A 223,717-nucleotide genomic window follows, 5' to 3' on the forward strand; every position below is an offset into this window, starting at 1 on the left:
TGCAGAGGACAACTGCTTGCCGTCGTACACCATCACGCGCACATCCGCCCGGGTGTCATGCGCCGCCAGCAGGCTGCCGGGCTCGTCCGCAAACAGCAGCACGGCGGCTCGGCGTGGCCGCACCACTCCATCCACCTCTTCCGCCAGACCGATACGCAGCAACTGACTGGCAAAACTCCCCGTCAGCGGCCCACGGGCTTCGGCAAAACGCGCCCAGGCGCTTGTCTGCAAGCGCTCCAGTGATATGGGCACCGGCTCACTGCTGGCGCTGCGTTCGCCTCGGCGGTACGACAGCTCGGTGATCTCGCCGGCACTCATGCTGCGGTTGCTGGCATCGAGCCGCACGTAGGTGCCACTGTTGACGATGGAATGAACTCGGGCGCTTCGCTCCACATTGATCAATAGCAGGTGGCCTGCCTTCCCCTTGGCCGCGCCGTTATGCAGGCTGCAACTCAGGCGCATCAGGCGAACATTGCCAAGGTCCGGCACGAACTCGGTCAGAAGCTTGCGTTGCAGCTCATCAACGGCTTCAGGGTTCTCTTCAACGCCAAAAATCCGTGCCGTGCCCTGGAACTCTTTCAGATCGGCCATGCCCAGTACAAGGGTGCCACCATCGGTGTTGGCAAAGGCGCAGAGCGTCTCGAGCGCCTTGCCCACCATCTTGCCGCTCACTCGCTTGAATTCGAGGTGTCGGGTCTCGGCGTGCGAGGTCAGGGTCCGAATCAGGGCCAGGCTGGCGGACGCCGAAAATTCGGTGGGCGTCATGAGGTGCCTAACCCCCCGCCTGCTTGGCCTTCCAGCCCGCCTGCGCCAGCAGGGCCAGCAGCTTGGGCACGTGGTCGCCCTGGATCTCGATCACGCCGTCCTTGACTGTGCCGCCGGTGCCGCAGCCGCTTTTGAGCTTCTTGCCCAGGGTCTGCAGCGCGGCATCGTCCAGCGGCAGGCCCTTGACCACGGTCACGACCTTGCCGCCGCGACCCTTGCTGTCGCGTGAGACGCGCACCACGCCGTCGCCAGCGGGCCGGGGCGGCGACTTGCTGCAGGCGCATTGCGCGACCGGTTGACCGCAGCCGGGGCACAGCCGGCCGGTGTCGGTGGAATAGACGGGGCGGGAATTGGCGGTACTCATGCTTCTTGCTTACTCGCTCTCGGCCTGGCCGCGCAGCTGGCGGTGCATCAGCGCAAAGAAGCGGTCATAGAACTCGCCGGCCGGTATCGTCTCGGAGGCCACCTTGACCAGCGAGTCCTGCGACGATGACAGCGGCAGCGAGATCGAGCCGATGGCGCTCAGGCCGACGCTGGTCGAGTTCGGGCTTTTCTTCAGCGCATAGCGGTCCTGCTGGGCGCTGACATAGGCGGTGGCGACCTCGCCGTTGCGGCCCTCGGGCACGCAGACCACATTGAAGGCGATCTCCACATGCACCTCGCCCTCGGGCTGGAAGCGCTTGGCCCCCTTGACCAGGCCCTCGGTAGCGCTGGCGATCACATAGCCCTGGCTCAAGAGCGCACGACGGGCCGCCTCGCAGGTCTGGGCCACGGTGCCGTCGAACAGCCGCGAGAAGGTCTCGTCGGCATGGAAGCGTTCGCTTTGATAGACCGAGGTCTTGCGGGTGACCGCACTGGGGCTGCTGCTGCACGCCGCGAGCCAAGCCACGAGGCCCAGGCACATGGTGGCAGTGGCCAGACGCAGGGGCCAGCGAGGCGGCTTCGGTTTGGGCATGGCTCCAGGCGATGAGAACGGGGAACGAGGGCGCATTATCCCGTGTGACAGCCGTCCTAGGTCTCGGTTCCCTGGCCGGCCGCCTTGGCCACGCCGACGCGCACCGTCATCCGGCTCTCGTTCTGCCAGTCATTCAGATCGCGCGGCGCCTCGCTGGGCGTCAGGCCATTGGCCTTGACGGCGCCCACATAGCCGTCGCGCCCCCGGGCCTTGGCGGCGTAGAGGGCCGAGTCGGCCAGGCCCAGGCTGGCCTGCCATTCCCAGGCCCGGGGTTGCTGCGGATCGAGCGGATAGGCAACAAAGCCTATCGAGGTGGTGACGCTCAGCGACTGGCCGCCACCGATATCGAAGGGCTGACCGCGCACGGCGGCGCACACGCGGGCGGCCAGCTCGGCGGCGTCATCGCGGCTGGTTTCGCGCACCAGCACCAGCAGCTCCTCGCCACCCCAGCGCACCAGCGAGTCGGTCTCGCGGAACACCCGGCGCAGGCGCTCGGCCAGCTGCACCAGCACGGCATCGCCGGCCGCATGGCCGTGGGCATCGTTGACGCGCTTGAAGTGGTCCAGGTCCAGCAGCATCAGCACAAGATCGCTGTCGGGGCCGGGCAGCTCGCCTGATTCGAAGCGGCGCAGGCACAGATGCAGGTCATCCGGCAGACGCAGCTCCAGATAGCGGCGGTTGCGCAGGCCGGTCAGCGAATCGGTCAGGCTGGCCTCGCGCAACTCAGCCGTGCGCTCGTCCACCAGCGCCTGCAGCTCGACCTCGCGGCGGCGCAGCTGGCGGGTACGCCAGCGCACCCAGGCCCAGATCGCCAGCAGGCCCAGGCCCACGCCCGCCACCTGCGCCCACAAGGTCTGCCACCAGGCGGGCAACTGCTGGATGGGCAGTTCGAGCTGGGCCGCACTCCACAGCTCCTGATGCGGCGTGGCGCGCACCTGCAACGTATAGCGGCCCGGCTTGAGCGGGCCGAAGCGCGGGCTGCGCGAGCTGGCGTCGGCGTTGGTCCAGTCGGTGTCCAGGCCCTGCAACCGGTACTGGTAGCGCAACCGGCCAGGGTCCGCATAGTCGAGGCCGGCAAACTCCACCGCCAGACTGCGCGTGCCGGCCGGCAGTTGCAGGCCTTGCTGCAGCGCCGGGGCCTGGTAGGGCTGGCCGTTGACGCGCAGCGTGCTGATCACCAGCGGCATCGTGATAGCCGCCGGGGCAAAGGCCTGCGGCTCAATCCGCAGCAGACCGCGGCTGCCGCCGAACAGCAGGCCGCCACCGGGCAGCTCGGTGCTGGCAAAGAACCAGAAGCTGCCGAACGATGCCCCCTCGGCGGCACCGAAGCTGTCCACCCGGTCGGTCTTGGGGTCATAGACAGCTAGCTGGCTCCAGACGCGGCCCTGGGCGTCTTCATGCAGATTGCCGCCGAACACGCCCTCCATGCCATGACGCTCGCCGATGCGGTCGAAACGGGCACGGCCCTGGGCATCCCAGCCGCGCAAGCGATGCAGGCCGGCGGCTGGGGTGTCGGCCCAGAGCGTGCCGTCGCGCGCCAGCAGCAGGGCCAGCACGGCCGGACTGCCCAAGGTCTCGGTCGGCGCCTGCGGCACGGCCTGCAGACTTCCCTCGCGCTCGCGGAACAGACCTTGCTGGCCTCCCACCCAGAGCGCATGGCTGCCGGGCTCTTCGATCAGGGCATAGACACCGCCGTGCAAGGGCGTGCCGCCCGTCGGATGCACCCGCTCCAGCGCCGGGGCCTCGGGGCCGGCCAGGCGGTAAAGCCCTTCCTGCATGCCCAGCCAGACCTCGCCGCTGGCGCGCAGCAAGAGGCGCTGTGCCCGGCCGCCATCCATCGGCCAGTCACGCAGCAATCGGCCCGTGCTGGCGCGGTGCTCCAGCCGTCCGCCACCGGCCATCCACAGGCTGCCGTCGGGCGCCTCGGCCAGCGACTCGACCACGCTGCTGCGCTCGCGCGGCCAGACCCCCAGCGTGGCCAAGCCCTGGCCCGGGCGGCCGTCCAGGCGCACCACGCGACCGGTCTGCGTGGGTGCAAGCACCTCGCCATTCTTCAAGGCCAGCAGCGCGCGCACATCGATCTCGGCCAAGGGACTGGCCTGGTTCGTATCGGCGCCGCGCACGGCCAGCGCCGGGTGGTACTGATGGCGCTGCAGGCCCAGGCCGTAGCCGGTCACCCACATCGCACCACCTTGGTCGCGCAGCAGGCCGCTGATGTCGTTGCCGGCCAGGCCCGCCAGGCGGCGCGGGTCATGGCGCAGCCGGGCCTCGATCTCGCCGCTGGCCGTGTTCACCCACAGCAGGCCGCTCTTGGTGCCCACCCAGAGCCGCCCGTCACCCGCTTCGGCGAGGGCCTGCACCGGTGTCTTCAGATCGGGCTGAACCCAGCGCACGCTGTCCTGCTCGACGACGCCCAGCCGCCCATCCTGCGTGCCCAGCCACAAGCGGCCGTCCCGCCCCTCAGCCAGCGCCAACACCGGTGCGCCTTGATCCAGGCCCGGCAGCGGCAGGGACTCCCAGACACCGGCACGCAGCCTTGAAAGCCCGCGCCAGTGGCCGGCCCAGACCGTGCCCTTGGCGCCCACGCACAAGGCCAGCACACGGCTCTCGGGCTCACCCTGCCAGCGCAGATCCTGTGGCTCGAAACGGCGCGTGCCCGGCGTGTAGCGATGCAGGCCCTGCCCGAGCGTGCCCACCCAGACAGTGCCGCTTTCGTCTTCGGCCAGCGCACGAATCGGCGCATGCGGCCCGGCCTCACCCTTGGCGCTGCCATGCGACTCGAGGCGATCCTGCCCGGGGTCGTAAGCCTTCAGGCCCAGAAACTCGGTGCCAATCCACATCCGCCCGTCGCGGGCGGAGCTCAGCGCCCGCACCCAGCCCAGATTGCGCTGGGTGTTGGTCTCACCCGCCTGCTCGATAGGCCGCAGGCGGTAGCCGTCATAGCGCGTGAGCCCACGGCTCGTGGCTACCCAGATGAAGCCGGCGCGGTCCTGGGCCAGCGTCGGGACGGTGTTTTGAGGGACGGCGACGCTACGGAACTGCACCTCCAGCGCCTCGGCCACCGGGGCCGCCAGCGCTGCAGCGGCGCCAAACAACAGGAAGAACAGGCAGGCCAGGCTGCGGAAAGAGGAACGCATGGGACAAATCGTAAGGAACGACCCGAAGCGTACCGGGCTTGGCAGGCCGGCATCAACGATAAAACGTGCAGTTGTTCCGGGTGAGGCGCTGCTTCTCCGTTTTCGCGGCCCCATTGGCGCAGGCCGGCCCCGCTGCGGTGTTCTTCAGTTGAAGGTCGGGCCCTTTTCCGGCGGCCGGCTACGATCCATCTCGCGTGCGCCCGCCGCATCGGTGCGACGCAGCAGCCGCTCGGTGGTCTTGCGCGGCAGACGACTGCCGGTGAGCGTCTCCTCCTCAACCTTGCCGTCAGCCACGGCCACCGAGGTTCCGGCATCGACGGCTGACGAGGTCGGCTCGGGCGCAGCGCAGGCCCCGAGCAGGGCAGGCAAGGCCGCAGCGAGGGCACAGGCCAGGATGTTGAAAGGGCGCTTCATGGGCAGTTCTCCCTGCGGATATGGTGAGTGTCAAGCATATACGGGTTCGAGCTGCGGCCGGGGCTTGACCATCCTACGGATATTTGCTGGTCGGCGTGGGCACGCTCCTGCGAATATCGATGTCACCGTGGCTTTCCTTGCGCCTTGTCGTTGCTTCCAAGAGCTTGGTCGTCGTCTCCTGGTGGCCGCCGAACTGCCGCAACTTCTAGCGGATACAGCAGGTTCAGGAGCAAAAACTGCTGGAGCAATTCATGACCTGACGTGTCCAATTCCTTGTGAGCCCGGGGATTGCGAAAGGCGCCATAGGCTCCTGTGAACAGTTGCGCCCGGCCGGCGTGCTCTCCGGCACTCAGTCCCTCCCAGTGCAGTTGAGAACGATCCCCGCTAAAGCTAAAGGCTGTAGCAATGGCCCTTCCCTCGGGGGCATCCCTGTCCAGCTTGGCGCGAACCAGATCCTCCAGTCGTCGAAAGCCGGTCAGCACCGCGTGATCGGCATTGCCCTCGAAGTTCTTCGCCAAATCCAGCAGCCGCGGATCGAGCAGCCCCCATGGCATGCACGCAGGCAGCCTGAGCTGTGGGGGAGTCTTGTCTTCGGCCAGGGGCTGTTCAACTGCGGACGAACGCCAACAGCAGCTGATAGTCGCCCTGGTCCGCGGAGCGCAGGGCCGCCAAGTACCTCGCACGCACATCATTTGCCGCGACCAGGTTGCCGCCACTGCCCCAGGAAAACGCCGGTTGGCCCAGGCTGCGAACCAGTGCGTCGGTCATCATGCGGGCATGCCTCCCGTTGCCGTTGGGAAACGGATGAATCCAGACCAGGTCGCGATGAAAGCGCGCGCCGATTTCATCAAGCGGGAATGTGGAGTTGTCGATCCACCATCGGGTGTTATCGAACAGGTTCTTGAGCCGTACCGCCACCTGCGTCCAGTCGCAGCCGATGTTCTTGTCCGACTTGCGAAACGTGCCCGCCCATGCCCAGGTCTTGCCGAACATCTGCTTATGCAACTCTCGACAGAACCCCTCGCTGAGCACGTCCGGCGAGCGCACCCTTTTCAGCCAGCGCACGGCACGCAGGATGTTCTCCTGCTCCCAGTCGTTCAATTCTCCTTGCGTGGTCAAGTGTTCGGGGATGAGCCCCGCCTTCTCGTCGGGGTCCAGTGGCGTCTGGCCCTCATGCTCCTCGAGGGCTATCGCCATAGGTCTGACCAGCGGCCGCGAAGTAGTTCTTCGGTCCTGCGCTCCACCTGCTTGCGTAGCCGTTCGGCGCCCGGGCGCTGCTCTTCCAGGCTCATGGTGTGGGCCACGCCCCCGACTTCTTCCATGGCGATCGCGCGGGCGCGTTCCTGGATCACGTCCGTGAGCGGGCGCCGGGGAACCAGGGCGTAGACCAGTTCGCAGTCCAGCCCGTCGGCGAGCTTGCGCAACTGCCCGAGTGTGATGCGGTCATCCGCTTCGGACTGTTCGGACTTGTGCAGCGTCGAACCCGTGATGCCCAGTCGCTGAGCCTGCTGGCGCTCTGTGCGCCCCAAGGCTTCCCGGATGAGCTTCAACCACCCACGAGGCGGGGCCTGCCGCTTCACCAAGTCCGCATAGCTGGACAGAGTGGCTTGCAACTGCTCAAGTCGGAGTTGGTTTAGTTCAGGCGACATTGCTAGCTTATAGGCTGATTTTCATAGTAATGATGATAGCCTATAGTGAATCATAAATCGCCATTCAGCTTTTTTATAATGAAGCAAATTAGGCATTTATGCTTCATAAAAATGAAGCGGATTGCAGAGTTTTGCTGCCTCATGGTGAAGCGGTATGTCATTGGCGTGACTCGCGAAACGGCGCCCATTTGAAGGCCGTTCTGCGTTCTGTTGAACCGGCCTGACTCCTCGGTCACCAACCAGCTCCGCCCCAGTGTTGAGGCCGGAGGGACGGAGCCTCTCATCCTTGAAGCCAAGAGCCAGGGCCTTGGCCTCTTCATCCGCTCGCTGGTCGGACTGGACCGTGAGGCCGCGACGCAGGCTTTCGGCGATTTCATCAACAGCACTGCCGCCACCGCAAATCAGATTGAGTTCGTCAACCTCATCGTCCAGGAACTCACCCAGACTGGGGTGATGGAGTCAGACCGACTGTTCCAGTCTCCGTTTACTGACCTGAATGCGCAGGGGCCGCTAGCCTTGTTTCCGCCCGCCAGGGTCACTCGATTGGTAGAGAGGTTCTTGCAGAAATTAGAGAGCGGGCGGTGGCATAGCGAGGTGCCCCCTCAAAAGCAGCTCGCGCTTCGTTGGTCCAGGCGTGAGGCGTTCGATGCCGAGCACGCGATTGAACTGGCGCAGTGCGAGGAGTCGGCGCTGCCCTTCGACGAGCGCGCTCAAGCCGCTCGCGAGGTCGGGACAGCGCATGCAAGGGGCCCAAACCTCACCACTCTGGGCAGACCTGGAGTCGATAGTCAGGGTTGATTCTTGGAGAACGCCCAATAAGTTTCTCAACTTATGGGGCTCACTTTCTCAGCTTATGAGGTCGCCAAGAAGATCAAACGTCAATATTCGCCGCCCTCAGCGCATTCTGCTCAATGAAGTTCCGGCGCGGCTCGACTTCGTCGCCCATCAGCATGGTGAACACGCGGTCGGCTTCGATGGCGTCGTCGATCTGCACGCGCAGCAGGCGGCGCACGGTCGGGTCCATCGTGGTTTCCCAGAGCTGGCTGGGGTTCATTTCGCCCAGTCCCTTGTAGCGCTGGCGGCCGACCGAGTTTTCGGCCACGGCCATCAGCCAGTCCATGGCGGCGCGGAAGTCATTGACCTTGGCTTCCTTGGCCTTCTCGCCGTCGCCCTTGCGGATGGTGGCGTCGGCGCCCAACAGGCCCTTGAAGGTCTTGCCGGCGCTGGACAGCACCTCGTAGTCGGCGCCGTGCACGAAGTCGGCGGTGATGACGCTGCTCTTGGTGTTGCCGTGCTGCTTGCGGCTGATGCGCAGGTAATGCTTGTCGGTGCGGGCGTCGAACTCGGCGGTGACCTCGGCCTGGTGCAACGCACCAACCATGGCCAGGGCCGAGACTTCGGCCTGTTCCTTGGTGTCGAGGTTCAGCTCCAGGCCGGTGGCCAGCACGCGCAGCGCCTCGAAGTCCATCCAGTTGCTCAGGCGCTTGATGACGTTCTCGGCCATCACGTACTGGCGTGCCAAGGTTTCCAGCGCATCGCCCTGCAGCACATCGCTGCCGATGCCGGTGATCAGCTGCGCGTCCTTCAGCGCCACGCGCAGCAGATAGGCGTCGAGCTCATGGCCGTCCTTCAGGTACTGCTCTTCCTTGCCGAGCTTGACCTTGTACAGCGGCGGCTGGGCGATGTAGATATGGCCGCGCTCCACCAGCTCGGGCATCTGGCGATAGAAGAAGGTCAAGAGCAGCGTGCGGATGTGGGCGCCGTCAACGTCCGCGTCGGTCATGATGATGATGCGGTGGTAGCGCAGCTTGTCCGGGTTGAAGTCATCACCCCCGGCGCCGCGGCCGATGCCGGTACCTAACGCCGTGATGAGCGTGAGGATTTCATTGCTGGTCAAGAGCTTCTCGTAGCGCGCGCGTTCGACGTTCAGGATCTTGCCGCGCAGCGGCAGGATGGCCTGGAACTTGCGATCGCGGCCCTGCTTGGCGGAGCCGCCGGCGGAGTCTCCCTCGACGATGTAGATCTCGCACAGCGCCGGGTCTTTCTCCTGGCAGTCGGCCAGCTTGCCGGGCAGGCCCAGGCCGTCGAGCACGCCCTTGCGGCGCGTCATCTCTCTAGCCTTGCGGGCGGCTTCGCGGGCACGGGCGGCGTCGAGGATCTTGCCGCAGATGATCTTGGCGTCGATCGGGTTCTCGAGCAGGAAGTCGGTCAGCAAGCGGCTGACGATGTCTTCCACCGGGGCACGCACCTCGCTCGACACCAGCTTGTCCTTGGTCTGGCTGCTGAACTTGGGCTCGGGCACCTTGACGCTGACCACGCAGGCCAGGCCTTCGCGCATATCGTCGCCGGCGACCTCGACCTTGGCCTTCTTGGCCAGCTCGTTGTCGGTGATGTACTTGTTCAGCACCCGGGTCATGGCGGCGCGCAGGCCGGTCAGGTGGGTGCCGCCGTCACGCTGCGGGATATTGTTGGTGAAGCAGAGCACCGACTCGTTGTAGCCGTCGTTCCACTGCATCGCCACTTCGACGCTGATGTTGGTGTTCTGCTCACTGACCTTCTCGCCCGCGGCGTGGAAGATGTTCGGGTTCAGTATCGACTTGCCCTTGTTGATGAACTCGACAAAGCCCTTCACGCCACCGGCATAGGCGAAGTTGTCTTCCTTGCCGTTGCGCTCGTCGACCAGGCGGATCTTCACGCCGTTGTTCAGGAAGCTCAGCTCGCGCAGGCGCTTGGCCAGCACGTCGTAGTGGAAGTCGATATTGGTGAAGATGGTTTCGTCGGGCAGGAAGTGCACCTCGGTGCCGCGCTTCTCGGTGTCGCCGGTGATACGCAACGGGCTGGTCTCGAAGCCGTCGCGCACCTCGATCAGGCGGTCCTGCGGGAAGCCCTGGCGGAACTCCATCTGGTGGACCTTGCCCTCGCGGCGTATGGTCAGGCGCAGAAACTTCGACAGCGCGTTGACGCAGCTCACACCCACGCCGTGCAGGCCACCCGAGACCTTGTAGCTGTTCTGGTTGAACTTGCCGCCGGCATGCAACTCGGTCAGTGCAATCTCGGCCGCCGAGCGCTTGGGCTCATGCTTGTCGTCCATCTTCACGCCGGTGGGAATGCCGCGGCCGTTGTCGATCACGGAGATCGAGTTGTCACTGTGGATGGTGACAATGATGTCGTCACAGTGGCCGGCCAGGGCCTCGTCGATCGAGTTGTCCACCACCTCGAACACCAGGTGGTGCAGGCCGGTACCGTCCGACGTGTCGCCGATGTACATGCCCGGGCGCTTGCGCACCGCCTCCAGCCCTTCCAGGATCTGGATGCTGCCTTCGCCATAGGCCTCGGATGCTTCCGAGCCGGTGGAGATGGGCTGCATCGCCTGGTTGCCCTGGGTCACGCTGACGCCGTTTTCCACGCCGGCATTGTTTTCGGGGTTGGGGATGGGGCTGGTCGGTTCACTCATCGGGCATTACTCACTGGTATCTCGCGAATTTCGCGCCGGGGTGCCAGGTTTTGACACCCCCTTTAAAAACGCTGAAGCGGGCACGCGGCCCGCTGAAGTCAATCACTGCAAATCAGAGCGCACTAAATGCGCATCGGCATCACGACGTATTTGAAGCCCGGCATTTCGGGCACGGTGAACAGTGCGCTGGAGTTCGAGTCATGCAACTCGATGCGCACCATGTCATGGCTGTTGTTCGACAAGGCGTCCATCAGATAGGTGACGTTGAAGCCGATCTCGATCAGCTCGGCGTCGTAATCGATCTCGATCTCTTCCTTGGCCTCTTCCTGCTCGGCATTGCTCGAAGCGATGCGCAACACGCCCGGTTCGAAGCTCAGGCGCACGGCCTTGAACTTTTCGCTGGTCAGGATGGCGGCACGCTGCAGGCTGGACAGCAGCGTCGTGCGGCCCAGGATCACATGGTGCTTGTGGTTCTTGGGGATGACGCGGTTGTAGTCGGGGAACTTGCCCTCGACCAGCTTGGTGACGAACTCCATGCCGCTGAACGAGAACTTGGCCTGGTTGCCGGCAAAGCGCATCTCGATCGGGGCGTCGGCACCGTCTTTCTCGTCCTTCAGCAGGCGCATCAGCTCCAGCACCGTCTTGCGCGGCAGGATGACTTCCTGCTTGGGCATGTCTTCCTCGAGCGTGGCCTGGGCCAGGGCGAGGCGGTGGCCGTCGGTGGCGACGAGCGTCAGGCTCTTGCCTTCGGCGACGAACAGAATGCCGTTCAGGTAGTAGCGGATGTCATGCACCGCCATCGCGAAGTGCACCTGGTTGATCAGGGCCTTCAAGGTCTTCTGCGGCACGCTGAACGAGGGGCCGAAGTCGGCCGTCTCTTGCACCAGCGGGAAGTCGTCGGCCGGCAGGCTCTGCAAGGTGAAGCGGCTCTTGCCGCCCTGCAGCGTCAGCTTGCTGGCCGCGGCGGACAGCGATACCACCTGGTCGGCGGGCATGGACCGTAGGATGTCGATCAGCTTGCGCGCACCGACGGTGGTCGAGAAGTTGCCGGCATCGCCATCGAACTCGGCGCTGGTGCGCACCTGGATTTCCAGGTCGCTGGTGGTGAATTCGAGCTGCGAACCGGTCTTGCGTATCAGCACATTGGCGAGGATGGGCAAGGTGTGGCGGCGCTCAACAATGCCAGCCACCGCTTGCAAGGCACCCAGCACTTTGTCCTGCGCTGCTTTCAACACGATCATGTCGTCAACCTCATCGTCAATGAATTGTTCTCTTTCGAGCGTCCTTGCCATCGCTTTGTCATCGGCCGCTCCGGCGCAACAGCGCATTTTCGCTCACTCGGGGCCAGCCCCGTTCCCCTGAAAACCAAGGGGTCGGTTCTTGATCCGGTCAGCCGATCCGTCGCCAGCGGCACCCCGTATTGTCGCCTGTTGTGAGGCATTGCTGCCACAAGCGTTTGCTCAGGCCCGTGGGCGGGTGCAACAGCCGATTTTTGACTTGTCCTCTATGACTTCTTGAATTGGGTTTTAGAAGGTAGTCGTATTGGTAGAGCAGGACTCTGTCTGTGGACAAGTACCTTATTGCCTACGGCCGCAAGCACTTAGCCGGCTTCAAACCATGTGGGCGGTGCACCTGATTGAAGTCTGCCCCACAGACAACAACTTGAGATTCCGGTCTTGGCCTGTGGATAAGCCTCCAGTTGTTCAATATTTGTCCACAGCCTTGTGCCTTGACGGGTTTGGAACTGTTCTGTTGTTTGGCCCTGCTTCAATTTCAGGCAAATTCAAAAGGCGTGAATTTTTTTGCCCGACTTACCATCAATACAGAGTTGAAGATTAAAAGGTAGTCGTAATAGTAGAGGGCGCTGCTTTATGTGGACAAGGTCAGAAACCTAAATGATGACAAGCACTTGCAGCGCTTCAAACCATGTGGGCGATGCCCTGTTCAAGCTAGCTCCCGACATACAACAACTCTGGGATTGGCCGGTCGCCTGTGGATAAGTGATCAGTTATTCAAAACCTGTCCACAGGTTTGTGCTTTGACAGCGGCCCAGGAATGCCCCAGGCGGGAAACTCAACCCTTGAGGGTTTGCTCCAGCACGTGGAGCTGCTGATTGAGCTCGGTGTTCTTGCTGCGCTCGCCGCCGATCTTGCGCACGGCGTGCAAGACGGTTGTGTGGTCGCGGCCTCCGAACAGCTCGCCGATCTCGGGCAGGCTCTTCTGCGTCAGCTCCTTGGCCAGGTACATGGCAATCTGGCGCGGGCGGGCAATGCTGGCCGGGCGCTTCTTGCTGTACATGTCGGCGACCTTGATCTTGTAGAAGTCGGCCACGGTCTTCTGGATGTTCTCCACCGAGATCTGCCGGTTCTGTATCGACAGCAGGTCCTTCAGCGCCTCGCGGGCCAGCGCGATATTGATTTCCTTGTGGCTGAAGCGGCTGTAGGCCAGCACCTTGCGCAGCGCGCCCTCGAGCTCGCGCACATTGGCGCGCACGTTCTTGGCGATGAAGAAGGCCACGTCCTCGGGCATGGCCGTGCCCTCGGCGTCCGACTTGCGTATCAGGATGGCCACGCGCATTTCCAGCTCGGGCGGCTCGATGGCCACTGTCAGGCCGGCGTCGAAGCGGCTGGTCAGGCGCTCGTCGATGTCCACCAATCCCTTCGGATAGGTGTCGCTGGTCATGATGATGTGGGCCTTCTTGGCCAGCAGCGCTTCGAAGGCGTTGAAGAACTCCTCCTGCGTGCGGTCCTTACCGGCGAAGAACTGCACGTCATCGATCAGCAGCAGGTCCAGCGAGTGGTACTTGGCCTTCAGCTCATCGAAGGTCTTGCGCTGGTAGTTCTTCACCACATCGCTGATGAACTGCTCGGCGTGCAGGTAGAGCACGCGGGCGTCGGGCTTGTCGCGCAGCAGCGCGTTGCCCACGGCGTGTATCAGATGGGTCTTGCCGAGGCCGACGCCGCCATAGATGAACAGCGGGTTGTACATCACGCCCGGCGCACCGGCCACGTGCAGCGCGGCGGTGCGCGCCATCTGGTTGGCGCGGCCCGGCACCAGGGTGTCGAAGGTCAAGGCGGTGTTCAGGCGGTGGCGTGACACCGGGGGCGGCGCCACGTTGGGTGCCGGGCTGCTGATCTGCGGCGAAGTCGAGGCTCTCATGCCGTTTTGCAGCACCTGGCCGGCCTGTACCGGCTGGCCCGGCAGGATGATGGCGCTGCCCGAACTGCCTGCGCTGGGCGTGTGGGCCAGGGTATCGCGCGGGGCGAGTGCCAGCTCCAGCCGCACCGGCTTGCCGGCCAGTTCGGTCAGGATGGCCTCGATGCGGCCGGCGTACTGGCTGCGTATCCAGTCCAGCTTGAAACGGTTGGGCACGCGCAGCGACACGACAGCGCCGTCGCCGCCGGCATCCGACACCTCTGCGGGGGGCAAAGGACGGATCCAGGTGTTGAATTGTTGTTCGGGCAATTCGGTGGCGAGCCGTTCGCAGCCACGTTGCCAGAGATCTACGCTCATTGTGGAAAACTTGTTCTCAGAGCGGCTGGATTGTACGTTGCCGCGGGACTTGTACGTAAGTTATCCACAGATTTATGCCAGGGGTCAATCCCCCGCAAAGCCTTGGTCTGTGGTGTAAGTCATTGACGGATAAGGAGGTTTTTGGTGTAATGCTCGGTTTCCCGGACGCTTGCATAGCGCCTGGGCAAAGAGTCGATACCCAAGCAAGACCCCAGCGGCGCTGAAGACAGGTGTTCTGTCCGGCCACCCGCACCCCGACAAGCTAATCACTGTTTCTCGGGTTTTAGACAGGCTCCATAGAGGAACCATCATGAAACGCACCTACCAAGCTTCCAAAGTCCGCCGCGCCCGCACCCATGGCTTCCTGGTCCGCATGAAGACCCGCGGTGGCCGCGCGGTCATCAATGCCCGCCGCGCCAAGGGCCGCAAGCGTCTGGCCGTCTGAGTCGGAACCCGCGTCAAATGATCGGCCGCATCGTGCGATCGGCCGACTTTGAGCGTGTGCTGGGTGCTCCCAGCCGAGCGCGCAGCAGTCATTTCGTGGTCCATCATCTGGCCGCGAATCCCACAACACCGAAAAAGCCCGCGAAGTGCTCGCCCACTGTTGAGTTATCAACAGGTGCCGGTGACCCGCAGGCGGTGGCTGTGGATGACTCCTCTCCTGCCATGGCAAAAACCATCGTCCCGGCCGCTCCGAGTGGAGCCTGGCTGGGCACGGTCGTGCCCAAACGGCATGCCAAACGCTCGGTCACCCGCTCGCTGCTGAAGCGGCACATCCATGCTGCCTTTGCCGGGCAGGAAGCGCTGCTGCCCGCAGGCCTGTGGGTGGTGCGTCTGCGCGCGCCGTTCGACCGCAAGCAGTTCAAGAGCGCCGCGTCCGAGGCCCTGCATCTGGCCGCCCGCGAAGAGCTGGCGCTGCTGATGACGCGTGTGCTCGGCGCTGCCCCGCGCCGCTGACCTGCTTCTGCTGGCCATGAATGCCTCGCCCTCGATCGCCCAGCGCCTGTTGATGGGCGTGGTGCGTGGCTACCGCCTGCTGCTGAGCCCCTGGCTGGGCTCGAGCTGCCGGTTCTACCCGACCTGCTCGGCCTATGCGCTGGACGCATTGCAGCAGCATGGTGCGGCCGCTGGTAGCTATCTGACCGCCAGAAGAATTTTGCGTTGCCACCCATTTTGCGCCGGTGGGCATGATCCCGTGCCCGACAATCCGCCTGCCCTGTTCAGCCGCTTGGGCTGCGGGCCGACGCCTTCCCGAACCCCTTCTTCGAAATCTTCCCCATGACCGATATGCGCCGCACCCTGATGTGGGTGGTGTTCACGATGTCGCTCGTCCTGCTGTGGGACGCGTGGAACAAGCACAACGGGCAACCGTCGATGTTTGGCCCGACCCCGGCCAAGGTGGCAGCGGCCGGCTCGGCGCCGGGTGCTGCCGCGGCACTGCCTGGCGCTCTGCCAGCCTCAGGTGCTGCGGCCCTGGCCGCCGTGCCCGGCATGCCGGCCAGTGCACCGGTGGCGGCCGAGAAGGTCACCATCAGCACCGATGTGGTCAAGGCCACGCTGGACTCGCTGGGCGGCAGCCTGGTCCGCGTCGAGCTGCTCAAGCACATCGACGAGACCCACCCCAGCGGCCATGTCGTCGTGCTCGATGCCTCGGCCCAGCACATCTACAAGGCCGAAACCGGCCTGACCGGCGTGGCCGGCGCGCCCAACCACCTCAGCGCCATGACCCTGGTGCCCGGTGAGCGTGAACTGAAGGCCGGCGCCGATGCGGTGTCGGTGCGCTTCGAGTCCGCCGAGATGGCTGGCCTGAAGCTGGTCAAGACCTATACCTTCAAGCGCGGCGACTATGTTGTCGGCGTCAAGCACGAGGTCATCAACACCTCGGCCGTGCCGCTGGCCCCGCAGCTGTATGTGCAGCTGGTGCGTGATGGGTTTGTGGCCGCCAATGGCATCTTCATGGCGCCCAACAACTTCTCCGGCCCGGCGCTGTACACCGACAAGACCAAGTTCCACAAGATCGACTTCGCCGACATCGACAAGGGCAAGCTCGAGTACGAGCAGCGCGCCAACGACGGCTGGGTGGCGATGGTTCAGCATCACTTCGCCAGCGCCTGGCTGCGCACCGGGGCCGGTGACCGCGGCTTCCATGTCAACAGGGTGCCCAACACCACGCTGGCGCAATACGCCGTCGGCATGGTGTTCCCGCTGGGCCAGATCGAGCCGGAAAAGAGCGCCGTCGCCGAAGACCAGCTCTTCATCGGCCCGACCGAAGAAAACATGCTGGCCGCCATCGCCCCCGGCCTGGAGCTGGTGCGCGACTATGGCTACCTGACCATCCTGGCCAAGCCGCTGTTCTGGCTGCTGGACCAGCTGCACAAGCTGATCGGCAACTGGGGCTGGGCCATCGTCGCCCTGGTCGTGCTGCTGAAGATCGCCTTCTACTGGCTCAACGCCAGCGCCTATCGCTCGATGGCCAAGATGAAGTCCGTCAACCCCAAGGTGATGGAGATGCGCGAGCGGCTGAAAGACAAGCCGCAGCAGATGCAGCAGGAGATGATGCGCATCTACCGCGAGGAGAAGGTCAACCCGCTGGGCGGCTGCCTGCCGATCTTCGTGCAGATGCCCTTCTTCATCGCGCTGTACTCGGTGCTGCTGTCCAGCGTCGAGATGCGCCACGCACCCTGGCTGGGCTGGATTGTCGACCTCTCGGCCAAAGACCCGTATTTCATCCTGCCGGTGCTGATGACCTTGAGCAGCCTGTTCCAGGTCTGGCTGAACCCGAAGCCGCCGGATCCCATGCAGGCCAAGATGATGTGGATGATGCCGCTGATGTTCTCGGTGATGTTCTTCGTCTTCCCGGCCGGCCTGGTGCTGTACTGGCTGACCAACAACATCCTGTCGATCGCCCAGCAGTGGATGATCAACAAGCAGTTGGGCGTGCAGTAGCACTGCCCCTGCCCCGCACCAAACCCCGCGTATCGAAAGAACGCGGGGTTTTTTCATGTCCGCTTCGGTGAGAATCAAATCATGCTGTCACGCCACCTTGACCCCATCGTCGCCATTGCCACCGCGCCAGGCCGCGGCGCCGTCGGCATCGTCCGCGCCTCGGGCAAGGACCTGACCGCACTGGTGGACACCCTCTGCGGCCGCTCGCTGAAGGCCCGGGAAGCCACCTACCTGCCCTTTCTGGCCGCCGATGGCCAGGCCATAGACCAGGGCCTGGCCCTGCTGTTCCCGGCCCCGCATTCCTACACCGGCGAGACGGTGCTGGAGCTGCAGGCCCACGGTGGCCCGGTAGTGCTGCAGCTCTTGCTGGCCCGCTGCCTAGAGGTCGGCAATGGCCTGGGCCTGCGCCTGGCTGAGCCCGGCGAGTTCACGCAACGCGCCTTCATGAACGGCAAGCTGGACCTGGCCCAGGCCGAGGCCGTCAGCGACCTGATCGACGCCAGCACCGAGGCGGCGGCCCGCAGCGCCAGCCGCGCGCTGGGCGGCGCCATGTCGGCCGAGGTCGGTGAGCTGCGCGACGCGCTGATCAAGCTGCGCATGCTGGTCGAGGCGACCTTGGACTTCCCCGAGGAAGAGATCGACTTCCTGCAGCAGGCCGATGCGCTGGGGCAGCTCGCGCGCCTGATGTCCCGGCTCGACGCCGTGCTCGACCGCACCCGCCAGGGCGCCCTGCTGCGCGAGGGCATCAAGGTCGTGCTGGCCGGGCAACCGAACGTGGGCAAGAGCTCGCTGCTCAACGCGCTGGCCGGTGCCGAGCTGGCCATCGTCACCGCCATTCCCGGCACCACCCGCGACAAGGTCAGCCAGACGATACAGATCGAAGGCGTGCCCCTGCATGTGATCGACACCGCCGGCCTGCGCGACGCGCACGACGAGGTCGAGCGCATCGGCGTGGCGCGCAGCTGGGACGCCATCGCCGACGCCGACGTGATCCTGTTCCTGCGCGACCTGACGCGCATTGGCGAGGCGGCCTACGACGCTGATGACCAGGCGATCGCCCTGCGCATAGGCCAGGGCTCACGCGTGCTGCAGGTCTTCAACAAGGCCGATGCGGTGCCAGGTCTTGCCTTGCCCGATGGCGCCCTGAGCCTGTCGGCCAAGACCAGCGCCGGCATCGCCGATCTGCGCCAGCGTCTGCTGCAACAGGTCGGCTGGCACGCCACGCCCGAAGGCGTCTACATCGCCCGCCAGCGCCATGTCTCGGCGCTGCAGCGCACGCGGGAGCACCTGGATCTGGCTCAGGACATGGCCACCTTGCCGGTGCCCGCGCTGGATCTGCTGGCCGAGGAGCTGCGCCTGGCCCATGACGCCCTGGGCGAAATCACCGGCGCGTTCACGCCGGATGATTTGCTCGGAGAAATCTTCAGCCGCTTCTGTATAGGCAAATGACAGTACTTCCTAGACGATCTATCGGTAGCAGTTAGGCCGGAACGACCACCTGCTCATCCAACCACCCTCGCCGCAGCTCCGGCACCGAGCGGGCCAGCAGCTCGTAGTAGGGGTGGTGCGGGCCGCGTTCGTAGTCGGCGCGGGCCACCTGGGCGAGTTTGCGGCCGTGCTGCATGACGACGATTTCGTCGCAGACGGAGCGGACGGTGTGCAGGTCGTGGCTGATGAACAGATAGGACAGGCCCAGCTCGCGGCGCAGCTCGGCGATCAGGTCCAGCACGGCGGCGCCGACCACGGTGTCCAGTGCCGAGGTGACCTCGTCGCAGAGGATCAAGTCGGGCTCGGCAGCCAGCGCGCGGGCCAGGTTGACGCGCTGCTTCTGCCCACCGGACAGGCCGCCGGGCAGGCGCTGCGCGGCGCTTGACGGCAGCTTGACCAGGTCCAGCAGCTCGGCGATGCGCTTCTGCAGTGCCGCGCCGCTGAGGCCCTTGTAGAACTGCAGCGGTCGGGCCAGGATGCGCTCGATGCTGTGTGACGGGTTCAGCGCCGTGTCGGCCATCTGGAACACGATCTGCACCTTGCGCAGCTCGTCCTTGCTGCGCTGGGCCAGCGTGGGCGGCAGGGCCTTGCCGTTGAACAACATCTGGCCCTTGCTCGGCGCGATCAGGCCGGCGATGGCGCGTGCCAGGGTGGTCTTGCCCGAGCCCGACTCGCCGATCACGCCTATGGCCTGGCCGCGGTAGAGCTTCAGGTTGATGTCTTCCAATATCAGGATGGCCGGCTTGCCCTGCTTGTCGACAGCGCCATAGCCGGCCGACAGGTTCTTCACCTCCAGCAGCGGCTGGCTGCTGCCGGCCTCGGCCGAGCATTGGCCGCCCTCGCGCTCGCGCGGCCGCGCCGCGGCCAGCAGGCATTGGGTGTAGTCGTTGACCGGAGCGGTGATGATCTGCTCGGTGGCGCCCATCTCTCGCATCGTGCCGTCACGCAGCACCAGGATGTGGTCGGCCATCTGGGCCACGACGGCCAGGTCATGGCTGACGTAGACGGCGGTGGCACGCCGCTCGCGCACCACGCGGCGGAAGGCACGCAGCACCTCGATCTGGGTCGTCACGTCCAGCGCCGTGGTCGGCTCGTCCAAGATCACCAGATCGGGATCGCTGATCAGCGCCATCGCCGCCATCAGCCGCTGCAGCTGGCCTCCGGAGACCTGGTGGGGGTAGCGCGAGCCGATGTGGTCCGGGTCCGGCAGCGCCAGTTCGCGGAACAGCTCGACGGCCTTGACCTCGGCCTGCTCGCGCGGCAACAGCTTGTGTATCAGCGCGGGCTCGATGACCTGGTCCATGATGGTCCGCGAGGGGTTGAACGAGGCGGCGGCGCTCTGCGCGATATAGGCCACCGTGCGGCCGCGCAGCGCGCGCTGCTGCGGCTCGCTCAGCGCCAGCACATCGGTGTCGCCGATGGTGACGCTGCCGCCGGCGATGCGGCAGCCGTGCCGCGCATAGCCCATCAAGGCCAGGGCGGTGGTGGTCTTGCCCGAGCCGGACTCGCCGATCAGGGCCAGCACCTCGCCGGGGGCAATTGTGAAGTTCAGGTTGTCGACGATGGCCTGCTCGCCGCCGCCGTTGGCTTTGTCGACGACGATGCGCAGGCCGCGCACGGTGACCGGCGCGCCCATCAGTGCACCCCGCCTTCGCGGGCCGCGCGGCCCGGCAGATTGTCGATCAGCAGGTTCACCGCGATCGTCAGGCTGGCGATGGCCAGGGCCGGGGCGATGATGGCGGCGCCGCCGGTGGGCAGGGCGCCGATGTTCTCGCGCACCAGCGAACCCCAGTCGGCCGCCGGCGGCTGCACGCCCAGGCCCAGAAAGCTCAGCGAGGCCAGGAGCAGCACGACGTAGACGAAGCGCAGGCCCAGGTCGGCCAGCATCGGGTTGATGATGTTGGGCAGAATCTCCTGCAGCATGATGTACAGCCGGCCCTCGCCGCGCGTGCGGGCCACGACCACATAGTCCATCGCGTTGATGTTGACGGCCAGCGACCGCGCGATGCGGTAGGCGCCGGGCACGTAGATGATGGCTGCCGTCAAGACCAGCATGGGCAGCGAGGAGCCGAAGGCCGCCACCATGATCAGGGCCAGCATCTTCGACGGGATCGAGGTCAGCGTGTCGATGGCGCGGCTGAGGGTGCCGTCCAGCCAGGGTGCGCTGGAGGCTGCCAGCAGGGCCAGCACGGTGCCGGTGCTGCTGGCGGCCAGGGTGGCGATCAGGGCCACGCCCACCGTGTAGCGGGCGCCCTCGATCACGCGGGCCAGCATGTCGCGGCCCAGGTAGTCGGTGCCCAGCCAGTGCTGTGCGCTGATGCTGGCGAACACATCGCCGGCACCCATGTCGCTGCCGCCCTGGCCCATCAGGCTGGGGCCGATCAGGGCCGCCAGCATCCAGGCCAGCAGCACGGCCAGGCCGAGCAGGCCGGGCCAGCTCATCGAAGGCAGGCGTCGCCGCGCACGGGGTGCGGGCTCGGCTGCGGTGGGTGTCAGGGTGGACATGGATGGATGCCTTGATTCAGCGATGGCGAAGGCGGGGATTGGCGACGATGCTGCAGATGTCGGCCAGGGTGACCAGCAGCAGATAGACGGCGCAGAACAGCATCGCGCAGGTCTGCACCAGGGGCATGTCGCGCTGGCTGACCCCGTCCACCATCAGGCTGGCGATGCCGGGGTAGTTGAAGATGGTCTCGACGATGATCACGCCGCCCAGCAGATAGGACATCGACAGCGCCACCGCATTGGCGATGGGCCCGATCGCATTGGGCAACGCATGGGCCAGCACCATGCGCGTCGGCGAGGCGCCCTTGAGCCTGACCATCTCGATATAGGGCGCGCGCAGCTGGTCCACCACCGCTGCGCGGGTCATGCGCATCATCTGCGCCATCGTCACGCAACACAGGCTCAAGACCGGCATGGCGAAGGCGCGCAGCATCTGGCCGATCGAGTCGACACTGCTGCTGTACGACAGCGCCGGCAGCCAGCGCAGCTCCACCGCGAAGATCAGCACCGCCAGGGTGGCGACCAGAAACTCCGGCACCGAGACCACGGCCACCGCGCCCGAGCTGGCGATGCGGTCGAACCAGGAGCCGCGCCACATCGCCGAGGCAATGCCCAGCGCCAGCGCCAGCGGCACGGCAATGGCCGCGGTGATGGCCGCCAGCTTGACCGAGTTGGGCAGCCGGCTGGAGATCATGTCGGCCACCGGCATGTGCGTGACGACCGACAGCCCCGGGTTGCCCTTGACCATGCCCGACAGCCACTCCCAGTAGCGCTGATAGGCCGGCACGTTCAGGCCCATCTGCTCGCGCAGCGCCTTCAGCGATTCGGCCGTGGCCTCCTGGCCCAGCTGGGCCTGCGCCGCATCGCCGGGCAGCAGCGCCGTGATCGTGAACACGACTGCCGACACCACCAGCAGCGAGACCAGGGCCATCGCCAGCCGGTTGACGATGAGTCGCAGTATCAGCAGGTTCATGATGGCCTATGCCTATGTGCGTTCAGGCGTCGAGCCAGACGTGCTCGCCGAAGGAATAGCCCATCAGCCCGCCCAGCGGAATCGGCGCCAGGCCCTTGAGCTTGGTCGAGTGGCCGTCCAGGCTGGCCAGGAACAGCGGGATGCCGATGCCTGCCTCATGGTGGATCATGGTCTGCATATCGGCATACATCTGCTTGCGCTTGGCCAGATCGGTCTCGGCGCGGGCACCGATCAGCAACTGGTCGAACTTGTCGTTCTTCCAGCGCGACTCGTTCCAGGCCGCATCGGACTTGAACAGCAGCGTCAGCAGCGTGTCGGCGCTGGGGCGCGGGTTGATGTTGCCGAAGCCCACCGGGCTGTTGAGCCAGTGGTTGGCCCAGTAGCCATCAGCCGGCATGCGCTTGACGTCGAGGTTCAGGCCGACGCGCTGGGCCGCCTGCTGCAGCACCAGCGCCGTCTCGACCGAATACATCGCGGCCGGCGAGACCACCACCGGGATCGCCGCGCTGCTCAGATTCGCCTTCTTCAGATGGAACTTGGCCTTCTCGGGGTCATAGGGGCGCTGCGGCAGGCCGGCGAAGTGGAAGCGGTTGGTCGGGTCGATGGGCTGGTCGTTGGCGACCACGGCATGGCCCAGTGCAATCGACTTCTTCATCTGCTCACGGTCGAACAGATGCTTCATCGCCAGCACGAAGTCGGGGTTGGCGCCAGGGCCCATATCGCGGCGCATGATCAGGTCGGAGTACTGGCCCGACTGGGTGCTGAACACGGCATAGCCGGCCGCACCCTTGATGCGGTCCACCGAACGGGGGTTGACCGAAGCCACCAGGTCCAGGTCTCCCGACAGCAGCGCATTGACGCGGGCGCCCTCGTCGCCGATGCCGACGAACTCGATCTCGTCCAAATAGGGGCGACCGGGCCTCCAGTAGGCCTCGTTGCGCACCGCGATCGAGCGCACGCCGGGCTTGAATTCCTTCAGCTTGTAGGGCCCGGTGCCGATGCCGGTCGAGAAGTCCGTCGTGCCGTCCTTGACGATCAGGAAGTGGAAGGTGCCCAGAATCACCGGCAGGTCGGCGTTAGGGGCGCTCAGCGTGATCGTCACCTCGTTGGCGCCGCTGGCCTTGACGGTGTCGATCTGGTCGGCCAGCGCCTTGGCCTTCGATGCAGTGGCGGCGTCCTTGTGGCGCGAGATCGAGAACACCACGTCGGCCGGCGTCAGCGGCTTGCCGTCGTGGAACATCACGCCCTTGCGCAGCTTGAAGATCCAGGTCTTGGCGTCCTTGGTCGTGAACTCCTCGGCCAGCGAGGGCTGCGGCGTCAGGCTGCCGTCCAGCGAGGTCAGGCCGTTGTAGAGCATGGTGCCGCGCGAGTAGTCGGTCTGGTTCGACATCTTGGCCGGGTCCAGCGTGTCGGTGATCGCCGCGGTGGCGCCGGCCACGCGTATCTTGCCGCCGCGCTTCGGCGTCTGCGCATGGGCCGACAGCGCCGTGCCCGCCAGGCCGCCGGCCAGGCCGATCTGCATGCCCCCGGCCATCAGCATGGTGAGGATGTCGCGTCGCGTGGCGCCACGTTTCAGCGCATCCATCATGCGGGTGCTTTCCTGGGGACCGACTAGGTCTAGCAGTTGCTTGCTCTCGTTCATGCTTTTCTCCTGGACAGAGTGATGTACTACAAACAGTGGCGGTTGGCGACTCAGGACACCATGTCCTTGAGGCGGTAATAAAGCCCTACCGCGGGCAAAAACCAGGGCGGGCCGAGGTGGCCGGGTATGGCGGGCCAGGGCCGGTCGCGCCAGGGGTTGGCGGCGGCGTTGCCCAGCATCGTCTCGGCCATGCGCTCGCCCATATGCACCGACATCTGCGTGCCGTGCCCGCTGTAGCCCAGCGAGTAATAGAGCCCGTCGCGCTCGCCGGCATGGGGCAGGCGGTCCTGGCTCATATCGACCAGGCCGCCCCAGCAGTAATCGATCCGCACGTCGGCCAGTTGCGGAAAGATTTCAGCCAGGCCTCGCTTGAGGATCTCGCCGCTCTTCTGGTCCGATGTCGGGCTGGAGATCGCAAAGCGCGCACGGCCGCCGAACACCAGCCGGTGATCGGGTGTCATGCGGAAATAGTGGTGGATATTGGCCACCGTCACATAGGTGCGGCGCCCGGCCAGCAGCGCCTGGGCCCGCTCAGGCCCCAGCGGCTCGGTGACGACGATGAAGCTGCCGATGCCGACGATGCGCCGGCGCAGCCAGCCAAAGGTGCCGTAGCCGCCATGCAGGCTGGCGCCGGTGGCCAGCAGCACCTGCCTGGCGCGCACCGTGCCGCGCGGCGTGTGCACCAGGTGCTCGTGGCCCTGCCCTTGCCGCTGCAGCTTCAGCACCGGTGTGTTCAGGTGGATCTGCGCGCCGCTGCGCTGGGCCGCCTGGCCCAGGCCGGCGGCAAAGCGGCCCATATGCATCTGCGCGCTCTTCTTCTGCAGCAGGCCGCCAACGAAACGATCACTGGCCACCTCGTCGCGCACGCGGCTCGCATCCAGCAGCTCGACGTCCGGATCGACCTCGCGTGCCAGCCGCTCGCAGCTGCGGGCCAGGGCCTCGTAGTGCGCCGGCTTGGTGGCCAGCTTCAGCTTGCCGTTGCGCTGGAAGTCGCAGTCGATCTGCTCGTCCTGCACCAGCCGGGCGACGGTGTCCACCGCCGCATCGAACTCGCGGTACCAGGCCCGGGCCTTGTCGACGCCGTACTGGTCGGCCGCCGCGGCATAGTCCACCGCCAGGCCGTTGTTCACATGGCCGCCATTGCGCCCCGAGGCCTCCTTGGCGACGCGGTCGCAGGCCTCCAGCACTACTACCTGCGCACCGCGCTTGGCGAGGCTGCGCGCCGCCGACAGGCCGGTGAAGCCGCCGCCGACGATCACCACGTCGGCGCTGGCCGGCAGGTCTGCCGCGGCCGGCTGGAAGGCCGGCGCCGAATCGGTCCAGTAGGAGTCGAGCTTCATGGCGTGACGAGTGTCAGAGACCGACCACGCCGGCCAAGCCGCCGATGTCGGCGATCTCGACATAGTTGTAGGCCGGGTTGCCCGGGCCATGGCCGCGGTTCACGAAGACCTTGTTCTTGATGCCCAGATCGTCGGCCGACATCAGGTCGTAGCGCAGGCTGGACGACACATGCAGCAGGTCTTCGGGATTGGCGTTCAGCGAGTCCAGCATGTACTCGAAGGCCTTCAGCCGCGGCTTGTAGGCCTGGGCCTGCTGGGCGGTGTAGACGCGGTGGAAGGGCGCGCCGAGCAGGGCCACGTTCTTCTGGATCTGGTCGTCGGCGGCGTTGGACAGGATCACCAACGGAATCTCGTGAGCGATCTTCGACAGGCCCGCGGCCACGTCGGCGTGCGGCGTCCAGGTCGGCACGGCGTCGTAGTACTGCTGGGCCTCATGGTCGAAGTACTGGATGCCCCATTTCTTGCACAGACGGCGCACGGCGTTCTTCAGCACGTCCTGGTAGGGCTGCCAGTCACCGAGCACCTCGTCGAAGCGGTAGGCGCTGAAGTCGGCGATGAACTGGTTCATCTGCTCGGGCTTGATGCGGTCGGCATAAATGTCGCGCGTCATCTCGGTCATGCGAAAGCGCGTCAAGGTGCCGTAGCAGTCGAAGGTGATGTATTTGGGGCGGAAGGTCATGGGGTGTTTCCTCTGATCACTGGTGCAAAAACAGCCGGCTCACATTGCTTGTCATCAGGATTTCATTGAAGCATGTGAACAAAATAGAAATGCGGGGTATTGGCCGGGGGCGGCACACAAAACTGTGGTTTGGGCGGCCCGCCTCGGCATAGCCTGCGGCGCGCTCGTCGGGGGTGCGGCGGCGCACTTCATTGCGGCGCCGCGAAGTCGATCAGCACGCTTTTGAGGCGCAAATTGGCCTCAACCGCCTGGCGGCCCAGGTCCTTGCCGATGCCGGACTGGTGGTAGCCACCGGTCGGAATCACGAAGTCGGCCGAGCGCCCGTAGCGGTTGATCCACACTGTGCCGGCCGAGATCTGGCGCATCGCCCGCAGGGCACGGCCGATGTCCGCCGTGTGCACGCCGGCCGCCAGCCCGTAGTGCTCGTGGGCGGCCAGGGCCAGGCCTTCTTCCTCGGTGTCGAAGGTCTGCACCGTCAGCACCGGGCCGAAGATCTCTTCGACGACGGCGGGGTTGTCGGCGGCCACGTTGGCTATCAGGGTGGGCAGGTAATAGGCCCCGTCGCCGCAGATTGTGCTGCGCAGGCCGCCGCCCAGAATCTGCGCCCCGGCTTGATCGGCGCGCCGCACGATTGAATCGATGCGGCTTGCCTGCAACGCCGAGATGATGGGCGGCAGGGTCGCTGCCTCGTCCCAGGTGGCGCCTGGCCGCTGGGCGGCAAAGCGGGTCAGCAGGCCGTCGATCAGCGCCGGGGCGATGCCCTTCTGCACGATCAGCCGCGAGCCGGCCACGCAGACCTGGCCGGCATTGCCGGTGATGGCGCCGGCAATCAATCCGGTCAGCCGCTGCAGGTTGGGCGCATCGTCAAACACCAGCTGCGGGCTCTTGCCGCCCAGCTCAAGCGTCACCGGCTTGGGGCCGTGCAGCGCGCAGGCGGCCATGATGGCGGCTCCGGTGCGGGTGCTGCCGGTGAAGGTCATCTTGGCGATGCGCGGGTGGCGGCTCAGCGCGTCACCGGTGATGCGGCCGTCGCCCTGCACGATATTGAAGATGCCCGGTGGCACGCCGGCCTGAATGGCCAGCTCGGCCAGGCGCAGCGCCGAGAACGGCGTCAGCTCCGAGGGCTTCAACACCACCGCATTGCCGGCGGCCATGGCCGCGCCGACCTTCCACGACACCATCACCAGCGGAAAATTCCAGGGCGTGATCGCCCCCACCACGCCATAGGGCTCGCTGACCGTAAGCCCCAGGTTGTCGCTGCGCGTGGCCGCCACCTCGCCGCCCAGCTTGTCGGCATATTCGGCGAAGAAGCGCAGGCCCTCGGCGGTGAACGGCACGTCCCAGGCCAGCACATCCTTCAGCGGCCGGGTCGAACCCACCGCCTCCAGCGGGCCCAGCACCGCGCTGTCGGCCTCCACCAGATCGGCCCAGCGGCGCAGCACCCTGGCCCGCTCACGCGGCGGGCGGCCGGCCCAGTCGCTGCTGCGCCAGGCCGCCCAGGCGTTTTGCACCGCATGGTCCACCAGCTCGGCGTCGCCCAGCGGCAGCGCGGCATAGGCCCGGCCATCGGACGGGCGCAGCACGTCAAGCGCTTCGCCTGCGCCGCCGGCCAGCAGCTTGCCGCCAATGAAATGCCCGCTGGGCACGGAGATCAGATCGGGATCAAAAGTTTGCACGGGCCTGGCCTTTGCTTTTTTCCATGTCATTCGACACCGCAAATGCTAGGCAGGGTGGGGCGCAATAGGCTGGCGTTGGCGCCCGCCACAGCGCAGTAAATTGCGAGCTGCGGTGTGCGCACAGCCGAAGCTGCGGTATGGTCAAAACCAGCAAGATCGTCCTAGCGCGCGGCGGGTCAACTTGCAAACATCAAGCAAACACGGTCATCTGGAGAGTGTCTTGAGCTTCGTCGAACCCACTACTGCGCCCGCCTCGGCCGATGGTGTTGCCCTGCGTGCGATGCAAGAAAGCGACCTGGAGGCCGCGCACGCGCTGTCGCTGCAGGTGCACTGGCCGCACCGGCTGGCCGATTGGCAGTTCGCCTTCTCGCTGGGCAGCGGCCTGGTGGCCGAGCGCGATGGCGAGGTCGTCGGCACCACCCTGATCTGGCCCTGGGGCCCCACACAGGCCACCGTGGGCCTGGTGATCGTCGACCCGCGCTGCCAGGGCCGGCGCATCGGCTACCGGCTGATGCAGGCCGCGCTCGAAAGCCTGGGCGAGCGCAGCGTGCTGCTGCACGCCACCGCCGATGGCCGCGGCCTCTACGAGCGCCTGGGCTTTGTGCGCAGCGGCGAGGTGCGCCAGCACCAGGGCACGGCGCTGTCGGCGCCGCTGGTCGCGCTGGACGAAGGCTGGCGCCTGCGCCCCTCCGACCACAACGATGTGTTCGCCCTCTGCCAGCTCGACGCCAAGGCCCGCGGCATGCCCCGCGAAGGTCTGATCACCGGCCTGCTGGCCCAGTCCGATACCGTGGTGCTCGACCATGACGGCGATGCCCGCGGCTTCGCGATGCTGCGCCGCTTCGGTCGCGGCCTGCAGATCGGCCCCGTCGTCGCCCCCGACGCCGAAGGCGCCAAGGCCCTGATCGCCCACCTGGTGGGCCTGAGCGCCGGCAAGTTCGTGCGCATCGATGTCGACTTCGACGGCGGCCTGACCGAATGGCTGGAGACGCTGGGCCTCTTGCGCGTCGACGCGCCCACCGAGATGGTGCGCGGCACGCCGCTGGCCACCGTGCCCGGCACGCGAGGGTTCGCCATCGCCACCCAGGCGCTGGGCTGAGCCTGCATGGCCAGCTTCGTCTACAAGTCCGACCCGGTGCGCGGCCGCGTCTGGGCCGAGATCTTCGCCCGCCAGGCGCCGCAACTCGACTTCCGCATCTGGCCCGATATCGGCGACCCGGCCGCAGTGCGCTTCCTCGCCGCCTGGGAGCCGCCGCCCGATATCCGCGGCCTGTTCCAGAATCTGGAGGTGCTGTTCTCCTCCGGCGCTGGCGTCGACCAGTTCAAGTTCGACGAGTTGCCCTCCGACCTGCCCGTGGTCCGCATGGTCGAGCCCGGCATCATCGGCGGCATGGTCGAGTACGTCAGCTGGGCCGTGTTGAGCCTGCACCGCGACATGCCCCAGTACCAGAGCCAACAGCGCGAAGGCCTGTGGAAAACGATTCAGGTGCAGCCCGCCGCCAAGCGCCGCATCGGCGTGCTGGGCCTGGGCTCGCTGGGCCAGGCGGTGCTGGGGCAACTGCGCGGCTTTGGTTTTGATTGCGCGGGGTGGAGCCGGTCACGGCATCAGCTCGAGGGCGTGCAGTGCTTTGCTGGCGCGGACGAGCTGCCGGCGTTTCTGGCCCGCACGCAAATCCTCATCTGCCTGCTGCCGCTGACCGATGCGACGCGGGGGTTTCTGAATGCGGGGCTGTTTGCTGCGCTGCCTGCGGGCGCAAGCCTCGTGCATGTCGGGCGTGGCCCGCATCTGGTCGAGGCCGATCTGCTGGCTGCGCTTGAAACCGGGCAGCTGGCCCAGGCGATCCTCGATGTCACCGACCCCGAGCCCCTGCCCACCGATCACCCCTTCTGGCGCCACCCGAAGATCTGGCTCACGCCTCACATCGCCAGCATGACGCAGCCGGAGACGGCGGCGGAGGTGGTGTTGGAGAACATTCGGCGGTTTGAGGTGGGGGAGGGGATGACGGGGCGGGTGGATCGGGGGTTGGGGTACTGAGGGTGGTTTGGCTGTACGTGTCTCGGCCATGAACTGTCTAAGTTCTGCAGGAACTGGTTCACCCACCGGTCGAGGAGCCAAAGACCGCCAGTAGCAGCAAGCACGTAGCGAGACCTCGCACGCTGGACTTTACGCTTAGGAGAGATGGGTACGTGACCTATGCGTCTACGGCGTTACGATGTCGCCGGGGAGGGACTCCGGATTGATAACAGTCGCCAACGCGCATAAGGTCCTCGGACGAAAGAAGCAACTGGTTGCGCCGATGGGCTGGGCGAAGAAGCTCAACCACACGGAACCGGTTTGGTACGAGTACCGCTCAGCACTTGAGTTTGAGGACGACCCGACCGAGACGCCAGAGGGGCTGCTCATCGTGTGCCAATGGAAGCGCAAGGATGGCCCCAAGCCGGAGAACTGGACCTTCGGCCTACTGTATGGTGGTGAGCGCATCTACGCCATCGATGTTCAGCCGCTCATGCATCACACGAACAAAGTAGGCAAAGGTCGCCCCTTCTATCTTCAGCGCATCCGCGGTAATCACGAGCACACTTGGTCAGAAGAAGGGTATGGTTACGCTGAGCCGTTCATGCTGATTCCGGTCGACGGACCCGCAGCATGGAAGGACTTCCTAGACCGAGCCGGGATCGCCGACGCCCCATTTGTACACCCTGACAAGGCCATCAACGACGGACAGCAAGAGTTGGCTTTATGAACTGCCAGTCCCTACTCTCCAACATCGGTTTCGAGTGCATGAGCCTCGACGCCGAAACCTTACGCATTTGGTCGCCGTTCTCCTATGGTGCCGACGGCGAGCATGTCGGTGTCTATGTCGAGAAGCGCGGCAGTCGCGTATATGTGACGGACAACGCCGAGGCGCTGATGCATGCTTCAGCGATGGGCATCAAGATCACGGATCGACGCGTGGACGCCGTGCGTCGTGCGGCAAGCGCTGTAAACATTTCACGCAGCGGTGTTATCTCTACGACCGTGGACGGCTCTCAGATGCATGAAGGTGTCGTGGCGGTACTCAATGCTGCTCTGGCAGTCGGCCACTTCGAGACTGCGTGGGCGCCTCGTGTGCGTGCCGAATCGTTCACGAAAGTTGTCGGAGACATACTTGAGACGGAGCTGCGCGAACGGTTGCTGCGCGATGTGCAGGTGACTGGTGCCAGCGGTCATCAACTCGAACTTCCATTTGCCATACAGGGCAAGGTAGAACTGATCTACTTGCAGCCTGTCGCCGCAGAGGACGACCGAGTGAACTGGACTAACGTATATTCAGGTTTCGGCAAGATGACCGATCTGAAGAATGCCGGTGCTGAGAGCGGTACCCGCGTGGTTGTATTGGAAGACGCACCGGGCGACCCTGAGATGTCAAAGGCGGTGTCTCTTCTGGCTATGTCGGCCACCGTCGTGCAGTTTCCCAAGCTGCGCCAGTGGGTGCAGCGGCATGCAGCTTAGCGCAACCAAATTCGGGCGGCAAAGTTTGCATTTGGCGCAGAGCCTGGGCTGAACTGCACCGCGTCTTTCTCAACTTGCATGCCCCCGGCGCTTCTAGCAGGCCCAGCCCCGCCAGCCGACGGGCGCCTGTGCGGGGCTGAGGAGCGCAGCGGCTTGGGCCAGCACGCGCCAGCGTGCGGATCGATGGACTGATTGGGCGCGATTGTCCGAGGTGAGTGAGCGCAGCGAACGGTCCGAGTTTTGCGCCCGGCCCAAGTTGCGAGCACCGCAAGGCAGTCGCCCTGCAAGGGCGACCCCCGCACTGAAGCCCGGCGGCTGGCGGGGCTGGGCCTGCCGCCACCTTGCCGCGGCTCAGCCCTCCAGTCGCTCCGCCACAACGATCACCTACTCCACCGGCACCCGGTAGCCCAGTCCATCACACCGCGGCGCAGCGGCGAGCAAAGGCCTCGCCTTGACCGAGGCCGAAGAACAGGGGGGCGGCCAGCCGGTCAAACCCGTCAATGAGAAGTTGCTGAGCGTGACACGCTTCCAGCGGTGTACCAGCGGCCAACGACCCGCCATCCGCAACTCAAACCGCCCGCTTGCTGCCCCCGCCGTCGGCGCTTTCCTACGCCGAATGGCGCGCCCATCCCACCTGCGGCACCGGCTGGGGGGCCTACGCTCGATCAAGGTGTCGGAACGGCCGGTCATGGCGACATTGCATTGACTTCCCGATGGCGATCGACGTGAGCCCGATGGACAACCCCTCCCATAGCGACATGATCAACAAGGCGGAGCCCCTGCTACGCCGGGTCAACTCGCGTGCCGTGGTTCGCCTCACGCTGTGGGGCGTCGCCGCGGTGGCCCTGATGCTTATGCTGGCTGCGGGCGTCTACTTCGCGATGCTGCTGAAGTCTGCGCCCAGCGCCAATGAGTTGAAGCGGGCCGAAGCGGCGCGGGCGAGTGTGTTGCTGACGGTCGATGGCCAGCCGCTGGCCAGCTTCAGCCGTGTGCAGCAAGAGCATGTGACGCTGGACCAGATGTCGCCGCACCTGCTGAGCGCGCTGGTGGCGACCGAGGACGCCCGCTTCTACGAGCACCATGGCATCGACCTTTGGCGCACCGCGGCGGCGCTGTTGCGAACCGCGCAGGGCAGGGTCGAAGGCGGCTCGACGATCACGCAGCAGCTGGCGCGCAAGCTGTTTCCGGACGAAATCGGGCGTGAGCGCAATATCGAACGCAAGCTCAAGGAGATGATCGTCGCGGTGCGGCTGGAGCGCAACTTCAGCAAGCCGCAGATCCTCGAGGCGTATCTGAACAATGCCGACTTTCTCTACAACGTCGTCGGCATCGAGATGGCGGCGCGCACCTACTGCGACAAGTCGGCGGCCGAGCTTGACCTGCTGGAGAGTGCCACGCTTGTGGGCATGCTCAAGGGCACGGCCTACTACAACCCGGTGCTGCACCCGACCCGCTCGAAACAGCGTCGCAACCTGGTGCTGGCGCAGATGGTCAGGCGCGGCATGCTGCCGGTGGCCGACTACCGGCGCCTTGCCGAGGAGCCGCTGCGCATCTCGCTGAACCGGCAGACCGACAAGACCGATGCGGCGCCGCATTTCGTCGCCCAGGTGCGCAAGTGGCTGGTCGACTGGGCGGCCCTCCACAACTACAACCTCTACACGGACGGGCTGGTAGTGCACACCACGCTCGACGCACGGCTGCAGGAAGCCGCCACCCGCGCCGTCGAGCGCCAGGCGGACGCGCTGCAGGCGGTGGCCGATGTGGAATGGGCGCAGGCCGGTGCCCGGGTCGTCGCGACCACGCCCGATGCCTATGTCGCGGCCCAGCGCAAGGTGGCGCCGTTCGCCCACCTGTGGAAGTCCAGGCCCGAGCTGCTGAGCACCTTCGCCCGCGAGACGCCCGAGTACCGCGATGCCGCCGCAGCGGCGCCGGGCGACGACGGCCCGGTGCTGAACCGGCTGCTGGCCGACAGCGCCTTTCTGGACCGCTTGAAGCGCGGCAAGACCCGCCTGGAGGCCGGCTTCCTGGCGGTTGACCCGAGCACCGGCGAGGTCAAGGCCTGGGTGGGCAGTCGCGACTTCGATGTCGACCAGTACGACCATGTGTCGCAGGCCTCGCGTCAGCCGGGCTCCACCTTCAAGGCCTTCGTCTACGGCGCGGCGCTGGAAAGCGGCATCAGCCCCGACCGCATCTACCAGGACGCAGCGGTCGAATACGCGCTGAGCGATGGCAAGGTGTGGCGCCCGACCGATATGCAAGGCGCCACCAACGAACCGATGACGCTGCGTGACGGGTTGGTGTATTCGAAGAACACCATCACCGTGCAGGTATCGCAGAAGGTGGGCGTTGCCCGCGTGGCGGCGCTGGCCAGGGCGATGGGGGTCGAGCTGAGCCCCCTGGACGCTGTGCCGTCGCTGGCCCTGGGCACCAGCCCGGTGACGCTGGCCGAGATGGTCAACGCCTATGCCACCATCGCCCACCAGGGCGAGCGCGTGCAGCCAGTCCTCGTCAAGCGCATCACCGACCGCCACGGCGTGGTGGTGGCCGAACCGGTGGCCCTCAGGCGCAGGGCGATGGCGGAGGGCAACGCGATCGAGCTGCTGGACATGATGCGCGGCGTGATCGCGCGCGGCACCGGTACCGCGGTGCGCACCCGCTTCGGCATCGTCGGCGACGTGGCCGGCAAGACGGGTACGACACAGCGCAACAACGACGGCTGGTTCATCCTGATGCACCCCCACCTGGTGGCAGGCGCCTGGGTCGGCTTCAATGATGCGCGGGTGGCCATGCGCAGCAGCTACTGGGGCCAGGGCGGCCACAACGCCGTGCTGCTGGTGGGCGACTTCTTTCGCGAGGGCATCAAGGGCGGGTGGCTTGATGGCAAGGCGGTCTTTCCGCCGTCACGCCGGCCGCCGCCCGTGCGTGTCGACCTGGCGGCACTCTCCGCTGCCGAGGAAAGCGCTGACGACGCAATGGACGAGGCAGGCGCCGCGCGCGCCGAGACCCCGCCAGAGCCCGCCTCGGCGCCGGCCGATGCCCCGCGCTGAGCGGTGGTCGGCCACTGCTTGAGGCAGATCATCACCCCGACATGCTCGCCGAGACCTGCGCAAGACGCGCAGCACCCATACTGGACACTTGTCGAGCCATTGCCACCATCAAGCCGCCACCGTATGCGCCCGTCCGTGATTGCCCTGTTGTGCGGCCTTGCCGTCGCTGCGGCATTGCTCGTCTGGCGAGGCGGGGGCGATCCTCCCCAGGAGGCGGCACCTGCTGCAGTGGCGCCGGCGGTCACCGACACGCCGCTGGTGAGCCCGCAGCCGCTTCAAGGGCCGGCGCCAACCGTGCAGACGCCCAACGCCGCGTCCGCCGCGGCCACTGCGGCTGTGCCCGCGGCGATGATCAAGCCCCCCCCGCGGCCGACGAACCAGGCAGGCCCTGCGCGCTCGGCGTTCGCCCTGTCCAGCGATCACCAGACCTTGATCCACGAAACCGTGCTTGCCGCCGCCGACCATGAACGGCTGGAGCAGGAGCCGCGCGACGATGCCTGGGCGACCGAGGCCGAGCGGCAGATACGCCAGGCGCTGGCCCGCCATGCCAGAACCGGTGACTTCGATGTGGTCGCCGTTGACTGCCGCCAGACCCTGTGTGCGATCCAGGCCTTCAGCTATGGCGAGAACGGCCATCGCGAATGGGTCAAGGCCGTGGACGAGCTGTACAAGGAGACGCTCGCCGATCTGTTCGACTCGGTCAACACCGCCTTCCCGACTCGGGGCAGCCGCTCGCCGGTGCTGACCTTTCTGCACCGCAAGCCGGTGGCGGCCAGGCCCTGAGCGTGGATACGGAGGTCGACGCATGAACAGGGTCTCAAGCATCCGCCTTCAAGCCGGCAGGCTCCGCCGGGCGCTGCCCATCGCGGCGGTCGTGGCCTGCGCCGCCCTGTGCGCGCAGCCGTTGCTCGCGCAGCCCAAAGAGGCGCTGCCGCAGGTCACCGTCACCGGCACGTCCAGCGAGCCGGTGGAAAAGTCCTATCGAAAGATGGTCCGGGGCATGGACTATTTCGAGCGGGCCCGGGCGGCCCTCGCGCCCGATGCCTCGCTGCGTTTCAAGCTGCTGCCGCGAAAGCCGGGCACCGATGTGGATCACATCATCCTGGAGCTCATAGCGACCACGTTCGACTACCGGGTGCCCGTCGCCGCCGATCACACCTTCGTGCTGACGCGCGACCCCAAGGCCCTGCAGGAAGACGCCGTCGTCTCGCCCAATCGCAAGCGGCTGACCATGACCTGGCGCACCGAGATCCGCACCCCGGGGCTGCCACCCGACACCCGGCGGCTGGGCGACCTGCGCCTGGAATGCCTGGTCGGTCTGGAGTCCGGCCTGATATCCAACCTCAGCCTCGTCGCCCGGCTCGCCGACCTGTTCACCGACAGCAAGAGCTATTGCGGGCGCAAGGCCGCGAGGTATCTGTACTTCGCCGAACGGCCCCTGTTCAGCGTCACGCTGGTGGCAGGTGCACGCCGGGAGGTGCTGCCCACTGACCGGCTGTATGCCGCGGCCAGCGACGATCCGGACTTCAAGTCCGACCTGCCCTTTTGCGATTGCGAGGTGCTGGTCGACCGCACCTATTTTCTGCCGCTGGGCGACCCGAGCTGGCCGGACGACACGCGGGTCGAGTTCGAGTACATGGACGACAGCCCCGGCGGGCCCGAGCCATCGCCGGACGGCCCCGGACCGGTGCGAACGCCAGCCGGCCAGGCCCTCACGCCGCAGGCGGCGATGGAGTTGATTGCCATCGGCAAGAGCGGCAAGGCCGAGGTCGCCGCCGCGCTCGGCAGCAAGGCCATCGTCATACCGTTCGACAGCGGCTACGAGGTCTGGGTCTATCGATGGCCGGGCCCGGACAAGACCACCCGCGCCGCCACCGAGCTGGTGCTGCTGTTCGAGCCCTCCGGCCTGGTGAAGAAGCTGCGGCTGCGGCCGGGCTATGCCACGGTCAGGTAGCCCATGCCGGATGGTTATGCTGTGCTGCCCGCCCCAACGTTGGAGAGACTTGATGAGCGAACTGGACAAGGACATTGCGCGGATTCTTGGCGTCTATGAATCTGCGGTGTTCAAGAAGGATGTCGAGGCGCTGATGCGGCTCTATGACCCGGAGGTCCGAGTCTTCGATGCCTGGGGCGTCTGGTCCTACGAGGGCGCCGAGGCATGGCAGCGCACGGTGGAGGGCTGGTTCACCTCGCTGGGAACCGAGCGGGTCAAGGTCAGCTTTGCCGATGTGCAGGCCTTTACCGGCAAGGACATGGCCTCGGTGAGCGCCATCGTCACCTACGCCGGCGTCTCGGCCGAGGGCCAGCCGCTGCGCGCGATGCAGAACCGCATCAGCTGGGTGCTGCGCACGACAGGGCATGTGCCCCGGATAGTGCATGAGCACACCTCGGCGCCGATAGGCTTCGAGGACTCGAAGGCGATACTCGTGCGTGACAAGGCCTGACCGGGGCGCAGCAGAATCTTCTGCCGAGAAGCCCACGAGAACAGCCACAGCGCGCCGGCAGGCGCCCCCATTGCAGCACCACCCGCTGCGCCCTCCGCCCTAAGCTGGAGCCGTCTTCACGATGATGAATGAGTCGGCCCATGCAGTCCCCAGCGCACCCCCATCTCGACGCCCTTGTCTCGCTCGATCGCGAGCATCTGATACACCCGGTCGCACCCTGGCGCAAGCATGAGCAGCGCGGCGTCACGGTGCTGGAGTCGGGCCGGGGCGCCTGGCTGACGGACGCCAGCGGCCACCAGCTGCTCGATGTCTTTGCCGGCCTGTGGTGCGTCAATGTCGGTTACGGGCAGGAGAGCGTGGTGCAGGCGGCGGCCGAGCAGATGCGCAAGCTGCCCTACGCCACCGGCTATTTCCACTTCGGCAGCGAGCCGGCGATTCGGCTGGCGGCCAAGCTGGTGGAAATCACGCCGGCCTCGCTGACCCGGGTCTATCTGACCCTGGGCGGCTCGGAGGCGATCGACGCCGCGATACGCCTGATCACGCAGTTCTACAACAACACCGGCCGGCCGGCGAAGAAGCACTTCATCTCGCTGGAGCGGGGCTATCACGGCTCCTCGTCCACCGGCTCGGGGCTGACGGCGCTGCCGGCCTTCCATCGCGGCTTCGACATGCCGCTGCCGACGCAACACTACATCGCCTCGCCCTACAGCTACCGCACCGGCCTCGATGACGCGGCCCAGATCGCCGCCTCGGTGGCGGCGCTGCGTGCCAAGGTCGCCCAGCTCGGCGCCGAGAACGTCGCCGCCTTCTTCTGCGAGCCGATTCAGGGCTCGGGCGGCGTGATCGTGCCGCCCAAGGGCTGGCTGAAGGCGATGAGCGTGGCCGCCCGCGAGCTGGACATCCTGTTCGTCGTGGACGAGGTCATCACCGGCTTCGGCCGCACGGGCCCGATGTTCGCCTGCGACGCCGAGGGCGTGCAGCCCGATCTGATGACCCTGGCCAAGGGCCTGACCTCGGGCTATGCGCCGATGGGCGCGATGCTGATGTCCGAGGCGGTGTACGCCGGCATTGCCGATGGCGCACCGACCGGCGCGGCGATAGGCCATGGCGCGACCTACTCGGCGCACCCGGTCAGTGCGGCCGTGGCTCTTGAGGTGTTGCGTCTGTACGAACAAGGCGGCCTGCTCGCCAACGGGCATAGAGTGGCCCCGCATTTCGCGGCCGTGCTCGACGGCCTGCGCGACCATCCGCTGGTCGGCGACTCGCGCCACCGCGGCCTGCTGGGCGCGCTGGAGCTGGTCAGCGACAAGGCCAGCAAGCGGGGTTTCGACGCGGCCCTGGGCCTGTCGGACCGCATCTTCGACGCCGGCTACCGCAACGGCCTGGTGTTCCGCTCGTTCGGCGACCACATCCTGGGCTTTGCCCCGGCGCTGTGCTTCACCGAGGACGAGTTCGCGATCATGGGCACGCGGCTGAAGAAGACGCTGGACGAGATCCTGGCCGCGCCGGACGTGCGCGCCGCGATGAAGTGATGGCGGCAGGTTCGCGGCGCAAAATCGAGCTCCCCCATACAACCAGCGAGTGACGCACCGTGGTAGGCCCCCTCAAGCTTGATCGTCTCGACCTGCGCATCCTCAGCCAGCTGCAGAAGAATGGCCGCATCACCAATGTCGATCTGGCCGACGCGGTCGGCCTGTCGCCCAGCCCCTGCCTGATACGGGTGAAGCGGCTGGAGCAGGCCGGCTATATCGCCGGCTACGGCGCCCAGCTGCGGCTGGAGAAGCTGGGCGACACCTTGACCGTGTTCACCGAGGTCACGCTGTCCGACCACCACCGCGAGGACTTCGTGCGCTTCGAGGCGGCGATACGCGAGATCGACGAAATCATCGAATGCCATCTGGTCAGCGGCGGCTACGACTATCTCTTGAAGTTCACGACGCGTGGCGTCAACCACTACCAGTCCATCGTCGAAGACCTGCTGGAACGCAATATCGGCATCGAGAAGTACTTCAGCTTCATCGTCATCAAGTCGCCCTTCATCAAGAACCACTATCCGATCGAGCGGCTGTTCCCGCCGACGCTCTGACCCTGTTCCAAACACATGAGTGCTGCTTCATTCCAAGCGCCCGGTGCGCGTTTTGTGCGCCTGGCCGAAACCGGCCGCCCGGCCCTGCGGCTGAGCATTGACGGCCAGCCCGTCACCGCCATGCAGGGCGACACCCTGCTGGTGGCCGTGCTGAGCCACCAGCGCAGCTTGCGCCGGTCGGAGTTCGGCGACGGCGCACGGGCGGGCTTCTGCCTGATGGGCGCCTGCCAGGACTGCTGGGTCTGGACCGAAGCGGGCCAGCGCCTGCGCGCCTGCTCGACGCCGGTGTTGGAGGGCATGGCCGTGCGCACCTCGCCGCCGGCCAGCCACTGGCCGGTGACACCTGATTTGCAGATCGTGCAGGGGCGCGAGCTGTGAGCGGCCCCCGCGTGATCGTCGTCGGCACCGGCCCGGCCGGTGTGCGGGCGGCGCAGGCGCTGGTCGAGGCGGGCCTGCGGCCCATCGTCATCGATGAGGGCAATCGCGCCGGTGGGCAGGTCTACCGCCGCCAGCCCGAGGGCTTCAAGCGCGACTACGCGACCCTGTATGGCAGCGAGGCGGCCAAGGCGCAGGCGCTGCACAGCGACTTCGATGCGCTGCTTGAACGCATCGACTACCGCGGCGACACGCTGGCCTGGAACGTCAGCGCGAAACAGCTGCACACGGTGTACCCGGCCAGCGGCGAGACGCATGACATCGCTTTCGACGCGCTGATCGTCTGCAGCGGCGCCACCGACCGGCTGATGCCGGTGACAGGTTGGAATCAGGCCGGCTGCTACAGCCTGGGCGCCTCGCAGATCGCGCTGAAGGCGCAGGCCTGCGCGATCGGCTCGCGGGTCGTCTTCATGGGCAGCGGACCGCTGCTGTATCTGGTGGCCTCGCAGTATGTGAAGGCCGGCGCAAAGGTCGAGGCGGTGCTGGACACCTCGCCGGCCATCCCGCCTCTTGCCGCCCTGCGCGGCCTGCTGAGTCGCCCGCAGCTGCTGTGGCGCGGGCTGCAGCTGCAGGTGATGCTCAAGCGCGCCGGCGTTGCGCTGCTGAAGGGCATCACACCCGTGCGCATAGACAGCACCCCCGAACAGGGCGTGACCGGCGTCACCGTCCGCGATGCCCGAGGCCGCACGCGGCTGTTCGCGGCCGATGCCGTGGGCCTGGGCTGGCATCTGCGCGCCGAGTCGCAGCTGGCCGATCTGGCGCGTTGCGAGTTCGTATTCGAGCCCTTGAGCCGCCAATGGCTGCCGCGCATCGATGAAGACGGCCGCAGCAGCACGGCGGGCGTCTATCTGGCCGGCGATGGCGTGCGCATTCTCGGGGCCGATGGCGCCGAAGCCGCCGGCCGTCTGGCCGCACTGGCCGCGCTGCATGATCTGCAGCAGGGCAGCGAACGCTACCAGGCCGAGCAGGGACCGCTGCGCGCCACGCTGGCGACGATGGACCGCTTCCGCCAGGGTCTGTTGCTGGCCTTTCCCTGGCCGCACCAACAGGCCGCCGCGCTGCCCGACGAGGCCGTGGTCTGCCGCTGCGAGGCCGTCAGCGCCGGCGAGTTGCGCCGCTGCGTACGCGAACTTGGCAGCCAGGAGGTGAACCGCGCCAAGGCCTTCAGCCGCGTCGGCATGGGCCGCTGCCAGGGGCGCTTTTGCGGCCATGGGGCGGCCGAGGTGATTGCCGCTGCGGCCCATATCCCGATCGAGTCGGTGGGCCGCATCCGCGGCCAGGCGCCGGTCAAGCCCATCATGATGAGTACGCAAGAGGTGGCGCAATGATCGGCGTCCAACGGAGCGATGTGCTGATCATCGGCGGCGGCCTGATGGGCACCACCACCGCCTTCTTCCTGCGCCAGCAGCATGGCCTCAGCGTCACCCTGCTGGAGCGCGAGCTGATAGGCCGCCAGGCCAGCGGCACCAACTTCGGCAATGTGCGCCGCCAGGGCCGCGACCTGGCGCAGATGCCGCTGGCCAACCGCGCCCGCGCCGTCTGGGGCCGGGTCAAGGAGCTGCTCGGCGAGGACCTGGAGTTCAAGCCCTACGGCCACTTGCGCGTCTGCTACACCGAGAAGCAGGCGGCCATCCTGGAGCAGCATGCCCGCGACGCACTGCCGCTGGGCCTGGAGCTGGAGCTGTTCACGGCCGAGGCCCTGCGCAAGCGTTGGGGCATCTTCAGCAACGAGGTGGTTGCCGGTTCGCTGTCGCCCATCGACGGCCACGCCAACCCGCGCCTCTCCGGGCCGGCCTTCGGCCGCGCCGCGCGCCGTGCCGGGGCCGCCATCCACGAGCACAGCGAGGTCGCGCACATCGAACGCGACGGCGCCGACTTCGTTGCCCATACCACCGATGGCCGCCGGTTCCGCGCCGCGCAGCTATTGGTCACCAGCGGCGCCTGGTCGGGCCGGTTCGCGGCCAGCTTCGGCGAGCCGGTGCCGCTGGAGGCCCGTGGCCCGCAGATGGGCGTGACCGAACCGCTGCCCTATGCCATCGGCCCGTCCATCGGTGTATCGACACCGATCGAGCACGAGGGCCTGTACTGGCGTCAGATCGAGCGGGGCAACATCGTCTTCGGCGGCGGGCTGAAGGGCCCGGCGCTGGCCGATCAGATCCGCGCCTACGTCAAGCCCGATAACATCTTGCGCCAGCTGCGCGAGATGCGCCGCTTCGTGCCCGCCTTCGAGCAGGTGCAGCTGCTGCGCGTCTGGAGCGGCATCGAGGGCTACACCGCCGACTGGGCCCCGGTGCTGGGCCCCAGCGCCCGCGTCCCCGGCCTGCACTATGCGTTCGGCTTCAATGGCGAGGGCTTCGCCATCAGCCCCGGCGTCGGCGAGGTGATGGCCGAGCTGCTGGCCACAGGCCAGACATCGACGCCGATTGCGCCGTTTGCCATTGCGCGCTTCGCCTAAGCGGCGCAAGCGCGCTCAGGCGCTCAGTCCTGAGCCATCACCACATAGACCTTCCTCAAGGTCTCTTTGATGTCCCACACGCCCGTCGTGTGCGCCGGGAAGAACAGCGTGTCGCCCGCCGTGATCTGCAGCGTTTCCCCGCCGGTGGGGGTGAAGCTGCAGGCGCCGGTCAGGATATGCATCACCTCGGCATTGGCCAGCTGGCGCTCGAAGCGGCCGGGTGTGCACTCCCAGATGCCGCTGCGGTTGTTGCCCGAGCCCTCCAGTTCGACCGGGCGGCCGCGGGTGGTGGCGGTGGGGGCGCTCAAGGGGCGGGCAACAGCGCCCTCGTCTTGCAGGCCGGCGAGGGCGTGGGATTGCTTCAGGATGGTGATGGGCATGGGGCGTCCAAGGTGAATGAAGCGGCCAGACTAGCCACGCGGCGGGCGTGCAGATAGGACGCTCTTGTCACCCGGCATGATCTGCGCGGCCGGCCCCCGGATACGCAATTCGCTACTGCGTGGCGGCGGGTTTACGGGCACATCGTTGGCGGCATCGAACTTAAGCTTTGGCTCATGGCCACACCGTCCGCGCTCACCGAAACCCGGCCCCGCCGCTCGCTGGAGCCGGTGCTGGCCCATATCCGTGCCCACCTCAGCGAGCCGCTGCGCCTGGAGAGCCTGGCCGAGCTGTGTGGCCTGAGCGTCTGGCGCTTTGCCACCGTGTTCCGCGAGCGGGTGGGCATGTCGCCCTACCGCTATGTCAATGTGCTGCGCGTCCAGCATGCCCAGACGCTGCTCAGCCAGGGCATGCCGGCGGCGCGGGCGGCCAGCGAGTCCGGCTTCTACGACCAGAGCCATCTGTCGCGCCGCTTCAAGCGCCTGTGCGGCATGACGCCGGGCCAGTATCAATCCGCTACCCAATCCACCACCTCTTCGTGAAGGCATCCACCATGGCCCTGCAAGACTTCAAAGTTCTGACCTTCGACGTCGTCGGTACGCTGATCGACTTCGAGCGCGGCATGCTCAACTACCTGCACGAGGCGCTGCCGGACAGCCCCGTCGGCGACGAGGACTTCCTGGCCGCCTACCGCCGCGCCCGGGCCAGCAAGGAGGCGATCGCCTACCCGGATGACCTGGTGCGCTGCTGGCATGCCATCGCCGCCGAGCTGGGCATGCCCGACACGCCGACGCTGGCTGAAGGGCTGCGCGACTCGGTGCCGCGCTGGCCGGCCTTTGCCGACTCGGTGGCGGCGCTGAAGCGCCTGCGCACCCGCTTCAAGCTGGTGGCCATGACCAATGCGCAGCGCTGGGCGCTCGCCCACTTCGAGAAGACGCTGGACATGCCCTTCGACGACAGCGTCACCAGCGACGACGCGCTGTGCGAGAAGCCGGACGTGAAATTCTTCGCCTTCACCCGCGGCCGGCTGAGCACCCGCGGCTACAGCCAGGCCGACAATCTGCATGTGGCGCAAAGCCAGTACCACGACATCGGCGTGGCCAAGGGCCTGGGCCTGAAAACCTGCTGGATCGAGCGGCGCCACGGCCAGCCCGGCTTTGGCGGCACCCTGGAGGTCAAGCAGATCACCACGCCGGACTATCACTTCCACACGCTGGCCCAGCTGGCGGATGCGGTTGATGCCGGCAAGTGAGGCAGACTGCTGGGATGAACGACGACATCAGCGACTTGCTGCCCGCCCTGGTGGCCCTGCGCCACGACCTGCATGCCCACCCGGAGCTGGCCTTTGCCGAGCACCGCACGGCCGGCATCGTGGCGGCGGCCTTGCGCGAATTGGGGTTGGAGGTGCACGAGGGTGTGGGCGGCACCGGCGTCGTCGGCCTCCTGCGCAACGGCGCGGGCCGCAGCGTCGGCCTGCGCGCCGACATGGATGCCCTGCCCATGGTCGAGCAGAGCGGCCTGCCGCACGCCAGCCTGTTCAGCGGCGTGCATCATGGATGCGGCCATGACGGCCACACCAGCATGCTGCTGGGCGCGGCCCGCCAGTTGACGCGCACGCGGCGCTTCGCCGGCACGGTGGTGTTCATCTTCCAGCCGGCCGAGGAGGGCCGGGGTGGCGCCAAGGCGATGGTGGAGGACGGGCTGTTCGAGCGCTTCCCGTGCGACAGCGTCTATGCGCTGCACAACTGGCCCGATCTGCCGCTGGGCCACGCCCAGACGCGGCCCGGCCCCATCATGGCGGCGGCAGACCGCTTCGACATCAGCGTTCGCGGGCGTGGCGGCCATGCCGCCCAGCCCCATCACACACCCGACGCCATCCTGGCGGCCAGCCAGCTGGTGACCCAGCTCAACACCATCGTCGCCCGACGCATTGACCCCGGCGAGTCGGCCGTGCTGTCGGTGACGCGCATCGAGGGCGGCCATTCGCACAATGTGCTGCCGGCCGAGGTGCAGATCACCGGCACCGTGCGCAGCTTCGACCCCGACTCACAAGACCGCATCGAGGCCGCCCTGCACGACACCGCCCAGGGCGTGGCCCTGGCCAGCGGCACCGAGGTCGAGGTGAAATACACCCGCTATTACCCGGCCACCATCAACAGCGCTGCCGAGGCCGAGCTGGCGTTGGCCGCTGCCGCCGACACGGGCCTGCAAGCCACGGTGGCGCCTCTTCCGGCCTTCACCTCCGAAGACTTCGCCTTCATGCTGGAGCAGCGCCCGGGCGCCTATCTGTGGCTGGGCCAGCGCCGCCTGGGCGCCGATGCCGGCCTGCACCGGCCGCTCCATCATCCCTGCTACGACTTCAATGACGCCGCCCTGCCGCTGGGCATTGCCTGGTTCGTGGCGGTGGCGCAGCGGGCGCTTCGGTAGGCGCAGGCCATTGGAGGCGCCGTGCGCCCCTACACTGCAGCCGGGTTCCACTGCGGGCGACGACAACGTATATGACCTCCCTCGTGATCTTCGACTGTGACGGCGTGCTGGTGGACAGCGAGCGCCTGAGCCACATCGTGCTGCAGCAGATGCTTGAGGAGCTTGGCGCGCCGCTGAGCTTCGACGAAGCCGTCCAGCGTTTCATGGGCACCTCGATGCCTGTCTGCATGGAACGCATCGGCGAGCTGCTCGGCGCGCCGCCGCCCGCGGACTTCCTGCCCCAGTTCTCCCAAAGGACCCGGGCGGCCTTCGAGACTGGCTTGACAGCCGTGCCGGGCGTCGAGCAGGTGCTGGACGGCTTGCAGACGCCGTTCTGCGTCGCCTCCAACGGCAATCGCGCCAAGGTGGACTTCACGCTGGGGCACACCGGGCTGCTGCCGCGCTTCGAGGGCAGGATCTTCACCGCCGACGATGTGCGCCATCCAAAGCCGGCCCCGGACCTGTTCCTGCTCGCCGCCCGCACGCTGGATGCCGACCCGTTGCGCACCACCGTGGTCGAGGACACGCCCACCGGCATACGCGCGGCCAAGGCGGCGGGCATGCGGGCCATAGGCTTCTCGGCCATGACCTCGGCCGAGCGCCTGCTCGCGGCGGGCGCGGATGCCGTGGCCCGCACCATGGCCGAGGTGCAGGTTCTGCTGCCCGCATTGCCGCAGCGGGCGCTGCGATAAGCTGCTACCGGTCAACGCCTGGGAGCAGTCATGACGGCGATCTCGCTCAGCATTCACGACAGCCATCCGCCGGATGAAACGGCGGTAATCGACCAGGGCCTGGGCGATGCCAATGACCTGGCCGCCCCGCTGCATGAGGTGCAGCCCATTGCCTGCTTCGCGCGGTCCGACGCCGGGCAGGTCGTAGCCGGGGCGGTCGGGCGCTGGTGGGGTCCCTGCTGCGAGCTGCAGCAGCTGTGGGTCGAGCCAGCGCACCGCCGCCAGGGCATCGGACGGCAGCTGATACAGGCCTTCGAGGCCCATGGGCGAGCGCGAGGCTGCTCGGTGTTCTATCTGGAGACCTTCAGCTTCCAGGCGCCCGCGCTTTATCAATCGCTGGGCTATGAGATTGCCTACCGGCACGATGTCTATCCACATGGCATCGTCAAGTTCGTCATGGTCAAGCGGGTTGTGCAGGCCCCGGCAAGCGCCAAGGCTTGAGTGCTGCACGCCCGCATTCCATCAAGCGGGTTGCACCCGATGTCCGTCGGCGCCGCAGCGCGCCACACTTTGCGGCGAGTACGGTCCTCCACTTCTATGGAGACTCAGCATGGCCAAGTTCTTCCGGGTGTTCATGTCGGTGCTGCTGGGCCTGGTGATTGGCAGCGCGGTCAATATGGCGCTGATCACGGTCAGCGGCAAGGTCATACCGCCCCCGGCAGGGGCCGACGTGACGACGATGGAAGGGCTGAAGGCCTCGCTGCCTCTCTTTGAAGCCCGGCACTTCGTGTTTCCCTTCCTGGCCCACGCGCTGGGCACCCTGGCCGGCGCCTTCGTTGCCAGCCTGCTGGTGCCCGGCAAGCCGCTGGTTGCGGCCTGGGCCGTGGGTGGCTTCTTCCTGCTGGGCGGCATTGCCAACGTGATACTGCTGCCGGCACCGGTGTGGTTCAGCGCCACGGATCTGATACTCGCCTATCTGCCGATGGCCTGGCTGGGCGAGGTGTTGGCCAATCGAGTGCGCCGAACATGAGTGGCAATTGCGCGACGCTGTACTTCATGTGCGGCAAGATGGCCGCCGGCAAATCAACCCATGCGAAGGTCCTGGCCCAGGCAAAGCATGCCGTGCTGCTGGTTCAGGACGACTTGCTTGCGGCGCTGTACCCGGGCGAGATCCTGATCATCCCGGACTTCGTCAAATACTCCGCTCGCTTGAGGGAGGCTTTGACGCCTCACATCACAGCGCTGCTGAAGCAGGGTGTTTCGGTGGTGCTCGACTTTCCGGGCAACACGCGAATTCAGCGGCAGTGGTTTCGAGCGCTTTTTGAAGGCGCGAACGTCGAGCATGAACTGCACTTCATCGACACGCCCGACGAGCTTTGCAAGCGCCAGCTGAAGCAGCGAAGTGCCGCGCTGCCTGCGGGCTCGGCCTGGACCACGGACGCCGAGTTCGAGGCCATCACCGTGTACTTCCAGGCGCCCGCCGAAGACGAGAACTTCAGGGTCGTCCTGCACGAGCGGCGCTAGCCACCGTGATCATCCTGGAGACACCACGCCTGCTCCTGCGCCATTTGGTGCCGGGTGACCTTGAGGCGCTGTACGCCCTCTACCGCGACCCCGACATCCGCCGCTACTTCCCTGATGGCACGCGCACGCTGGACGAGACGCGTGAAGAACTGAACTGGTTTCTCAACGGACACCGGCGCCAACCCGAGCTGGGCCTGTGGGCCACGATAGAGAGGAGTTCGGACGCCTTCCTGGGACGTTGCGGCCTGCTGCCCTGGGAGATTGACGGCAGGCTCGAAGTGGAGCTGGCCTTCCTGATAACCAAAGCACGCTGGCGGGAAGGCTTTGCCAGCGAGGCAGCACGAGCGATCGTCGAGCACGCACGAACGGTGCTGCGCCTCCAGCGGCTGATCTGCCTGATCACGCCGGGCAACGCCGCGTCGGTCGGCGTCGCCGAGAAGGTCGGCATGTCATTCGAGCGGGAGCAGGAGGACGAGTTCGGTCTGTGCCATATCTACGCGCTTGCGCTGGTCACGCCCGAGTCCTGAACGCCCGGCTCGAGATCGACACCGGATTCTGGTCCGGGTCCTTGGCATTGGCGAAGGCATAGCCATCGGCCTGGTGGGTGCTGCCGAAGCTCAGGCCCAGCGCTGCGCTGCGCAGCTTGAAGGCCTCGATGTCCTGCACATCGAACACCAGCTTGACGCCGACCTGGCCCAGCTTGACGCTTTTGGCCGCCTGGTGGATCAGCAGATGGGCGCCGCCTTCGGCCGAGGCCAGTTCGATGATGCCGTCGCCGTCATCGGCATGGACGGCAAAGCCGAAATAGCGCTGGTAGAAGGCGGAGGTCTGCTGCGGGTCGCGGGCGTAGAGCAGGACCTTGTTGAGCATGGGCGCCCGCTGTCCTCAATCGGCCGCGAAGCAGTAGTACAGCCCGGCGCCACCGGTGGTCTTCAGCGCATCGGCGCTGCAGCCGCGCGAGGGGTGCGACGAGTTCCAGGACTTGGCCGGGGCGCTTTCGTCCAGGCCGGTCCGGTCGTGGTGGCCGACCATGGCCGAGCCGGCACCGCTGAGCGTCCAGTTGCCGCAGGTGGCGTCGGCGCTGCCGGCCACGACCATGCCGTTGGGCTGCGAGCCGGTCAGCACGTCATGCATATTGGGCGTGTCGCCACGGCCCTTGACGCTCTCGCCGCGCTCGGTCAGCGCGGTGAGCTTGTTCAGATTGTTGGCGGGGCCGTGCAGATGCTCGACATCGGTGGCCACCACCACGCCCTTGGCGTTGATCCACGGGCCCTTGCCGATGCGGTCGCGAGCGTTCACTGCCGAGTCGTAGCCCACCGCCTGCTGGCTCAGGTAGGCGCGCCAGCTGCGATTGCCGGCGCCTGCGGCTGCGGCCAGGGTCTGGCAATGCTTGTCGGCACCGGCCAGGCCGCCCAGATCGGCGCCCTTGCCGGGCCCGACGCTGGTGACGAAGAAGCTCATGCCGGTTTTGCCTCCGCCCATGCCGGCGCAGCCGGCGAGCAGCAGCGCCGCGACAGCAGCTGCAGCGAGAGACCGATGAACAGAACGCTTGTGCTTGGGGGACATGAGCATCTCCGTTGTGGTTTGCGAGCCTTGCAGACTAGGGCAAAGCCGGGGCCGCATCAAGTCACTTGCCGCGCGGCTTGCGCTTCATCGGGGCATTGGGCTTGCCTCCGCCGGTGCGGGCCCGCCACAGCTTGAAGGCATTGGGCGTCAGCTCGCGCTTGAGCAGCTGCACCAGCTCGCCCTGTGATATGCCGTGCTGCATCAGCACGGCGTTGAAGGGCGGGGTGTCGTCCCAGGCAGTGGCGATGATGCGCTGGATCTGGTCGGGGCTGAGGCGGGGTATCGGTTTGGCCATGCCGCTATTGTCGGTCAGCCTGAAGCCTCCGGCTTGGCGAACAGGCTGCGCCACCAGTTGCACAGCTGTGCCCACCGGCTGATCGAAACCGGGGCTGGAGCCTCGGCGGCGGGCGCCGTCGTCAGCTGCGCCTCGAAGCGGGTGAAGAACTCCTGGATGATCTTCTGCGCCGCCGCGTCGACGATGCGCGAGCCGATCTGCGCCAGCTTGCCGCCGATCTGCATCGTGGCCTCGTAATGCAGCTGCGTGCTGCGCGCCGACACCGGGCTGAGCCTGACCTCGGCCGTGCCCTTGCTGAAACCGGCCGCGCCGCCCTGGCCCTCGAAACTGAGCTTGTAGCCGGTCGGGGCGTTGATTTCGCTGAGGGCCAGCTTGCCGGTGAAGCGGGCGCGCACCGGGCCGACGGCGGCAATGACCACCGCCTCCAGCCGGTCGGGTGCGGTGCGGGTCAGCGATTCGCAGCCGGGGATGCAGGCCTGCAGCACGGCGTCGTCGTTCAGTGCCGCCCAGGCTTGCGCCTGCGAGCAGGGCAGCTCGCGTTGGTTTTCAATTTTCATGTTCAGTTTTCCAGAGGAGCGATGGGGACGGCGGCGTGGGCGTGCTTGTGTGCCAGCACGCCATGCCAGTCGCGCCAGGCGCGGCCGGGGTGGATCTCGCCGCAGCCGGGGCAGCGGCGTTCGGCCTCCGGGCTGGCGTAGTAGCTGTCGTAGACGGTGGGCAGGTCGCGGACGATGCTGTTCAGCTGCACCTCACGCCGCGTCACCAGGCTGCCGCAATGGGCGCAGGTCCATTCGAAGGCGTCGAGCAGGCCCGCAGGCCGGGTGCGCTCCACCACCAGGCACAGGCTGCCCGCCTGGGGGCGCTGCGGCGAGTGGCGCACGTGCGCGGGCAGCAGAAAGATGTCGCCCTCGTTCAGATCGACGCGCTCGTAGCGGCCGCGATCCCACAGCAGCAGATGGGCCTGGCCGCGCAGCTGGTAGAAAAACTCCTCCAGCGGGTCGTCATGGAAGTCGGTGCGCTGATTGGGCCCGCCGACGACGGTGCAGATGAAGTCGGCGTCTTGCCAGATCTGCTGGTTGCCGACCGGCGGCTTGAGCTCGGCGGCGTGTTCGCTGATCCAGCGCTGCAGATTGAGGGGGGGGCCAAATTTAAGCATCGCTATCTCCTGGGTGGGGATGCTGCTGAACAGCATCCCCGTGGTTATGATCCTGCCGCCCATGTCCGACGACCGCCAATCTCCAGCCGCACGCCTGCGGCCCGTCAATGTTTCGCTGAAGCAGCTGCGCGGCTTTGCGGCCGTGGCCCGCCAGGGCAGCTTCACGCGGGCGGCGCAGGAGCTGTTCCTGAGCCAGTCGGCGCTGTCGGCGTTGATACGCGGGCTGGAGGCCGAGCTGGGCCTGCGCCTGCTGGACCGCACGACGCGGCGCCTGGAGCTGACCGAGGCTGGCCACGAGCTGGTGCCCACCGTCGAGCGCCTGCTCGCCGATCTGGACCATGCCGCGCACGAGCTGCGCGAGGTGGCCGAACGCCGCCGCGGCCGCGTGCGCCTGGGCACCACGCCGCTGCTGGCGGCCAGCATGATGCCCGAGCTGATGGTCAGCTTTGCCGCGGCCTGGCCCGGCGTCGAGCTGAGCCTGACCGATGCCAGCGCCGATGTGCTGCTTACCAAGCTGCGCCAGGGCGAGCTGGACCTGGCCCTGGCCACCTTCGACCATGCGGCCGAGCCCGATATCGAGGCCGAAACGCTGCTGGCCGACCCGATGGTGCTGGTCTGCGCGCGCGGCCATGCGCTGGCCGGCGAGGCGAGCCTGACATGGGCGCAGCTGCTCGATCAGCCGCTGCTCTTGTTGAAGCCCGGCAGCGGCCTGCGCGCGCTGGTCGAGCAGACCTTTGCGCCGCTGGGCGGCTGCCCGAAGCCGGCACAGGAAGTCAGCCACATCACCACGGCGATGGCGATGGCGGCGGCAGGCCTCGGCGTGGCCATACTGCCGGCCTATGCCCTGCGCGTCGGTGCGCCGGAGGGCCGGGCCCAGGGCTTGGTCGGCGTGCCGCTCACCGCGCCCGAGGTGCGGCGCGAGCTGAGCCTCGCGCAGCTGAAGCAGCGTTCGCTGTCGCCTGCGGCGCGGGCCATGGTGGAACATCTGAAAGCGCATCTGGTCGCTCCTGCCGCGTCTTCTACACGCTCACGGCGGCGCGCCGCGACATGATGGTGCGCAAGGCGCTGTAGGGTGTGACCAGCGAGGTCTTGGGGTTGTCCGGCGAGGGCAGGTTCTGCACCTGCACGCTCAGGCGGCCCACGACGCTCTGCGCCTCGATCTCGTGCACATTGCCGCTGGCCTGCGGGTCGGCGATCAGCTCGACTTGCGTGTCGTCGAGACCCAGCGTGCACAGCGCCAACGTGGCCGCGACATTCGCGTTCTTCGGATAGTCGCGGGCCGCCTGGCGTGCGGTGCCGCGGAAGAACACCGTGGCCTCGCGCACCGAGCCCAGATCGAGCAACTTCTCGGCCGGCGTGTCGCGCCAGGCCTGCGGCGGCTTGCGCGAGCGGTAGCAGACCGACTGCAGGCCGGCCAGGCGCGCGGCCTGCAGATAGTCCAGCCCGGCGAGCGCACCGGAGGGCAGCAGCACTTGGCGGCCGGCGGCGCGGGCGGCGCGCTCCAGGGCGTCGAGCACGTCCGGGTCGGACAGCACACCGACGGAGACCAGCAGCAGGTCGGCGCCGGCGGCAAGGCAGTCCGCCCCGTAGGCCCGCACCGCCTCGTGGCCGGCGGCCTCGACGATCAGATCGGGCTGCAGGGCGAGCAGCGGCGGCAGCTCGGTGTAGACCGGCACCGGCAGGCCCCCGCCCTCCTCGGCGCGGTGGCACAGCACGGCGATCAGTTCGACCTCGCTGCCGCCCTGCGCCAGCAGCTCGCGGGCGATCACGCGGCCGATGGCGCCATGGCCTATCAACGCAACACGTAGCTTCCTATTCATTCGCTTGCTTCCAGTGCTTGCTGCACCACCCGGCTGGCCAGCACGACCGCCAGATGGGCGCGGTAGTCGGCGCCGGCGTGCAGGTCGGCGGACATGATGTTTTCATCGACGCGCAGGCCTTGCAGTACTGCAGGGTCGAAGCGTCGGCTCAGTGCTTGCTCGAAAGCAGGCAGGCGTATGGCACCTTGCGAGGTGCCGGTCAAGGCAACACGAACGCCGTCGTCGAACTGCGCCACCGCCACGCCGACCAATGCAAAGCGCGAGGCCGGCTGTTCGAACTTCAGGTAAGCCATGCGGCGGGGCTGGCGCAGGCGTATGCCGCACAGCAGCTCGTCGGGCTCCAGCGCGGTGCCGAACAGGCCGGTGAAGAAGTCGTCGGCGGCGATCTCGCGTCGGTCGGTGATCAGCGTTGCGCCCAGGGCCAGCACGCCGGCCGGCCAGCAGGCGGCTGGGTCGGCGTTGGCGAGCGATCCGCCCACCGTGCCCATCGCCCGCACCTGCGCATCGGCGATGTGGCCGGCCATCTGGGCAAGGCCTGGCACCCAGGCTTGCAGCGCCGGGCTGGCGGCCAGCTCGCCATGGGTCTGCATCGCGCCCAGGCACAGCCGGCCCTGCTCCTCGCTGCTGCTGCGCAGCGCCGGGATGCGGTCCAGGGCGATCAGCCGTGCCGGTGCCATCAGGCCCAGCTTCATCGAGGCGAGCAGGCTTTGTCCGCCGGCCAGCAGCTTGCTGTCGACGCCGTCGCGCAGCAGGGCCAGCACTTCGGCCACGTTGGTTGGGCGGCAGTAGTCAAAGTCCTGCATCTGCAGCCTCGATGGATTCACCGCGCATCCGGCGCATGCCTTCGCAGACGGCGCCGACGATGCCCTCGTAGCCGGTGCAGCGGCACAGATTGCCGGCCAGCGCCTGGCGTACCGCACCGTCTTCGGCCGGCACGCCCTCGTCGGCCATCGCACAGGCACGCATCAGCATGCCCGGCGTGCAGAAGCCGCATTGCAGGCCGTGGTGCTTGGAGAAGGCCCGCTGCATCGGGTGCCAGAGCTTGCCATCGCTCAATGACTCGACAGTGTCAACGTGCGCGCCATCGGCCTGCAGGGCCAGCACATTGCAGGCCTTCACGGCGCGGCCATTCAGCCGCACGGTGCAGGCGCCGCACTGGGCGGTGTCGCAGCCGCGGTGGCTGCCGGTCAGGAGCAGGCGGTCTCGCAGCAGGTCCAGCAGCAGGGTGTTGGCGGCGGCGTCCAGCGTCTGCGGCTGGCCGTTGATCGTCAGGGCTAGGCGCGGCATGGCTCAACCCAGCTTCAGGCCGCTCAAGGCGAACTGCTCGCGTATCAAGGCCTTCTCGTCCTCGGTCAGCTGCAGCAGCGGCCGGCGCACCGGGCCGCCGGCCAGGCCCAGCAGCTCCAGCCAGTACTTGCTGTGCGCCTGCGGCTTGCCCAGCGGCTTGCAGGCCTTGAAGGCCTGGCGTGCGGGCTCCAGGCTGTCGCGCACGGCACGGGCCTCGGTGAAGCGGCCCGCGAAGGCCAGGCGCGTGTAGTCGTTGATGCGCTGGTCGGCGGCGGTCTGCAGCAGCAGCGGCGGGGTTGAGCACAGATACAGTCGCCAGCCCAGCTCCTCGATATTGTCCAGCCACTCCTCCTCGGACGCGGTGCTGACCTGGATCTGGTCACCGACCAGGCGGCTGAGCTCGCTGTACCTGGGCCGGGGCACGCTGTACTTGATGGCGACGATATTGGGCAGGGCGGCGATGCGGGCGCACAGCTGCGGGCTCATCAGATAGCCGCAATCGGGGTGGTTCCACATCGCGATTCCGATGTCCAGCTGCTCGCTCAGGTAGCGGTAGTACTCGTAAATCGTCTCGTCGGTGTCGGCGCCGAAATGCAGCACCGGGCTGTGCACGACGATCCAGTCGGCGCCCACGGCCTGCGCCTGGCGTCCCAGCTCCAGCACCGTGTCCAGATTCGCATCCGAGCAGGACATCACCGTGCGCGAGCGGCCCAGATCGGCCGCCACCTGGGCGGCGACCTCGAAGCTGCGCTTGCGCTCGGCCAGCGACATCGAGAAAAACTCGCCCTGCTTGCCGCAGACGAACAGGCCGCCGAGGTTCAGCGTGCCCATCCAGTGCTGCAGATTGGCGCGCATCGCTGCCTCATCGACCCTGCCGTCGCGGTTGAACGGCGTGAGCGTGGCGGCCCAGACGCCGGTGAAATGGGCCTTGGCATAGGCCTTGGCGTCTTGTTTGCTGTACTTCATTGTCGGGTTCTCAGTTGGTGGGGTTCTGCATCGCGCGCCAGAGGCGCTCGGCGCTGAGGGGAAAGTCGAGTTGCTGCACGCCGATCGGCCGCAGCGCGTCATGGGCGGCGTTGAGCAGGGCCGCGGGCAGGCCTATGCAGCCGGCCTCGCCCACGCCCTTGGCGCCCAGCGCATTGGCGGCGCTGCGCGTGGGCAGGCTGGCCAGGCGCACGGCGGGCAGGTCTTCGGCACGGGGCAGGGCGTAGTCCATCAGCGAGCCGGTCAGCAGCTGGCCGTTGTCGTCATAGACCAGGCGCTCCATCAAGGCCTGGCCGAGGCCCTGAGCCAGGCCGCCGAGCAGCTGGCCGTGGGCCAGTTCGGGCGAAACCACGTGCCCGGCGTCGTCCACCCAGACCAGGTCTTCTATCGTCGGCGCTCCGGTGTCGCCGTCGACCCGCAGCGCCAGCATCACGCAGCCCGCCGCCCAGGCCTCGTGGGCGACCTCGTGGAACAGCTCGACGCTGTGCGGCAGCGCCGCGCTTCCTTCGTTCAATTCCTGTTGCAGGCGCTGAGCCGCCTTCAGCACCGCCGAGCCACCGATGGCCGTGCTGCGGCTGGCCAGCGCGCCTATGCCGGCCGGGCAGGTGGCGGTGTTGCCGTGCAGCACGGTGATCTGGTCGGGCGCGCAGCCCAGCACCTGGGCGGCGATCAGCGCATAGCTGGTCTCGCGGCCCTGGCCCTGGGCGGTGGCACCGGTGGCGAGCAGATAGCGGCCATCGGCCTGTGCCGCCAGCCGCACCGATTCGAATCCCTGGCCGCAAGGCTCGACGTAGAGGGCCATGCCGATGCCGACGAGCTCGCCGGTGGCGCGGCGCTTGGCCTGTTCGGCGCGGCGGCGCGGATAGTCGAACAGCTCCGCCGCACGCAGCAGCAGCGCGGGCAGATCGCAGCTGTCGAGCCTTTGACCGTTGGGCCAGTCGGCCGGCAGATCCTGCGGGGCCCAGAGATTGAGCAGGCGCAGTTGCAGCGGATCGATGCCGCTGTGCGCAGCAGCCTCGTCGACCAGCCGCTCCATCAGGATGGCCGCCTCGGGCCGGCCGGCACCGCGGTAGATGCCCACCGCCGCCGCGTTCGACAAGCGCCCCTCGCCCAGCACCCGCTGCGCCGGCACTCGGTAGGGCCCCGGCAGGATGCGGCAGGCATTGCGCAGCGGTGCTGCGGCGCTGTAGGGCAGCCAGTGACCCAGCGCAAAGCGCAGCTCGGCCTGCAGGCCCTGCATGCGGCCCTGCGCGTCCACCCACAGCTTGCCTTCCAACCTGGCGGCGCGGCCGTGCGTGGCCGACAGCAGATCCTCCGAGCGGGTGGACTGCCATAGCAGCGGCCGCTGCAGCCGGCGCGAGGCCCAGGCCAAGAGCAGATCCTCCGGATAGACAGAGGCCTTGCCGCCGAACGCGCCGCCGACATCGGGCGCGATCACCTGCACGCGCTCCAGCGGCAGGCTCAGGCACAGGGCCAGGTCTTCGCGGGCGCGGCTGGGGGTCTGCGTGGACATCCAGGCCTGCAGGCTGCCGCTGGTGGTCTGCCAGGACATCAGGCTGGCCCGTGGCTCCATCGGCGCCGGGGCGACGCGGGGCAGTTCGACCTGAACCTCGGCGCTGGCCGCGGCGCCGGGCAACTGGCCGGTCCGGAACTCGCTGCGCAGCGCCAGATTGCCGGGCACGTTCTCGTACAGTGCCGGCGCGGCCTCGTCGTGATCGAGCACGGGCGGCAGGTCTTCATAGTCGGCAAACACCAGATCGGCCGCCGCCTGGGCCTGCTCCAGGGTGTCTGCCAGCACCAGGGCCACCGGCGCGCCGACGGCCAGCGCGCGGTCGCCGGGCATCAGCTCGGCCTCGGGCAGGCACATCTCGGCGAGCAGTCGGTTGACGCGCGGCTGGCACAGGCCGGAGAAATCACGCGGCCCCAGCACGGCCAGCACGCCGGGCAGTTCCTGCGCCGCCGCCAGGTCCAGGCTCAGCAGCCGGGCATGGGCGTGGGGGCTGCGCACGAACACCGCATGGGCCAGGCCGGGCTGGGCGATGTCGCCGACGAAACGCCCCTGGCCGCTGAGCAAGGCGGGGTCTTCGACACGCAGGAAGTCGGCGTTGGAGTCGACTTGAACGGGAGGCTGTGGCTGGAACATGAGGCGATTTGACACAGGCTTGACCAGCAATACAAACGCAAAATATTTGTTGATTCAGCAAGTTGTTGACTGAATAGCCTTGCGAGTGGCACGGCGTGATGTGTCCGGGAAACATCAGATTATTTGGATACTCAATCATTGTCATGTATACATACGACTTGTTGTGTGTCCATTAATTGATCGATAGAGGAACCCCATGCAGAAACAGCGAATCGGGCTTGGCGCCCTGTCACTCTCGGCCTCCACCTTGGCGGTCACACTGGCCTTCAGCACCGGCGCGCAGGCCCAGGTCAGCATCTACGGCTTTCTGAAGGTGGACATGGAGCATGTGAGCGCCAGCGGCGCCGGTGGCGGCATCGCCGGTGCCAAGCGCCTGGCCAACAATCTGTCGGTGCTGGGCTTTCGCGCGCATGAGGATCTGGGCGGTGGCCTGAGCGCCTGGGCGCAGATCGAGACCAATGTGCGCGCCGACACCGGCGAGGGCCCCTGGGGCGGTCGCAACACCGCCGTCGGGTTGAAGGGGCCGTACGGCGAGCTGATACTGGGCCAGTGGGAAACGCCGCTGCGCTTTGTGTCGGTCTATGCGATCGACCCGTTCACGGCTGGCATCTTTGCCTCCAACGGCATCCTGGGCAATGGCTTTGCGACGGCGGCCAACGGCCTTTCACCGCAGTCCTTCGACCGCCGCCAGCCCAACCTGATCCAGTATCACAGCCCGGTCGTCGAGGGCTTCGCCGCCCGCCTGGCCTATGCGCCCAGCGAGGAAAAGACCGACAAGTTGACGCCCGACATCTTCTCGGGCCTGGTGACCTACAACAAAGGTCCGCTCTACGCCGCCTATGGCTACGAGCTGCACCGCGACTACTTCGCCGCCGGTAGCAGCGACACGGCGCACCGCATCGGACTGGCCTATTCGATCGGTGCCACCCGGCTGCGCTTTGCCTGGGAGCGGCTGCGCTATGAGCCGGCTACGGCCAAGCAGCTGAGCCGCGATGCCTGGCAGATCGCCGCCACGCACACCATCGGCAGCGGCCAGCTGCGTGCCTCGTACGTGAAGGCGCAGGCGTCGAAGGGCAATGCCACGGCTGCTATTGGCAGCATCGCCGCGCCGGGCACCGACTCGGGCGCGACGCAGGTCTCGCTGGGCTATGGCTATAACCTTTCCAAGCGCACCGAGATCTGGGCCGCGTACACCAAGATTGACAACGGTGCCGCGGCGCTCTACAACCTGTCGGCCAACGGCATCGCCGGCTTGAAGGCGGGGCAGGATCCCTCAGGCCTGGGGCTGGGGATCACGCACAAGTTCTAGGCACGGTGGGTTGGAGCTGCTGGCTGCTGTCAGGCGGCGGACTTTGTCCGCCGTGTGGTCTTGGCCGCTGCCGGGCTCGCTGCTTTCACGGGCCGGGCCGTCTTTGCCGGCTCGCCTTCCTGCTGCTGCCTCAGCAGCTCCAGCACATTGATGCTCAGCCGCGCCGTGTGGTTGCGCATCGCCTCGTAGGAGCGCTCCGGGTTGGCGCTGAGGATGGCCTCGATGATGGCCTGGTGCTCGTCATGCGACACGGTGAGCCGGCGCTCGACCTTCTTCTGCGCGGCGCGGAACGGCGCCAGACGGTCGCGCAGGCTGTCCAGGATGCCGGTCAGCGTGCGGTTCTGCGCGCCTATGCTGAGCAGCTGGTGGAACTGGTGGTTCAGCTCCAGATAGCCGGCCTCGTCGCCGCGCGCCACGCAGTCTTCACTTTGCTGCTGCAGCATCTGCAGCTGCTTTTTCTGCACCGCGCTCATGCGCTCGGCGCTGATGCGGCAGGCCAGCGCCTCCAGCTCGACCATGGCCTCCAGCATGTCCGACAGGTCCTGCAGGCCGATGCTGCGCACGATGCCGCCCTTGCGCGGCTGCAGATCGATCAGCCCCCGCGCATGCAGCTCGCGCAGTGCCTCGCGTATCGGCGTGCGCGAGACCTGGAAGCGTTCGGCCAGCACCAGCTCCTCCAGTTTCTGGCCCGGCGGCAGTTTGCCGCTGACGATGTCCTCGGTCAGGCTGCGGCAGATGCCGGCTGATGCGTTTCCCATGCGTGAGTCCCTGTGGGCTGCTGCCCGCTGTGATGTCTTGTCCTGGCGTCCTGCAAAGCCCGCCGCCCCACTGCCGCGATTTTAGCGGTGCGGGACGCACGAATGCTTTGTCCGAGACGTATTGAATACATAAACATTATCATGTATACATACGACTGTTGTGATTTCACGTCCTCCACCCCCCAACCGAACCGAAAACCTGAGGCCATCAAAATGTCTGGAAAACTGCGCCATGTCGCCATCTCGGTGCCCGATCCCTGGGCCGCCGCACCGTTCTACGAACAGGCCTTCGGCCTGAAGAAGGTCGGCGAGACCGACTCGTCCCTGGCCCGCGGCGTCTATCTCAGCGACGGCACCGTGACCATCGCCCTGCTCAACTACAAGACCGACGAGGCCGCCGGCGAGCGCGGCCGCGACTATGTGGGCCTGCATCACATCGGCTTCTGGGTCGACGAGATCAAGGAGGCACGCGCCCAGTGCGAGGCCGCCGGCGGCACCTACTACATGGGCGAGGTGCCGGTGAAGGGCAATATCTTCTACGAGGTCAAATATCGCGACCCCAACGGCGTGATCTGCGACCTCACCGACCACGGCTGGGGCGGCGCATCGAAGGACGGCGGCACGCCCAACGGCCCGGCCCTGCGCAACCCCGATCTGGAGGCCGATCGCAGCGGCCTGTAATCCTGCGCAACAAGCATGTTTGAGAGTGTTGGGGGCGTCACTCCAGGGGCGCCCCCCTTTTTCTATGCCGCGGCCGCTGTGACACGCAGGCGTTCGAACGTCGCCTCCAGCCTATGCCGCTTCGGCGGCAGCCCCGGGCGCTTTTTCACCGTGAAGCCCAGCGACTGCAGCGTCTCGCGCACCGCCAGCGCCACCGAGTAGCTGGCCACCGTAGCGCCGGGCTGGCACAGGCGGGCCATCGCGGTAAGCGTGTCGGTGCTCCACATATCCGGGTTCAGGGCCGGAGTGAAGCCGTCCAGATAGACCGCATCGGCCTGGCAGGACGACAGCCGCGCCAGCATGGGCAAGACCTGACCCACGGCCAGGATGAGCTGCACACGGCCATCGGCAAAGCGAATCTCGTGCAGGCCGGGCGACCATTCGCTCCAGGCCGCGGCCAACTCGGCCGCCAATACCTGCACGCGGGCCAACAGCGGTGCCTGATCGCCGTCCATCGCCGCCAGGCTTTGCACGCTGCGCAACAGATCGGCGGCGGCCACCGGGTAGGCCTCCACCGAGACGAAGTTCAGCTGTTCGCAGCGCTGCGCATCGCCCTCCCAGGCGGCCCAGGTGCAAAGGAAGTTCAGCCCCAGGCCGAAGCCGGTTTCCAGCACGGTGAAGTCTCGCCGGCCCTGCCAGCGCCCGGGCAGGCCGCAACCGGCGAGGTAGACGGCGCGGGCCTGGGCCAGCCCGCCATAGCGGCTGCGGTAGAGGTCATCGAAACGCGGGCTGCGGGGGCTGCCGCCATCGGTCCATTCGACGGGTTCGTTCATGCTGGGTCTGGCAAGGCTCTCGGCGATCATGCGATGCAGCGCATTTTCCACGGCGCGGGCACGCGACTTGCGTCAGTGGCTGCACAATCAATCATCACACCCAACCGGCAGCCCCCATGGAAGTTCCGAAGCTAGACCAGAACGCAAGTTCCAAGATTCACCTGATCGGCGGCGAGAAGGGCGGCGTCGGCAAGTCGCTGGTGGCACGGGTGCTGGCGCAGTATTTCATCGATCACCAACTGCCTTTCACCGGTTTCGACACCGACCGCTCGCATGGCGCGCTGCTGCGCTTCTATGCCGACTACGCCTCGCCGGTGCTGGTGGACCGCTACGAGATGCTGGATCACATCGTCGAGCGGGCCGTCGAGCAGCCCGGCTCGCGCGTGCTGGTCGATCTGGCGGCGCAGACCCACGAGCCGCTGGTGGCCTGGATGGACGACTCCGGCGTGCTCGACATGGCCGACCTGTCCGGCTTCTCGCTGCACTACTGGCATGTGATGGACTCGGGCCGCGACTCGGTTGATCTGCTGACCCGGCTGCTGGACCGCTTCGGCCAGCGCCTGCGCTATGTGCTGGTGCGTAACCAGCTGCGCGGCAATGACTTCAGCCAGCTGGAGAAATCAGGCCAGCTGGAGCGGGCGCTGAGCTACGGCGCCAGCGTCGTCGACCTGAAGCATCTGCATGATCCGGTGATGCAGAAGATAGACGCGCGCAACAGCAGCTTCTGGGCCGCCAAGAACAACGGCTCGGCGCCCGACAACGCCGGCCTGGGCCTGATGGAGCGCCAGCGGCTGAAGCTCTGGCTGCACCACGCTTACGCCGAGGTCGCCAAGGCTCAGCCTTGACCCTGAGCTGAGGCTTGGAACGGCCCGTCACCTGAAGACAGGGCCTCCCGCGTGTGGTGCGGCAGGCGTATGCCGTGGGCACCGTCCTCGACGGCCCAGGCCCGTATCAGCGGTGCGCCCGACTGCACCGCGCCGAAGATGGTCGCGAAGGCCACGTCGGCCGCGTCGCGCCCGGTACCGAAGCGCACCAGGCCCATCGGAATGGCCGTGCCCGAGGGGTCGAAGGTGTACCAGCGGCCACCCAGATAGACCTCGACATAGGCATGAAAGTCCGGCGGACCCAGAACGGGGTCGGCGCCGTAGTCGGTGCCGGTGGTGAAGCGGGCCGGGATGTTGATGGCGCGGCACAGGGCGATCATCAGGTGGGCGAAGTCGCGGCAGATGCCGGCACGGCCTATCAGGGTGTCGACTGCCGAGGTGTTGGAGTTCGAGGTGTTGGGGGTGAACGCGACATGGCGCTGTACCCAGTCGCGAATCGTCTGCACCCGGCTGTAGCCCTGGCGCAGGCTGCCGAACTCGTCATTGGCCAGCTTCAGCAGCCGGTCCGACTGGCAGTAGCGGCTGGGGTAGACGTAGCTCATCACCTCGGGCGGCAGCAGGCGCACCGGGACCTCGGCAATCTGCTCGGTCTGGCCGCGGTGGTGGGTGATGTCCACCGTCGCCTGATAGGCCACGCGCAGATCGCCCGGAAAGGCGCTGAGCCTCATATAGCGGTTGCCGGTGATCGGGTCGGTGTGGATCTGCGAGGCGACGTTCTGGCTCAGCACCAGGTTCTCGGCCGAAATGCTCTGGTGCGCGGTGTGCGCGGCGTGGATGTTGAACACGAAGTCGGCGCCTTGCGGGCCCACGGTGTAGTTCAACTCGATTTGAAGTTCGATGCGGATCATGGCGGGCCCTGGGGCAGAGATGTTGCTGACGAGCCAGCCAGGACGGGGCCTGGGCTGGAACGAGAAATGCTTGCTGCGATTGCACCGCAGCCTGGCCGGGCCTGTCCAGGTGTGAAGAGGAGCTTCTCATGTCGGAAACCGCTGACACCCTGTTCTCCCATGTCAAACCCGAGCAGACCGGTTATGTGAGTGGAGGCCTTCGCGACTTCTTTCTCTACCGCGATCTGGGCGTCGCCGCCGCCACCCAGGGCAAGGTCATCGCGCACCTGGTGAAGGCCAATATGGCGCCCGAAAAAGGCACCGGCTGGCACCGCCATGAGGCGGAGTTCCAGATCGTCATCATGCTCAAGGGCTGGGCCCGCTTCATGTACGACGACCAGGAGACGCTGGTCGAGGCCGGCGACTGCGTGCACCAGCGGCCCGGCATCAAGCATTTCCTGTTCGACTACTCGCCCGATATGGAATACCTCGAGATCGTCTCGCCGGCCGATTTCAAGACCATAGACGTCGAGCCGGTGTGCCCCATTCCGGATCCGACGCCCTGGAACTGAGCGGCGGCGCACGCTATTGCAGAGGCGGGCACCAAGCCGGTGCCCGCCTTCCTAAAATTCAGCATCCAACTCGTCGATCTCATCCGGCTCATTGCGTGCCGCGTCCACCCACTCCTGCATCGCCGGCAGGGCCATGATCTGGCGGCAATAGGTGGTGCATGTGGCGTCCAGCGGCACGTCATAGGTCAGGAAGCGTGTCACCACCGGCGCGAACATCGCATCGGCCATGCCGGGCTTGCTGCCGAACAGGTACGGCCCGCCATAGGTGGCCAGGCATTCGGACCAGATCGTCAGCACGCGGTCTATATCGCTCTGCGCCCGCGACCAGACCAGGAACCTCGGGAAGTGGGCCTTGATGTTCATCGGCAGCGAGGAGCGCATCGCGCTGAAGCCCGAGTGCATCTCGCCGCAGATGGCGCGGCAGTGCGCGCGGGCCGCCAGATCGGCCGGCAGCAGGCCGGCGCGTGGCTTGACCTCGTGCAGGTACTCGCCGATGGCCAGCGTGTCCCAGACGTGTATGCCCTCGTGCTCAAGAGCCGGCACACGCATCGAGGCGGAGAGCAGCAGCATCTCGGCCTTCATCGCCGGGTCGTCCGGTGAAATCACGTTCTCGCTGAACTCGAGCTTGGCGAACCTGGCCATCAGCCAGCCTCGCAAGGCCCAGGCGCCGTAGTTCTTGCTGCTGATCGTCAGTACCGCTTTGGTCATGTCGGAGCTCCTGCTGCCAGCGACGGTTGCAAGCCCTGTGCCACATATGGCCGCGAGCCTTGGCTCGCAACTTGCATTCACCGCGGCCAGACTCCAACGAAGGCCATGACCATGCTTTATCAAGCCTATCAAATGCAGTCTGACCTGATGTCGCCGCTGCGCCTGATGGCTCAGCACATGGCGGCTTCGCTATGGTTCCAGAAGACGGAGAAGACGACGGTGCGTACCTTGGCCGCCGCCTGCGACGTGATGTCGCGCCTGCGTCTGACCCACGCCCGCCCGGCCTACGACATCACCGAGGCGATGGTCAACGGCCAGCCCGTGCCGGTGACCGAGGTGCCGGTGCAGCAACTGCCCTTCGGCACCCTGCTGCACTTTCGCAAGGAGGGTCTGAGCGCCGCCGACGCCGACCAGCCGCGCGTGCTGCTGGTGGCGCCGCTGTCGGGCCACTTTGCCACGCTGCTGCGCGAGACCGCGCGCACGCTGCTGCAGGACCACGATGTCTTCATCACCGACTGGCACAACGCCCGCGATGTCTCGCTGAGCCATGGCGGCTTCAGCCTCGACGACTACATCGATTACATGATGCAGTTCATCGCCACGATGGGCCTGGGCACCCATGTGGTGGCCGTCTGCCAGCCCTGCGTGGCAGCGCTGGCTGCCGCCGCGCTGATGGCCGAGGACGATCACCCCGCTCAGCCGCGCAGCCTGACCTTGATGGCCGGCCCGGTGGACTGCCGCGTCAACCCGACCGAGGTCAACCGGCTGGCTACAGCGAAGCCCATCGAGTGGTTCGAAAAGAACCTGGTCAGCCATGTGCCGCTGCCGCACGTCGGCTTCGGCCGTCGCGTGTATCCCGGCTTTCTGCAGCTGACGGCCTTCCTGAACATGAACCTGGATCGGCACAAGCAGTCGTTCAAGCAGATGTACGAGCAACTGCTGGAAGGCCGCACCGACGAGGCGCGCACGATCCAGGTCTTCTACGACGAGTACCTGGCTGTCAACGACCTGCCGGCCGAGTTCTATCTGGAGACGGTGGAGAAGGTGTTCCAGACCTATGACCTGGCGATGGGCAAGCTGATGTACCGCGGCCGCCTGGTCAATCCGGCCGCGATACGCCGCACCGCGCTGATGACGGTCGAAGGCGAGCGCGACGACATCTGCGCCGTCGGCCAGACGGTGGCCGCGCAAGACCTCTGCCCCAGCATCCGGCCCTATCTGAAGACCCACCACATCCAGACCGGCGTAGGGCACTACGGCGTTTTCAGCGGTCGCAGGTGGAACCAGCAGATCTACCCACGCGTGCGCGACGCGATACACGCCAGCATTGCCTAGGCGGCCGGCTCAGGGCACCGGCGTCAGCAACTCCCGCGCGGCAAAGAAGGCCGCCAGATTGCCCATCGCGCAGGCCAGCTGGGCGCGTTGTGCCTCGGGCGAGCGGCCCGACACATGGGGCGTGAGCAGCACCTTGCCTGATGCAGCCAGGGCGGGTGGCACGACGGGCTCGCCATCGATCACATCGAGCGCGGCGCCGGCGATCTCGTCCGCCTGCAGGGCCGCGATCAGGGCCTCGGTATCGACCACGCTGCCGCGCGCGATATTGACCAGAAAGCCCTCGGGCCCCAGCGCCTGCAGCGCCTCGCGGTTGACCAGATGGCGGGTCGCGGCGCCGCCGGGGCAGGCCAGCACCAGATAGTCGGACTCGGCCGCCAGCGCCAGCACCGACTCGACATGACGCCAGGGCAGCTCGGGCTTGGCCGTGCGCGTGCAGTAGGCGATCTGCATATCGAAGCCGGCCGCGCGGCGGGCGATCTGCTGGCCGATATTGCCCATGCCCAGCAAGCCCAGGCGGCGGCCGTTGATCGTGGGCCGCTCACCCCGGCTGGTCTGCCAGTCGCCGCGCTTGACGGCCGCGTCCAATGCCACCAGGCCGCGCGACAACCCCAGCATCAGCGCCAGTGCGTGGTCGGCTACGGTGGCGTTGTTGACGCCCGGTGCGTGGCTGACCGCAATGCCGCGGGCGCGGGCCGCCGCCACGTCAATGTTCTCGTAGCCGGCGCCCCAGCTGCAGATCTGGCCCAGCTGAGGCAGCAGCGCCATCTGCGCCTCGCTGAAGCCCGTTGTGCCGTTGGTGAGCACCGCCCGCAGTGGCTGGCCGTGCAGCCGCTGCCACAGCGCCTCGCTATGGCCGGCCGGCTCATAGATCAGCTCATACAGCTCGCTGAGCGCAGCCACAAACGGCGCTTGCAGCGGAATCAGGACCAACAGGGTTTCGCGTTTGAGCATCGGGCTCTCCGGAACGGTTTGCGCACATCGCCTCAGGGTGTTCCCCAAAACACTTGTCATGTATACATGATGCTGTTATTGTATTCACAACGCAGCGGCAGATGCGCGCTGACCCTGAATGCACTGAAAGGATTTCCCTTGAACTGGTATGCGATAGCTTCCTACGAGCAGGGCAGCGGCCCGCGCGCCGCGCTGGTGCTGGACCAGCAACTGTATGACGTGGCCGCGCTGGGCTCGGACGCCAACCCTCTGCTGCAAGGCACGCAGCGCGTGATGGAGCAGTGGGAGACACACCGCGGCGCCGTCGAGGCTCTGGCAGCCAAGCTCGCCGCCGAGCGCGCTGCCGGCCGCATCCAGCCGCTGGCCGAAGGCAGCTACAAGCTGCTGCCGCCGTACCGCCCGGCGCGCATCTTCGGCGCCGCATCGAACTACTACGAGCATGCCCGCGAGATGGGCACGAAGCTGGCGCCGCGCAGCGAAAGCGCGCCCTACTGCTTCATGAAGGCCGACACCAGCGTGATCGGCAGCGGCGACGATGTCGTCAAGCCGGCCGAGACGCAGAAGCTGGACTGGGAGGTCGAGCTGGGCGTGGTCATCGGCCGCCAGTGCCGGCATGTGACGGTCGAGCAGGCCTATGACGTGATCGCCGGCTACACGGTGTTCAACGACATCAGCGCCCGCGACCTGAACCGCCGCAGCGACTACCCGTTCACCCACGACTGGTTCCGCGGCAAGAGCTTCGACACCTTCGGCCCGATGGGCCCCTGGGTGGTGCCGCGACAATGCATTGCCGAGCCGCAGAAGCTGCGCATGCGCCTGGACGTCAACGACCAGACCATGCAGGACGACACGGCCGAGGGCATGATCTTCAATATCGCCGAGCAGATCGCCTACCTGTCATCGCTGCTGACGCTGAAGCCCGGCGACCTGATCGCCACCGGCACGCCCACTGGGGTGGGCATGGGCCGCGGCGTCTATCTGCAGGCCGGTGATGTGATGATGGCCAGCATCGAGCAGATTGGCAGCCTGCGCAATCGTGTCGTGGCCGCGTAAGCCCTTGAGCCCCTGAGAAAGAACCGCATGTTCACATCCCTTCTTCGCACTACCTTTGCGCCGTTGCTGCTCGCCAGCGCCGCCCTGCTCAGCCCCGCCGCCCAGGCCCTGGACAAGGTCAAGTTCAACCTCGCCTGGCTGCCCCAGGGCAGCACCGGCGGCGTGCTGGTAGCCGCCGCCAAGGGCTTCTACGCCGAGGCGGGGCTGGAGGTGACGGCGCAGCGCGGCTACGGCGGCCAGCGCACCGTCAACGAAGTGGACCAGGGTCTGTTCGAATTTGGCTACGGCGACCCGATCAGCGTGATGCTGAACCGCGCCAATGGCGGCAAGACGGTGATGGTGGGAGCCATCAACACCGTCTGGCCGGCCGCCCTGTGCTATGTGGAAACGCCCAAGCGCAAGCTGCGCACGCTGGCCGATCTGAAGGGCCTGAGCCTCGGCGGCGGCGGTGCCTCGCCGCTGCAGAACATCGTGCCGGCCTGGTTGGCCGCCAACGGCCTGCCGGCCAACCATGTGAAGCTGCTGCGCCTGGACCCGTCGGTGATCAACCCGTCCTTCATGGAGGGCCGCATCGACCTGGCCGAATGCTGGGAGGGCGCCAACAAGCCGCTGCTCGAATGGCTGGCCGCGCGCGACGGCAAGACCCTGGGCATGCTGCGCTACCGCGACTTCAATCTGAACATCTACGGCAATGGCATCGTCACCAGCGAGAAGCTTATCGAGACCAACCCCGATCTGGTCAAGCGCTTCGTCAAGGCCACCTACAAGGGCTACGAGTTCATGCGCCAGGACCCGGAGGGCGCGGCCGACCTGATCGTCGCCAACAACCGCCTGCTGGCCCGCGACATCCTGCTCAAGCAGATCAAGGAAACCGTGTCCATCATTGGCGACCCGAGCGCCGACAGCAAGAAGCTCGGCTACATCCGCGCCGACCGCATGCACGGCACGATCGAGTTCGCCAAGAAGGCCTTCAACGTCACCGCCTCGGTGCGCGGTGGCGAGGTCTACACGAATCGATTCATCGACTGATCCAGGACCGGGAGACAGCCATGGAAACTCTACGCCCCCGCCGCCTCGGCCATATCGTGCTGATGGTGCGCGACATCCACGCCTCGGTGAAGTTCTACACCGAGGTGATGGGCCTCGCCGTCTCCGACTGGATCAGCGACCAGATGGTGTTTCTGCGCGCCAGCAGCGACCACCATGATCTGGCGCTGTCGCAGATCCCGAAGGACTCGCCCGACATCAACGACCTGCCGCGCTACAGCCGGCCCGGCGTCGAGCACTTCTCGTATCTGGTCGATGACATGGCAGAGATGGAGCGCGCGGTGCGTGTGCTGCAGGCCCATGGCATCGAGATCGTGCGCGGCATCGGCAAGCATGGCCCGGGGGAGAACCTGTTCCTGGTGTTCAAGGACCCGGACGGCAACAACGTCGAGCTCTACTGCGAGATGACGCAGATCGGCCCTGATCGCCCCTACGAAGCCAAGGTCTGGGAGCGCAATATCGACTCGTTCGACCAGTGGCGCTTCGAGCGCTTCGTCGTGCCACCGCCGGCTGCCGTGGTGGCGGCGAAGCAAGGAAAGAAGTAAGCCATGGCCAAGCGCTGGTTGGAAGCGATTCTGTTCTGGGGCCTGCTGGCCCTGCTGTGGGAGTTCGGCGTCGGCTGGCTGGGCATCCGCCGCTACCTGCTGCCGCCGTTCAGCGATGTGCTGATCGCCGGCTGGAATGCCCGCGAGCCGCTGATGAGCAACACCTGGGTGACCACGGTCGAGGTGCTGGTCGGCTTTGTGGCGGCCGTGCTCGGTGGCGTGCTGCTGGGCGTGTTGATACACATCAGTGCCTTTGCGCGGCGCACGCTGTACCCGCTGATCACCGCGCTGCAAAGCATGCCCAAGATCGCGCTGGCGCCGCTGATGATCGTCTGGTTCGGCTACGGTTTTGCGTCCAAGGTGGCGGCTACGTTTCTGTTCGCCTTCTTCCCCATCGTCATCGCGACCCTGGGCGGGATGCAGAACGTGGCCATCAATCTGGACGAGCACTTCCGGGCGCTGGGCGCCTCGCGTTGGGACTTCTTCTGGCGCCTGCAGGTCCCTGCGGCGCTGCCGGCTTTCGTCGATGGCGTCAAGGTCGCTATGCCGCTGGCCGTGATCGGCGCCATCGTCGGCGAGTTCATCGGAGCCGAGGAGGGTCTGGGCCACTTGATGACCATGGCCACGGCCAACGGACAGACCGATCTGATGTTCGCCGCCATTCTGGTCATCACCGCCCTGGCCGTGGCCCTGTATGCGGTGGTCGAACGCCTGGCGCGCGCCGTCTGGTGGCGTGGCATTTCCTTCTGAGAGCGGCGATGAACACAGATAACAAGCCCGCGATTGCGGTCAGCAATGTGCTGAAGACCTTTGCCGGCAAGCACGAGGTCAAGGCGCTGGAGTCGGTGGACCTGGCCATCGCGCCGCACGAGTTCGTGTCGATACTCGGCCCCAGCGGCTGCGGTAAGAGCACCTTGCTGCGCATCGTTGCCGGGCTCACGCCCTACGAGGGCGGCGAGGTGCTGGTGAACCAGAAGCGCGTCACCGGCCCCAGCCCCGAGATCGGCGTCGTGTTCCAGAGCAGCAATATGCTGCCCTGGTTGACCGTCGGCCAGAACCTCGCGCTGGGCGCAAAGCTGCGCAAGATTCCCGAGGCTCAGGCCGCGCCCAAGATCGCGCAGCTGACCGAGATGCTGGGGCTCAAGGGCTTCGAGAACAACCATCCGCACCAGCTGTCGGGCGGCATGCGCCAGCGTGCGGCCATCGGCCAGATCCTGGCCCTGGACCCGCAGATCCTGTTGATGGACGAGCCGTTCGGCGCGCTCGATGCGCTGACCCGCGACAAGCTCAATGTCGAGCTCTTGCGCATCTGGCAGGAGCAGCGCCAGACGGTGCTCTTGGTCACGCACAGCATCGCCGAGGCGGTGTTCCTGTCGGACCGCGTGCTGGTGATGTCGGGCCGGCCGGGCCGCGTAGTACGCGAGGTGGCCATCGATCTGCCGCGCCCGCGCATGCCGGAGACGATCAAGCAGGACCCGCGCTATGGCGAGTACATCTCGGAATTGTCCAAGCTGATGGGTGTGTATTGAGATGAAGTGGACCGAGCGTTTTGCTGTTGTGTGGCGGCAGAGGGGGCGGGGGGGCGGCCACTGCGGGCTACTGCGCGTGTCTTCTGGACCCGAGAGCCTGCACCCTGGCTGCAGCAGGGATGAGGGCGTGCCGGTCGCAGCGGGCATAAAGAAGCCGGAGTCCGGACCGTCCAGGGCGGGACTAGGCTTCAGCCCGCAGCGGCCGGCGCGCCCTCGTCTCTGCCGCTCCAGCGTCTATGTGGCGTATCACTGACATGAGCACCGACCTTCAAGCACTGCTGCGCGCGATCGGCCCGCGCTGGGCAACCGACATCAACAGCCACCGCGACCAAGTGGTGCGTGCCTACAGCGCTGTGCTGGCCGATCGGCCACTGCCGGGCTTGGCGATCCAGCGCGACCAGGCCTATGGCGAGCACCCGCGCCAGCGGCTGGATGTCTACCAGAGCCATGAGGCACAGCAGCCAGGCGCCTGCCTGCCCATCATGATGTTCGTCCACGGCGGCGCGTTTCTGCGCGGGCAGATGAATCCGACCGAGCAGGTCTACGGCAATGTGCCGCGCTTCTTTGCGCGCCATGGCTTCATCGGCATCAATGTCGAGTACCGGCTGGCGCCCGAGGCGCCGTTCCCGGCCGGTGCGCAAGACCTGGCCCTGGCGGTGGACTGGGTGCGTGCCCATGCGACCAGCTTCGGCGGCGATGCGCGGCGCCTCGTGCTCGTCGGTCACTCGGCCGGCGGCGCCCATGTGGCCAGCTATGTCTGCGATCCGCGAGTGCAGCCTGTGCAGCCGAAAGTGGCGGGCGTGGTGTTGATCAGCGCGCGGCTGCGTGCCGATGTGCGGCCCGACAACCCGAACGCAGCCGGCGTGCGGGCCTACTTCGGTGAGGACGAGGCTCGCTACGAACCCGACTCGGCTGTCACGCACGCCGCACGGCTGAACGTGCCGGCCCTGGTGGCGGTCGCCGAGTACGAGAACCCCTGGCTGGACGTTTACGCGGCGGAGTTCTGCCACCGCGTCGGCCTGGCTCAGGGAAGGGCGCCGCGCTCGATCTGGTTGCCTGTGCACAACCACACATCCATCGTCGCCCACATCGACAGCGGCGATGACGCCTTTGGCGAGCAGCTGCTGGACTTCAGCCGCGGCCTCGCGCCCTGCCCTTCCTAGCGGCGAACGCCGCACAGCGCCCCCAGGCGCTCCCCCATTTCATTCCTGGAGATACCCATGGTCACCGATGTCTTGACCGGGGCGTTTGCGCCCGTCGTCACCCCTTTCCAATCCGATGGCAGCCCCGACACGGCCCGCTTCATCGCCCATTGCCGCTGGTTGCTGGAGCAGGGCGCCGGCCTGGCCCCGTTCGGCACCAATAGCGAGGCCAATTCGATGGCCGGCACCGAGCGGATGGAGCTGCTCGACGCTCTGGTCGAGGCGGGTCTGCCGCCAGCCCGCATGCTGCCCGGCACCGGTGCCTGCTCGGCGCAGGAGACCGCCTTGCTGAGCCGCCATGCAGTGGCCCACGGCTGCGCCGGCGTGCTGATGCTGCCGCCGTTCTTCTACAAGGGCATCACCGACGAGGGTTTGTATGCCTACTACGCCGATGTCATCGAGCGCATCGCCGATCCGCGGCTGCGGTTGTACCTGTATCACATCCCCGCGCTGTCTGACGTGCCCATCACCCACGCGGTGATCGAGCGCCTGCTGAAGGACTTTCCCGGCATCGTGGTCGGCATCAAGGACAGCTCGGGCGACTGGGACAACCTGCAGACGATGCTCGCGCGCTTCCCCGGCCTGGCCATCTTCCCGGCCTCCGAGAGCTTCATCTCGCGCACCCGGCCGCTGGGCGCGCGTGGCTGCATCTCGGCCACCGTCAACATCAACCCGGGCCGCATCAGCCGCCTGGTCGATCAGTGGAGCAGTGCCGAGGGCCAGGCCTTGCAGAGCGAGGTGGACAGGGTGCGCCAGATCGTCCAGGGCTATCCGATGATTGCCGCGCTGAAGGAGGTGCTGGCCCAGGGCCTGCACGACCCGGCCTGGCAGCGCGTGCGCGCGCCGCTGACCCGCCTGTCGGTGGCGCAGGCGGTGGCGCTGCACACGGCGCTGGAAGGCGTGGGGTTTGCGCTGCGATGAAACTCATGGTCTTGCGTGAGTGCCGCCTCGCTGCGATGGGGTGGCAGAGGCGGCGGGGCGCCGGCCCCTGCGGGCTGAAGCTTGGGCCGGTCCCTTCGGACCGACCTCCAGCTTCTTTATGCCCGCCGTGGCCGGCCCCCCACCCCCTCTTTGGATGGGCTGGTGGCCGCCTGCGCTCCCGCTGCAGCAGGGATGAGGGTGTGCCGGTCGCAGCGGGCATAAAGAAGCCGAAGTTCGGTCCGTTCAGGACCGGACAATGCTTCAGCCCGCAGCGGCCGGCGCGCCCTCGTCCCTGCCGCCTCAATCGTCATGTGTCGGATCTCGAGCCAAGCGAGGTGAAGCCATGAGCGCCAGCCCGATCGCCCCGCTGGGCGCCTACCCGCAGCTGCAGCGCCGAGGCCCCTGGCTGTTCGTCTCGGGCATGAGCGCACGCCAAGCCGATGGCAGCTGTGTGGCAGACGTGGCCCAGCAAACCCGGGTCGTGATCGAGAAAGTACGCGCCGCGCTGAAGACCGAGGGCGCTGACCTGCGGCACTGCGTGACCCTCACCTGCTACCTGATCGATATGCGCGACTTCGCTGCCTACAACGGCGCCTACGCCGAGTTCTTCGATGCACAAAGCGGCCCCGCGCGCACCACGGTGGCGGTGCACCAGCTGCCACACCCCGAGATGCGGGTCGAGATCACCGCCACCGCCTGCATGAGTGACGCACCATGAACCACACCTTGGATGACGCTGCCTGGGAGCTGCTGTTCCGCCAGGCCCGCAGCCACAACCGCTGGCTGGACACGCCGGTCGCCCCCGAGCTGCTGACCGAGCTGTATGAGCTGATGAAGCTGGGCCCGACCAGCGCCAATGGCTCGCCGGCGCGGCTGGTGTTCATCCGCAGCGCCGAGGCCCGGGCGCGGCTCGTGCCGCTGATGTCGCCCGGCAATCGCGACAAGGTCGCGCAGGCGCCGGTGACGGTGCTGATCGGCTACGACAAGGGCTTTTTCGAGCAGCTGCCGCAGCTGTTCCCGCACAACCCGACCGCACGTGAACCGTTCGCAGCCAATGCCGCGCTGGCCGAGGCCACGGCCTTTCGCAACAGCTCCCTGCAGGGCGCTTATCTTATGCTGGCCGCCAGAGGCCTGGGGCTGGACTGCGGGCCGATGTCGGGCTTCGACGCGGCGGCGGTGAACGCGGTCTTCTTCGGCCCGGAGCAGTTCCCCGGCCAGCACGTGGTGGTCAACTTCATCTGCAACATTGGCCACGGCGATGCCTCGGGTCTGTTCCCGCGCCATCCACGCCTGCCTTTCGACGCGGCCTGCCGGGTGTTGTGATGGAGTTGCTGACTTTTTTGCTGCTTGGCGCCGTCACCGGCGTGCTGGCGGGGCTGCTGGGCGTTGGCGGCGGCATCGTGCTGGTGCCCGTGCTGGTCTTCATCTACGCCGGCCTGCCCTGGGGCGCGGCCCATGGCGCGCAGATCGCGCATCTGGCGCTGGGCACCTCGCTGGCCAGCATCGTGTTCACGTCCATTTCCAGCGTGCGCGCCCATCACCGCCGTGGTGCCGTCGATTGGGCCGCAGTGCGGCGGCTGGCGCCGGGCCTGTTGATCGGCACGCTGGCCGGCAGCTTCGTCGCGGGCCAGTTGTCGACGCCGGCGCTAAAGGCGGTGTTCGTTGCCTTCAGCTTCTATGTGGGCGGCCAGATGCTGCTCAATGCACGCCCCAAGGCCTCGCGCGAGCTGCCCGGGCCAGCAGGCATGCACGTGGCCGGCGGCGCGATAGGCGCGTTCTCCAGCCTGGTCGGCATCGGCGGCGGCTCGGTCGCAGTGCCCTTCATGAGTTGGTGTTCGGTGCCCATCCACCGGGCGATTGCCACCTCGGCGGCATTGGGCTTTCCGATCGCGGTTGCCGGCACGGTGGGCTTTGTCATCAACGGACTCGGCTCCGGGCAGGTTTTGCCGCCTTGGAGCTTGGGCTATGTCTATCTGCCGGCGCTGCTGGCGATTGCGGTGGGCAGTGTGTTCACCGCACCCCTCGGTGCAAGACTGGCCCACGCCTTGCCGGTGGGGCGGTTGAAGCAGGTGTTTGCGGTGTTGCTGCTGGGGTTGGGTGGGCGGATGTTGTGGAGTTTGGCCTAGGGAATCGGCATCCCCTGCAGCGCCTTCACCTCCTGCATCGAGAAGCTGGTGCGCACCATCTTCACGCCGGGCAGGCGGCGCAGCTTGGTCTGCATCAGCGCCGAGTAGGCGTCCAGGTCCTGGGCTACGACCACCAGCACGAAGTCCTCGGGGCCGGATACGCCGTGGCACATCACCACCTCTGGGATGTCGCGCACCGCCTGCTCGAAGTCCAGCGAGTGGCCTTCGTCCTGGCTGTCGATGCTGATGGTCACGAAGGCCATCACGCCGTAGCCCAGCGCGCGGCGGTCGAGCCGGGCGTTGTAGCCGGCGATCAGGCCGGCGTCTTCGAGCCGTTTGATGCGCCGCCAGCAGGGGGATTGGGACATCTGCGTCATCTGCGCCAGCTCCGAGGTGGTGAGCCGGGCGTTGTCCTGCAGCGCTTTCAGCAGCGCGCGGTCGGTGGCATCGATCTCTATCGGCATAAGAAAACCCGTGAATCGTGATTGCTGGGTGAAATCTACCCCAAACCAGGCGGGGTAGGGTTAGCTAGGTAATAAATCTGCAAAACAAAACATAGACTGGCCTCAATGTATACATGAAACGTCGCTCGGATACAGCGCGAAACACGAAATGAACCTCTTCAATCTGCCCTCTTCTTCCGCACTCACCACGCCCATCACCCGGGCCGCCTGCCTGGCCCTCGATGCGCAAGACCCGCTGGCCCGCTGCCGCGAACGATTCGCCCTGCCCGAGGGTGTGATCTATCTGGATGGCAACTCGCTGGGCGCGATGCCCCGTGCGGTGCCGGCTCGTATGCAACGCGCGATCGAGCAGGAATGGGCGCAGGGCCTGATCCGCTCCTGGAACGATGCTGACTGGTACCCGGCGCCGCAGCGCGTCGGGGGCCGCATCGCGGCGCTGGTCGGTGCCGAGGCCGATGAAGTCATCGTTGCCGACTCGATCTCGATCAATCTGTTCAAGGTGCTGGTCGCGGCGCTGCGGCTGCGGCCCGGCCGGCGGGTGATCCTCGGCGAGAACGCCAACTTCCCGACCGATGCCTATGTGGCCGGTGGTGTGGCCGAGCTGGTCGGTGCCGAGTTCCGTGCGGTGGACAGCGAAGACGTGCTGGCCGCGCTGAACGAAGACGTCGCCGTCGTCACGCTGACCCATGTCAACTACAAGAGCGGCAAGGTCTATGACATGGCCGCGATCACGAAGCGCGCACACGAGGTCGGCGCGCTGGTGGTCTGGGACCTGGCCCACACGGCCGGCGCCATGCCCTGCGCACTGAATGCCTGCAATGCCGACTTCGCGCTGGGCTGCGGCTACAAGTACCTGAACGGCGGCCCCGGCGCGCCGGCCTTTGTGTTCGTCGCCAAGCGCCATCAGGACGGCCTGCGCCAGCCGCTGACCGGCTGGCACGGCCATGCCAGGCCGTTCGAGTTCAGCCAGAGCTATGTGCCGGCGCCGGGCATTGACCGGATGCTGGTCGGCACGGCGCCGCAGCTGGGCCTGATCGCGCTGGAAGCGGCGCTGACCGCCTTCGACGGCGTCGACATGCAGGCGCTGCGCCGCAAGAGCCAGTCGCTGACCTCGCTGTTCATCGCGTTGGTCGACCAGGAGCTGGCCGGCCACGGCTTCGGCCTGGCCACGCCGCGCGAACCGAACGCCCGCGGCAGCCAGGTCTCGCTGACGCACGCGGAGGGCTACGCCATCGTGCAGGCGCTGATTGCGCGCGGCGTGATCGGCGACTTCCGCTCGCCCGACATCCTGCGCTTCGGCTTTGCCGCCCTCTACCTCAGCCATGCCGAGGTCTGGGATGCGGTGGCCACTTTGCAAGACGTGATGGCCAGCGCCGCCTGGTCCGCCCCCGAATTCATGGCCCGCAAGGCCGTGACCTGAGCCTCTTCCCCAAGACCTGTTACTCCCCTCAACCCTCGCTTCCGCGACCCATGGAGATTCTCGTGAGAACCAAACTGACTCTTTGCGCTGTGGCCGCCGCTGCGGCCCTGGCCAGCGCCCCGGCGTTGGCCCAGGTGACGCTGTCCGGCTTCATCGACATCAATGCCGAGGTCGCCAAGTCCGGCGGCAAGACCATCAAGGGCCTGGGTTCGGGTGGGTTGAACACCTCGCGCCTGCAGTTCAAGGCGCAGGAGGATCTGGGCGACGGCCTCAAGGCCACCGCCGTGCACGAGATCACCCTGCGCGGTGACACCGGCCAGCAGGGCTCGCCGCGCCACACCTATATCCAGCTCGGCTCCAAGGCCTGGGGCGAGCTCAGCGCCGGCCGGCGCGATCTGCCCTCGGCCGAGATGTATGGCTATATCGACCCGACCTATTCGGGCGACTACAGCCCGATCAGCAACACCATGCTGTACTTCGCGCCCTGGCGCGAGAGCAACGGCCTGTTCTACACCACGCCGCGCATGGCCAATATCCAGGCCCGCATGAGCGTGACGGCCGGCCGCGAAGATGGCTCCAAGGACGCCCAGACACGCAGCCTGGCGGTGGACTATTTCGGCGGTGACCTGTATCTGATGGCCGCCACCGACCAGCAGTACCGTCGCACCTTGAACAACCCCAACCAGATCCGCAACTCGCGCGACTACTACCTGGGCGGCGTCTATTCGATGGGTGCGCTGGACCTGACCCTGCTCTACCACCGCTACAGCGGCTACTACGCCTACCCGCCCTATGTGGACTTCAGCTCCAAGGGCCAGGACCTGCAGCTGGGCCTGCGCTATGAGCTGAATGCGCAGCAGCGCTTCTTCGCCAGCCTGGTGCGCAAGAACGACCAGCTGGACGCCGACCTGTCCGACGCCACCAGCTGGGTGGTGGGCTATATCCACGGCCTGTCCAAGCGCACCGACATCTACAGCGTCTATGGCTCGGTACGCCACGCCCGCGACTCGGCGATGCGCTTCCCGGTCAGCTTCAACCACGCGACGCCCTTGTCCAACGAGAACCCCAGCGGCCTGCAAATCGGCATCCGTCACAAGTTCTGAGCCCCAGGAGACTCATCGATATGAAACCCTCATTGATTGCTTTGCTGATCAGCGCCGGCCTGGCCCACCAGGCCCTGGCCCAGACCATTGTTCCGCCCGCCCCGGGCACGGCCAAGGTGCCGGTCAAGGAAGAGCGCGAGAACGCCAAGGGCACGCCCGGCGAGCCGGCAAGGCCTGACCCCAGCAGCTTCGGGCTGGACCCCGCCACCGGCATCTACAAGCACCCGGCCGAGACGCCCAGCATCGGCGGCACGCACCCGTTCAAGGGCAGCCTGGACTATCTGGACCAGAACAGCTACTTGCACAACACCAAGGTCGAGGCGCTGTACCCGGAGATGCTGGGCAGCCCCTACCACTCCTGGCAGACCACGGTGGACATGAATGGCCGCCGCTATATGGTCATCCACGAGAAGTCCTTCTACAAGGTGTTCGACATCACGGACCCGCGCAAGGCCGAGATGGTGGCCAACAAGAAGTGGGCCTGGGGTGGCAACGAGCATCCATTCGGCCCCCTGACCATCCAGTACAACGACAAGCTCAAGAAGCATGTGGCCGTGCAGTGCTACGAGGTCACGCGCTTCGGCATCCTGGAGAACAAGTATTCGCCCGAGCAGAAGGCCAAGGTGGACATCATCCGCAACCAGCCGCTGCTGCGCGGCTTCCGCGTATTCGAGATGGACAGCCCCGACCCGGCCCAGTGGAAGAAGATCGCCGAGCTGCCGCTGGACGCCTACAGCGCCCCGGACAGGTTCCCGCAGCAGGGCTCGGGTTGCGGCGATGTGCCGGTGTACTGGGGTGGCAAGTACCTGTTCGTCTCCGGCGCGCCGGACGACAGCTTTGCCAATCAGGAATACGGCAACTTCCTCTACAACCAGGCGCAGATGGCCTTCGACCTGAGCGACCCGCACAAGCCGCAGCGACTGTCCACCTGGTGGGTGCCCGGCTCGCGCCTCGGCGAGGAGGAGGAATACAAGAAGAACCCCCGCGTCGGCAAGAAGACGGCCTGGATGGGTGCGCGCATGCCGCTGTTCATTCCCAAGGATCCCGAAAAGGGCGGCAAGTACGGCTATGCGGCGATGGGCGGCATGGGCTTCCATGTGCTCGATGTGTCGGACCCGGCCAGGATGAAGCGCGTCGGCAAGCTCGACATGCCGGTCAGCCAGGCCGGCACCGAGGGCGACAACATCGACGTCACCAAGGTCGAGAAGACCGGCGTCGTCTATTACAGCGGATATCCGCTGAACGAGGACTGCTACGAGCCCTACAAGGACATCTATGCCATCGATGTGAAGGATCCGGCCAATCCGAAGATCCTGGCCACCCTGCCGCGACCCACGCCGCCCAAGGGCGCGCCGTTCACCGACTACTGCCAGCGCCGCGGCAGCTTCGGGCCCAAGCGCACGGGCTACTGGCACCAGCCCGGCACGCCCAGCGACAAGTACCTGGTCTATGCCTTCTACAACGCCGGTGCGCAGATCTTTGACGTCAGCAACCCGGCCGCGCCGAAGATCGCCGGCTACTTCGTGCCGCCCACCGTCAACCCCAAGGTCAATCTGCACCACGGCGACCAGACGCACGGCGTGTTCATCGAATGGGACCGCAAGCTGATCTGGGTGTTCACCAACCACGGCGCCTATGCGGTTTCGACGCCGCTGCTGGGCACGCCGAAATTCGACCTCAAGCCTTGAGCACAGGCATCACTTTCAGGAGCAACAACATGAATCAAGCATTCAAGATCACCGCGCTGGCACTGGCCACGCTGGCCGCCGGCAGCAGCCACGCACAGGAGGTCGTCAAGATCGGCCACGTCGGCCCGACCAGCGGCGCCATCGCCCACCTGGGCAAGGACAACGAGCTGGGCGCCCGCCTGGCGATCCAGGAGCTCAACGCCAAGGGCGTCGTCATCGGCGGCAAGAAGGTCAGGCTGGAGCTGCTGGGCGAAGACGATGCCGGCGACCCCAAGCAGGGCACGCAGGCGGCGCAGAAGCTGGTGGACTCCAAGGTCAATGGCGTGGTCGGCCATCTGAACTCGGGCACGTCGATTCCGGCGTCCAAGGTCTATGCCGATGCCGGCATTCCACAGATCTCGCCGTCCAGCACCAACCCCAAGTTCACCCGCAACGGCTACAAGACGACGTTCCGCGTCGTCGCCGATGACGTGCACCTGGGTGGCACGCTGGGCCGCTACGCCGCCAAGGACCTGAAGGGCCAGGCGATCGCCATCGTCGACGACCGCACCGCCTATGGCCAGGGCGTGGCCGATGAGTTCGAGAAGGGCGCCAAGGCCGCCGGCGGCAAGATCGTGGGCCGCGAGTTCACCAATGACAAGGCCACCGACTTCAGCGCCATCCTGACCAGCCTGAAGGCCAAGAAGCCCGATGTGGTGTTCTTCGGCGGCATGGACGCGGTGGCCGGGCCGATGCTGCGCCAGATGAAGGCGCTGGGCCTGAACGTCAAGCTGGTCGGCGGCGACGGCATCTGCACCGCCGAGCTGCCCAAGCTGGCGGCCGGTACGATGGACGACGGCCAGGTCTTCTGCGCCGAGGCCGGCGGTGTGGACGGTGCCCAGAAGCAGGCGATGGAGGACTTCAAGGCCCGCTTCAAGGCCTCGACCAAGCTCGATGTGCAGGTCTATGCGCCCTACTCGTACGACGCGGTAGGTGTGCTCGTCGCGGCCATGGTCAAGGCCGGCTCGGCCGATCCGGCCAAGTACCTGCCGGTGCTGGCCAAGACCGAGGGCTACAAGGGCGTGACCGGCAACATCTCGTTCGATGCCAAGGGCGATATCAGGAACGGCGCGCTGACCCTGTACACCTACAAGGGCGGCAGCCGCGAGTCGCTGGCGGTGGTGCGCTGAACGCGCGGGCGCCCTGCTCCTGCAGGGCGCCTTGCTACTTCAGTTCGAGCGGCGGCGTGCCACGGCGCCCAGGCCCAGCAGGCCCAGGGCCATCAGCGCGTAGGTGCCGGGCTCGGGCACTGGCGGGGGCGCGATGCCATAGGTGCCGACGGTGAAGCCGTTCCAGTTTTCATTCGTCAGGCTGCTCCAGGTGATGGATGAGACCGCGCCGGTGAAGCGGATCACGCCATGGGGCTCGCCCGAGCCATTGAGCTGGAACTGGCCGCCGCCCAGATCGACCTTGCTCAGCGAGCCGCAGCCCCAGTAGCCGCAGCCGGTGCTGACGATCTCGAAGTCGGAGTCGAACTTGTAGCCGTTGCCGTTGAGGCTGACGACGGCGAAGAACAGATTGTCGACCGGCTTGGAGAAGGTCAGCGTCTTGGCCGAGGCCAGCGACAGCGCGATCATCTCGGCCGGCGTCGGCGCGTTGTCGACCAGCGCGCTCAGATAGGGGCCGGTCGGGCTGAAGAAGTCGGTGCCGACGCCGGTCTGGATGAAGGCGACCTCGCCAACATAGCCGATGTCCACACTGCCGGAAATCGTGTTGAAGGTGCCGGCCGCGCTACCGCTGGCTCCGGCGACGCCGGAGGTCCAGTCGGCCCAGTTGACCGGCAGGGCCTGGGCCGAGCCCAGCAGGGAGGCCAGGGCCAGCGCGACTGGGAATTGGTACTTGGTGGGCATATCGGTCTCCGGCATTGTGCAGGAGAGCAAGTTAGGCCGCTTCCGGCCCGCTGTCACTCCCGCGAATCCGGGGGCTGCAGGGTCGGCGCGCTCAATGACCCTCGAACGACACCAGGGTGAACAGCGGCAGGCCGCTGGCGCGCAGCTTGTCGGAGCCGCCCAGTTCGGGCAGATCGACGATGCAGGCACCTTCTATGACCTCGGCGCCCAGGCGCTGCAAGAGCTTGCGGCCGGCCATCATCGTGCCGCCGGTGGCGATCAGGTCATCGATCAGCACCACGCGGTCGCCGGGCTTGACGGCGTCGGTGTGGATCTCGACGGTGGCGCTGCCGTACTCCAGCTCGTAGGTTTCTTCGACGGTGGTGAAGGGCAGCTTGCCCTTCTTGCGTATCGGCACGAAGCCGACATTCAGCTCGTAGGCCAGCACCGAACCGATGATGAAGCCGCGTGCATCCAGGCCGGCAATGGCCGTCGGCTTGGCGTCGAAGTAGCGGTGCACGAACATGTCGATCAGGACACGGAACACCTTGGGGTTGGACAACAGCGGCGTGATATCACGGAACTGCACCCCCGGCGCCGGCCAGTCGGGCACGGTGCGGATATGGTGCTTGATATAGGCCCCGGGGTGGGCGATGGCGTCCGGCGCGCTCAGGGCAGCGGCGCCGGTGGAGGGGTCGTTACGGTTCATGGGGCGAATCATGCCCTGAACCGGGGGCACAGCGCTAGGGCCGCCCCCCAGATCAATGAAGATCAGAAGCCCCGCGTCACCGGCATGCTGACCTTGTCGCCAGGAATCTGCATATGGCGCGCCAGCTCCAGCTTGGCCAGCGAGTAGCGGTGCACCTCGTCCGGACCGTCGGCCAGGCGCAGGGTGCGCTGGTGGGCCCACATCATGGCCAGCGGCGTGTCATCGCTGACGCCCATGCCGCCGTACATCTGTATCGCCCAGTCGATCACCTTCAGTGCGACATTGGGCGCAACGATCTTGATCATCGCGATCTCGGCCTTGGCGACCTTGTTGCCCACCGTGTCCATCATGTAGGCGGCCTTCAGGGTCAAGAGGCGGGCCTGCTCGATGCTGCAGCGGGCCTCGGCAATGCGCTCGTGGCTGACGCCCTGCTGGGCCAGGGTCTTGCCGAAGGCGGTGCGGCTCATCGCCCGCGTGCACATCAGCTCCAGCGCCCGCTCGGCGGCGCCGACCGATCGCATGCAGTGGTGGATGCGGCCCGGGCCGAGGCGGCCCTGGGCGATCTCGAAGCCGCGGCCGTCGCCGAGCAGGATGTTGCCGGCCGGCACGCGCACATTCTTCAGCTCGATTTCCATATGACCGTGCGGCGCATCGTCATAGCCGAACACGCTCAGCGGTCGCTTGATCGTGATGCCCGGGGTGTTGGCCGGCACCAGTACCATGGACTGCTGCTCGTGGCGGCCGGCCTCGAGATTGGTCTTGCCCATCACGATATAGATCTTGCAGCGCGGGTCGCCGGCGCCGGACGACCACCACTTGGTGCCGTTGATGACCAACTCGTCTCCGATCCGCTCCATCCGGCATTCGATATTGGTCGCGTCGCTGGAGGCCACCGCCGGCTCGGTCATCAAGAAGGCCGAGCGGATCTCGCCACGCAGCAGTGGCTCCAGCCATTCGGTCTTCTGTGCCTCGGTGGCATAGCGCTCCAGCGTTTCCATATTGCCGGTGTCGGGCGCCGAGCAATTGAAGACCTCGGCGGCCCAGCTGACGCGGCCCATGATCTCGCACAGCGGCGCGTATTCCAGATTCGTCAGGCCTTCGGGCGCGCGCTTGGAGCTGGGCAGGAACAGATTCCACAGGCCGGCGGCGCGGGCCTTGGGCTTGAGTTCCTCGATCAGCTCGGTCGGAATCCAGGCATTGCCCTTGGCGCGGTTGGCGGCCACTTCTTCATGGAAGCGGCGCTCGTTCGGGTAGATGTGTTCATCAAAGAAGGCCAGCAGGCGCTGCTGCATGTCCTTGACCTTGGGGCTGTAGTCGAAGTTCATCATCTTGTGTCCTTGCAAGGCGCGTGGCCTGGGGGTGAGTGGGTGCGGGCGACGGTCAACGCTCGCTGCGGTACTGCAGATACTGGGCGAGCAACGCTTCCATCGTGGTGTGGCGCGTATGCGTGTGCAGCGGATGCTGGGGCGAGAAATTGACGACGCGCACCAGCCAGTCGGCCGGCGCCTCGCCGACATCGAGCACATTGATGCAGGCCGGCGCCTGCACCAGGCTGCCCAGCATCATCCGGCCGCCACCGCTCATCGCGTGCGACAGCACGGCGGCATTGACCACGCCATGCAGCACCAGCAGCGCGCTGTCCCAGTCGGTCTGCGCGCGCAGCTTGCTGATGGCCGGCAGCACGCGGTCCAGCAGTTCGGCGATCGATTCGCCATTCAGGAATCGTTGGTCCTCGCGCAGCAGGCCATGGCTGAGGCCGTTGAAGGCCTGCTGGATCTGCTCGCGGGGGATATCGGCCAGGCGCCCGCCGCGTATCTCCTGCAGCTCGGGCCAGATCTCGGGCGTCAAGGTCTCGGCCAGACCGGCGTGCTCCAGTACCAGCGCCGCCGTCTGCACCGTGCGCGGCAGGCCGCTGACGATGACGCGATCAAAGCGCACGCCGTCCTGCTTGAACTGCAAACCGGCGGCGATCGCCTGCGCCCGGCCCTCCTCGTTCAGCGGCACTTCCTCGGGCAACACCGGCCGGCCGGTGGCATCGAAGTAGGTGACGGCGCCATGGCGCATCAGGTAGATGCGGCGCCGCGGGGCTTTGGAGTCGGTGGGTGAAGAAGACATGGTGGCGTGAAGCTCTGTGCGCAGTGTGGGCCATGCGCGCCGCTGCGGGTGTCACCCAGGCGGCACCGGGCATCAAGTTTTCTCTCGCCGGGCTCAGCCTTTGAGCAGCTTGTCCTCTGCCAAGGCCAGCGCCTCCGGCTGACCCGACAGCACCAGCGTGTCGCCACCACCGAGCACCAGCGCATCGGTGGCCTGCAGCACCGCGCCATTGGCGCGCCGCACCGAGACCACGGCCACGCCCACCGCGTGCAGTGCCAGGGCCAAGAGCGGCTCGCCGGCATGGGCGCTGGCCACGGGCAGGGTGACGCTGAGCAGGCGGGCCTGCTGGCGTTCCTCGCCGGTGTCGTCATCGGCGCCATGAAAATACCCGCGCAGCAGGCCGTAGCGCGCATCGCGGGCATCGCGGGTCAGGCGGATCACGCGGCGCATGGGCACGCCGACCAGGGCCAGCGCGTGGCTGGCCAGCATCAGTGAGCCCTCGATGGCCTCGGGCACGACCTCGGTGGCGCCGGCGGCGCGCAGGCGCTCCAGATCGGTGTCGTCGATGGTCCTCACGACCACCGGCACCTGCGGCGCATGCTCGCCGACCAGCTTCAGTATCTTCAAGGCCGAGGCCGTGTCGGGATAGCTGACCACCACCGCGCTGGCCCGCGCCAGGCCGGCAGCCATCAGGCTTTGCAGCCGGGCGGCGTCACCGAACACGACGCTCTGGCCGGCGGCGGCGGCCTGGCGCACGCGGTCGGGGTCCAGGTCCAGCGCCATATAGGGGATGTGCTCGCCCTCCAGCAGCCGCGCCAGGTTCTGCCCGCTGCGGCCATAGCCGCAGATGATGACGTGGGCCTGGGCCTTGATCGATTTCTTGGCGATGGTGGTCAGCGCCACCGACTGCATCAGCCAGTCGGTGCTGGACAGGCGCATCACGATGCGGTTGCTGTACATGATCAGGAAGGGCGTGGCCAGCATCGACAGCACCATGCTGGCCAGCACCGGGCTGACCCAATGCGGCGCGATCAACTTGTTGTCCAGGCCCAGGGTCAGGAGCACGAAGCCGAACTCGCCGGCCTGGGCCAGATAGAGGCCGGTGCGTATGGCCACGCCCGGCTGCGCGCCGAAGATCCGCGCCAGACCGGCGATCAGCACCGCCTTGGCCACGATGGGCAGGCTGGTGAGCAGCAGCACCAGCAGCCAGTTGTCCATCACCGGCCGCCAGTCCAGCCGCATGCCTATGGTGATGAAGAACAGACCCAGCAGCACATCGTGGAAGGGCCGGATATCGGTCTCGACCTGGTGCTTGTACTCGGTCTCGGCGATCAGCATGCCGGCGATGAAGGCGCCCAGCGCCAGCGACAGGCCGGCCAGCTCGGTCAGCCAGGCCAGACCCAACGTGACCAGCAGCAGGTTGAGGATGAACAGCTCCTCGGTCTTGCGCCGCGCCACCAGGGTCAGCCACCAGCGCATCGCCTTCTGCCCACCGACCAGCAGCACGCCCAGCAGCACCACCGCCTTGACACCGGCCCACAGCAGCGAGGTGGCCAGCGCCTCGCCGCTGGAGTTCAGCGCCGGTATCAGCACCAGGAGCGGCACCACGGCCAAGTCCTGGAACAGCAGCACGCCCATCACTCGCTTGCCGTGTTCGCTCTCCAGCTCCAGCCGCTCGGCCATCAGCTTGACGACGATGGCCGTGCTGCTCATCGCCATCGCCGCGCCCAGCACCAGGGCGCCCTGCCATTGCAGCTCCCAGGCCTGGCCCAGCCAGGCAAAGGCGAGAATCAGCAGGACGTTGCCGGCGATGGCGCCGCAGACCGTCAGCAGCACCTGCATCAGGCCGAGGCCGAACACCAGCTGGCGCATGCTGTAGAGCTTGGGCAGATTGAACTCCAGCCCGATCACGAACATCAGGAACACGACACCGAACTCGGCCAGATGGTTCATGCCGGTCGAGTCGCCGGCCAGGGCCAGCGCGTTCGGACCAATCAGCACGCCCACCGCCAGATAGCCCAGCATCGCCGGCAGCTTCAGCAGTCGGCAGACGACCACGCCCAGCACCGCAGCGATCAGATACAACAGGGCCAGTTCGAGGGACGTCACCATGGGCCCGATGGTAACCAGCCCCGCTCAGGGCGGCGCGCTGGCGGCGGCGGGAGGTGTGCCGATGTGGGTGTCGAGGAAGCGGATCAGCGCGGCGTCGAACTTGTACAGATTACGCAGCAGCCGGATGCTGTGGCCCTCGTTCTCCAGCTCCAGCCATTCGTAGGGCTTCTTGTGGAGATCCAGCGCCTTCATCATCCGCTGGCTGTGGCCGACGGGCACGCGCCTGTCGCGATCGCCATGGGCGATCAGCAATGGCGCCTGGATGCGCTGCGCATGCTTCAGTGGCGAGACCTGGTCCAGCCGCGCCGGGTCCTGCACGCCGAGGTGAAAGCGCATCAGCTCCCGCGAGGCCTTGTCGGCGTTGGTGTCGGACCAGTCGGTCAGCCGCTCGCCGATGTCGGAGACGCCCGACAGCGTGACGGCGCAGCGATAGAGCTGCGGCGTCTTGATCAGCCCCCACAGTGCCGCATAGCCGCCATAGCTGGCGCCGTAGATGCAGATGCGCCGGGGGTCGGCAATACCCTGGCTTATCAGGTGCTCCACGCCGGCGCTGATGTCGTCCTGCATGGCCAGGCCCCACTGGCCGTTGCCGGCCTGCTCGAAGCTCTTGCCGAAGCCGGCCGAGCCGCGGAACTGCGGCTGGAACACCACATAGCCGCGCGTGGCCAGCAGCTGCACTTCGGCATTCCAGCCCCAGTGGTCGCGCGCCGCAGGGCCGCCATGCACCACGACCACCATGGGCCGGGGCCCAGCCGCGCCGGCGGGGCGCGTCAGATAGGCCGGGATGCTCAGCCCGTCGGGGGCGGCGTAGCGGATCACCTCCATCGGCCGCATCTGCGCCGGCTGGATCTGCGGCGCGGCCTCCAGCAGCAGGCGCATGCCCATCGTGCGGCTGTCCAGCAGAAACCAGCGCCCGGGGTCGACATCGGCATAGGAGAACACCAGCACGCGGCCCTGGGGGTCGCCGCTGAGCTGGTTCACGTGGCCGGGCATGGCCTCGTCGACCGCCTTTTGCAGCCCGGCCCAGCGGCCGTTGAACCAGTGTCGCTGCGGCTTCATGCCGTGGGTGACCACACTTTCGTACTGGCCGGACTGCAGCTCATCCAGCACGTAAAGGTCTTCGGTCGGATGGCCGGCCAGCATCTCGCCCAGCTTGCCTTGCACCGGGTCATAGGCGAATACGGCATAGGTCTCGCGGCCCTGGCGCGACAGCACGATCAGCCGGTTGTCGGCAGTCTCGGCGGCCAGCGGCCGCCAGGTGTCATCGGTGACCTTGAAGTCGAGCAGCTTCTCCCAGCGCTCGGTCAGCGGCGAGCGATACCAGTGCGACAGCTGGGCGGTGTCGGCCCAGAAGCCGGCGCTGGACATCGTCACCGCGCGCAACTCGCCCTGCTCGTCGAAGGCCCAGCGCGTGGGCTTGCCCGACATCGGCACGCTCAGCCTTTGACGGCGGCCGGTGCGGGCGTCGACCCGGGCCACCTCCTCATGGTCCTCGTCCTCGAACACCAGCACCAGCGGCGATTCCGGCTCATTGGCCAAGGCCTTGCCGATCACCGCGGCGCCGAGCCGCCGGACCAGCTTGCCGTCAAGGTCGCGTGCCTCGGCTTCCAGGCCGTAGTCGATGGCCATCAGCTCGCTGTTGATCCAGCGTACCTGTCGGGGCTCTTTGTAGTAGCGGGAGCTGCCGTAGTTGGCCCATCGGCCGCTGTCCACCCGCCGCCGTTTGAGGCTCTCGGTATCGATCAGGGTCAGCCCGCCTACGCCTTCGGTGGCGATGGCTGCCACATACCGTCCATCCGGCGAGATCGCCGCCTGCAGCACTCTCGGCGGCATGACCGCCATTGACAGCGACAGCGGCTCATCGGCCGCGCGGGCCGCGCCTACAGCGCACATGAGTATCGAGACGAGCGCAGCGAATGCGCCTCGGGTCTTGCGAAGCATGGAACACCTCCCCCTTGCCGGACTTCTTTGATCCGTGAAAGCTGCCCCGATTATGTCGGGCCGGCGCAGGGGGCTTGGCGTGACTTCAGGGCGGCGCGCTGCCCAACGGGGGCGGGGGCCTGCTTATTCCGCGGACCGCAAAAGAAAGGCCTTGGCCCGATCCGGATTGACGCCAGTCAACGCCGCTGCGATGGCACGGGCCTAAGGTGCCCATACCCATGACCCGTCGGCCAAGGGTGATCCCGGAGGACATTCCATGAGCACCGCCGCCACGCCGCCCGCCAGCGCTCCCGCCGCTCCGGCTCCCGACAGCACCGGCAAGCCGGGGCAGGCCGTGTTCGCGCTGCGGGTCGTCCGGGAAGACGGTTCGGAGTTTTCCGGCGAGCGACGATTCGACCCGACCCAGCAGGACGCCCGAGACATCGTCTTCGATCTGCAACTGCGCGAGGGCGGCCCGCAGCCCACCAAGGACGAGATGGATCTGTATGCCGCTATCGGCCGCGTGCATGACGTGCTGACCGAGCTCTATCCCTCGTCGGCGGATGGCAGCGAGAAGCGCTTCCGGCAGCACTTCGTCAGCCTCTTCTACCTGGCCCGGTTGGCGCTCGAAGGCGACAGCCTTGACCGTGGCAAGACCCGCGGTGGACGTCTCGCAGTGGAGCTGGCGCGCAACGAGCTCAAGCGGATCGAGGACGAGTTGATCGATGACGAGGAGGGGCGCATCAAGAACCAGCATCTGCGCGAACTGGCGCTCTGGGGTACCCGGTTCTCCGTGCCTCTTGCTCTGGCCTATCTGCTGCTGCAGACGAGCCGGTCGGGTGACCTGCTGCACCGCCTGCTGAGTTCGCTGCAGATCTATCCGTCGGTGATGGCTAACTATCTGGTGCTTTGGGTGGGCTGCTTCGTCGGCGTGGGCCTGTCCTACGCCTACCGCAAACCCCGTCTGGCGCTGGAGGACTTGGTCAGGCTGGACGCCGACCGCCTGAACGTGCCGACGCGACTGGCCCTGGCCGGCCTGTCCACCATGCTGCTGGTCATGCTCAGTGCCTTCGGCGTGTTCGACATCACGATCGGCGCGTCAAGCAAGTTGTCCAGCCTGTCGGTCGATGGCCAGGGCTCGGCGATGCTGGCCTTTGCGGTTGGTGCCATCTGCGGCATCAGCGAGCTGGCCCTCTCGGGCGCCTTGAGCGGCAAACTCAAGAGCGTGATACCGGGCGGGAAGTCTGCGCCGCCTTGAGTATTGCTGCACGCGGCACCCGGCTTTGACTCAAGTCGGAGTGGCGATTGGGCACCTTATGCACAAGCCGCATAGCCGCATGTGAACACGGCTTTGGAAACGCTGGCATGCCGAACCCGGTTCGCGATACCGTTCGCGCCACCGAAAAGTTACGGAGCATTACATGCCCAATCTGTCCTTCGTTTCCCCCACGCGCAACAGTCCCTGGGGCACCTATCTGTCTCAGATCGACGCCGTCGAGCCGTACCTCGGCCATCTGGCACGCTGGGTGGAAACGCTGCGCCGGCCCAAGCGCGCCCTGATAGTCGATGTGCCGATCGAACTCGACAACGGCACCATCGCCCACTATGAGGGCTACCGCGTCCAGCACAGCCTGACCCGCGGCCCGGGCAAGGGCGGCGTGCGCTACCACCCGGACGTCACGCTCGAAGAAGTGATGGCCCTGTCGGCCTGGATGACGATCAAGAACGCCGCGGTCAACCTGCCCTACGGCGGCGCCAAGGGTGGCATCCGGCTCGACCCGAAGCAGCTGTCGCTGAAGGAACTGGAAAAAGTTACACGCCGGTACACCAGCGAGATCGGCATCATCATCGGCCCGCAGCAGGACATCCCGGCCCCCGACGTCAACACCAACGGCCAGATCATGGCCTGGATGATGGACACCTATTCGATGAACACCGGCGCCACGGCCACCGGCGTCGTCACCGGCAAGCCGATCCCGCTGGGCGGCTCGCTGGGCCGTGTGCAGGCCACCGGCCGCGGCGTGTTCGTGATCGGCCGCGAGGCCATGCGCCGCCTCAACGTGCCGCTGGAAGGCGCCCGTGTGGCCGTGCAGGGCTTCGGCAACGTGGGCTCGATCGCAGCCAAGCTGTTCGCCGCCAATGGCGCGAAGATCGTGGCCGTGCAGGATCACACCGGCACGATCCTGAACCACTCGGGCATGGACATGCAGAACCTGCTCGACCATGTGGCCAGGACCGGCGGCGTCGGCGGCTTTGCCGGCGCCGACTCGATAGCCGACGAGAACTTCTGGGATGTGAAGAGCGACGTGTTGATCCCGGCCGCGCTGGAGGGGCAGATCACCGCCGAGCGCGCCCATCGCATCTCGACCCGCGTGGTGCTGGAAGGCGCCAACGGCCCGACCACCCCCGACGGCGACCAGGTGCTGGCCGACCGCGGCATCATCGTCGTGCCCGACGTGATCGCCAACTCGGGCGGCGTGACCGTGTCCTACTTCGAATGGGTGCAGGACTTCTCGTCCTTCTTCTGGACCGAGGACGAGATCAACGTCCGCCTGGACAAGATCATCACCGGCGCCTTCAAGCACATCTGGGACACCTCGGAACAGCACCGTATCACGCTGCGCACCGCGGCCTTCGTGGTGGCCTGCACGCGGGTGCTGCAGGCGCGCGAGGAGCGGGGTCTGTATCCCTGATAGACGTGTAGCCCGGATGCAATCCGGGGGCTTTGCCATCGCTTGCCCCCGGATTGTCATCCGGGCTACAGACTGAGCCGCTCCAGCGGCTTGTGCCAGCTCGGCGGCAGGTCCTGCAACACCCGCCCTGCCTCCAGCGAGCGTATCGGCACGCCAAGGTCGGTCGGGATGCGCTGGCGCGCCTGCAGCGCCATGTAACGCAGGGCGCTGACGCGCAGGAAGGAGGCGAAATTGCCTACGGCGCCACGCGCTTGCACCAACTCGTCGTAGAGCTTCTCGATCAGCTGGGTGACGCCCATGCCGTCGCGGGCGCCGATCTCCTCCAGCACCTCCCAGTGCAGGTTTTCCAGCCGTATGCTGGTGATCACCCCGTGCAGCCGCACCGAGCGCGTGCGCGACTCGTAGGACTCGGGGTTGGCGCTGATGAAGACTTCGCACATGGCAAACCTCCTGTTGAACGGATTCTGCCGTCAATAGGTGATGCGCGTCCCAAGCACCGCCAGGAACTGGGCGATCCAGGCCGGGTGGGCGGGCCAGGCCGGCGCGGTCACCAGCTTGCCATCGGTCACCGCCTGATCGACCGGAATGTCGGCATAGCTGGCGCCGGCCAGCTCGACCTCGGCGGCACAGGCCGGGTAGGCCGACACGCGCTTGCCGCGTATCACGCCGGCGGCGGCCAGCAGCTGGGCGCCGTGGCAGATCGCGGCGACCGGCTTGTCGGCTTGGATGAAGTGCTGGACGATGGCAATCACGCCGGGCATGGTGCGCATGTACTCGGGTGCGCGGCCGCCGGGGATCACCAGGCCGTCGTAGTCGGCCGGCTTGATGTCGGCGAAGCTGGCGTTCAAGACGAAGCGGTGGCCGGGCTTCTCGGAATAGGTCTGGGCGCCCTCGAAGTCGTGGACGGCGGTCATCACGTAGTCGCCGGTCGCCTTGCCCGGGCAGACGGCATGCACCGTGTGGCCCACGGCCTGCAGGGCCTGGAAGGGCACCATGATCTCGTAGTCCTCGACGTAGTCGCCGGCCAATAGCAGCAGTTTCTTTGCGCTCATGCTTGTCTCCTGGTGAGGGTGGGGTGGCGCTTGTTGCAGCGCCTGGGGCCCATTGTGGAAACGGCGGGCGCCGGGCGGGTAACAGCCGGCTATATCCGGGCTTGCCGGCGCCGCTACACTGCCCGCATGACCGAATCCCCGCCCTTCGACGCCGCCCGCGCGGTGTCCGTCGCCCAGCGCGCCCTGCAGATCGAGGCCGCGGCGCTGACCGAGCTGTCGCCCCGCCTCGGCGAGGCCTTTGCCGCCGCCGTGCAGGCGGTGCTGGCCTGCAGCGGCCGCGTCGCCGTGATGGGCATGGGCAAGAGTGGCCATGTGGGCCGCAAGATTGCCGCCACCCTGGCCTCCACCGGCACGCCGTCGCTGTTCGTCCATCCGGCCGAGGCCAGCCATGGCGACCTGGGCATGGTGACCGGCAAGGACATCGTGCTGGCCCTGTCGAACTCCGGCGAGAGCGACGAGCTCAACGCCATCCTGCCGGTGCTCAAGCGCCTGGGCGTGCCGGTGATCGCGATGACCGGCCGCGCCGATTCCAGCCTCGCCCGGCACGCCACCCTGGTGCTGGACAGCGCCGTGGCCGAGGAAGCCTGCCCGCTGCAACTGGCGCCTACCGCCAGCACGACCGCGCAGATGGCCCTGGGCGACGCGCTAGCCATGGCTCTGCTGGACGCGCGGGGCTTCAAGGCCGAGGACTTTGCCCGCTCCCACCCGGGAGGCGCGCTGGGCCGCAAGCTGCTGACCCATGTCCATGACCTGATGCGCAGCGGCGAGGCGCTGCCGCGCGTGGCCGCCGACACCCCGTTCACCGACATGATGCGCGAGATGTCGGCCAAGGCCCTGGGCCTGGCCATCGTCGTCGATGGGGACGACAGGGTGCAGGGTGTGTTCACCGACGGTGATCTGCGCCGCCTGGTCGAGAAGGGTCAGGACTTGCGTAATTTGCGTGCTGCCGATGTGATGCATGCCAGGCCGCGCATGGTGCGCGCGCAGGCGCTGGCCGTCGATGCCGCCGATCTGATGGAAGAGGCCCGCATCACCGTCGTGCTGGTGGTCGATGAGGCCGGCCAGCTGCAAGGCGCGCTGAGCATCAACGACCTGATGCGCGCCAAGGTGATCTGATCTTGAAACCTTCGCTGAGCTTTCCCCCCGAGCTGCTGCTCAAGGCCCAAGGCAGCGGCCTGGGCCTGAAGGCGGCCATCTTCGATGTCGACGGCGTGCTCACCGACGGCCGCATCTATATCGGCGAGCAGGGCGAGAGCTTCAAGGCCTTCTCCACGCTCGACGGCCATGGCCTGAAGCTGCTGGCCCAAGCCGGCATCACGCCCATCATCATCACCGGCCGTGATTCGCCGGCCGTGCGCCGCCGCGTCGCCGACCTCGGCCTGCAGCATGCCGTCTACGGCGCCAAGGACAAGCTGGCCGTGGCCACGCCGCTGCTGGCCCAGCTGGGCGTGTCATGGGATCAGGTCGCGGCGATGGGCGATGACTGGCCCGACCTGCCCCTGCTGACCCGCGCCGGCTTTGCCTGCGCCCCGCCGCAGGCCCATGCCGAGGTGCTGGCCGTGGCCCACCACGTGACCCGAGCCGCCGCCGGCCATGGCGCCGCCCGCGAGTGCTGCGACATCCTGCTGATGGCCTGCGGCCGCTATGGCGAGCTGTTCGCCGGCCATCTGGATACGCTGGACGGAGGCCCCGCCTGATGGCGGCGCTCGGCCCGATCGCGGCGCCGGCCACCCGTTTGCGGGCGCCGTCCTGGCTGTGCAGCCTGCAGGAGCTTTTCTCGGCCTACCTGCCCCTGGTCTTGATGAGCGTGCTGGCCCTGGGCACCTGGTGGCTGGTGAAGAACACGCCGCTGCCACAGGGCCCGACCGAGGCGGTGCCCAAGCGCCATGAGCCGGACTACCTGATGCAGGGATTCGACGTGCAGCGTTTCGACGCCAAGGGGGCGTTGCGCGTGCGTGTCTCCGGCCGCGAGATGCGTCACTACCCCGACACCGACACGCTGGAGATCGACGACGTGCTGGTGCATGCCATCGGCAAGGAGGGCAGCGTCATGATTGCCAAGGCCTTGCGCGGCATCAGCAATGCCGACGGCAGCGAGGTGCAGCTCGTCGGTGAGGTGCGCGTGCAGCGCTTTGTGCGCGACAAGGAGGGCGTGCTCGGTGCCGCGCCTCAGGTCGAGATCCAGGGCGAGTTCGTCCAGGCCTTTGTCGCGCTGGAGAAGCTGCGCTCCCATCTGCCGGTGCGCATCACCTACCCCGGCGGCGAGATGCGCGCCCAGACCCTGGACTACGACAACCTTAAGGGCCTGCTGGAGTTCAGCGGGCGCACGCGCATGCAGATGTCATCGCGGCCCAACAACGCGCGGCCGGGTCTATGAGCGGCGGCAATTCACCGCTGGTTTTCATCACCGGCGCCTCCAGCGGCATTGGCCAGGCCTTGGCCAAGACCTACTATCAGGCCGGCTGGCGCGTCGCCCTGGTGGCGCGGCGCAGCGCCGAGCTGCGCGAATGGGCGCAGGGTGCGGGCTTCGAGGCGGCGCGCCACGAGGTCTATGGCGCCGATGTGCGCGACGTGGCCGCCATCACCCAGGCCGGACGGGACTGCATCGCACGCCAGGGCCTGCCCGATGTGGTGATTGCCAACGCCGGCATCAGCGTTGGCATGGACACTGCCTTCGCCGAAGACCTGGAGGTGATGCGCTCAACCTTCGAGACCAACAACCTCGGCATGGCCGCCACCTTCCAGCCTTTCGTCACGCCGATGCGCGAGCGCGGCTCGGGCACGCTGGTGGGCATAGCCAGCGTGGCTGCCATCCGCGGCCTGCCGGGCCATGGCGCCTACTGCGCCAGCAAGGCGGCCGTGGTCAGCTATTGCGAGAGCCTGCGTGGTGAGTGCCGGCCCTCGGGCGTCAAGGTCGTGACCCTGCTGCCCGGCTATATCGCCACGCCGCTGACCAGCCAGAACCGCTACGGCATGCCCTTCCTGATGAAGGCCGATGACTTTGCCGAGCGGGCCTTTGCCGCCATCAGTGCCGGGGTCAGCTACCGGGTGATTCCCTGGCAGATGGGCGTCGTCGCCAAGCTGATGCGCGCGTTGCCCAATGCCTGGTTCGACCGCCTGCTGGCCGGGCGGCCGCGCAAGCACCGACGCGGCGAGTAGCTATACTCCGCCCGTTTCAATCTCCGCGGCACGCGCTGCAAGCAGGCTCCCATGGCCCAGGTCATTCATCCTTAGCGACTGCGCTCGCTCACATATGTATCGGTCGGCCCCCAACGGTCGGCCGCTCCCATGTCTGGATGATTGATTGCCATGAAACTGAACCCTCAAGCCTTGGCGCTGGGGCTGGCCTGGGCCGCTGGCGCCTGTGCCGCCGCCGAGCTGCCCTATCCCGCTGGCGCCCAACCGCAGGCGCTGCGCCTGCAGGCCGGTGATGTTGCACCACGCATCGACGGCCGGCTCGACGAAGCCATCTGGCAGCGTGCCCCGGTGCACGACGCCTTTTTGCAGCACCAGCCCGAAGACCGCCTGCCGGCGCCCATGCGCACGACCGTTCAGGTGGTGGCCGACGAGCACCATCTGATCTTCGGCATCCGCGCCTATGACCCACGGCCCGAGCTGATACGGGCCCAGCTGGCACGGCGCGACAACGTCAAGCGCGACCAGGATTTCGTGATGGTGGCGCTCGATGCGGTCGGCCAGCGCCGCTCGGCCCAGTTCGCGCGCATCAGCGCCGCCGGCGTGATTGCCGATGGCGTGTTCACCGCCGAGGACGATGGCGAGGACTATGCCCCCGACTTCGACCTCGAAGCCGCCGTGCAGCGCCTGCCAGATGGCTACAGCGTCGAGCTGCGCTGGCCGCTGGCCAGCCTGCGCTTCCCTTATGCCAACGGCGCGCCCTGGCGGCTGATGGTGGCGCGCAGCATCCCGCGTGAGGCGAGCCTGCTGCTGGTCAGCGCGCCGCTGACCAAGGACGCCCTGAGCTTCATCGCCGAGATGCAGGAGATCGGCGGCCTGGGCGATCTGGCCGAGCGGGTGCGCGAGCACAGCTTCCTGAACATCAGCCCCGAGCTGACCTGGCGCGCGACCCGCGACCGCGATGGCGCGCAGACGCGCAAGCAGAGCAAGTTCACGCTCGGTGCCGAGCTGAAATGGCGGCCGCGCGCCGACTGGGTGGTGGACGCCACCTTCAACCCCGACTTCTCCCAGGTCGAGCTGGACACACCGCAGCTGGCCGGCAACACCCGATTCGCACTGAGCGTGCCCGAGAAGCGGCCGTTCTTCCTCGAAAGCACCGATGTGATCGGCCTGGGCCAGGCCGTCGATCAGGGCGATGCGCGAGGTCTGGCGGCCTTCTATTCGCGTGCCATCACCGACCCCGAGTGGGGCGTGCGCAGCACCTGGCGCGGTGCCAATGCCGAGGCCACCGCTCTGAGCCTGCGCGATGCCGGTGGGGGGCAGATCTTGCGTGCCAGCGCCTATGGCACGGCCAGCCATGAGCAGGCCCGCGTGTCGCAGGCGACCTTTGCGCGCGGGCGCTGGCAAGCCGAGGCGCTGGGCCTGGGCGGGCTGGTGTCTTCGCGCGATTACGGCTCGGGCCAGAGCAATCGCGTGCTGGGCCTGGACGGCAGCTGGCGGGCCGGCGCGGAGGACCAGCTGCGCGGCCATGCGCTGTTCTCGCGCACCACGGCGGGCTTCGATGTGCAGGGCGCGCCGGTCGCCATCCGTGCCGAGACCGGGCACAAGCTCTGGCTGAGCTGGCGCCACTCCAGTGAGGACTGGGCCAATACCGCCCATATCGAGCAGATCAGCCCGAGATTCGCCAATGACAACGGCTTTGTCAGCCAGTCCGGCGTGCGCCAGGCCAGCCTGCAGCTGAACCGGCGCGTGGCACCGGAGTCGCTGGCACCGCTGGGCGAATGGTCGCGCTTCCAGGTTTTCGAGGCGGAATGGCAGCTGTTCCTGAAGCAGATCAGCACCGTGCGCGACGCCGCTCATGGTGTGCGTGCCGGCGAGGTGGTCGAGCGGCGCATCCATCCGGGTTTCTGGTTCGTGGCGGCGCGCAATACCGATGTGTGGGCGCACCTGAGCTTCGATCAGCAGCGTGCCAAGGCCGGTGGTGTGCTGCATCCGCTGCGCACCCTGAACTTCGGCTTCGGCAGCAACCCGGCACCCTGGCTCAGCTATCTGACCGGCGAGCTGGAGCTGGGCCGGCGCCTGGACGTCGAGGCCGACCGCGTCGGCCGCGGGGCCAATGTGTTGCTGGAGGCCAAGCTGCGCCTGCCGCTGCCGGGCCTGCCCACGCACTGGAGCCTGGAACTGGAGCAGCGGCTGGAGCAGGGCTTTGTGCGCCGCCCGCAGAGCGAGCGGGCCTTCACCGACCGCGCCGCCCGCACCCTGGCGGTGCTGCATATGAGCCCGCGCGACTCGGTGCGCGCCATCATGCAGAGCACCGGCTATCAGCGGCGCGCCGAGGCGGCGTTGGCGGAGGAGGATCTGCAGGGCCGCAGCCTGTCCCTGGTCTATCAGCATCGGCTGGGCCTGGGCCGCAGCTTCAGCGTCGGCGCGACGCGGGCCAGCGCCGAGCCGGGCCGGCAGCGCAACACCGAGTTGTTTGCCAAGGCGGTGCATACCTTCGAGCGTTGACGGGGCTTGAGATTGCGGGCCGGGGCATCGGTGGCGCGATACTCGGAGGGTTCTTGTAGTTCAGCGGCATCGCCGCATATATCTGATCTGCACCGATGTCGTGCCGCCATCGTTCTTCGAAAGTCCCCCCGCGTGCCCGCTAGCCGATTTGCCCGACGCATACTCCCCAGCCCCGAAACCCTGAGCCAAACCCCCGGCTTGCGCTGGCTCGGCCGCTATCTGGCCCACCGCCCCTGGTTGTGGGTCGCGCACAGGCGCAAAGTGGCTTTGGGTGCTGCGCTGGGTGTGGGTTTCGGGGTGTTTCCCGGGCCCGGCCAGATGGGCCTGGCGGCCGTGGCGGCCATCATCTGTCGCGCCAATGTGGCTTCGGCCGCCGCGGCGACCTGGTTGACCAACCCCTTCACCCTGGTGCCGATCTGGAGCCTGGCCATCACGCTGGGCTCCCTTGTACTGCCCCATGAGCCGGGCCAGACCCTGGTGCCCACCCTGGGCCTGGACTGGACCGATCCGGGCAGCTGGTGGGGCGCCATCAGTGCCTGGCTGCTGTCGCTGGGCAAGCCGCTGCTGGTGGGTCTGCCGCTGGCCGGCCTGGTGCTGGGGCTGCTGACCTACGCGATCGTTTATTTCGCCTGGTGGTTCTGGATCCGATTCGAGCGCCGCAGCCGTCTTCGCGCGCGCGCCGCCAGGGCGACCGGGCAATAAAAAAGGGTGCCTCTGGCACCCTTTTGTTTTTTGGCGGAGCGCTGATATCAGCGCTGCACTGGCAGATCAGTAACCGCCGCGGCCACCACCGCCGCCGCCGTAGCCGCCGCCACCGCCGGAACGGCCACCGCCGCCACCGCCGAAGCCGCCGCCACCGGAGCGGCCACCGCCGCCACCGAAGCCGCCGCCGCCGGAGCGACCACCGCCGCCACCGCCACCGAAGCCACCACCACCACCGCCGCCGCCGAAGCCGCCGCCACCGGAGCGACCACCGCCGCCACCGAAGCCGCCCGGACGCTCTTCACGAGGACGAGCCTCGTTCACAACGATGGCGCGGCCTTCCAGAGCCTGACCGTTCATGCCGTTGATAGCGGCTTGCGCTTCAGCGTCAGAACCCATTTCGACGAAGCCGAAACCCTTTGAGCGACCGGTGTCGCGATCCATCATGACCTTTGCGGAGGTCACAGTACCAAATTGGCCGAAAGACTCTTGCAGAGACTCATCACGCACGCTGTAAGCGAGGTTGCCGACGTAAAGCTTGTTTCCCATGGGGAAGCCCTTTCAATTCCAGATAACCATGTGGAGCTTCAACCCATCGTGAACCATTCAATCGACGGCGCGGCGTCCATACACAGACCTTGGATTATCAGTAAGCCACGGAACTGTGCAAAGTGAACTCACTGTGAGTGTTGTTTTTCAGCCTTTGGGGTAAACCAGGGGATTTCCATGGTGCTGCTTATCATCCATGCCAAATGCAGCCAAAAATCTCGCTCCACACCCTGAATCGCGTCCTGAACAGCCTGGAGGCGGTCCGCAACGGGCGGGCGCTATGGGCCTTGCTGGCCACCTTCTGCATGGCCGGGCTATTGCTGGCCATGGCCGAGTCTTCGCTGGCCAAGGCCGACGGGCCCTGGGGCGTGATCTGGGCCGGACTGGCGCTGACCACCGCCTTCTACGGCATCAACACCACCGGCCTGCTGATCATGGATCAGGCCCTGGGCCGGCCGGTGCGCGATGTGCAGGATGCCTTCACCGACGCGCTGGGCAGTGCCCATCGCGTGCTGCTGACCCTGCTCGTTGTTGTCCTGGGCGCCATCCTGGGCCTGGGACTGTTGCTGGGCCTGCTGTGGCTGGTGCGCCTGCCGGTGGTGGGCACGCCGTTGTTCGGCCTGCTGGTGCCGGTGGGCGTGGTGGCCCTTGGGGTCGCCTCGTTCACCGTGGCGGTGCTGGTCGGCCCGCTGACCGGGCCGTCTGTCTGGGCCGGCCAGGGCGTGCACGCGACGCTTCAGCTGCTGTGGCGGCATTGGCGCGGCGGCCTGCTCGATGTGGCCCTGCTGATGGGGGCGGTGCTGGTACTGACGGCCCTGGTCAGCGCCATCGTCACCTTTGTCGTGATGACCGGCGGCCGGGCGATGGCCCTGCTGGCGGTCTGGGTGGTGGGCATAGACCTGCCGCCGCAGCAGCTGATGGCCGGCCTGTTCGGCTATGGCCTTCGCAGCCTGGGCGCTGCCGGCGCGCCGGTGGCGGCCACGCCGCTGGGCATGGCGGCGGTGGTTGGCGGCGGCCTGGTGTTCGCGCTGGCCCTGGTGCTGCCGGGCCTGGTCTATCTGAGTGGCTGCTGTGCGGTCTATCTGTCCTTGAAGCCCGAAGAAGCCGACGCGCTGTGACGATGAGCCCGCCGCGCATCGCCAGCCTGGTGCCCAGCCTGACCGAGCTGCTGCTGGCGCTGGGCCTACGTCAGCATGTGGTGGCGCGCACCGGGTTTTGCATTCACCCGGCGGCGGAGGTGGTGGACATTCCGAAGGTAGGCGGCACAAAAGACGTGAATCTTGCCAAGCTGAAAGGCCTGGCGCCCACCCATGTGCTGGTCAATGTCGACGAGAACCGGCTGGAGACGGTGGCGGGCTTGCGCGAGTTCGTACCCGAGATCGTCGTCACCCACCCGCAAACGCCGCAGGACAATCTGACGCTGCTGGAGCAGATGGTGGCGCTGTTCGGTTACCTGCCAGGTGTCACCGAGCGTGCCGCGGCGCTGAGTGAACAGCTGCAGCGGGAACTGCAGGCCTGCGCCGTCCAGACCTGGCCCGAGCAACGGGTGCTCTACCTGATCTGGCGCGAGCCCTGGATGACGGTGGCCACCGACACCTATATCGCCCGCATGCTGGCCCAGGTGAACTGGCAGACCTGGCCGCAGGTGCTGGGTGGCCCGCATGGCGCGGCGCGCTACCCGGCGCTGACCGGCAACGAGCCCTGGCTGGCCGGCATGCAGCGCGTGCTGCTCAGCTCCGAGCCCTACGCCTTCAACGCCAGCCATCTGACGCTGGCTCAAGGGCTGTGCCCGCAGGCGACCGTGCAGCTGGTCGATGGCGAGCTGCTCAGCTGGTACGGCCCGCGGGCCGGCGCGGGATTGAAGTATTTGCGGGGGCTGGCAAGCCCGCAGTGACGGGGGCACGCCGCCGCCGCACAATCCGGCATGGACCTGTACAAACCCCTTGTCGCCCTGCTGGCCATCGTCAACCCGATTGGCGTGGTGCCCTTCTTCATCCACTTCACGCAGAACTTCACGCGGCAGCAGCGCCAGCAGACGATACGCGTCAGCGCCTTCACCGCCTTCTGCGTGATCGGCCTGAGCGCGCTGATGGGACTGAAGATCATCGAGTTCTTCGGCATCTCGCTGGCCTCGTTCCAGGTCGGCGGCGGCACGCTGCTCCTGATCAGCTCCCTGCAGATGCTCAACGCCCAGCCGGCCGAGGGGCGCAAGGAGGATGTCAGCGAAGGCGCGCATAAGGTCGATGCTGGCGCCAGTATTGCCGTGGTGCCGCTGACGATTCCGCTGCTGACCGGCCCGGCGACGATCTCGACCATGGTGATCTATGCCGAGAAGACCCGTCACTGGTGGGAGCTGGCCGTGCTGGTCGGCTATGGCGTGGTGGTGGCGCTGGTGACCTATCTGGTCTTCACCGCCTCGGGCCGCATCGCCAAGGCGCTGGGGCAGACCGGCATCAACATCATGACCCGCCTGATGGGTCTGATACTGGCCGCGCTGGCCGTGGAGCTGCTGGCCGATGGGCTGATCAAGCTCTTCCCGGTGCTGGCCTCCCACATCAACAACTGACCTGACAGGGCCGATGAGCAATCCCGCGTTCGACTACATCATCATTGGTGCCGGCACCGCCGGCAGCCTGCTCGCCAACCGCCTGACCGCCGACGCCTCCAAGCGCGTGCTGCTGATCGAGGCCGGCGGCAAGGACGACTACCACTGGATACACATTCCGGTCGGCTATCTGTACTGCATAGGCAACCCGCGCACCGACTGGCTCTACAACACCGAGCCCGACGCCGGCCTGAACGGCCGCAGCCTGCGCTACCCGCGCGGCAAGGTGCTGGGCGGCTGCTCCAGCATCAACGGCATGATCTATATGCGCGGCCAGGCCCGCGACTACGACGGCTGGGCCGAAGCCACCGGCGATGCCAGCTGGCGCTGGGAGCATTGCCTGCCCGCCTTCATGAAACACGAGGACCACTGGCGGCTCGACAAACCCGACGGCCAGGGCGCCGCGTTCGCGGCCACCCACGGCCATGGCGGCGAGTGGCGCGTGGAGAAGCAGCGCCTGCGCTGGGACGTGCTCGATGCCTTTGCCGCCGCCGCCACCCAGGCCGGCGTGCCCGCCACAGCTGACTTCAACAGCGGCAACAACGAGGGCGTCGGCTACTTCGAGGTCAACCAGAAGGGTGGCCTGCGCTGGAACACGGCCAAGGCCTTTCTGCGTCCCAAGGCCTTCGGCCGGCCCAACTTCGAGCTGTGGACCGGCACCCAGGTCAGCCGCCTGCTGCTGGAGCGCGACGAGAGCGATGGGCCGGGCGCGCTGCGCTGCACCGGCGTGGCCGCGCACACGCCGCATGGGCCCGAGGAGATCAAGCTCAAGCCCGGCGGCGAGGTCTTGCTGTGCGCCGGTGCGGTCGGTTCGCCGCAGATCCTGCAGCTGTCGGGCATAGGCCCGGCCGCGCATCTGCAGTCGCTGGGCATTGAGGTGCTGCAGGACCTGCCCGGCGTCGGTGCCAATCTGCAGGACCACCTGCAGATACGCGCGGTGTTCAAGGTGCAGGGCACCAGGACCTTGAACACGCTGGCCAACAGCCTCTTCGGCAAGGCGATGATCGGGCTGGAATACGCACTCAAGCGCAGCGGGCCGATGAGCATGGCGCCCTCGCAGCTGGGGGCCTTCACGCGCAGCAGCCCGGGCAAGACCTGGCCCGATCTGGAGTACCACGTGCAGCCCTTGTCACTGGACGCCTTCGGCGAGCCGCTGCATGGCTTCAATGCCTTCACCGCCAGCGTCTGCAATCTGAACCCGACCAGCCGCGGCACGGTGCTGCTGCGCACGGCAGACTACCGCGACGCGCCGGCCATTTCGCCGAACTACCTCAGCACAGAAGAGGACCGGAAGATCGCCGCCGAAAGCCTGCGCCTGACGCGCCGCATCGTTGCCCAGCCGGCGCTGCAGCGCTACCAGCCGGAAGAGCACAAGCCCGGCTTGCAATACCAGAGCGACGAGGAGCTGGCCCGCCTGGCCGGCGACATCGCCACCACCATCTTCCACCCGGTCGGCACCTGCAAGATGGGCCGCGCCGACGACGCGATGGCGGTGGTCGACAGCCGGCTGCGCGTGCGCGGTGTTGCCGCCCTGCGCGTGGTCGATGCCAGCGTGATGCCGACCATCACCAGCGGCAACACCAATTCGCCAACGCTGATGATTGCCGAGCGTGCGGCGGGGTGGTTGCGGGCGGGGGAGTAGGCCCGCCCCGGCCGGACCTCTTCACGCTGCGCGCAGAGCGCCCACTGATTCTTGTCGATTCCGGAACGCTGCGTTGCGCGAAGCCGGGCTTTCTAGGTGCAAACCCGCCCCCAGTTGGGAGCCATGACCCCAGCCGCTCGCGGCGCGGGTCGGGGCCGCCGGACCACAAGCCGGCGGTGTGGATTGCACTTCGCTAGCAAGCAGGAATCACGACATGTCTCGCAACAAAAACATCCTCTCGGCCGTGGCCGCCGCTGCCGCCTTGGCAGCCTCCTCCTCCGCCGTGTTGGCACAGACCTCGGGCAGCCAGGTCATCTTGTACGGCGTGGTCGACGCCAACGTCCAGGTGCTCGACGGCGCCAGCACGGTGACCCGTGTGCAGTCCGGCGGCCTGCAGGGCTCGCGCTTCGGCCTGCGCGGCACGGAAGACCTGGGCGGCGGTCTGCGCGCCTTCTTCACCCTGGAGAGCGGCATCAATCTCGACGAGGGCACCAACGGCCAGGGCGCGTTCTGGGGCCGCCAGGCCTTTGTCGGCCTGGGCACGCCCTATGGCCAGCTGAGCCTGGGCCGCCAGTACGGCAGCATCTACACCCTGTCCAGCGACTTCAGCCAGTTCGCCAACACCCCGTACGGCGCCAGCACGGCGGTGATCGGCGGCTTTAGCGGCTATGAGCCGGTGCGTGGCAGCGATGCCTCGGGCGCCCTCAACGGCGGGCCGGCGCGCGTCAACAACTCGGTCAAGTTCGAGAGCGTCAATTACAACGGGTTCAAGGCCGGCGCGCTGGTGGGCCTCGGTGAAGTCGCCGGCGGGACCAAGCAAACCCGCGTCGGTGACATCTACGCCCGCTATACCCAGGGCGGTGTCGATGCGATGGTGTCGTATGTGACCGACAAGAAGGCCGCGGTCAATCTGGATGTGCAGACCCTGTCGGCGGCCGGGGCCTACAGCTTCGACGCCTTCCGCGTCGTGGCCGGGGTGATCTCGGTCGATGACCGCTCGCTGGCCAATGCCGATGGCACCGGCTACTGGCTGGGTGGTGACTACCGTCTGGGCCACCACACGTTCAAGACCCAGTATGTCGAGAGCAAGCGCAAGAACGGCCTCGAGGGCAAGACCCAAGCGCTGGGTGTGGGCTACCAGTTCGACCTGTCCAAGCGCACGGCGCTGTACTCGTCGCTGACCCGCTTCAAGAACGATGGCGTGGGCTACACCGCCCGCATTGCCAGCTCGGTGCCGGCCGGTCTGACCAGCGGCGGCGAGCGCAATATCACCGAGTTCGTCGGTGGCATCCGCCACAGCTTCTGATACGCCGCAGGGCAAGAACCGGGGCCGGGTCGCAAGACCTGGCCCCTTTTTCGGTGATGCCGCGTAGGCGCTGTACTACAGCCGATGGCGATCCAGGCCGCTGTTCGCGTGGCGGGGCAGACCTCACACTCGGCCCACCTGAGGCCACGGCCCCCCTGCGCCCGGCCTTGAACTGGAAGAAAAGCCATGAACCTCCATCTGAGTCTGACCCCACTGCTGTCCCTGCTCGCCGGCATCCTGATCTTGATCATGCCCAAGCTGCTGAACTTCATTGTCGCCATCTACCTGATTGCGATCGGTCTGGTCGGCCTGTTCGGTGCGGGAGCGATACGGTTCAACTAGGACCGCACCAGGCTCCCTATCTTGAAGGATGACGGTGCGGCGACATCGGTCGCACACTGAGGTGCAGCGCGTCCACCCTGCGCGCCGGGGAGCCGCAAGCTGTGAATGCACCGATCCGCCATGCCTGGCTGTTCCAGTACAAGGACCGCGAGCCGGGCTCGGGCCGCCACGATCAGGACAATGACCAGAGCACGCCGACCGACTGGCCGGTGCAGCGCTGGGCAGCGGAGATGCGGCCCGGCGACTTGGTGTTCTTATGGCAGACCACCGACAAGGGCGGGCTGCGCGGCTGGGGTGAGATTGCGCGCATCGACAGCCCGGAGGAGCCGGTCAAGGGTCGCACGACGACCCGCGTGGTCGTCGATGAGCGGGTCTGGTTGGGCCGGCCCATCCCGCGCAGCGAGGTGGTCAGGTCCGGCGCCCTGGAGGGCAATCTGCTGCTGCGCGCCCCGCAGGGCACGACGTTCCGCATCTCGCCCGATGAGGCACGCAATCTGGCCGAGCTGCTGCCCGAACGCCGCCAGCCCTCGTTGGAAGGGCTGACCGAGCACAGGCCCGTGGCCCCGGCGCTGCCGCCGCAATGGTGGCAGGGCCTGCTGCAGCGTCTGGGCGTCAGCGGGGCCAGCCCTGCGGGCGAGTTGCTGCTGCGCCTGGCGGCCGAGCCGGCGCCGGGGCTGCCGGGTGATATCTCCACCACCTGCCTGCTGCTGGCGCTGTACAAGCTGGCCTTGGAGCAGCAGACCGAGCCCGGTCTGCAGGCCTTGCATCGTCTGTTGAGTACCGATACCCAGCTGGCCCAGGGGCTGGATCGGCTGCACCAGGCCTATCTGGCCGAGCGGTCGGGGGAGGGGCTCGGCGGCAGCAGCATTGGTGCGACCGACAACGCCTGGGCGCTGCTGAGGAGGGCGATCGAGATCGACCAAGCCTGGCATGGCGATGGCAGGCTGAGCGCCGATGCGGTGCTGGCCGCCGTGTTGCGCACCGGCCGGGGCCGGCTGCTGGGCCGACTCAAGGAGCAGGGTCTGGAGCTGGCCCGGATGCGCGCCGGTCTGCTGGCGGCCATCAACGATCCGGCGCAGCGCCAGGCCTGGCGCCAGGTCTGGGGCGAGGCATCGCCAGAGTCCTCGCAGGCCGCCTCGTCCGAGCCCGTGGCTCAGGCCCCGCCTCCACCGTCGCTGGGCCAGGGCGTAGCTCAGCACGGCAATGACGATCCCGGTGCGCCGGGCCTTGACGATGCACTGGGGGCACAGGACGAGGCCGAGGCCTTCGCGCGGCTGATCGCCTCCTGTCATCTGGTGCCGCCGATGGCGGTGGGCGTGTTCGGTGACTGGGGCTCGGGCAAGTCCTTCTTCCTGCGGCTGGTGCATGACCATGTGAAGGGCCTGGCCGACGATGCCCGCCGGCAGGTCCATGCCGATATGTTCCACGCCGGCATCGTGCAGATACGCTTCAACGCCTGGCACTACGCCGATACCAATCTGTGGGCCAGCCTGGTCGACCACATCTTTGTCGAGCTGGACCAGTGGGCGCGCAGGCAGCAGCAGGGGGCCCAGGCCGAGCGCCTGTTTGATCAGCTGGTCACCGCCCGCGAGCTGACCCTCGACGCGGCCGAGCAACTGGTGCACCGGCGCAAGGAGCAGGGTCGGGCCGCGCAACAGCTGGGCGCGGCCGAACAAAAGCTGGAGGCGGCGCGGGGCCGGGCCGGCGGGGCGCCGCAGGTCTATTGGTCGGCGGTGTCGGCGGCATTCAAGGAGGCGCTGGGCGCCGATCCGGATGCACAGCGGCAGCTGAAGCGGGCGGCTGAGATTCTGGGCCTGCCGCAGGCCGGGCTGGACGCCGAAGCGCTGTCCGAGGCGATGCAGTCCCTGGGTCAGCAGGCGCAGCGCGGCCAGTTGGTGACGGCCGGTGTACTGCGCCAGGCCGGTGGCCGCTGGGCGCCGCTGCTGCTGCTGCTGGGCTGTCTGGCCGTGCCTGCGGGCCTGCTGCTGCTGCGCGACGGACTGTCCGCCCTGCTTGCCTGGCCTGGGCTGGCCCAGCTCAACTCAGCGGTGCTGACGGTGTCGGGGGCGCTGGCCAGCGTGGCCGGCGCGCTGGGCCTGATGGCGCGCCGTGTGCACTCAGCCATCGATCAGGTTGAGCGGTTTCGTGGCCACCTCGACACCGCCGTCAGGAAGCAGGTCACCGCGCCGGCCAAGGAGGTCAAGCAGGCGCAGGACGAGTTCGCGCGGCTCAAGGCCGAGGTCGAGGAGGCCAAGGCCCAGCTGGCGGGCTCCAGCGAGCGGCTGGCCGAGGCCGAACGCGAATATGCCAGCGGCACCGGCCGTGGCCGCCTGATGCGCTTTGTGCGCGAGCGGGCGGTGAACGGTGACTACGCCAAGCACCAAGGCCTGGTGGCGACGGTGCGCAAGGACTTTGAGCAGCTGGCGGCCAATATGGGTTCGGTCGAACAGGACGGCGCGCGGGAGGCGGCGCAACGCAAGCTGTTCCGTCAGCGCATCGAGGCCCTGAAGCGCGAGGCCCTGCTGCCGGCCGGGCCGGACGGCGCACCGCCGCGTTCGCTGCTGACGGCCGATGAGCTGACCAAGCTCGACCGCAGCATCCAGGCCGTTGGTAGCCAGGACACACCGGTGTTCAAGCGCATCGTGCTCTATATCGACGACCTCGACCGGTGCGCCCCCGACAAGGTGGTCGACGTGCTGCAGGCCGTGCATCTGCTCTTGGGCTTTCCGCTGTTCGTGGTGCTGGTGGCGGTGGACGTGCGCTGGGTCAGCCGCGCCCTCGAGTGCCACTACCCGGCTATGCTGGGCGCGCCGCCGAGCATTCCACAGGCCAAGGCGGCGGCCAGTGCGCACGACTATCTGGAAAAGATTTTCCAGATTCCCTACTGGGTGCGACCGATGACGCCCGAGGCCAGCGTCGAGTTCCTGCGCAAGCGCAGCGAGGCGCCACAGGCGGAGGCTGGCGAAGCGGATGACCTGGCGGCCGAGGATGCGGCGAAAGAGGCGATAGCCCCGGAAACGATGTACGTCACGGCCCCGCGGGAAGACGAGCCTGGCATCTCGCCGGCAGTCGTCAATGTGGCCGAGACCGCACGGTTCGATAGCGAAGCCGAGGCCGACACCGACCTCAGGAAAGCCGCCGAAATCGCAAGCAGCCCGGCACCCGTGTTCAGCCTCGACTTCAGCGAAGCCGAGCGCGACTTCATTGCCAAGCTGGCGCCCTTTGTCGGCGCCTCACCGCGGCGTGCGCTGCGCTTTCTGAACGTCTATCGCGTCATGAAGTCCAGTCTCGGCGATCAGGATCTGGCCCTGCTGATGGCGTCCCAGGGTCATCTGGCGCTGATGACCCAGGTGGCAGTGATCACCGGTGCGCCCGGCCTGCTGCGCGAGTGGGCGGCGGCGCTGCGCCAGGCCGACGACGCGGCAGGTCTGCAGGGCCTGCGCGACACGCTGGCCGGGCTGGACTGGACCACGCGGCCTGTCGATGGCGCCAACTTGATGGGCGCGCTGGCGGCCCTGGCAGCCGAGCCGCTGCCGGCGAACCATTCACTGTTGCAGGGCCTGCGCCGCCATGCCGATCTGGCCCAGCGCTACAGCTTCACCGGCTGATCAAGAGGCGCTGAAGCGCTGCTCCAGATAGGCCAGCAGGGTGCGCACCGTCTGCGCCTCGCCGCCGACGGGGCGGCCGGCGCGGGCGCCGTCGTTCCAGGCGAACAGGTCCACGTGCAGCCAGTCGATCGACTCGGGCACGAAGTATTCGAGGAACAGCGCGGCATTGATGGCGCCGCCCAGCGCGTTCTTGCCGGTGTTGACGATGTCGGCGATGGTGCTTTCGATGCCGGGGCGGTAGGGATGCCACAGCGGCATATGCCACAGCGGATCGTCGAGCTTGAGGCCCAGATCGACCAGCTCGCGGGCCAGCTCGGAGCGGTTGCTGAACAGCGCCGGCAGCTGGCTGCCCAGGGCCACGCGGGCGGCGCCGGTGAGGGTGGCCATGTCAATCATCAGCTCGGGTGACTGCTCGGCGCCATAGGCCAGCGCGTCGCAGAGGATGACGCGGCCCTCGGCGTCGGTGTTGCCGATCTCGATGTGCAGGCCCTGGCGGGTCTTGATCACATCGCCGGGCCGGTAGGCATTGCCGGCGATGGCGTTCTCCACCGCGGGGATCAGCACCTGCAGCCGCACCGGTAGCTTGAAGGCCATCACCAGGGCGGCCAGGCCGAGCGCATTGGCGGCGCCGCCCATGTCCTTCTTCATCTGGCGCATGCCCTCGGCGCCCTTGATGTCCAGACCGCCGGTGTCGAAACACACGCCCTTGCCGACGATGGTCAGCTTCGGGTGTTTCGGCTTGCCCCAGTTCAGCTCGATCAGCCGTGGCGCGCGGGTGGCGGCGCGGCCCACCGCGTGAATGGCCGGGAAGTTCTGCTTCAGCAGCGCATCGCCAACGATCTGCTTGAACGTCGCGCCATGCTGCCTGGCCACCGCCTGCGCCGCCTCGGCCAGCTCGGCCGGGCCCATGTGCTCGGCCGGGGTGTTGACCAGGTCGCGGGTGGCGCAGGTCGCCGTGGCAAGGGCCAGGCCGCGCTGCGCGTCGGCGCTGGAGACCATCTGCAGCACAGCGGCCGGGCGCTTGCGCGGCTTGTACAGATCGAACTGGTAGCTGCCCAGCTCCCAGGAGAGGGCGGCCTGCTCGGCGCCCAGTTGCAGGCCTTCGGCGGCCAGCTTGTAGTTGCCCTCGGGCAGCGCGCCGGGCAGGGCGGCCAGCGCGAACGGCGCCGCGTCATGCTCGACGCCGGCCAGCACCGAGGCCAGCTTGCCATCGGCACCTGGGATCAGCGCGAAGGTATCAGGCGCGCCCTTGAAGCCGACGGTGGCCAGCCAGTTGCGGCTGGCTTCCGGCAGGGTGAGCATCAGTTCGGTCAGGCCGGTGCGTGTCACCAGGGTGATGGGAGTGGCGCTGGCGCCGGGTTTCTTCAGCTGAACGGTCATGGTCTTGTCCTTGGGCGCTATGGATGGGCGCAAGGCTCGATTCTCGCCGACACCCTAGGCCCCACCCGTGCGCCCAGCGCCCTGGATTGCAATGCACATTTTCTTGGTTCACGGCCGGGCGGGGCTTTTCTACAGTCCAGTCACCCCCTCATCCATTGACCGACAGCTCCCGACCATGAAACTGATTCGACGCCATCTTCCATTGCTAGCCGCCCTGGCCCTGTCGCTTGCCGCCCCGCTGGCGCTGGCGCAGACCACCCTGCTCAACGTCTCCTACGACCCGACCCGCGAGCTCTACCAGGACTTCAACGCCGCCTTCGCCAAGCACTGGAAGGCCAAAACCGGCGAGACGGTGACGATCAAGCAGTCGCACGGCGGCTCGGGCAAGCAGGCGCGCTCGGTGATCGACGGCCTGGAGGCCGATGTCGTCACCCTGGCCCTGGCCTATGACGTGGACGCGCTGCATGACAAGGCCAAGCTGATCCCGGCCGACTGGCAGAAGCGGCTGCCGCAGAACGCCTCGCCCTACACCTCGACCATCGTGTTCCTGGTGCGCAAGGGCAACCCCAAGGGCATCACCAACTGGCCGGACCTGGCGCGCTCGGGCATCGACGTGATCACGCCCAACCCCAAGACCTCGGGCGGCGCCCGCTGGAACTATCTCGCTGCCTGGGCCTACGCCTTGCAGCAGCCCGGCGGCAATGCCGACAGCGCCAAGGCCTTTGTGAAGCGCATCTATGCCAATACCAAGGTGCTGGACTCGGGCGCCCGCGGCTCGACCACAACCTTCGTCGAGCGCGGCATCGGCGATGTGCTGATCGCCTGGGAAAACGAGGCCTATCTGGCCGTCAAGGAGCTGGGCCCGGACAAGTTCCAGATCGTCACGCCGGCCATCTCCATCCTGGCCGAGCCGCCGGTCAGCGTGGTCGACAAGGTGGCCGACAAGCGCGGCACGCGCAAGGTGGCCACCGCCTACCTCGAGTATCTGTACAGCCCCGAGGGCCAGGACATTGCCGGCAAGCATTACTACCGTCCGCGCGATCCCAAGGTCGCCGCCAAGTACGCCAAGCAGTTCGCCCCTGTGAAGCTGTTCAGCATCGACGACAGCTTCGGCGGCTGGGCCAAGGCGCAGAAGACCCACTTCGATGACGGTGGCGTGTTCGACCAGATCTACACCCCCGGCCGCTGAACTCAAGCCCGCACGAGACAACACCATGAGCCTGCTGCTGATTGCCGCCAGTCCCACCGCCGCCTCGCGTTCGGCCGCGCTGCTGAGCGCCACCGGGGAACGCCTGGTCCATCTGGGCCTGGCACCTGAGACGCTGCGGCTGCGCGAGCTGCCGGCGCAGGCACTGCTGCTGGCCGACGCACAGCAGGCGCAGATCCGCGAGGCCTTGCAGCAGGTGGCCCAGGCCCGCGCCATCGTGCTGGCCACGCCCATCTACAAGGCGGCCTACAGCGGCCTGCTGAAGGTGTTCCTGGATCTGCTGCCGCAGGACGGCCTGCGCGGCAAGACGATTCTGCCCTTGGCCACCGGCGGCAGCCTGGCCCATCTGCTGGCGCTGGACTATGCGCTGAAGCCGGTGCTGTCGGCGCTCGGTGCGCGTGACATCCTCGATCCCATCTATGCCACCGATGCGCACCTGCCGCGCGTTGACGGCAGTTACGGCCTTGACGCCGGCATAGGCCGACGCCTCGGCGAGGCCAGCCAGGAGCTGCATGAACGGCTCACGCAAACGCCGCGTACTTCAAGCACTAGAGCCGAAATTACGCTACTTGCCGAGCGATGTAACGCCTGAGTGCAACGCCAAACCTGTCCCGCATCCTTCTTTGCATCAAAGGATCCATCACCATGTCTTTGTTCACTCATCCCGGCCTGCGCCGCCGCCGCCTCAATGCGGTCCTGGCCGCCTTCGCAGCGCTGTCCCTGTCCGGCACCGCGCTGGCGCAGAAGAAGGAAGAAACGCTGCGCATCGGCTATCAGAAGTACGGCACGCTGACGTTGCTGAAGGCGCGCGGCGACCTGGAGAAGCGGCTGGCGCCGCAGGGCATTGCTGTCAAGTGGACCGAGTTCCCGGCCGGGCCGCAGCTGCTGGAGGGCCTGAACGTCGGCGCGATCGACTTCGGCACCGTCGGCGAGGCGCCGCCCATCTTCGCCCAGGCGGCCGGTGCCGATCTGGTCTACGTGGCCAACCAGCCGCCGGCGCCCACGGCCGAGGCGGTGGTGGTGCCCAAGGACTCGGCGATCAAGACGGTGGCCGATCTGAAGGGCAGGAAGGTGGCGCTGAACAAGGGCTCCAACGTCCACTTCCTGCTGGTCAAGCTGCTGGAGAAGGCGGGCCTGAAGTACGCCGATGTGCAGACCGTGTTCCTGCCGCCGGCCGACGCCCGCGCCGCCTTCGAGAAGGGCGCCGTCGATGCCTGGGTGATCTGGGACCCCTTCCTGGCCGCCGCCGAGAAGCAGATCGGCGCCCGCGTGCTGGCCGATGGCAAGGGCGTGGTCGCCAACCATCAGTTCTACCTGGCCGCCCGGCCCTATGCCGACCGCCGCCCGGACGTGGTGCAGGCCATCATCGACGAACTGGCCCGGCTGGACCGCTGGGCCGATGGCAAGCACAGGGAGGTGGCGCAACAACTGGCCCCGCAGCTGGGCCTGGACCTGGCGGTGACCGAGCTGGCGGCGCAACGCTTCTCGTACGGCATCAAGCCGATCTCGCCGCTGGTGGCGGCGGAGCAGCAGAAGATTGCCGACGTGTTCTTCGAGCTGAAGCTGATACCGAAGGCGATCCGCATCTCCGACGCTCTGCCTAGCGGCGTGAAGACGGCCAGCAACTGAGGGAGGACCTGAACATGAGCAACGACAGCGGATACGGCTTCGGCGCGGGCAGGCGCAGCCTGCTGCAGGCGGCGGTGGCGGGCCTGGCCCTGCTGCTGGCCAAGGCCAGCCCGGCTACGGCCAAGACCGAAGAGCCCGTACCGGCCCAGCTGCGCATCGGCTTTCAGAAGAGCGCGGTCAATCTGGTGATCTTGAAGAGCCAGGCAGTGCTGGAGAAGAAGTACCCGAACACCAAGGTCAGCTGGGTGGATTTTCCGGCCGGTCCGCAGCTGCTGGAGGCGCTGGCGGCCGGCAGCCTGGACTTCGGCCTCACCGGCGACTCGCCGCCGGTGTTTGCCCAGGCCGCCGGCAAGGACCTGGTCTATGTCGGCGTCGAGCCGCCCAAGCCTTTGAGCACCGGGATTCTGGTCAAGCCGAACTCGCCGCTGCGCACGCTGGCCGACCTGAAGGGCCGCCGCATCGGTCTGCAGAAGGGCTCCAGCTCGCAGTACGTGCTGCTGCGCGCGGTGGACCAGGCCGGCCTGCAGTGGAGCGATATCAACCCGGTCTATCTGACGCCGGCCGACGCGCGGGCCGCGTTCGAGCGCGGTGCCATCGACGCCTGGGTGATCTGGGACCCGTTCTATGCCGCCACCGAACTGGACGTTGCGCCCCGCGTGCTGGCCACCGGCGAGGGCCTGTCGGGCAACAACTCCTTCTATCTGGCCTCACGCCCGTTCGCCCAGAACCATCCGCAGACGGTGCTGGCCATGCTGGCCGAGCTGAGCCGTGCCAACGACTACTGGCAGGCGAATCGCAAGGAGACGGCGCAGTACTTGTCGGACTACAGCGGCCTGAGCCTGGCCACGGTGCACCTGTTGCTGTCACGCCGGCCGTCGAGCCCGGTCACGCCGGTCGGGGCCAAGGTGGTGGCCGACCAGCAGCGCGTGGCCGACGCCTTTGCCCGCATCGGCCTGATCCCGAAGCCGGTGCGAGTGGCGGAGATCGTCTGGCAGCCGTCCGGCGCACGCCTGGCCAAGACCTGACCCCTTTGAGTGCTTGAGGACACGATCATGAAGATTCTCTGGTTCATTCCCACCCATGGCGATTCGCGCTACCTTGGCACGTCCAAGGGCGGCCGCGTTGCCGACCTGGCCTATTTCAAGCAGATCGCCATCGCCGCCGATGCCCTGGGCTACGAGGGCGTGCTCCTGCCCACCGGGCGCAGCTGCGAGGATTCCTGGATCGTCGCGGCCAGCCTGATCGATGCGACGCGGCGGCTCAAGTTCCTGGTCGCCTTGCGGCCGGGTCTGGTGCAGCCAGCCCAGTCGGCGCGCATGGCCGCCACCCTGGATCGCCTGTCCGGCGGGCGGCTGTTGCTGAACCTGGTCACCGGCGGCGATGCGGAGGAGCTGGCCGGCGATGGGCTGTTCCTGCCGCATGAGCGGCGCTACGAGCTGTCCACCGAGTTCCTGACCATCTGGCGGGAGTTGCTGGCGCGCAGCCATGACGGGCATTCCTATGACTTCGACGGCGAGCACTTGCAAGTCAAAGGCGCCAAGCTGCTCTACCCGCCGGTCGGCAAGCCCTATCCGCCGTTGTTCTTCGGCGGCTCGTCGGAAGAGGCCCATGAGCTGGCCGCGCAGCAGCTGGACACCTATCTGACCTGGGGCGAGCCGCTGCCCGCGGTGGCCGCCAAGGTGGCGGACATCAGGCAGCGCGCCGCCAAGTACGGCCGGACCTTGAGCTTCGGCATCCGCCTCCATGTGATCGTGCGCGAGACGGAGGAGAAGGCCTGGGCCGCGGCCGAGGAGCTGGTCTCGCATCTGGACGAGGCCACCGTCGAGGCCGCGCAGAAGAAGTTCGCCAAGATGGACTCGGTCGGCCAGCGCCGTATGGCCGAGCTGAACAAGGGCAGGTACAACAAGAACAATATCCGCGAGGGGCTGGAGATTGCGCCCAATCTGTGGGCCGGCGTGGGCCTGGTGCGCGGTGGCGCGGGCACGGCCCTGGTCGGCGACCCGCAGCAGGTGGCCGACCGCATCAAGGAGTACGCCGCCTTGGGCCTGGAGTACTTCGTGTTGTCCGGTTATCCGCATCTGGAGGAGGCGCATCGCTTTGCCGAACTGGTGTTCCCGCTGCTGCCGCTGGAGCTGCGCGACAAGCTGCAGACCCCGGCGCTGACCGGGCCTTTCGGCGAGATCGTCGCCAACCACTACGCGCCGCCTGCCAAGGCCCTGGCCGCCAGCTGAAAGGGGTCAGGACATGACAACCCCATCTGCGCGCTGGCGCCAGCGCGCCCTGCCCTGGCTGGTGCCGGTGCTGATACTCACCGTCTGGCAGACGCTGTCGCAGGCCGGCTGGCTGTCCACCCGCGTGCTGCCCGAGCCCTGGGCGGTGCTGAAGGCGGCCTGGGGCCTGTCGGCCTCGGGCGAGCTGTGGCGCCATGTGGCGGTCAGCGCGGGGCGCGCCATCTCCGGCTTCGTCGTCGGCGGCAGCCTGGCCCTGGGCCTGGGCCTGCTGACCGGCTCGGTCAAATGGGCCGAGACGCTGCTCGACTCGACCCTGCAGATGGTGCGCAATGTGCCGCCGCTGGCCTTGATTCCGCTGGTCATCCTGTGGTTCGGCATCGATGAATCGGCCAAGCTCTTCCTGGTCTCGCTGGGCGTGTTCTTTCCGATCTATCTGAACACCTTCCACGGCATACGCTCGGTCGACAAGGGCCTGATCGAGATGGCGCGCAGCTACGGCCTCGGCGGCTGGCAGCTCTACCGCCAGGTCATCCTGCCCGGCGCCACCGCGTCCATCCTGGTCGGCGTGCGCTTCTCGCTGGGCCTGATGTGGGTGATCCTGATCGTCGCCGAGACGGTGTCTGCACAGGCCGGCATCGGCTATATGACGATGAATGCGCGCGAGTTTCTGCAGACCGATGTGGTGCTGCTGGGCATCCTGCTCTACGCGCTGCTGGGCAAGCTGGCCGACCTGCTGGCCCGCGGCCTGGAGCGTGGCTGGCTGCGCTGGCACCCCGGCTATCAAACGCAATCATGAGGAGGAGTTTCATGCACACCACCGAACTGGATGTCCTGAACCTGGGTGCCTCGGCACCGGTGCCGCGCGCGCTGCGGGTCGAGCGGCCGACTGTCGTTGCCCGTGCTGCACACAAGCCGGGGGGCGTGGCGCTGCAAATCCAGGGCCTGAGCAAGGCCTTTGCCGGCCGCAGCGTGCTGCAGGCGCTGGATCTGAGCGTGGCGCCGGGCGAGTTCGTTGCCATCGTCGGCCGCAGCGGCTGCGGCAAGAGCACGCTGCTGCGACTGATCGCCAGGCTCGATGCAAGCGACACCGGCCGAATCCTGCTCGACGGTGTGGCGGGCAGCGACGTGCGCAGCAGCACTCGCTTCATGTTCCAGGATGCCCGCCTCCTGCCCTGGAAGCGCGTGCTCGACAACATCGCCATCGGTCTGACGGGACCGGACGCCAAGGACCGCGCCCGCGAGGCCCTGGCCCAGGTCGGCCTGGAAGATCGCGCCAATGACTGGCCAGCGGTGCTGTCTGGCGGCCAGCGCCAGCGCGTGGCCCTGGCCCGCGCGCTGGTCCATGCGCCGCGCCTGCTGCTGCTGGACGAGCCGCTGGGCGCGCTGGACGCACTGACCCGCATCGAGATGCAGCGCCTGATCGAGCAGCTGTGGCGCCACCACCGCTTCACCGCCCTGCTGGTGACCCACGACGTGGCCGAGGCGGTGGCCCTGGCCGACCGCGTGCTGCTGATCGAGGACCGGCGCATCAGCCTCGACGAGCGCGTGCATCTGCCGCACCCGCGTTCGCGCGGCCAGGCGGCCTTTGCGGCGCTGGAGGAGCGCATCCTGGACCGGGTGCTGCAGCAGCCGGAGCGCCAGACTGCGCCCGTCGAGGCGCTGCCGACGTTGCAGGGCTTGCGCTGGGCGATCTAGGAGGCTGTCGGGCTTGGGGTCGGGCCCCAAGCCCGACAGCCTCCTAGCAGAGGGACTTACGCCAATTGCATCACCGAGGCGGCGCCCGACAATCGGTGGATGCCTCAACACAGCTCCCCCGCCGACTGGTCTGCCGTCAAGACCCTGTTCGAGCAAGCCCTGGCCCTGCCCGCCGCAGAGCGGGGGGCCTTTGTTGCGAATGCACAAGCCGATGCCGCTGTGTGCGCCGAGGTGCTGTCGCTGCTGGCCCATCATGGCGCCAGCACCGGCACTGGCGAAGCGGCATTTCTGGCGTCTCCCGCAGCGCGGTTGATGAGTGAGGGCGCGGCCCGCACCGGCCAGCGTCTGGGTGCCTGGGAGATCGTGCGGCCGCTGGGCGCCGGGGGCATGGGCGAGGTGTTCGAGGCACGCCGGGCCGATGGGCAATACGAGGGCCGCGCGGCGATCAAGCTGCTCAAGCGAGGCATGGACTCCGCCGCCGTGCTGCAGCGTTTTGCGCTGGAGCGCCAGGCGCTGGCGCGGCTGCAGCATCCGCATATCGCCGGCCTGCTGGACGCGGGCCTCAGCGACGACGGCCAGCCCTTCTTCGTGATGGCCTATGTCGATGGCCTGCCGCTGGACGCAGCGATGGCGGGTCGCTCGCTGAAGGAGCGGCTGGCGTTGTTCCTGCAACTGGCCGATGCGGTGGCCTATGCCCACCGCAGCCTGCTGGTGCACCGCGACCTGAAGCCCGGCAATGTGCTGGTCACGCCCGAGGGCCAGGTCATGCTGCTGGACTTCGGCATTGCCAAGCTGCTCGACCCCGGAGAGGGCCTGGACGCTGACCAGACCTCCGCCGCCGCCCGCCCGTTCACCCCGAACTACGCCAGCCCCGAGCAGGTGCGTGGCGAGGCGGTGACCACCGCCACCGACATCTACAGCCTGGGCGTGCTGCTGTACCTGATGCTGACCGGTGTGCGACCCTACGGGCGCGACAGCACCTCCGCCCAGGAGGCCGCGCGCAGCGTGCTGGAGGACGAGCCGACGCGGCCCAGCAGCCTGTCGCCCGAGCTGGTGACCGACCCCGCCTGGCTGAGCAGGCGCCGCCAGCTCCAGGGGGATCTGGACAACATCCTGCTGAAGGCGCTGGACAAGCGCATAGCGCAGCGCTACGCCAGCGTCGACGCACTGGCCGCAGACGTTCGCGCCCATCTGGATGGCCGGCCGGTGTCGGCCCGTCCGGCGTCCGTCGGCTATCTGGCGGCCAAGTTCGTGCAGCGCCATCGCGGCGCCAGCGCCGGTGCCGTCGCCGCTGTGTTGGCCCTGCTGCTGGGCCTGGCTGGCACCAGTTGGCAGGCCCATGCTGCGCGCGTGGCCGAGCAATCGGCCGAGGCGCGGCTGGCGCAGATCCAGGAGCTCTTGCGCAACATCGTCAGCCAGCATGCGCAGGCCATCAGCAATCTGCCCGGGGGCTCGGTGGTGCGCGAGGCGATGCTGACCGAGGCGACGAAGAACCTGGAGCAGCTGGCCGCCCAGCCCGGCCAGCCGCGCGAGACCCAGGCGGTGCTGGGCAGCGCGCTGTCGCGGCTGGCCGATGCGCAGGGCAATGTGAACGGCATGAACACCGGCAAGAACGCCGAGGCCAAGACCCATGCCGAGGCGGCGCTACGTGCCTTCGAAGCCGCGGCGCTGACCCCGGCCGACAAGGTCGAGCACTTGATCGCGCAGGCCTCGGCCCACAAGACGCTGGGCCGACTGGCGCGCAGCGCCGGCCAGCCCGCCGATGCACTGGCACAGTTCAGGCGGGCGGAGCAGGGTTTGCGGCCGGCACTGCAGCTGCAGCCGGACAACGCCGAGTTGCGGCTGGCACTGGCCTATGTGATGGGCGAGATCGGCCAGACCTACGATACCCAGAACCTGCCCAATCTGAATCAGCGCGACCCGGCGCTGGCCGCCTTCGCCGAGGCCAGGCGCCTGTTCGAGAGCCTGGCCCGCGATACCCCGGCCGCCGATGTGCTGATGCGGCACTCGATGATGCTGGGCACCGAGGCAGTCGTCTATGACAAGCATGACGAGCTCGATGCCTCGATTGGCCGGCTGCGCGAAGCGGCCAGGGTGGGCGCCGAGGCGGTGCGCATCAGCGATCCACCGGACACCGGCCGGCAGTGGAGCCTGGCCCTGGTTCAGCACAATCTGGGTGAGGCGCTGAGCCGGCAGGGTGACACGGCCGCCGCCGAGGCGGTGATGACCGAGGCCTGGCGCCTGGTCGATCAGCTGCTGCGCGACAACCCGGGCAATGCCTCCTGGCAGCCGCGCCGCACGCTGTTCAGCCTGGGTCTGGGCCGCGCGCAGGCCGCCAACGGCCACTGCCAGCCCGCCGCCGCGCTGTTGCAGCCGCTGATCGCCCGCTGGGCCGAGGCCAAGGACGCCAATGCCCAGCGGCGTCGCGGCCTGGCCTTGATGTCGCTGGCCCAATGCGCGCAGGCTGCTGGCAACAAGGCTTTAGCACGCCCGCAGGCCGCCGAGGCCCAGGCCACATTCGCGCGCCTGGCGAGTGCCGAGACGCCCTCACCTCGCCTGCTGCTGATCTACGAGGCCAGGGCCCTCGGCGTGATGGCGGCCAGCGCCACCAGCAGGGCCGAGGCCGCCGAGCTGAAGCAGCGGGCCGAGACCCGCTTCGCCCAGGCCGCCGCGATCAGCCCGCTGGCCTCGGACGACCGGCGCTCGCGCGAGGCTGTGGCCAGGATCTAGCGGCCCCAGCCGCCCAGCCGTAGCGCCCCGGCGATGATGGCCGCATAGACGGCCAGGCTCAGCGCGACGACGATGGAGAAGCCGCTGATCGGCAGCCGCAGCCAGTGCACGCAGGCCCAGCCGCCGACCGCCACGATCAACAGCCGGGCCAGGCTGCCGGCCAGCGGCCAGAACATTCGGCCCGCGCCCTGCGAGGCAAAGAACAGGGCCAGGCCCAGGCCGAAGAAGCCGTAGCAGCCGCCGACGATGTTCAGATAGCTGCCGCCGAACTCGCGCACGGCCGGGTCGGCGGTGAACAGATTCATCCACAGGCCGGGCGCCAGTGCCGCCGCCGCGCCAATGCCGCCGGTGATGGCCGCGACCAGGCCGCCGCCCAGCCAGGTCACGCGCAGCGCGCGGCCGGTCTGGCCGGCGCCCATATTGGTGGCCACCAGGGCCGTCAGCGCGGTGCCGAAGCCGAAGGCAATAGGCACCAGGATGTACTCCAGCCGCGCGGCCACGCCATAACCGGCCAGCGCCACCGTGCCATAGCTGCCGACCACGGCCGTGGCCACCGCGATCGAGGCATTGCTGATGACCGGGCTCAGCGAGGCCGGCAGACCGACGCGCAGGATCTCGCGCAGCAGATCGGGGCGCGGGCGCCAGGCCTGGCCGCGCAGCCGCACGGCGCCGTCGCGGCGCATCAGGTGATGGGCCATGACGAGGGCGGTCAGCGCATTGGCGCTCAGGCTGCTGATCGCCGCGCCGGCCACACCCAGGCCCGGCAGCGGGCCCCAGCCGAACACCAGCAGCGGGCACAGCAGCAGGTGGATGGCGGCCATCGTCAGCAGCATCAGCGAGGGCAGCAGCATATTGCCGGCGCCGCGCACGATGGCGGCCAGCACATTGGTCAGCCAGATCACCAGCGCGCCGCCGAACAGCACATTAGAGTAGGCCAGCGCGGCATCGAGCGCCGGGCCGGCGCCGCCCATGGCGGTGAAGATGCGAGACCCGAAGCCCAGCAGCGCGAGCATGAACAGCCCCGCCAGCAGCGCGGCGATCAGCAGCGCCTGCTGGGCCAGGCGGCTGGCATCGTCGCCACGGCCCGCGCCCAGCGCTCTTGCCACCGCGGCCGTGGTCGCGCCACCGATGCCGCCGGCCGACATCTGCATCATCAGCATGGACAGCGGGAACACCAGGGCCACGCCGGCCAGCGCATCGGCGCCGAGCCGGCCGAGGATGAAGCCGTCATAGCCAATCACCACCGTCATCGCGAGCAGGCCGACGATATTGGGCGTGGCCAGGCGTATCAGGGTGGGCAGCAGCGGCGCCTGCAGAATCTGCTGCGTGCGGGCGTTGACGGTGGGGCTCTGGGCGGCGGCGCTCATGGTGTCAACGCGCCAGCGCGTGCAGGTAGACGCCCGGCTCGGCCGACAGGCCGCGCTTGACCTGCTGGGTGATCTCATCGGCCAGCACCTCGTCGGCGCCCGCTTCCAGCGCATCGAGCGCGCGCCGCACCACCTCGTCGGGCGTGGTCTTGGGCATGTCCATGCCGCGGGTCAGATCGGTATCGACAAAGCCCATATGCATGGCCAGCACCTGGGTGCCCTGCGCGTGCAGCTCCTGGCGCAGTCCGTTGGTCAGCGACCAGGCGGCCGACTTGGTGGCGGCATAGGTGGCGAGAAACGGGCCGCTGATCCAGCTGGCGATCGACAGCACGTTCAGGATCGCGCCGCCGCCATTGGCCGCGAGCACCGGCGCGAAGCCCTGGCTGATACGCAGCGGGCCGAAGAAATTGGTCTCCATCTGGCGGCGGGCGGCCTCGATGCTGCCTTCGGCCAGATAGCCGCCGGTGGTGGCGATGCCGGCGTTGTTGATGATCAAGGTCACGTCGCCGGCGCGCTGCACGGCGGCGGCAACGTCGTCGGGGTTGGTGACATCGAGCCTTATCGCTTCCACGCCCGGCAGCGTGATGCTGGACGGGTCGCGGGCACCCGCGTAGACCTTGCGGGCGCCGCGGGCGAGCATCTCGCGGGCAAAGGCCAGGCCGATGCCGCGATTGGCGCCGGTGATCAGAACGGTGGCGTTGTCGAGTTTCATGATGCTGTTCCTGATGGGAGAGTGGTTGAATATGACGACCGTCATATTTCTGGCCGAAGGCCGCGGAAAAGTGCGGTGAGCCTGGCCATGGCTCAGTGAGACGGAAGGGTGGACACGGTGTCGTGCTGCTGCAGCAGCGCGCGACGGGTGGCGGCCAGCAGGGCCCGGCCCTCGGCGTTGTCGCCCAGCGACCGGGCCAGCTGCAGTGCGCCGGCCAGCTGGGCGGCGATCACGGCTGCACTGTCGGTGTCAGCCTCGGCCGGCAGGGCCCGGGCGACGGTGGCCATCAGGCCGCGCACCCGCCGGGCAGCAACCTCGCGCACCTCGGGGGCCTGGCGCGGCATCTCGGAGGCCAGCGCGGCCACCGGGCAGCCATGCTCGGTCGCGGCCAGATTGCCCTCGGCCAGATAGGCCTCGACCAGTTGGCGCAGGGGGCTGGCATCGACCAGCTGCTGGCTGGCGATGCGCCGCGCCAGGCCGGCCCCGGCATCCTGGCCGGCACGCTCCAGCGCCTCGCACAGCAGGGCGTCACGCGAGGCGAAATGGGCATAGAAGCCGCCGTGGGTCAGGCCGGCCTCCTTCATGATGTCGGCCACGCCCAGTCCCTGGAAACCGGTGCGGCGTATGGCACGCGCGGCGGTCTCGACGATGCGCTCGTGGGTCAGTTCCTTGCGGGTCAGGGGTGTGTCCATGGGCGCAATGTAGCTGAATATGATGACCATCATATTAGCGCGGGCAATTGACTAAGCACAGCAGAATGCACCCACTCAAATGCGCAAGACGAGGCACTCGATGGATTTCGTGATGACAGTCAGGACCTGGTGCGCCGGCCCGGCCCTCGTGGCGGCTGCCCTGCTGGCCGGATCGAGTGCCTGTGCCCAGGCCGACGCCGCCTGGCCCGCGCTGCAGGACGGCAGCATCGTGCTGTTCCGCCATGCCACGGCGCCCGGTGGGGGCGATCCGCCCGGCATGAAGCTGGGCGACTGCAGCACCCAGCGCAATCTGGATGAAGCCGGGCGCGCGCAGGCCAGGCGCCTGGGCGAGCAATTCCGCCAGCGTGGCATCAAGGTGACTGCGGTCCTGACCTCGCAGTGGTGCCGCACCCGCGACACCGCCGAGCTGGCCTTCCCGGGCCGGGCGCGCGAGGACAGCAACTTCAACTCCTTTTTCGGAGATCCGTCACGTCAGCCGGCACAAACCGCCGCCGCCCTGGCCCTGCTGCGCCAGTGGCGCGGCCCGGGCGTGCTGGTGGTGGTGACGCACCAGGTCAATATCAGCATGTTGACCGGCCTCGGTACCGCCTCCGGTGAAGGCGTGGTCGTGCGGCCCCAGGGCCAGGGCCTGGAAGTGCTGGGGCGTCTGGCGCCCTAGGCCCGCCTTAGCGCTTGCGCGGCAGGATCTGCGTCTGGGGGAAACCGTCGCTGGGCAGTTCGCCGGGCCCGGTGGCCCCGAAGATCGGCAGCGGCGCGGGGCCGGAGGCATGGGCCTGCGCCTCGGCGCGCTGGCTGCGTCGCTGGGCAGCCAAGCGCATCTCGGCCATCTCCTGCTGCAGCATCTCGATCTGTTTGCGCGCCTGCGCGGCCTGCTGGCTGGCTAGGTGGCGTGCGGCGTCAAGACGCTCCTTGTTCGACGCCGCGTCCTTGAGCTTGCGGCCGAACCACCAGTGCGCGCCCACCCAGGCCACGGCCGCCCCGACAAGGAAGGCCATCACCGTCATCACCCATTGCTGTGCGTCCATGATGCCAAGACCCTCCGTTTTTGCCGATTTGGTGTTTTGCTAATGTAGCGCTGGATGACCGATCTGGGCATCCCACAAAGAGGCTAGCGGAACTCCTGGGCGGCGGTGGCCAGGGTGCTGACATGGACCTTGACCCAGAGTCCACGCGCCGACGGAAAGCACAGCGTGCCGTCGGCGAACACCGACTTCCAGTACGACACCACGGTGCCAGGCATCTGCGGGGCCGTGAACTCGATGCTGATCTGCACCGTCTGCCCCGGCGCCGTGGGCGGCACGGCAATCAAGGTCGATGAGGGCAGCAGGTTGTCGGCGACGCGGACCTCCCTGCCGTCACGGGTGTAGACGACGATCTGCTCGTCCTGGCACTGCATGAAGCGGTCCGTCCAGGCCACCTTGCCGACGTTCTGCATCTCCCAGGTCTTGACGAAGCGCTGGCCCGGCAGAACCATCTCGCCGTCCGGAAAGCTCACGTCCCGCACGAAGGCGCTCTGGTCATCCTGGCGGGGCGAACCTCCCTGCGCGCCTATCGGTGGCGAGGGCTCGGCGTCGAACAGCAGGCGCAGCATGCGGATCGGATGAACCTGCAGCACCCGCGCCAGCGCGACCACCGTCGGCAGCGTGGGCAGCTTGCCGCCCACCTGGGTCAACGAGTGCACGGTCTGCCGGCTCAGCTTGGCCCGACGGCACAGCTCGGTGTTGGACAGGCCCAGTGCCTTGGCGCGGCTGCGCACATAGCTATCCAGCGTTTCGGTCATCGCATCTCTTGCCCAGGGCAGCGTCAGGGAGCGCCGCACCCCTGTGTTCGCGGGGGGCGGGCGGCGCAGCTTGTCCAGTGCATTGGACGAGGCCGATGATAGATTTGTTTCAACAAGCCAGACACCGTGGCTTCCCTGGGCTGCCCAGGCGAGGCCGAGACCGGTGACGCACGGGCGAGGGAGCAGCCATCAGCCAGTCAGCGCGGCCGCAGCGGCGAGCGCGTTGCCGTGCTGCGCCGCTTCTACGGCTGGGCCTGGCCTTGAAAACACGCGGCGTCTTCCGACCCGCACAAGACGAAGGCACCGACATGAAGGCTCACCTATGGACCGCCGCGCTGCTGGCCGGCGCATTGTCCGCAACCTCCCAGGCGGCCGTGATGAACAGCTCGTTCCATCACCAGGCCGGCAATGCCTGGGTGGTGGACCTGACGGTGGTGGGCGATGGCCTGCCGGTCGAGCTGCGGGGCTTCACCACCTACTTTGCAGAGGGCCTGTATGCCGACCTGACCCTGCTGGCCTCTCCCGCCGGCTGGGACAGCCTGGTGATACAGCCCGATCTGGTCCTGGCTTCGGCCGGCTACCTGGATGCCTTCGCGATCGGCGGCGCCGGCCTGCTGGCCGGACAGTCGCAGGGCGGCTTCTCGATCCAGTTCAGCTATCTGGGCAGCGGCGCGCCCGGTGAGCTGATGTTCGACATCGTTGATGCCAACTATCAGGTGCTGTACTCGGGGCTGACGACGCCTGCGGCCGTGGTGCCGGAGCCGGCCAGCTTCGCCCTGGGCCTGCTCGGCACGGCCTTGCTGCTCGGGTTTGTGCGGCGCGCCCGGCATCGGCCCGGCGCGGCCGTCACAACGGGATACTCGGCATGAGGTGGGCCTTCGCGACCCGGTTCCAACGGCTGATGGCCGGTGGTCTCGGCCTGCTCATCTCTCTGCAGACCGGCCACAGCCTGGCGGCAGCGGCGGATCCGGCGGCCACCGTGGTGGCACTGAGCAAGCTCAGCGAACTGCGTGTATCGCGCACGGTCTTCGACTATGTGTTCAGGGTTACGGTCAAGAACGGGCCAGCGGCGCAGACCGATGTCCGTGCCTATGTGGAGGGCGCCGGCACTGGCACCACCGTCATCGACGGCAATGTGCTGGTGGGCAATCTGGCGGCGGGTGCAAGCGCCACCCCGCCAGACACCATCACCCTCAGGCACGACCGCAATGTCGCCTTCAACCCGGCCGCCCTGCGCTGGCGCGTCGAGGGCACGCTGCCGCTGGAGCTGCAGCCGCTGATCGTCAAGCCGACGCCCCCGGAGCAGCATGTGCAGCTCTCGTCTGGCCTCACGGTGGCCAAGGCACAGCTGCTGGTGGTGGTGCGCGAAAGCCTGAATGCCTCCGGCGCATCGGCGCTGTTCGCCAGCCTCGGCGCCCGGGTGGTCGGCCATATCCCCGAGGCCTACACCTATCAGCTGGAATTCGACGGCGTCTCCGATGAGGCGGCCCTGACTCAGGCGAAGGCGACCTTGACAGCGCACCCCGGCGTGTTGAACGTGTCCTTCAACACCATCGCGCGGTCCAGCTCAACGGAGTGGCTGCCCAAGGGCGGGCGCTATGCCGACCAGGCCTGGGCACTGCAGAAGATCAAGAGCGAGGACGCCTGGCAGGAGGTGAACCGCCACACCCGACTAGGGAGGGTTACGAAGAAGTCCAAGATCGGCATCATCGACTCGGGCTTCATCAGCGACCACGAGGACATCCGCTTTGCCGCGATTTACGGGCCGGCCGGTGAACAGGCCACGGAGGCTGGGCTGCCGCCTCCGATATCGGAAGAGTCCAAATCCAATCTGGATACCTACGCAGTCGCGTGGATGAGGCTGCACCACGGCATGAATGTGGCCGGCATCATTGGTGCGCATGGCCGCAACGAAACTGGTATAGCCGGCGTGGCTTGGCAAGTCGATGCCCCGATCTACGCCGCGCGCAGCGATTTCACCGAAATGTCGATCCTGACCCACATCGCGCGCCTGGCCAAGCAGGGGGTCAAGGTCATCAACATCAGCATGGGTCCGTCTTTCAGCAAGGACTCCTCGGCTTCTACCAAGATGGCCGCGAGCGCGAGCTCGGCCGTCACCTTTGGCAATCTGGTTCAGCGACTGGCCGCCCGGCATGACTTTCTGGTTGTCACATCCGCTGGCAACGACCAAGACCATGCCGCCGCCAACAGCTTCTTCGGCCACCTGTTTCTCCCCGAGTGGGCGAACTATGCGGCTTACGAGATGGCACGCAGCCGGGTGCTGGTCGTAGGTGCTGTCGCCCCCGGCAGCCCATTCAAGGACGATGGCTTCGCCGAGGCCTACTCGAACTTCGGCCCGGGTGTGGTCGAACTGCTGGCGCCGGGTGGTGGCAGTTGGTGCCGCTCGAAGGAAGTGTCGGATCCGCCTGGCTATCACTATCAACATCCCGGTTGGGCGGGATTCCATTGCACCGTGGAGAGCCCGATGACCCCGACGCGTCGCGGCATCGTCGGCTTGGGTGCAGCCCAGGGCCGCACCACCACCTTTCATGGCACTTCGCAGGCGGCTCCCCATGTCACGGGCGCGGCGGCACTGGCCTGGTTCCTGAATCCCGAGCTGAGCGCCGCCCAGGTCAAGCAGCTGCTGATAGGCTCATCCACCGAGCCGGTGAAGCGTGCCAACGGCGAAAGCTATCCGCAGCTGAACCTGCTCAAGGTGGTGACCCAGGCCATCGCCACCACCGGCACAGCGCCCCCGCCCGCGGCCGTCACGTCATCGACCATCATCACCTCCGTGCAATGTCGCGATGCAAGCAGCGGCGGCATGCTGGCCGAGGTGCCCCTCCAGATCACGCCCTCCACTGCCCCGCAGAACAATGTCGGCGCGCCGCAGTTGTTCACCGATGCGAACGGTGTCCATGTGGTCGATCTGGCCCACGAGTTGCTCACTACCTACGCGACCGATGTGTTCATGCTGCGCCTGGGTGCGACTCCGCGCAGCCGGGCCTATGTGCGCGCGTTCCGCTTCCCGCTGCAGACCGTCCAGAATATACGCAACCTGAACGTCACCTTCTGGGCCGGTGAGGCCAGCGATTGCAGCGGGATGGAGTCGCCGGTGGAGGTCGACATCAGCGGCTCGGGCCTGAGCATCGATCCGCCGAGCCGGCTCAATGACACCGGCGTTGGCGCCGACCAATGCTACCGGGCCAACAACGACGGGCTCGAAAGCTGCGTCAGCGCCGCAGCGCTGGCCTTGAGCCCGCGGCAAGACGGCATGGTCGGCCGCGATGCCGGCCTCAACGACGCCGCCGACGGCAGGCTGGGATTCTCGTTCAGCGAAGTCCCCGGCCATGCGCGCACCGAATGTGTCAATGACAAGGTCACCGGCCTGATGTGGGAGGGCAAGCCCAGTGACGGCGGCAGCCGTGATGCGGCCCTTCAATATTCCAATTACGACGATGGCCGACCTGGCGATGCCAGCGCCTATGTGGCGGCCGTCAATGCCGAGGGCCTGTGTGGCTACAGCGACTGGCGCCTGCCGGATGTCGACGAGTTGCTTGGGCTGATCGATTATGGTGCCGCCATCGCCGGCCGCTTCATCGACCGCGACTGGTTCCCCAACACCATGGAGAGCCTGTACTGGACGTCGCGCCGCGCGGCGGGGCAGGAGCAGCAGCAGGCCTGGATGGTGCCCTTCTCCCGCGGGTGGACCGCCTACGTCGACGCCGGCGCACAGTTCCATGTGCGCCTGGTGCGAGGCAACCGTTGAGATCGCTGTCATGAACCAACACACCAAGCGCTTGTTCCCGGGCCGGGCGATGCCGCTGCTGAGGGGGCTGTTGTGCGCGGCCGCCGTCCTGTTCGGCGGCGCCGATGGCTGGGCGCAGTCAGCGCGCTTTCAGGTCTCGGCCGATGGCCAGGAGGTCTCCGATGTCCGCACCGCCCTGATCTGGCGGCGCTGCCCCGAGGGCATGAGCTACGCCGCCGGCGACTGCTCGGGCGCGCAGTCCTTGTTCACGCAGGACGGCGCGCTGCTGCGGGCGCAGGCGGAAGCGGCCCGCACCGGCAAGGCCTGGCGCGTGCCCAATATCAAGGAGCTGAGCAGCATCGCAGACCGCTCGCGCACCTCGCCGGCGATCGATACGGCGCTGTTTCCGGGCGCGCCGGTCGCCGAAGGAGCGCTGTGGTCGTCCACGCCCTATCTGGTGAGCCTCAACTGGGCCATGGTCATGCGGGTGCAGCAGGGCGAAATCGCCTTCCAGGACCGCTGGGCCGACGGCGCGCTGCGTCTGGTCCGGTCCAGCCAGTAGCCTCGCCTTGAGGCCCAAAATCGGGAAATTTCGGCTGTATCGCACCGAAATTCGCTGATTCGCGTCGCGGGGCTGCCGCAACAATGAGGGCGAACTCACCTACCGAGTGCCCCATGAACAGCGCCGAACCCGACATCAGCCAGCTGCAGCGCTGGCGCCATGAACTGCACCGCTTTCCCGAGACCGGCTTCAACGAGGCGCGCACGGCCGACTTCGTCACCCAGGTGCTGGAGCTGCTGGGCCTGGAGGTGCACCGCGGCATCGGCGGCACTGGCCTGGTGGCCAGCCTGACGGTGGGGGACGGGCCGGGCGTGATCGGCCTGCGCGCAGACATGGATGCGCTGGCAATGAGCGAAGACGCGCCCGGCCGCCTGCATGCCTCGCAGAACCCCGGCTGCATGCACGCCTGCGGGCACGACGGCCATATGGCCATGCTGCTGGGCGCGGCCCAGCTGCTGGTGCAGCGGCGCGACTTCAACGGCACGGTGCGCTTCATCTTCCAGCCGGCCGAGGAGCATGGGCGCGGCGCGGCGGCGATGATGGCCGACGGCCTGTTCCAGCGCTTCCCGGTCGACGAGATCTACGGCGCCCACAATATGCCCGGCATGCCGATGGGCCAGATCGCCACGCGCGCTGGAGGCATCATGGCCAGTGAGGACAACTTCGTCATCCGCATCACCGGCCGCGGGGGCCATGCGGCGCGGCCGCAGATGGCGATCGACCCGCTGGTCATAGGCGCCGAGATCGTGCTGGCGCTGCAGACCCTCGTCGCCCGCTCGGTCGATCCCGGTCAGCCGGCCGTGGTCTCCTGCACCGAGTTCATCACCGACGGCATACGCAATGCCATTCCCACCCACGTGACGATCAAGGGCGACACGCGCAGCTACGACCCCGCGGTGCAGGCGCTGCTGGAGCGGCGCATGCGCGAGCTGTGCCAGGGCATCTGCGCGGCCCATGGCGCGAGCTGCGAGTTCGAGTACACGCATGAGTTCGTGCCCACGGTGAACTGGCCGCAATGCGTGCCGGTGGCTGCGGCGGCGGCGCGCGCCGTGGTCGGCGCCGAGCGGGTGGACGATCAGGTCCAGCCGATGATGATCTCGGAGGACTTCGGCGCCTTCCTGCGCGTCGTGCCCGGCGCCTTCGTCTTCATCGGCAACGGCGAGGCCGGCAGCGCCGGCGGCGTGCCGCTGCACAACGCCGGCTACGACTTCAACGATCAGCTGCTGCCCATCGGCGCCCGCTACTTCGCCGAGCTGGCCCGCCAGCGCCTGCCTTCGTCGTCTTCATCCAGGAACTGATTCAAATGCTTGTTGTTGCCAATCCCGAGGCTCGCCGAGGCCGGTACGACGCTTCGCTGCAGGCGATCATGAACATCGAACAGGGCCAGCAGAGCCGCCGCTGGCTGGCCCGGTGGGACGGCCTCAACCCCGGCGCCACGCCGCTGTGGCGTCTGCATGGACTGGCGCAGCAGCTGGGTCTGGGCCAGGTCAGCCTGAAGGACGAATCGCGACGCTCGCCGCTGGGCAGCTTCAAGGCGCTGGGCGCGCCGGTGGCGCTGCTGCGGCTGGTGTTGCGGCAGTGGTCCGATAGCGGTTTCACGGCCGAGAGCCTGCTCGCAGGCCGCCATGCCGATGTTCTGAAAGACTATGTCGTCATCAGCGCCACCGATGGCAATCACGGCCGGGCGCTGGCTGCGGCGGCGCGCGGCATAGGCTGCCGCTGCGTGATCGTGCTCCATGCCCAGGTCAGCGAGGAGCGTGAGTTGCCTATCGCCGCACTGGGCGCCGAGATCGTGCGCATCACCGGCAACTACGACGCCTCGGTCGAAGAGGCTGCAAGGCTGGCCGCTTTGAGGGGCTGGCAGGTCGTGTCCGACACCTCGTACGAGGGCTACGAAGACATTCCGCGCGACGTGATGCAGGGCTATGCGGTGATTGCCGACGAGTTGCTGGAAACGGCGGCCGACGACGGCCCCTGCCCCTTCACCCATGTGTTCCTGCAGGGCGGCGTCGGTGGCTTCGCGGCCGGCATCGCCAGCTATTTCTGGGAGCGCTACGGCGCGCAGCGGCCGGCCTTCATCGTCGTCGAACCGGAGCAGGCCGACTGCCTGCTGCAAAGCACGCGCAGCGGCCGGGCGGCACGGGCCAGCGGCAGCGTCGATTCGGTGATGGCCGGTCTGGCCTGTGGCGAGACCTCGCCGCTGGCCTGGCGTTTTCTGCAGCCCGCGGTGGACTTCTTCATGACCGTCAGCGATGCGCAGGCGGAGCAGGCAATGCGGCTGCTGGCGACCGGCGAACACGGCGACATTCCGGTGCTGGCCGGCGAGTCCGGTGTGGCCGGCTTGGCAGGCCTGCTGGCCGTGCTGGCCTCGCCCGAACAGGCGAGGCAGCTGGGTCTCGATGCGCAGTCTCGCGTGCTGCTGATCAACACCGAGGGCGCCACCGCGCCGGGCGTCTATCAGGCGCTGACCGGCCTGTCGGCATCGGAGGTGCTGCAGGCGCAAAGCGATTGGCTGGCCCGCGAAGGTATTGCCGAGGCGTCGCTGCTGGCGCGCATTGAGGCGCATGGCCGCTCAGGCGCGACGGACAGGGGCGGCGTCTGCCGCATCGCGCTGACCGATGCCGACAGGGCGGGCCGCGATCAGCTGGTGGCCTGGATGCGTGAGCTGGGCCTGCAGGTGCAGATCGACCAGATCGGCAATATCTTCGGCACGCGGCCGGGTTTGAACCCCGGCGCCGCACCGGTGATGACCGGCTCGCACATAGACACCGTCGCCACCGGCGGCCGCTACGACGGCATCTACGGCGTGATGGCCGGGCTGGAGGTGGTGCGCTGGCTCAACGAGCGCAAGGTGCAGACGCAGCGGCCGCTGGTTGTGGCCGCCTTCACCAACGAGGAGGGCGTGCGCTTCATGCCGGACATGATGGGCTCGCTGGTCCATGCCGGCGGCTACCCGCTGCAGCAGGCGCTGGACACGGTGGGCACCGATGGCGCGCGCCTCGGCGACGAGCTGCAGCGCATCGGCTATGCGGGCGAGCTGCCCTGCGGCGCGATCCGGCCGCACGCCTTCATCGAGCTGCATATCGAGCAGGGCCCGGTGCTGGAGGCCGAGGGCCTGACCATCGGCGCGGTGGAGGATCTTCAAGGCATTTCCTGGCAGGAGATCACCATCACCGGCCAGTCCAACCATGCCGGCACAACGCCTATGCGTCTGCGCCGCGATGCCGGCTATTGCGCGGCAGCGATTGCCGTGTTCGTGCGCCAGTTGGCGCAGCGCTATGGCGGCAGCCAGGTGGCCACTGTCGGTGCGATAGCTCTGCAGCCGAATCTGATCAACGTCATAGCCGCGCGGGCGACGGTGACGGTCGATCTGCGCAACACCGACGAGGCCACGCTGCAGCGTGCGGAAGGCGAGCTGGCAATCTATCTGGCCGAGCTGGCGCTGGAGCAGGAAGTGGAGATCACCGCCAAGCCGCTGGCCCGTTTCGAGCCGGTGCAGTTCGACCAGCGCCTGGTGCGCTGCATCGAGGCCTCGGCTGCCTCACGCCGGCAGCGCAGTCGCCGCATGACCTCGGGCGCCGGCCACGACGCGCAGATGATGGCCCGCATCTGCCCGGCCGCGATGATCTTCGTGCCCAGCCAGGGCGGCATCAGCCACAACCCGCGCGAACACACGGCACCGGCCGAGCTGACGCAGGGGGCGAATGTGCTGCTCGATGTGATGCGCGGCCTGTGTGACGAAGGCTAGTGTTCTCGACAATCAGTGTCCTGGACGGGCAAGAAGCGCCGTGAACGGGGCGTGAGCGACGACGCAGGTCGGCGAGGCCGACCGTGCCTGCGTCGAATGTCGTCAACAGTGGCCCAGCTGCTGAGTTCACCTGGCATGACCACAAAGATCCGACGCGCGTTGCTCAGTCCCGGGCCTTTGGGCGGCTTCGCTTTGTTGCCTGATTCCGTAGAAGTTCTTCATCAGGCTGATCCGAGTCATTGGCGGCAAGCGCTCCGAGTGACTGGTACGGTCGTGATCTGATGTTCGATGGGCAGCAGCGTATGACCGCATTGCACCCGAGACCGGGTACTCAATGGGGCAACTGCCGCCGAGCCGGTCTGGATGACCGGTCCAGCCTCTGGCGAACTGGCGCTGCCGACCCGTTGCTGTCATCGGCTCAGGCACGACAAGCGAGGGCAAGGTAATTTCTATGTACGCGAGGCCGAGATCCCGAACGAACTCCACATAGCTCGCCAGGAGTTGTGCAGAGCTTCCTAAAGGGAGCGGTGCGATTAATCTCTGATCAATTCGGCGTGAACTTGCCGGCGGCTCAATGAACCCGCAGCACCTCAAACTGCTGTCGGATTGGAGCGACTTGTATCGACACCTCATCACCCTCGCACTTACCCAGCATGGCCCTGCCCAACGGGGCTTCGCTGCTGATGACCTGAATGAGCTGAGCGCCGCTGACCAACTTCATGCTGCCCCCATCCGGGCCGAGAAAGAGCTGTTGCTGCTTGTCGTCTGAATCGACTAGGCAGACCAGCGCGCCGAGCTGTATGCCTTTGCTGGCGTCGTAGGGGCGCGGGCGGAATTGGCGCCAATTGGCCATCGCCCGGCGGATGGCTTCGGCGCGACGAGCTTGGCCGGTGGCCAGGTAGGCAGCTTCGAGACCCAATGTGTCGTACTTGTTCTCGGCGACGTTTTCTTCGTGAGTCGCCGTTTCATGGGCCGCCCGAGCTGCCTGTTCGGCTTGCAGCAGGTCTTCGGCGAGCCGTTCCAGCACCTGCTGCTGCAGCAAGAATTTATCCATGATGAAAGGTAGGCATCTCGAACAAGCGGGGGGCAGACTTTGATTATGAAGGGCTCCACCAGCTTTCGACGCTTCTGTTGGCTGCAGGTTAACTTCAGCTATGGGCTCAAAGCCGCCGCCAGAGGCGCGGGGCCGAGTGTCTGGAGTTGGCCGGCACCACTACTTGGCGTTGCAGATCAAGGGGTAGTTGACTTCCTTCACCACGGAACACACGTTACCGCCTCCGTCCACGATGACGCCGGCGCCATTGAGCGAGCCGTCAAAGTACGGGTAGCCGGTCTCGCTGCCGAAGTTGTTGTTCTTGAAGATGTTGTTACCCAGTTTGACCTCTGCTGGCGTTGGTTTACGTTCGCCGGGGACTATTGAACACGCGTTTTGCGAATCGAAGGGGAACGAGAAATTGAAATATGAGGCGCGTGATGTAGAGCCAGTCAAAGGCTTGGTCAAAACGTTGCCCGAAAAAACGTTGTTCTCGAAGCGAATCGCCGTATCGGCCGGCAATACGTGCTGCCAGTCAGAGCCCGCTGCGCGAAGGCAAAAGGAGCGAAAGAGGCCAAACAGCGCTGGCGCTTGTTCAACCTGGTTGTCCGAGAACTGGCTGTTGAAGACGCTCGACCAATACCAGCCGCCGATGCCGTAGATGGCTGCATTGCTGATCCTGTTGCGGCGAATGATGGCACCATTGAGGTCGCCCACCCATTCAATGCCAGCATCCCAAACATTGCGTATGGTGTTGTCCTGGACCAGCGCGTCGATCTCGTCAGTCAGGATGATGCCGTCATCAGCTCCGTTCCACTCCTTGATGCTGGCATTCCAGTTGCCGTCGAGTTCATTGCCGAGCAGACGGTTGTTGCTGCCGTAATTGCTGATCAGCAAGCCCGCCACGACCACGACGGGCACGGTGGTGACACGGTTATTGGAGATTGTGGCCCGATGGGTGTAATGCTGCTGGTAGCTGCCTGCAAGCTGGTTGCCGTCGAAGCGCAGCCGTTCGGAATTAGTCACATTGACGATGCTTGGTACGGAAGGGTCCGTCGACGACAGAACGCTGTTGGTGAAGCTCAGGTCCTTCACGTTCTGGATGTCCGTCCAGGCGGCGCTCACCCGGCAAGCCCGGACGGCAACTTGGCTGACGTTCAAAATTTCCAGGGCCCGGCTACCTTGGTCTCTGAGACCCGTGGCAATCGCATGACCCGCACAATCGAGCAAGACGTTGCTGGTGTCCTTGATGCGAATGCAGGGCAGGCCATCCAGGGGCAGGCCAATCGATAGATCGGCGTCCAGCAGGTAGCTGCCGGGTTGATTGATGGTCTGGCAAGCACTCAGATGCGTTGGCGCCTTTGCTGGCGAAGCCGACAATAGGGTTGCCGAACTCTCGATCGTGCCGGCTGGGTTGGTGAGTTGCGCAGCGATGCGCGCCCCATCGTCGCCGTAGCTGAGCTTATCGAGCTTGTAGCTGAGACCGGTCGCGCCTGGGATGGGCGCTCCATCTCGAAGCCATTGCAGGCTGATCGGCTGAGAGCCGCGCGGTACGACGGTCCAGGTATAGCTGACGCCCTCGTCAATGCTGACGGCTGTCGGCAGCCCGGTGACCAGAGACGCAATAATTGGTTTGACGGTCAGCGAAGCGGCGGCGCTGGTCACACCGCCCGCTGCGTTGCTGACCGTGACGCTGAACTGCGCCCCGTTATCCGTCAGTTGGGCGGATGGCAGGGAATATCCATTTGACGTGGCGCCGCTGACGGGCGAACCGTTGCGTAGCCATTGGTAGCTGAGGGGTTCGCTTCCAGACGCGTTGACCGTGAAGCTGACCGATGCGCCGTCATTGGCGATTGCGGCCAAGGGAGCGGCCGTGATGCTCGGCGCCGCCAACGGCGTGGCTGTCGGTGATGGAGCGGCCGGTTCGCTGCCCCCGCCGCCACCGCAACTTGCCTGGATGACCAGCACACCGAACAAAGATGCTCGCGACAAGCGACAAAGAAAAGCAGAACTCATTGCAACCTCGCCCCCTGAAACGTAACCCGGCTTTTGCTGGTGAACTTAGCACATGGAAGTGCAATGCATCCAGGCGAGTTTCCCAATTTCTGCGGTGGCGGCGTGAGTTCTCCCCTTCGATCTGCAGACATTCACACCTGCCGAGCTGTACGACTGCAGCACCTTCGCCACCGGTCATTCAAGCCGGCTAGCAGTCGCGTTAGGCAATGTAGTCTTCATGCCATGCTCGGTGAACGCGGTGCTTGGCCGCGAATGACAGCAAGCGCTGTGGAGCCGTGCGTCGCGATGGCCCAGTCCCTCTCAAGCCTGCAGTTCTTTAGCCCGGCCTGCCTCCGTTGCTGACGCCCCCTTTTGCCAAGAACCTCCAGGCGGGCCGCACGCTCAACACATCCTGCGCGGCGTTCTCATACGCCCGCGCCAGCTGCAACAGCGCCAGATCGCCGCGCGGCCTGCCTATCAGCTGCAGGCCCATGGGCAGGCCACTGGCGCTGAACCCCGCCGGCACGCTGATGCAGGGCAGGCCGGCCAGGGTGGCGTAGATCACCACCTCCATCCAGCGATGGTAAGTGTCCATCTGGCGGCCGGCGATCTGGGTCGGCCAGCGCTGCTCGGCGTCGAAGGGCCAGACCTGGGCCGAGGGCAGGGCCAGGACGTCGTGCTGCTCGAACAGGGCCAGCATCTGCTGGTAGAAGGCGCTGCGCTGAGCGCTGGCGGCCAGCGTCTGGGCACCGCTCAGATCGGCGGCCTGGTCATGCTCCCACAGTGCCTCGGGCTTGATCAGCGCACGGTTCGCCGGATTCGCCAGATGCGGCGCTAGGCGCGCGGCCACCAGCCAGCGCCGCCAGACCAGCCACGTCTGCCAGACCTGCTCGGGCGCAAAGCCGGGCTTGGCGATGGTATCGACCGTGCAGCCGCATTCCGTCAAGCGGCGCAGGGCCTGCTCGCAGACGTCCAGCACGCCGGGTTCCATGGGCAGATAGCGGCCCAGATCGCCCAACCAGCCAATGCGCGCGGCCTTGGGCTCAAAGCCATCCAGCGCCGCGGCAAAGCTGGGATGGTCGGGCAGCGACAGCGGCACGCGCGGGTCGTAGCCCGACTGGGTGTCGAGCAGCAGGGCCAGGTCTTGCACCGTGCGCGCCATGGGCCCTTCGGTGCTGAGCTGGGTCACCCACACATCGTTGGCCGGCCAGGCCGGCACGCGGCCCTGGCTGGGGCGAAAGCCGAACACATTGTTCCAGCCGGCCGGGTTGCGCAGGCTGCCCATGAAGTCGCTGCCGTCGGCCACAGACACCATGCGCGTGGCCAGGGCCACGGCCGCGCCGCCGCTGCTGCCGCCGGCAGACTTCGACGGGTCATAGGCGTTGCGGGTGAGGCCGAACACCTCGTTGAAGGTGTGCGAGCCCAGGCCGAACTCGGGCGTGTTGGTCTTGCCGATGATGATGCAGCCAGCGGCCCTCATCCGCTGCACCATCAGGCCATCCTGGGCGGGGACGAAGTCGCGCAGCAGCGGCGAGCCGGAGGTGGTGCGCAGGCCGGCGGTCTGCGCAATGTCCTTGATCGCCTGCGGCAGGCCGTGCATCCAGCCGACCGGCTGGCCGGACGCCAGCACGGCATCGCAGCCATCGGCCTCGCGCAGCAGCGTGTCCGCGTCGCGCAGGCTGACGATTGCGTTGTGGAGGGGGTTGACGGCAGCAATGCGCGCCAGCGTGGCCTGCATCACCTCGCGGCAGGAGACCTGGCGGGAGCGTATGGCGGCGGACAGCGCATGCGCCGTCAGATCGGTGATGTTCATGGGAGCCGATTCTGGCCGCGTTTGCGCGCACCATGGGTCGCTTTTCGCACGCCGCCGCGCTACGATGGGCCGCCGCAACCGGGAGCGCCTATGCCTTACTACGCTGGCCTGAAGAAGATCCAGGACGCCGCGACGCGCAAACGCACCGTCGACGGACTCAAGCGTTTGCGCGGTGCACTGTCCACGGCGCTGCCGGCCAGGACGGCCTCCGACACCCTGCTGCTGGCGACCTGGAACATACGCGAGTTCGACTCCGGCAAATACGGCTACCGGGCCGAGGAGCCCTATTTCTACATCGCCGAGATCCTCAGCCGCTTCGACCTGATCGCCATCCAGGAGGTGCGCGACGGGCTCTACCCCTTGCAGGTGCTGCAGCGGCTGCTGGGTAGTTGGTGGGACTTCATCGTCACCGACGTGACGCTGGGCACCTCGGGCAACTCCGAGCGCATGGCCTATCTGTTCGACCGCCGCAAGGTCAGCTTCACCGGCCTGGCGGCCGAGCTGGTGCTGCCCAAGGTCAATGGGGCCAAGACCGAGCCGGTGCAGATGGCCCGCTCGCCCTATATCGCCGGCTTTCGCGCCGGCTGGGCCTATCTGACCCTGGCCACGGTGCACATCTACTACGGCGAGAGCGTGCCGGTGGACCCGCGCCGGCTGGAGGAGATCACCGCCTTCGGCAAGACCCTGGCCAAGTACGCAGGCAAGCTGTCGAGCGCGCCGCAGTACGAGCCCGGCGGTACGCCGGTGCGCGACAACCTGATCGCGCTGGGCGACTTCAATATCTTCAACCGCAAGGACGTGACGATGGAGGCGCTGACGGCCGCCGGCTTTCGCGTGCCCGAGGCGCTGCAGTCGGTGCCCGGCTCGAACGTGACCAAGGACCGGCACTACGACCAGATCGCCTATTTCAAGGAGCTGGCCCATCTGACGCCCACCGGCAAGGCCGGCGTGTTCGATTTCTACGAGCAGGTCTATCGCCTTGAGGACGAAGCCCTCTATGCCGCCGAGCGCGCCGCCAAGCCCGGCCGCAACTTCAAGGACTGGCGCACCTACCGCATGAGCGACCACCTGCCGATGTGGATCGAGTTCGGCATCGACGATGGCGATGCCTACCTCGACTCACTGAGTTAGCGAATCCAGCACCCGGTCCACCATCACGCCCGACTGACCGAGATAGTTGCTCGGGTCGCACAGTGCCGCCAGCGCGGGCCGGTCGAGGTGCTTGTTGATCTCGGGGTGCTCGCAGAGCAGGTCCAGCAGCGGGCGTTGCTCCTTCACCGCGGCGCGGCAGATGTCATATACCAGGTCATGGGCGTACTCGCGGCCGATGTAGGGGCCTAGCCCCATCATCACCGCCTCGCTCATTACCAGACCGTGGGTCATGTCGATATTGCGGCGCATCGCGGCCACATCGACCTCCAGGCCTTCAAGCACGAGGCGCGATTGCCTCAGCGCGCCGGCCATCAGGCAGAAGGCCTCGGGCAGCACGATCCATTCGATCTCCCAGGGTCCGGTGCTGCGCTCGTGGTCGGCCACCATCGCGTCCATCAGCGCGGCCGCATGCTGGCGCACGACCGAGATCGCCGCGTGGATGTAGCAGCTCGAAATGGGGTTGCGCTTTTGCGGCATCGTGCTGCTGGAGCCTCGGCCGTGAGCATAGGGTTCGAAGACCTCGCCGACCTCCGTCTGCATCATCAGCTTCACGTCCATGCTCAGCTTGCCCAGGGTGCCGCCGACCAGGCCGAGGAAGGCGCCGACCTCGGCGATGTTGTCGCGTATCGTGTGCCAGGCAATGACGGGCTGGGCCAGGCCCAGCTCGGCGCACAGCGCGGCCTGGGTGTCCATCGCGCCGGTCTGCAGCGAGGCCAGCGTGCCGGCCGCTCCGGCGAACTCGCCGACCAGCACGCGCGGCCGCAGCTGGGCCAGCCGCTCGCGGTGCCGCTCGACGGCCGACAGCAGGCCCGCCATCTTGTAGCCGAAGGTGACCGGAATCGCCTGCTGCAGATTGCTCCGCCCAATCATCGGTGTGTCGCGATGTTCCCTGCACAGCTTGGCCAGCGCGGCCGAGATCGCCGCCAGCTCGGCATCCACCAGTTCCAGCCCCTCGCGGATCTGCAATACCGTGGCGGTGTCGGTGATGTCCTGCGTGGTCGCGCCCCAGTGGCAATACTCGCCCAGCTTGTCGCGGCACAGCAGGTTCAGCTGCGAGACCACGCCCAGTATCGGGTAGCCGATGCGCTCGGTCTGCTGGCGCAGCTTGGCCATGTCGATCTGGTCGAGCTGGCAGTGGCTGATGATCTCGTCGGCCGCCTCCTGAGGAATCAGGCCCAGCTGCCCCTGCACCTTGGCCAGCGCCGCTTCGATGTCCAGGTACTTCTGCGTGCGGTTCTCGTCGGACCAGACCGCGCGCATCGCGTCGCTGGAGAAGATGCCTTGGAAGATGGCGGAGTCAATGATTGTCGAGGCCATGATGGGTCTCCGTGTTGGGGTTCGGTAGGTCAGTGGCCGGCGCGCTGTAGCGTGCGCTGCGCTTGCAGAACCACCGGTCGGTCAATCATTCGGCCGTCCAGCCGCGCAGCGCCTGGCGAGGCCGCGTCGGCGGCCAGTACGCGCCGTGCCCAGTCCAGCGCCTGCGGGCTTGGGGCCAGTGCGTGGTGGATGGGGGCCACCTGCTTTGGGTGGATGCAGAGCTTTGCGGAGAAGCCCAGCCGGCGCGCCCAGGCCAGGTCGGCGAGCAGGCGTGGCTCGTCGTCGATCTGCGGCGTGACCCCGGCCACAGGGCCTGGCAGACCCGCCAGACGGGAGGCCAGCACCAGCTGGCTGGCGGCATGGAGCAGGCCATCGGACTGCTCGGCGATGTCCAGATCGAGGTCCAGCGCAAAGTCCAGCGTGCCGAAGACCAGGCGCGCAACGCCGGAGCATTGCGCCATTACGGTGGCCGCAGCGATGCCGCGCGCCGACTCGATCAGGGCCAGCACCTCGACAGCAGGAAGCACCTCATGCAGCGCATCGATCTCGCTGGCGGACTCGGTCTTGGCCAGCATGGCGCGGCCCAGCCCGGCCTCTCGCAGCAGGCCCAGATCGTCAGCGAAATGGCTGCTGCTCGCCTCGTTGATGCGCACGACGACGCGTGCGCGTTCGTCGTCACTGGCTCCGGCCGACCAGTTGGCGATGGCGTCCCGTGCCGCGGCCTTGGTCTCGGCGGTCACCGCGTCTTCGAGGTCAAGCACCACGGCGTCCGCGCCGCTGGCCAGCGCCTTGGCGAAGCGTTCGGCACGATTGCCGGGCACGAACAGATAGGTGCGCGCTGTGGGCGAGGCCATTTCAGTTCTCCACCGCGCTGGGCGCGACACTCGACACCTGAAGCATGAGGCGGCAGGACCGAGGGCGCGCCGGCCGCTGCGGGCTGAAGCCTTGTCCGGCCCTGGACGGGCCGAACTCCGGCTTCCCTATGCCCGCTGCGGCCGGCACACCCTCGGTCCAGCTGCAACGGGTGTGGAGGCTCGCCAATCCGCAAGGCTCGTGCACCACGCGGGGTCGGCGGCCACCAACGCATCCGCAGAGGGGGTGGGGGGCCGGCCACGACGGGCATAAAGAAGCTGGAGGTCGGGCCGAAGGGACCGGCCCAAGCTTCAGCCCGTGGTGGCCGGCCCCCCGCCCCCTCTGCCACCCCATTGCAGCCAAGCGCAAAGCACCGCCACCCTCGGACAAGTCGATCAGTTTCATCTCAGATCGCCTCGGCAGCACGCAGCGACCGTATGGCCTCGACATCCAGGCCCAGTTCGGCCAGGATCGCATCGGTTTGCTCGCCCAGGGCCGGCACCGGGTCCATGCGTGGGCCTTCGTCCCAGGTTCCCGGCGGCAGCAAGGCCGGCACCGGACCCGCCGAGGTGCCCACCTCGCGCCAGCGCTCGCGGGCCTTCAGTTGCGGATGGGCCCAAACGTCGGCCATCGTGTTGACGCGGGCGTTGGCGATCTGTGCCAGCTCCAAGCGTTCGACCACCTGGGCCACCGTCAGCGGCTTGAAGGCCTCGACGATCAGCGCCCGCAGCGCCACCCGTTCGGCCACGCGCTGGGCGTTGCCGGCAAAGCGGGCATCCTGCGCCAGCTCAGGCTGCTGCAAGACCGTGGTGCAGAAGTTCAGCCACTCGCGCTCGTTCTGCAGGCCCATCATCACCGTGCCGCCATCACCGGTCGGGAAGGGGCCGTAGGGGTAGATGGTCGCGTGGCTGGCGCCGGTGCGCGGCGGCGGTGGCGCGCCGTCGAAGGCGTAGTACAGCGGGTAGCTGGTCCACTCGGTCAAGGCCTCCAGCATCGAGATGTCGATGTGCTGGCCCCGGCCAGTCTGGCTGCGTTGCAGCAGCGCGGCCAGGATATTGGTGTAGGCATACATGCCAGCGGCGATGTCTGCAATCGACGAGCCGGCCTTGCTGGGCTCGTCGGCCGTGCCGGTGACCGAGACGAAGCCCGCCTCGCTCTGGATCAGCAGGTCGTAGGCCTTCTTGTCGCGATAGGGGCCGTCGGCCCCGTAGCCTGAGATGTCGCACACGATGATGGCCGGCTTCAGCGCCGCCAGCCGCTCGTAGCCCAAGCCCAATCTCGCCGCGGCGCCGGGGGCCAGGTTTTGCACCACCACGTCGGCCTGCTCCAGCACCAGGCGCTCCAGCACATTGGCGGCCTCGGGGTGCTTGACGTCCAGCGTCAGGCTTTCCTTGGATCGATTGGTCCAGACGAAGTGCGAGGCCAGGCCACGCACCCGGCTGTCATAGCCACGGGCGAAGTCGCCGCTGCCGGGGCGTTCGATCTTGATCACCCGCGCGCCGAGGTCGGCCAGCTGGCGGGTGGCGAATGGCGCCGCGATCGCATGTTCCAGCGTCACGACGGTCAGGCCTTTGAGGGGCTGCATTGCTGTTTCCTTTCAGCGCAGGGTGGCAGTCGCATCCATCGTCAGCCAGCCCTCGTGGTCTTGCGCCCACAGCCGCACGGTCTTGCCGTCGGCGTCGCGCCGGCCGTTGAGGCGGAACGGATGCAGGTCGAAGGTCGGGCGCACCGCCTTGAACTGGAAGCTCGCCACCTGAGCGTCGGGCAGCTGCCGGTGCAGCAGGTCCATCAGCAGCGTGGCGATCAGCGGGCCGTGGACGATCAGGCCCGGATAGCCCTCGACCTCGGTCACGTACTTGCGGTCGTAGTGGATGCGGTGGCCGTTGAAGGTCAGCGCCGAGTAGCGGAACAGCAGCACGTCGTCGGGGACGATCTCGCGCTGCCAGGCCGCGCCTGTGGGGGCGGCCTGCGGCGGCGGCACCACATCGTCCGGCCGCTGCGCCTCGCGATAGACGATGTCATGGAACTCGACCAGGGCCGGCTCGGCCGCCTCGTTGCAGCGCAGCTCGTGCCGCACCTTGACGAACACCAGCGTGCCGCTGCGGCCCTGCTTGCTGTTGACCGATTCGATTGTCGAGGTGCGCGCCACGGAGTCGCCAACGCGCACCGGCGCGCGGAACTCGAACTGGCTGCCTGCCCACATCCGGCGCGGCAGCGGCACCGGCGGCAGAAAGCCACCACGCCGGGCGTGGCCGTCGGCGCCGATCTCCGACTGCCGGTGCAGCGGCAGAAAGTACAGCCAGTGCCACAGCGGTGGCAGCGCGCTGCTTGGTGCTATCGGCGCCGCCGCATAGTCCAGGGTGGCGCGCAGTGCGGCCATCGGCGTGACGGTGATGGTGTCGTGCAGCGTCTCGCTGCGACCCACCCAGGCAGACAAATCGTCCATCGAAAGCCTCTCGTTCAGAAGTTGTGGCGCAGGCCCAGTTCTATACCTCGCGAGCTGCCGCCGCCCGCCAGGCCGGCCGCGCCGCCGGGCACGACATAGGTGGCCGCGCCCTTGTTGGCGATGCGCGAGGCGGTGGCGTACAGCGCGCTGCGCTTGCTCAGTTCGTGGACATAGCCGACCGCCAGCTGCTGCGCATCGTTGGCGTCGATGACGGTCGCGCCAACTTTGCCGGACAGATCGACCCGGTTCAGCGACAGCTTCAGCTGGCCCTTGCCCAGCGGAATCCAGGCGCCGAGCAAGGTGCTGGTCTGTTTGGCGGTGTTCCACTTGAACTGGCGCACTGCAGCGGACAGCTGCAAGATGCCGAAGTCATAGTTGCCGGCGATGACCTGATCGCTGAAGGCATGGCCGGCCGTCAGATTGTTCTCGCTGCGCGCGGCGGCAGCCGACACATTGAAGCCCTTGCCGCTGAAACCCAGGCGCAGGCCCTTCACCTTGTTCTGCCCGGTGGCCGTGGTGCCACCCTCGCCGGCCGCCAGCATCAGGCCGCCTTCGAGGCCGCCGAGGCCGCTGGGCAAGAGCAGCTGCACCGAGTCGCTGGAGCGCACCGTGGTGTTCAGGCCGGAGCCGAAGGCCGCCCGTATCGGCCCGTTCGGCGTGGCGGAGATGAAGTTGTTCGATCCGCCGACACCGACATAGCTGAACGGGTCGTAGCGGCTCCAGTTCGAGTAGGTGGGCACGAAGTCGCGGCCGGCGCGGAGCTCGCCCCATTCCTTGCTGACCAGGCTGACGGTGGAGCGACGGTCCCAGAACTGGGTGGCCGAGGCCTGCGTGCCGGCATCAAGCAGCAGGCCGTGCTCCAGATGGAAGCCGGCCGACAGGCCGCCGCCCAGGTCCTCGGTGCCACGGATGATGATGCGGCTGGTGGCATTGGCGCCGCTGACCAGGGAGCTGACCGAGCCGCGGCCCGTGTTGCTGACCTGGCGCACTGCGGCATCGGCGACGCCGGCCAGGGTGACGTTCTGTGACCAGGCCGGGCTGGCGGCCAGCAGCAGGGTTGCCGTGGCGATGAGGCTTCGTTTCATGGGTGTCTCCGTTGTTGTGGTTGATCAGTCGGCGGTCAGCTTGGCCTGCGCGACGACGCGCTTCCACTTCGCCAGCTCGCTCTTGACCAGGGCGCTGAGTTGCTCCGGCGTGCTGGTCTCGACATCGGCGCCGTGGTCCTCGATGCGCTTGACCAGCTCCTTGTCGTTGAGCACCTGGTTCAGCGCCTTGTTGATCTGGTCGACGATGGCCTTGGGCGTCTTGGCCGGCGCGAACAGGCCGTACCACTGCATCACATCGACGCCATCGACGCCGGCCTCCTTCAAGGTCGGCACATCGGGCAGGTAGGACACCCGCTTCGGCCCGGCAATGGCCAGCGCGCGCAGCTTGCCTGTCTTCACGTGGGGCAGCGCGGTGAACAGGCTGGGGAACATGAACTGTGTCTGCCCACCGATGGTGTCCGACACCGCCGGTGCCGAGCCCTTGTAAGGGATGCCGGTCATCTTCACGCCCGCGTTGAGCAGGAACAGCTCGGCCGCGAAGTGCGGCGCCGTTCCATTGCCGGCCGAGGCATAGCTGTAGGAGTCGGGCTTGGCCTTCAGCTGGGCCACCAGATCCTTGACGTCCTTGATCGGTGCCTTGGCGGTGGCCACCATCAGGGTCGGCGAGTAGCCGACCAGGCCGATGGGCTCGTAGTCGTTGACCGGGTCGTAGCGCAGCTTCTGCAGCGCCGGATTCATGCTGTGCGTGGCGATATAGCCGAAGAACAGCGTGTGGCCGTCGGGCGTGGCGCGGGCGACGAACTCGCTGGCGATCGAGCCGTTGGCGCCGGCGCGGTTGTCGATGATGATGTTCTGGCCCAGCAGTGGCCCGAGCTTCTGCGCAATCGTTCGCGCCATTGCGTCATTGCCTCCGCCGGCGGCGGTGGGCACGACCAGGGTGATGGTCTTGTCGGGGTAGGCGAAGGCAGCACTGGCGGCTGCGGCGAGGGCGGCGGCGAGCACCGGCGGGGTCAGCTTCTTCATCGTCAACATGGGTTTGTCTCCATTGGTGTCTGCGCAAAGAGGTCTTGAGAACACGTAGTCCGGCAGGTGCAACTCGCCCTGCAGAATCTTTCGGGCGGTGCGCACCAGGGCCGCGCGTTCGATGCGCGCGTGCTGGCCCTCACCGTGCACGGCCACCTCCACTTCGATGCGGCCCTGCGGGTGCAGCACGGCGATGCCGCGCACGCCTTGCGGGGCGGGGTCGCCGCTGGCCACCGTGCCCGGCAGCGCGAAGGCGGTGGCCACGCCGATGGCGCCGGTCACCGCATGGGAGGCATGGCAGCGCCGGGGCGTGAAGTAGCGTGAGCGGATGCTGTTGACGTCATCGCCGGGGCTGACGATCACCGGCTTGGGGATCACGCTGGTCGAGACATCGCCCAGGCCCATCAGCTCGCCGGCGGCGCGGCGCAGTTGTTCGAGCCGGTCGAGCAAGGCGCGGTTGGCATCCAGCTCGGCCGGGGCCTCGCGGCCGCTCAGGCCTAGCTCGGCGGCCTGCACGATCATCAGTGGCATGGCGGCATCGATGCAGGTCAGCGCCACGCCGTCTATGTGGTCGATGCGCCGGCCGGTGGGGAACAACGAGCCAGTGATTGCGCCCCAGGCGTCGAGAAAGTTCAGCCGTATCGGCGCGGCCGTGCCGGCCACGCCGTCGATGCTGGTCTGGCCGTCGTAGCGGATGCGGCCGTTCGGCGTGAGCACCGTCACGTCGATGCGCGAGCGGGTGTTGACGTTGAACACACGCACCGTCGTCTCGCCATCCTGCGCCTCGACCAGGCCCTGCTCGATGGCAAAGGGCACGACGCCGGCCAGCATGTTTCCGCAGTTGGGCCGCGTGTCCACCGAGCGCTGGCCGACGCCGACCTGGGCGAACAGATAGTCCACTGCGCAGCCTGGTTCGCTGGAGCGCGAGACGATGGCGACCTTGCTGGTCAGCGAGTTGCCGCCGCCGACGCCGTCCACCTGCAGCAGGTCGGATGCGCCGATCGCGCCGATCAGCACCTCGTCGCGCAGCTGCTCGTCTTCGGGCAGCCAGTCGCGCAGGAAGAACGGGCCGCGGGAGGTGCCGGCACGCATCAGAACGCAGGGCAGGGTGTGTGTTTCCATGGCCCGAATGTTGGTTGATCGATCCATGCATGGGAATTGCATAGTTATGATCAATTGATCCACTAAACACATCAATGCCGGAGCCGCCATGGCCATCAACTTCGATCTCAACGACCTGCTGGCCTTCCGCGCCGTGGCCGAGCTGGGCAACTTCCGACGCGCTGCCGAGGCGGTGCATATCTCGCAGCCGGCCTTCAGCCGGCGCATCGAGAAGCTGGAGCAGGCGCTGGGGGCCAAGCTGCTGGAGCGCACCACGCGGCGCGTCAGCCTGACGGCGGTGGGCCGAGATTTCGCACGCAAGGTACAGCAGCTGCTCGATGACCTGGACACCACCTTGCTGGGCATACGCGGCATCGCGGCCACCCGGCTGAGCGAGGTGACGATCGCCTGCGTGCCGTCAACGGTCTACTACTACCTGTCGCGGGTGATCGTGCGCTACCGCGAGAGCTATCCGAAGATCCGCTTGCGCGTGTTCGATGCGGGGGCCAACGAGGTGCTGAATGCGGTGGCGCGGGGCGAGGCCGACTTCGGGCTGAACTTCATCGGCAGCCAGGAGCCGGATATCGATTTCCACCCGCTGCTGGAAGAGCGCTTCGTCGCAGCCTGTCGGCGCGACCATGCGCTGGCGCGCAGGCGCTCGGTCAGCTGGACGGAGCTGGCGGCCTATGACTTCATCGCCGTGGCCAAGTCATCCGGCAACCGGTTGCTGCTGGACCAGGCCCTGGCTGGCCTGCCCGGGCGGCCGGAGAGTGTCTATGAGGCCCAGCATGTGACCACGCTGCTGGGCCTGGTCGAGGCGGGCCTGGGCGTGGCGGCCGTGCCCTCGCTGGCGATGCCGGGCAAGGACCATCCGCTGCTGGTCAGCGTGCCCCTGCAGGATCCGGTGGTGACCCGCCATGTCGGGCTGATACGGCGCAAGAGCCGCACCCTGTCACCGGCGGCGCAGCAGCTCTGGGACTTCTTTGTCGAGATGAAGCAGCCTGCCGGGCGCAAGGCGCGCTGAGTTACTTTCTCTTCCCGTCCAGCTTCTGGCCACCCTGCAACAGGGTGGCGCTGACGACCTCGCCGCCGGCTCCCCGCTTGAACTCGACCACCGCGCCGACGGCCTTGATCTCGATGCGGTCGGTGCCGCTCACCTGCGCCGCTATGGCCGGCTGGCCGGTGCCCTGCACCAGCAGCTTGCCATCGGCCTCGAACACGCGCAGGCTGAACTGCGGCGCCAGTTGGTAGTCGCCGGCCCAGTCCTTCCACAGCGGGTTGGTGGCGGTGGGAGCGCGCTGGCTGCCCTTGCGCACACCCTCCAGCACGCCACCGCCCTGGCGCCAGGCAAAGCGATCGACGCGGCCATCGGCCAGCACCGGCGTCAGCAGGGCGCTGACAGCGGTGGGGTAGAAGTCGCCATGGCTGTCGTACAGCAGCTCCAGCGCCGGCTGGCCCTCGGCCTGGCCCATCAGGCGGCCGTCCTGCTCGAAGATGCGCGCGTTCAGGCCGGCCAGCTCGTACTCGCCCAGCAGGGCCTTGCGCAGCGCTGGCGGTGGGGTGGCGGCCAGGCGCGGCTTGGTAGGCGGCATGGCGGGGTCCAGCAGGGCCAGGCCGATGTCGCCGAGGCCACCGAGGTCGGTCAGCGCCGTGTCGGCCAGTATCACCAGTGCGCGCTGCCTGGCGGGCTCCAGCGCCAGCAGCGAGGAGAAGCCGCCGGTGCCGCCCTCATGCACCAGCAGTTTGTGGCCCTGGATATCCAGCACCGCCCAGTTCATTGCAAAGCCATGGGCCAGCGGCCGGTGTGTGGCCTGCAGCCGCGCCAACAGCGGCGTGTCGAGTATGCCGAGCTGGGCCTGGGCGTACCTGATCATGTCGTCCAGGGTGGCGCGCACCATGCCCACACCGGCCAGATTGGGCGTGATGGTCCAGGCGGAGGTGGCCGTGCTGGAGGGCAGATGGCCCTGGGCCTGCGGCACACCGGCAGGCGCCCGGGCGATGAAGGCGCCATTCATTTGCAAGGGCTCGAACAGCTTGCGGCGCAGCGCAGCCTCGAAATCGCCGCCATGGGCCCTGGCCACCGCCAGCGACACCACCATCATGCCGAAGTTGGAGTACTCGGCCTGGCTGCCGATGGGACGGCTCAGCTGCACATCGGCCAGCGAGGCCAGCAGCTCCGCCTCGCTCAGATCGGCATAGGGATTGGCGGGGTTAGTCGAGCGCATCCGCGAGGGCAGGGACGGCAGGCCGGCGCTGTGGGTCAGCAGGTCACGCACCAGGATCTGGCGCTCGCCCTGGCGGGGCACGGTGGTGCCGGCCGGCAGATGCTTGGCAATCGGGTCGTCGAGCGACCAGCGGCCGGTGGCGATCAGGTCCGAGACCAGAAAGGCCGTCATCGTCTTGCTGATCGAGCCGATCTCGAAGGCCGCGTCGGCGCCGGGCCCGCCATCGACGCGGGGCCTCGCGCAGTAGCGGCCGCGGCTGACCTGCTGGCCCTCGACCAGCGCCGCCAGCACGCAGGCGCCCGTGCGGTCCTGCTTGAAGCGGGCTTCCAGCGTGGCGGTCAGGCGCTCGGTGCTGCTGGCCAGCGCCGGCTGCGTGCCCAGCAGCTGGGCCGCTACGGCGATCAGCAGCGATTTGATACCAAGACGTTTCATGGGGCTCCCTCGTGAATCTTGTGATCGCCCGCGATGACAACGCGAAACCGGGCCGGTCTGGCGGGGTGGTCGGGAAGTATCGCAATTCGCTGCGCGACGCGTCGGTTCGCGCGCCCCTTCGTCAAGCTGACGACTGACGCGGCGCATGAATATGCAAAGTCAAAACAATTGGTTCACCGGCGCGGGGTGGCTGGCTATCGTGAGCCCATGGCTTCGGTCCGGAGCCACATCACAATCAGGAGTTTCAAGTGACCATCACCGCCATCAATGTACGCAACCAGTTCCGCGGCAAGATCAAGGAAGTGATCGAGGGGCCGGTGGTCAGCGAGGTGGACGTGGAAACGCCCAGCGGCCTGATCGTCACCTCGGTCATCACGACGAGGTCGGTCAAGGAGCTGGGCCTGAAGCCGGGCAAGGAGGTGATCGCCCTGGTCAAATCGACCGAGGTGTCCATCGCGACCCTGTAAGGTGCCGGCGCCCGAGGGGGCGTTCGGCGTATGGCGCGCGCTGCGCCATCTGCTATGGTTTGAGCGACCCCCTCTTGAATCCGGAGTCGCATGCCTGTGCTGAGTTCCCCTGCCCTGGGCGTGCTGCGCCACCGAAATTTCACGCTCTATCTGGCTGCCCGGGTGCTGGGCGCGCTGGCGGTGCAGATGCAGAGCGTGGCCGTGGGCTGGCAGATCTACGAGATCACCGGCAGCCTGCTGGACCTGGGCCTGGTCGGCCTGGCCCAGTTCCTGCCGTTCGTGCTCTTGATACTGCCGGCCGGCCAGGCCGCCGACCGGCTGGACCGCGGCCGCATCATCACCTGCTGCCTGGCCGTCAATCTGCTGTGCGCGCTGTTGCTGTTTGCCTTTACGCTGTCTGATCTTCACGTGGTCTGGCCCGTGTTTGCGGTGCTGGTGCTGTTCGGCGGCGCGCGTGCCTTCGGCATGCCGGCCTCCCAGGCCATCCTGATCAATCTGGTGCCGGCCGGCAGCTTTGCCCAGGCGGTGGCGCTGAGTTCCTCGGCCTTTCATGTGGCGGTGATCGCCGGGCCGGTGCTGGGCGGCCTGCTCTATCTGGCCGGGCCGCTGGTGGTCTACGGCGTGGTCGCGGCCCTGCTGGCCGGCAGCGTGCTGCTGATGCTGGGCACCCATGGCGAGCGCGTCGTTGCCAGCCAGGAGCCGGCCTCCCTGCGCAATGTGCTTGACGGTCTGCGCTTCGTGTTCTCGCGCCCGGTGATGCTGGGGGCGATCTCGCTTGACCTGTTTGCCGTGCTGTTCGGCGGCGCCACCGCCCTGCTGCCGGCGGTGGCTCGCGACGTGCTGCAGGTCGACGCCACCGGCCTGGGCCTGCTGCGCAGCGCCCCGGCCGTCGGCGCGGCACTGACCACCGCCGTGCTGGCGGCCTGGCCGCTGCGCCGCCATGTCGGGCTGTGGATGTTCGGCGGTGTGGCCCTGTTCGGCGTGGCGACGATAGCCTTCGGCGCCTCGACCTGGTTGCCGCTGTCGCTGTGCGCCCTGGTGCTGATGGGCGCCGGTGACATGGTCAGCGTCTATGTGCGCCACATTTTGGTGCAGTCAGAGACGCCGGACGCGATACGTGGCCGTGTCAGCGCCGTCAGCGCGGTGTTCATCGGCGCATCCAATGAGCTGGGCGAGTTCGAGTCGGGCCTGACGGCCGGTTGGTTCGGCCTGGTGCCGGCCATCCTGCTGGGCGGCGTCGCCACGCTGGCCGTGACCGGGCTGTGGATGTGGCGCTTCACGCCGCTGCGCCGCATGGACCGCTTCCCCGAGGCCCTGCACGGCACGGCCGTCAGCCAGACGACAGGCTTGGGCGCAGACAATAGTCCGAGCGCCAAGCCGACCTGAATCGAACCCCAGCCGCCATGAGCCAAGCCTATTCCGACGCCCTGCGTGCCCGCTTTGCCACCGCGGTGCAGCCGGTCGCGGCCGACACTCTGGTGCTGACCGATGCCGAGTCCCTGGTGCAGGGCGACTCGGTGGTGGCCACGCCCACCGGCAAGCTGCCCGTCTACTGGGCCAAGCCCAAAGGAGCGGGGCCGTTTGCGGTGGTGCTGGTGGTGCATGAAATCTTCGGCGTGCACGAACACATCCGCGATGTCGTGCGCCGCCTGGCCCACCTGGGCTATCTGGCCATCGCGCCCGAGCTGTACTTCCGCCAGGGCGATGCCTCCAAGGCCACCAGCATGGACGAGCTGCGCGACAAGATCTATTCCCAGGTGCCGGACGCCCAGGTGCTGTCCGACCTCGACCAATGCCTGGCCTGGGCCGCATCGCATGGTGGCGATACGGCCCGTGCGGCCATCACCGGCTTCTGCTGGGGCGGGCGCATTACCTGGCTGTACGCCGCCCACCAGCCGCGGCTGCGCGCCGCCGTGGCCTGGTACGGCAAACTGACCGGGCCGACCAATGTCTTCCATCCCCGCCATCCGGTCGATGTGGTGGACACCTTGAAAGCGCCGGTGCTGGGGCTATATGGGGGGCAGGACAGCGGCATTCCGCTGGAACATGTACAACAGCAGCATGTGGGGCTGCGGCTGAATGGCGGCGGCTCCAGGCTGCACGTCTACCCAGACGCGCCGCATGCGTTTTTTGCCGATTACCGGCCCAGCTACCGCGAGGCCGAGGCCCGCGACGGCTGGCGGCGCATGCACGCCTGGTTGAAGCAGCATGGTGTTTGAGTCGCAGGAGTTGCAGTAGGAGTGGCAGTATGAGTTTTGTGACGAGACCTGACCCCACGGCGGAGCTGCTGCAGCAGCTCGCCCCCGTCGGCCGGCTGCGCGCCGCCATCAACTATGGCAACCCGGTGCTGGCCCAGAAAGACGCCATCAGCGGCGAGCCGCGCGGCGTGTCCGTGGACCTGGCCTACGCGCTGGGCCAGCAGCTGGGCCTGGCGGTCGAGCTGGTCGGCTACGACATTGCCGGCAAGGTGCTGGAAGCTGTGGATGATCAAGCCTGGGACGTGGCCTTCCTGGCCATAGACCCGCAGCGCGCCACGCAGATCAGCTTCACCTCACCCTATGTGCTGATCGAGGGCGGCTATCTGGTGCCCAACAATTCACCGTTCCTGATGCCGTCCGAGCTGGACCGCGCCGGCGTGCGCATCGCCGTCGGCAAGGGCGCCGCCTACGACCTGTATCTGAGCCGCACCTTGAAGGATGCACAGCTGGTGCGCGCGCCCACCTCGGCCGCGGCCATCGAGCTGTTCGTCAGCGAGGGTCTGGACGCCGCCGCAGGCGTCAAGCAGCCCTTGGCTGCCTATGCCGCCAGCCACCGCAATGTGCGCGTGCTGGAGGGCCGCTTCATGGCCATCGAGCAGGCCATGGCTTTGCCGGCAGGCCGGCCGCTGGCTCAGCAGTATCTGCAGGCCTTCATCGAGCAGCACAAGGCCAGCGGCTTTGTGGCCGACGCCTTGGCGCGCAGCGGTCAGGGCGACGTTACGGTGGCGCCCGCGCAGCGCTGAAACTCAGTCGCTGGCTGGGCGCAGCCGCTGCCACAGCTGCTGCGCCGCGGCGTCCTTGACGGCGGCAGATGGGTTGCCGCCCAGCGAGGCCAGCAGCCGCGTCAGCGTCGGCGCATGGGGCGTGACCGGCCCGGCGAACTGCAGGGCAGTGCCCTGCCCGGCCAGCAGGCAGGGGAAGGTTTCGACCTCGTAGTCGTCCACCAGCGCGCTCTGCTCCTCGATGTCCACCCAGACGAAGCGCCAGTCGGGGAACTGCTGCGCCACCGCGTCGAAGGTGGCGCGGTAGCCGTCGCAGGTGCGGCACCAGGCCGCACACAGGCAGACGATCAAGGGGGCGGTGCTCATGCCTCTAGCATCGCTCAAGTCCGGTCAGAACGCCGGCACCACCGCGCCCTTGTACTTCTCCTCGATGAACTTCTTCACCTCGGGCGACTGCAGCGCGGCGGACAGCTTCTTCACCGCGGCGGCGTCCCGGTTGTCCGGCCGGGTCACCAGGGCATTGGCGTAGTAGGACTTGCCGGTCTCGAAGAAGATCGCGTCGCGGGCCGGCACCAGCTTGGCTTCGAGCGCGTAGTTGGTGTTGATGATGGCCGCGTCCACCTGGTCGAGCACGCGCGGCAGTGCGGCGGCGTCGAGCTGGCGGATCTTCAGCTTCTTCGGGTTGGTGACGATGTCGCGCTCGGTGGCCAGGATATTGCCCGGGTCCTTCAAGGTGATCAGGCCCTGGCCGGCCAGCAGCAGCAGCGCCCGGCCGGTGTTGGCAGGGTTGTTGGGCACGGCGATGGTGGCGCCCACCGGCAGCTCGGCGGCCGACTTGTGCTTGCGCGAATAGGCGCCGAAGGGCTCGATGTGCACCGGCGTCAGCAGCACCAGATTCGTGCCCTTGTTCTTGTTGTACTCATCCAGATAGGGCTTGTGCTGGAAGAAGTTGCCGTCCAGGCGCTTCTCGCTGACCTGCACATTGGGCTGGATGTAGTCGTCGAACACCTTGACGTCCAGCTCCACGCCCTCCTTGGCCAGGCGGGGTTTGACGAATTCCAGGATCTCGGCATGCGGGATCGGACTGGCGGCAATGCTCAGCTTCTCGGCCTGGGCGGCGAAGGTGGAGAAGGCCAGCAGTGCGGCGGCCAGCAGGGACAGTTTTTTCGACATGGGTGTTCCTTGTGGGAAAGTTTTAAAAGACTCGGGGGTACGAGAAGGGGTTTCAGCGCCGCGCCACGCGCAGCACCAGCCGGTCGCCGGCGAACTGGATCGCCTGCACCAGCAAGATCAAGAGGAGCACGGTGACGGCCATCACATCGGTCTGGAAGCGCTGGTAGCCGTAGCGGATGGCCAGGTCGCCGAGGCCGCCGCCGCCGATGGCGCCCGACATGGCCGAGTACGACACCAGGGCGATGGCCGTCACCGTGACGGCCGCCAGCAGGCCCGGCAGCGCCTCGGGCAGCAGGCCGTTCCAGATGATCTGGTGCGTCTTGGCGCCCATCGCCTGGCAGGCCTCGATCACGCCCTTGTCCACCTCGCGCAGCGTGTTCTCGACCAGGCGCGCGAAGAAGGGCGTGGCGCCCAGCACCAGCGGCGGTATCGCACCGGGCACGCCTATCGAGGTGCCGACCAGCCAGACGGTCAGCGGCAGCATCACGATCAGCAAAATCACAAAGGGCAGCGAGCGCAGCACATTGACCACCAGCGACAGCACCGCGTAGACCGGGCGATTGGCCAGCAGCTGGCCGCGGCCGCTGAGGAACAGCAGCACCCCCAGCGGCAGGCCCAGCAACACGGTGAAGGCCAGCGACACGCCGCTCATGCTGAGCGTGTCCAGCGTGGCCTCGCCGATCTCGGGCCAGTTCAGGTTGTCAAAGCTCATGCGGCGGCCTCCAGCGGTTCGTCCAGCAGCTCGAAGCGGATGTCACGCTGGCGCAGCGCCTGCTGCAGTTTGGCCAGCAGGGTCGGGTCTTGCTCGGTGTGCAGCAGCTCCACCACCAGCTGGCCGAAGGGCCGGCCCTTGATGCGGCCTATCGTGCCCTGCAGCACATTCAGCTGCAGATGCAGTTCCAGCGACAGCTGACTGAGCAGCGGCTGCGTGGCGGCCTCATCGAGAAAGCTCAGGCGCAGCAGCGGGCCGTGGGTGGAGGCGCCCAGCTCGGCGCGCAGGCTCTGCAGATCGGTGGCCCCGGCCTGGTGGCTCTCGGCCAGCAGCGCCCGGGTCACCGCATGCTGCGGGAACAGGAACACATCGGCCACCTCGCCGGTCTCGATCAGCTGGCCGCGCTCGAGGATGGCGACGCGGTCGCAGACGGCGCGTATCACGTCCATCTCGTGGGTGATCAGCACGATGGTCAGCTGCAGGCGGCGGTTGATGTCCAGCAGCAGGCGCAGGATGGACTGGGTGGTCTCGGGGTCCAGCGCCGAGGTGGCCTCGTCGCACAGCAGCACATCGGGCTGGTTGGCCAGCGCGCGAGCAATGCCGACGCGCTGCTTCTGCCCGCCCGACAACTGGGCCGGGTGCTGGTGGCGCTGCTCGGCCAGGCCCACCAGCTGCAGCAGCTCCTCGACCCGCGCGTCCATCTGTGCGGCGCTGAGCTCGCCGCCCAACTTCAGCGGAAAGCGGATGTTCTCGGCCACCGTCTTGGCCTGAAGCAGGTTGAAGTGCTGGAACACCATGCCGACGCGGCGGCGCAGGCGCTGCAGGCCGGCGCTGTCCAGCGCGGTGATGTCCTGCCCGCCGACGATGATCTGGCCGCTGCTGGGCCGCTCGAGCAGGTTGAGCGTTCGCACCAGCGTGCTCTTGCCGGCGCCCGAGCGGCCTATGATGCCGAAGACCTCGCCGGCGCGGATCTCCAGGCTGATGTTGTCCAGCGCCGTCCGCGGTTCACCGTTGATCTGGAATGTTTTGCTGACTTTGCTGATACGAATCACGGGGAACAGAGCGCACGGCCGAATATTTTCAAGAGCCGCGAATCTATCCAAGCCGTCCCGAAAAGGGAAAGCCTCATTCGTAATTAGGTAATAACCCGAATGCCCATATCGTCAATCGGCCTCGCGCAGCAGGCGCATGCCGACCAGGGTGTAGCGGGTGGCGGCGCTGTTCCAGTTACGGTAGGACGAGCGGGCGTAGAAGGCCCAGGTGTGCCAGGAGCCACCTCGGCGCACGCGCACGCTTCCATCGGCCGGGCCCTGCGGGTCGTCCACCGGCGACTTGGCGTAGTAGTCGTCGCCATGCCAGTCGGCCACCCATTCCCAGGCATTGCCGTGCATATCGTATAGGCCCCAGGGGTTTGGCGCGAAGCTGCCCACCGGTGCGGTGAACGCGTAGCCATCGGCGCCCTGCAGCGCGAACTGCTGCCATTTGGGCCAGTTCCGCTTCGAGTCGGCGTCGAAGATATTGGCCATGCGCAGCAGTGACTGGGGGTCGTCGCCGCTGGCATAGCGGGTGCGCGTGCCGGCGCGGCAGGCGTACTCCCACTCGGCCTCGGTGGGCAGGCGGTAGGTCCTGCCCTCGGTCTTGCTCAGCCAGGCGGCCAGGGCGACGGCGTCGTTCCAGGTCACGTTCAGCACCGGGTGCTGGTCGGTCTGGGCAAAGCCGGGGTTCTGCCAGGAGTACTTGGGGTCGCGGCCCTCGAAGGCGTCGCCGCGCTTCGACATCGCCGGGTCGTAGGCCGGGTTGTAGCCATAGCCGCCGGTGCCATCGGCAATCGATTCGGGCACATGGCCCGAGGCGGCCAGAAATCGCCGGAACTGCCCCACCGTCACCTCGTGCTGGCCCAGATAGAAGGGCTTGGTGATGCGCACGCGGTGCGGCGGGCCCTCGTCGCCGAGCTGGGTGAAGCGCTCGGGCTCGTACTGCGGATAGGCCTTGGCCAGCTGCTCGGGCGGCTCGGCGCTGCCCATCACGAACTCGCCCGCCGGGATGCGCACGAACTTCATGCCCAGCGAGTTCTCCAGCAGGGCCGGTGGTTCGGCGGACAGCGCGTCGCCGAGCAGCGCGATCAATAGCAGGGGTGACAAAGAGGCACGCATCAACTTTTCCAGAGAGAGCAAAGCAAGTGCAGTCTAGGGCTTGCATCCAGAACGCCAAAGGCCGCGTACAAGCTCGTTCAGCACCCTAGAATCCATCATGCCCATGCCCGCCCAAGACTGGTCACAAAACAGCAAAGAGCTGTCGCAGCTGCTGGCCCGCGTCGGTCTCGGCGACCGTGAGGCCTTCGCCAAGCTCTATGAACGCAGCAGTGCCAGGCTGTTCGGCGTGGTGCTGCGCATCCAGCGCGACCAGGCCGCGGCCGAGGACATTCTGCAAGAGGTGTTCGTCAAGGTCTGGCGGTCCGCCGCGGGCTTCGACGCCGCCCAGAGCCAGCCGCTGACCTGGTTGACCAGCGTGGCGCGCAATGCCGCCATCGACAGCCTGCGCCGCCAGCAGACCCAGCCGCAGATCCAGGCCAGGCACCGCGCCGACGATGACGACGACGCACCCGACGCCGTCGATCTGGCCGCCGACGAGGCGCCCGGACCGTTGGAGCTGCTGAGCCGTGCCACCGAGGCGCGGGCGCTGAACCACTGCATGCAGGACCTGAACGCGATGCAGAAGCAAAGCCTGGCCCTGGCCTTTTACGACGGTCTCAGCCATGCCGAGGTGGCCGAGAAGATGGCCCAACCGCTGGGCACGGTGAAGAGCTGGGTGCGGCGCGCGCTGCTGTCACTGAAGAACTGCCTGGAGCATGCGCAGCTGCGTGACGTTGATGCCGGCATGTCCGCCAGGCAGGGTTGAGCAATGGACTACAGTCGCCCCCAACTCGCCGACCGCCTGGCCGCCGCCTATGCCGCCGGCACCCTTCGCGGCCCGGCCCGCCGCCGCTATGAAGCCTTGCTACCGGCACACCCCGCGCTACGTCATGCGCTGCACAGCTGGCAGGCCAGGCTGATGCCCTTGAGTACCAGCGTGCCACCTGTCACACCGCCGCCGGTGGTCTGGCAGCGCATCCAGCAGCAGTTGGGCCATCTGAACCCCGCGCCGGCCGTGCAGCGCTGGTGGCAGGGCCTGAGCTTCTGGCGCGCGCTGTCGGGCCTGAGCACCGCCGCCGTCGTCGGCCTGGCCGTGCTGATAGCCGTGCCCGAACCGGTGCAGCCGCCCATCGTCGTGGTGCTGGAGTCCACGCAGGACCCGGCCGCTACCGGCGGCGTGATGAACGCCCGCTTCGTCGCCAGCATCAGCCCCGATGGCCGCGCCGTTGTCACCCGTGCGCTGCAGCCGGTCAGCCTGGAGGCCGATCGTGCGCTGGAGCTGTGGGCCGTGCCTCCGCAGGGCGCCCCGCGCTCGCTGGGCCTGATCGCCGCCCAGGGTGCTTCGCTGGTGCAGAAGAGCCGCGTGCCGCCTGGCACGGCGGCGCTGGCGGTGAGCCTGGAACCATCCGGCGGCTCCACCACCGGCGCACCGACCGGGCCGGTGCTCTACGTCGGCAAGATCGGCATCTGATCGAATTCGTTCAGTAAAGGGTCTTGGCCTGCCGGGCCGGCGCCTCGCGGTCGTACAGCGCGCCATCGATCGCGGCATCGGTCAGCGCCTCCAATATCGCGCCAGCGCTGGGCACCTCGGGCTTGGCATCCCTGGCGTCCCACAGCCGGGAGCGCTGAATCGCCCGGGCGCACTGGAAAAAGACGCGCTCGATGTCGATCATGATCACGCACTGCGGCAGCTTGCCGGCCATCGCGCAGCGCTCCAGCAGCTCCGGCGCGACGCTGATGCTTGCGCGGCCATTGACGCGTAGCGTCTCGCCGACACCGGGGATCAGGAACAGCAGGGCCACGCGCGGGTCGGCCATGATGTTGCGCAGGCTGTCGATGCGGTTGTTGCCGCGGCGCTCGGGCAGCAGCAGGGTCTTGTCATCGAGCACCTGCACAAAGCCCGGCGGATCGCCGCGCGGCGAGGCGTCCAAGCCCTCCGGCCCGGCCGTGGCCAGGGTGACAAAGGGCGAGGCCTGGATCAGCGCCGCATAGCTGGGGTGCAGATAGGCCACCTCCTTCTTCAGCGAGGCCTCGCCGACGGCGCCGAACAGCGCTTCGAGCTGGGTCAGGGTGTGGACCAGGTGGGGGTCGTTGCCATGGTTCATGGTGGGGTGATTCCTGGAAGCAATTCACGGGCCGCTGCGGGCGGCGATTACCAGTACACCGATCAGCAGGAAGACGACCCACGACAAGTGCCTGCCGCGCGTGAAGTAGAGCGGAAATGCGGCCGATACCAGCGAGGTGACGCCGATAGCGGTCAACACCTGGTCCTTGCCCACCGTGCCGCTCCAGGCAGCAAAGACCAGGTAGGCCAGCCCCCACCAAGCCACGGTCGTCAGGTGCCAGACAAAACGCAGCGTGCCGATGGTGAAAGCCGTGCTGCCGAGCAGCTTGGGCAGATCCTGGCGCTTGAAGAGGCGCATCAGCAGGTAGCGCTCACCCAGGTAGGAGTGGGCCAGGCCGGTGGCGATGAGCAGGACGAGCGCGAGCGGAAGCATGTGCGGTGGGCCGCCTCAAGGCGTGGCCGGATCCCAGTGCTCGGCGATCTTGCCGCCCTCGATACGGAACATGTCGAACCAGGTGGTGCTGTACTTCTTCTGCGAGTCCTTGGGGTCGGTGCCGGTGCGCGCGAATGACAGCACGACCAGATCGCCCTCGGCGGTGATGGCCACCAGCGGCGCGCGCACCCTGTCCTGTATCGGCTTGGGATTGGCGAACTGAGAGAACACGCTAACGAAGCCGGCGCGGCCGGTGGGCACGGTGGGGTTGTGCTGGATATAGCCTTCGCTCAGGTATTTGTCGACCATTTCCATATGGCCGCCCTCGAACACCTCACGCCAGAAGTCATAGACCAGGCGCTTGTTGGCGGCCAGGCGCGGGTCGGCGCTGGCCAGCATCGTCGCGTGGTCGGGGTTGGCTTGCACCGGCACCTGGGCCAGGGTGGGCAAGGTCAGCGCCGAGCACAGGGCAGCAAGCACGAACAGACGGGTCAAGGCCATGGGGGCTTTCGTGGGTGGTGATGATGGCCTCCCAGTATCCTTGCCGCAGGGGCAGGCGCCAATTCTCGTCGATCAGCTTGACGCTGGCGTGACGGGCCCCTGCCCAGCGGCCGTGAGTTGCCTTTGCATCAGCAGCTCATCGGCATCAACCCCGCGCTGCGCATGCTCTTCGGCCGAGCAGGGTGTGAAGCCCAGGCGCAGCAGCAGGCGGTGCGAACGCAGATTCTGATGCTTGTGGACGGCGAACAGATGGCGCACCTGGTAGTGCTGCGCCAGCTCATTCACCATCGCCTGCACCGCCTCGCTGGCCAGACCACGGCCCCACCAGGCGCTGCCCAGCTCGTAGGCGATCGCGGCGCGGCCCTGCGGTCGCAAGGTGGCCTGCACATAGCCGATAGTCGTGTCGTCGGCCAGGCGCAAGACCCAGTTGAGCCACAGCTCGGCGCCGTTGGGTGAGACGCGGGATTCGAGCTGCCGGTAGCGCGCGCGCAGCGCGTCCAGCGAGGCCGGCGGTGCGTTCTCGTATTCGTACAGGGCCGGGTCGCTGAGCACCTCGAACATCGCCTCGGCATGCTCGGCCCGCTGCGGCTCCAGCGTCAGGCGCGCGGCGGCCACCGGCTGGATGCAGTCGCGTGGCGCGATCCGGCCCGCGCCGAGCAGGGCGATGAAATCAACGCCCATCTGCGACGCCCAGCTGCTTGAGCATATTGATGCCCGTCACCTCATAGCCCAGCGAGGCATACAGGGCCTGGGCGCCCGGATTGTGGGCAAACACATGCAGGCCTATGCTGGCCAGGCCCAGCGCCCGCACCAGCGGCTCCATCGCCTTGAAGGCGGCGCGGGCGTGGCCCTGGCGGCGGTGCTCGGGCATGACCTCGAGGTCGTAGACATAGGCGATGCGCACGCCGCTTTTCAGCATCAGGGCAAACCACAGCCAGCCTATCGTCGTGCCGCCGGTCTCATCCTGAATCTCGAACAGGTGTTGGTCCGGCGTGGCCAGGCCCTGCGGCAGCAGGCCCTCGAAGTCTTCACGGGACAGGGCCAGCGCCTGCTCGGCCGTCCAGCGGCCTGCGTCGATCTGGTCCTGGGCAAAGCCGGCAATCGCTGCCTCCAGATAGCGGGCGAAGCCGGCCTCGGTCATCGGTATCAGCATCGTCATCGCTCAGATCTGCACGTGTTGGACCGACCCACCGTCGACATACCAGTTGGCCCCGGCCACAAAGCTGGCGGCCGGACTGGAGACAAAGGCGACGACGCGGGCAATCTCCTCGGCCGTGGCCAGCCGCTGCATCGGGTTGCGCTGCAGCACCTTCTGAAAGGCCTCGGGCTCGTCGCGACGCACGCGGTCCCACAGTCCGCCGTCGAACAGGGTGTCGCCGGGCGATACGGTGTTGACGCGCACCCCCGGCAGCAGCCGCGCCGACAGCGACTTCATATAGTGCGCCATCGCCGCCTTGGCCGCTCCGTAGGCGGCCGAGTTCGGCGCGGCGAGGGACCCGGCCTTGGAGCCGATGTACGTCAACGCGGCACGGGGCGAGCGCTGCAGATACGGCAGCGCCGCTTCGGTGGCATCGACGGTGGCGCGGATGTCGGTCGCCAGCGCCGCGGTCCAGTCACCGGACAGGGCGCTGACATTTGCGACAAAGATGTCGAATTCGCCCAGCCTGGCCAGCCAGGCCTGGAACTGTGCCGTGTCCGTCACGTCCACGGCTTCGGCCTGCACCCGGCCGGGCAGGCCCTGAAGTGCCGACAGTGCAGCATCAATGCGGGCCGGGGTGCGGGCGCAGAAAGCCACATCGCAGCCCTCGGCCGCCAGCGCCCTGACCACGGCTGCACCAATGCCCGCCGAGCCACCGGTGACGATGGCCCGCAGACCCTTCAGTTGAAGATCCATCGCCGGCCCGTCAGCCCTTGCGGCCGCCAAAGGCCAGCAGCAGGCCGCCGGCCACAATGGCGCCCACGCCGGCCCAGATGGGTATGTTGACCGACTCTTTCTCCTTCACGGTCAGCTCGATCGGGCCCAGCTTCACGGCCGTCGTGTCCTTGGTGTAGCTGAAGCCGCCATAAACCAGGGCCAGGGTGCCGCCAATCAGCAGGGCGATGGCTATCAGTCGGATGGGATTCATGGGTTTGGCTTTCGGTGTGTGGTACCGCAACCGCGGCATCGACGACGCTCTGGGGGAACCAGCCCATCGATTGAAGCACAGGCCCTAGCCTTTGCGGTCCACCCTGCACGAGAAACAGCCGCGCTTGGCGTTGTGCAGGTGGATGTAGGCAACCGCCTGATTGGCAAAGCAGCGCTCGATCTCTGTTCCGACCTGTGTGCCCTCGCAGACGGCGGCATCGACAATCATGTGCGCCGCGTCATAGGCCCGTACCGAGATCAGCCGCTTGCCGACGTAGCTTGGCGCCTCGGCGACCACCATCGTGCGCTGCTTGACGCCGCGCCGCACGAAGATCGGACCCGAGGCCCGGTAGGGCGAGTCCGCCGGCTGGTGCTCGAAGGGCAGGAGCAGCAGCTCATCGCCGAGGGCGGCGTCTTCGAGGCTGATGCGGCAGGGATAGGCGTCGGCCTCGGTGGCCGTGCGGCGCTGCGCGCCGATGCGCGCCAGGGCCTCGTCAGGCAGTTCGAACAGGGGTTCGAACAGGCGATGGTCCAGGCCGGTGAGTTGATAGCTGTACATGATGGGCTTTCTGCCTTGATGAGGGGCCCATCCTGCCGGTGCAGGGCGTCCAGCGCCGGCTGTTTTCGGACATGCAGTCCGCCTCACTCCGCCTTGGGCAGGTTCTGGCCGATGCGCCAGAGCACGCCGCTGGGGTCGAACAGGACGAAGTCGCGCATCGCCCAGGGCTGGTCCTCCGGTTCGCCGATGCGCACCTCGAACTGCCGGGCTACCGCCTTGGCCATCGCGTGCCAGGCCTCGACGTCCTCCACCAGCAGATGCATCAGGAAGTTGTCGGCATGCTCGCGCACATAAAAGTCCTGCAGCAGAAAGCTCGCGTGGCCGTGGTGAAAGTAAGCGATGCCGTCATCCACCGAGGCGCGGGTGAAGCCCAGTGCCTGGTAGAAGGCCATGGAGCGCTCGAAGTCCTTGGCGGGCACGAAGGCCTTGACTTCGACGACGGAGAGATCGGCGGTCGGCATGGCCTTGTCCTTGGGTGGGTTCAGCGGCGGTTGCGCGGGTGCTGGCTGGCCTTGCGCTCATTGCCGCGCTTGTAGTTGCCGGTCAGCCGGGCCATCAGCTGCTGGCCGTCGGCGTGTGTGCCGGCTTCGACTTCGTTCAGGAAGTCGATCGCATCCGCGCCGCGCAGCGTGGACGCCAGCCGGCCCCGATGCAGTACCTCGACATCTCCGCCCTTGCGCGTGCGGAAGGTGAAACCGAGGTCGTCGGCGTCGGCGTCCGCCGATTCGGATGAGGGGATGCCTGTGCTCATGGCGAAATTATGCTTTGGAACGTTGGGGCCGGGTGCGCTTAGCTGTGGCGTCATGCGACACCACCCAATCGAGGAACTCGCGGTACCAGAACCGGGAGTTTCGTGGCTTTAGCACCCAGTGGTTCTCATCAGGGAACCACAGCAGCCGCGCACCGACACCGCGCGCCTTCAAGGTGTTGTAGTAGGCCAGGCCGTTGCAGTCGGGCACGCGGTAATCGAGCGCGCCGTGTATCACCAGGGTCGGTGTGTTCATCTGCGCGGCGGCGCTGTGCGGGCTTTGCGCCAGCACCCGGGGCATGTCTTCCCAAAAGCGGGCGCCGAGGTCGCGCGGGCGCTCGATGTAGGAGTCGGCGCTGAAGGTGGCCACGCGGTCGAACACGCCGGCGTGGCAGACATAGCTGCGGTAGCGGCCGGCCGGCACATGGCCATTCATCCAGGCGACCAGGAAACCGCCGTAGCTGCCGCCGGTGGCGCTCAAACGCTGCGGGTCGGCCCAGGGCTGGGCGAGCAGCCAGTCGCTGGCGGCCTCGATGTCCTGCAGCTCCAGCTCGCCCTGGCGGCCCATGATGCTGTCGCGGAAGGCAAAGCCGAAGCCGCTGGAGCCGTGGTAGTTGACCTGGGCCACCACATGGCCGCGCGAGGCCAGCACATGGGGGTTCCAGCGGTAGCCGAAGGTGTCGCCGGCGGCTGCGAACGGCCCGCCGTGGATGACCTGCATCAGCGGGTGCTTCTTCTTCGCCTTGAAGCCGGGCGGGAAGGTGAGCCACATCTGGATGCTGTCACCCTGCGCACCGGTGACCGTGACCTCGCGAACCTCGCCCAGCCGCCTCTGGGCCAGCAGCGCATGGTTGAAGCGCTCCAGCCGCAACGGCGCCGCGCCGGGGCGGCGCGCGTGCAGCCGCACCGGATGCAGGGCGCTGTCGCTGGCGGTGACGATCACGTCGCCAGCCACATCGAAGCCCTGCACCCAACCGCCCTCCGCCTCGATGGTGAAGCTGCCATCGACCACCTGGTGGCGCCAGAGATGGCAGCGGCCCCGCGACTGGGCGGTGAAGAACAGCGCGCTGCCATCGCCCGCCCAGCGCAGCGGGGCGTCGACATGGTGATCCCATTGCGTATCGCCGAGCAGGCGCCAGCCCTTGGCCTCAACCAGGGCCAGCTGGGCGGTGGCCGTGTGGCGCTTGCCGGTATGGGCAGCCGTCACGGCCAGCGCCCTGCCGTCCGGTCGGTAGCGCGGCGCACCAAACTCCCAGGCCGGGTCGTCGGCCAAGACCTTGACCCGGCGGCTGGCGATCTCGATCTCGGCCAGCACCTGGCGGTTGCCCGGCACCTGGATAGGCGCCGGGTCGTGGATGAAGGCGATGCGCTTGCCGTCCGGGCAGGGGTCATAGACCTCGTTGCCGGCGGCGTCGCGCGGCAGCTCCAGCCCCGTGCCCTCGAACAGATCGGTGACGCGGCCGCTGCCCGTATCGAGCAGCAGCAGGTGCAGCACGCGGCCCATCGGCACGTTGTGGTCCCAGTGCCGGTAGAAGGCCTCGCTGGTGGCGTAGGCGCTTTCCTTGCGCTCGCTGAATGTCTTGAAGGCCTTGGCCTGCGCAGCCGCGCCCTTCAATTCAGGCCAGACCCAGGCGGCAAACACGATGCGTCGGCCATCGGCCAGCCATTTGAAGGACTCGATGCCCGGCGCGAAGGCGCTTTTGCGCTGCGCCTCTCCGCCGTCGGGTGCTATCAGATAGAGCTGAGCCGTGTCGTCCTTGCTGCCCTGCTGCTCGCGCCGCGCGAGGAAGGCGATCTGCTCGCCGGCGGGCGACCAGGCGGGCTGGCCGTCCTTGTCGCCACAGTGGGTCAGCCGGCGCGGCGCTCGCTTGCGCGTGGGCAGCAACCACAGACTGCTGGACGATTTGTTGTCCTCCATCGAGCTGTGGGCCACCGAGCAGACCGTCCGCTCGCCGTCGGGTGCCAGCGCAAGCGGGCCTATGCGATCAAAGGCCCACAAATCGTCGGCGCTGAGGGCGTGGGGAAACGGGGGAGCGGCGATCTTGGTCATGCGGACATTGTTACCTGAGCCGTGCCGGCTTCGCCTGCTCAGCCGTGGGCGACCAGTTTCTCCAGGAATCGGCGCAGGTGCGGCTCGCTGCGCTCATGCGGCACGGCCTCGAAGTCGAACCAGCGCACGGCCTTGAATTCGCCCTCGTCGAAGCGGATGGGCTGGGCGCGCTCGGCGCGGACCACATACCAGAGCGACACATCGGTGTGCCCCGCCGTCTGGCCCACGGTGGTGGTGCAGGTGATCATCAGCGGCGCACTGATGTCATAGGCCGCGGCAAAGCCCAGCTCCTCCAGCAGCTCACGCACTACCGTCGTGCGCGGATGCTCGCCCGGCTCGACATGCCCGCCGGTCGGCAGCCAGAGCTCGGCGTTACGGTGGTCGACCAGCAGAACGCCGCTCCGGTCGATCACGGCAAAGTACGCCACCAGATGTTTGGGTGGCGTCGCCGGCTTGCCCGTGCGGCACAGCGATGCGCCCGAATCGACCCATGCCAGTGCATCGGCCCGGTGCGCGGCCTCCACATCATCCAGCGGAATGATGGCTGCAATCTCGTCGCGGATCTGTTGGCGCATGGGGTCAGGACTTGATGGCCGTGGCCTGCGACCACACGGCCAGCCACTGACCATCGCGCAACTCGTACGAGTCGGTGTGCCAGCAGTGGACGGTGTTGCCCGATGGGAAGGCCAGGGTCACCGGGTAGCGGACTATGGCCATGGCCGGCGAGACTCGCACCGCCATCTCGCCCGGCTCCCAGCGGGTGTAGACCAGGTCACCGGTCTCGATGGCGCCCAGATAGGCCGCCTTGGTGAAGGTCTTGCCGGCAGGGGTGATCAGCTGGTAGTCGTCGGCATGCAGCGTTGCGGCCAGCGCGATGTCGCGTGCCACCAGGGCGCGGGTGCGCTGCAGCTCCAGCGACTTGATTCGTTCGGAGAGGGGTTTGTCGGTCATGGATTTGCTGTGTTCAGTTCAGTGACCCGTCGAGTTCCAGCTCCTCGTCCCCGTGGCCGACAAGGCGTCCGGTGGGCCGCCAGCCATTGGCCCGGTAGAAGCCATGCGAGCGTAGCCGGGGGTCAAGGCTGGCGGCCAGCCAGATCCGGCGGCAACCCGATGCACGAAGACAGTCGACGGCCGCGGCCAGCAACTCACGACCGATGCCGCGGCGCTCGTGGCCGGCCCTGACGGCGAGCACGGTGACTTCCCCTGAGCTCGGCTGGACGCTGCAGAAGGCGACGACCTGGCCGTCGGTCTGGCACACCCAGGTCACCGAGGTGCCGGCCAGCATCGTCTCGTGCAGTGCGGCGGGCGTGATGCCCAGCTCGGCGAGCCGGCCCGGGGCGATCGCGTTCTCGCGGGTCGAGGCCCGGACCAGGAACAGATCGTCAATATCGCCCGTCGTCGCGGCGCGAATTTCGTAGGCTGCGGGCAGCGTGGTGGCTTGCATCGGGAAATTCCGTGGCCGTGTCATGGCTTGGGGTAGCGGCTCAGATGCTCATGGATGATCTGCAGGCGGCCACCCTCAACGACGAGCACCCGTGTGCCCCGGCCCTGGATGCGAAAGGACTGGCCATCGCCTTGCCCCTCCCAGTTATAGGTGTAGGTGGCGCTTGCGCTGCGCTGGTCCAGCGACAGCACCAGGATGTCGGTGAGGTAGAAGCGCTCCTTCTTGACCCCGACGCTGCCCTGCCAGGTCTTTTCGAAGGCGGCGCGTACCGCCTGCCTGCCCACAAAGTCCCCATCATTGAAGCGAAAGAAGGCCTGATCGTGGACCATGTCCTCGATCAGGTCGAAGTCTTCCTGCTCGGCGATGGCCTCGAACCGGTGCAGGAACTGCACCACCGTGTCGGTGCTGAGAGCGATTGCTGTCATCTGAACTTCTCCCGGAGTTGGTCCAAGCCATCCGTGCCCAGCGCACGCAAACCGGCGGTGGGGATACAAAATCTTGCATTTCCTTGTCAACCACCGCTTCCTGGGCGGCGTTTTGCCTCGGTAGGTCCGATCCGGCAGCAGTCGGGGACCGGTCAAGAAGGCAATACGTCATCATGAATCTCGCACCGCAGACACATCAAGTTCCCGCCAAACGCCAGCCGGCCGAGTGGACATTGGAGAAGGGCCGCAAATACGAACCCTTCGACAGCGGCAAGATCAGCGGCGACCAACGCAGCGTCGCCCGCGCCATCCGCATGGACCGCAAGCGCTGATTAAACAGGCAAAACGGCCCTCCCAGCCCCAGCCAAACAGGCCCACCTCGGTGGGCCTGAGTCATTTCTGGGGCGCCAACGGCCCGCTTTGCAGGATTTCATATATCAAAATCACGGATAAGGTTATACGAAATCTATTGTTTCTGATCTAAAGGCCGCCGCCTAAGCTCCGCTCCCTGACCCCCATGGCCTGATGGCCGGCCCCGGAGCATGAGCAGCAACACAGCATCATTGAATGGTTTTGCCCCCGCCGGCGCCAGCCTGCCCGCGGTTGAGCGCCGCAAGCCTCGGCGGGTGCTGCCCGGTTTCGGCCTGACCATGGGCTACACCCTGGTCTATCTGTCGCTGCTGGTGCTGATTCCCTTGAGCGCCGTGTTCCTGAAAACCGCTGGCATGGGATGGGAGCACTTCTGGGAGGTGGTCACCGCACCGCGCGTCGTCGCCTCGTACAAGCTGAGCTTTGGCGCCTCGCTGCTGGCGGCCTCGATCAACGCCATGTTCGGGCTGATGCTGGCCTGGTCCCTGGTGCGCTATGAATTCCCGGGCAAGAAGCTGGTGGACGCACTGATCGATCTGCCCTTCGCCCTGCCCACCGCCGTGGCCGGCATCGCGCTGACGGCGCTTTACGCCCGCAACGGCTGGCTGGGCAGCCTGCTGGAGCCGCAAGGCATCAAGGTGGCGTTCACGCCGCTGGGCATTCTGGTCGCGCTGACCTTTATCGGCCTGCCTTTCGTCGTGCGCTCGGTGCAGCCGGTGCTCGAAGACCTGGAGACCGAGCTCGAAGAGGCCGCCGCCTCGCTGGGCGCCCGCCGCTGGCAGACCTTCCGTTACGTGATCCTGCCGACGCTGTTGCCGGCGCTGCTGACCGGCTTTGCGCTGGCCTTTGCCCGCGCGGTCGGTGAGTACGGCTCGGTGATCTTTATCGCCGGCAATCTGCCCATGGTGTCCGAGATCACGCCGCTGATGATCATCACCAAGCTGGAGCAGTTCGATTACCAGGGCGCCACGGCCATCGCCTCAGTGATGCTGGTGTTCTCGTTCGTGCTGCTGTTCATCATCAACGGGCTGCAGGCCTGGAGTTCGCGCCTGAACGGCGCCGGGAGGGCCCGGTAATGGCGGGCGCGGCGGCAGCAGCATTGGGCATCCCGGCGTTGAGGCGGGGCGCGCAGCGCTACGAGTCCAACCCGGCGACGCGGGAAGCGCCCTGGGTCAAGTGGACGATATTGACCGTCTCGCTGAGCTTCTTCGCGCTGTTCCTGCTGATGCCGCTGGTCGCGGTGTTCAGCGAGGCGCTGCGCAAGGGCTTTGGCACCTATATCGCGGCCCTGGTCGAGCCGGACGCCCTGTCGGCCATTCAGCTGACCCTGGCCGCCGCGCTGATCTCGGTGCCGCTGAATCTGGTGTTCGGCGTGTCGGCGGCCTGGGCGATCACCAAGTTCGACTTCCGCGGCAAGCATCTGCTGATCACTCTGATCGACCTGCCGTTCTCGGTTTCGCCGGTGGTGGCTGGCCTGATCTATGTGCTGATGTTCGGCGCCCAGGGCTGGATAGGCCCCTGGCTGCAGGAGCATGACCTGAAGATCATCTTCGCCGTGCCCGGCATCGTCCTGGCCACCGTGTTCGTGACCTTCCCCTTCGTCGCCCGCGAGCTGATCCCGTTGATGGAGGCCCAGGGCCGCGACGAGGAGGAGGCCGCCACCGTGCTTGGCGCCTCCGGCTGGCAGACCTTCTGGCACGTCACCCTGCCTAACGTGAAGTGGGGCCTGCTGTATGGCGTGATCCTGTGCAATGCGCGGGCGATGGGCGAGTTCGGCGCCGTGTCGGTGGTGTCGGGCCATATCCGGGGCATGACCAACACGCTGCCGCTGCACGTCGAGATTCTCTACAACGAATACCAGTTCGCGGCCGCGTTCGCGGTGGCCTCGCTGCTGGCCATCCTGGCCCTGGTGACGCTTGTACTCAAACAGTTTGTCGAGTGGCGGGCCCACGCCGCCGTGAAGGAGGTGCCATGAGCATCCAGGTCAAGAACATCCACAAGTCCTTCGGCAACTTCGTCGCCCTGGGCGACGTCAGCCTGGACTTCCCCAGCGGCGAGCTGGTCGCCCTGCTGGGCCCGTCCGGTTGCGGCAAGACCACCTTGCTGCGCATCATCGCCGGGCTCGAAACGGCCGATCGCGGCCAGGTGCTGCTCGATGGCGAAGACGCCTCCGACACCCATGTGCGCGAACGCCAGGTCGGTTTCGTGTTCCAGCACTACGCGCTGTTCCGCCACATGACGGTGTTCGACAACGTGGCCTTCGGCCTGCGCGTCAAGCCCCGCTCGCAACGGCCCAGCGATGCGGTGATCAAGAAGAAGGTGCACGAGCTGCTGCAGCTGGTGCAGCTGGACTGGCTGGCCGACCGCTTCCCCTCGCAGCTGTCCGGTGGCCAGCGCCAGCGCATTGCGCTGGCCCGGGCCCTGGCCGTCGAGCCGCGCGTGCTGCTGCTGGACGAGCCCTTCGGCGCGCTGGACGCCAAGGTGCGCAAGGAGCTGCGCCGCTGGTTGCGCCGCCTGCATGACGAGCTGCACATCACCAGCCTCTTCGTCACCCACGACCAGGAAGAGGCGCTGGAGGTGGCCGACCGCGTCGTGCTGATGGATCACGGCCGGGTCGAGCAGGTCGGCACGCCCAACGAGGTCTATGAGCACCCGGCCACGCCCTTTGTCTACGGCTTCCTCGGCGCGGTGAACCGTTTCGAGGGCCGGGCCGATGGCGGCCTGCTGCATGTCGGCGAGCACCGCATCGCCCACGGCGCTTCAGATCTGACCCCCGGAGCGCAGATGCTGGCCTATGCCCGGCCGCACGAGCTGGACATCAGCCTGGTGGCCACCGAGCATGCGATCGCGGCCCGCGTGGTGCGCGTGCTGAGCTTTGGCGCCAGCGCCCGTGTCGAGCTGCTGGGCCCGAACGACCAACATCTGGAGGCCGAGCTGAGCCGCGAGCGTGCGCTCGCGCTGAATCTGCAGTTCGCCCAGAATGTCTGGCTGCAGCCGTCACGCTTGAGCCTGTTTGCGGCGCCGGACACGAATCTACAAAAGGCCGCCTGATGAATTTCCAGCAACTGCGCATCATCCGCGAGTCGGTGCAGCGCAACTTCAATCTGACCGAGGTCGCCAACGCGCTGTACACCTCGCAGTCGGGTGTCAGCAAGCACATCAAGGATCTGGAAGACGAGCTGGGCATCGAACTGTTCGTGCGCCGCGGCAAGCGCCTCCTGGGCCTGACCGAGCCGGGCAAGGAACTGCTGCAGATCGTCGAACGGATGCTGCTGGACGCCAAGAACATCAAGCGCCTGGCCGAGCAGTTCTCGAACAGCGAGCAGGGCCAGCTGACCATTGCCACCACGCACACGCAGGCCCGCTATGCCTTGCCCCAGGTGGTGCGGCGCTTCAAGGCCGCCTATCCGCGCGTGCACCTGGTCTTGCATCAGGCCAGCCCGGCGGAGATCGTCGCGCTGCTGCAGTCGGGCGAGGCCGACATCGGCATCGCCACCGAGGCGCTCGACGAGATCGAGCATCTGGTCACCTTTCCCTACTACGGCTGGCACCATGCGGTGGTCGTGCCCGAGGGCCATGCGCTGGCCGTCACCCGCCGCGAGCCGCTGACGGTGGAAGAGCTGGCCGAGCACCCGCTGATCACCTACCACGAGGGCTATACCGGCCGGGCGCGCATAGACGCCACCTTTGCCAAGGCCGGGCTGACCCCCGACATCGTGATGTCGGCGCTGGATGCCGACGTGATCAAGACCTATGTGGAGGTGGGCCTGGGCGTGGGCATCGTCGCGTCCATGGCTTTCGAGGCGCAACGCGATCAAGGCCTGGTGCTGTTGCCTGCACAACACATCTTTGAATCGAATACCACCCTGATCGCGGTGCGGCGAGGCCACTTCCTGCGTGGATTTGCGTATCGCTTCCTGCAGGAGTGCGTGCCGGCGCTGACCGAAGCCCATGTGCGAGAGGCGGTAGAGCCAGAGTGATCGCTAACTAAACCGAGCCTCCTCGGTACTAGCCCGGGCTGGAAAACCCCAAGTGCACCAGGATGCTCGCCCAACTAGAGTGCGTGCACCGCTGCAGTGCCTGGTTCGACCAGCAGCTACGGGGGTGGGTTCGAGGAGACAAACAAAGCAGATCGAATAACAAAGTTGGGTGGCACCTCGGGGGTGTCACAATTCCGGGGCGCCTTATTGGCGCCCTTTGTTTTTTTGGGCCCGCTGCGGCCAACAACCCCCCGCGCCCGCCCATGACCGAGCTGATAGTGATTGCCCTGGCCTCCCTGCTGGCCGGTTTTGTCGATGCAGTGGTCGGGGGCGGTGGCCTGGTGCTGGTGCCGGCCCTGTTCGGCGTTTTCCCGGCGGCCGCGCCGGCCACCCTGTTCGGCACCAACAAGGGCGGGGCGATCTGGGGCACGGCGCTGGCGGCCCTGCAATACGCCCGCCGCGTCACCCTGCCCTGGCATGCGCTGCTGCCGGCCTTTGCCGCCGCCCTTCTGGGCAGTTTTGCCGGCGCCTGGACCGTGACCCTGGTGCCCGCCGACGGCCTGCGCCTGGCCCTGCCCTTCATCCTGCTGCTGGTGCTGATCTACACGTTGGCCAAGAAGGACATGGGCCGCGAGCATGCGCCACGGCTCAGCGGCGCCACCGAGATCTGGGTGGCCAGTGCCATCGGCCTCTTGATCGGCTTCTATGACGGCTTCTTCGGCCCCGGCACCGGCAGCTTCTTCGTGTTCCTGTTCGTGCGTTTTCTGGGCTTCGACTTTCTGCATGCTTCGGCCAGCGCCAAGATTCTGAACACGGCGACCAATTTCGCCGCCTTGGTGCTGTTTGCCAGCAAAGGCCATGTCTGGTGGCATATCGCGGCGGTGATGGCCGTGGCCAATGTGCTGGGCAGCCTGGTCGGCACGCGCATGGCCTTGAAGCATGGCGCCGGCTTTGTGCGCGCCGCGTTCATCATCGTGGTCACAGCGCTGATATTGAAAACGGCCTGGGACGGATTTGTGCGTTGACGCTGTGCCCGGGCGTACCCTATGGTTGAGAGAATTGCTAGCTGAGGTGGAAGTTCATGTCCGTTGATCCCCAATTGCGCACGCTGGAAATCGACATCCCGTCCCAGCCCGAGGTCCTGGTCAAGCTGTCCCTGCTGATGGCCGAGGAAGAGGTCAATCTGCAGGCCATGTCCACTCTGGTCGAGTCCGATATGGCCCTGGCGTCCTCGGTGCTGAGGGCGGTCAATTCCTCGCTGTACGGTCTGAAGGGCCGGGTGCAGAGCGTGCACCAGGCGCTGACCTATCTGGGCATGCGCGAGGTCGCTGCCATCACCTTCGAGATGGGCATGCGTGCCGCCTTCCCGCCGGCCAAGGAACTGGAGCCGATCTGGGAGCGGGCCGCCGAGCGCGGTGTGCTGATGGGGCGCATGGGCCAGATGCTGGGCGTCGATCCCTGGGCCGCGCACTCGGCCGGCCTGTTCGAGGAGTGCGGCAAGGCGGTGCTCTACCGCCACGCCCCCGACCACTATCCGTCGATGCTGCGCGCCGTCGAGCAGGACATGGACCTGGTGCAGCTGGAGAAGCGCGCCTTTGGCGTCAGCCACGATGCGCTGGGCGCTGCGCTGTGCGAGAGCTGGGGCCTGTCGGCGCCGGCGGTGGCCAGCGTGCGCCACCATGTGACGGTGCAGGCCAGCGGCCAGATTCCCGAGGCGGTGCAGCGCCCGGCCGTGTGCGTGTTGTCGGCCCTGGCCCGGGCGCTGGCCCAGGCTCCCGACACCCTGGAGGCCCTGGCCTCGGCGCTGGCGCCCAAGGCCCAGCTCGACGAGACCCTGGTGCTGCGCGCGGTGCGCAAGCTGCTGGAGCAACGTCAAGCGCGAGAAAGCCACGGAGGCTGAATTCGGGCCGGGCGCAGAATGGCGCCCATGAAACCACCCAAGCGGCTGCAAGCCCTGATTGAAGAAGGCCTGATCGACACGGTGGTACGCCAGCTGATGAGCGGCAAGGAGGCCACCGTCTATGTCGTGCGCTGTGGCGAGGACACCCGCTGCGCCAAGGTCTACAAGGAAGCCACCGAGCGCAGCTTTCGCCAGGCCGTCGATTACACCGAGAACCGCAAGGTCAAGAACAGCCGCCAGGCCCGGGCCATGGCCAAGGGCACCAAGTTCGGCCGCGAGGCCAGCGAGGCCGCCTGGCAAAGCGCCGAGGTCGATGCGCTGTACCGCCTGGCCGCAGCCGGCGTGCGTGTGCCCAAGCCCTACAACTTCTGCGACGGTGTGCTGTTGATGGAGCTGGTGACGGACGAGGCAGGAGACGCCGCGCCGCGCCTCAACGATGTTCTGTTCACCGCCGAAGAGGCACGCACCCACCACGCCAGCCTGCTGGGTGAGGTCGTGCGCATGCTGACGGCTGGCGTCGTGCATGGTGACCTGTCCGAGTTCAACATCCTGCTCAGCCACGACGGGCCGGTCATCATCGATCTGCCGCAGGCGGTGGACGCCGCCGGCAACAACCACGCCCAGCGCATGTTGCTGCGCGATGTGAACAATCTGCGCGATTTCTTCGGTGGCTTCGCCCCGGACCTGCTGAGCACCCAGTTCGGCCCCGAGATCTGGGACCTGTACCAGCGCGGTGCGCTGCTGGTGGACACGCCGCTGACCGGCCACCACGAGCGCAAGGCCGGCCCGGTGGACCTGGGCGGGGTGCTGCGCGAGATTGACGATGCGCGCGCCGAAGACGCGGCGCGGCGGCTGCGCATGCAGCAAGCCGGCTGAACAACCGCATCGCTGTTCGAAGGCGGACGAGCGCAGTGACGGAGTTGTCCTGGCCTGACTCGGTCCGCCCTCAGACTGGCAGAATGAAGCGGGTCTGAAACTCGTCGGAAATACTCATGCGCTCATCAACGCCGTTTCGCGGCTGGCCGTTGTTGCCATTGCTGCTGGCGACTTGGCTGGTACAGCCCGTCATGGCGCAGCCCGCCAATACGGCCGCGACCTTGCCGAAGTCGATTTCTGCCCGGCTGCCCTTGGGCTGCGTGGACCTTTCGGACGGTCAGCGGAGTACTGGCCCGCGCGATCGGCAACATTTGGCGAGCGTTGAGGCGGCTGCTGAGGCGGGTCGAGCAAGTTGCCAGCTGCTGCTGGGACACTGGTATGAGGACGGTGCCGGTGTTTCCTTGTCGCAGGCCAAGGCCATGGACCTGTATCGGCAAGCAGCTGTCAACAACGGGCGGGGTCACTTGGCAATGGGTCGTTTGGTGGAGTCCGATTGGACGCCCGACTATGCTCGCGCGCGACGGCACTACGCCGATGCCATTGCACACTCAGTGCCCGCCGGTGAGGTGGCGCTGGCGCGCTTGCACAGGGAGGGTCTTGGTGGACCCAAGGATCAAGCCGAGGCGTTGCGTGTGTTGCGTATGGGGGCATACCGAGGTGACAACCAGTCCTGGCGAGACATGCACTTGTTGAGTGATTACGCCTCGCTGAGCGACGAAGCTCAAAAGCTAGAGGACTTCACGAATTGGCGGCGCAACTATTGGCAACGCCTATCGCAGGCGATGTCGATGGCGCATGACCAGGGCGCTTTGCCGGGCGCGGGCAGCGGCGTGTGGCTCGCCGAGTTTTCGAACGGTGCGCAGCGACCGCAGGTCAGCAATATAGAGACTTCTGGTCGAGACGACCTTGACCGGGCTGTCACCAGGGTACTTGCGCAAGTGGCGATGCCGCCGCCACCGCCCGGTGAACAAAATATGAGTCTCAAGATCCCGCTGTCTGTGGCTCCGCGGGAACCCGCAACGGCAGCATCTGCACGCTGATCGCCGAGAGCCCCGGCGCGGCAAGGTTCCGCGCCGGACCCAGGACAAATCTCCAGGCCTACTGGCTGCCCATGCGGAAGTAGGAGTCACGGGCGGTCGGGCCGCGTTGCGACAGGGTGTGCACCACATAGTCGAAGCTGCGCGCCGGGTTGTTGGGGCGCTGCTCGATGCTGGCGGGCGCATCCAGGGCGGTGATCTCATCTTGTGCCGGCGACGAGATCGCCTCCAGCGAGATCTTCAGCCGCTGCAGCAGGCCCCAGCAGCCGGGGCCGCTGTATTCGACCTCGAAGCGGCGGTGTATCAGCATGCACACGCGCTGGATGGTCCAGTGGTCATGGGGCAGGCCGGCGGCGCGGGGGCCGCGCTGCAGCCAGTTGCGCAGCTCGATCACCTGGGCCGTACTGAGCCGGGTCGGCCGGCCAAAGCCCTTGGCCTTCAGCGCCTGTTCCTGGCCCTCGGACAATTGTGAAGCCCATTGATGCACGGCCTGGCGCGAGACTTGCAGTTGACGAGCGACGCTGGATTGGCTCATGCCCTGCTTCAGCAACTTGACGCCCTCAAGCCGCCGGCTCTCTAAGCCAGCGGCGTCACGCTTGTTTGACGGTATGTTCATATTTGCAGAATTCACTGTATTGGCCCGATCCATACCGCAGTTCCAGCTCTGCACATGGCAAGGCTGCCCCAGCGGTACGACTACATTGGATGCGGGCTTCTGGAGTTCAATCAGTGGTTCAGACCTGACCCCAATGGGTTTCTTGAACCTAACTGCCAGCCCATCTGTTCTGTTTGACACCTTAAGCAGGGTGTCGTCAAAAATCATCCTGAGTGCGACGAATCAACGAATCTCGGGGATGAGTTGCGTCTGTCGGCCTGCGACATGCCAGCTATCGCGGCCGCGGCTATCGTTGATCTGGTCAAGCGCTTCCGATCGCCGCGATTCTCGCTGAAATTGACTGCCTATGGCGGGGCAACCCCGCGCCGGCAGGGGCACTTTTCTTAAGATACTCATGAACTGAAAAAAACGCAGTCCGGAGTCTTGCGGCTATTGCCGCTATTGCCGGTTGCGGTGGCTTGTCGGCCTCGGGTTATGCTGAGTCCTATCAGGCCCCGCGAGCCTGGTTCGCATGCACCGGACAGGAGCGGTATGAATTCTCTCGGGCAGATCGAGCCATCTGACGACGATGCGCGCCTGGCCGGCCTGGCGTTTGAGCTGTCGCTGGACATGTTGTGCGTGCTCACGCCCGACGGGCTTTTCGAGCGCGTCAACCCGGCCTGGGCGCAGACGCTGGGCTGGTCCGAGGCGCAGCTGCTTGGCCGGTGCTGGCTTGAGTTGGCCAATGCCGATCAACGGGCGCTGCTGGAACAGGCGGTCGCCACCGCACCTCCTCGGGCCAAGGGCTTTGAATTGCAGGGGCAGTTTGTCTGTGCCGACGGTTCGCTGCGCGATCTGGCCTGGCGCTGGCAGCGCACGGCCGACGGGCGCAGCATCTGCGTGGTGCGCGACATCACCGCCCAGAAGCTCGCCGAGCAAAGCCTGCGAGAGAGCGAGGACCGCTGGAAGCTGGCGCTGGAGAGTGCCGGCGATGGCGTCTGGGACTGGTACCCCCAGACCGGGGTGGAGGTCTTCTCGCGTCGCTTCATCGAGATGTACGGCTACAGCGAAGAGGAGCTGACGAGCCGGCCCGAGGAGTTCGACAAGCGCACGCACCCGGACGACATCGAGCAGCTGCTGCGCGACCGCCAAGCCCATATCGAGGGCCGCACCCCGACCTATATCAACGAGCACCGCGTGCAGTGCAAGGACGGTAGCTGGAAGTGGATACTGACGCGCGGCATGGTCATCAGCCGCGACGGGCAGGGCCGGCCGCTGCGCATGATAGGCACCCACACCGACATCACCAGCCGCAAGCAGGACGAGGCGCTGATCTGGCAGCAGGCGCATTTCGACGGCCTGACCGGCCTGCCCAATCGACGCATGCTGCGCGAACGCCTGGCCCAGGCGATGGCCCGCTGCGCCGCCAGCGGGCGGTTGCTGGCCCTGCTGTTCATTGACCTGGACCATTTCAAGGAGGTCAATGACACGCTGGGCCATGACAAGGGCGACCTGCTGCTGATACAGGCCGCGCAGCGCATCGCCCACTGCCTGCGCGAGGGCGACACCGTCGCGCGCATGGGCGGCGACGAATTCACCGTCGTCTTGCCGGGCCTGGGCGACCCGGCCGAGGTGGAGGTGGTGGCGCAGGCCGTCCTGGATGCGCTGGCGGCGGGCTTCCAGCTGGGCAACGAGCTGTCCTTTGTATCGGCCAGCATCGGCATCACCCTGTATCCGCAGGACGCCGAGCTGATCGAGGACCTGTTCAAGCATGCCGACCAGGCCCTGTACGTGGCCAAGGACGCCGGTCGCAAGCGCTTCAGCTACTTCACGCCGGCCCTGCAGGAGGCGGCGCAGAACCGCCTGCGCCTGGCCAACGACCTGCGCGCGGCGCTTGGCGCGGGCCAGTTCGAGGTGCACTACCAGCCCATCGTCGAGCTCGGCAGTGGCGCGGTGCACAAGGCCGAGGCGCTGCTGCGCTGGCAGCACCCGACGCGCGGGCCGGTGGCACCCAACCAGTTCATCCCGATTGCCGAGGCCAGCGGCCTGATCATAGACATCGGCGACTGGGTGTTCCGGCAGGCCGCCGCGCAGGTGGGGCGCTGGCGCGCCGCGCTGCATCCGGACTTCCAGATCAGCATCAACAAGTCGCCGGTGCAGTTCCGCGTCGATGCGCAGCAGGGACCGGCCTGGGCCGCCTGGCTGCAAAGCCTGGGCCTGCCGGGCAACAGCCTGGTGGTGGAGATCACCGAGGGCCTGCTGCTGGACGGCAGCACCGATGTGGCGGCGCGGCTGATGGATCTGCATGCGGCCGGCATCGGCGTGTCGCTGGACGACTTCGGCACCGGCTACTCCTCGCTGTCCTATCTGCAGAAGTTCGACATCGACTATCTGAAGATTGACCAATCGTTTGTGCGAGGGCTGAACCTCTCGTCCAAGGACATGGCCCTGTGCCGGGCCATCATCGTGATGGCGCATGAACTCGGGATGAAGGTGATTGCCGAGGGTGTGGAAACCCCGCTGCAGCGCGATCTGCTGGCCGAGGCGGGTTGTGACTACGCCCAGGGCTATCTGTTCGCCAAGGCCATGCCGCCGGATGTCTTCGAGGCCTGGCTGGCCGAACAGACCTGAGCCCGCACACCCGCCAAGGCCATATGCGTCCCCTGCCCTTCATCATCATCCTGACGGTACTCAACCATGTTGCATTCAACGGCAGCCGCATTGCGGTGTCGCTGTTCGCCATCCACCAGGGCTCGTCGCCGCTGACGGTGGGCATCTTGATCGCGCTGTACGCGCTGCTGCCGGCGCTGCTGTCGGTCACGGCCGGGCGCTGGATCGATCGCATCGGCGTGAGCCGGCCGATGCTGCTGGGCTCCATCGGCGTCAGTGTCGGCACCCTGGCACCGTTCCTGCTGCCGCATCCGGTGGCGCTGTATTTCACCGCGGTGGTGGTGGGCATGTCCTTCATGCTGATCAATGTGGCGGCCTACCACGCGGTGGGTGGCATGAGCGTGCCGGAAGACCGCACGGTCAACTTCAGCTATCTGGCGCTGGGTTTTTCGACCTCGGCCTTTGTCGCGCCGATGCTGACCGGCGTGTGCATTGATACGCTGGGCTATCGCAGCACCTTTCTCGTGCTGGCCCTGTTCACGGTGCTGCCCATCGTGGCGCTGGCCGGCAAGCTGCTGCCGGCCGGCCATCCGCACGATCCGCATGATGCGTCTCCCAGGGGGCCGGTATTCGACCTGCTGAAGGACCCCGAGCTGCGCCGCCTGTTCGTCGCCATGGCCATCTTGACGGTGGCCTGGGATGTGTACAACTTCGCCATTCCCGTCTATGGCACCAGCATCGGCCTGTCGGCATCGCAGATCGGCATCGTCATGGGCGCCTTCGCGGCGGCCACCTTCACCGTGCGGCTGGCCATGCCCTTCATCGTGCAGCGCATGCAGCCCTGGCCGATGCTGGCGGCCTCGCTCTTGATGTCGGGCCTGGCCTATGTGGTGCTGCCGTTCACGCACAGCGTCGGCGTGCTGATGGCCATCGCCTTCCTGCTGGGCCTGGGCCTGGGCGCGCCGCAGCCCATGGTGCTGAGCCTGCTGCACCAGGCCGCGCCGGTGGGCCGGGCCGGCGAGGCGCTGGGCCTGCGCACGACCCTGATCAACACCAGCCAGACGGTGATGCCGCTGATCTTCGGTGCCGTCGGCGCCACGCTGGGCATCACGCCGCTGTTCTGGGGCATGGCGGCGGCGCTGCTGGGCGGCAGCGCATTCGCGGGGCGCAAGCGGGAACTGCCGGACGGGGACTGAGCTTCAGGCCCCAGGCCCGCAGTCCAGGCAGCGCTCCACCGGCGGCGGCCCCATGTGCAACGCCCTCTGCAGTTCACGCAGGGCGCTGCGCAGGCCCTCCTCGATCACCGGGTGGTAGAAGGGGCTGTCCAGCATCTGCTGCACCGTGTCGCCGCGCTGGGCCGACCAGGCCAGCAGATGGCCCAGATGCTCGGCCGCCGGGCCAATCATCTCGGCGCCCAGGAAGCGGCCACTGCCGCACTCGGCATAGACGCGCAGCGCGCCCCGGTTCTTCAGCATCACGCGGCTGCGGCCCTGGTCCTCGAACGAGACCTGGCCGGTCTGGAAAGCCAGGCCCTGGTGCAGCAGCTGGGTGTAGCTGGCGCCGGCCAGCATGATTTGCGGATCGCTGAACACCACGGCCAGCGGCGCGCGGCGCGGGCGCACGCGCACATCCGGGTAGCGGCCGGCGTTGTCTCCGGCGATGCGGCCCGCGTCGGCGGCCTCGTGCAGCAGCATGTGCTGGTCGCTGGCGTCGCCGGCGAGAAACACCGGGCTGTTGCCGATCTGGCCGGTGTTGCCGTCCGCGATCGGCACGCCATTGGCACCCAGCGGCAGTCCGGCGTGTTCCAGCCCCAGCGTCTTGACGTTGGGTGTGCGGCCGGTGGCGGCGAGCAGGTAGTCGAAGCGCTCGGTGCCGGCCGGGGTCGTCACCAGCACCTGCTCGCCATCGCGGGCCACGGTTAATTCGACGCCCAGCGTCATGGGCAGCTCGGCGGCGAAGATCTGGGCGCTCAAGGCCTGCAGCACCGGATCGGTCAGCGGCCCGACGCGTCCCGAGCGCCCATACACCCGCACGCGCACACCCAGCCGGTGCAGCGCCTGGGCCAGCTCCAGACCGATCACGCCGGTGCCGACCACGGCCACCGAGGCTGGCAGGGTCTGCCAGTCGAACACATCGTCATTGACGATCAGCCGCTCGCCCAGCGTCTGGCGCCAGGCCGGGCTGATATCAGGCGTCGAGCCGGTGGCGATGACGATGCGGCCGGCCTCGACGCGGGTGTGATCGTCGATCTGCAACGCGCCGGGCGCGACAAAGCGGGCATGGCCTTGCAGGCGGTGCTCGGCCGGCCATTTGTCGACCGCCTCGGTGACGAAGCCGACAAAGCGGTCGCGTTCGTCACGCACCCGCTGCATCACCTGCGCGCCGTCGATGCGGGGCGGTGCTATGTGCACGCCGAAGCGGTGCGCCTCGACCGCGCTGTGTGCTGCCTCGGCCGCCGCGATCAAGAGCTTGCTGGGCATGCAGCCAACGCGGGCACAGGTCGTGCCATAGGGCCCGCCCTCGATCGCCAGCACACTGGACGTGTGGGCCAGTGCCGATCGGTAGGCCGTCATGCCGGCGGTGCCGGTGCCGATGATGACGACATCACGCTGCAAGCTGATCATGGCGGGCACCGCTGAGCTGAGATGCGGCCGATGATAGGCCGTCGCGGCCGGAGGCGTCAGCGTGCTCGTACCGGCAGGCACAGCTGGCACTCGAAGGCGCCGGTGGCCGGGTCGTAGCGGCCATCGGCCGGGTAGTACTCGTAGCAGGGCCGGCCATCGGGCTCCAGGCCGCTGGCGGGCAGCCAGTCGCGCAGGAACTCGGTCCAGGCCAGCGAGATGTCGGCACCGGTGCCGTAGAAGGCCGCCACCGCATAGCGACCGCCAGGAAGATCGGTGATCCCGGCCGGGCTTTTGGCGACATAGTCGGCCGGCACCTCGACGCAGGCGTCATACCGGAACTTGGCCGGGTCGCCAACGCTGGGGTCGTCGTGGCCTATGCCGTAGCAGGGGGCGTGCCCCAGGCCCTGGGCGGCGCGCCAGGGGAAGAAGGTCTCGGCCCAGAAGCGGCCAACGCTGGGACCATAGGGGCCGGTGTGGCGCAGATAGGCGACGCGCGCGCCGGGCAGGGTGTTGAGTTTCACTTCCATCGAAGGCTCCTGGTTTGAGGAGTTCTCAGGATGGTTGAACGGCCCGCTCGCCGCCTGACCCGGCTTGCTGTCGGCCTGACCCAGATTGCTATCCCTTGCAACGGCGCGCACAGCTTGCAGTTCATCGGCCCAGCGCTGCGGCGTCTGCTCGCGCCAGGCGCTGGGTGTGCAGCCGAAGCGCAGCTTGAAGGCGCGGGCAAAGGCCTCGCCCGAGCCGAAGCCGACCGCCAGCGCCACATCCAGCACCGGCCGGCGCGGATTGTTGGCCAGGTGCACGGCCGCCACCTCGAGGCGCCGTCGGCGCAGATAGTCGCCCAGCGTCTCGCCGGTCCATGCGGCGAACAGGCGGTGGAAGTGGAAGGCGGAGAAATGCGCGACCTCGGCCAGCACAGGCAGGTCCAGCGCCTGGTCCAGATGGCGATCGATATGGTCGAGCACCTTGTTCATGCGCTGGGCATAGGCCAGCGAGTGGACGCGGTTCGAGTCACTGGGTTTCATGGGGCGGCAGTGTAGGGGCTGCACAATCGCCATCCATGACCCAGCCACCATCAGACCGCCATGCCGCCGCGCGCCGCGAGCAGGTGGTGGCCGCCTGGGTGGACGCGCTGCGCCGCCAGGCCGATGCGGCGACCCTGAAAGGCCTGCCCACCCTGGCCGATGAAGATGCCGCCCGCGTGATGGCCCTGCTGCGCGGCGAGGCCGAGGCGCCTCCGCCTGCGCCACCAGAGCCGGAGGATGCCGAACCCGGCACCGTGAGCGGCCAGTTCCGCCCCTGCCTGACCCTGCAAACACTGAGCCGTGGCGACGGCCTGCTGGGCCTGAAGCCCAGCGGCAAGCTGGGCCCGCGCGGCGAGCAGGTGACTGTTGCGCACATCAGCTGGACCTATCGCACCGAGGCCGGCGCCCGCTGGCAGACCGAGGCGCCGAACTCGGTGCTGAACCGCCGGCCCGCACCGGTGCAGGAGCTCTACGACACCGGGGGCCAGGTCGTGCTGATGCAGCGCGATCTGGTGGCCGAGGCCGATGCGATCGACCTGGTCTGGGAGCTGGGCTTTGTGCCGGTGCCTGCAGGCCATTTGCAATGGCGCAAGCGCGAGGCCGGCGAGCAGCTGGGCCCCGTCTGGACCCTGGCCCAGGAGGAGTTCTTCGGCGACTTCTGGGCCGAGCAGGTGCCGCGGCTGCAGGCCCTGGGCTGGGCAGTGGTCGTCAAGCCCGGCTTTGCCCACGAGAGCGTGCCGGTACAGCGCTGGAAGCTGATCGTCAGCCCGGACACCGGCGAGCTGCTGGGCAAGGTGCTGAACGAGCCGCTGGCCGCCCGCCAGCGCCCGGTGGACAAGCTGAAATTGCCCGAACGCGAGGGTTCCTGGTTGCTGAGCCTGGGTGTCGAGATCGATGGCCAGACCCTGGACCTGGCGCCGATGCTGGCCGATCTGCTGAAGCGGGACACCCGCTGGCTCAGCGCAGCGCAGATTGCCGCCATCGACGACCGCGCGGTGATCTCGCTGCGCGCCCCCGGTGGCCGCCGCATCGAAGTGCCGGCCGCGCCGCTGAAGGCCATCATCGGCGCGATGGTCGATCTGCTGACCGATCCGCTGCGCGCGCAAAACCAGGAGGGCCCGCTGCGCCTGGGCGCCTGGGAGGCGCGCCGGCTCGAGGCGCTGCGCTGGGGCCTGGTGCAGGTGCACCGCGTCGGCGATCAGAGCGGCTGGCAGCTCGAGGGCGAGGCCGGCCTGGCCAGCCTGGCGCGGCGGCTGCAGGGCTTTGGTTCGCCGCAGCCGGTGGCGGCGCCCGAGGGCCTGAATGTGCAGCTGCGCCCCTACCAGCTCGAGGGCCTGGCCTGGCTGCAGTATCTGCGGGCCCAGCAGCTGGGCGGCATCCTGGCCGATGACATGGGCCTGGGCAAGACGGCCCAGGCTCTCGCCCATGTGCTGGTCGAGAAACAGGCCGGCCGGCTGGACCTGCCGACCCTGGTGGTGCTGCCGACCTCACTGATCTTCAACTGGCAGGCCGAGGCGCGGCGCATGGCGCCGTCCTTGAGCCTTTTGACCCTGCAGGGGCCCGCGCGCGATACGCTGTTCAAGCAGATGGCCGATCACGACCTGGTGCTGACCACCTACCCGCTGCTGTGGCGCGACATCGACGCCTTGGCCGCCCAGCGCTTCCATCTGCTGATACTCGACGAGGCGCAGATGGTGAAGAACGCCGGCGGTCGCAGCGCCCGCGCGCTGCGCCGTCTGCAGGCCCGCCACTGCCTGTGCCTGACCGGTACGCCGCTGGAGAACCATCTCGGCGAGCTGTGGGCCCAGTTCGACTTCCTGATGCCCGGCTTTCTGGGCGACGCGCGTGACTTTGCCCGTCGCTGGCGCAAGCCTATCGAGGAGAACGGCGAAACCCTGCGTGCGCAGCTGCTGGCCCAGCGCGTGCGGCCCTTCATCCTGCGCCGCCGAAAGCAGGACGTGGCCAGCGAGCTGCCACCGCGCACCGAGGTCATCAAGCGCGTGCAGCTGCAGGGCCAACAGCGCCAGCTCTACGAGGGCGTGCGCGCGGCGGCCGACGAGCAGGTGCGGCGCGTGCTGGCGCGCCAGAGCTTTCAGGGCGCGCAGATCACCATCCTCGACGCCTTGCTGAAGCTGCGCCAGGTCTGCTGCGACCCCCATCTGGTCAAGGGCACGAAGACACCCAGGACTATGGAACGCGCCAAGCTGGAGCTGCTGGCCGACATGCTGCCGGCCCTGGTGGACGAGGGCCGGCGCGTGCTGGTGTTCTCGCAATTCACCGAGATGCTGGAGCTGATTGCCGAGCAGTTGACCGAGCTGCAGCTGCCCTTCCTGAGCCTGACCGGCAAGACCCGGCCCCAGCAGCGCGGCGCCGTAGTGCAGCAGTTCCAGAGCGGGGAGGCACCGATCTTCCTGGTCAGCCTGAAGGCCGGCGGCGTGGGCCTGAACCTCACGGCCGCCGACACCGTGATCCATATGGACCCCTGGTGGAACCCTGCCGTCGAGGAGCAGGCCACGGCGCGGGCCCACCGCATCGGCCAGGACCAGCCGGTGTTCGTCTACAAGCTGGTCGTCGAGGGCAGCATAGAGGAGCGCATGCTGGAGCTGCAGGCCCGCAAGCTGGCCCTGGCCCAGGGCGTGCTGGGCCATGACGCGGCCGGCGCGGTCAAATTCAGCGAGGCGGATCTGGGCGCACTGCTGGCGCCGCTGGGCGCGGGGCCGGGTGTTGCTGCGGACGCGCTGGATATTCCGGTGGACCACGCCACCCATATCGGCCGCTGGGGCCGCACAGGCACCAGCAGCTGAGTGAGATGCATCACCCCAATACTGCTGGTCCTGGATTCAGATACTGGGGCTTGGCCCCTATTTATATTTCCCTGAGCGATCACAGAGTCTGGGTCGTCGGGCAGTGCCGAGCCAGATCATATTGGTATCAAATGAGTATCAGGGACTGATGTTCATTCACTGCATGCCCGATTTGTCCGGCGTCTTGATGATTTGCCGCACCGGCACGCCAAAATAGCGGGCCAATTCACGGGCAACCCGGTAGACGACCGCTCGGCCGGTTTCGGCGCGCTTGATGGTGGCAATCGACACCCTGAATTTTCCGTCGCTGCAGGCGTGTGCCATTTCTTCCTGGCTTTGCAGGCGCTCGGTGCGCAGATCTTTCAGCACCTCGGTGACGAGGAATACCCGGCCCTTGGAGGCGCTGGCTTTCTGTGCCGACGCGGCGGTGCCCTGGATCGACGGTGAGGAATCGAACTGCGGCTGTTGTTGATCAAAGCTGGTCATGGGTGGCCCCAACAAGGTGTTTGTATGGACCGGCCTGGCGGATCTCAGGCTGGTATCTGCCCGGCTCGCAGAACGCCGGGTGCCAGCGCACTCTAGGAAAACCGGCCAACAAACACCTTCCGGAAAGCTTCCGGAGCCCAGAAACGACAAAACCCAAGGGATAACCCTTGGGTTTGCGGGCCCTGCTTCAGCGCGGCAGACCAGTACGCACGCCTTGAGGACCGGAATGAAGTGTGCGCCCTGGTCGCCGGTTTGCCGGCGTCAACTCGACATCAGTTCGGCATCAGAAGGCTGGCTCAGGTTTCGTTGGTGATTTGCGGATCCGAGGTCGGGTAGAGCGCGCTCACCTGCAGCGGGTCGGAGAACAGCAGGACCACGCCCTTGGTGACCATGTCATCGGTGGGCATGCTGATGGAAACGCTGCCTTGCGAGGCGGGGTAGAAATTGTTGGACGTCAGTACCGGCACGCCGCCAATGGTTTTGAAGACCGCGCCCACCAGCGTCAGCGTCGAATCGGTGGCCTGAATAATGGTGCAGGCGCCCGCGCTCAGGGCGACGCTCAGCGGCAGTGTGGCCGGCTGCGAGCATTTCTTGTCAATATAGTAATTGGCCACCGCAATCTGACCGGTCGGGGTATCGACCTGAGCCTGAACGTAGTAAGTATTGGGCATGACAGTATTCCTCTCTGGCTTGGTTGGGTTTTGATCTCGGATCAAACACCGGACGGTGTGCGCTGCGACAGCCATTCCTGCTCACGCAGCACCTGCCCACTTTGACCCAGACAGGAATGTGCCTGAATCCAGACATCTGTAATATCTAAATGAACCCGCAAGAGCGGGCCTAATTTCCTGAAATCGTTCAGTACCGCGGCGCACTGGGTTTGTGCTGCAGGGTTCTTCGGCTGCGCAGCGGCCAGCGCCAGCCGCAGGCGCCCGTGTTCGACGCGCAAGCGCAAATCCTCGGGGCGGCGCGCCACGGCGTCGCTGACCACCGGAAGTAGCTCGTCCAACAGGCGCAGGGCATCGACCCGCTGGCCTTGGGATTGCAGGGAGCGGGCCAGGGCCAGCTGAAGCTGTACGCGCAGCGGCAGGCGTTCCGGGGCGGTGCCGGACAGCGCGCCCTTGTCCAGCCCCGCCAACTCGTCGGCCAACTCGCGCAGGCGAGGTGCCAAGGCCGCCGTGTTGCCGGTCTGCGCACTGGCCGACGCCAATTCCAACCGTGCCTGCATCAGCCGCCAGCGGCGGTTCTTGGGTTCTTGCTGCAACAACTCCCGGGTCAGCGCCAGGCCGTTCGACCATTCGCTGTGGGCATCGGCCGAGCGGCGCAGGCGTTGCCACGCATTGCCCAGCCACCAGTGCGCCAGCGCTTCGCGGTACACCCATTCGAGGTCCTTGGGGGCCGAGGCCCGGGCGTTGACCACGCCCTGCAAGCCATCGGCGAACAGCTGCCGGGCTTGCTGGAACTCGCCCTGCCAGAGCAGGGCCGAGCCCAGCCAGGTCATGCTGTCGGCCCATTCGGCGCGCAGCGTCAAATTCTGCGGGCGCTGCTGCAGCACCTGTTGCTTGAGTGCTATCGACTGGCGAAACTGCTGCGTTGCGCCGGGCAGGTCTCCGGTGTGCAGCATCAGCGTGCCCAGCGTGTTCTGCGCATACGACAGCTCGACCTGCGCTTCGGGTTGGGTTGGCGCGGCCTCCAGCCACGCCGCGCTATGCCGGCGATAGTCCTCAAAGGCTGCGCGCGCCTGGTCGAACTGCCGTTTCGAGTAGTGGACGTGGCCCGTCCAGAAGGCCGCGGTGCCCTGGGCCTTGCGCCAATCGATGGCCAGCGGCCCCTCGGGCGCCTGCGCGGATAGCAACTGCCCTGCGGCCTGAAGCGGCGGCAAGGCGGCATCGAGCTCACGCCGGGATACGCGCACCTCACCAATCACGGTCAAGGCCTTGGCGCGCTGCAGGCTGCCATGGCTGTCGGTGATCGGTGCGGTGCGCAGATGGTCCAACGCCTTGGCGCCGACGCTGTCCAGCAGCTCCAGCCGGCCGATGGGCCGCAGTTTGTCGGCGAAGTCGCCGAGCATGTAGCCGACCAGATCGTCCGCCTCGGTGCTGCGCTGCTGGGCGATCTGCTCGGCGCGGTTGGCGCGCCAGGCCAGGGTGCCGGCCAGCACGGCCAGCGCGGCGATGCCGATCACGGCCGACAGGCGCAGGCGCTCGCCCAGGCGGGCGCGGCGCAATGAGGTCTGCACGAAGTCCTGCTCGGCCGGGCCGAACGAGAACTCGACGCGCTGCAGCAGCTCGCGCGTCTCGGTCAGCTGCTTGCCCTTGGGCAGCAGGTACTCGGCGCTGCGGCCCTCGTCCAGCCAGCGCTGCACCTGTAGCCGCAGACGGCTGCGCAGCTGCAGGGCCTGCAGATGGGCGGCGATCCAGTCGGTGACCCGGGGCCAGCGGCGCAGGATGGCCTCGTGGGCGACGCGAAAGCCGGCCTGTCCGTCGATCAGGTCGCTGACCAGCAGCCGGGCATCGACCAGCGCCTGCACCAGCTCGCGCTCGGCCGGGCCGCGCAACTCGGCCCAGAGCGCGCGTCGGCTTGTGACCCGCGATTCGTCACCCGACAGCATCACCAGCAGCGACAGCACATGGGGCAGGGCCTCCTGCTGGATGGGCAGCAGCGCGGCGATCAGGCTTTCGGCGCGCAGGCCGATCGCGCCTTCCAGCCCACCGGCAGAGCCACCCGGCTGGCCACCGAGCGCACGGTAGGCCTCGAAGCTCAGCTCGCCCTGCGGGCCGCGCTGGCGGTACAGCTCCTCCAGGGTGTATTGCAGCAGCGGCAGCGCGTCGGGGCTGTGGGCGGCGTCGTCGCACAGCACATCGTCCAGCCGCGTCTGCGTGGCCGGGTCGAAGCCGAAGCTCAGGCCGGCGGCACGGGCGGGCAGGCGGATCATCTGCGTGATCTCGGCCCGTGTGGGCGGGGCCAGGTCGAAATGCGCGCCCTGGGCCTTGTTGGCCATCAGCTGCGGGTACTCGGCCAGGCGGGGATAGAAGTCATTGCGGCAGGCGGCGACCACCAGCACGCGGCCGCCGCGGGCCAGCGCCTGCAGGGTGTCCAGAAAGCCCTGGCGCTGGGCTTCGTCGAACTGGGGGGCGACGAACAGCGTCTCCAGGCGATCGATAAGGAGAAGCTGCAGCGGTTGCAGGGCTTCGGTCATTTCGCGCTTCAGCGCCCAGTCGAGCTCTGACAAGACCATGTCCATGCCGTCTTGCAGGTGCGCGGCCAGCGAGCTGGCGCTGGCGCCGGGGAACATGGGCCGGCCCTCGTCCAGCTCCCAGTCCAGCAACGCAGCGGCCAGTGCGGTGGTCAGGCTTTGCGCACCGACATCGCCGAGATCCAGGCTGGTGCTGCTGAGCGCGCGCCAGCCCTCGAAGCCCTCGGGCCGCTGCAGCGCCGGGAACAGGCCGGCCAGCACCAGCGAGGTCTTGCCCGAGCCGCTGGGGCCCAGCACCAGGCACAGGCCCTGTTCCTTCAGCAGTTGCTGGTGGGCGCACTGCAGCAGTGCCTGGGTCGCCTGCTCGCGGCCGTAGAAGACCTGGGCATGGGCCTCGTCGAAGGCCAGCAGGCCGCGGAATGGCGAGCCACCCGTCCAAGCGCCCTCGCGGGCCTGCTCGATGCCGCCGTCCAGCGAGCGCACGGCGGCCACGGCGCGGTAGCCGCGCTTGCGTATGGTCTCGATATAGCGCGGCTCGGTGGCGCTGTCGCCCAGGGCACGGCGCAGCTGGGCAATCGTCTTGTGCACCGGGTTGTCGCCCAGTGGCGCGTCACCCCAGCATTGCGTCAAAAGGTCTTCGGCACTGAGCACCTCGCCGGGGCGCTCGCACAGGGCCACCAGCACGTCCATCGCGCGCGGCTCGACCTGGCGCAGCTGATCGCCGCACTCCAGCCGGTTGGCGCCGGGCAGTACCGTCCAGTCACCGAGGACGAAGTCAGCGCCGCGCATCGTGCCCGTTTCCAGGCTTGGCCTGCCATGAGGAAGCAATCATCAACATCAAACCCCACCCCGACGCCCTTGTTCTTGTCGCCAAAGTATAGGGGTCAGTATCAGTTGGGTATCTAGCCGGTAGCGGCGGCGGGACGCCGCAGTTCGCACAGCAGTTCGGTGCAGGGCTCGCCGCGAAAGACGGTTTGCAGGGTCTGCACCTGGCTCATGCCGATGCGCTCGAGCAGGCGCAGCGAAGCGAGGTTGCGCGCGTCGGTGATGCCGACGACGCGGGTGATGGCCCGGCGCTCGAACAGCATCGCCACCGCCGCGCGCACCGCCTCCGTGCCCAGACCTCGGTGCTGGGCCTGCGGCGCCAGGGTGAAGCCGATCTCGGCATGGGCATCGTCGCCGGTGTGAACGCAGATGCCGATGTCGCCGATCAGCCGCCCGCTGGCGCGCTCGGCAATGGCCAGCTGGAACCAGGCTTCATCTGGACAGAACTCCGCCGTGCTCATCTCGGCCAGAAAGGCCTGCGCCTGCTCGCGCGTCATCGGCATCCAGCCCTGGTAGCGGCCGACCTCGGCGTCGCTGCGGTAGGCGTGGAAGGCGTCCAGGTCGCTGACCGCCAGGCGGCGCAGCGTAACGCGCGGGGTGTGGCGGGGCAGTACCTCAGCCAAAGGTCGTATCGCTTTGCGCATGGCTGCCGCCGACGAAGAGCTGCAGCACCGGCTGGGCACCGTCATGCTCCCAGACGCGGGCCTCGATGACGAACTGGCGGCCGCCGACGCGCACCACATCGCCCAGGGCTGGGGCCACCGCGTGGCCCTGCCAGAACGCCGGCACAGGGATGCCCTCGCGGCGTATCCAGGACTGGTCTTCGTGCGAGAAAACCAGGGCTATGCGGATGTCTTGCTGGGTCATGGCTGGGCCTCCAACAGTGCAGAGGCCACAGCCTAACCCAGCTTGGGGTCTCCACCTCTCAGCCGACCTGCACCTCGATGCGCCGCGGCTGCGCATGGGCCTGCTTCGGTATGCGCAGATTCAACACGCCATCCTTCAGATTGGCCTCGATGCGGGCCGGGTCCAGCTCGCGGCTGAGGGTGAAGGCGCGGCGGTAACGGCCGACGCGGACCTCGGCATAGACCGCCTCCAGACCTTCCGGTGCGAACTGGCCCAGCGTGCCTTCGATCGACAGGGTGTCGCCATCGACCTTCAGCTCCAGCTGCTCGCGGGGCACACCGGGCAGATCGGCCAGCAGGGTGATGCCGGCGTCGTCCTCGAACACATCGACGCGGGGCACCAGGGCGCGCTCGTCCGGCGTGGCGCTGGTGCTGAGTTCCTGTTTGCTGCTCATGATGTTGATCTCCTTTCGCTGCGAGACTTACTGGACGGTGATACGCCGCGGCTGGGCCGAAGCCTTGCGGGCGATGCTGACGCGCAGCACGCCGTCGCGGTAGCTGGCCTGGACCTGGTCCACGTCCACATCGTCGGGCAGGCTGATGGCGCGACGGAAGGCGCCGCTGATGCGCTCGCGGCCGTAGACGCTGGTCTTCTTCTGTTCATCCGGCGCGCCGGTCAACCGGCGCTCGCCGGCCAGGGTGAGCACGCCGCGATCGATGCTGACCTCGATCTTGGAGGCATCGATGCCGGGGGCGAAGGCATAGACCTCGACGCTGCCGGGCGTGTTGCCCACGTTCACTGCCGGGAAGCTGCCGGGCGCGACCGAACGGATGCTGCTGGGCAGGCCCGTAGGCGCCAAGGCCTCGTTGAGTTCGCGGCGCAGACGCTCAAAGTCGCCGAACACCGCGCCCGGGAAGCTGAGCATTGATTCATACATGACGAAGCTCCTTTCAGTGGGTGCGACACCGGGCGCCCCATGCGCCGCCGGCGTCTGCTCACCGAAATATTGGCTTCGTCCTGAATTTCAAGAGGCCAGGAAACGACCCGATTTGACCAGGCTCAACGCCGCCCGCCGCGCTGCCACAGGGCCTTCTTGCCCTTGAGCTGGCGCTCGATGCCGTCATTGAGACGGGAGCGCAGATCGACCACCGCCTCGACCAGACCGAACACGCCGGGGAAGCGCAGGTCAAGCCACAGCCACAGGGTGCAGGAGCGCAGCGCCATTTCCATGCGGTCCAGCCGGCTGTGTTCGTCCACCTCGGCCAGGAACCAGGGCGAGGAGGCCCGGCCCCGCCTGGCATGATCCTGCGTCCAGCCGAGGAATTCTTCGACCTGGCCCACGGTGCGGGTATCGACAGGGGCCTGGGCGTAGATGAAACGGTCGCGCAGGCTCAAGGCACCGGCGCTGTGGTCGAGCTTATCGGCCAGCTCCAGCATCTGTTCCAGCTCGGCGACCTCGAAGTGCTGGTTGTCCAGGCGCAGCTGATCCATGAACACGCCCAGCACCTCGCGCAGCTGGGTCTTGCCCAGGCGGGTGGCGATGGTGTTGACATGCCACCAGTTAGGCGCCACCGGGGCCTTGAAGTCGCGCGGGGCGCGGGGCTGGCGCTCCAGCAGCTCTTTGAGCGTACGGGCGGCGGTGGGCTCGGCCTCGCGCAGCACGCCGGTGAAGCCCTCGTCGTGCATGCCGTAGCGGCCGGCGCGGCCGGCGATCTGGTGCACCTCGGAAGTGCTCAAGGTGCGGTCGGCCTCGCCATCGAACTTGGTCAGGGTGCTGAACAGCACGCGGCGTATCGGCAGATTCAGGCCCATGCCGATGGCGTCGGTGGCCACCAGGATGTCGGACGCGCCCTCGGCAAAGCGCTCGGCCTCGCGGCGCCGCACCTCGGGCGGCAGCGCGCCATAGATCACCGACACCGACTTGCCGTCGGCGGCGATCTGGTCGCGCAGCATCAGCACCTCGCGGCGGCTGAAGGCGACCACCGCGTCGCCCTTTTTCAGCAGCGCGATCGGCACCGCCGCGGGCAGCAGCTGCACATGCTGCTTGCGCTCGAACTGGCGCACCTCGCAGCTCTCGCCGCACAGGCCCAGCAGGTTCTGCAGCGCCGGCACCGCATAGGCCGAGCAGATGATGATGACCTCCTCGGCCGGCACGGCGACGATGGCCTGCGTCCAGGCCCAGCCGCGATAGGGGTCGAAGATCATCTGCGCTTCGTCTATCACCGCCACCTCGATGCTCTCGGAGGTGCCGACCATCTCTATCGTGCTGGACACGACGCGGGCCTGCTCGGCCGGCACATTCTCCTCACCGGTGCGCAAGGAGCAGGGCACGCCGCGGGATTGCAGGCGGTCTCGGCCCTCCAGCGCCAGCAGGCGCAGCGGCGCCAGGTAGGCGCCGTTCTCGGCCTTGGCCAGACGCTCGAAGGCGGCGTGTGTCTTGCCGCTGTTGGGCGGGCCGACGTAGAGCGTGATCTGGCGCTGCATGCGCCGGGCACGCTGGAAGGTGTCGGGGTAGCCCTGGAAGGCCAGCTCGGTGTTCAGGCCCTCCAGGGTGTCGAGTTCGGCGACGCGGTGCTGCCAGCGCTCCAGCGCGCGGGTGCAGCTGGCCATCAGCGGGGCCAGGTCTTGCGGCGTCGCGCACTCGGTCAGCAGGCCGGGCAGCAGCGATTCGATCTGCCGTTCCTTGCGTGCCAGGCCCTGGGTGACCAGGCCGCTCAGGTGGGCGGCCAGGGCTGGCGCCTCGGTGTAGATCGGCATGGGCCCCAGCGCCTGCAGCAGGGCGGCCTGGTTGCCGTCGCGATAGAACTGCCAGATCGGCGCGGCGTCCGTCGGCCGCTCGAAGGCGACCGGGATGCGCCAGACCGAGCCGCTGGGCAGGGTCAGGTTCAGCCCCTGCTTGGCCAGGCGCTGCCAGCCGCTGCCTCGGCGCTGCAGACCCAGGCCTTCGAGCAGGGCGGTGCGCTCCAGCAGCAGGGTGCGCACGATGCGGCCGCTGCCTTTGACCCTGTGCATGGCCTGCAGGTGCAGCAACGCCTCGCCCATCAGCGCCGGCTCTATCCAGCGGCTGGGGCGTGCGCCGGGCACGGCCTTCTGCAACAGGATCAGTCCCTTGCCATCCAGATAGTCCTCGAAGCCCGGCGTGTGCTCGGCAATGAAGTCGGCCGGCGTGACGACCTGGGGCAGGTTGTAGGCGGCCTGGCGAATTTGCGCCAGCTGCTCCGGGCTGATGTCCGGTGGCAGGCGCTTCAGGTGCGCTGCGATCGGCAGCGACGGCGGCTTCGCGGCGGGCGCGTCAGGGTTGCGGGTGTCCGGGCCGGACGCGAGGGGTGCAGCGGTGTCTGCGAGCGGGGTGATCTGGGGCATGGATCGGCGAACTGTACCTTGCCGGCCGTCGGGCCGCAGGTCTATCCGCAGCGGAGGTGGGGGCGCTGCCTCGTGGCATATATTCGTTCTGAATACAGGTTTTAATATCAGCCTGTGTTGAAAATATCAATCCCTAACATCAAAATAATACTTGTTGATGTCGCCGGCCCGTAAAAATCCTGTCAGACAAGTAAGCAAAAGTCTATTCAACCCCCTCGAATGGGGGTGTGGATATACTTGGTTTGAAATCTGCAGTAATTCCTTGTCGGAGCCGTATGAGCACAGGTATTTCGTCTGACATCACATGGCGCGGCGCCACGCCGCCGCCAGTGCCCATGGTGGTTCACACGGCGCATACGCCCTGCCACCAGCTTCGGGCGCATGCGCTGGTCGGGCGTCGTTACGCCGAGCGCGGCTACCGCTTCTCGGCCCCGACTCCTGCCCAGATGCCGAGCCAGGCCCCGGCCGGCAACCTGGTGACGGTCAACGCGGGCGACCAGCACAGCACCCTGGGCACCTTGACGGTGCGCTTCGACTCCGCCCAGGGCCTGCAGGCCGACGAGGTGTTCGGGCTGGAGATCGAGGCGCTGCGCAAGGCCGGGCGCAAGGTCTGTGAGTTCACCAAGCTGGCGCTGGAGGGTGAATTGCCCTCCCAGCAGATACTTGCGGCGCTGTTCCACATGGCCTATATCCATGCTCATTTGCTGCGGGGTTTCGATATTCTCGCCGTCGAGGTGAATCCTAGGCACGCGGCCTATTACCGCCGCATGCTGGGATTCAAGGTCTGCAGCCCCGAGCGCACAAATTTGCGCGTGCAGGCGCCGGCGGTGCTGCTGTGCGTCGAGTTCGAGCTCATTCGCGCGCAGATCGCCCGCTTCGGCGGTCGGCCCGAGCTGGCCGGCCAGGTGCGCACCCTGTACCCGATGGCCTTCGGGGCCCAGGAAGAGGCGCGGCTGGTTCATCAGCTGCGCGCCGCGGCGGGCCAGAACTGAGCCGCTACAGCTGCGCCGTCGTCTGCCAGCGGCCCAGCCTTGCCTTGAGCAGGGCGGTGGCCGCGGCCGCACTCAGCGGCCGCGACAGATGAAAGCCCTGCAGCTGGGTGCAGCCCAGTGCCTCGACGGCCTGGGCCTGGGTTTCGTTCTCCACCCCTTCGGCGACGATCTGCAGCTTCAGTGACTGGCCCAGCAGGCATACCGCCTGCACCACGGCGCTGGCGTCGGCGGCGGGCAGCGGATCTATCATGCTGCGGTCCAGCTTCATGGTCTGGATCGGCAGGCGGCGCAGCATGGTCAGCGATGACTGGCCGGTGCCGAAATCGTCCAGCGCACTCTCCACGCCCAGCTCGTGCAGGCGCTTCAGCATCGGCACGACCCGGTCCACATGGCCTATCGCGGCGGTCTCGGTGATTTCCACTTCCAGGCAGTCGGGCGGAAGCTGGTGGCCGTGCAGGTGGCCCATCAGGCGCTCGACGAAGAGCACGTCCTCGAACTGCAGCGGCGACACATTCACCGCCACCGGCAGCAGCTGGCCGAACTGGTCCAGCCAGGCGCGCAGCTGGGCGGTGGCCATGGCCAGAATCAGGTCACCCAGTGCATGGATATGGCCGGTGCGTTCGGCGGCGGGGATGAAATCCACCGGGCTGACTCGGGCGCCACCGGCCGGCTGCCAGCGCACCAGGGCTTCGAAGCCGCACAGCTGGCGCGAGCCGGCCCTGTACTTGGGCTGGTATTCGAGGAAGAACTCCCGCCCCTCGATGGCCTTGGCCAGCGCCTGCTCGGCCTGCAGCCGCGCCTGGGAGGCGCGGTTCATGCCGGCGTCGAAGAACTCGTAGGTGGAGCCGGCCCTCTGCTTGGCCTTGTGCATGGCCGCGTCGGCGCCCCGCAGCAGGGTATCGCCATCGTCGCCGTCCTGCGGGAACAGGGCCACGCCTATCGACATATGCACCTGCAGCTCGGTGCCGGCCAGCGCAAATGGCCGCTCGAGCAGGGTCAGCAACTGCTCGACGAAGATCTGCACCGTGGAGGCCTGTGCCGCCCCCTCCAGCAGTATCACGAACTGGTCCTCGCCCAGGCGCGCCACACTGGCTGCGGCGGGCAGCGCCAGTCGCAGGCGTTCGCCGACGGCGCGCAAGAGGGCGTCGCCGGTGGCATGGCCCAGCGTCTCGTTGACGAGCTGGAAGCGGTCCAGGTCGGCCGAGATCACGGCAAATGCGGCACCCTCGGCGGTCAGCTGCTGCAGGCGCTCGACGGCGAAATTGCGGTTCGGCAGGTTGGTCAGCTCGTCATGGATGGCCTGGCGCTGCAAGGCCCTCAAGGCCGCCTGACGGGCGGTGTCGTCCATGATGGTCACCAGCTCGGCGGGCCTGCCGTCCCACTCCATATAGCTGGACAGGCCGCGCAGATAGAGCTTGTGGCCCAGGCGGTTCAGCCGCGGACCCTCCCACGCCACACGGGCCATTGGATCGGCCAGGATCGCGCGGTGGCGTGCTGCCGAGGCCTGCTGCTGCTCCAACGGTATCAGCGTGTCGCTGCCGGTCTCGCCGGTCACTCGCTCGCGGTCGTGATAGCCGAAGATGGCCAGGGCCGCCGGGTTGGCGTAGAGCACCTTGCCGTCCTGCAGCACGGCCATGCCCTGCAGCGAGTGCTGGGCGATCTTCTGGAAGCGCCTGGACTGGCGCCGCACTTCGTCGTTGGCACGGGCCATGGCCAGCAGGATCAGACTCAGGCTCAGCAGGGTCTGGGCGAAGATGCCCAGCGTGCTGGTGACCGGGGAGCGGCCCATCTCGTGCAGCAGGGGCGAGCTGCCGTGCACACCGGCCAGCAGCACAAAGCCCAGGGCCACCCAGAGCTCCAGCGGGCTGCCACCGCGTGCCATCAGGAAGGCCGAGACAAGTGCGCCGCCGACCAGGAACAGGGCGCCCAGGGCGACCGCCTGGGTCTGGCTGCGCGCGGCCGTCAACGCCAGCGCCAAGACCATCGCCAGCAGCAAGGGCAGCCAGACTTTCAGTGGGAGTTTGTGCTCGCGGTAATGCAGCGCGCCGGCCACCTGCAGCAGCAGCGAGCCCATCAGCGCGCAGGCCGAGCCCAGCGCCTCGGCCTGTTGCAGGGCCAGGCTGTGCCGCTCGTCGATCAGGATCGGGCCCAGCAGCAGGCCTAGCGACAGCAGCACCCAGCTCCAGCCCCACAACAGCACATAGCGGTGGCGCCGGTCCTGGTTCCACAACATGAGCAGCGCCAGGCCCATCATCAGGTTCAAACCGACGCTGATCACCGGAAGCCAATTCATTGCTGAGCTGATGATGGCAAAGCTGCATGGTAGTGGCTGGGCGGCCACCGCGGCGAGCAATTTTGATATGCAGCAAGGTCGGCACCTGGTAGAGGGCGGCATCCAAAAGATGTTGCGGAAAGCCCTCTGGTCGCCGGCCGCGCATGCGGCTAGGCTGGCGCGAAATACTTTCAGATGGAGACATGCATGGCTATCGTTGACCCCTCCAAGCTGGCGCTGCAGCGCCTGTATCACTTTGAACGCAGCAGTCCCGGCACGGTGACCTTGACCCAGCCCATGGGCGGCGGGGTGGTCAAGGACTTCACCTGGGGTCAGGTCGCCGACCAGGTGCGGCGCATGGCCGCCCATTTGCAGGCCATGGGCCGGGAGCAATCGTGGGAGCCCGGTGCGCGGGTGGCGATCCTGTCGAAGAACTGCGCCTGGTGGCTGATGAGCGATCTGGCGATCTGGATGGCTGGCTATGTCTCGGTGCCGCTGTACCCGACTCTGGCCCCCGAGACCATCTCGCAGATCCTCAAGCACAGCGAGGCCCGGGCCTGCTTCATCGGCAAGCTCGACGGCTGGGAGGGCATGAAGCCCGGCGTGCCCTCGGGGCTGCCCGTGATCGGCTATGCGCTGTCGCCGGCCGACGTGCGCAAGGACTACGAGGACTGGGACGCCATCTGCGCCCGTACCGCACCGCTGCAGGGCGAGCTGCTGCGCGACGGCGCCGACCTGGCCACCCTGATCTACACCTCGGGCACCACCGGCAACCCCAAGGGCGTGATGCACAGCTTCGAGGCCTTCTCCTGGGCACTGGAAGCCGGCGTCAAGCGCATTCCCTTCGGTGCCCACGACCGCATGCTGTCCTATCTGCCGCTGGCCCATGTGGTGGAGCGGGTGCTGGTCGAGCATGGCTGGCTGATGACCGGCGTGCGCCTGTTCTTCGCCGAGTCGCTGGATACCTTTGCCGCCGATCTGCAGCGCGCGAGGCCGACGGTGTTCTTCTCGGTGCCGCGCCTGTGGGTCAAGTTCCAGCAGGGCGTGCATGCCAAGATGCCGCCGGCCAAGCTGCAGCGGCTGCTGTCGATCCCGCTGATAGGCGGCATCGTGCGGCGCAAGATCCAGAAGGCCCTGGGCCTGGACCAGTGCCGCATCGCCGTCGGCGGCGCCGCGCCGATGCCGGTGGCCCTGCTCGAGTGGTATGCCCGCCTGGGCATACCCATCAACGAGGGCTATGGCATGACCGAGAACCTGGCCGTCAGCCATATCACCACGCCGGGCGAGAACCAGCGCGGCTCGGTGGGCATGCCCTATGACGGCGTCGAGGCGCGCATCGCCCCCGACAGCGGCGAGTTGCAGATGCGCAGCCCGGCGGTGATGCTGGGCTATTACAAGGAGCCCGAGCTGAGCCGCGAGGCCTTGACCGCCGATGGCTGGTTGCGCACCGGTGACAAGGGCCGCATCGATGCCAAGGGCTGCCTGCATATCACCGGCCGCGTCAAGGACCTGTTCAAGACCAGCAAGGGCAAGTATGTGGCACCGGCGCCGATTGAGGACCGGCTGATGCAGCACCCCGACGTCGAGGCCTGCGTCGTCACCGGCGCCAATCTGGGTCAGCCGCTGGGCATTGCCCTGCTCTCGGCCGACGCCGTGACGCGCGCCGCCGATGCCGGCACCCGCGCTGAGATGGAGGCCGGGTTTGCCGCCCATCTGGACGCCATCAATGTGGCGCTCGACCCCCACGAGCAGATGGACTGCCTGGTGCTGCTGAAGACACCCTGGACGGTGGACAACGGCTGCATCACGCCCACCTTCAAGGTCAAGCGCAACCGCATCGAGGACCTGTTCGCGGCCCGCTACGAAACCTGGGTCGCCTCGAAGAAGAAGATCATCTGGGGGGATTGATGCTCTGCAGCCTCAGGTGCCTGGCTGCGGCCACGATGCTCTGCCACACAGCGGCCCAGGCCCAGCCGATGTTCAGCGCCGCCGATCTGCAGACGAGCACGGCGCTGGCCCGCGCGGCCGAGCAGAGCGGTCTGGCCTATGAGCTGGTGGACTCGCTGGTGACCGAGATCGGCCCGCGCCCGGCCGGCTCGGCCAATGACGCCCGCGCCGTGGCCTGGGCGCTGGCGCGGCTGAAGGCGCTGGGATTCTCGAATGTGCGTGCCGAAGAGGTGCCGCTGCGGGCCTGGAAGCGGGGCGAGGCCCATGCCCACCTGACCGCGCCGTTCCCGCAGCCCATCGTGATGGCCGCCTTAGGCAATAGCGTGGCCACGCCCAAGGAGGGCCTGCATGCCGAGGTCGCCTACTACGCCGATCTGGAGGCGTTGAAGGCCGACACCAGCGAGCGTGCCAAGGGCAAGATCGTCTTCATCGACCAGAAAACCGAGCGTACGAAGGACGCCCGCGGCTATGCCCGCGCGGTGGCGGCGCGCGGTGCCGGCCCGGCCGAGGCCGCCAAGCGCGGCGCCCTGGCCCTGGCGATACGCTCGATAGGCACCGACCGCGACCGCCTCGCCCACACCGGCGCCACCCGCTATGCCGAGGGCGTGGCCCCGATACCGGCGCTGGCCGTGTCGGTGCCCGATGCCGACCTGATCGCCCGCCTGCAACGCTATGGCAAACCGCTCAAGATGCACCTGAGCCTGCAGGCCGAGGGCGGCATCGCTGGCACCTCGCACAACGTCATTGCCGAGATACCGGGCAGCGACAAGGCCGACGAGATCGTCATGATAGGTGCCCATCTGGACAGCTGGGATCTGGGCCCGGGCGCTGTCGATGACGGTGCCGGCGTGGGCATCGTCACCGCCGCCGCCCAGCTGATTCTCGACAGCGGCGCCAAGCCCCGCCGCACGATACGCGTGGTGCTGTTCGCCAACGAGGAGAACGGCTTCGACGGCGCGCTGGGCTATGCCGCCAAGTACAAGGATCAGGTGCACCAGTTCGTCGGCGAGAGCGATCTCGGCGCCGGTCTGGTCTATCGCTTCCAGAGCCGGGTGCGGCCCGAGGCACTGCCTGTGGTGCGGGCCATTGCCGAACAGCTGGCGCCGCTGAACATAGCTCTGGGCAGCAACGAGGGCACACCGGGCCCGGACGCCGGCCTGCTGATGCGCCGCAACGCCTGGCCGGCGCTGGAGCTGAGCCAGGACGGCAGCGACTATTTCGACTGGCACCACACGGCCAACGACACGCTGGACAAGATAGACCCGCTGAAGCTGCGCCAGAACGTCGGCGCCTGGGCGGTGATGAGCTGGCTGGCGGCGCAATCGCACATCAGCTTCGGGCCCATGCCGAAGCCGTGAGCGGGGCACGAGTGCTCAGCTTTCGATCATGCCGTGGTGGTGGCTGAGAAAGACCCGACCCTTGAACCAGCGCTGCCAGTCGCTGGCCTTCAGCCGGTCCAGCACCGGGCCCTTGACCTCGCTCAGATCCAGCCGCACGCCCTGGCGGGCCAGGGTGGCATGCAGATCGCGCAGCGCCTCCAGGCCGCTGAGGTCTATGCTGTTGACCGGTGACATCAGCAGCACCACCCTTTTCGCCTCGGCATGCTGGGACAGGTGCTGCTGCACCACGTCGGTCAAGCTGCGGGCGTTGGTGAAGAGCAGGCTTTCGTCGATGCGCAGGCCCAGCACCTCGTCCAGGCACTCGACCTCGTGGCGTTCGACATTGCGGTAGTGCTCGGTGCCGGGCACGCGGCCGATCAGCGCGACATGGGGCTTGGCCGTGCGTTGCAGCAGCAGGGCCACCGAGCCGAGCACGCCCAGGCCCAGCGCGGCGCTGACGCCCCACAGCAGGGTCAGCACCGCCACCGCCACCATCAGCAGGCACTCGGGGCGGGAATAGCGCCAGGCCTCGGCAAAGGGCGTCAGGCTGATCACCGACAGCACGGCCACGACGATGGTGGCGGCCAGCACGGCCGTGGGCAGGGCGGCCAGCGGGGCGCTCAGGAACAGCATCGCGATGGCCATGAAGGCAGCGGTCCAGACGCCGGCCATGCGTGTGCGGCTGCCGGCGTCCATCATCAGCACGCTGCGCGAAAAGCTCGCCGCCACCGGCATGCCACCGGTAAAGGCCGCCGCCAGATTGGCGCCGGCCAGGCCGGCCAGCTCGCGCCTGGGCTCCACCCGCTGGCCACGTTTGCGCGCCAGCGATTCGCCGACCACCAGGCTGCTGACATAGCCGACCAGGGCGATCAGCAGCGCGCCCGGAAACATCTGCCGCCACAGTGCCCAGTCCGCCAGCGGCAGGCCCAGGGGGATTTGCAGCGCCGGCAGCGCGCCGACCAGGGCGACGCCCTGTCGCGACGCACCGGTGCCGGCGGCGATGGCGATGGCCACCATCAGTATCAGCAGCGGCAGCAGTCGCGCCAGCATCGTCGCGCGGGACGCGGGCATCCAGCGCTGCAGCAGCGTCACTGCATAGCGCCGCGCCAGCCACAGCGCCAGCACCGTCGCCAGGCCATAGGCGGCGGTCAGCGGCAGCCAGGCGGGGGCACCCGACTGCCAGGTCTGCTGCAGCTGCTCCCAGAGCTGCGGGATGCTGTTGCCGTGGACCGGGCTGCCCAGCAGCACCGGCAGCTGGCTCATCGCGATCGACAGCGCCGCGCCGGTCTCGAAACCGTGCAGCACCGGCACGCTCAGCAGCGAGGCCAGCGCATCGAGGCGCAGCAGGGCCGCGGCCGCCATCAACAGGCCCACCTCGGCGGCCAGCACCAGGGCGGCATCGCCGGCGCTGATGCCGGCGGGCGCCAGTGCCAAGGTCTGGCCGATCATCAGCGCCAGCACGGCCACCGGGCCCACACCCAGATTCGGGCTGGAGCCCAGGGCGGCGTAGAGCACCAGCGGCAGCAGGCTGGCATACAGGCCCACATGGGCCGGCAGGCCGGCCAGCAGGGCATAGGCCAGGCTTTGCGGAATCAGCAGCACGCTGACCACCAGGGCGGCCAGCAGGTCTTCGCGCAGTGCCAGGTCTTGGTACTGCCGCCAGCGGGTCAGGAACATGGGGGCACTTGAGAATGGGGGCCCGGGCAGTATAGGCAGGCCCCGGCGCTCAATCGACCTTCGCCCCCGAGGCCTTGACGACCTGCGCCCACTTCTTCGTCTCGGCCGCAATCATCGCGGTGAACTCGGCGCTGGTGTTGCCGCTGGGGATGGCGCCCTGGGACAGCAGACGCTCCTTCAGCGCCGGTGCGCTAAGCGCCTTGGCGGTTTCCTGCTGCAGCCTGTTGACGATGTCCATGGGCGTGCCGGCGGGCGCCAGCAGGCCGAACCAGGAGGTCGCCTCATAGCCCTTCAGCGCCGGACCGCCGACCTCCTCGATGGTGGGCAGCTCGGGGATGGCCTCGCTGCGCTTGCGGCTGGTCAGCGCCAGGCCTTTCAGCTTGCCGGCCTTGACTTGCGGCAAGGCGGAGGGCAGGTTGTCGAACATCAGATCGGTGTTGCCACCCATCAGGTCCATCAGCGCCGGGCCCGAGCCGCGGTAGGGGAAGTGCAGCATGAAGGTGCCGGTCATGCTCTTGAACAGCTCGCCGGCCAGATGGATGGATGTGCCATTGCCGCTGGACGCCATATTCAGCTTGCCCGGATTGGCCTTGGCATAGCGGATCAGGTCGGCGACGCTATTGATGCCGTACTGCTGCGCCTTGGCCGGGTTCATCACCAGCACATTGGGCACGGCCGCGACCAGGGTCACCGGCACGAAGTCCTTGACCGGATCGAAGGGCAGCTTCGGATACAGCGACTGGTTGATCGCATGGGTGCCCACCGTGCCCATCAGCAGGGTGTGTCCATCGGCTGCGGCCTTGGCCACGTCGGCGGCGCCCAGATTGCCACCGGCGCCGGGCTTGTTCTCCACCACGAACGATTGCCCGAACACGCGCTGCAGCTCCGGCGCCAGCGCACGGGCCAGCAGATCGGTGGTGCCGCCGGCGGCGAAGGGCACGACGATGCGCACGAACTTGCTGGGCCAGGCGCTCTGGGCCCATAGGGTGGAGGGGGCGGCGGCGAGGGCGGCGGCGCTGGTGACGAGGGCATGGCGGCGGCTGATCGGGTGCTGCATATGATGTCTCCTTGGTATTCCCCTAGTTTGGGGCAAACCCGGGCCTGCTGGCTGAGGGCTTGCCCCGATGACGCAGCAGCAGGATATGTCAGCAGTCAACGTCACCACCACCGTCGTCACCGTCACCTGGGCCGGGCGCCAGGACCAGATCGAGTACCAATGGCTGCGCGCCGAGCGCGGCGACCGCCCCGTGCTGGTGTTTCTGCACGAAGGCCTGGGTTCACTGGCCGCCTGGCGCGATTTCCCGGCGCGGCTGTGCGAGGCGGCCGATATGCGCGGCCTGGTGTTCTCGCGCCAGGGCTACGGGCGTTCGACGCCGCGCGCCGCCGACGAGACCTGGGGCATGGACTATCTGCACCGCCAGGCCCATGACTTTCTGCCGGCCTTCTTCGAGGCGCTGGGCCTCGCGGACACGCCCTGGCTGTTCGGCCACAGCGACGGCGGTTCGATCGCTTTGCTCTATGCCGCGCGTTACCCAGAGGCGGTGGCCGGCGTGATCGCCGTGGCCTCCCATGTGTTCGTCGAGGACGTCACCGTCGCCGGCCTGGCGGTGGCCCGCGAGGCCTATCTGCAGGGTGGCCTGCGCGCCAGGCTGGCGCGCCAGCACGACGACCCCGACTCACCGTTCTGGGGCTGGAACGATGCCTGGATGAATCCGGCCTTCCGGCAGTGGAATATCGAGGCCGAGATCGTCAGCCTCAGCTGCCCGCTGCTGGCCGTGCAGGGTGAGAATGACGAGTACGCCACCTTGGCCCAGCTCGACGCGATCCAGCGCCGGGTGCCGCAGACGGTGCTGTGTGTGTTGCCGGCCTGCGGGCACTCGCCTCAGCGCGAGCAGCCCGATGCGCTGATTGCGCACAGTGCGGCGTTTTTGGCCAGCCACTTATGATGCGCCGCATTCAGACCCCGGAGACCGCTTCTTGTCAGCAGACCGCCCCCTCACCGCCCAGCCGATTGCCCTGCCCCAACGCGGCGGCGGGCCACGCGGCCGCCAACCGACAGCCGCGGCTTTGCTGGCTGTGCGCGCTTTGCTGGGCGATGAATCGCGGGCGCGCGATCTGCTGATCGAGCATCTGCACAAGATCCAGGACAGCCGGGGCCACCTGAGCGTGGACATGCTGGCCGCGCTGGCCGAGGAAATGAAGCTGTCGCAGGCCGAGGTGCATGAGACGGCCAGCTTCTATCACCACTTCGACATCGTCCGCGAGGGCGAGGCTGTGCCCCCGGCGCTGACCGTGCGGGTGTGCAATTCGCTGAGCTGCGCGATGGCCGGGGCCAAGCCGCTGCTTGATGAATTGCGGGCAACTGCGGGTGCCGATCTGCGCATCGTCGAAGTGCCCTGCGTCGGCCGCTGCGCCGAGGCGCCGGTGGCGGTGGTTGGCCAGAAGCCAGTCACCGCGGCCACGCCAGCCGCAGTCCGGACAGCCGTTGCTGCCGATGACAGACAAGACCCGACCCCTGATGCGATCGGCTACGAGGCCTACCGCGCCCAGGGCGGGTACCGGCTGCTCGACGAGCTGCTGAGCGGCCGGCGCGAGGTGCCGGCAACGATTCAGGCCTTGACCGACTCGGGGCTGCGCGGCCTTGGCGGTGCCGGCTTCCCGCTGGGCCGCAAGTGGGCAATAGTCGGCGCACAGGCCGCACCGCGCCTGCTGGCCATCAATATCGACGAGGGCGAGCCCGGCACCTTCAAGGATCGCCACTACCTGGAGCGCGACCCGCACCGCTTTCTGGAGGGTGCGCTGATTGCCGCCCATTGCGTCGGCGTCGCTGCGATCTACATCTATCTGCGCGACGAATACGCCGGCTGCCGCGCGCTGCTGCAGCGCGAGCTGGAACTGCTGCGCGCCGCGAGGCCGGACGCGCCGGAGATCCACCTGCGGCGCGGCGCCGGCGCCTACGTCTGCGGCGAAGAGTCGGCGATGATCGAGTCGCTGGAGGGCAAGCGCGGCTGGCCGCGCCAGCGCCCGCCCTATCTGGCCGAGGTCGGCCTGTTCGGCCGGCCGACGCTTGAACACAATATGGAGACGCTGCACTGGGTGCGCGAGATCCTGGAGCGGGGCGCCGACTGGTTCGCTGCCCAGGGCCGGCGCGGCCGCAAGGGCCTGCGCTCGTTCAGCCTGTCGGGACGCGTCAACAGGCCTGGCATGCATGTGGCACCGGCCGGCATCTCGCTGCGTGAGCTGGTCGATGAATATGGCGGCGGCATGCAGGACGGCCACGAGCTCTACGGCTACTTCCCCGGCGGTGCCTCGGGCGGCATCTTCCCGGCCAGCATGGCCGACCTGCCGCTGGACTTCGACACCCTGCAGCCCCACGGCTGCTTCATCGGCTCGGCGGCCATCATCGTGTTCTCCCAGGCCGACCGCGCCCGCGAGCTGGCGCTCAACGCGATGGAGTTCTTCGAGCATGAGAGCTGCGGCCAGTGCACGCCCTGCCGCGAGGGCACGCAGCGGGCGGTGCAGCTGATGCGCGCGCCGACCTGGGATGTCGAGCTGATGGACGAGTTGTCGCAGGTGATGATGGATGCCTCGATCTGCGGCCTGGGCCAGGCCGCGCCGAACCCGCTGCGCAGCGCGCTGCGCTACTTTCCGCAGGAGTTCGCATGAGCGGCATCGCGATCGAGATTGACGGCCTTCAAGTCGAGGCCGAGCAAGGCGAAACCCTGCTCAGCGTCGCCCAGCGTCATGGCCATGCGATCCCCCATCTCTGCCATATGGACGGGCTGACACCGGCTGGCAACTGCCGCGCCTGTGTGGTCGAGATCGAGGGCGAACGGGCGCTGGCCGCCTCCTGCTGCCGCACGGTCAAGGCCGGCCAGAAGATCCATTTGCAGACGGCCCGCGTGCAGCGTTCGCAGAAGATGGTGCTGGAGCTGTTGATGGCCAACCAGCCACGGACGCCGCACAGGCGAGCGTCGGAGCTGACGCAGTGGTGCGAGAGCCTGGGTGTGACGGGCTCGCGCTTCGCGGCCCGCCCGCAGCCGGCACCCGACCGCAGCCACCCGGCCATCAGCGTGCAGCTCGATGCCTGCATCCAGTGCATGCGCTGCGTGCGCGCCTGCCGCGATGAACAGGTCAATGATGTGCTGGGCATTGCCGGCTGGGGCGCCGACACGCGCATCAGCTTTGATGCCGACGACGCGCTCGGTGCCAGCTCCTGCGTGGCCTGCGGCGAATGCGTACAGGCCTGCCCGACCGGCGCGCTGACGCCGGCCAATGGCGCGGCGCTGCAGCAGGCCGACGCGGTGGTGGCCTCGGTCTGCGCCTTCTGCGGCGTCGGCTGCCAGCTCGACTACCGGGTCAAGGACAACAAGATCCTCGAAGCAGTGGGTCGCGATGGCCCGGCCAACCACGGCCGGCTGTGCGTCAAGGGCCGCTACGGCTATGACTATGTGCAGAGCGCCGAGCGCCTGACCGTGCCGCTGATGCGCCGCGAGGGCGTGGCCAAGGACCCGGCCGACATCGCGCTGGTGCGGCAGGGGCTGAAGCCCTTGAGTGACCTGTTCCGCGAAGCGAGCTGGGATGAGGCCCTGGACTTCGCCGCCACCGGCCTGCGCCAGCTGCGCGACTCACATGCGCTGGGTGCCGACAGCCCCCTCGCAGGCTTCGGTTCGGCCAAGGGCAGCAACGAAGAGGCCTATCTGTTCCAGAAGCTGGTCCGCCAGGGTTTTGGCACCAACAACGTCGATCACTGCACGCGGCTGTGCCATGCCAGCTCGGTGGCGGCCCTGCTGGAGGGCATAGGCTCGGGCTCGGTCAGCAACCCGGTGGCCGATGTGGCCCAGGCCGAGGTGATTCTGCTGATCGGCGCCAACCCCAGCTCCAATCATCCGGTGGCGGCCAGCTTCATCAAGAACGCCGTCAAGGCCGGCAGCACCTTGATCGTGGCCGACCCGCGCCGAGCGCCGATGGCGCGTTTTGCGCGCTGGCATCTGGCCTTCCGGCCCGACAGCGACGTGGCCCTGCTCAACGGCATGCTGCACACCATCATCGACGAGGGGCTGACCGACCCGGCTTTCATCGCCGCCCGCGTCAATGGCTTCGAGGCCTTGAAGGCCGCGGTGGCCGAATGCACCCCCGAGCGCATGAGCGAGATCTGCGGCATCGCACCGGAGCTGATTCGCGAGGTCGCGCGCTGCTACGCCACCGCGAAGAGCGCGATGATTTTGTGGGGCATGGGCATCAGCCAGCATGTGCACGGCACCGACAACGCCCGCTGCCTGATTGCGCTGGCGATGATCACCGGCCAGATCGGCCGACCGGGCACCGGCCTGCATCCGCTGCGCGGCCAGAACAATGTGCAGGGGGCGTCCGACGCGGGCCTGATCCCGATGATGCTGCCCAACTACCAGCGCGTCGCCCGCGCCGAGGTGCGCGAGCAGTTCGAGGCGCTGTGGGCGGTGCCGCTCAGTTCCACGCCGGGCCTGACGGTGGTGGAGATCATGCATGCCGCCAGCGAGGGCCGCATCAAGGGCATGTTCGTCGAGGGCGAGAACCCGGCCATGTCCGACCCCGATCTGGACCATGCGCGCCGGGCCCTGGCCGGCCTGCAGCATCTGGTCGTGCAAGACATCTTCGCCACCGAGACGGCCTTGCTCGCCGACGTGATCCTGCCCGCCTCGGCCCATGCCGAGAAATGGGGCAGCTACACCAACACCGACCGGCTGATACAGCTGGGCCGGCCGGCCATCACGCCGCCAGGAGACGCGCGCCAGGACCTGTGGATCATCGAGCAGCTGGGCCGCCGCCTGGGCCTGCCCTGGGCCTACTGGACCGAAGCAGATGGCCAGGGCCATGCCGCCGCCGAGGCACCCACCGCCCGCGTCTACGAGGAAATGCGTCAGGTGATGGCGCCGCTGGCCGGCGTACCCTGGTCGCGCCTGCAGCGTGAGAACGCCGTCACCACCCCGGCCGCACGCGAAGACGAGCCGGGCGAGCGCGTCGTCTTCCACGACCATTTCCCGCTGGCCGACGGCCGCTCTCAGCTGGTGCCGGCCACCTTCACGCCGGGCCCCGAGCAGCCCGACGCACAGTACCCGCTGGTGCTGACCACCGGCCGCGTGCTGGAGCATTGGCACACCGGCGCGATGACGCGGCGCGCCACCGCGCTGGAGGCGCTGGCTCCTGCGCCGCAGATCAATATCCACCCCGAGGATGCCGCCGGCCTGCATCTGCACGACGGCCAGACGGTGGACCTGCGCTCACGCCACGGCCAGGTGCAGGCCCAGGTTCAGCTGTCGCGCGAGGTGCAGCCGGGCCAGGTCTTCCTGCCCTTCTGCTACTGGGAGGCGGCGGCCAATCTGCTGACCGGCGACGCGCTCGATGCGGTTGGCAAGATCCCGGGCTTCAAGGTCACGGCGGTGCGGGTGGAGGCCTTGTTGATCTCAGCTTGAGCTGGGCGCGACTTCCACGTACCCTTGCCTTTGCCCAAGTCGGGCGCAGGAGTCCCGATGGAAGCTATCACGCAGGAACAGCGCCCGCAACAGGCGACGCCCGCCTTGCGGCAATTCGACGATCTGCCCGGCCCGCGCGGCCTGCCCTTCTTCGGCAATGCGCTGCAGATCGAGACCTCGCGCTTTCACCAGCAGCTGGAGGGTTGGGCGCGGGAGTTCGGCCCCTTCTTCAAGCTGCAGCTGATGAAGCGCCATGTGATGGTGATCGGTGACCATGAGGCAGTGGCGGTCGTGCTGCGTGACCGCCCCGACGGCTTTCGCCGCACCACCCGGCTGCAGGAAATCTGGACCGAGATGGGTCTGCCGGTGGGCGTGTTCGGCGCCAACGGCGAGACCTGGAAGCGGCAGCGTCGCATGGTCATGGCCGGCTTCGACCCGGCCCATGTGAAGCGCTATCTGCCGGCGATGCAGCGGGTTGGCGAACAGCTGGTGGCGCGCTGGGCCCGGGCCGGCGACGCTGGGGCGACGATCGACCTGCAGGCCGACCTGATGCGCTTCACGGTGGACACCATCGCCGGTCTGGCTTTCGGCGCCGAGGTCAATACGCTGGAGTCCGACGCGGACGTGATCCAGAGCCATCTCGACAAGCTCTTTCCCGCGCTGTTCAGGCGCATTTTTTCGCCCGTGCCGACCTGGCGCTTCGCGCGCAGCGCGGCCGACCGGCGGCTGGAGCGCAGCATCGTCGAGATCAATGCGGCGGTGGCCGGCTTCATCAGCCAGGCCCGCATACGCCTGCAGGCCGATCCGGGCCTACGCGAACGGCCCAACAATCTGCTCGAGGCGATGCTGGTGGCCGCCGACCAGGAGGGCAGCGGCATCGATGACGACCAGGTCGCCGGCAATGTGCTGACCATGCTGCTGGCCGGCGAGGACACCACCGCCAACACGCTGGCCTGGATGATCCATCTGCTGTGGCAGCACCCCGAGGCGCTGGCCCGCGCCACCGAGGAGGTGCGGCGCGTTGGCGGCGATGGCCTGCGGCCCAGCCACGAGCAGCTGACGCAGCTGGACTATATCGAGGCCTGCGCCCACGAGACCATGCGGCTCAAGCCGGTGGCGCCGATACTCCCTTTGCAGACCCTGCATGCGTTGCAGATCGGCGATGTGCAGGTGCCCGCCCATACGGTGGTGATCAGCCTGCTGCGGCGCGACAGCGTCAGCGAAACGCATCTGCCTCGCGCCGCGGCCTTCGAGCCCGAACGCTGGCTGGGCGACGGTGGGCCCGGTGCCCTGGCCAGTGCGGCCAAGCGCATCTCCATGCCCTTTGGTGCCGGCCCGCGCATCTGCCCAGGGCGCTATCTGGCCCTGCTGGAAATGAAGATGGTGATGGCTTGCCTGCTGGGCCGCTTCGACATCCTGGGCGTGGACACGGCAGATGGCCAGCCGCCGGCCGAGCATCTGGCCTTCACGATGGCGCCGCTGGGGCTGAGGATGCGCTTGCGCCGCCGGGGCTGAGCTTGCGCTTACGATGGTGGCTGTGCACACCCACCGCTATGGAGCCCCCGCATGATTCTCGAGATCGCCAATATCCGCATTGCCCCCGGCCAGCAGGCCGCGTTTGAGGAGGCGATCCAGCGCGCCGCCAGCACGGTGATCTCCAACGCCAAGGGCTTCAAGGGCTACAAGATCAATCGCGGCATCGAAAGCCCCGAGCTCTATGTGCTGATGGTGTTCTGGGAGACGCTGGAGAACCACACCGTGGACTTCCGCGAAGGCCCGCTGTTCCCGCAGTGGCGCGCCATCATCGGCCCGTTCTTCGCCAGCCCGCCCCATGTCGAGCATTTCAGCCTGGTGGCCAAGTCCTGAAGTCATGAGCAGCACCACTCTCCCGACCGATCTGAAGGCCTGGTTCGAGCAGCAGGGCATACGCCAGGTCGAGTGCATCTATCCCGATGTGTCGGGCTATCCGCGCGGCAAGCTGATGCCGGCCGACAGCTTTGCCGCCGGCACCGAGCTGCGCATCGCCCAGGCGATCGCGATGCAGGCCATTACCGGCGACTATTCCTACGACCCGATCTTTGCCGACGCCGATCCCGACGTGCGCCTGGCGCCCGACTACGCCACCGTCAAGCCCGTGCCCTGGGCGGCCCAGCCGCGCGCGCTGGCCATCCACGACTGCCTGGAGCTGGACGGCCGCCACTGCGCCTTCGCGCCGCGCTCGGTGCTGAAGCTGGTGCTGGCCCGCTATGCCGCCCTGGGCCTGAGCCCGGTGGTGGCGCCCGAGCTCGAGTTCTACCTGACCGCGCCAATGACCGACCCGGCCCTGCCCTTTGCCGCGCCGGTGACCCGCGGCGGCCGCGCCGAGGCCGGCCAGTCGGCCTTCAGCCTGAACATGCTCAACGAGCTGGCGCCGTTCTGGGACGAGTTCCAGCAGGCGCTGCTGACCCTGGGCGTGCGCGCCGATACCTGGATACACGAGGTCGGGCTGACGCAGTACGAGATCAATCTGCTGCATGGCGACGCCGTCGAGGTGGCGGACCAGGCCTTTCTGTTCAAGTACGCGGCCAAGGAGACTGCGCTCAAACATGGCCTCAACGCGGTCTTCATGGCCAAGCCGATCGAGGGGCAGGCGGGCAGCTCCATGCATCTGCACCAGAGCCTGGTCGATGCCGAGGGCCGCAATGTGTTCTGCAATGCCGACGGCAGCGACAGCGCCCTCTTTGGCCAGTATGTGGCCGGCCTGCAGACCTATCTGCCCGACCTGATGCTGGTGCTGGCGCCTCACGTCAATTCATACCGCCGCTTTGTGCGCAACAGCCAGGCACCGATGAATCTGCAGTGGGGCCCGGACAACCGCACCACCGGCCTGCGCGTGCCGCTCAGCGGCCCGGCGGCGCGGCGCATCGAGAACCGCGTGGCCGGCGCCGATGCCAATCCCTATTTGGCCATTGCCGCTTCCTTGGCGGCCGGGCTGGCGGGCATCAACGAGGGCTTGAAGCCCAGCGCCCAGGTGGTGGGCAATGCCTATGACCAGGCCACCGAGCATCGCCTGCCGCTGAGCTTCGGCCAGGCCTTGGCACAGATGCAGGCCAGCGCCTCGGCTCGCAGGCTGCTCGGCGACGACTTCGTGCAGGCCTACACGGCCGTCAAATCGCTGGAGTTCGACAGCTACGAGCGTGAGGTCACCGCCTGGGAGCGGCGTTACCTCACGGCGCAGGCGTGAAGGATCAGCGCACCGTGTAGCCGCGGCCATCCATGCAGGCCGCCACCGCGCGCTGGAACACGCTGGCATCGACCTGGGCCGCGGGCTGGGTGGTGGCCCAGCGGTTGCATTCCTGGCGGTCGCTTTCGGTCTGCTGGGCATTCTGGCCGGAGCGTGGGTAGATGATGGGATCGGGCGCCGGTTTGGCTTCGGGCAGCGGCGGCAGCGGTCTGGCCTGCTCGGCGCCCGGCGGCGGCGGCACCACCGTGTAGCCGCCGTCGGTGGCCGCCGTGTAGTAGCTGCCGTTGGCATAGTAGTAGCGGGTGCTGTCTATCCATAGCGGCGTGTAGGCCGGTGGCAGCACCGGCACCACGATGCCGAAGGGCGGGGCCACCACCCGGTAGCGGCTGCCCACCGGGCTGAACCAGACACCGCTGTGGAAGAAGTAGCTGCCGCGCCCGTGGCCAATGCTGATGGCCCCGGGCGGCAGGCCGATGGACACATAGCCGCGCGAAGGGTAGTAGTGGTTGTGCTGGTAGCGGCGGTCCAGCTGCCAGTGTGGCGAGGCGTGGCTACCGCCACCGCGCTGCGGGCCGACATAGCCACCGTGGCCGCCATGGCGCTCCTGCGCCTGTGCGGACGGGCCGGCCACGCACATCAGCATCGTGGCGGCGAGCAGTGCCGCCGGCTTGAGTGGTTTGAAATTGAGCATCATGGTGGCTTGCCTCCGGCGCATCGGCGCCCAGGACCCACTCTGCAACGGGCTTCTGGCGCGCGTGTGAACGAAGTGTAAAGAAACTGTGCCCGGCCTGACGTGAGGTCAGGGCCGGGCATGGATGAAGGTGCAAAAGGGTCAGGTATTGCCTTGCGGCCTCGCATCAGCGGTTCGGCTTGCCGGCCTTGGCCTCCTGGCGCGCTGCGTTCTCGGCCCGCGCGGCAGCAATGTTCTGCGTCGTGAACGGATCGGCCTCGTTGTTGCTGGCCATCATGCCCTCGGCGCGGGCCTGCACCAGCTCGGCAATCACCTCGGCACGCGAGCGGCCGCCAAAGGTCTTCACCGGCGGGGCCAGCTCGGTGTCGGCGGCCAGCCTGGCCACCGTGCCGTCGGCGCGGGCCTGAGCCAGTTCGGCCTGCACGGCCTGGCGTGTCTTGCCGGCATCGGCCGCCATGGCCTGCTGGGTCATGGCCAGGCTGCCGAGCAGGGCCAGCGTGGTGGTGAGTGCGAATTGCAGGGTGCTGCGGGAAATGGGCTTCAGGAATTTCATGGTGATTCACTCCGGTTGGTTTGCTGAGTCGAAGAGCAACAGCGCCTTCGATGGAGTGAACTTTCGTGCTTGAGCGCCGCGGCTTCCAGCGCAATGCGATCAAGCCAGGGCGGTGCGGCGCGAAGCGTTGGCGCTGCGGCGCCAGCGGTTGTCAGGCCGGCAATGCTGCCGCGTGTTCCTGCGCGTCGGGCAGCAGCCAAGGATCACGATCCTCACCGCCAAAGGTCTGCACCAGGAAGTCGATGAAGGCGCGAGTGCGGGCCGGTACATGCTGGCGTGTGGCCATGGCCACCGACAGCTGCACCTTGCTGAGGCGCCAGCCCGGCAGCACATGCTCCAGGCGGCCGTCGCGCAGCGCCTGCTCGGCCACAAAGGTGGGCACACCCGCCAGGCCGACGCCGGCCAGGGCGGCGGCGTAGTTCATATCGGAGTAGCTGCTGATCAGCACGCCCGGCGGCGTGGCCAAGGTCACCGAGGCGGGCTGGCCCGGCTGGGCATGGGCCTGGCTGCGGTAGTAGGTGACTTCGCGCCTGACGGACGAGTTGGCCGGCAGTATGACGTCGTGCTGCAGCAGGTCGGCCGGTTGGCGGGGCCGCCCGCGCCGGTCGAGATAGGCGGGCGAGGCGCAGGTCAGGTACTCGGAGGTGGCCAGACGGCGCGCGATGAAATCGCCCTGTAGATTGCCCTGCGCCGTCATCAGGATGCAGACATCGAAGTTCTCATCCATCGTCTCCACCGGCCCGGGCAGGCTCAGCTCCAGCATCACATGGGGGTAGCGCGCACGAAAGCGCGGCAGATGCTTGGCCAGTTGGTGGATGGCAAAGGCCGGCGGGGCCAGCACCCGAAGCAGGCCGCGCGGATCGGTGGCCGAGGCGCCGGCCAAGGCATCGGCCTCGTCAACGGCCAGCAGCACCGCACGGGCGCGCTCCAGATAGGCCTCACCGATCTCGGTCAGCGCCATCCGGCGCGTGGTGCGGTTCAGCAGCCTGGCGCCCAGGTGCTGCTCCAGCTCGGCCATGACGCGGGTGACGACGGTCGGCGCCATGTCCAGCGCGCGTGCGGCCGCAGCAAAGCCGCCCTCGCTGACGACGCGCACAAAAACCCGCATTGAACGCAGCTGATCCATGGTGCTCTGGCGATGTGATCCGCAATTTGATACTGATGTGCGAGTATCGGCGCTCCGGCGTCAAGCCGCATGAACCGAACGCAGAGATGGACAACGACGATAGCTGGCTGCAGCCCTGGCTGCCCTTGATGGCCCGGCACAGCGCCGGCCGGCCGATACTGGAATTGGGTTGTGGCAGCGGGCGCGACACCGCCACCCTGCTGGCCCACGGGCTGGACGTGGTGGCGCTGGATCTGTCGGAAGAGGCGGTCGCCGAGGCGCGCCTGAGAGCGCCGTCCGCGCGCATCCACCGCCAGGACTTGCAGGCACCGTTCCCGCCCGAGGCCGAGGGCTGCTCGGTGGTGCTGGCCTCGCTGAGCCTGCACTACTTCAGCTGGCCCGATACCCTGGCCCTGGCGCGGCGCATCCATCAGTGGCTGCCGCCCGGCGGCCTGCTGGTGTGCCGGCTCAACTCGACCCGCGACGTGCACTACGGTGCGGTCGGCCATCCCGAGATCGCGCCCCGCTACTATCTGGTTGACGGCTTTCCCAAGCGCTTCTTCGATGCCGATGATGTGACGCTGATGTTTGCCGAGGGCTGGTCGACGCTGAGCTGCAAGGAGGGGGTGATTGGCCGCTACGAGCATCCGAAATGGGCTTGGGAAGTCGTGCTGCAGCGGCTGGCCTAGGGCCTGTTGACGCTACGTCTGCCTGATGCGTTGCCACACAAATCGCCGTGAACTAGGCGCAAAACGAAACCGGGGTAGGCCCCCCGGTGAGGCTTTGCAACGACGTGCACGGCCATTTGTGTGGCAGCCCTGCTCGCACAGGCAGACGTAGCGTCAACAGGCCCTAGCCGGCACGCCGGAAGGTCAGGTTGTAGCGGCAGCGGCCGGTCAGCCCATGTTCGCCCTCGGCCAGCGCCGCCACGCCGTGATAGGCCAGCCTCGAGGGCCCGCCCCACACCACCACATCACCGCTTTCCAGCCGGGTGCGCTGCAGCGGCCCGCTGCGCGTCAGGCCGCCGAACTGGAACACTGCCGGCAGACCCAGCGACACCGAGACGATGGGCTGGCGCCGGTCGCGCTCATCACGGTCCTGGTGCAGGCTCAGCTTGGCGCCGGGTACATAGTGGTTGATCAGGCAGGCGTCGGGTCTGAAGCCTTCGAAGCCGGCGGCCGTGGCAGCTTCGAGGGCCAGTCGCTCGAACAGCGCCGGCATCGGGGGCCAGGGCTTGCCAGTGAGCTGGTCAAGCGCATCGTAGCGATAGCCGCGCGCGTCCGACACCCAGCCCAGGGCGCCGCAATTGCTCATCGCCACCGACATCGTGTGGCCGCTGGGTGTCAGCAGATGGCGCAGCGGGGCCTGTGCCAGCAAGGCTTCGATCTCGTCCAGCAGGGCCTGCTGCCGGTCTTGCGCAAAGGCCTGCAGCACCCAGGCGCCCTCGGCCAGGGCCTGCCGCGAGGGGCTGCGGGGCTGATCGGCGAACAGGTCGGCCGTCATGGCCAGCGCCCCTGGATCGCTCAGCCCAGCGGACGGGTGAGGTACACACCCTCGCGGCCGACGATGGGGCTGCGCGTGGGCATGAAGATGGTGCAACCCTCGCACAGCGCGCGGATCTCGGTGTCGCCATCGGTGGCGATCAGCTCGCCCTCGGCGAACACTTCCAGGCCCACCACCGGGCGGGCGAAGCGGAAGTCGGCGTTCTGCACCACATGGGTTTTCATCAGCGCGTAGCGGCGCGCTGCGGCCGGCGTAGTTTTCGGGTGATCAATCAGCCCGAAGTGGGCCAGGAACTCCAGCGTCACGGCCACCGCCGTATCGGCGCTGGCCTGCTTGAAGTGCTGGCCGCATTCGACCACCAGGGCCGCGCCGGGGCCGTCGGCCTGGCCGTGCCGCCCATGCTGTATCAGCGGTGTGCCGGACTGCATGCCGCTGGGCATCACCATATGCACGGCCGGCTGCGACAGCGCGCTGGCCAGCTCGGCATTGCGGGCGTAGTCGGGATAGACCCAGAAGGGCACCACGTCCTGCGAGGTCGAGTGGATGTCCAGGATGTGATCGGCCGCGGCCACCACCGAGCGCAGCGCGCGGGCGCGCCGCAGCTCGATGCTGTCCTCGGGTCCGTCCAGCCATTCGGCCGACCAGATGCGGTTCAGGTTGTGGTCGATCTGGCGGCTGTCGAAGGGCTTGTCGGCATTGAAGCTCTCATACGCCTGCACGTTGGCGAAGCTGACCGTCAGCGTGCCTATCTTCGGGCGCACCGCGTTGTCGAGCAGATGGGCAGCGGCCACCATGCCGCAGAACTCGTTGCCATGGGTCAGCGCATTGATCAGCACATGGGGCCCGGGCTTGCCGGACTCGAAGCGGTGCACATAGTCCACGCCGACATTGCCGGCCTTGTAGGGCGACAGATCGCGGGGCAGGACTTCGAAGGCGGGTGTTGACATGGCGGATCTCGCTGTGGGGGGCGAGGCCAGTCTAGCGCCGTCAGTGATGGGCTCCCGCATCGAGTGCGCGGCTGGCGCCCAGCAGCGCGGCCTGGTCCCCTGCCTGGACGACATAGGTCGGGATTGCCTGCAGATAGCTGCGGAAGCGCCCCTTGGCCTCGAAGCGCTCGCGGAAGCGGCTGTGGTCGAACCACTCACCCAGCCGCGGCACGATGCCGCCGCCGATGTAGAGGCCGCCGCGCGCGCCCAGGGTCAAGGCCACATTGCCGGCCACATTGCCCAGCAGGCTGCAGAACAGCTGCAGCGCGGCCACGGCCAGCGGGTTGCTGGCGTCCAGCGCGGCGCTGCTGATGTCCTTGGCGTCCAGCGGTGCCTCCGGTTGGCCACGCACTTCGGCCAGGGCCCGGTACAGATTTTCAAGACCTGGCCCCGACAGCGCCCGCTCGGCCGAGACATGGCCGAAGCGGCGCTGCAGCACCTTCAGCACCGCATCCTCCTCGGGCTCGCAGGAGCTGAGCGTCACATGGCCGCCCTCGCCGCCGATGGCCAACTGGCCGGCCAGCAGCCCGCTGACGCCCAGGCCAGTGCCGGGGCCGACCAGGCCCAGCGGTGCGCCATCGACCGCCGCGCCGCCGCCGACCTGGCGGCGCGCCTCGGGGGCCAGCGCGGGCAGGGACAGCGCCAGCGCGGTGAAGTCGTTCAGCACCACCAACCGCTCGGCGCCCAGCGCCTGCTGCAGCGCGGCGATCGAGAAACCCCAGTGGTGGTTGGTCATCTGCACATGGTCGCCGGTGATGGCGGTGGCAATGCCGATTGCGCACCAGCGCGGCCGGCCCTCGCCGCGCGCGGCCAGATGGTGCTGCAGCGCATCCCACAGGGTCGCGAAGTCGGCGCAGGCATAGCTGGCCATGCCCATCAACGGACCCTGCGCCACGTACTGGCTGGCAAAGCGCACATTGGTGCCGCCGACATCGGCCACCAGGCGGGGAAAGCTGCTCGACTTCATTCTCTGGGCACTCCAATATCAGGAAAACAGCGTCAGGCCCTGGGCATCGAAGGCCAGCACATGCGCATCGTCGAACTGCAGCCGCACCGGCTGGTGGCGTTGCAAGGCCAGGCCCTCGGCGGCGCCGAGCTTGACGGCGACGATGTCTTCGACGCCGACCACGCGCACATAGGCCAGGCAGGCATCGCCCAGGTGCTCGACCAGCTCCAGCGCACCGGCAAGACCCGGTCCCGCATCACCCGCCACGCAGCGCAGATGCTCGGGGCGCAAGCCGACGCTGGCGGTGCCGGCGGGTAATAGGCCAGGCATCAAGGCAGAGGGCAGGAAGTTGATACGCGGCGAGCCCAGAAAGCCGGCGACGAAGCGGTTCACCGGCCGGCGATAGACCTCCATCGGCGGGCCGACCTGCTCGATGCGGCCGCCATTGAACACGGCGATGCGGTCGCCCAAGGTCATCGCCTCGACCTGATCGTGGGTGACGTAGATGATGGTGGCGCCCAGTCGCTCGTGCAGGCGCGACAGCTCGACCCGCATCTCGTTGCGCAGCGAGGCATCCAGGTTCGACAGCGGCTCGTCGAACAGAAATACCTGCGGCTCGCGCACGATGGCCCGGCCTATGGCCACCCGCTGCCGCTGGCCGCCCGACAGCTCCTTGGGCCGGCGCGCCAGCAGCGGCTCAAGCTGAAGGCTGCGTGCGGCCTTCAGCACCGCCTCGTTCACCGTGGCCTTGGAGGCGCCGGACATCTTCAGCCCGAAGCCCATGTTCTCGGCCACTGTCATGTGCGGATAGAGGGCATAGCTCTGGAACACCATGGCCACGCCACGCTGGGCGGGCGCTAGGTCTGTGACCTCGCGCTCGCCGATGAAGATCTGGCCGGCGCTGACGTCTTCCAGGCCGGCGAGCATGCGCAAGGACGTGCTCTTGCCGCAGCCCGATGGGCCGACCAGGACCATGAACTCGCCATCGTTTACGTGGAGGTTCAGGTTGCGGACGACGGCCGCGTTGTTGCCATAGCTCTTGTCAACGCTCTTGAAGCTGAGACTTGCCATCTTCAGTGGCTCCGCTTCGTTTGGCTCGCCACTTGATGTGTGTAGCGGCAGCGACGAGGGCGCGCCGGCCGCAGCGGGCTGAAGCATCGTCCGGTCCTGCTCGGACCGGGCATCGGCTTCTTTATGCCCGCTGCGACCGGCGCGCCCTCATCGCTGCTGCACAGTGTGTGCAGGCTCGCCATTCCGCCAGACGCGAGCACTGCGCGGGGTTGGTGGCCACCAGCGCATCCGCAGAGGGGGTGGGGGGCCGGCCACGGCGGGCATAGAGAAGCTGGAGGTCGGGCCGAACGGACCGGCCCAAGCTTCAGCCCGTGGTGGCCGCCCCCCCGCCTCCTCTGCCGCCCCATAGCCGCGACGCGCACGTCGATCTTCTTCATCTCAGGCCTTCAAATCGTGGTGGGCGGCGATGAACTCGCGGTACCAGTTCGCGCTGTCCTTGGCCAGGCGCTGCTGCGTGGCGAAATCCACATGGAACAGGCCGAAGCGCTTGGTGTAGCCCGAGTTCCACTCAAAGTTGTCGAGCAGGCTCCAGTAGAAATAGCCGCGCACATCGGCGCCCAGATCGATGGCGCTGGCCAGCGCACGCAGGTGCTCACGCAGATAGGCGATGCGCTCGTGGTCGGTGACGCGGCCATCGATCACGGTGTCGGCATTGGCCATGCCGTTTTCGGTGATGTAGATCGGTGGCGGCGAGTATTCGCGGGTGATGCGCACCAGATGCTGGGTCAGGGCCTTGGGGTAGATTTCCCAGCCCATGTCGGTGAAGCCCTGCTTGCCCGGGGCCGGCACGGCCGGCAGCCGGGTGCTGATGAAGCTGCGGGTGTAGAAGTTGACGCCCAGAAAGTCCAGCGGCTGCTGTATCAGGGCCAGGTCTTGAGGCTCGATCACCGGCGCATCCTCGCCCAGATGCTCGATCACATCGGCCGGGTACTGGCCGCGGAAGATCGGGTCCATATACCAGCGCACATTCAGGCCATCGTCAATGCGGGCGGCGCGGCGGTCGGCCTCGGTGGCCTGGGCCGGAAAGGCGGGCGTGTGGTTCAGCACCACGCCCAGCGGCGTCTTGGTTAGCGGCCGCATCGCCTGTATCGCCGCACCATGGGCCATCATCAGATGGTGAGAGACCTGGGCGGCGACGGCGCGGCTGGTCAGGCCCGGGGCGAACTGGGCGGTTTCGTAGCCCAGGGTGGCCACGCACCAGGGTTCGTTCAGGGTCGAGAGGCTGGCCAGCCGGTCGCCGAAGCGGCGGGCCACCTCGGCCGCGTAGTCGGCGAACAGCGGCACGATCTGGCGCGAGGCCCAGCCGCCGAATTCGTCGTGCAGCGCGGCCGGCAGGTCCCAGTGGTACAGCGTGGCGTGGGGCTTGATGCCGGCAGCCAGCAGTTCGTCGATCAGCCGGTCGTAGAAATCAAAGCCGGCCTCGTTCCAGGCGCCGCGGCCCAGCGGCTGCAGTCGCGGCCAGGCGAAAGAGAAGCGGTAGGCGTCCAGGCCCATCCCCTTCATCAGCGCCACATCGTCCTTGTAGCGGTGGTAGTGGTCGCAGGCCACGTCGATGTTCGAGCCATCGTTGATGCGCCCGGTCTCGCGGCAGAAGCGGTCCCAGATCGAGTCGGCCTTGCCATCGGTCAATGCGGCGCCTTCGATCTGGGCGGCGCTGGTCGCCGCTCCCCATTGGAAGTCGGGTTTGAAGGCGCGCGCCAGTTCGGCGATCGAGACCGGGGTGTTGTCTGTGGCGTTCATGGATTCAGTTCAGTCAAGCAAGAGAGCTAACCGCGTACGGCGCCCGAGGTCAGGCCAGCCACCAGTCGCCTGGCGCTGAAGAAGAAGACGATCAACAGCGGCAACATCGCGATGGCGCTGCCCATCATCAAAGCGCCCCACTCGGTGTTGTTGGGGCTTTGCATCGAGCGCAGGGCCAGCGGCAGCGTGTAGTTCTCGGCCGAGCGCATCACCACCAGCGGTGCGACGAAGTTGTTCCAGGACGAGATGAAGGTGATCAGCCCCAGCGTGCCGAGTGCCGGGCCGAGCAGCGGCAGCACCACGCTCCAGAAGATGCGGAACTCGCCGCAGCCGTCCATCCGCGCGGCATCTATCAGGTCGCGATGGATCGCCGAGCCTATGTACTGGCGCATCATGAAGATGCCCAGTGCCCCGGCGGCGGCCGGGATGTAGAGCGCGCGTGGCTGATCGATCCAGCCTAAGGCATCCATCACCATGAAGCTGGGGATCATGTTCAGGAAGCTGGGCAGCATCATCGAGGCCAGCACCACGGCGAACAGCTCGCGCTTGAAGCGGAACTCGTAGGTGGCGAAGGCGTAGCCGGCCAGCGAGCACAGCAGAAGGTTCAGCGCCGTCGTCATGCTGGCCACATACAGGCTCATGCCCAGATTGCGCCAGAAGGGCAGACGCTCCAGCAGCAGGTCGAAGTTGCTCAGTGCCGATGTGCCGAACCAGGCCGGCGGCGGCGAGTTGAAGATCTCGGTGCGCGGATGGGTGGCGAAGACGAAGGTGAAGTAGAACGGCGCGATCAGTATCAGCGCGCCGGCACCGACCAGCAGCCAGGCCATGGCGGTGGAGGTGGTGTCAGCGCGCCGCATGTTCACCTCCGACCTGACGGCCGAACAAGCGGCTGTTGAGCCAGGTCAGCACCGCAATGACGATGAACAGCAGCCAGGACACGGCCGAGGCGGTGCCGAAGTCGCCATCCGAGAAGGCCAGCCGGTACATGAAGATGGCCGTGGTCATCACCGACTGGCTGACGCCCTTCTCGATGTCCACCAGGATGAAGGGTTCCTCGAACAGCTGCAGATTGCCGATGAGGGTCAAGGTGACGGCGAAGAACATCATCGGCTTTAGCAGCGGCAGCGTGATGTAGCGGAACTGCTGCCACTCGCCGGCACCGTCGAGCGTCGCGGCCTCGAACAGGTCCTTGTCTATGACCTGCAGCGCCGACAGGTAGAGCACCACATTCCAGCCCAGGAAGCGCCAGAACACGACGAAGGCGACTGCCGGCTTGGTGTAGGCGGCCTGGCCCAGCCAGTCGATGCTCTCGGCCGGCATCAAGGTGCCCAGCAGCGGCACACGGGTCAGTTCGGCGAGCACCGCGTTGATCACGCCATAGTCCTTGGACAGCAGCGTGCTGAAGATCAGCGCGATGGCCACGCTGGAGGTGATGTAGGGCAGGAAGTAGGCCCCGACGACGGCATTTCGCGTGCGCTTGAGACGCCGGTTGATGAAGTAGGCCAGCGGCAGCGCCAGCAGGTGCTGGGGCAGGCCGGAGACGATGGCGAACCACAGCGTGTTGTAGAGCGATTTGTGGAACCAGGGGTCTGTCAAGGCGTAGCCGTAGTTCTCGAGTCCGACCCAGCGCATCGCGGCCAGGCCGGCGGCCGGATCCCATTGGTGCAGCGACAGCCAGATCGAGAAGCCCAGCGGAAACAGGCCGAACACCAGGAACAGCACGAAGAAGGGCGCGATGAAGAGATAGGGCGCGACGTCGCGGGCTTTGAGTTGACGCATCTTCATCACCACTCAGCGGCGCGCGCGGCGCGCGATCAGCGACTTCGCATCGGCCAGCGCCGTCTTGATGTCCTTGCCCTCGGCCACCACCTTCTCGAATTCGTCGCGGATGATGTCGGTGGCCACCGCGTCGTACTTGCTGACCGGAATCGCCGGTACCTTGGCCGCAATGTCGCGCCACAGCAGCCGCGCCTTCTGGCCGCCGAGGAAGGCGATCGGCTCGTCCATCAGCGCGTCCTGGTGCGCGGCGATCAGCGCCGGGAAGGTGTCGAGCACGCGCAGCGAATTCAGCTGCGTGTCCTTGTTGGCGGTCATGAAGCGGATGAAGTCCCAGGCCTCGGGCTTGTGCGCGGCCTTCTTCGGTATCGCGTAGAACGAGCCACCGTAGGAGCCGTACAGGCCACCGGGCAGATTGGCCGAGCGCCACTTGCCCGCGGTGTCGGGTGCCAGCCAGTTCTTCAGATGGCCGGTCAACCAGGCGCCCATCATCTGCGTGGCGATGCGCCCCTGCTTGAAGCCGGCCGCCCATTCATTGGTCCAGGATGTGGCCTTGGCATCAAGCCCGGCCTGGCGGGCCTCTCGGCCCAGTTCGAAGGCACGCACGAAGCGCGGGCTGTCGACCAGCACCTGGCCCTTGGCGTCGAAGTAGATGCCCTCGCCGTCCTTCAGGCCGGCGCGCAGCGCGATGTCGCGCAGATCGGCGGCATCGGCCAACAGGTAGGCGCCGGTGGCGGCCTTGATCTTCTTGCCGGCGGCGATATAGCTGGCCCAGTCCCGGGTCAGATCGGCTTCGGTGACGCCGGCCTTGTCGATGATGTCCTTGCGGTACAGCAGGGTGCCCGGGCCGATGTCGGTGGGCATGGCGGCCAGCGCGCCGCTGCTGCTGGTCGCCTGCGTGTAGGTGTAGCGCACGAACTGCTCGCGCAGCGCCAGGCCGTTGAAGGGCGGTTTGGCCAGGTCTTCCAGGCCGCCGCTCTCGGCGAACTTGCCGATGAAGCGCAGGTCCAGCGCCATCACATCGGGCAGGCCCGAGCCGGTGGCCAGGGCGGTGGTCATCGCCGTGTGGTGGTCGGCGTACTGCAGCGAGATGATCTTCAGCTCGACGTTCGGGTACTGCCTGTTCCAGGCCGGCACGGCTGCCTTGGCGGCGCGGTCCAGATCGGGGAAGGTGGCCACGGTCAGCGTGGTCTTCTGTTGCGCCTGCGCCGGGGCAAGCAGGACGGCGGCGAGGGCCAGGGTAGCGAGCTTCATGGACATGGGGGCGGTCTCCATTGAGGTTCCCTCGGATTAGAGCCTCAACGGAGGGGTTTGAAGGCCGGGCCAAGGCCCGGGCATACGCACAATCCCTTCTCGACTTAGAAGTTGTAGCCCGCATTGATCGCAAAGGTGCGCGGTGCGATGTACTGCGCCGTCCAGATCGGGTTGGCGAACGAGCCCGCGCTGCCGGCACTGGTCTTCACCCTGGCGTCCGACAGATTGCGAATGAAGGCATCGACGTACCAGTTCTTCTTGGCGCTGTAGCGCAGGCCCACGTCGGCGGTCGAGTAGGCCTTCTGTCGGTCACCGTCGCCCAGGTTGAAGACCGACAGCCAGTTCGCCGTCTGGTAGTGGTAGCTGATGCGCGGCGCCAGCGTGTTGCCGTCGCTGAGGTTGAAGGTGTGCTCGTACTGCAGCTGCAGCGCGAACTTGGGCGCGTGCGGCAGCTCGTTGCCGGTTACCCTCAGGCAGTTGCCGCCCAGCGCCGGGTCGAAGCAGGCCGGCAGCTGATAGTCGTTCGATGCGGCGACGAGTTCCCCGAGCTTGGTTTTTGTGTAGGACAGGGTCAGCCCCAGCTTGCCGTCGTTGCCGACCCGGGCGGCCAGCTCGGCCTCCAGGCCCGAGACCTTGGCGCCCTCGGCATTGCTGTAGGCGAACTGCCGGTTGCCATTGACGATCACCGGCGCGCTGAACTGGAAATCCTTGAAGTTCATGTGGTACGCGCTCAGATTGAAGGTCATCCGGCCGTCCATCAGCGTGCTCTTCAGACCCGCTTCGTAGTTGGTCAGGGTCTCGGGGCCGTAGTGCAGACCACCGTCGCCCGAGCCGCCCGATTTGTAGCCGGTGGAGATGCTGCCGTAGACCATCATGTCCTTGCTGAGGTCGTAGTTGGCGCGCAGCAGATAGGTGGTCTTGCTGCCGGTGTAGTGGGCGTCGTTGATATTGCCGGCGCTGTAGCCATTGCCCGGCTGGGTGGGGTCCAGTCCGGCGTTCAGCGGCACTTGCGGCACGGTCGCGTCATAGGTCCAGAACCAGCCGCGGCCGCCGATGTTCTTGCGGTCGTCATGGGTGTAACGCAGGCCGCCGGTGAGGTGCAGCGCATCGGTCACATTGAAGGTGATCTGGCCGAACACGGCCTTGGAGTCCACCGTCTCCTTGGGCTGGATGAAGGAGCCCTGCCAGCCCACGGTGCCCTGCTGCGTGCCGTTCATGATCGGGATGTCGAAGCGTATGCCGTTGTCCTCGGCCGCGTAATAGACGCCCAGCATCCAGTCGAGGTTCTTCTTGCCGGTGGACTGCAGGGTCAGCTCATGGCTGTAGTTGTTGTACTTGGACCAGACCGTGTTGTCTTCCTGATGATTGGCACCGGTGGTGAAGCTGGTCGGGATCTGCACACCCAGATCCTGGTCATAGGTGCCCGAGCCCTTGAAGCGGCCTATGCCCGCCACATAGGCCAGGCTCATGCCGTTGAAGTCGTACTCGACGCGGCTGCGCACGGCGGTGGCGTCACGCGACAGCGAAGGCGCGGTGTCGATCAAGGCAGACCAGAACTTCTCGCCGGCGCGCGGCGTCTGCATCAGGCTCATCGAGGGCGTGCCACGGTCGCGGAACTGCTCGAACGACAGGTCCCAGCGCAGCTCGTTCGATGGCTTGAACAGGAAGCTGACGCGTGCCGCGCTCTGGTTCTGCGCGTTGTACTTCGGCCCGCCCTGCACGAACAGATTCGGGTTCAGCGCCTGGAAGCCTGTCAGGCTGCCGCCGTTGGCGGCCGCATAGGCCGTCTGCTGGCTGGCAAGCGAGAGCTGGGGCGAGCGCTGATAGTCCACATAGCCGTCATGCTGTTCGTGGACAAAGGCAAAGCGCATCGCCAGCGTGTCGTTGATCGGCACATTGACGGCGCCCCGCGCGCCCAGGCGGTTGTAGCTGCCGACGCCGCCCTCGAAGTAGCCCGATTGGCTCTTCAGCACCGGCTTGGCGGTCTTCAGATTGATCGTGCCTACGGTCGAGTTGCGACCCCACAGCGTGCCCTGCGGGCCGCGCAGCACCTCCAGGCCATCGAGGTCGAACAGCAGGGTCGAGGCGCCCTCGGGCCGCGGCGAGAACACGCCATCGACGAACAGCGCGACCTCGGGGTCTGCGTACTCGGTCTTGGCGCTGTCGTTGCCGATGCCGCGCAAGGTGATGCTGACGATGCCATGGTCGCCCTGGCCCGTGCCCTGCAGGCTGGGCACGAGGTTGAAGACATCGAGCAGGGTCTGGGCGTGCACGTCTTCCAGTGCCGATGCGCTGACGGCGGTGATGGCCACCGGAGTCTTCTGCAGCGAGGTCGTCTTCTTGGTGGCCGTCACGGTGACCACGGGCAGCTTGGTGGGATCGGCCGCCGTGCCCTCAGCAGGGGCCGTCTGCGCGCAGACCGAGCCGGCGCCGGCCAACAGCGTGATCACGGCCAGCTGGACGGGCGTGCCCAGAAACATCCGGGGCTTGGGTGAGCGAGTCGTCATGTTGTCTCCTGTTGTGGATGGGTGCATGGCACCCAGCGGTTGACCTGTTGTCGGTCTTTGTTCGCCGGCTTGCGGCGACATTTCTCATGATCCGGGGCGGATGGTAATCAGCCGATGACAACGTTGTCAATTGGAATCTCATGGATTTATGACAACGTTGTCGTTTTCCCTAGTTCGCCTACTCGACAGGGCCGGTCAACACTACAGTTGCCGCAGTGTCCCCTATGGTTTGTTTCGAAAAAGGTGAAACGCATGAAGCCCATCCAAGAGGTCTTGATCGTCGGTGGCGGCACGGCGGGCTGGCTGACTGCCGCCTTCTTGGCCAAGACCCTGGGCACGGCCGCTGGGGGCGTGAAGATCACGTTGATCGAGTCCAGCGAGATCGGCATCATCGGCGTCGGCGAGGGCACCTTCCCGTCGATCAAGGGCACGCTGGCGGCCATAGGCATTGACGAGGCCTGCTTCATCCGTGCCTGCAATGCGACCTTCAAGCAGGGCATACGTTTCGATCACTGGGTGCGGCCGCCCGGCACGGCCGGCCATGACCACTACTTCCATCCTTTCAGCGCGCCCAGTCAGCGCCCCGGCGGGCCCGAGCTGCTGCCCTACTGGCTGCTCGGCGCGGCCCGCGGCAACACGGCCTTCGCCGAGGCCGCGACCCTGCAGAAGCGCGTTGCCGATGCTTCGCACGGCCCGAAGCGCTTCACCGATGCCGACTTCATCGGCCCCCTCAACTACGCCTATCACTTCGACGCCGGCCGCTTTGCTGCGCTGCTGTGCGAGCACGGCCAGTCGCTGGGCGTGCAGCAGCTGATCGGCACGGTGGAGCGGGTCGAGCTGGCCGAAGACGGTGCGATTGGCTCGGTCGTGACGCGCGAGCATGGCTCGCTGACCGCCGACCTCTACATCGACTGCACTGGTTTCCGCGCCGCACTGATAGGCACTGCACTGGGCTCGCCGTTTCGCAACATCAACGACCAGCTGTTCGTTGACCGCGCGGTGGCCGTGCAGGTGCCTTACGAAGGGCCCGACAGCCAGAACCATCCAATAGCCTCGTACACCATATCGACTGCCCACGAGGCCGGCTGGACCTGGGACATCGGCCTGCAGCAGCGCCGTGGCGTGGGCTACGTCTATTCCAGTCGCCACACCGACGATGGCCGCGCCGAAGACGTGCTGCGCGGCTATAT

The 223,717-nt window shown here is 67.4% G+C and carries 213 protein-coding genes and 1 pseudogene (2 of these 214 running past the window's edge); 108 read left to right on the plus strand and 106 right to left on the minus strand.

The features are described 5' to 3' along the window. The 8 genes from DES47_RS06995 to DES47_RS07030 form a co-directional block, all read right to left on the minus strand. A protein-coding gene (locus DES47_RS06995; protein ID WP_133699967.1) for an ATP-binding protein crosses the window boundary here: on the minus strand, positions 1 to 765 show its 5' portion. 750 nt of this gene lie to the left of the window's left edge; only the first 765 of its 1,515 coding nucleotides appear in the window; its start codon is at positions 763 to 765; its stop codon lies off the left edge, out of view. Between the two features lie 7 nt (positions 766 to 772). Then, a complete protein-coding gene (locus DES47_RS07000) occupies positions 773 to 1,129 on the minus strand; it encodes a translation initiation factor Sui1 (RefSeq protein WP_133699968.1) in 357 nt (118 codons plus the stop codon). Positions 1,130 to 1,138: 9 nt separating this feature from the next. Then, positions 1,139 to 1,720 (minus strand): DUF2242 domain-containing protein, encoded by a 582-nt coding sequence (locus DES47_RS07005; protein WP_133699969.1) that lies wholly within the window; start codon positions 1,718 to 1,720, stop codon positions 1,139 to 1,141. A gap of 56 nt (positions 1,721 to 1,776) precedes the next feature. Continuing rightward, the gene (locus tag DES47_RS07010) at positions 1,777 to 4,857 is read right to left on the minus strand and encodes a ligand-binding sensor domain-containing diguanylate cyclase (RefSeq protein WP_166651888.1); all 3,081 of its coding nucleotides are present in this window, start codon (positions 4,855 to 4,857) and stop codon (positions 1,777 to 1,779) included. A 144-nt stretch (positions 4,858 to 5,001) separates the two neighbouring features. Beyond that, complete coding sequence (locus DES47_RS07015; RefSeq protein WP_133699971.1) at positions 5,002 to 5,271, minus strand: hypothetical protein; 270 nt, start codon at positions 5,269 to 5,271, stop codon at positions 5,002 to 5,004. A 122-nt stretch (positions 5,272 to 5,393) separates the two neighbouring features. Further along, positions 5,394 to 5,825 (minus strand): TIGR02391 family protein, encoded by a 432-nt coding sequence (locus DES47_RS07020; RefSeq protein WP_166651889.1) that lies wholly within the window; start codon positions 5,823 to 5,825, stop codon positions 5,394 to 5,396. 52 nt (positions 5,826 to 5,877) lie between these two features. Next, the gene (locus DES47_RS07025) at positions 5,878 to 6,468 is read right to left on the minus strand and encodes a mobile mystery protein B (RefSeq protein WP_133699973.1); all 591 of its coding nucleotides are present in this window, start codon (positions 6,466 to 6,468) and stop codon (positions 5,878 to 5,880) included. Then, positions 6,459 to 6,920 carry a mobile mystery protein A gene (locus DES47_RS07030; protein ID WP_133699974.1) on the minus strand — a complete coding sequence of 154 codons (462 nt, stop codon included), beginning with the start codon at positions 6,918 to 6,920 and terminating at the stop codon, positions 6,459 to 6,461. The genes DES47_RS07025 and DES47_RS07030 overlap by 10 nt, the downstream gene beginning before the upstream one ends. Positions 6,921 to 7,130: 210 nt before the next feature. Here DES47_RS07030 and DES47_RS29200 point away from each other — a divergent pair, with 210 nt between their 5' ends. After that, positions 7,131 to 7,718: a type I restriction-modification enzyme R subunit C-terminal domain-containing protein gene (locus DES47_RS29200; protein WP_243748201.1), complete on the plus strand. Its 588-nt coding sequence runs from the start codon at positions 7,131 to 7,133 to the stop codon at positions 7,716 to 7,718. A gap of 73 nt (positions 7,719 to 7,791) precedes the next feature. Here the strand turns inward: DES47_RS29200 and gyrB are convergent, their stop codons facing one another. The 3 genes from gyrB to dnaA form a co-directional block, all read right to left on the minus strand. Continuing rightward, positions 7,792 to 10,287, minus strand: a complete 2,496-nt coding sequence (gene gyrB, locus DES47_RS07040) for a DNA topoisomerase (ATP-hydrolyzing) subunit B (protein WP_133700770.1) — start codon at positions 10,285 to 10,287, stop codon at positions 7,792 to 7,794. 209 nt (positions 10,288 to 10,496) lie between these two features. After that, entirely contained in the window at positions 10,497 to 11,615 is a 1,119-nt protein-coding gene (gene dnaN / locus DES47_RS07045) for a DNA polymerase III subunit beta (RefSeq protein WP_133699975.1), read from the minus strand. A gap of 832 nt (positions 11,616 to 12,447) precedes the next feature. Further along, positions 12,448 to 13,887, minus strand: coding sequence for a chromosomal replication initiator protein DnaA (gene dnaA, locus DES47_RS07050; RefSeq protein ID WP_133699976.1), 1,440 nt, complete (start codon positions 13,885 to 13,887; stop codon positions 12,448 to 12,450). A gap of 310 nt (positions 13,888 to 14,197) precedes the next feature. On the opposite strand from dnaA, the gene rpmH reads away from it, so the two are divergent. The 5 genes from rpmH (at position 14,198) to mnmE (ending at position 18,282) form a co-directional block, all read left to right on the plus strand. Beyond that, positions 14,198 to 14,332, plus strand: a complete 135-nt coding sequence (rpmH, locus tag DES47_RS07055) for a 50S ribosomal protein L34 (protein ID WP_007834827.1) — start codon at positions 14,198 to 14,200, stop codon at positions 14,330 to 14,332. Positions 14,333 to 14,349: 17 nt separating this feature from the next. After that, complete coding sequence (locus DES47_RS07060; protein ID WP_133699977.1) at positions 14,350 to 14,844, plus strand: ribonuclease P protein component; 495 nt, start codon at positions 14,350 to 14,352, stop codon at positions 14,842 to 14,844. Between the two features lie 34 nt (positions 14,845 to 14,878). Then, a complete protein-coding gene (yidD, locus tag DES47_RS07065) occupies positions 14,879 to 15,169 on the plus strand; it encodes a membrane protein insertion efficiency factor YidD (protein WP_208114963.1) in 291 nt (96 codons plus the stop codon). Continuing rightward, positions 15,166 to 16,833, plus strand: coding sequence for a membrane protein insertase YidC (gene yidC, locus DES47_RS07070; RefSeq protein ID WP_133699979.1), 1,668 nt, complete (start codon positions 15,166 to 15,168; stop codon positions 16,831 to 16,833). The genes yidD and yidC overlap by 4 nt, the downstream gene beginning before the upstream one ends. Before the next feature lie 81 nt (positions 16,834 to 16,914). Continuing rightward, positions 16,915 to 18,282, plus strand: a complete 1,368-nt coding sequence (gene mnmE, locus DES47_RS07075) for a tRNA uridine-5-carboxymethylaminomethyl(34) synthesis GTPase MnmE (protein WP_133699980.1) — start codon at positions 16,915 to 16,917, stop codon at positions 18,280 to 18,282. Positions 18,283 to 18,313: 31 nt separating this feature from the next. Here mnmE and DES47_RS07080 read toward each other — a convergent pair whose 3' ends face one another. The 7 genes from DES47_RS07080 to DES47_RS07110 form a co-directional block, all read right to left on the minus strand. Further along, positions 18,314 to 19,957, minus strand: coding sequence for an ABC transporter ATP-binding protein (locus DES47_RS07080; RefSeq protein WP_133699981.1), 1,644 nt, complete (start codon positions 19,955 to 19,957; stop codon positions 18,314 to 18,316). Continuing rightward, positions 19,957 to 20,826, minus strand: coding sequence for an ABC transporter permease (locus tag DES47_RS07085; protein WP_133699982.1), 870 nt, complete (start codon positions 20,824 to 20,826; stop codon positions 19,957 to 19,959). Before DES47_RS07085 ends, DES47_RS07080 begins: the two co-directional genes overlap by 1 nt. Positions 20,827 to 20,842: 16 nt before the next feature. Further along, positions 20,843 to 21,799, minus strand: a complete 957-nt coding sequence (locus tag DES47_RS07090) for an ABC transporter permease (RefSeq protein ID WP_133699983.1) — start codon at positions 21,797 to 21,799, stop codon at positions 20,843 to 20,845. A gap of 22 nt (positions 21,800 to 21,821) precedes the next feature. Then, positions 21,822 to 23,441: an ABC transporter substrate-binding protein gene (locus DES47_RS07095; RefSeq protein ID WP_133699984.1), complete on the minus strand. Its 1,620-nt coding sequence runs from the start codon at positions 23,439 to 23,441 to the stop codon at positions 21,822 to 21,824. 50 nt (positions 23,442 to 23,491) lie between these two features. Then, positions 23,492 to 24,781: an NAD(P)/FAD-dependent oxidoreductase gene (locus DES47_RS07100; protein WP_133699985.1), complete on the minus strand. Its 1,290-nt coding sequence runs from the start codon at positions 24,779 to 24,781 to the stop codon at positions 23,492 to 23,494. Positions 24,782 to 24,794: 13 nt separating this feature from the next. After that, positions 24,795 to 25,460 (minus strand): haloacid dehalogenase type II, encoded by a 666-nt coding sequence (locus tag DES47_RS07105; protein WP_133699986.1) that lies wholly within the window; start codon positions 25,458 to 25,460, stop codon positions 24,795 to 24,797. A 188-nt stretch (positions 25,461 to 25,648) separates the two neighbouring features. Continuing rightward, complete coding sequence (locus tag DES47_RS07110) at positions 25,649 to 27,136, minus strand: aldehyde dehydrogenase family protein (RefSeq protein WP_243748202.1); 1,488 nt, start codon at positions 27,134 to 27,136, stop codon at positions 25,649 to 25,651. A 280-nt stretch (positions 27,137 to 27,416) separates the two neighbouring features. Here DES47_RS07110 and DES47_RS07115 point away from each other — a divergent pair, with 280 nt between their 5' ends. The 13 genes from DES47_RS07115 (at position 27,417) to DES47_RS07175 (ending at position 41,096) form a co-directional block, all read left to right on the plus strand. Continuing rightward, positions 27,417 to 28,235 (plus strand): GNAT family N-acetyltransferase, encoded by an 819-nt coding sequence (locus DES47_RS07115; protein WP_133700771.1) that lies wholly within the window; start codon positions 27,417 to 27,419, stop codon positions 28,233 to 28,235. 6 nt (positions 28,236 to 28,241) lie between these two features. After that, positions 28,242 to 29,171: a 2-hydroxyacid dehydrogenase gene (locus tag DES47_RS07120; RefSeq protein ID WP_133699988.1), complete on the plus strand. Its 930-nt coding sequence runs from the start codon at positions 28,242 to 28,244 to the stop codon at positions 29,169 to 29,171. A gap of 202 nt (positions 29,172 to 29,373) precedes the next feature. Next, on the plus strand, positions 29,374 to 29,880 hold the full coding sequence (locus tag DES47_RS07125) for a hypothetical protein (RefSeq protein WP_133699989.1): 507 nt from the start codon (positions 29,374 to 29,376) through the stop codon (positions 29,878 to 29,880). Positions 29,881 to 29,918: 38 nt separating this feature from the next. Continuing rightward, positions 29,919 to 30,629 carry a DUF1828 domain-containing protein gene (locus DES47_RS07130; RefSeq protein ID WP_166651890.1) on the plus strand — a complete coding sequence of 237 codons (711 nt, stop codon included), beginning with the start codon at positions 29,919 to 29,921 and terminating at the stop codon, positions 30,627 to 30,629. Between the two features lie 734 nt (positions 30,630 to 31,363). Then, entirely contained in the window at positions 31,364 to 33,676 is a 2,313-nt protein-coding gene (locus tag DES47_RS07135) for a transglycosylase domain-containing protein (RefSeq protein ID WP_208114927.1), read from the plus strand. Between the two features lie 135 nt (positions 33,677 to 33,811). Next, positions 33,812 to 34,459 (plus strand): hypothetical protein, encoded by a 648-nt coding sequence (locus DES47_RS07140; RefSeq protein WP_133699992.1) that lies wholly within the window; start codon positions 33,812 to 33,814, stop codon positions 34,457 to 34,459. Between the two features lie 22 nt (positions 34,460 to 34,481). Further along, positions 34,482 to 35,630 (plus strand): hypothetical protein, encoded by a 1,149-nt coding sequence (locus DES47_RS28950; RefSeq protein ID WP_208114928.1) that lies wholly within the window; start codon positions 34,482 to 34,484, stop codon positions 35,628 to 35,630. 52 nt (positions 35,631 to 35,682) lie between these two features. Further along, complete coding sequence (locus DES47_RS07150) at positions 35,683 to 36,120, plus strand: YybH family protein (protein WP_133699993.1); 438 nt, start codon at positions 35,683 to 35,685, stop codon at positions 36,118 to 36,120. A gap of 140 nt (positions 36,121 to 36,260) precedes the next feature. Further along, positions 36,261 to 37,652, plus strand: a complete 1,392-nt coding sequence (locus tag DES47_RS07155) for an aspartate aminotransferase family protein (protein WP_208114929.1) — start codon at positions 36,261 to 36,263, stop codon at positions 37,650 to 37,652. Between the two features lie 59 nt (positions 37,653 to 37,711). Beyond that, positions 37,712 to 38,206: an Lrp/AsnC family transcriptional regulator gene (locus tag DES47_RS07160; RefSeq protein WP_133699995.1), complete on the plus strand. Its 495-nt coding sequence runs from the start codon at positions 37,712 to 37,714 to the stop codon at positions 38,204 to 38,206. A 15-nt stretch (positions 38,207 to 38,221) separates the two neighbouring features. Beyond that, entirely contained in the window at positions 38,222 to 38,584 is a 363-nt protein-coding gene (locus tag DES47_RS07165; protein WP_133699996.1) for a (2Fe-2S)-binding protein, read from the plus strand. After that, positions 38,581 to 39,969 (plus strand): FAD/NAD(P)-dependent oxidoreductase, encoded by a 1,389-nt coding sequence (locus tag DES47_RS07170; protein WP_133699997.1) that lies wholly within the window; start codon positions 38,581 to 38,583, stop codon positions 39,967 to 39,969. The genes DES47_RS07165 and DES47_RS07170 overlap by 4 nt, the downstream gene beginning before the upstream one ends. After that, on the plus strand, positions 39,966 to 41,096 hold the full coding sequence (locus DES47_RS07175) for an NAD(P)/FAD-dependent oxidoreductase (RefSeq protein ID WP_133699998.1): 1,131 nt from the start codon (positions 39,966 to 39,968) through the stop codon (positions 41,094 to 41,096). The genes DES47_RS07170 and DES47_RS07175 overlap by 4 nt, the downstream gene beginning before the upstream one ends. A gap of 23 nt (positions 41,097 to 41,119) precedes the next feature. On the opposite strand, the gene DES47_RS07180 is transcribed toward DES47_RS07175, so the two are convergent. Continuing rightward, positions 41,120 to 41,476 carry a cupin domain-containing protein gene (locus tag DES47_RS07180; RefSeq protein WP_133699999.1) on the minus strand — a complete coding sequence of 119 codons (357 nt, stop codon included), beginning with the start codon at positions 41,474 to 41,476 and terminating at the stop codon, positions 41,120 to 41,122. Positions 41,477 to 41,650: 174 nt separating this feature from the next. On the opposite strand from DES47_RS07180, the gene DES47_RS07185 reads away from it, so the two are divergent. The 8 genes from DES47_RS07185 to DES47_RS07220 all read left to right on the plus strand — a co-directional run bounded on the left by DES47_RS07185 (position 41,651) and on the right by DES47_RS07220 (position 46,662). Then, positions 41,651 to 42,016 carry a helix-turn-helix domain-containing protein gene (locus DES47_RS07185; protein ID WP_133700000.1) on the plus strand — a complete coding sequence of 122 codons (366 nt, stop codon included), beginning with the start codon at positions 41,651 to 41,653 and terminating at the stop codon, positions 42,014 to 42,016. 11 nt (positions 42,017 to 42,027) lie between these two features. Continuing rightward, on the plus strand, positions 42,028 to 42,726 hold the full coding sequence (locus tag DES47_RS07190) for an HAD-IA family hydrolase (protein WP_133700001.1): 699 nt from the start codon (positions 42,028 to 42,030) through the stop codon (positions 42,724 to 42,726). A 14-nt stretch (positions 42,727 to 42,740) separates the two neighbouring features. After that, complete coding sequence (locus DES47_RS07195; protein ID WP_133700002.1) at positions 42,741 to 43,901, plus strand: M20 aminoacylase family protein; 1,161 nt, start codon at positions 42,741 to 42,743, stop codon at positions 43,899 to 43,901. 71 nt (positions 43,902 to 43,972) lie between these two features. After that, complete coding sequence (locus DES47_RS07200; protein ID WP_133700003.1) at positions 43,973 to 44,632, plus strand: HAD family hydrolase; 660 nt, start codon at positions 43,973 to 43,975, stop codon at positions 44,630 to 44,632. A 30-nt stretch (positions 44,633 to 44,662) separates the two neighbouring features. Beyond that, complete coding sequence (locus DES47_RS07205; RefSeq protein ID WP_133700004.1) at positions 44,663 to 45,112, plus strand: GNAT family N-acetyltransferase; 450 nt, start codon at positions 44,663 to 44,665, stop codon at positions 45,110 to 45,112. Positions 45,113 to 45,221: 109 nt separating this feature from the next. Further along, on the plus strand, positions 45,222 to 45,641 hold the full coding sequence (locus tag DES47_RS07210) for a hypothetical protein (RefSeq protein WP_243748203.1): 420 nt from the start codon (positions 45,222 to 45,224) through the stop codon (positions 45,639 to 45,641). A gap of 26 nt (positions 45,642 to 45,667) precedes the next feature. Continuing rightward, positions 45,668 to 46,135 (plus strand): P-loop nucleotide/nucleoside kinase family protein, encoded by a 468-nt coding sequence (locus tag DES47_RS07215; RefSeq protein ID WP_279537324.1) that lies wholly within the window; start codon positions 45,668 to 45,670, stop codon positions 46,133 to 46,135. Between the two features lie 5 nt (positions 46,136 to 46,140). Next, positions 46,141 to 46,662 carry a GNAT family N-acetyltransferase gene (locus DES47_RS07220; RefSeq protein WP_166651892.1) on the plus strand — a complete coding sequence of 174 codons (522 nt, stop codon included), beginning with the start codon at positions 46,141 to 46,143 and terminating at the stop codon, positions 46,660 to 46,662. Here DES47_RS07220 and DES47_RS07225 read toward each other — a convergent pair. The 5 genes from DES47_RS07225 to DES47_RS07245 all read right to left on the minus strand — a co-directional run bounded on the left by DES47_RS07225 (position 46,646) and on the right by DES47_RS07245 (position 49,152). Beyond that, positions 46,646 to 47,005, minus strand: a complete 360-nt coding sequence (locus DES47_RS07225) for a VOC family protein (protein WP_133700007.1) — start codon at positions 47,003 to 47,005, stop codon at positions 46,646 to 46,648. The genes DES47_RS07220 and DES47_RS07225 overlap by 17 nt on opposite strands. Before the next feature lie 15 nt (positions 47,006 to 47,020). Next, positions 47,021 to 47,701: a hypothetical protein gene (locus DES47_RS07230; RefSeq protein ID WP_133700008.1), complete on the minus strand. Its 681-nt coding sequence runs from the start codon at positions 47,699 to 47,701 to the stop codon at positions 47,021 to 47,023. Between the two features lie 61 nt (positions 47,702 to 47,762). After that, positions 47,763 to 47,996, minus strand: a complete 234-nt coding sequence (locus DES47_RS07235; protein WP_133700009.1) for a DUF2805 domain-containing protein — start codon at positions 47,994 to 47,996, stop codon at positions 47,763 to 47,765. A 14-nt stretch (positions 47,997 to 48,010) separates the two neighbouring features. Then, positions 48,011 to 48,553, minus strand: coding sequence for an SRPBCC family protein (locus tag DES47_RS07240; RefSeq protein WP_133700010.1), 543 nt, complete (start codon positions 48,551 to 48,553; stop codon positions 48,011 to 48,013). Between the two features lie 2 nt (positions 48,554 to 48,555). Then, positions 48,556 to 49,152, minus strand: coding sequence for a 3-hydroxyanthranilate 3,4-dioxygenase (locus tag DES47_RS07245; protein ID WP_133700011.1), 597 nt, complete (start codon positions 49,150 to 49,152; stop codon positions 48,556 to 48,558). Positions 49,153 to 49,213: 61 nt separating this feature from the next. Here DES47_RS07245 and DES47_RS07250 point away from each other — a divergent pair, with 61 nt between their 5' ends. Continuing rightward, positions 49,214 to 50,203, plus strand: coding sequence for a LysR family transcriptional regulator (locus DES47_RS07250; protein WP_166651893.1), 990 nt, complete (start codon positions 49,214 to 49,216; stop codon positions 50,201 to 50,203). Here the strand turns inward: DES47_RS07250 and DES47_RS07255 are convergent. From DES47_RS07255 to DES47_RS07275, 5 genes are read right to left on the minus strand one after another with little or no spacing between them, the layout of a single operon-like run. Then, positions 50,172 to 50,972 carry an aspartate dehydrogenase gene (locus tag DES47_RS07255; RefSeq protein WP_133700013.1) on the minus strand — a complete coding sequence of 267 codons (801 nt, stop codon included), beginning with the start codon at positions 50,970 to 50,972 and terminating at the stop codon, positions 50,172 to 50,174. The two genes, DES47_RS07250 and DES47_RS07255, sit on opposite strands and share 32 nt — an antisense overlap. Next, positions 50,969 to 51,775, minus strand: coding sequence for an FAD binding domain-containing protein (locus DES47_RS07260; protein ID WP_133700014.1), 807 nt, complete (start codon positions 51,773 to 51,775; stop codon positions 50,969 to 50,971). The genes DES47_RS07255 and DES47_RS07260 overlap by 4 nt, the downstream gene beginning before the upstream one ends. Further along, on the minus strand, positions 51,762 to 52,259 hold the full coding sequence (locus DES47_RS07265; protein WP_133700015.1) for a (2Fe-2S)-binding protein: 498 nt from the start codon (positions 52,257 to 52,259) through the stop codon (positions 51,762 to 51,764). The genes DES47_RS07260 and DES47_RS07265 overlap by 14 nt, the downstream gene beginning before the upstream one ends. Positions 52,260 to 52,262: 3 nt before the next feature. After that, the gene (locus DES47_RS07270; protein WP_133700016.1) at positions 52,263 to 53,225 is read right to left on the minus strand and encodes a dihydrodipicolinate synthase family protein; all 963 of its coding nucleotides are present in this window, start codon (positions 53,223 to 53,225) and stop codon (positions 52,263 to 52,265) included. Positions 53,226 to 53,235: 10 nt separating this feature from the next. Continuing rightward, positions 53,236 to 55,386, minus strand: coding sequence for a xanthine dehydrogenase family protein molybdopterin-binding subunit (locus DES47_RS07275; RefSeq protein ID WP_133700017.1), 2,151 nt, complete (start codon positions 55,384 to 55,386; stop codon positions 53,236 to 53,238). Between the two features lie 196 nt (positions 55,387 to 55,582). On the opposite strand from DES47_RS07275, the gene DES47_RS07280 reads away from it, so the two are divergent. Further along, positions 55,583 to 56,695: a porin gene (locus DES47_RS07280; RefSeq protein ID WP_133700018.1), complete on the plus strand. Its 1,113-nt coding sequence runs from the start codon at positions 55,583 to 55,585 to the stop codon at positions 56,693 to 56,695. 29 nt (positions 56,696 to 56,724) lie between these two features. On the opposite strand, the gene DES47_RS07285 is transcribed toward DES47_RS07280, so the two are convergent. After that, positions 56,725 to 57,453 (minus strand): GntR family transcriptional regulator, encoded by a 729-nt coding sequence (locus tag DES47_RS07285; RefSeq protein ID WP_133700019.1) that lies wholly within the window; start codon positions 57,451 to 57,453, stop codon positions 56,725 to 56,727. A gap of 213 nt (positions 57,454 to 57,666) precedes the next feature. Between DES47_RS07285 and DES47_RS07290 the strand changes: the two genes are divergently transcribed. Continuing rightward, positions 57,667 to 58,134 (plus strand): VOC family protein, encoded by a 468-nt coding sequence (locus DES47_RS07290; RefSeq protein ID WP_133700020.1) that lies wholly within the window; start codon positions 57,667 to 57,669, stop codon positions 58,132 to 58,134. Positions 58,135 to 58,196: 62 nt separating this feature from the next. Here DES47_RS07290 and mnmC2 read toward each other — a convergent pair whose 3' ends face one another. Beyond that, positions 58,197 to 58,946 carry a tRNA (5-methylaminomethyl-2-thiouridine)(34)-methyltransferase MnmC2 gene (gene mnmC2, locus DES47_RS07295; protein ID WP_166651894.1) on the minus strand — a complete coding sequence of 250 codons (750 nt, stop codon included), beginning with the start codon at positions 58,944 to 58,946 and terminating at the stop codon, positions 58,197 to 58,199. A gap of 116 nt (positions 58,947 to 59,062) precedes the next feature. Between mnmC2 and DES47_RS07300 the strand changes: the two genes are divergently transcribed. Continuing rightward, positions 59,063 to 59,791 (plus strand): P-loop NTPase family protein, encoded by a 729-nt coding sequence (locus DES47_RS07300; protein ID WP_133700022.1) that lies wholly within the window; start codon positions 59,063 to 59,065, stop codon positions 59,789 to 59,791. On the opposite strand, the gene DES47_RS07305 is transcribed toward DES47_RS07300, so the two are convergent. Beyond that, positions 59,782 to 60,678, minus strand: a complete 897-nt coding sequence (locus DES47_RS07305; protein ID WP_133700023.1) for a transglutaminase-like domain-containing protein — start codon at positions 60,676 to 60,678, stop codon at positions 59,782 to 59,784. The two genes, DES47_RS07300 and DES47_RS07305, sit on opposite strands and share 10 nt — an antisense overlap. A 128-nt stretch (positions 60,679 to 60,806) precedes the next feature. Between DES47_RS07305 and DES47_RS07310 the strand changes: the two genes are divergently transcribed. Further along, on the plus strand, positions 60,807 to 61,229 hold the full coding sequence (locus DES47_RS07310; protein WP_133700024.1) for a cupin domain-containing protein: 423 nt from the start codon (positions 60,807 to 60,809) through the stop codon (positions 61,227 to 61,229). A 51-nt stretch (positions 61,230 to 61,280) separates the two neighbouring features. Here the strand turns inward: DES47_RS07310 and DES47_RS07315 are convergent, their stop codons facing one another. Next, positions 61,281 to 61,937, minus strand: a complete 657-nt coding sequence (locus DES47_RS07315; RefSeq protein WP_133700025.1) for a glutathione S-transferase — start codon at positions 61,935 to 61,937, stop codon at positions 61,281 to 61,283. 111 nt (positions 61,938 to 62,048) lie between these two features. Here DES47_RS07315 and DES47_RS07320 point away from each other — a divergent pair, with 111 nt between their 5' ends. Next, complete coding sequence (locus tag DES47_RS07320) at positions 62,049 to 63,272, plus strand: polyhydroxyalkanoate depolymerase (protein ID WP_133700026.1); 1,224 nt, start codon at positions 62,049 to 62,051, stop codon at positions 63,270 to 63,272. A gap of 9 nt (positions 63,273 to 63,281) precedes the next feature. Here DES47_RS07320 and DES47_RS07325 read toward each other — a convergent pair whose 3' ends face one another. After that, a complete protein-coding gene (locus DES47_RS07325; protein WP_133700027.1) occupies positions 63,282 to 64,223 on the minus strand; it encodes a 2-hydroxyacid dehydrogenase in 942 nt (313 codons plus the stop codon). 138 nt (positions 64,224 to 64,361) lie between these two features. Here DES47_RS07325 and DES47_RS07330 point away from each other — a divergent pair, with 138 nt between their 5' ends. From DES47_RS07330 to DES47_RS07375, 10 genes are all read left to right on the plus strand, one after another. Continuing rightward, a complete protein-coding gene (locus DES47_RS07330; RefSeq protein WP_243748205.1) occupies positions 64,362 to 65,276 on the plus strand; it encodes a fumarylacetoacetate hydrolase family protein in 915 nt (304 codons plus the stop codon). A 27-nt stretch (positions 65,277 to 65,303) separates the two neighbouring features. Continuing rightward, positions 65,304 to 66,305 carry an ABC transporter substrate-binding protein gene (locus tag DES47_RS07335; RefSeq protein ID WP_133700028.1) on the plus strand — a complete coding sequence of 334 codons (1,002 nt, stop codon included), beginning with the start codon at positions 65,304 to 65,306 and terminating at the stop codon, positions 66,303 to 66,305. Positions 66,306 to 66,325: 20 nt separating this feature from the next. Beyond that, positions 66,326 to 66,868 carry a VOC family protein gene (locus tag DES47_RS07340; protein ID WP_133700029.1) on the plus strand — a complete coding sequence of 181 codons (543 nt, stop codon included), beginning with the start codon at positions 66,326 to 66,328 and terminating at the stop codon, positions 66,866 to 66,868. A gap of 3 nt (positions 66,869 to 66,871) precedes the next feature. Continuing rightward, positions 66,872 to 67,618: an ABC transporter permease gene (locus DES47_RS07345; RefSeq protein WP_133700030.1), complete on the plus strand. Its 747-nt coding sequence runs from the start codon at positions 66,872 to 66,874 to the stop codon at positions 67,616 to 67,618. An 8-nt stretch (positions 67,619 to 67,626) separates the two neighbouring features. Beyond that, a complete protein-coding gene (locus tag DES47_RS07350) occupies positions 67,627 to 68,397 on the plus strand; it encodes an ABC transporter ATP-binding protein (RefSeq protein ID WP_133700031.1) in 771 nt (256 codons plus the stop codon). A gap of 254 nt (positions 68,398 to 68,651) precedes the next feature. Next, positions 68,652 to 69,560: an alpha/beta hydrolase gene (locus tag DES47_RS07355; protein WP_133700032.1), complete on the plus strand. Its 909-nt coding sequence runs from the start codon at positions 68,652 to 68,654 to the stop codon at positions 69,558 to 69,560. Between the two features lie 57 nt (positions 69,561 to 69,617). Further along, positions 69,618 to 70,520, plus strand: a complete 903-nt coding sequence (locus tag DES47_RS07360; RefSeq protein ID WP_133700033.1) for a dihydrodipicolinate synthase family protein — start codon at positions 69,618 to 69,620, stop codon at positions 70,518 to 70,520. Between the two features lie 343 nt (positions 70,521 to 70,863). Next, positions 70,864 to 71,238 (plus strand): RidA family protein, encoded by a 375-nt coding sequence (locus tag DES47_RS07365; RefSeq protein WP_133700034.1) that lies wholly within the window; start codon positions 70,864 to 70,866, stop codon positions 71,236 to 71,238. Then, positions 71,235 to 71,843, plus strand: coding sequence for a malonic semialdehyde reductase (locus DES47_RS07370; protein ID WP_133700035.1), 609 nt, complete (start codon positions 71,235 to 71,237; stop codon positions 71,841 to 71,843). Before DES47_RS07365 ends, DES47_RS07370 begins: the two co-directional genes overlap by 4 nt. Then, the gene (locus DES47_RS07375; RefSeq protein ID WP_133700036.1) at positions 71,843 to 72,646 is read left to right on the plus strand and encodes a sulfite exporter TauE/SafE family protein; all 804 of its coding nucleotides are present in this window, start codon (positions 71,843 to 71,845) and stop codon (positions 72,644 to 72,646) included. Before DES47_RS07370 ends, DES47_RS07375 begins: the two co-directional genes overlap by 1 nt. On the opposite strand, the gene DES47_RS07380 is transcribed toward DES47_RS07375, so the two are convergent. Then, a complete protein-coding gene (locus tag DES47_RS07380) occupies positions 72,643 to 73,110 on the minus strand; it encodes an Lrp/AsnC family transcriptional regulator (RefSeq protein WP_133700037.1) in 468 nt (155 codons plus the stop codon). The two genes, DES47_RS07375 and DES47_RS07380, sit on opposite strands and share 4 nt — an antisense overlap. A 148-nt stretch (positions 73,111 to 73,258) precedes the next feature. Between DES47_RS07380 and kynU the strand changes: the two genes are divergently transcribed. The 4 genes from kynU to DES47_RS07400 all read left to right on the plus strand — a co-directional run bounded on the left by kynU (position 73,259) and on the right by DES47_RS07400 (position 78,490). Continuing rightward, positions 73,259 to 74,530, plus strand: a complete 1,272-nt coding sequence (gene kynU / locus DES47_RS07385; RefSeq protein WP_133700038.1) for a kynureninase — start codon at positions 73,259 to 73,261, stop codon at positions 74,528 to 74,530. A gap of 62 nt (positions 74,531 to 74,592) precedes the next feature. Beyond that, a complete protein-coding gene (locus tag DES47_RS07390) occupies positions 74,593 to 75,633 on the plus strand; it encodes a porin (protein WP_166651895.1) in 1,041 nt (346 codons plus the stop codon). A 20-nt stretch (positions 75,634 to 75,653) separates the two neighbouring features. After that, positions 75,654 to 77,321 (plus strand): LVIVD repeat-containing protein, encoded by a 1,668-nt coding sequence (locus DES47_RS07395; protein ID WP_133700040.1) that lies wholly within the window; start codon positions 75,654 to 75,656, stop codon positions 77,319 to 77,321. 29 nt (positions 77,322 to 77,350) lie between these two features. Next, complete coding sequence (locus DES47_RS07400; RefSeq protein ID WP_133700041.1) at positions 77,351 to 78,490, plus strand: branched-chain amino acid ABC transporter substrate-binding protein; 1,140 nt, start codon at positions 77,351 to 77,353, stop codon at positions 78,488 to 78,490. A gap of 39 nt (positions 78,491 to 78,529) precedes the next feature. Here DES47_RS07400 and DES47_RS07405 read toward each other — a convergent pair whose 3' ends face one another. The 6 genes from DES47_RS07405 to DES47_RS07430 form a co-directional block, all read right to left on the minus strand. Continuing rightward, positions 78,530 to 79,210 carry a PEP-CTERM sorting domain-containing protein gene (locus DES47_RS07405; RefSeq protein WP_243748206.1) on the minus strand — a complete coding sequence of 227 codons (681 nt, stop codon included), beginning with the start codon at positions 79,208 to 79,210 and terminating at the stop codon, positions 78,530 to 78,532. Positions 79,211 to 79,301: 91 nt separating this feature from the next. After that, positions 79,302 to 79,898 carry an adenine phosphoribosyltransferase gene (locus tag DES47_RS07410; RefSeq protein ID WP_243748207.1) on the minus strand — a complete coding sequence of 199 codons (597 nt, stop codon included), beginning with the start codon at positions 79,896 to 79,898 and terminating at the stop codon, positions 79,302 to 79,304. A gap of 62 nt (positions 79,899 to 79,960) precedes the next feature. Next, positions 79,961 to 81,223 (minus strand): acyl-CoA dehydrogenase family protein, encoded by a 1,263-nt coding sequence (locus tag DES47_RS07415; RefSeq protein ID WP_133700776.1) that lies wholly within the window; start codon positions 81,221 to 81,223, stop codon positions 79,961 to 79,963. Positions 81,224 to 81,278: 55 nt separating this feature from the next. Next, positions 81,279 to 82,013, minus strand: coding sequence for a histidine phosphatase family protein (locus DES47_RS07420; RefSeq protein ID WP_133700042.1), 735 nt, complete (start codon positions 82,011 to 82,013; stop codon positions 81,279 to 81,281). Positions 82,014 to 82,106: 93 nt separating this feature from the next. Continuing rightward, entirely contained in the window at positions 82,107 to 84,101 is a 1,995-nt protein-coding gene (locus DES47_RS07425; RefSeq protein ID WP_133700777.1) for a cation:proton antiporter domain-containing protein, read from the minus strand. A gap of 27 nt (positions 84,102 to 84,128) precedes the next feature. Further along, positions 84,129 to 85,997 carry an alpha/beta hydrolase family protein gene (locus tag DES47_RS07430; RefSeq protein WP_208114931.1) on the minus strand — a complete coding sequence of 623 codons (1,869 nt, stop codon included), beginning with the start codon at positions 85,995 to 85,997 and terminating at the stop codon, positions 84,129 to 84,131. 304 nt (positions 85,998 to 86,301) lie between these two features. On the opposite strand from DES47_RS07430, the gene DES47_RS07435 reads away from it, so the two are divergent. Beyond that, entirely contained in the window at positions 86,302 to 87,282 is a 981-nt protein-coding gene (locus DES47_RS07435; RefSeq protein ID WP_133700044.1) for a hypothetical protein, read from the plus strand. A 163-nt stretch (positions 87,283 to 87,445) separates the two neighbouring features. Further along, the gene (locus tag DES47_RS07440; protein WP_133700045.1) at positions 87,446 to 88,717 is read left to right on the plus strand and encodes a Glu/Leu/Phe/Val family dehydrogenase; all 1,272 of its coding nucleotides are present in this window, start codon (positions 87,446 to 87,448) and stop codon (positions 88,715 to 88,717) included. Between the two features lie 65 nt (positions 88,718 to 88,782). Here DES47_RS07440 and DES47_RS07445 read toward each other — a convergent pair whose 3' ends face one another. After that, complete coding sequence (locus DES47_RS07445) at positions 88,783 to 89,157, minus strand: ribbon-helix-helix domain-containing protein (protein ID WP_133700046.1); 375 nt, start codon at positions 89,155 to 89,157, stop codon at positions 88,783 to 88,785. 30 nt (positions 89,158 to 89,187) lie between these two features. Then, entirely contained in the window at positions 89,188 to 89,769 is a 582-nt protein-coding gene (locus DES47_RS07450) for a DJ-1/PfpI family protein (RefSeq protein WP_133700047.1), read from the minus strand. A gap of 126 nt (positions 89,770 to 89,895) precedes the next feature. On the opposite strand from DES47_RS07450, the gene DES47_RS07455 reads away from it, so the two are divergent. The 6 genes from DES47_RS07455 to DES47_RS07480 all read left to right on the plus strand — a co-directional run bounded on the left by DES47_RS07455 (position 89,896) and on the right by DES47_RS07480 (position 96,114). Then, positions 89,896 to 90,885 (plus strand): KpsF/GutQ family sugar-phosphate isomerase, encoded by a 990-nt coding sequence (locus DES47_RS07455; protein WP_133700048.1) that lies wholly within the window; start codon positions 89,896 to 89,898, stop codon positions 90,883 to 90,885. A 2-nt stretch (positions 90,886 to 90,887) separates the two neighbouring features. After that, entirely contained in the window at positions 90,888 to 91,466 is a 579-nt protein-coding gene (locus DES47_RS07460) for a KdsC family phosphatase (RefSeq protein ID WP_133700049.1), read from the plus strand. Next, positions 91,466 to 92,146 carry an LPS export ABC transporter periplasmic protein LptC gene (lptC, locus tag DES47_RS07465; RefSeq protein ID WP_133700050.1) on the plus strand — a complete coding sequence of 227 codons (681 nt, stop codon included), beginning with the start codon at positions 91,466 to 91,468 and terminating at the stop codon, positions 92,144 to 92,146. Before DES47_RS07460 ends, lptC begins: the two co-directional genes overlap by 1 nt. After that, on the plus strand, positions 92,143 to 92,928 hold the full coding sequence (locus tag DES47_RS07470; protein WP_133700051.1) for an SDR family oxidoreductase: 786 nt from the start codon (positions 92,143 to 92,145) through the stop codon (positions 92,926 to 92,928). The genes lptC and DES47_RS07470 overlap by 4 nt, the downstream gene beginning before the upstream one ends. A 150-nt stretch (positions 92,929 to 93,078) precedes the next feature. Beyond that, complete coding sequence (locus DES47_RS07475; RefSeq protein ID WP_133700052.1) at positions 93,079 to 95,412, plus strand: carbohydrate binding family 9 domain-containing protein; 2,334 nt, start codon at positions 93,079 to 93,081, stop codon at positions 95,410 to 95,412. 132 nt (positions 95,413 to 95,544) lie between these two features. Next, positions 95,545 to 96,114 (plus strand): DUF2062 domain-containing protein, encoded by a 570-nt coding sequence (locus tag DES47_RS07480; RefSeq protein ID WP_208114932.1) that lies wholly within the window; start codon positions 95,545 to 95,547, stop codon positions 96,112 to 96,114. Between the two features lie 66 nt (positions 96,115 to 96,180). On the opposite strand, the gene DES47_RS07485 is transcribed toward DES47_RS07480, so the two are convergent. After that, the gene (locus DES47_RS07485; protein ID WP_133700054.1) at positions 96,181 to 96,663 is read right to left on the minus strand and encodes an RNA recognition motif domain-containing protein; all 483 of its coding nucleotides are present in this window, start codon (positions 96,661 to 96,663) and stop codon (positions 96,181 to 96,183) included. Positions 96,664 to 96,866: 203 nt separating this feature from the next. Here DES47_RS07485 and DES47_RS07490 point away from each other — a divergent pair, with 203 nt between their 5' ends. The 7 genes from DES47_RS07490 to DES47_RS07520 all read left to right on the plus strand — a co-directional run bounded on the left by DES47_RS07490 (position 96,867) and on the right by DES47_RS07520 (position 106,166). Next, on the plus strand, positions 96,867 to 97,781 hold the full coding sequence (locus DES47_RS07490; RefSeq protein WP_133700055.1) for a hypothetical protein: 915 nt from the start codon (positions 96,867 to 96,869) through the stop codon (positions 97,779 to 97,781). Positions 97,782 to 97,783: 2 nt separating this feature from the next. Further along, the gene (locus DES47_RS07495; protein ID WP_133700056.1) at positions 97,784 to 98,557 is read left to right on the plus strand and encodes a helical backbone metal receptor; all 774 of its coding nucleotides are present in this window, start codon (positions 97,784 to 97,786) and stop codon (positions 98,555 to 98,557) included. Between the two features lie 30 nt (positions 98,558 to 98,587). Further along, a complete protein-coding gene (locus DES47_RS07500) occupies positions 98,588 to 99,229 on the plus strand; it encodes a MarC family protein (RefSeq protein ID WP_133700057.1) in 642 nt (213 codons plus the stop codon). Between the two features lie 13 nt (positions 99,230 to 99,242). Continuing rightward, positions 99,243 to 100,910, plus strand: a complete 1,668-nt coding sequence (locus DES47_RS07505; RefSeq protein WP_133700058.1) for a GMC family oxidoreductase — start codon at positions 99,243 to 99,245, stop codon at positions 100,908 to 100,910. Positions 100,911 to 101,124: 214 nt separating this feature from the next. Next, entirely contained in the window at positions 101,125 to 102,216 is a 1,092-nt protein-coding gene (locus DES47_RS07510) for a porin (RefSeq protein WP_133700059.1), read from the plus strand. A gap of 186 nt (positions 102,217 to 102,402) precedes the next feature. Further along, the gene (locus DES47_RS07515; RefSeq protein ID WP_133700060.1) at positions 102,403 to 102,558 is read left to right on the plus strand and encodes a DUF3096 domain-containing protein; all 156 of its coding nucleotides are present in this window, start codon (positions 102,403 to 102,405) and stop codon (positions 102,556 to 102,558) included. A gap of 101 nt (positions 102,559 to 102,659) precedes the next feature. After that, the gene (locus DES47_RS07520; protein WP_133700061.1) at positions 102,660 to 106,166 is read left to right on the plus strand and encodes a P-loop NTPase fold protein; all 3,507 of its coding nucleotides are present in this window, start codon (positions 102,660 to 102,662) and stop codon (positions 106,164 to 106,166) included. Here the strand turns inward: DES47_RS07520 and DES47_RS07525 are convergent, their stop codons facing one another. Continuing rightward, the gene (locus DES47_RS07525; protein WP_133700062.1) at positions 106,167 to 107,546 is read right to left on the minus strand and encodes a leucyl aminopeptidase family protein; all 1,380 of its coding nucleotides are present in this window, start codon (positions 107,544 to 107,546) and stop codon (positions 106,167 to 106,169) included. A gap of 175 nt (positions 107,547 to 107,721) precedes the next feature. On the opposite strand from DES47_RS07525, the gene DES47_RS07530 reads away from it, so the two are divergent. The 8 genes from DES47_RS07530 (at position 107,722) to DES47_RS07565 (ending at position 117,038) form a co-directional block, all read left to right on the plus strand. Then, entirely contained in the window at positions 107,722 to 108,735 is a 1,014-nt protein-coding gene (locus tag DES47_RS07530) for a sulfate ABC transporter substrate-binding protein (protein WP_133700063.1), read from the plus strand. A 25-nt stretch (positions 108,736 to 108,760) separates the two neighbouring features. After that, a complete protein-coding gene (gene ssuE, locus DES47_RS07535) occupies positions 108,761 to 109,345 on the plus strand; it encodes an NADPH-dependent FMN reductase (protein WP_133700064.1) in 585 nt (194 codons plus the stop codon). 53 nt (positions 109,346 to 109,398) lie between these two features. Beyond that, positions 109,399 to 110,382 (plus strand): sulfonate ABC transporter substrate-binding protein, encoded by a 984-nt coding sequence (locus DES47_RS07540; RefSeq protein WP_208114933.1) that lies wholly within the window; start codon positions 109,399 to 109,401, stop codon positions 110,380 to 110,382. A 14-nt stretch (positions 110,383 to 110,396) separates the two neighbouring features. Next, positions 110,397 to 111,407 carry a sulfonate ABC transporter substrate-binding protein gene (locus DES47_RS07545; protein WP_133700066.1) on the plus strand — a complete coding sequence of 337 codons (1,011 nt, stop codon included), beginning with the start codon at positions 110,397 to 110,399 and terminating at the stop codon, positions 111,405 to 111,407. Between the two features lie 27 nt (positions 111,408 to 111,434). Then, the gene (gene ssuD, locus DES47_RS07550) at positions 111,435 to 112,613 is read left to right on the plus strand and encodes an FMNH2-dependent alkanesulfonate monooxygenase (RefSeq protein ID WP_133700067.1); all 1,179 of its coding nucleotides are present in this window, start codon (positions 111,435 to 111,437) and stop codon (positions 112,611 to 112,613) included. A 13-nt stretch (positions 112,614 to 112,626) separates the two neighbouring features. Next, positions 112,627 to 113,409, plus strand: a complete 783-nt coding sequence (gene ssuC / locus DES47_RS07555; protein ID WP_133700068.1) for an aliphatic sulfonate ABC transporter permease SsuC — start codon at positions 112,627 to 112,629, stop codon at positions 113,407 to 113,409. Between the two features lie 11 nt (positions 113,410 to 113,420). Next, positions 113,421 to 114,308 (plus strand): ATP-binding cassette domain-containing protein, encoded by an 888-nt coding sequence (locus DES47_RS07560; RefSeq protein ID WP_133700069.1) that lies wholly within the window; start codon positions 113,421 to 113,423, stop codon positions 114,306 to 114,308. A 99-nt stretch (positions 114,309 to 114,407) separates the two neighbouring features. Further along, on the plus strand, positions 114,408 to 117,038 hold the full coding sequence (locus tag DES47_RS07565; RefSeq protein ID WP_133700070.1) for a serine/threonine-protein kinase: 2,631 nt from the start codon (positions 114,408 to 114,410) through the stop codon (positions 117,036 to 117,038). Here the strand turns inward: DES47_RS07565 and DES47_RS07570 are convergent. From DES47_RS07570 to DES47_RS07580, 3 genes are all read right to left on the minus strand, one after another. Continuing rightward, complete coding sequence (locus DES47_RS07570; protein ID WP_166651898.1) at positions 117,035 to 118,405, minus strand: MATE family efflux transporter; 1,371 nt, start codon at positions 118,403 to 118,405, stop codon at positions 117,035 to 117,037. The genes DES47_RS07565 and DES47_RS07570 overlap by 4 nt on opposite strands. Positions 118,406 to 118,409: 4 nt before the next feature. Continuing rightward, on the minus strand, positions 118,410 to 119,117 hold the full coding sequence (locus DES47_RS07575; protein ID WP_133700072.1) for an SDR family oxidoreductase: 708 nt from the start codon (positions 119,115 to 119,117) through the stop codon (positions 118,410 to 118,412). A gap of 92 nt (positions 119,118 to 119,209) precedes the next feature. Beyond that, positions 119,210 to 119,809 carry a TetR/AcrR family transcriptional regulator gene (locus tag DES47_RS07580; protein WP_133700073.1) on the minus strand — a complete coding sequence of 200 codons (600 nt, stop codon included), beginning with the start codon at positions 119,807 to 119,809 and terminating at the stop codon, positions 119,210 to 119,212. Positions 119,810 to 119,921: 112 nt separating this feature from the next. On the opposite strand from DES47_RS07580, the gene DES47_RS07585 reads away from it, so the two are divergent. Then, positions 119,922 to 120,488 carry a histidine phosphatase family protein gene (locus DES47_RS07585; protein ID WP_133700074.1) on the plus strand — a complete coding sequence of 189 codons (567 nt, stop codon included), beginning with the start codon at positions 119,922 to 119,924 and terminating at the stop codon, positions 120,486 to 120,488. A 7-nt stretch (positions 120,489 to 120,495) separates the two neighbouring features. Here the strand turns inward: DES47_RS07585 and DES47_RS07590 are convergent, their stop codons facing one another. Both DES47_RS07590 and DES47_RS07595 read right to left on the minus strand, forming a co-directional pair. Next, positions 120,496 to 120,855 (minus strand): hypothetical protein, encoded by a 360-nt coding sequence (locus DES47_RS07590; RefSeq protein ID WP_133700075.1) that lies wholly within the window; start codon positions 120,853 to 120,855, stop codon positions 120,496 to 120,498. 83 nt (positions 120,856 to 120,938) lie between these two features. Then, a complete protein-coding gene (locus tag DES47_RS07595) occupies positions 120,939 to 121,610 on the minus strand; it encodes an NBR1-Ig-like domain-containing protein (protein WP_133700076.1) in 672 nt (223 codons plus the stop codon). 308 nt (positions 121,611 to 121,918) lie between these two features. Between DES47_RS07595 and DES47_RS07600 the strand changes: the two genes are divergently transcribed. From DES47_RS07600 to DES47_RS29210, 6 genes and pseudogenes are all read left to right on the plus strand, one after another. Continuing rightward, positions 121,919 to 122,479 carry a PEP-CTERM sorting domain-containing protein gene (locus DES47_RS07600; protein WP_133700077.1) on the plus strand — a complete coding sequence of 187 codons (561 nt, stop codon included), beginning with the start codon at positions 121,919 to 121,921 and terminating at the stop codon, positions 122,477 to 122,479. Then, positions 122,476 to 125,379 carry a S8 family serine peptidase gene (locus DES47_RS07605; RefSeq protein WP_133700078.1) on the plus strand — a complete coding sequence of 968 codons (2,904 nt, stop codon included), beginning with the start codon at positions 122,476 to 122,478 and terminating at the stop codon, positions 125,377 to 125,379. Before DES47_RS07600 ends, DES47_RS07605 begins: the two co-directional genes overlap by 4 nt. A gap of 10 nt (positions 125,380 to 125,389) precedes the next feature. Continuing rightward, positions 125,390 to 125,920, plus strand: a complete 531-nt coding sequence (locus DES47_RS07610; RefSeq protein WP_166651899.1) for an Lcl C-terminal domain-containing protein — start codon at positions 125,390 to 125,392, stop codon at positions 125,918 to 125,920. A 113-nt stretch (positions 125,921 to 126,033) separates the two neighbouring features. Beyond that, positions 126,034 to 127,218, plus strand: coding sequence for a M20 aminoacylase family protein (locus DES47_RS07615; RefSeq protein WP_133700080.1), 1,185 nt, complete (start codon positions 126,034 to 126,036; stop codon positions 127,216 to 127,218). A gap of 5 nt (positions 127,219 to 127,223) precedes the next feature. Further along, positions 127,224 to 128,399, plus strand: a pseudogene (locus tag DES47_RS29205) (diaminopropionate ammonia-lyase); the annotation flags it as partial. Positions 128,400 to 128,432: 33 nt separating this feature from the next. After that, positions 128,433 to 129,668 carry a M20 family metallo-hydrolase gene (locus tag DES47_RS29210; protein WP_425057431.1) on the plus strand — a complete coding sequence of 412 codons (1,236 nt, stop codon included), beginning with the start codon at positions 128,433 to 128,435 and terminating at the stop codon, positions 129,666 to 129,668. A 571-nt stretch (positions 129,669 to 130,239) separates the two neighbouring features. On the opposite strand, the gene DES47_RS07625 is transcribed toward DES47_RS29210, so the two are convergent. The 3 genes from DES47_RS07625 to DES47_RS07635 all read right to left on the minus strand — a co-directional run bounded on the left by DES47_RS07625 (position 130,240) and on the right by DES47_RS07635 (position 134,509). Further along, positions 130,240 to 130,722, minus strand: a complete 483-nt coding sequence (locus DES47_RS07625; protein WP_133700082.1) for a GreA/GreB family elongation factor — start codon at positions 130,720 to 130,722, stop codon at positions 130,240 to 130,242. Between the two features lie 159 nt (positions 130,723 to 130,881). Further along, a complete protein-coding gene (locus DES47_RS07630; protein WP_133700083.1) occupies positions 130,882 to 132,717 on the minus strand; it encodes a right-handed parallel beta-helix repeat-containing protein in 1,836 nt (611 codons plus the stop codon). A 316-nt stretch (positions 132,718 to 133,033) separates the two neighbouring features. Further along, positions 133,034 to 134,509 (minus strand): amidase, encoded by a 1,476-nt coding sequence (locus DES47_RS07635; protein WP_133700084.1) that lies wholly within the window; start codon positions 134,507 to 134,509, stop codon positions 133,034 to 133,036. Positions 134,510 to 134,599: 90 nt separating this feature from the next. Here DES47_RS07635 and DES47_RS07640 point away from each other — a divergent pair, with 90 nt between their 5' ends. Further along, complete coding sequence (locus DES47_RS07640) at positions 134,600 to 135,640, plus strand: endonuclease/exonuclease/phosphatase family protein (RefSeq protein ID WP_133700085.1); 1,041 nt, start codon at positions 134,600 to 134,602, stop codon at positions 135,638 to 135,640. On the opposite strand, the gene pcaB is transcribed toward DES47_RS07640, so the two are convergent. The 6 genes from pcaB to DES47_RS29655 form a co-directional block, all read right to left on the minus strand. After that, positions 135,629 to 136,978: a 3-carboxy-cis,cis-muconate cycloisomerase gene (pcaB, locus tag DES47_RS07645; RefSeq protein ID WP_133700086.1), complete on the minus strand. Its 1,350-nt coding sequence runs from the start codon at positions 136,976 to 136,978 to the stop codon at positions 135,629 to 135,631. The genes DES47_RS07640 and pcaB overlap by 12 nt on opposite strands. A 29-nt stretch (positions 136,979 to 137,007) precedes the next feature. Then, positions 137,008 to 137,832 (minus strand): HpcH/HpaI aldolase/citrate lyase family protein, encoded by an 825-nt coding sequence (locus tag DES47_RS07650; RefSeq protein ID WP_133700087.1) that lies wholly within the window; start codon positions 137,830 to 137,832, stop codon positions 137,008 to 137,010. A gap of 404 nt (positions 137,833 to 138,236) precedes the next feature. Then, positions 138,237 to 139,415: a CaiB/BaiF CoA transferase family protein gene (locus DES47_RS07655; RefSeq protein WP_133700088.1), complete on the minus strand. Its 1,179-nt coding sequence runs from the start codon at positions 139,413 to 139,415 to the stop codon at positions 138,237 to 138,239. Between the two features lie 12 nt (positions 139,416 to 139,427). Beyond that, the gene (locus DES47_RS07660; protein ID WP_133700089.1) at positions 139,428 to 140,276 is read right to left on the minus strand and encodes an HTD2 family dehydratase; all 849 of its coding nucleotides are present in this window, start codon (positions 140,274 to 140,276) and stop codon (positions 139,428 to 139,430) included. Positions 140,277 to 140,290: 14 nt separating this feature from the next. Further along, complete coding sequence (locus DES47_RS07665; RefSeq protein WP_133700090.1) at positions 140,291 to 141,361, minus strand: porin; 1,071 nt, start codon at positions 141,359 to 141,361, stop codon at positions 140,291 to 140,293. Positions 141,362 to 141,385: 24 nt separating this feature from the next. Continuing rightward, a complete protein-coding gene (locus tag DES47_RS29655; RefSeq protein ID WP_133700091.1) occupies positions 141,386 to 143,467 on the minus strand; it encodes a 4-oxalomesaconate tautomerase in 2,082 nt (693 codons plus the stop codon). A gap of 88 nt (positions 143,468 to 143,555) precedes the next feature. On the opposite strand from DES47_RS29655, the gene DES47_RS07675 reads away from it, so the two are divergent. Continuing rightward, positions 143,556 to 144,470: a LysR family transcriptional regulator gene (locus tag DES47_RS07675; protein WP_133700092.1), complete on the plus strand. Its 915-nt coding sequence runs from the start codon at positions 143,556 to 143,558 to the stop codon at positions 144,468 to 144,470. Between the two features lies 1 nt (position 144,471). On the opposite strand, the gene DES47_RS07680 is transcribed toward DES47_RS07675, so the two are convergent. Beyond that, positions 144,472 to 146,103, minus strand: coding sequence for a serine hydrolase (locus tag DES47_RS07680; RefSeq protein ID WP_166651900.1), 1,632 nt, complete (start codon positions 146,101 to 146,103; stop codon positions 144,472 to 144,474). A 248-nt stretch (positions 146,104 to 146,351) separates the two neighbouring features. On the opposite strand from DES47_RS07680, the gene DES47_RS07685 reads away from it, so the two are divergent. The 4 genes from DES47_RS07685 to DES47_RS07700 all read left to right on the plus strand — a co-directional run bounded on the left by DES47_RS07685 (position 146,352) and on the right by DES47_RS07700 (position 149,571). Next, a complete protein-coding gene (locus DES47_RS07685) occupies positions 146,352 to 146,570 on the plus strand; it encodes a TOBE domain-containing protein (RefSeq protein ID WP_133700094.1) in 219 nt (72 codons plus the stop codon). Positions 146,571 to 146,660: 90 nt separating this feature from the next. Then, on the plus strand, positions 146,661 to 147,956 hold the full coding sequence (locus DES47_RS07690; protein WP_133700095.1) for an MFS transporter: 1,296 nt from the start codon (positions 146,661 to 146,663) through the stop codon (positions 147,954 to 147,956). A gap of 17 nt (positions 147,957 to 147,973) precedes the next feature. Continuing rightward, on the plus strand, positions 147,974 to 148,789 hold the full coding sequence (locus tag DES47_RS07695) for a dienelactone hydrolase family protein (RefSeq protein WP_133700096.1): 816 nt from the start codon (positions 147,974 to 147,976) through the stop codon (positions 148,787 to 148,789). A gap of 29 nt (positions 148,790 to 148,818) precedes the next feature. Further along, the gene (locus DES47_RS07700; protein WP_133700097.1) at positions 148,819 to 149,571 is read left to right on the plus strand and encodes an ABC transporter substrate-binding protein; all 753 of its coding nucleotides are present in this window, start codon (positions 148,819 to 148,821) and stop codon (positions 149,569 to 149,571) included. 3 nt (positions 149,572 to 149,574) lie between these two features. Here the strand turns inward: DES47_RS07700 and DES47_RS07705 are convergent, their stop codons facing one another. The 5 genes from DES47_RS07705 to DES47_RS07725 form a co-directional block, all read right to left on the minus strand. Then, positions 149,575 to 149,916: a thioredoxin family protein gene (locus DES47_RS07705; RefSeq protein ID WP_133700098.1), complete on the minus strand. Its 342-nt coding sequence runs from the start codon at positions 149,914 to 149,916 to the stop codon at positions 149,575 to 149,577. Between the two features lie 24 nt (positions 149,917 to 149,940). Next, positions 149,941 to 150,723: a MetQ/NlpA family ABC transporter substrate-binding protein gene (locus tag DES47_RS07710; protein ID WP_133700099.1), complete on the minus strand. Its 783-nt coding sequence runs from the start codon at positions 150,721 to 150,723 to the stop codon at positions 149,941 to 149,943. Positions 150,724 to 150,775: 52 nt separating this feature from the next. After that, the gene (locus DES47_RS07715; protein WP_133700100.1) at positions 150,776 to 151,435 is read right to left on the minus strand and encodes a methionine ABC transporter permease; all 660 of its coding nucleotides are present in this window, start codon (positions 151,433 to 151,435) and stop codon (positions 150,776 to 150,778) included. Next, positions 151,432 to 152,487 (minus strand): methionine ABC transporter ATP-binding protein, encoded by a 1,056-nt coding sequence (locus DES47_RS07720; RefSeq protein WP_133700101.1) that lies wholly within the window; start codon positions 152,485 to 152,487, stop codon positions 151,432 to 151,434. The genes DES47_RS07715 and DES47_RS07720 overlap by 4 nt, the downstream gene beginning before the upstream one ends. Positions 152,488 to 152,598: 111 nt before the next feature. Next, on the minus strand, positions 152,599 to 153,588 hold the full coding sequence (locus tag DES47_RS07725) for a formylglycine-generating enzyme family protein (RefSeq protein ID WP_133700102.1): 990 nt from the start codon (positions 153,586 to 153,588) through the stop codon (positions 152,599 to 152,601). Positions 153,589 to 153,685: 97 nt separating this feature from the next. On the opposite strand from DES47_RS07725, the gene DES47_RS07730 reads away from it, so the two are divergent. Next, the gene (locus DES47_RS07730) at positions 153,686 to 154,333 is read left to right on the plus strand and encodes a sigma-70 family RNA polymerase sigma factor (protein WP_133700103.1); all 648 of its coding nucleotides are present in this window, start codon (positions 153,686 to 153,688) and stop codon (positions 154,331 to 154,333) included. Between the two features lie 3 nt (positions 154,334 to 154,336). Next, complete coding sequence (locus DES47_RS07735; RefSeq protein WP_133700104.1) at positions 154,337 to 155,038, plus strand: anti-sigma factor; 702 nt, start codon at positions 154,337 to 154,339, stop codon at positions 155,036 to 155,038. 10 nt (positions 155,039 to 155,048) lie between these two features. On the opposite strand, the gene DES47_RS07740 is transcribed toward DES47_RS07735, so the two are convergent. The 15 genes from DES47_RS07740 to DES47_RS07810 all read right to left on the minus strand — a co-directional run bounded on the left by DES47_RS07740 (position 155,049) and on the right by DES47_RS07810 (position 163,917). After that, a complete protein-coding gene (locus tag DES47_RS07740) occupies positions 155,049 to 155,672 on the minus strand; it encodes a pyridoxamine 5'-phosphate oxidase family protein (protein ID WP_133700105.1) in 624 nt (207 codons plus the stop codon). A 24-nt stretch (positions 155,673 to 155,696) separates the two neighbouring features. Next, entirely contained in the window at positions 155,697 to 156,065 is a 369-nt protein-coding gene (locus tag DES47_RS07745; protein ID WP_133700106.1) for a hypothetical protein, read from the minus strand. A gap of 15 nt (positions 156,066 to 156,080) precedes the next feature. Next, positions 156,081 to 156,566, minus strand: coding sequence for a nuclear transport factor 2 family protein (locus tag DES47_RS07750; RefSeq protein WP_133700107.1), 486 nt, complete (start codon positions 156,564 to 156,566; stop codon positions 156,081 to 156,083). 72 nt (positions 156,567 to 156,638) lie between these two features. Further along, positions 156,639 to 157,247 carry a GNAT family N-acetyltransferase gene (locus DES47_RS07755; RefSeq protein WP_133700108.1) on the minus strand — a complete coding sequence of 203 codons (609 nt, stop codon included), beginning with the start codon at positions 157,245 to 157,247 and terminating at the stop codon, positions 156,639 to 156,641. Beyond that, positions 157,237 to 157,725: a GNAT family N-acetyltransferase gene (locus DES47_RS07760; protein ID WP_133700109.1), complete on the minus strand. Its 489-nt coding sequence runs from the start codon at positions 157,723 to 157,725 to the stop codon at positions 157,237 to 157,239. Before DES47_RS07760 ends, DES47_RS07755 begins: the two co-directional genes overlap by 11 nt. A gap of 3 nt (positions 157,726 to 157,728) precedes the next feature. Continuing rightward, the gene (locus DES47_RS07765; RefSeq protein WP_133700110.1) at positions 157,729 to 158,460 is read right to left on the minus strand and encodes an SDR family NAD(P)-dependent oxidoreductase; all 732 of its coding nucleotides are present in this window, start codon (positions 158,458 to 158,460) and stop codon (positions 157,729 to 157,731) included. 10 nt (positions 158,461 to 158,470) lie between these two features. Next, positions 158,471 to 158,692 (minus strand): hypothetical protein, encoded by a 222-nt coding sequence (locus DES47_RS07770; protein ID WP_133700111.1) that lies wholly within the window; start codon positions 158,690 to 158,692, stop codon positions 158,471 to 158,473. A gap of 84 nt (positions 158,693 to 158,776) precedes the next feature. After that, a complete protein-coding gene (locus DES47_RS07775; RefSeq protein ID WP_133700112.1) occupies positions 158,777 to 159,250 on the minus strand; it encodes a DUF1203 domain-containing protein in 474 nt (157 codons plus the stop codon). An 83-nt stretch (positions 159,251 to 159,333) separates the two neighbouring features. Next, a complete protein-coding gene (locus DES47_RS07780; protein ID WP_133700113.1) occupies positions 159,334 to 159,711 on the minus strand; it encodes a VOC family protein in 378 nt (125 codons plus the stop codon). 20 nt (positions 159,712 to 159,731) lie between these two features. Continuing rightward, positions 159,732 to 160,001, minus strand: coding sequence for a hypothetical protein (locus DES47_RS07785; protein WP_133700114.1), 270 nt, complete (start codon positions 159,999 to 160,001; stop codon positions 159,732 to 159,734). A 7-nt stretch (positions 160,002 to 160,008) separates the two neighbouring features. Next, complete coding sequence (locus DES47_RS07790; protein WP_133700115.1) at positions 160,009 to 162,048, minus strand: dipeptidyl-peptidase 5; 2,040 nt, start codon at positions 162,046 to 162,048, stop codon at positions 160,009 to 160,011. A gap of 38 nt (positions 162,049 to 162,086) precedes the next feature. Continuing rightward, positions 162,087 to 162,623, minus strand: coding sequence for an NUDIX hydrolase (locus tag DES47_RS07795; protein WP_133700116.1), 537 nt, complete (start codon positions 162,621 to 162,623; stop codon positions 162,087 to 162,089). Positions 162,624 to 162,627: 4 nt separating this feature from the next. Continuing rightward, a complete protein-coding gene (locus DES47_RS07800; RefSeq protein WP_133700117.1) occupies positions 162,628 to 162,999 on the minus strand; it encodes a nuclear transport factor 2 family protein in 372 nt (123 codons plus the stop codon). Between the two features lie 13 nt (positions 163,000 to 163,012). Continuing rightward, positions 163,013 to 163,492: a GNAT family N-acetyltransferase gene (locus DES47_RS07805; protein ID WP_133700118.1), complete on the minus strand. Its 480-nt coding sequence runs from the start codon at positions 163,490 to 163,492 to the stop codon at positions 163,013 to 163,015. A 20-nt stretch (positions 163,493 to 163,512) separates the two neighbouring features. Further along, positions 163,513 to 163,917: a YybH family protein gene (locus tag DES47_RS07810; RefSeq protein ID WP_133700119.1), complete on the minus strand. Its 405-nt coding sequence runs from the start codon at positions 163,915 to 163,917 to the stop codon at positions 163,513 to 163,515. A gap of 173 nt (positions 163,918 to 164,090) precedes the next feature. On the opposite strand from DES47_RS07810, the gene DES47_RS28655 reads away from it, so the two are divergent. The 9 genes from DES47_RS28655 to DES47_RS07850 all read left to right on the plus strand — a co-directional run bounded on the left by DES47_RS28655 (position 164,091) and on the right by DES47_RS07850 (position 172,082). After that, positions 164,091 to 164,249, plus strand: coding sequence for a hypothetical protein (locus DES47_RS28655; RefSeq protein ID WP_166651901.1), 159 nt, complete (start codon positions 164,091 to 164,093; stop codon positions 164,247 to 164,249). Positions 164,250 to 164,459: 210 nt separating this feature from the next. Beyond that, complete coding sequence (gene cysT, locus DES47_RS07815; RefSeq protein ID WP_133700120.1) at positions 164,460 to 165,362, plus strand: sulfate ABC transporter permease subunit CysT; 903 nt, start codon at positions 164,460 to 164,462, stop codon at positions 165,360 to 165,362. Continuing rightward, on the plus strand, positions 165,362 to 166,261 hold the full coding sequence (gene cysW / locus DES47_RS07820; RefSeq protein WP_133700121.1) for a sulfate ABC transporter permease subunit CysW: 900 nt from the start codon (positions 165,362 to 165,364) through the stop codon (positions 166,259 to 166,261). The genes cysT and cysW overlap by 1 nt, the downstream gene beginning before the upstream one ends. Further along, positions 166,258 to 167,337 carry a sulfate/molybdate ABC transporter ATP-binding protein gene (locus DES47_RS07825; RefSeq protein ID WP_133700122.1) on the plus strand — a complete coding sequence of 360 codons (1,080 nt, stop codon included), beginning with the start codon at positions 166,258 to 166,260 and terminating at the stop codon, positions 167,335 to 167,337. The genes cysW and DES47_RS07825 overlap by 4 nt, the downstream gene beginning before the upstream one ends. Next, on the plus strand, positions 167,337 to 168,266 hold the full coding sequence (locus tag DES47_RS07830; RefSeq protein WP_133700123.1) for a CysB family HTH-type transcriptional regulator: 930 nt from the start codon (positions 167,337 to 167,339) through the stop codon (positions 168,264 to 168,266). The genes DES47_RS07825 and DES47_RS07830 overlap by 1 nt, the downstream gene beginning before the upstream one ends. Before the next feature lie 263 nt (positions 168,267 to 168,529). Beyond that, positions 168,530 to 169,291, plus strand: a complete 762-nt coding sequence (locus tag DES47_RS07835) for a sulfite exporter TauE/SafE family protein (protein ID WP_133700124.1) — start codon at positions 168,530 to 168,532, stop codon at positions 169,289 to 169,291. A 56-nt stretch (positions 169,292 to 169,347) separates the two neighbouring features. Further along, the gene (locus tag DES47_RS07840) at positions 169,348 to 170,166 is read left to right on the plus strand and encodes an HDOD domain-containing protein (RefSeq protein ID WP_133700125.1); all 819 of its coding nucleotides are present in this window, start codon (positions 169,348 to 169,350) and stop codon (positions 170,164 to 170,166) included. 27 nt (positions 170,167 to 170,193) lie between these two features. After that, a complete protein-coding gene (locus DES47_RS07845; protein WP_133700126.1) occupies positions 170,194 to 171,042 on the plus strand; it encodes a PA4780 family RIO1-like protein kinase in 849 nt (282 codons plus the stop codon). Positions 171,043 to 171,158: 116 nt separating this feature from the next. Beyond that, entirely contained in the window at positions 171,159 to 172,082 is a 924-nt protein-coding gene (locus DES47_RS07850; protein ID WP_133700127.1) for a tetratricopeptide repeat protein, read from the plus strand. A 58-nt stretch (positions 172,083 to 172,140) separates the two neighbouring features. Here DES47_RS07850 and DES47_RS28660 read toward each other — a convergent pair whose 3' ends face one another. Continuing rightward, the gene (locus DES47_RS28660; RefSeq protein WP_133700128.1) at positions 172,141 to 172,902 is read right to left on the minus strand and encodes a helix-turn-helix domain-containing protein; all 762 of its coding nucleotides are present in this window, start codon (positions 172,900 to 172,902) and stop codon (positions 172,141 to 172,143) included. A 324-nt stretch (positions 172,903 to 173,226) separates the two neighbouring features. Between DES47_RS28660 and DES47_RS07860 the strand changes: the two genes are divergently transcribed. Next, the gene (locus tag DES47_RS07860; protein WP_166651903.1) at positions 173,227 to 175,305 is read left to right on the plus strand and encodes a putative bifunctional diguanylate cyclase/phosphodiesterase; all 2,079 of its coding nucleotides are present in this window, start codon (positions 173,227 to 173,229) and stop codon (positions 175,303 to 175,305) included. A 23-nt stretch (positions 175,306 to 175,328) separates the two neighbouring features. Continuing rightward, entirely contained in the window at positions 175,329 to 176,480 is a 1,152-nt protein-coding gene (locus DES47_RS07865) for an MFS transporter (protein ID WP_133700130.1), read from the plus strand. A gap of 3 nt (positions 176,481 to 176,483) precedes the next feature. Here the strand turns inward: DES47_RS07865 and DES47_RS07870 are convergent, their stop codons facing one another. Together DES47_RS07870 and DES47_RS07875 are read right to left on the minus strand one after the other, a co-directional pair. Beyond that, positions 176,484 to 177,908: a dihydrolipoyl dehydrogenase gene (locus DES47_RS07870; RefSeq protein WP_133700131.1), complete on the minus strand. Its 1,425-nt coding sequence runs from the start codon at positions 177,906 to 177,908 to the stop codon at positions 176,484 to 176,486. A 56-nt stretch (positions 177,909 to 177,964) separates the two neighbouring features. Then, positions 177,965 to 178,933: an AraC family transcriptional regulator gene (locus DES47_RS07875; protein ID WP_208114934.1), complete on the minus strand. Its 969-nt coding sequence runs from the start codon at positions 178,931 to 178,933 to the stop codon at positions 177,965 to 177,967. Positions 178,934 to 178,968: 35 nt separating this feature from the next. On the opposite strand from DES47_RS07875, the gene DES47_RS07880 reads away from it, so the two are divergent. Continuing rightward, positions 178,969 to 181,737: a DEAD/DEAH box helicase gene (locus DES47_RS07880; RefSeq protein WP_133700132.1), complete on the plus strand. Its 2,769-nt coding sequence runs from the start codon at positions 178,969 to 178,971 to the stop codon at positions 181,735 to 181,737. Between the two features lie 156 nt (positions 181,738 to 181,893). On the opposite strand, the gene DES47_RS07885 is transcribed toward DES47_RS07880, so the two are convergent. From DES47_RS07885 to DES47_RS07920, 8 genes are all read right to left on the minus strand, one after another. Beyond that, positions 181,894 to 182,223 carry a helix-turn-helix transcriptional regulator gene (locus tag DES47_RS07885; protein ID WP_133700133.1) on the minus strand — a complete coding sequence of 110 codons (330 nt, stop codon included), beginning with the start codon at positions 182,221 to 182,223 and terminating at the stop codon, positions 181,894 to 181,896. A gap of 296 nt (positions 182,224 to 182,519) precedes the next feature. Continuing rightward, positions 182,520 to 182,894, minus strand: a complete 375-nt coding sequence (locus tag DES47_RS07890; protein ID WP_133700134.1) for a hypothetical protein — start codon at positions 182,892 to 182,894, stop codon at positions 182,520 to 182,522. 41 nt (positions 182,895 to 182,935) lie between these two features. Beyond that, positions 182,936 to 186,208, minus strand: coding sequence for an nSTAND1 domain-containing NTPase (locus DES47_RS07895; protein ID WP_133700135.1), 3,273 nt, complete (start codon positions 186,206 to 186,208; stop codon positions 182,936 to 182,938). 113 nt (positions 186,209 to 186,321) lie between these two features. Continuing rightward, entirely contained in the window at positions 186,322 to 186,867 is a 546-nt protein-coding gene (locus DES47_RS07900) for a GNAT family N-acetyltransferase (protein WP_208114935.1), read from the minus strand. Further along, positions 186,860 to 187,111, minus strand: a complete 252-nt coding sequence (locus DES47_RS07905) for a hypothetical protein (protein ID WP_133700137.1) — start codon at positions 187,109 to 187,111, stop codon at positions 186,860 to 186,862. Before DES47_RS07905 ends, DES47_RS07900 begins: the two co-directional genes overlap by 8 nt. A 58-nt stretch (positions 187,112 to 187,169) precedes the next feature. After that, complete coding sequence (locus DES47_RS07910; protein ID WP_133700138.1) at positions 187,170 to 187,544, minus strand: Hsp20/alpha crystallin family protein; 375 nt, start codon at positions 187,542 to 187,544, stop codon at positions 187,170 to 187,172. A gap of 27 nt (positions 187,545 to 187,571) precedes the next feature. Beyond that, on the minus strand, positions 187,572 to 188,027 hold the full coding sequence (locus tag DES47_RS07915; protein ID WP_133700139.1) for an Hsp20/alpha crystallin family protein: 456 nt from the start codon (positions 188,025 to 188,027) through the stop codon (positions 187,572 to 187,574). A gap of 122 nt (positions 188,028 to 188,149) precedes the next feature. Next, entirely contained in the window at positions 188,150 to 190,453 is a 2,304-nt protein-coding gene (locus DES47_RS07920; RefSeq protein ID WP_133700140.1) for a helicase-related protein, read from the minus strand. Positions 190,454 to 190,728: 275 nt separating this feature from the next. Here DES47_RS07920 and DES47_RS07925 point away from each other — a divergent pair, with 275 nt between their 5' ends. Beyond that, positions 190,729 to 191,445: an N-acyl amino acid synthase FeeM domain-containing protein gene (locus DES47_RS07925; RefSeq protein WP_133700141.1), complete on the plus strand. Its 717-nt coding sequence runs from the start codon at positions 190,729 to 190,731 to the stop codon at positions 191,443 to 191,445. Between the two features lie 4 nt (positions 191,446 to 191,449). Here DES47_RS07925 and DES47_RS07930 read toward each other — a convergent pair whose 3' ends face one another. Further along, positions 191,450 to 193,738, minus strand: coding sequence for a putative bifunctional diguanylate cyclase/phosphodiesterase (locus DES47_RS07930; protein WP_166651905.1), 2,289 nt, complete (start codon positions 193,736 to 193,738; stop codon positions 191,450 to 191,452). A gap of 186 nt (positions 193,739 to 193,924) precedes the next feature. Between DES47_RS07930 and DES47_RS07935 the strand changes: the two genes are divergently transcribed. Then, positions 193,925 to 195,625 carry an AMP-binding protein gene (locus tag DES47_RS07935; protein WP_133700143.1) on the plus strand — a complete coding sequence of 567 codons (1,701 nt, stop codon included), beginning with the start codon at positions 193,925 to 193,927 and terminating at the stop codon, positions 195,623 to 195,625. Between the two features lie 35 nt (positions 195,626 to 195,660). Beyond that, on the plus strand, positions 195,661 to 197,022 hold the full coding sequence (locus tag DES47_RS07940) for a M20/M25/M40 family metallo-hydrolase (protein ID WP_166651906.1): 1,362 nt from the start codon (positions 195,661 to 195,663) through the stop codon (positions 197,020 to 197,022). Between the two features lie 15 nt (positions 197,023 to 197,037). Here DES47_RS07940 and DES47_RS07945 read toward each other — a convergent pair whose 3' ends face one another. Together DES47_RS07945 and DES47_RS07950 are read right to left on the minus strand one after the other, a co-directional pair. Further along, complete coding sequence (locus DES47_RS07945) at positions 197,038 to 198,720, minus strand: SulP family inorganic anion transporter (RefSeq protein WP_133700145.1); 1,683 nt, start codon at positions 198,718 to 198,720, stop codon at positions 197,038 to 197,040. 49 nt (positions 198,721 to 198,769) lie between these two features. After that, positions 198,770 to 199,777, minus strand: a complete 1,008-nt coding sequence (locus tag DES47_RS07950; RefSeq protein ID WP_133700146.1) for a tripartite tricarboxylate transporter substrate binding protein — start codon at positions 199,775 to 199,777, stop codon at positions 198,770 to 198,772. A gap of 85 nt (positions 199,778 to 199,862) precedes the next feature. On the opposite strand from DES47_RS07950, the gene DES47_RS07955 reads away from it, so the two are divergent. The 6 genes from DES47_RS07955 to DES47_RS07980 are packed head-to-tail and all read left to right on the plus strand — an operon-like array spanning position 199,863 to position 208,395. Beyond that, entirely contained in the window at positions 199,863 to 200,666 is an 804-nt protein-coding gene (locus tag DES47_RS07955; RefSeq protein WP_133700147.1) for an alpha/beta fold hydrolase, read from the plus strand. Between the two features lie 31 nt (positions 200,667 to 200,697). After that, positions 200,698 to 202,386: an NADH-ubiquinone oxidoreductase-F iron-sulfur binding region domain-containing protein gene (locus tag DES47_RS07960; protein ID WP_133700148.1), complete on the plus strand. Its 1,689-nt coding sequence runs from the start codon at positions 200,698 to 200,700 to the stop codon at positions 202,384 to 202,386. Continuing rightward, a complete protein-coding gene (gene fdhF, locus DES47_RS07965) occupies positions 202,383 to 205,172 on the plus strand; it encodes a formate dehydrogenase subunit alpha (RefSeq protein ID WP_133700149.1) in 2,790 nt (929 codons plus the stop codon). Before DES47_RS07960 ends, fdhF begins: the two co-directional genes overlap by 4 nt. A gap of 57 nt (positions 205,173 to 205,229) precedes the next feature. Beyond that, complete coding sequence (locus DES47_RS07970) at positions 205,230 to 206,687, plus strand: cytochrome P450 (RefSeq protein ID WP_133700150.1); 1,458 nt, start codon at positions 205,230 to 205,232, stop codon at positions 206,685 to 206,687. Positions 206,688 to 206,738: 51 nt separating this feature from the next. Beyond that, positions 206,739 to 207,038 (plus strand): antibiotic biosynthesis monooxygenase family protein, encoded by a 300-nt coding sequence (locus tag DES47_RS07975; RefSeq protein ID WP_133700151.1) that lies wholly within the window; start codon positions 206,739 to 206,741, stop codon positions 207,036 to 207,038. Between the two features lie 4 nt (positions 207,039 to 207,042). Then, the gene (locus DES47_RS07980; RefSeq protein WP_133700152.1) at positions 207,043 to 208,395 is read left to right on the plus strand and encodes a glutamine synthetase family protein; all 1,353 of its coding nucleotides are present in this window, start codon (positions 207,043 to 207,045) and stop codon (positions 208,393 to 208,395) included. Positions 208,396 to 208,399: 4 nt separating this feature from the next. On the opposite strand, the gene DES47_RS07985 is transcribed toward DES47_RS07980, so the two are convergent. From DES47_RS07985 to DES47_RS07995, 3 genes are all read right to left on the minus strand, one after another. Further along, a complete protein-coding gene (locus tag DES47_RS07985; RefSeq protein ID WP_133700153.1) occupies positions 208,400 to 209,089 on the minus strand; it encodes a DUF6515 family protein in 690 nt (229 codons plus the stop codon). A 163-nt stretch (positions 209,090 to 209,252) separates the two neighbouring features. Continuing rightward, complete coding sequence (locus DES47_RS07990; RefSeq protein ID WP_133700154.1) at positions 209,253 to 209,639, minus strand: DUF4148 domain-containing protein; 387 nt, start codon at positions 209,637 to 209,639, stop codon at positions 209,253 to 209,255. Between the two features lie 151 nt (positions 209,640 to 209,790). Further along, a complete protein-coding gene (locus DES47_RS07995) occupies positions 209,791 to 210,765 on the minus strand; it encodes a LysR family transcriptional regulator (protein ID WP_133700155.1) in 975 nt (324 codons plus the stop codon). Positions 210,766 to 210,851: 86 nt separating this feature from the next. Between DES47_RS07995 and DES47_RS08000 the strand changes: the two genes are divergently transcribed. Then, on the plus strand, positions 210,852 to 211,433 hold the full coding sequence (locus DES47_RS08000; RefSeq protein ID WP_133700156.1) for a class I SAM-dependent methyltransferase: 582 nt from the start codon (positions 210,852 to 210,854) through the stop codon (positions 211,431 to 211,433). A 163-nt stretch (positions 211,434 to 211,596) separates the two neighbouring features. On the opposite strand, the gene alkB is transcribed toward DES47_RS08000, so the two are convergent. From alkB to DES47_RS08045, 9 genes are all read right to left on the minus strand, one after another. Next, positions 211,597 to 212,247 carry a DNA oxidative demethylase AlkB gene (gene alkB, locus DES47_RS08005; RefSeq protein ID WP_133700157.1) on the minus strand — a complete coding sequence of 217 codons (651 nt, stop codon included), beginning with the start codon at positions 212,245 to 212,247 and terminating at the stop codon, positions 211,597 to 211,599. A gap of 20 nt (positions 212,248 to 212,267) precedes the next feature. Further along, positions 212,268 to 213,194: a M14 family metallopeptidase gene (locus DES47_RS08010; RefSeq protein WP_133700158.1), complete on the minus strand. Its 927-nt coding sequence runs from the start codon at positions 213,192 to 213,194 to the stop codon at positions 212,268 to 212,270. A gap of 40 nt (positions 213,195 to 213,234) precedes the next feature. After that, the gene (gene glk, locus DES47_RS08015; protein WP_133700159.1) at positions 213,235 to 214,200 is read right to left on the minus strand and encodes a glucokinase; all 966 of its coding nucleotides are present in this window, start codon (positions 214,198 to 214,200) and stop codon (positions 213,235 to 213,237) included. Positions 214,201 to 214,218: 18 nt separating this feature from the next. Next, positions 214,219 to 215,250 carry an ABC transporter ATP-binding protein gene (locus DES47_RS08020; RefSeq protein ID WP_133700160.1) on the minus strand — a complete coding sequence of 344 codons (1,032 nt, stop codon included), beginning with the start codon at positions 215,248 to 215,250 and terminating at the stop codon, positions 214,219 to 214,221. A gap of 378 nt (positions 215,251 to 215,628) precedes the next feature. After that, positions 215,629 to 216,990, minus strand: a complete 1,362-nt coding sequence (locus DES47_RS08025; RefSeq protein ID WP_208114936.1) for a GH1 family beta-glucosidase — start codon at positions 216,988 to 216,990, stop codon at positions 215,629 to 215,631. 26 nt (positions 216,991 to 217,016) lie between these two features. Further along, the gene (locus DES47_RS08030) at positions 217,017 to 217,847 is read right to left on the minus strand and encodes a carbohydrate ABC transporter permease (RefSeq protein WP_133700161.1); all 831 of its coding nucleotides are present in this window, start codon (positions 217,845 to 217,847) and stop codon (positions 217,017 to 217,019) included. After that, a complete protein-coding gene (locus DES47_RS08035) occupies positions 217,834 to 218,769 on the minus strand; it encodes a carbohydrate ABC transporter permease (RefSeq protein WP_243748208.1) in 936 nt (311 codons plus the stop codon). Before DES47_RS08035 ends, DES47_RS08030 begins: the two co-directional genes overlap by 14 nt. A gap of 12 nt (positions 218,770 to 218,781) precedes the next feature. After that, positions 218,782 to 220,026, minus strand: coding sequence for an ABC transporter substrate-binding protein (locus tag DES47_RS08040; RefSeq protein ID WP_243748209.1), 1,245 nt, complete (start codon positions 220,024 to 220,026; stop codon positions 218,782 to 218,784). Positions 220,027 to 220,124: 98 nt separating this feature from the next. Then, positions 220,125 to 222,527, minus strand: a complete 2,403-nt coding sequence (locus tag DES47_RS08045) for a TonB-dependent receptor (protein ID WP_133700163.1) — start codon at positions 222,525 to 222,527, stop codon at positions 220,125 to 220,127. Between the two features lie 252 nt (positions 222,528 to 222,779). On the opposite strand from DES47_RS08045, the gene DES47_RS08050 reads away from it, so the two are divergent. Then, positions 222,780 to 223,717, plus strand: the 5' portion of a protein-coding gene (locus DES47_RS08050) for a tryptophan halogenase family protein (RefSeq protein ID WP_133700164.1). 616 nt of this gene lie beyond the right edge of the window; 938 of the gene's 1,554 nt are visible here — the first part of the coding sequence; it begins with the start codon at positions 222,780 to 222,782; its stop codon lies beyond the right edge, outside the window.

Source organism: Roseateles toxinivorans (genome assembly GCF_004362525.1).
GTDB lineage: Bacteria > Pseudomonadota > Gammaproteobacteria > Burkholderiales > Burkholderiaceae_C > Paucibacter > Paucibacter toxinivorans.

Coding starts and splice junctions, on each gene's coding strand:
- DES47_RS07095 (WP_133699984.1), bottom strand. CDS start 23,441: ATGAACGAGAGCAAGCAACTGCTAGACCTAGTCGGTCCCCAGGAAAGC.
- DES47_RS28655 (WP_166651901.1), top strand. CDS start 164,091: ATGAATCTCGCACCGCAGACACATCAAGTTCCCGCCAAACGCCAGCCG.
- DES47_RS07805 (WP_133700118.1), bottom strand. CDS start 163,492: ATGCAAGCCACCACGCTGCCCGCAGCCTACGAAATTCGCGCCGCGACG.
- DES47_RS07280 (WP_133700018.1), top strand. CDS start 55,583: ATGCAGAAACAGCGAATCGGGCTTGGCGCCCTGTCACTCTCGGCCTCC.
- DES47_RS07780 (WP_133700113.1), bottom strand. CDS start 159,711: ATGCCGACCGCCGATCTCTCCGTCGTCGAAGTCAAGGCCTTCGTGCCC.
- DES47_RS28950 (WP_208114928.1), top strand. CDS start 34,482: ATGAACAGGGTCTCAAGCATCCGCCTTCAAGCCGGCAGGCTCCGCCGG.
- DES47_RS07350 (WP_133700031.1), top strand. CDS start 67,627: ATGAACACAGATAACAAGCCCGCGATTGCGGTCAGCAATGTGCTGAAG.
- DES47_RS08020 (WP_133700160.1), bottom strand. CDS start 215,250: ATGGCAAGTCTCAGCTTCAAGAGCGTTGACAAGAGCTATGGCAACAAC.
- DES47_RS07540 (WP_208114933.1), top strand. CDS start 109,399: ATGTCTTTGTTCACTCATCCCGGCCTGCGCCGCCGCCGCCTCAATGCG.
- DES47_RS07990 (WP_133700154.1), bottom strand. CDS start 209,639: ATGAAATTCCTGAAGCCCATTTCCCGCAGCACCCTGCAATTCGCACTC.
- DES47_RS07585 (WP_133700074.1), top strand. CDS start 119,922: ATGACAGTCAGGACCTGGTGCGCCGGCCCGGCCCTCGTGGCGGCTGCC.
- DES47_RS07970 (WP_133700150.1), top strand. CDS start 205,230: ATGGAAGCTATCACGCAGGAACAGCGCCCGCAACAGGCGACGCCCGCC.
- DES47_RS07660 (WP_133700089.1), bottom strand. CDS start 140,276: ATGGACGATTTGTCTGCCTGGGTGGGTCGCAGCGAGACGCTGCACGAC.
- mnmE (WP_133699980.1), top strand. CDS start 16,915: ATGCTGTCACGCCACCTTGACCCCATCGTCGCCATTGCCACCGCGCCA.
- DES47_RS07730 (WP_133700103.1), top strand. CDS start 153,686: ATGCCCATGCCCGCCCAAGACTGGTCACAAAACAGCAAAGAGCTGTCG.
- DES47_RS07415 (WP_133700776.1), bottom strand. CDS start 81,223: ATGAACTTCGACTACAGCCCCAAGGTCAAGGACATGCAGCAGCGCCTG.
- DES47_RS07945 (WP_133700145.1), bottom strand. CDS start 198,720: ATGTTCCTGACCCGCTGGCGGCAGTACCAAGACCTGGCACTGCGCGAA.
- pcaB (WP_133700086.1), bottom strand. CDS start 136,978: ATGGCCTCGACAATCATTGACTCCGCCATCTTCCAAGGCATCTTCTCC.
- DES47_RS07610 (WP_166651899.1), top strand. CDS start 125,390: ATGAACCAACACACCAAGCGCTTGTTCCCGGGCCGGGCGATGCCGCTG.
- DES47_RS07090 (WP_133699983.1), bottom strand. CDS start 21,799: ATGAACCTGCTGATACTGCGACTCATCGTCAACCGGCTGGCGATGGCC.
- DES47_RS07495 (WP_133700056.1), top strand. CDS start 97,784: ATGAGCCCGCCGCGCATCGCCAGCCTGGTGCCCAGCCTGACCGAGCTG.
- DES47_RS07785 (WP_133700114.1), bottom strand. CDS start 160,001: ATGAGCACAGGCATCCCCTCATCCGAATCGGCGGACGCCGACGCCGAC.
- DES47_RS07155 (WP_208114929.1), top strand. CDS start 36,261: ATGCAGTCCCCAGCGCACCCCCATCTCGACGCCCTTGTCTCGCTCGAT.
- DES47_RS07485 (WP_133700054.1), bottom strand. CDS start 96,663: ATGGGAAACAAGCTTTACGTCGGCAACCTCGCTTACAGCGTGCGTGAT.
- DES47_RS07300 (WP_133700022.1), top strand. CDS start 59,063: ATGGAAGTTCCGAAGCTAGACCAGAACGCAAGTTCCAAGATTCACCTG.
- DES47_RS07275 (WP_133700017.1), bottom strand. CDS start 55,386: ATGTTCCAGCCACAGCCTCCCGTTCAAGTCGACTCCAACGCCGACTTC.
- DES47_RS07260 (WP_133700014.1), bottom strand. CDS start 51,775: ATGCAGGACTTTGACTACTGCCGCCCAACCAACGTGGCCGAAGTGCTG.
- fdhF (WP_133700149.1), top strand. CDS start 202,383: ATGAGCGGCATCGCGATCGAGATTGACGGCCTTCAAGTCGAGGCCGAG.
- DES47_RS07790 (WP_133700115.1), bottom strand. CDS start 162,048: ATGACCAAGATCGCCGCTCCCCCGTTTCCCCACGCCCTCAGCGCCGAC.
- DES47_RS07845 (WP_133700126.1), top strand. CDS start 170,194: ATGAAACCACCCAAGCGGCTGCAAGCCCTGATTGAAGAAGGCCTGATC.
- DES47_RS07860 (WP_166651903.1), top strand. CDS start 173,227: ATGAATTCTCTCGGGCAGATCGAGCCATCTGACGACGATGCGCGCCTG.
- DES47_RS07250 (WP_166651893.1), top strand. CDS start 49,214: ATGTCCGACGACCGCCAATCTCCAGCCGCACGCCTGCGGCCCGTCAAT.
- DES47_RS07060 (WP_133699977.1), top strand. CDS start 14,350: ATGATCGGCCGCATCGTGCGATCGGCCGACTTTGAGCGTGTGCTGGGT.
- DES47_RS07420 (WP_133700042.1), bottom strand. CDS start 82,013: ATGTCTTCTTCACCCACCGACTCCAAAGCCCCGCGGCGCCGCATCTAC.
- rpmH (WP_007834827.1), top strand. CDS start 14,198: ATGAAACGCACCTACCAAGCTTCCAAAGTCCGCCGCGCCCGCACCCAT.
- DES47_RS07650 (WP_133700087.1), bottom strand. CDS start 137,832: ATGGCCTCGCCCACAGCGCGCACCTATCTGTTCGTGCCCGGCAATCGT.
- DES47_RS07010 (WP_166651888.1), bottom strand. CDS start 4,857: ATGCGTTCCTCTTTCCGCAGCCTGGCCTGCCTGTTCTTCCTGTTGTTT.
- DES47_RS07710 (WP_133700099.1), bottom strand. CDS start 150,723: ATGTCGAAAAAACTGTCCCTGCTGGCCGCCGCACTGCTGGCCTTCTCC.
- DES47_RS07950 (WP_133700146.1), bottom strand. CDS start 199,777: ATGCAGCACCCGATCAGCCGCCGCCATGCCCTCGTCACCAGCGCCGCC.
- DES47_RS07210 (WP_243748203.1), top strand. CDS start 45,222: ATGGCCAAGTTCTTCCGGGTGTTCATGTCGGTGCTGCTGGGCCTGGTG.
- DES47_RS07920 (WP_133700140.1), bottom strand. CDS start 190,453: ATGCCCCAGATCACCCCGCTCGCAGACACCGCTGCACCCCTCGCGTCC.
- glk (WP_133700159.1), bottom strand. CDS start 214,200: ATGAAGTCGAGCAGCTTTCCCCGCCTGGTGGCCGATGTCGGCGGCACC.
- DES47_RS07940 (WP_166651906.1), top strand. CDS start 195,661: ATGCTCTGCCACACAGCGGCCCAGGCCCAGCCGATGTTCAGCGCCGCC.
- DES47_RS07600 (WP_133700077.1), top strand. CDS start 121,919: ATGAAGGCTCACCTATGGACCGCCGCGCTGCTGGCCGGCGCATTGTCC.
- DES47_RS07345 (WP_133700030.1), top strand. CDS start 66,872: ATGGCCAAGCGCTGGTTGGAAGCGATTCTGTTCTGGGGCCTGCTGGCC.
- DES47_RS07865 (WP_133700130.1), top strand. CDS start 175,329: ATGCGTCCCCTGCCCTTCATCATCATCCTGACGGTACTCAACCATGTT.
- DES47_RS07605 (WP_133700078.1), top strand. CDS start 122,476: ATGAGGTGGGCCTTCGCGACCCGGTTCCAACGGCTGATGGCCGGTGGT.
- DES47_RS07825 (WP_133700122.1), top strand. CDS start 166,258: ATGAGCATCCAGGTCAAGAACATCCACAAGTCCTTCGGCAACTTCGTC.
- DES47_RS07925 (WP_133700141.1), top strand. CDS start 190,729: ATGAGCACAGGTATTTCGTCTGACATCACATGGCGCGGCGCCACGCCG.
- DES47_RS07525 (WP_133700062.1), bottom strand. CDS start 107,546: ATGACCGTTCAGCTGAAGAAACCCGGCGCCAGCGCCACTCCCATCACC.
- DES47_RS07995 (WP_133700155.1), bottom strand. CDS start 210,765: ATGGATCAGCTGCGTTCAATGCGGGTTTTTGTGCGCGTCGTCAGCGAG.
- DES47_RS07755 (WP_133700108.1), bottom strand. CDS start 157,247: ATGGGCGTTGATTTCATCGCCCTGCTCGGCGCGGGCCGGATCGCGCCA.
- DES47_RS08040 (WP_243748209.1), bottom strand. CDS start 220,026: ATGTCCATGAAGCTCGCTACCCTGGCCCTCGCCGCCGTCCTGCTTGCC.
- cysT (WP_133700120.1), top strand. CDS start 164,460: ATGAGCAGCAACACAGCATCATTGAATGGTTTTGCCCCCGCCGGCGCC.
- DES47_RS07955 (WP_133700147.1), top strand. CDS start 199,863: ATGTCAGCAGTCAACGTCACCACCACCGTCGTCACCGTCACCTGGGCC.
- DES47_RS07470 (WP_133700051.1), top strand. CDS start 92,143: ATGAGCGGCGGCAATTCACCGCTGGTTTTCATCACCGGCGCCTCCAGC.
- DES47_RS07980 (WP_133700152.1), top strand. CDS start 207,043: ATGAGCAGCACCACTCTCCCGACCGATCTGAAGGCCTGGTTCGAGCAG.
- DES47_RS07715 (WP_133700100.1), bottom strand. CDS start 151,435: ATGAGCTTTGACAACCTGAACTGGCCCGAGATCGGCGAGGCCACGCTG.
- DES47_RS07775 (WP_133700112.1), bottom strand. CDS start 159,250: ATGTACAGCTATCAACTCACCGGCCTGGACCATCGCCTGTTCGAACCC.
- DES47_RS07020 (WP_166651889.1), bottom strand. CDS start 5,825: ATGCCATGGGGGCTGCTCGATCCGCGGCTGCTGGATTTGGCGAAGAAC.
- DES47_RS07575 (WP_133700072.1), bottom strand. CDS start 119,117: ATGAAACTCGACAACGCCACCGTTCTGATCACCGGCGCCAATCGCGGC.
- DES47_RS07165 (WP_133699996.1), top strand. CDS start 38,222: ATGAGTGCTGCTTCATTCCAAGCGCCCGGTGCGCGTTTTGTGCGCCTG.
- DES47_RS07215 (WP_279537324.1), top strand. CDS start 45,668: ATGTGCGGCAAGATGGCCGCCGGCAAATCAACCCATGCGAAGGTCCTG.
- DES47_RS07800 (WP_133700117.1), bottom strand. CDS start 162,999: ATGACCGACAAACCCCTCTCCGAACGAATCAAGTCGCTGGAGCTGCAG.
- DES47_RS07105 (WP_133699986.1), bottom strand. CDS start 25,460: ATGACCTTCCGCCCCAAATACATCACCTTCGACTGCTACGGCACCTTG.
- DES47_RS07530 (WP_133700063.1), top strand. CDS start 107,722: ATGAAACTGATTCGACGCCATCTTCCATTGCTAGCCGCCCTGGCCCTG.
- DES47_RS07265 (WP_133700015.1), bottom strand. CDS start 52,259: ATGCCGCGCCTAGCCCTGACGATCAACGGCCAGCCGCAGACGCTGGAC.
- DES47_RS07310 (WP_133700024.1), top strand. CDS start 60,807: ATGTCGGAAACCGCTGACACCCTGTTCTCCCATGTCAAACCCGAGCAG.
- DES47_RS07200 (WP_133700003.1), top strand. CDS start 43,973: ATGACCTCCCTCGTGATCTTCGACTGTGACGGCGTGCTGGTGGACAGC.
- DES47_RS07435 (WP_133700044.1), top strand. CDS start 86,302: ATGAGCACCGCCGCCACGCCGCCCGCCAGCGCTCCCGCCGCTCCGGCT.
- DES47_RS08030 (WP_133700161.1), bottom strand. CDS start 217,847: ATGCGGCGCGCTGACACCACCTCCACCGCCATGGCCTGGCTGCTGGTC.
- DES47_RS08025 (WP_208114936.1), bottom strand. CDS start 216,990: ATGAACGCCACAGACAACACCCCGGTCTCGATCGCCGAACTGGCGCGC.
- DES47_RS07700 (WP_133700097.1), top strand. CDS start 148,819: ATGAGTTTTGTGACGAGACCTGACCCCACGGCGGAGCTGCTGCAGCAG.
- DES47_RS07850 (WP_133700127.1), top strand. CDS start 171,159: ATGCGCTCATCAACGCCGTTTCGCGGCTGGCCGTTGTTGCCATTGCTG.
- DES47_RS07190 (WP_133700001.1), top strand. CDS start 42,028: ATGGCCCTGCAAGACTTCAAAGTTCTGACCTTCGACGTCGTCGGTACG.
- DES47_RS07395 (WP_133700040.1), top strand. CDS start 75,654: ATGAAACCCTCATTGATTGCTTTGCTGATCAGCGCCGGCCTGGCCCAC.
- DES47_RS07655 (WP_133700088.1), bottom strand. CDS start 139,415: ATGCAGCCCCTCAAAGGCCTGACCGTCGTGACGCTGGAACATGCGATC.
- DES47_RS07985 (WP_133700153.1), bottom strand. CDS start 209,089: ATGATGCTCAATTTCAAACCACTCAAGCCGGCGGCACTGCTCGCCGCC.
- DES47_RS07590 (WP_133700075.1), bottom strand. CDS start 120,855: ATGGACGCACAGCAATGGGTGATGACGGTGATGGCCTTCCTTGTCGGG.
- DES47_RS07795 (WP_133700116.1), bottom strand. CDS start 162,623: ATGCGCCAACAGATCCGCGACGAGATTGCAGCCATCATTCCGCTGGAT.
- DES47_RS07515 (WP_133700060.1), top strand. CDS start 102,403: ATGAACCTCCATCTGAGTCTGACCCCACTGCTGTCCCTGCTCGCCGGC.
- DES47_RS07870 (WP_133700131.1), bottom strand. CDS start 177,908: ATGATCAGCTTGCAGCGTGATGTCGTCATCATCGGCACCGGCACCGCC.
- DES47_RS07135 (WP_208114927.1), top strand. CDS start 31,364: ATGGACAACCCCTCCCATAGCGACATGATCAACAAGGCGGAGCCCCTG.
- DES47_RS07750 (WP_133700107.1), bottom strand. CDS start 156,566: ATGGCCTTGACCCGTCTGTTCGTGCTTGCTGCCCTGTGCTCGGCGCTG.
- DES47_RS07375 (WP_133700036.1), top strand. CDS start 71,843: ATGGAGTTGCTGACTTTTTTGCTGCTTGGCGCCGTCACCGGCGTGCTG.
- ssuD (WP_133700067.1), top strand. CDS start 111,435: ATGAAGATTCTCTGGTTCATTCCCACCCATGGCGATTCGCGCTACCTT.
- DES47_RS07325 (WP_133700027.1), bottom strand. CDS start 64,223: ATGCTCAAACGCGAAACCCTGTTGGTCCTGATTCCGCTGCAAGCGCCG.
- DES47_RS07360 (WP_133700033.1), top strand. CDS start 69,618: ATGGTCACCGATGTCTTGACCGGGGCGTTTGCGCCCGTCGTCACCCCT.
- DES47_RS07835 (WP_133700124.1), top strand. CDS start 168,530: ATGACCGAGCTGATAGTGATTGCCCTGGCCTCCCTGCTGGCCGGTTTT.
- DES47_RS07370 (WP_133700035.1), top strand. CDS start 71,235: ATGAACCACACCTTGGATGACGCTGCCTGGGAGCTGCTGTTCCGCCAG.
- DES47_RS07895 (WP_133700135.1), bottom strand. CDS start 186,208: ATGCGCGGCGCTGACTTCGTCCTCGGTGACTGGACGGTACTGCCCGGC.
- DES47_RS07640 (WP_133700085.1), top strand. CDS start 134,600: ATGCCTTACTACGCTGGCCTGAAGAAGATCCAGGACGCCGCGACGCGC.
- DES47_RS07735 (WP_133700104.1), top strand. CDS start 154,337: ATGGACTACAGTCGCCCCCAACTCGCCGACCGCCTGGCCGCCGCCTAT.
- DES47_RS07445 (WP_133700046.1), bottom strand. CDS start 89,157: ATGTGCGAAGTCTTCATCAGCGCCAACCCCGAGTCCTACGAGTCGCGC.
- DES47_RS08000 (WP_133700156.1), top strand. CDS start 210,852: ATGGACAACGACGATAGCTGGCTGCAGCCCTGGCTGCCCTTGATGGCC.
- DES47_RS07025 (WP_133699973.1), bottom strand. CDS start 6,468: ATGGCGATAGCCCTCGAGGAGCATGAGGGCCAGACGCCACTGGACCCC.
- DES47_RS07765 (WP_133700110.1), bottom strand. CDS start 158,460: ATGGATCTTCAACTGAAGGGTCTGCGGGCCATCGTCACCGGTGGCTCG.
- DES47_RS07440 (WP_133700045.1), top strand. CDS start 87,446: ATGCCCAATCTGTCCTTCGTTTCCCCCACGCGCAACAGTCCCTGGGGC.
- gyrB (WP_133700770.1), bottom strand. CDS start 10,287: ATGCAGCCCATCTCCACCGGCTCGGAAGCATCCGAGGCCTATGGCGAA.
- DES47_RS07840 (WP_133700125.1), top strand. CDS start 169,348: ATGTCCGTTGATCCCCAATTGCGCACGCTGGAAATCGACATCCCGTCC.
- DES47_RS07580 (WP_133700073.1), bottom strand. CDS start 119,809: ATGGACACACCCCTGACCCGCAAGGAACTGACCCACGAGCGCATCGTC.
- DES47_RS07400 (WP_133700041.1), top strand. CDS start 77,351: ATGAATCAAGCATTCAAGATCACCGCGCTGGCACTGGCCACGCTGGCC.
- mnmC2 (WP_166651894.1), bottom strand. CDS start 58,946: ATGAACGAACCCGTCGAATGGACCGATGGCGGCAGCCCCCGCAGCCCG.
- DES47_RS07725 (WP_133700102.1), bottom strand. CDS start 153,588: ATGCGTGCCTCTTTGTCACCCCTGCTATTGATCGCGCTGCTCGGCGAC.
- DES47_RS07510 (WP_133700059.1), top strand. CDS start 101,125: ATGTCTCGCAACAAAAACATCCTCTCGGCCGTGGCCGCCGCTGCCGCC.
- DES47_RS07675 (WP_133700092.1), top strand. CDS start 143,556: ATGGCCATCAACTTCGATCTCAACGACCTGCTGGCCTTCCGCGCCGTG.
- dnaA (WP_133699976.1), bottom strand. CDS start 13,887: ATGAGCGTAGATCTCTGGCAACGTGGCTGCGAACGGCTCGCCACCGAA.
- DES47_RS28660 (WP_133700128.1), bottom strand. CDS start 172,902: ATGATTTTTGACGACACCCTGCTTAAGGTGTCAAACAGAACAGATGGG.
- DES47_RS07245 (WP_133700011.1), bottom strand. CDS start 49,152: ATGCTTAAATTTGGCCCCCCCCTCAATCTGCAGCGCTGGATCAGCGAA.
- DES47_RS07305 (WP_133700023.1), bottom strand. CDS start 60,678: ATGATCCGCATCGAACTTCAAATCGAGTTGAACTACACCGTGGGCCCG.
- DES47_RS07760 (WP_133700109.1), bottom strand. CDS start 157,725: ATGACGATGCTGATACCGATGACCGAGGCCGGCTTCGCCCGCTATCTG.
- DES47_RS07890 (WP_133700134.1), bottom strand. CDS start 182,894: ATGCCCAATACTTACTACGTTCAGGCTCAGGTCGATACCCCGACCGGT.
- DES47_RS07810 (WP_133700119.1), bottom strand. CDS start 163,917: ATGACAGCAATCGCTCTCAGCACCGACACGGTGGTGCAGTTCCTGCAC.
- DES47_RS07080 (WP_133699981.1), bottom strand. CDS start 19,957: ATGGGCGCGCCGGTCACCGTGCGCGGCCTGCGCATCGTCGTCGACAAA.
- DES47_RS07450 (WP_133700047.1), bottom strand. CDS start 89,769: ATGAGCGCAAAGAAACTGCTGCTATTGGCCGGCGACTACGTCGAGGAC.
- DES47_RS07930 (WP_166651905.1), bottom strand. CDS start 193,738: ATGAATTGGCTTCCGGTGATCAGCGTCGGTTTGAACCTGATGATGGGC.
- DES47_RS07475 (WP_133700052.1), top strand. CDS start 93,079: ATGAAACTGAACCCTCAAGCCTTGGCGCTGGGGCTGGCCTGGGCCGCT.
- DES47_RS07915 (WP_133700139.1), bottom strand. CDS start 188,027: ATGTATGAATCAATGCTCAGCTTCCCGGGCGCGGTGTTCGGCGACTTT.
- DES47_RS07885 (WP_133700133.1), bottom strand. CDS start 182,223: ATGACCAGCTTTGATCAACAACAGCCGCAGTTCGATTCCTCACCGTCG.
- DES47_RS07130 (WP_166651890.1), top strand. CDS start 29,919: ATGAGCCTCGACGCCGAAACCTTACGCATTTGGTCGCCGTTCTCCTAT.
- DES47_RS07285 (WP_133700019.1), bottom strand. CDS start 57,453: ATGGGAAACGCATCAGCCGGCATCTGCCGCAGCCTGACCGAGGACATC.
- lptC (WP_133700050.1), top strand. CDS start 91,466: ATGGCGGCGCTCGGCCCGATCGCGGCGCCGGCCACCCGTTTGCGGGCG.
- DES47_RS07910 (WP_133700138.1), bottom strand. CDS start 187,544: ATGAGCAGCAAACAGGAACTCAGCACCAGCGCCACGCCGGACGAGCGC.
- DES47_RS07000 (WP_133699968.1), bottom strand. CDS start 1,129: ATGAGTACCGCCAATTCCCGCCCCGTCTATTCCACCGACACCGGCCGG.
- DES47_RS07340 (WP_133700029.1), top strand. CDS start 66,326: ATGGAAACTCTACGCCCCCGCCGCCTCGGCCATATCGTGCTGATGGTG.
- DES47_RS07490 (WP_133700055.1), top strand. CDS start 96,867: ATGCAGCCAAAAATCTCGCTCCACACCCTGAATCGCGTCCTGAACAGC.
- yidC (WP_133699979.1), top strand. CDS start 15,166: ATGACCGATATGCGCCGCACCCTGATGTGGGTGGTGTTCACGATGTCG.
- DES47_RS07015 (WP_133699971.1), bottom strand. CDS start 5,271: ATGAAGCGCCCTTTCAACATCCTGGCCTGTGCCCTCGCTGCGGCCTTG.
- DES47_RS07085 (WP_133699982.1), bottom strand. CDS start 20,826: ATGTCCACCCTGACACCCACCGCAGCCGAGCCCGCACCCCGTGCGCGG.
- DES47_RS07175 (WP_133699998.1), top strand. CDS start 39,966: ATGATCGGCGTCCAACGGAGCGATGTGCTGATCATCGGCGGCGGCCTG.
- DES47_RS07195 (WP_133700002.1), top strand. CDS start 42,741: ATGAACGACGACATCAGCGACTTGCTGCCCGCCCTGGTGGCCCTGCGC.
- DES47_RS08010 (WP_133700158.1), bottom strand. CDS start 213,194: ATGTCAACACCCGCCTTCGAAGTCCTGCCCCGCGATCTGTCGCCCTAC.
- DES47_RS07560 (WP_133700069.1), top strand. CDS start 113,421: ATGCACACCACCGAACTGGATGTCCTGAACCTGGGTGCCTCGGCACCG.
- cysW (WP_133700121.1), top strand. CDS start 165,362: ATGGCGGGCGCGGCGGCAGCAGCATTGGGCATCCCGGCGTTGAGGCGG.
- DES47_RS07615 (WP_133700080.1), top strand. CDS start 126,034: ATGAACAGCGCCGAACCCGACATCAGCCAGCTGCAGCGCTGGCGCCAT.
- ssuE (WP_133700064.1), top strand. CDS start 108,761: ATGAGCCTGCTGCTGATTGCCGCCAGTCCCACCGCCGCCTCGCGTTCG.
- DES47_RS08035 (WP_243748208.1), bottom strand. CDS start 218,769: ATGCGTCAACTCAAAGCCCGCGACGTCGCGCCCTATCTCTTCATCGCG.
- DES47_RS07430 (WP_208114931.1), bottom strand. CDS start 85,997: ATGTGCGCTGTAGGCGCGGCCCGCGCGGCCGATGAGCCGCTGTCGCTG.
- DES47_RS07120 (WP_133699988.1), top strand. CDS start 28,242: ATGGCCAGCTTCGTCTACAAGTCCGACCCGGTGCGCGGCCGCGTCTGG.
- DES47_RS07935 (WP_133700143.1), top strand. CDS start 193,925: ATGGCTATCGTTGACCCCTCCAAGCTGGCGCTGCAGCGCCTGTATCAC.
- DES47_RS07680 (WP_166651900.1), bottom strand. CDS start 146,103: ATGAAACGTCTTGGTATCAAATCGCTGCTGATCGCCGTAGCGGCCCAG.
- DES47_RS07625 (WP_133700082.1), bottom strand. CDS start 130,722: ATGGATAAATTCTTGCTGCAGCAGCAGGTGCTGGAACGGCTCGCCGAA.
- DES47_RS07545 (WP_133700066.1), top strand. CDS start 110,397: ATGAGCAACGACAGCGGATACGGCTTCGGCGCGGGCAGGCGCAGCCTG.
- DES47_RS07500 (WP_133700057.1), top strand. CDS start 98,588: ATGGACCTGTACAAACCCCTTGTCGCCCTGCTGGCCATCGTCAACCCG.
- DES47_RS07695 (WP_133700096.1), top strand. CDS start 147,974: ATGAGCCAAGCCTATTCCGACGCCCTGCGTGCCCGCTTTGCCACCGCG.
- DES47_RS07240 (WP_133700010.1), bottom strand. CDS start 48,553: ATGAAAATTGAAAACCAACGCGAGCTGCCCTGCTCGCAGGCGCAAGCC.
- dnaN (WP_133699975.1), bottom strand. CDS start 11,615: ATGATCGTGTTGAAAGCAGCGCAGGACAAAGTGCTGGGTGCCTTGCAA.
- DES47_RS07455 (WP_133700048.1), top strand. CDS start 89,896: ATGACCGAATCCCCGCCCTTCGACGCCGCCCGCGCGGTGTCCGTCGCC.
- DES47_RS07290 (WP_133700020.1), top strand. CDS start 57,667: ATGTCTGGAAAACTGCGCCATGTCGCCATCTCGGTGCCCGATCCCTGG.
- DES47_RS07405 (WP_243748206.1), bottom strand. CDS start 79,210: ATGCCCACCAAGTACCAATTCCCAGTCGCGCTGGCCCTGGCCTCCCTG.
- DES47_RS07565 (WP_133700070.1), top strand. CDS start 114,408: ATGCCTCAACACAGCTCCCCCGCCGACTGGTCTGCCGTCAAGACCCTG.
- DES47_RS07235 (WP_133700009.1), bottom strand. CDS start 47,996: ATGGCCAAACCGATACCCCGCCTCAGCCCCGACCAGATCCAGCGCATC.
- DES47_RS07505 (WP_133700058.1), top strand. CDS start 99,243: ATGAGCAATCCCGCGTTCGACTACATCATCATTGGTGCCGGCACCGCC.
- DES47_RS07830 (WP_133700123.1), top strand. CDS start 167,337: ATGAATTTCCAGCAACTGCGCATCATCCGCGAGTCGGTGCAGCGCAAC.
- DES47_RS07705 (WP_133700098.1), bottom strand. CDS start 149,916: ATGAGCACCGCCCCCTTGATCGTCTGCCTGTGTGCGGCCTGGTGCCGC.
- DES47_RS07690 (WP_133700095.1), top strand. CDS start 146,661: ATGCCTGTGCTGAGTTCCCCTGCCCTGGGCGTGCTGCGCCACCGAAAT.
- DES47_RS07335 (WP_133700028.1), top strand. CDS start 65,304: ATGTTCACATCCCTTCTTCGCACTACCTTTGCGCCGTTGCTGCTCGCC.
- DES47_RS07665 (WP_133700090.1), bottom strand. CDS start 141,361: ATGAAACGAAGCCTCATCGCCACGGCAACCCTGCTGCTGGCCGCCAGC.
- DES47_RS07975 (WP_133700151.1), top strand. CDS start 206,739: ATGATTCTCGAGATCGCCAATATCCGCATTGCCCCCGGCCAGCAGGCC.
- DES47_RS07595 (WP_133700076.1), bottom strand. CDS start 121,610: ATGACCGAAACGCTGGATAGCTATGTGCGCAGCCGCGCCAAGGCACTG.
- DES47_RS07635 (WP_133700084.1), bottom strand. CDS start 134,509: ATGAACATCACCGATCTGACGGCGCATGCGCTGTCCGCCGCCATACGC.
- DES47_RS07185 (WP_133700000.1), top strand. CDS start 41,651: ATGGCCACACCGTCCGCGCTCACCGAAACCCGGCCCCGCCGCTCGCTG.
- DES47_RS07005 (WP_133699969.1), bottom strand. CDS start 1,720: ATGCCCAAACCGAAGCCGCCTCGCTGGCCCCTGCGTCTGGCCACTGCC.
- DES47_RS07230 (WP_133700008.1), bottom strand. CDS start 47,701: ATGTCCCCCAAGCACAAGCGTTCTGTTCATCGGTCTCTCGCTGCAGCT.
- DES47_RS07115 (WP_133700771.1), top strand. CDS start 27,417: ATGCAAGAAAGCGACCTGGAGGCCGCGCACGCGCTGTCGCTGCAGGTG.
- DES47_RS07875 (WP_208114934.1), bottom strand. CDS start 178,933: ATGAAACCCAGTGACTCGAACCGCGTCCACTCGCTGGCCTATGCCCAG.
- DES47_RS07365 (WP_133700034.1), top strand. CDS start 70,864: ATGAGCGCCAGCCCGATCGCCCCGCTGGGCGCCTACCCGCAGCTGCAG.
- DES47_RS07100 (WP_133699985.1), bottom strand. CDS start 24,781: ATGAAGCTCGACTCCTACTGGACCGATTCGGCGCCGGCCTTCCAGCCG.
- DES47_RS07180 (WP_133699999.1), bottom strand. CDS start 41,476: ATGCCCATCACCATCCTGAAGCAATCCCACGCCCTCGCCGGCCTGCAA.
- alkB (WP_133700157.1), bottom strand. CDS start 212,247: ATGACGGCCGACCTGTTCGCCGATCAGCCCCGCAGCCCCTCGCGGCAG.
- DES47_RS07745 (WP_133700106.1), bottom strand. CDS start 156,065: ATGCTTCCGCTCGCGCTCGTCCTGCTCATCGCCACCGGCCTGGCCCAC.
- DES47_RS07770 (WP_133700111.1), bottom strand. CDS start 158,692: ATGAATCCCATCCGACTGATAGCCATCGCCCTGCTGATTGGCGGCACC.
- DES47_RS07355 (WP_133700032.1), top strand. CDS start 68,652: ATGAGCACCGACCTTCAAGCACTGCTGCGCGCGATCGGCCCGCGCTGG.
- DES47_RS07905 (WP_133700137.1), bottom strand. CDS start 187,111: ATGACCCAGCAAGACATCCGCATAGCCCTGGTTTTCTCGCACGAAGAC.
- DES47_RS07380 (WP_133700037.1), bottom strand. CDS start 73,110: ATGCCGATAGAGATCGATGCCACCGACCGCGCGCTGCTGAAAGCGCTG.
- DES47_RS07740 (WP_133700105.1), bottom strand. CDS start 155,672: ATGAACCATGGCAACGACCCCCACCTGGTCCACACCCTGACCCAGCTC.
- DES47_RS07270 (WP_133700016.1), bottom strand. CDS start 53,225: ATGAAGTACAGCAAACAAGACGCCAAGGCCTATGCCAAGGCCCATTTC.
- ssuC (WP_133700068.1), top strand. CDS start 112,627: ATGACAACCCCATCTGCGCGCTGGCGCCAGCGCGCCCTGCCCTGGCTG.
- DES47_RS07315 (WP_133700025.1), bottom strand. CDS start 61,937: ATGACCAAAGCGGTACTGACGATCAGCAGCAAGAACTACGGCGCCTGG.
- DES47_RS07225 (WP_133700007.1), bottom strand. CDS start 47,005: ATGCTCAACAAGGTCCTGCTCTACGCCCGCGACCCGCAGCAGACCTCC.
- DES47_RS08045 (WP_133700163.1), bottom strand. CDS start 222,527: ATGACGACTCGCTCACCCAAGCCCCGGATGTTTCTGGGCACGCCCGTC.
- DES47_RS07410 (WP_243748207.1), bottom strand. CDS start 79,898: ATGAACCGTAACGACCCCTCCACCGGCGCCGCTGCCCTGAGCGCGCCG.
- DES47_RS07150 (WP_133699993.1), top strand. CDS start 35,683: ATGAGCGAACTGGACAAGGACATTGCGCGGATTCTTGGCGTCTATGAA.
- DES47_RS07030 (WP_133699974.1), bottom strand. CDS start 6,920: ATGTCGCCTGAACTAAACCAACTCCGACTTGAGCAGTTGCAAGCCACT.
- DES47_RS07880 (WP_133700132.1), top strand. CDS start 178,969: ATGACCCAGCCACCATCAGACCGCCATGCCGCCGCGCGCCGCGAGCAG.
- DES47_RS07570 (WP_166651898.1), bottom strand. CDS start 118,405: ATGAGCGCCGCCGCCCAGAGCCCCACCGTCAACGCCCGCACGCAGCAG.
- kynU (WP_133700038.1), top strand. CDS start 73,259: ATGAACCTCTTCAATCTGCCCTCTTCTTCCGCACTCACCACGCCCATC.
- DES47_RS07255 (WP_133700013.1), bottom strand. CDS start 50,972: ATGAATAGGAAGCTACGTGTTGCGTTGATAGGCCATGGCGCCATCGGC.
- DES47_RS07630 (WP_133700083.1), bottom strand. CDS start 132,717: ATGAGTTCTGCTTTTCTTTGTCGCTTGTCGCGAGCATCTTTGTTCGGT.
- DES47_RS07205 (WP_133700004.1), top strand. CDS start 44,663: ATGACGGCGATCTCGCTCAGCATTCACGACAGCCATCCGCCGGATGAA.
- DES47_RS29655 (WP_133700091.1), bottom strand. CDS start 143,467: ATGGAAACACACACCCTGCCCTGCGTTCTGATGCGTGCCGGCACCTCC.
- DES47_RS07320 (WP_133700026.1), top strand. CDS start 62,049: ATGCTTTATCAAGCCTATCAAATGCAGTCTGACCTGATGTCGCCGCTG.